Origin of the sequence: Extibacter sp. GGCC_0201, assembly GCF_017566055.1 — a bacterium.
Lineage (GTDB): Bacteria > Bacillota > Clostridia > Lachnospirales > Lachnospiraceae > Extibacter.
The window spans coordinates 1-199,675 of record NZ_JABFCH010000004.1; the positions used below are offsets into that span (position 1 = coordinate 1).

198 protein-coding genes, 1 tRNA gene, 1 other RNA gene and 2 pseudogenes are annotated in these 199,675 nt (G+C 48.2%); 168 read left to right on the forward strand and 34 right to left on the reverse strand.

From position 1 onward, the window contains the following. The 10 genes from HJV72_RS03515 to HJV72_RS03560 all read left to right on the forward strand — a co-directional run. Positions 1-1,415 (forward strand): InlB B-repeat-containing protein (locus HJV72_RS03515; protein ID WP_208068702.1); only part of this gene is annotated, 1,415 nt, incomplete at its 5' end. 24 nt (positions 1,416-1,439) lie between these two features. Continuing rightward, positions 1,440-1,631 (forward strand): hypothetical protein, encoded by a 192-nt coding sequence (locus HJV72_RS03520; RefSeq protein WP_208068703.1) that lies wholly within the window; start codon positions 1,440-1,442, stop codon positions 1,629-1,631. A 132-nt stretch (positions 1,632-1,763) separates the two neighbouring features. Next, positions 1,764-2,330 carry a signal peptidase I gene (gene lepB, locus HJV72_RS03525; protein ID WP_208068704.1) on the forward strand — a complete coding sequence of 189 codons (567 nt, stop codon included), beginning with the start codon at positions 1,764-1,766 and terminating at the stop codon, positions 2,328-2,330. Positions 2,331-2,348: 18 nt separating this feature from the next. Continuing rightward, positions 2,349-3,710 carry a D-alanyl-D-alanine carboxypeptidase family protein gene (locus HJV72_RS03530; RefSeq protein ID WP_208068706.1) on the forward strand — a complete coding sequence of 454 codons (1,362 nt, stop codon included), beginning with the start codon at positions 2,349-2,351 and terminating at the stop codon, positions 3,708-3,710. Between the two features lie 474 nt (positions 3,711-4,184). Beyond that, positions 4,185-7,334, forward strand: coding sequence for an isoleucine--tRNA ligase (gene ileS, locus HJV72_RS03535; RefSeq protein WP_208068707.1), 3,150 nt, complete (start codon positions 4,185-4,187; stop codon positions 7,332-7,334). 10 nt (positions 7,335-7,344) lie between these two features. Beyond that, a complete protein-coding gene (locus tag HJV72_RS03540) occupies positions 7,345-9,807 on the forward strand; it encodes a glycogen/starch/alpha-glucan phosphorylase (RefSeq protein WP_208068708.1) in 2,463 nt (820 codons plus the stop codon). A gap of 2 nt (positions 9,808-9,809) precedes the next feature. Next, the gene (locus HJV72_RS03545) at positions 9,810-10,406 is read left to right on the forward strand and encodes a hypothetical protein (RefSeq protein ID WP_243765502.1); all 597 of its coding nucleotides are present in this window, start codon (positions 9,810-9,812) and stop codon (positions 10,404-10,406) included. A 41-nt stretch (positions 10,407-10,447) separates the two neighbouring features. Beyond that, positions 10,448-11,338, forward strand: coding sequence for a SpoIID/LytB domain-containing protein (locus tag HJV72_RS03550; RefSeq protein ID WP_208068709.1), 891 nt, complete (start codon positions 10,448-10,450; stop codon positions 11,336-11,338). 46 nt (positions 11,339-11,384) lie between these two features. After that, entirely contained in the window at positions 11,385-12,143 is a 759-nt protein-coding gene (locus HJV72_RS03555) for a M23 family metallopeptidase (protein ID WP_208068710.1), read from the forward strand. 151 nt (positions 12,144-12,294) lie between these two features. After that, a complete protein-coding gene (locus HJV72_RS03560; protein WP_208068714.1) occupies positions 12,295-12,585 on the forward strand; it encodes a GIY-YIG nuclease family protein in 291 nt (96 codons plus the stop codon). Between the two features lie 36 nt (positions 12,586-12,621). Here the strand turns inward: HJV72_RS03560 and trhA are convergent, their stop codons facing one another. Beyond that, the gene (gene trhA, locus HJV72_RS03565; protein WP_208068722.1) at positions 12,622-13,284 is read right to left on the reverse strand and encodes a PAQR family membrane homeostasis protein TrhA; all 663 of its coding nucleotides are present in this window, start codon (positions 13,282-13,284) and stop codon (positions 12,622-12,624) included. 153 nt (positions 13,285-13,437) lie between these two features. Between trhA and HJV72_RS20290 the strand changes: the two are divergent. Then, positions 13,438-13,589, forward strand: a pseudogene (locus tag HJV72_RS20290) (ECF transporter S component); the annotation flags it as partial. A 139-nt stretch (positions 13,590-13,728) separates the two neighbouring features. On the opposite strand, the gene rbr reads toward HJV72_RS20290, so the two are convergent. The 3 genes from rbr to HJV72_RS03580 form a co-directional block, all read right to left on the reverse strand. Beyond that, the gene (gene rbr / locus HJV72_RS03570) at positions 13,729-14,265 is read right to left on the reverse strand and encodes a rubrerythrin (RefSeq protein WP_208068724.1); all 537 of its coding nucleotides are present in this window, start codon (positions 14,263-14,265) and stop codon (positions 13,729-13,731) included. Between the two features lie 99 nt (positions 14,266-14,364). Then, positions 14,365-14,907 carry an NADH peroxidase gene (locus tag HJV72_RS03575; RefSeq protein ID WP_208068726.1) on the reverse strand — a complete coding sequence of 181 codons (543 nt, stop codon included), beginning with the start codon at positions 14,905-14,907 and terminating at the stop codon, positions 14,365-14,367. Positions 14,908-15,015: 108 nt separating this feature from the next. Then, positions 15,016-15,414: a Fur family transcriptional regulator gene (locus HJV72_RS03580; RefSeq protein WP_208068728.1), complete on the reverse strand. Its 399-nt coding sequence runs from the start codon at positions 15,412-15,414 to the stop codon at positions 15,016-15,018. A gap of 274 nt (positions 15,415-15,688) precedes the next feature. Between HJV72_RS03580 and HJV72_RS03585 the strand changes: the two genes are divergently transcribed. Then, complete coding sequence (locus tag HJV72_RS03585) at positions 15,689-16,591, forward strand: C40 family peptidase (protein WP_208068730.1); 903 nt, start codon at positions 15,689-15,691, stop codon at positions 16,589-16,591. Between the two features lie 460 nt (positions 16,592-17,051). Further along, positions 17,052-17,255, forward strand: coding sequence for a DUF1858 domain-containing protein (locus HJV72_RS03590; protein ID WP_006443542.1), 204 nt, complete (start codon positions 17,052-17,054; stop codon positions 17,253-17,255). A 121-nt stretch (positions 17,256-17,376) separates the two neighbouring features. Here HJV72_RS03590 and HJV72_RS03595 read toward each other — a convergent pair whose 3' ends face one another. Next, positions 17,377-18,105: an adaptor protein MecA gene (locus tag HJV72_RS03595; RefSeq protein ID WP_049728433.1), complete on the reverse strand. Its 729-nt coding sequence runs from the start codon at positions 18,103-18,105 to the stop codon at positions 17,377-17,379. A gap of 470 nt (positions 18,106-18,575) precedes the next feature. Here HJV72_RS03595 and HJV72_RS03600 point away from each other — a divergent pair, with 470 nt between their 5' ends. From HJV72_RS03600 to HJV72_RS03625, 6 genes and pseudogenes are all read left to right on the forward strand, one after another. Beyond that, positions 18,576-18,839 carry a hypothetical protein gene (locus HJV72_RS03600; RefSeq protein WP_208068732.1) on the forward strand — a complete coding sequence of 88 codons (264 nt, stop codon included), beginning with the start codon at positions 18,576-18,578 and terminating at the stop codon, positions 18,837-18,839. A 54-nt stretch (positions 18,840-18,893) separates the two neighbouring features. Continuing rightward, a complete protein-coding gene (locus HJV72_RS03605) occupies positions 18,894-20,873 on the forward strand; it encodes a glycosyl hydrolase family 18 protein (protein ID WP_243765503.1) in 1,980 nt (659 codons plus the stop codon). Between the two features lie 107 nt (positions 20,874-20,980). Beyond that, on the forward strand, positions 20,981-21,661 hold the full coding sequence (locus tag HJV72_RS03610) for an N-acetylmuramoyl-L-alanine amidase family protein (RefSeq protein WP_208068734.1): 681 nt from the start codon (positions 20,981-20,983) through the stop codon (positions 21,659-21,661). Positions 21,662-21,681: 20 nt separating this feature from the next. Continuing rightward, a pseudogene (locus tag HJV72_RS03615) lies at positions 21,682-22,731 on the forward strand (L-threonylcarbamoyladenylate synthase); the annotation flags it as partial. A gap of 23 nt (positions 22,732-22,754) precedes the next feature. Beyond that, positions 22,755-23,384 (forward strand): uracil phosphoribosyltransferase, encoded by a 630-nt coding sequence (gene upp / locus HJV72_RS03620; protein ID WP_208068738.1) that lies wholly within the window; start codon positions 22,755-22,757, stop codon positions 23,382-23,384. Positions 23,385-23,414: 30 nt separating this feature from the next. Beyond that, a complete protein-coding gene (locus HJV72_RS03625; protein ID WP_208068740.1) occupies positions 23,415-23,903 on the forward strand; it encodes a deoxycytidylate deaminase in 489 nt (162 codons plus the stop codon). Positions 23,904-23,986: 83 nt separating this feature from the next. On the opposite strand, the gene HJV72_RS03630 is transcribed toward HJV72_RS03625, so the two are convergent. After that, positions 23,987-24,223, reverse strand: coding sequence for a YaaL family protein (locus HJV72_RS03630; RefSeq protein ID WP_208068742.1), 237 nt, complete (start codon positions 24,221-24,223; stop codon positions 23,987-23,989). A gap of 121 nt (positions 24,224-24,344) precedes the next feature. Here HJV72_RS03630 and HJV72_RS03635 point away from each other — a divergent pair, with 121 nt between their 5' ends. The 12 genes from HJV72_RS03635 to HJV72_RS03690 all read left to right on the forward strand — a co-directional run bounded on the left by HJV72_RS03635 (position 24,345) and on the right by HJV72_RS03690 (position 33,556). Next, positions 24,345-24,554: a pro-sigmaK processing inhibitor BofA family protein gene (locus HJV72_RS03635; RefSeq protein WP_066581097.1), complete on the forward strand. Its 210-nt coding sequence runs from the start codon at positions 24,345-24,347 to the stop codon at positions 24,552-24,554. 229 nt (positions 24,555-24,783) lie between these two features. Continuing rightward, positions 24,784-25,704, forward strand: coding sequence for a hypothetical protein (locus HJV72_RS03640; protein ID WP_208068744.1), 921 nt, complete (start codon positions 24,784-24,786; stop codon positions 25,702-25,704). Beyond that, positions 25,701-26,903, forward strand: a complete 1,203-nt coding sequence (locus HJV72_RS03645) for a CpaF family protein (protein ID WP_208068746.1) — start codon at positions 25,701-25,703, stop codon at positions 26,901-26,903. The genes HJV72_RS03640 and HJV72_RS03645 overlap by 4 nt, the downstream gene beginning before the upstream one ends. After that, the gene (locus HJV72_RS03650) at positions 26,860-27,615 is read left to right on the forward strand and encodes a type II secretion system F family protein (RefSeq protein WP_208068748.1); all 756 of its coding nucleotides are present in this window, start codon (positions 26,860-26,862) and stop codon (positions 27,613-27,615) included. Before HJV72_RS03645 ends, HJV72_RS03650 begins: the two co-directional genes overlap by 44 nt. Next, positions 27,615-28,823 carry a hypothetical protein gene (locus tag HJV72_RS03655; protein WP_208068750.1) on the forward strand — a complete coding sequence of 403 codons (1,209 nt, stop codon included), beginning with the start codon at positions 27,615-27,617 and terminating at the stop codon, positions 28,821-28,823. The genes HJV72_RS03650 and HJV72_RS03655 overlap by 1 nt, the downstream gene beginning before the upstream one ends. Before the next feature lie 14 nt (positions 28,824-28,837). After that, a complete protein-coding gene (locus HJV72_RS03660; RefSeq protein ID WP_084002688.1) occupies positions 28,838-29,014 on the forward strand; it encodes a Flp1 family type IVb pilin in 177 nt (58 codons plus the stop codon). Between the two features lie 21 nt (positions 29,015-29,035). Further along, positions 29,036-30,403: a DUF5702 domain-containing protein gene (locus HJV72_RS03665; RefSeq protein ID WP_208068752.1), complete on the forward strand. Its 1,368-nt coding sequence runs from the start codon at positions 29,036-29,038 to the stop codon at positions 30,401-30,403. An 85-nt stretch (positions 30,404-30,488) separates the two neighbouring features. Continuing rightward, complete coding sequence (locus HJV72_RS03670) at positions 30,489-31,292, forward strand: TadE/TadG family type IV pilus assembly protein (protein ID WP_208068754.1); 804 nt, start codon at positions 30,489-30,491, stop codon at positions 31,290-31,292. Beyond that, positions 31,280-31,711 (forward strand): prepilin peptidase, encoded by a 432-nt coding sequence (locus HJV72_RS03675; protein ID WP_330618761.1) that lies wholly within the window; start codon positions 31,280-31,282, stop codon positions 31,709-31,711. The genes HJV72_RS03670 and HJV72_RS03675 overlap by 13 nt, the downstream gene beginning before the upstream one ends. Position 31,712: 1 nt before the next feature. After that, positions 31,713-32,114, forward strand: a complete 402-nt coding sequence (locus tag HJV72_RS03680; protein ID WP_208068756.1) for a TadE family protein — start codon at positions 31,713-31,715, stop codon at positions 32,112-32,114. Between the two features lie 4 nt (positions 32,115-32,118). After that, positions 32,119-32,853, forward strand: coding sequence for a DUF6382 domain-containing protein (locus tag HJV72_RS03685; RefSeq protein ID WP_208068758.1), 735 nt, complete (start codon positions 32,119-32,121; stop codon positions 32,851-32,853). Positions 32,854-32,929: 76 nt separating this feature from the next. After that, complete coding sequence (locus tag HJV72_RS03690) at positions 32,930-33,556, forward strand: rhomboid family intramembrane serine protease (RefSeq protein ID WP_208068760.1); 627 nt, start codon at positions 32,930-32,932, stop codon at positions 33,554-33,556. Here HJV72_RS03690 and HJV72_RS03695 read toward each other — a convergent pair. Continuing rightward, complete coding sequence (locus HJV72_RS03695; protein ID WP_208068761.1) at positions 33,485-34,222, reverse strand: sensor histidine kinase; 738 nt, start codon at positions 34,220-34,222, stop codon at positions 33,485-33,487. The two genes, HJV72_RS03690 and HJV72_RS03695, sit on opposite strands and share 72 nt — an antisense overlap. Before the next feature lie 84 nt (positions 34,223-34,306). Here HJV72_RS03695 and HJV72_RS03700 point away from each other — a divergent pair, with 84 nt between their 5' ends. After that, the gene (locus HJV72_RS03700; protein ID WP_208068762.1) at positions 34,307-34,714 is read left to right on the forward strand and encodes an HIT family protein; all 408 of its coding nucleotides are present in this window, start codon (positions 34,307-34,309) and stop codon (positions 34,712-34,714) included. 20 nt (positions 34,715-34,734) lie between these two features. Beyond that, positions 34,735-35,277: an RNA polymerase sigma factor gene (locus HJV72_RS03705; protein ID WP_208068764.1), complete on the forward strand. Its 543-nt coding sequence runs from the start codon at positions 34,735-34,737 to the stop codon at positions 35,275-35,277. Between the two features lie 55 nt (positions 35,278-35,332). Here HJV72_RS03705 and HJV72_RS03710 read toward each other — a convergent pair whose 3' ends face one another. Next, entirely contained in the window at positions 35,333-36,400 is a 1,068-nt protein-coding gene (locus HJV72_RS03710) for an undecaprenyldiphospho-muramoylpentapeptide beta-N-acetylglucosaminyltransferase (protein WP_208068766.1), read from the reverse strand. Positions 36,401-36,567: 167 nt separating this feature from the next. On the opposite strand from HJV72_RS03710, the gene HJV72_RS03715 reads away from it, so the two are divergent. Both HJV72_RS03715 and HJV72_RS03720 read left to right on the forward strand, forming a co-directional pair. Next, complete coding sequence (locus HJV72_RS03715) at positions 36,568-37,395, forward strand: DUF4367 domain-containing protein (protein WP_208068768.1); 828 nt, start codon at positions 36,568-36,570, stop codon at positions 37,393-37,395. 71 nt (positions 37,396-37,466) lie between these two features. After that, positions 37,467-37,949, forward strand: a complete 483-nt coding sequence (locus HJV72_RS03720) for a DUF6147 family protein (protein WP_208068770.1) — start codon at positions 37,467-37,469, stop codon at positions 37,947-37,949. 278 nt (positions 37,950-38,227) lie between these two features. On the opposite strand, the gene HJV72_RS03725 is transcribed toward HJV72_RS03720, so the two are convergent. Further along, positions 38,228-38,473, reverse strand: coding sequence for a TIGR03905 family TSCPD domain-containing protein (locus tag HJV72_RS03725; protein ID WP_208068772.1), 246 nt, complete (start codon positions 38,471-38,473; stop codon positions 38,228-38,230). 259 nt (positions 38,474-38,732) lie between these two features. Between HJV72_RS03725 and HJV72_RS03730 the strand changes: the two genes are divergently transcribed. The 10 genes from HJV72_RS03730 to HJV72_RS03775 all read left to right on the forward strand — a co-directional run bounded on the left by HJV72_RS03730 (position 38,733) and on the right by HJV72_RS03775 (position 49,157). Further along, complete coding sequence (locus HJV72_RS03730) at positions 38,733-39,425, forward strand: 5'-methylthioadenosine/adenosylhomocysteine nucleosidase (RefSeq protein ID WP_208068774.1); 693 nt, start codon at positions 38,733-38,735, stop codon at positions 39,423-39,425. 130 nt (positions 39,426-39,555) lie between these two features. Further along, entirely contained in the window at positions 39,556-40,479 is a 924-nt protein-coding gene (locus tag HJV72_RS03735) for a hypothetical protein (RefSeq protein WP_208068776.1), read from the forward strand. A gap of 65 nt (positions 40,480-40,544) precedes the next feature. Continuing rightward, a complete protein-coding gene (locus HJV72_RS03740) occupies positions 40,545-41,894 on the forward strand; it encodes a glucose-6-phosphate isomerase (protein WP_208068778.1) in 1,350 nt (449 codons plus the stop codon). Between the two features lie 62 nt (positions 41,895-41,956). Next, a complete protein-coding gene (locus HJV72_RS03745) occupies positions 41,957-43,414 on the forward strand; it encodes an aminotransferase class I/II-fold pyridoxal phosphate-dependent enzyme (protein WP_208068780.1) in 1,458 nt (485 codons plus the stop codon). Positions 43,415-43,466: 52 nt separating this feature from the next. Then, the gene (holB, locus tag HJV72_RS03750; RefSeq protein WP_208068782.1) at positions 43,467-44,456 is read left to right on the forward strand and encodes a DNA polymerase III subunit delta'; all 990 of its coding nucleotides are present in this window, start codon (positions 43,467-43,469) and stop codon (positions 44,454-44,456) included. Positions 44,457-44,460: 4 nt separating this feature from the next. Continuing rightward, positions 44,461-45,372, forward strand: a complete 912-nt coding sequence (locus HJV72_RS03755; protein ID WP_066581048.1) for a PSP1 domain-containing protein — start codon at positions 44,461-44,463, stop codon at positions 45,370-45,372. Next, positions 45,362-46,099, forward strand: coding sequence for a tRNA1(Val) (adenine(37)-N6)-methyltransferase (locus HJV72_RS03760; protein WP_208069053.1), 738 nt, complete (start codon positions 45,362-45,364; stop codon positions 46,097-46,099). Before HJV72_RS03755 ends, HJV72_RS03760 begins: the two co-directional genes overlap by 11 nt. A 38-nt stretch (positions 46,100-46,137) precedes the next feature. Then, positions 46,138-46,974, forward strand: coding sequence for a 16S rRNA (cytidine(1402)-2'-O)-methyltransferase (gene rsmI / locus HJV72_RS03765; protein ID WP_208068784.1), 837 nt, complete (start codon positions 46,138-46,140; stop codon positions 46,972-46,974). A 164-nt stretch (positions 46,975-47,138) separates the two neighbouring features. Further along, positions 47,139-48,251, forward strand: coding sequence for an ABC transporter ATP-binding protein (locus HJV72_RS03770; RefSeq protein ID WP_208068786.1), 1,113 nt, complete (start codon positions 47,139-47,141; stop codon positions 48,249-48,251). Positions 48,252-48,548: 297 nt separating this feature from the next. Next, positions 48,549-49,157, forward strand: a complete 609-nt coding sequence (locus tag HJV72_RS03775; protein WP_208068788.1) for a hypothetical protein — start codon at positions 48,549-48,551, stop codon at positions 49,155-49,157. A gap of 71 nt (positions 49,158-49,228) precedes the next feature. Here HJV72_RS03775 and HJV72_RS03780 read toward each other — a convergent pair whose 3' ends face one another. Continuing rightward, a complete protein-coding gene (locus tag HJV72_RS03780; protein ID WP_208068790.1) occupies positions 49,229-50,572 on the reverse strand; it encodes an MATE family efflux transporter in 1,344 nt (447 codons plus the stop codon). A gap of 261 nt (positions 50,573-50,833) precedes the next feature. Here HJV72_RS03780 and HJV72_RS03785 point away from each other — a divergent pair, with 261 nt between their 5' ends. The 9 genes from HJV72_RS03785 (at position 50,834) to HJV72_RS03825 (ending at position 66,025) form a co-directional block, all read left to right on the forward strand. Then, positions 50,834-51,919, forward strand: coding sequence for a PucR family transcriptional regulator (locus HJV72_RS03785; protein ID WP_208068792.1), 1,086 nt, complete (start codon positions 50,834-50,836; stop codon positions 51,917-51,919). Between the two features lie 12 nt (positions 51,920-51,931). Next, a complete protein-coding gene (locus HJV72_RS03790; protein ID WP_208068794.1) occupies positions 51,932-54,211 on the forward strand; it encodes a hydratase in 2,280 nt (759 codons plus the stop codon). A 164-nt stretch (positions 54,212-54,375) separates the two neighbouring features. Then, entirely contained in the window at positions 54,376-54,858 is a 483-nt protein-coding gene (locus tag HJV72_RS03795; protein WP_208068796.1) for an RNA polymerase sigma factor, read from the forward strand. A 36-nt stretch (positions 54,859-54,894) separates the two neighbouring features. Continuing rightward, complete coding sequence (locus tag HJV72_RS03800; RefSeq protein ID WP_208068797.1) at positions 54,895-56,805, forward strand: beta-propeller domain-containing protein; 1,911 nt, start codon at positions 54,895-54,897, stop codon at positions 56,803-56,805. 1,110 nt (positions 56,806-57,915) lie between these two features. After that, entirely contained in the window at positions 57,916-60,804 is a 2,889-nt protein-coding gene (locus HJV72_RS03805) for a hypothetical protein (RefSeq protein ID WP_330618765.1), read from the forward strand. A gap of 111 nt (positions 60,805-60,915) precedes the next feature. Further along, on the forward strand, positions 60,916-62,826 hold the full coding sequence (gene glgB / locus HJV72_RS03810) for a 1,4-alpha-glucan branching protein GlgB (protein ID WP_208068799.1): 1,911 nt from the start codon (positions 60,916-60,918) through the stop codon (positions 62,824-62,826). Positions 62,827-62,894: 68 nt separating this feature from the next. Further along, positions 62,895-63,623 (forward strand): hypothetical protein, encoded by a 729-nt coding sequence (locus HJV72_RS03815; RefSeq protein ID WP_208068800.1) that lies wholly within the window; start codon positions 62,895-62,897, stop codon positions 63,621-63,623. A 169-nt stretch (positions 63,624-63,792) separates the two neighbouring features. Then, positions 63,793-64,497, forward strand: coding sequence for a response regulator transcription factor (locus HJV72_RS03820; RefSeq protein WP_243765505.1), 705 nt, complete (start codon positions 63,793-63,795; stop codon positions 64,495-64,497). After that, positions 64,490-66,025, forward strand: a complete 1,536-nt coding sequence (locus HJV72_RS03825) for a sensor histidine kinase (protein ID WP_208068802.1) — start codon at positions 64,490-64,492, stop codon at positions 66,023-66,025. The genes HJV72_RS03820 and HJV72_RS03825 overlap by 8 nt, the downstream gene beginning before the upstream one ends. Positions 66,026-66,118: 93 nt before the next feature. On the opposite strand, the gene HJV72_RS03830 is transcribed toward HJV72_RS03825, so the two are convergent. The 9 genes from HJV72_RS03830 to HJV72_RS03870 are packed head-to-tail and all read right to left on the reverse strand — an operon-like array spanning position 66,119 to position 74,580. Further along, the gene (locus HJV72_RS03830) at positions 66,119-66,736 is read right to left on the reverse strand and encodes a V-type ATP synthase subunit D (RefSeq protein ID WP_049728468.1); all 618 of its coding nucleotides are present in this window, start codon (positions 66,734-66,736) and stop codon (positions 66,119-66,121) included. Between the two features lie 12 nt (positions 66,737-66,748). Then, complete coding sequence (locus tag HJV72_RS03835; RefSeq protein ID WP_208068803.1) at positions 66,749-68,131, reverse strand: V-type ATP synthase subunit B; 1,383 nt, start codon at positions 68,129-68,131, stop codon at positions 66,749-66,751. Positions 68,132-68,146: 15 nt separating this feature from the next. After that, entirely contained in the window at positions 68,147-69,913 is a 1,767-nt protein-coding gene (locus HJV72_RS03840) for a V-type ATP synthase subunit A (protein ID WP_208068804.1), read from the reverse strand. Further along, positions 69,906-70,493: a V-type ATP synthase subunit E gene (locus HJV72_RS03845; protein WP_330618766.1), complete on the reverse strand. Its 588-nt coding sequence runs from the start codon at positions 70,491-70,493 to the stop codon at positions 69,906-69,908. The genes HJV72_RS03840 and HJV72_RS03845 overlap by 8 nt, the downstream gene beginning before the upstream one ends. A 16-nt stretch (positions 70,494-70,509) precedes the next feature. Then, positions 70,510-70,818, reverse strand: a complete 309-nt coding sequence (locus tag HJV72_RS03850) for a V-type ATP synthase subunit F (RefSeq protein WP_049728472.1) — start codon at positions 70,816-70,818, stop codon at positions 70,510-70,512. Between the two features lies 1 nt (position 70,819). Beyond that, the gene (locus tag HJV72_RS03855) at positions 70,820-71,254 is read right to left on the reverse strand and encodes an ATP synthase subunit C (protein WP_208068806.1); all 435 of its coding nucleotides are present in this window, start codon (positions 71,252-71,254) and stop codon (positions 70,820-70,822) included. 24 nt (positions 71,255-71,278) lie between these two features. After that, positions 71,279-73,219 carry a V-type ATP synthase subunit I gene (locus tag HJV72_RS03860; protein ID WP_208068807.1) on the reverse strand — a complete coding sequence of 647 codons (1,941 nt, stop codon included), beginning with the start codon at positions 73,217-73,219 and terminating at the stop codon, positions 71,279-71,281. After that, a complete protein-coding gene (locus tag HJV72_RS03865) occupies positions 73,216-74,265 on the reverse strand; it encodes a V0D/AC39 family V-type ATPase subunit (RefSeq protein WP_208068809.1) in 1,050 nt (349 codons plus the stop codon). The genes HJV72_RS03860 and HJV72_RS03865 overlap by 4 nt, the downstream gene beginning before the upstream one ends. A 3-nt stretch (positions 74,266-74,268) precedes the next feature. Continuing rightward, entirely contained in the window at positions 74,269-74,580 is a 312-nt protein-coding gene (locus HJV72_RS03870) for a hypothetical protein (RefSeq protein WP_208068810.1), read from the reverse strand. A 178-nt stretch (positions 74,581-74,758) separates the two neighbouring features. Here HJV72_RS03870 and trmB point away from each other — a divergent pair, with 178 nt between their 5' ends. The 3 genes from trmB to HJV72_RS03885 all read left to right on the forward strand — a co-directional run bounded on the left by trmB (position 74,759) and on the right by HJV72_RS03885 (position 77,267). Beyond that, complete coding sequence (trmB, locus tag HJV72_RS03875) at positions 74,759-75,415, forward strand: tRNA (guanosine(46)-N7)-methyltransferase TrmB (RefSeq protein WP_208068812.1); 657 nt, start codon at positions 74,759-74,761, stop codon at positions 75,413-75,415. Between the two features lie 217 nt (positions 75,416-75,632). After that, positions 75,633-75,956: a thioredoxin family protein gene (locus HJV72_RS03880; protein ID WP_208068813.1), complete on the forward strand. Its 324-nt coding sequence runs from the start codon at positions 75,633-75,635 to the stop codon at positions 75,954-75,956. 84 nt (positions 75,957-76,040) lie between these two features. Then, the gene (locus HJV72_RS03885; RefSeq protein ID WP_243765506.1) at positions 76,041-77,267 is read left to right on the forward strand and encodes a DUF1002 domain-containing protein; all 1,227 of its coding nucleotides are present in this window, start codon (positions 76,041-76,043) and stop codon (positions 77,265-77,267) included. Between the two features lie 113 nt (positions 77,268-77,380). Here HJV72_RS03885 and proC read toward each other — a convergent pair whose 3' ends face one another. The 4 genes from proC to HJV72_RS03905 all read right to left on the reverse strand — a co-directional run bounded on the left by proC (position 77,381) and on the right by HJV72_RS03905 (position 80,799). Continuing rightward, a complete protein-coding gene (gene proC / locus HJV72_RS03890) occupies positions 77,381-78,178 on the reverse strand; it encodes a pyrroline-5-carboxylate reductase (protein WP_208068815.1) in 798 nt (265 codons plus the stop codon). A 59-nt stretch (positions 78,179-78,237) separates the two neighbouring features. After that, positions 78,238-79,500: an amidohydrolase gene (locus HJV72_RS03895; protein ID WP_208068817.1), complete on the reverse strand. Its 1,263-nt coding sequence runs from the start codon at positions 79,498-79,500 to the stop codon at positions 78,238-78,240. Then, entirely contained in the window at positions 79,487-80,191 is a 705-nt protein-coding gene (locus tag HJV72_RS03900) for an L-2-amino-thiazoline-4-carboxylic acid hydrolase (protein WP_208068819.1), read from the reverse strand. The genes HJV72_RS03895 and HJV72_RS03900 overlap by 14 nt, the downstream gene beginning before the upstream one ends. Positions 80,192-80,286: 95 nt before the next feature. Further along, positions 80,287-80,799, reverse strand: a complete 513-nt coding sequence (locus HJV72_RS03905) for a DUF6512 family protein (RefSeq protein ID WP_208068821.1) — start codon at positions 80,797-80,799, stop codon at positions 80,287-80,289. Positions 80,800-80,929: 130 nt separating this feature from the next. Here HJV72_RS03905 and HJV72_RS03910 point away from each other — a divergent pair, with 130 nt between their 5' ends. The 3 genes from HJV72_RS03910 to HJV72_RS03920 all read left to right on the forward strand — a co-directional run bounded on the left by HJV72_RS03910 (position 80,930) and on the right by HJV72_RS03920 (position 83,099). Next, a complete protein-coding gene (locus HJV72_RS03910) occupies positions 80,930-81,568 on the forward strand; it encodes a TetR/AcrR family transcriptional regulator (protein ID WP_208068824.1) in 639 nt (212 codons plus the stop codon). 82 nt (positions 81,569-81,650) lie between these two features. Beyond that, positions 81,651-82,919, forward strand: a complete 1,269-nt coding sequence (locus HJV72_RS03915) for an MFS transporter (protein ID WP_208068826.1) — start codon at positions 81,651-81,653, stop codon at positions 82,917-82,919. Between the two features lie 107 nt (positions 82,920-83,026). Next, positions 83,027-83,099: transfer RNA gene (locus HJV72_RS03920), tRNA-Lys, on the forward strand. Between the two features lie 122 nt (positions 83,100-83,221). On the opposite strand, the gene HJV72_RS03925 is transcribed toward HJV72_RS03920, so the two are convergent. Continuing rightward, positions 83,222-83,770: a hypothetical protein gene (locus HJV72_RS03925; RefSeq protein ID WP_208068828.1), complete on the reverse strand. Its 549-nt coding sequence runs from the start codon at positions 83,768-83,770 to the stop codon at positions 83,222-83,224. Between the two features lie 138 nt (positions 83,771-83,908). On the opposite strand from HJV72_RS03925, the gene HJV72_RS03930 reads away from it, so the two are divergent. The 50 genes from HJV72_RS03930 to HJV72_RS04175 all read left to right on the forward strand — a co-directional run bounded on the left by HJV72_RS03930 (position 83,909) and on the right by HJV72_RS04175 (position 128,754). Further along, on the forward strand, positions 83,909-84,589 hold the full coding sequence (locus HJV72_RS03930; protein WP_208068830.1) for a response regulator transcription factor: 681 nt from the start codon (positions 83,909-83,911) through the stop codon (positions 84,587-84,589). Next, complete coding sequence (locus HJV72_RS03935) at positions 84,586-85,824, forward strand: sensor histidine kinase (protein WP_208068832.1); 1,239 nt, start codon at positions 84,586-84,588, stop codon at positions 85,822-85,824. Before HJV72_RS03930 ends, HJV72_RS03935 begins: the two co-directional genes overlap by 4 nt. A gap of 16 nt (positions 85,825-85,840) precedes the next feature. Continuing rightward, entirely contained in the window at positions 85,841-87,700 is a 1,860-nt protein-coding gene (locus tag HJV72_RS03940) for an ATP-dependent nuclease (protein ID WP_208068834.1), read from the forward strand. Between the two features lie 123 nt (positions 87,701-87,823). After that, positions 87,824-88,810 carry an ornithine cyclodeaminase family protein gene (locus HJV72_RS03945; RefSeq protein WP_208068835.1) on the forward strand — a complete coding sequence of 329 codons (987 nt, stop codon included), beginning with the start codon at positions 87,824-87,826 and terminating at the stop codon, positions 88,808-88,810. A gap of 14 nt (positions 88,811-88,824) precedes the next feature. Then, the gene (locus HJV72_RS03950) at positions 88,825-89,037 is read left to right on the forward strand and encodes a tautomerase family protein (protein WP_208068838.1); all 213 of its coding nucleotides are present in this window, start codon (positions 88,825-88,827) and stop codon (positions 89,035-89,037) included. A gap of 17 nt (positions 89,038-89,054) precedes the next feature. After that, positions 89,055-89,852: a TrmB family transcriptional regulator gene (locus HJV72_RS03955; RefSeq protein WP_208068840.1), complete on the forward strand. Its 798-nt coding sequence runs from the start codon at positions 89,055-89,057 to the stop codon at positions 89,850-89,852. Between the two features lie 270 nt (positions 89,853-90,122). Continuing rightward, the gene (locus HJV72_RS03960; RefSeq protein WP_208068842.1) at positions 90,123-92,033 is read left to right on the forward strand and encodes a PfkB family carbohydrate kinase; all 1,911 of its coding nucleotides are present in this window, start codon (positions 90,123-90,125) and stop codon (positions 92,031-92,033) included. A gap of 16 nt (positions 92,034-92,049) precedes the next feature. Beyond that, on the forward strand, positions 92,050-92,952 hold the full coding sequence (gene rbsK, locus HJV72_RS03965; RefSeq protein WP_208068851.1) for a ribokinase: 903 nt from the start codon (positions 92,050-92,052) through the stop codon (positions 92,950-92,952). Further along, on the forward strand, positions 92,949-93,929 hold the full coding sequence (locus HJV72_RS03970) for a nucleoside hydrolase (RefSeq protein ID WP_208068853.1): 981 nt from the start codon (positions 92,949-92,951) through the stop codon (positions 93,927-93,929). Before rbsK ends, HJV72_RS03970 begins: the two co-directional genes overlap by 4 nt. 37 nt (positions 93,930-93,966) lie before the next feature. Then, positions 93,967-94,599: an ECF transporter S component gene (locus HJV72_RS03975; protein WP_208068855.1), complete on the forward strand. Its 633-nt coding sequence runs from the start codon at positions 93,967-93,969 to the stop codon at positions 94,597-94,599. 23 nt (positions 94,600-94,622) lie between these two features. Further along, a complete protein-coding gene (locus tag HJV72_RS03980; protein ID WP_243765515.1) occupies positions 94,623-95,381 on the forward strand; it encodes an energy-coupling factor transporter transmembrane component T in 759 nt (252 codons plus the stop codon). Beyond that, complete coding sequence (locus HJV72_RS03985) at positions 95,363-96,211, forward strand: energy-coupling factor ABC transporter ATP-binding protein (protein WP_208068859.1); 849 nt, start codon at positions 95,363-95,365, stop codon at positions 96,209-96,211. The genes HJV72_RS03980 and HJV72_RS03985 overlap by 19 nt, the downstream gene beginning before the upstream one ends. Before the next feature lie 12 nt (positions 96,212-96,223). Continuing rightward, on the forward strand, positions 96,224-96,472 hold the full coding sequence (locus HJV72_RS03990) for an ATP-binding cassette domain-containing protein (protein ID WP_243765507.1): 249 nt from the start codon (positions 96,224-96,226) through the stop codon (positions 96,470-96,472). Between the two features lie 223 nt (positions 96,473-96,695). Continuing rightward, positions 96,696-98,822: a sensor domain-containing diguanylate cyclase gene (locus HJV72_RS03995; RefSeq protein ID WP_208068861.1), complete on the forward strand. Its 2,127-nt coding sequence runs from the start codon at positions 96,696-96,698 to the stop codon at positions 98,820-98,822. 51 nt (positions 98,823-98,873) lie between these two features. Then, positions 98,874-99,269, forward strand: a complete 396-nt coding sequence (gene flgB / locus HJV72_RS04000) for a flagellar basal body rod protein FlgB (protein ID WP_243765508.1) — start codon at positions 98,874-98,876, stop codon at positions 99,267-99,269. 10 nt (positions 99,270-99,279) lie between these two features. Next, positions 99,280-99,588 carry a flagellar hook-basal body complex protein FliE gene (gene fliE / locus HJV72_RS04005; RefSeq protein WP_208068864.1) on the forward strand — a complete coding sequence of 103 codons (309 nt, stop codon included), beginning with the start codon at positions 99,280-99,282 and terminating at the stop codon, positions 99,586-99,588. Positions 99,589-99,619: 31 nt separating this feature from the next. Next, complete coding sequence (gene fliF, locus HJV72_RS04010; protein WP_208068866.1) at positions 99,620-101,230, forward strand: flagellar basal-body MS-ring/collar protein FliF; 1,611 nt, start codon at positions 99,620-99,622, stop codon at positions 101,228-101,230. Beyond that, the gene (fliG, locus tag HJV72_RS04015; RefSeq protein ID WP_208068867.1) at positions 101,193-102,233 is read left to right on the forward strand and encodes a flagellar motor switch protein FliG; all 1,041 of its coding nucleotides are present in this window, start codon (positions 101,193-101,195) and stop codon (positions 102,231-102,233) included. The genes fliF and fliG overlap by 38 nt, the downstream gene beginning before the upstream one ends. Next, positions 102,217-102,969: a hypothetical protein gene (locus HJV72_RS04020; protein WP_208068868.1), complete on the forward strand. Its 753-nt coding sequence runs from the start codon at positions 102,217-102,219 to the stop codon at positions 102,967-102,969. Before fliG ends, HJV72_RS04020 begins: the two co-directional genes overlap by 17 nt. A 20-nt stretch (positions 102,970-102,989) precedes the next feature. Beyond that, positions 102,990-104,294 (forward strand): flagellar protein export ATPase FliI, encoded by a 1,305-nt coding sequence (gene fliI / locus HJV72_RS04025; protein ID WP_208069060.1) that lies wholly within the window; start codon positions 102,990-102,992, stop codon positions 104,292-104,294. 34 nt (positions 104,295-104,328) lie between these two features. Beyond that, positions 104,329-104,781, forward strand: coding sequence for a flagellar export protein FliJ (gene fliJ / locus HJV72_RS04030; RefSeq protein WP_208068869.1), 453 nt, complete (start codon positions 104,329-104,331; stop codon positions 104,779-104,781). A 54-nt stretch (positions 104,782-104,835) separates the two neighbouring features. Next, complete coding sequence (locus tag HJV72_RS04035; protein WP_208068870.1) at positions 104,836-105,933, forward strand: flagellar hook-length control protein FliK; 1,098 nt, start codon at positions 104,836-104,838, stop codon at positions 105,931-105,933. A gap of 14 nt (positions 105,934-105,947) precedes the next feature. Then, positions 105,948-106,460 (forward strand): flagellar hook capping FlgD N-terminal domain-containing protein, encoded by a 513-nt coding sequence (locus HJV72_RS04040; protein ID WP_208068871.1) that lies wholly within the window; start codon positions 105,948-105,950, stop codon positions 106,458-106,460. Beyond that, the gene (locus HJV72_RS04045; protein ID WP_208068872.1) at positions 106,447-106,815 is read left to right on the forward strand and encodes a TIGR02530 family flagellar biosynthesis protein; all 369 of its coding nucleotides are present in this window, start codon (positions 106,447-106,449) and stop codon (positions 106,813-106,815) included. Before HJV72_RS04040 ends, HJV72_RS04045 begins: the two co-directional genes overlap by 14 nt. A gap of 86 nt (positions 106,816-106,901) precedes the next feature. Beyond that, positions 106,902-107,786: a flagellar hook-basal body protein gene (locus HJV72_RS04050; RefSeq protein ID WP_208068873.1), complete on the forward strand. Its 885-nt coding sequence runs from the start codon at positions 106,902-106,904 to the stop codon at positions 107,784-107,786. 55 nt (positions 107,787-107,841) lie between these two features. Continuing rightward, complete coding sequence (locus tag HJV72_RS04055; protein WP_208068874.1) at positions 107,842-108,045, forward strand: flagellar FlbD family protein; 204 nt, start codon at positions 107,842-107,844, stop codon at positions 108,043-108,045. 2 nt (positions 108,046-108,047) lie between these two features. Continuing rightward, positions 108,048-108,872, forward strand: a complete 825-nt coding sequence (locus HJV72_RS04060; protein WP_208068876.1) for a motility protein A — start codon at positions 108,048-108,050, stop codon at positions 108,870-108,872. 17 nt (positions 108,873-108,889) lie between these two features. Further along, complete coding sequence (locus tag HJV72_RS04065) at positions 108,890-109,657, forward strand: OmpA/MotB family protein (RefSeq protein WP_208068878.1); 768 nt, start codon at positions 108,890-108,892, stop codon at positions 109,655-109,657. Positions 109,658-109,695: 38 nt separating this feature from the next. Then, positions 109,696-110,709 (forward strand): flagellar motor switch protein FliM, encoded by a 1,014-nt coding sequence (locus tag HJV72_RS04070; protein WP_208068880.1) that lies wholly within the window; start codon positions 109,696-109,698, stop codon positions 110,707-110,709. Positions 110,710-110,766: 57 nt separating this feature from the next. Beyond that, entirely contained in the window at positions 110,767-111,126 is a 360-nt protein-coding gene (locus HJV72_RS04075) for a response regulator (RefSeq protein ID WP_066580855.1), read from the forward strand. Positions 111,127-111,149: 23 nt separating this feature from the next. Further along, positions 111,150-111,593, forward strand: a complete 444-nt coding sequence (gene flgC / locus HJV72_RS04080; protein WP_208068882.1) for a flagellar basal body rod protein FlgC — start codon at positions 111,150-111,152, stop codon at positions 111,591-111,593. 34 nt (positions 111,594-111,627) lie between these two features. Then, positions 111,628-113,001 (forward strand): flagellar motor switch protein FliN, encoded by a 1,374-nt coding sequence (gene fliN / locus HJV72_RS04085; protein WP_208068885.1) that lies wholly within the window; start codon positions 111,628-111,630, stop codon positions 112,999-113,001. Positions 113,002-113,014: 13 nt separating this feature from the next. Beyond that, positions 113,015-113,365, forward strand: coding sequence for a flagellar biosynthetic protein FliO (locus tag HJV72_RS04090; protein WP_208068887.1), 351 nt, complete (start codon positions 113,015-113,017; stop codon positions 113,363-113,365). After that, positions 113,362-114,024: a flagellar type III secretion system pore protein FliP gene (gene fliP, locus HJV72_RS04095; protein ID WP_208068888.1), complete on the forward strand. Its 663-nt coding sequence runs from the start codon at positions 113,362-113,364 to the stop codon at positions 114,022-114,024. The genes HJV72_RS04090 and fliP overlap by 4 nt, the downstream gene beginning before the upstream one ends. A 15-nt stretch (positions 114,025-114,039) precedes the next feature. Beyond that, the gene (gene fliQ / locus HJV72_RS04100; RefSeq protein ID WP_049728543.1) at positions 114,040-114,303 is read left to right on the forward strand and encodes a flagellar biosynthesis protein FliQ; all 264 of its coding nucleotides are present in this window, start codon (positions 114,040-114,042) and stop codon (positions 114,301-114,303) included. A 12-nt stretch (positions 114,304-114,315) separates the two neighbouring features. After that, positions 114,316-115,089, forward strand: coding sequence for a flagellar biosynthetic protein FliR (fliR, locus tag HJV72_RS04105; RefSeq protein WP_208068889.1), 774 nt, complete (start codon positions 114,316-114,318; stop codon positions 115,087-115,089). A gap of 16 nt (positions 115,090-115,105) precedes the next feature. Then, positions 115,106-116,167, forward strand: a complete 1,062-nt coding sequence (flhB, locus tag HJV72_RS04110; RefSeq protein ID WP_208068890.1) for a flagellar biosynthesis protein FlhB — start codon at positions 115,106-115,108, stop codon at positions 116,165-116,167. 3 nt (positions 116,168-116,170) lie between these two features. After that, on the forward strand, positions 116,171-118,240 hold the full coding sequence (gene flhA / locus HJV72_RS04115) for a flagellar biosynthesis protein FlhA (protein WP_208068891.1): 2,070 nt from the start codon (positions 116,171-116,173) through the stop codon (positions 118,238-118,240). A gap of 9 nt (positions 118,241-118,249) precedes the next feature. Beyond that, complete coding sequence (locus tag HJV72_RS04120) at positions 118,250-119,074, forward strand: sigma-70 family RNA polymerase sigma factor (protein ID WP_208068892.1); 825 nt, start codon at positions 118,250-118,252, stop codon at positions 119,072-119,074. Continuing rightward, entirely contained in the window at positions 119,055-119,807 is a 753-nt protein-coding gene (locus tag HJV72_RS04125) for a flagellar hook-basal body protein (protein ID WP_208068893.1), read from the forward strand. Before HJV72_RS04120 ends, HJV72_RS04125 begins: the two co-directional genes overlap by 20 nt. Positions 119,808-119,822: 15 nt before the next feature. Next, positions 119,823-120,533 carry a flagellar hook-basal body protein gene (locus HJV72_RS04130; RefSeq protein ID WP_208068894.1) on the forward strand — a complete coding sequence of 237 codons (711 nt, stop codon included), beginning with the start codon at positions 119,823-119,825 and terminating at the stop codon, positions 120,531-120,533. A 19-nt stretch (positions 120,534-120,552) separates the two neighbouring features. Then, entirely contained in the window at positions 120,553-121,179 is a 627-nt protein-coding gene (locus HJV72_RS04135) for a chemotaxis protein CheC (protein WP_208068895.1), read from the forward strand. Further along, a complete protein-coding gene (locus HJV72_RS04140) occupies positions 121,166-121,654 on the forward strand; it encodes a chemotaxis protein CheD (protein ID WP_208068897.1) in 489 nt (162 codons plus the stop codon). Before HJV72_RS04135 ends, HJV72_RS04140 begins: the two co-directional genes overlap by 14 nt. Positions 121,655-121,754: 100 nt before the next feature. Next, on the forward strand, positions 121,755-122,669 hold the full coding sequence (locus HJV72_RS04145) for a chemotaxis protein (protein ID WP_208068898.1): 915 nt from the start codon (positions 121,755-121,757) through the stop codon (positions 122,667-122,669). Then, positions 122,669-123,994, forward strand: coding sequence for an EAL and HDOD domain-containing protein (locus HJV72_RS04150; RefSeq protein WP_208068901.1), 1,326 nt, complete (start codon positions 122,669-122,671; stop codon positions 123,992-123,994). Before HJV72_RS04145 ends, HJV72_RS04150 begins: the two co-directional genes overlap by 1 nt. A 32-nt stretch (positions 123,995-124,026) precedes the next feature. After that, on the forward strand, positions 124,027-124,800 hold the full coding sequence (locus HJV72_RS04155; RefSeq protein ID WP_208068903.1) for a ParA family protein: 774 nt from the start codon (positions 124,027-124,029) through the stop codon (positions 124,798-124,800). 15 nt (positions 124,801-124,815) lie between these two features. Next, on the forward strand, positions 124,816-125,457 hold the full coding sequence (locus HJV72_RS04160; protein ID WP_208068905.1) for a late competence development ComFB family protein: 642 nt from the start codon (positions 124,816-124,818) through the stop codon (positions 125,455-125,457). Between the two features lie 91 nt (positions 125,458-125,548). Further along, positions 125,549-127,954 carry a flagellar filament capping protein FliD gene (gene fliD / locus HJV72_RS04165; protein ID WP_208068915.1) on the forward strand — a complete coding sequence of 802 codons (2,406 nt, stop codon included), beginning with the start codon at positions 125,549-125,551 and terminating at the stop codon, positions 127,952-127,954. 21 nt (positions 127,955-127,975) lie between these two features. After that, positions 127,976-128,341, forward strand: coding sequence for a flagellar export chaperone FliS (locus HJV72_RS04170; protein WP_208068916.1), 366 nt, complete (start codon positions 127,976-127,978; stop codon positions 128,339-128,341). Further along, complete coding sequence (locus HJV72_RS04175) at positions 128,338-128,754, forward strand: hypothetical protein (RefSeq protein ID WP_208068917.1); 417 nt, start codon at positions 128,338-128,340, stop codon at positions 128,752-128,754. Before HJV72_RS04170 ends, HJV72_RS04175 begins: the two co-directional genes overlap by 4 nt. Positions 128,755-128,801: 47 nt before the next feature. On the opposite strand, the gene HJV72_RS04180 is transcribed toward HJV72_RS04175, so the two are convergent. Continuing rightward, positions 128,802-129,482: a C39 family peptidase gene (locus tag HJV72_RS04180; protein WP_208068918.1), complete on the reverse strand. Its 681-nt coding sequence runs from the start codon at positions 129,480-129,482 to the stop codon at positions 128,802-128,804. A 66-nt stretch (positions 129,483-129,548) separates the two neighbouring features. On the opposite strand from HJV72_RS04180, the gene HJV72_RS04185 reads away from it, so the two are divergent. The 18 genes from HJV72_RS04185 (at position 129,549) to atpC (ending at position 144,821) form a co-directional block, all read left to right on the forward strand. Then, a complete protein-coding gene (locus tag HJV72_RS04185) occupies positions 129,549-130,301 on the forward strand; it encodes a cell division ATP-binding protein FtsE (RefSeq protein WP_208068925.1) in 753 nt (250 codons plus the stop codon). Beyond that, positions 130,273-131,598, forward strand: coding sequence for a nucleotidyltransferase family protein (locus HJV72_RS04190; RefSeq protein WP_208068927.1), 1,326 nt, complete (start codon positions 130,273-130,275; stop codon positions 131,596-131,598). Before HJV72_RS04185 ends, HJV72_RS04190 begins: the two co-directional genes overlap by 29 nt. Before the next feature lie 69 nt (positions 131,599-131,667). Further along, complete coding sequence (locus HJV72_RS04195) at positions 131,668-131,994, forward strand: flagellar biosynthesis anti-sigma factor FlgM (protein ID WP_208068929.1); 327 nt, start codon at positions 131,668-131,670, stop codon at positions 131,992-131,994. Continuing rightward, the gene (locus tag HJV72_RS04200; RefSeq protein ID WP_208068930.1) at positions 131,987-132,436 is read left to right on the forward strand and encodes a hypothetical protein; all 450 of its coding nucleotides are present in this window, start codon (positions 131,987-131,989) and stop codon (positions 132,434-132,436) included. Before HJV72_RS04195 ends, HJV72_RS04200 begins: the two co-directional genes overlap by 8 nt. Positions 132,437-132,457: 21 nt before the next feature. Beyond that, the gene (gene flgK / locus HJV72_RS04205; RefSeq protein WP_208068933.1) at positions 132,458-133,984 is read left to right on the forward strand and encodes a flagellar hook-associated protein FlgK; all 1,527 of its coding nucleotides are present in this window, start codon (positions 132,458-132,460) and stop codon (positions 133,982-133,984) included. A gap of 14 nt (positions 133,985-133,998) precedes the next feature. Beyond that, on the forward strand, positions 133,999-134,991 hold the full coding sequence (locus HJV72_RS04210) for a flagellin N-terminal helical domain-containing protein (protein ID WP_208068935.1): 993 nt from the start codon (positions 133,999-134,001) through the stop codon (positions 134,989-134,991). Positions 134,992-135,022: 31 nt separating this feature from the next. Then, positions 135,023-135,643, forward strand: a complete 621-nt coding sequence (locus HJV72_RS04215) for a DUF6470 family protein (protein ID WP_330618774.1) — start codon at positions 135,023-135,025, stop codon at positions 135,641-135,643. Positions 135,644-135,670: 27 nt separating this feature from the next. Next, positions 135,671-136,108 (forward strand): flagellar assembly protein FliW, encoded by a 438-nt coding sequence (locus HJV72_RS04220; protein ID WP_208068937.1) that lies wholly within the window; start codon positions 135,671-135,673, stop codon positions 136,106-136,108. 2 nt (positions 136,109-136,110) lie between these two features. Continuing rightward, complete coding sequence (locus tag HJV72_RS04225) at positions 136,111-136,347, forward strand: carbon storage regulator (protein WP_208068939.1); 237 nt, start codon at positions 136,111-136,113, stop codon at positions 136,345-136,347. Between the two features lie 96 nt (positions 136,348-136,443). Then, positions 136,444-138,204 (forward strand): GGDEF domain-containing protein, encoded by a 1,761-nt coding sequence (locus HJV72_RS04230; protein WP_208068941.1) that lies wholly within the window; start codon positions 136,444-136,446, stop codon positions 138,202-138,204. A 414-nt stretch (positions 138,205-138,618) separates the two neighbouring features. Beyond that, entirely contained in the window at positions 138,619-139,281 is a 663-nt protein-coding gene (locus tag HJV72_RS04235; RefSeq protein ID WP_208069063.1) for a F0F1 ATP synthase subunit A, read from the forward strand. Positions 139,282-139,315: 34 nt separating this feature from the next. Then, positions 139,316-139,540, forward strand: a complete 225-nt coding sequence (atpE, locus tag HJV72_RS04240; protein WP_066581933.1) for an ATP synthase F0 subunit C — start codon at positions 139,316-139,318, stop codon at positions 139,538-139,540. 16 nt (positions 139,541-139,556) lie between these two features. After that, entirely contained in the window at positions 139,557-140,057 is a 501-nt protein-coding gene (gene atpF, locus HJV72_RS04245; RefSeq protein WP_208068942.1) for a F0F1 ATP synthase subunit B, read from the forward strand. Next, the gene (locus HJV72_RS04250) at positions 140,038-140,571 is read left to right on the forward strand and encodes an ATP synthase delta subunit family protein (protein WP_208068944.1); all 534 of its coding nucleotides are present in this window, start codon (positions 140,038-140,040) and stop codon (positions 140,569-140,571) included. Before atpF ends, HJV72_RS04250 begins: the two co-directional genes overlap by 20 nt. Continuing rightward, complete coding sequence (gene atpA, locus HJV72_RS04255) at positions 140,571-142,082, forward strand: F0F1 ATP synthase subunit alpha (protein WP_208068946.1); 1,512 nt, start codon at positions 140,571-140,573, stop codon at positions 142,080-142,082. The genes HJV72_RS04250 and atpA overlap by 1 nt, the downstream gene beginning before the upstream one ends. Before the next feature lie 12 nt (positions 142,083-142,094). After that, positions 142,095-142,991, forward strand: coding sequence for an ATP synthase F1 subunit gamma (atpG, locus tag HJV72_RS04260; protein ID WP_208068948.1), 897 nt, complete (start codon positions 142,095-142,097; stop codon positions 142,989-142,991). Between the two features lie 11 nt (positions 142,992-143,002). Further along, entirely contained in the window at positions 143,003-144,397 is a 1,395-nt protein-coding gene (gene atpD, locus HJV72_RS04265; RefSeq protein ID WP_208069065.1) for a F0F1 ATP synthase subunit beta, read from the forward strand. A gap of 7 nt (positions 144,398-144,404) precedes the next feature. Then, a complete protein-coding gene (gene atpC / locus HJV72_RS04270; protein WP_208068950.1) occupies positions 144,405-144,821 on the forward strand; it encodes an ATP synthase F1 subunit epsilon in 417 nt (138 codons plus the stop codon). Here the strand turns inward: atpC and HJV72_RS04275 are convergent, their stop codons facing one another. Further along, positions 144,822-145,706, reverse strand: a complete 885-nt coding sequence (locus HJV72_RS04275) for a LysR family transcriptional regulator (protein ID WP_208068953.1) — start codon at positions 145,704-145,706, stop codon at positions 144,822-144,824. 145 nt (positions 145,707-145,851) lie between these two features. Between HJV72_RS04275 and HJV72_RS04280 the strand changes: the two genes are divergently transcribed. From HJV72_RS04280 to HJV72_RS04300, 5 genes are all read left to right on the forward strand, one after another. Beyond that, entirely contained in the window at positions 145,852-146,883 is a 1,032-nt protein-coding gene (locus tag HJV72_RS04280; RefSeq protein WP_208068954.1) for a YeiH family protein, read from the forward strand. A 157-nt stretch (positions 146,884-147,040) separates the two neighbouring features. Next, complete coding sequence (locus tag HJV72_RS04285) at positions 147,041-148,075, forward strand: sugar ABC transporter substrate-binding protein (protein ID WP_208068956.1); 1,035 nt, start codon at positions 147,041-147,043, stop codon at positions 148,073-148,075. Between the two features lie 79 nt (positions 148,076-148,154). Next, positions 148,155-149,261 (forward strand): ABC transporter permease, encoded by a 1,107-nt coding sequence (locus tag HJV72_RS04290; RefSeq protein ID WP_066580784.1) that lies wholly within the window; start codon positions 148,155-148,157, stop codon positions 149,259-149,261. Between the two features lies 1 nt (position 149,262). Then, on the forward strand, positions 149,263-150,795 hold the full coding sequence (locus HJV72_RS04295; protein ID WP_243765511.1) for a sugar ABC transporter ATP-binding protein: 1,533 nt from the start codon (positions 149,263-149,265) through the stop codon (positions 150,793-150,795). Further along, positions 150,785-151,777: an ABC transporter permease gene (locus HJV72_RS04300; RefSeq protein WP_208068960.1), complete on the forward strand. Its 993-nt coding sequence runs from the start codon at positions 150,785-150,787 to the stop codon at positions 151,775-151,777. The genes HJV72_RS04295 and HJV72_RS04300 overlap by 11 nt, the downstream gene beginning before the upstream one ends. Before the next feature lie 42 nt (positions 151,778-151,819). Here HJV72_RS04300 and HJV72_RS04305 read toward each other — a convergent pair whose 3' ends face one another. Together HJV72_RS04305 and HJV72_RS04310 are read right to left on the reverse strand one after the other, a co-directional pair. After that, the gene (locus HJV72_RS04305; protein ID WP_208068962.1) at positions 151,820-152,860 is read right to left on the reverse strand and encodes a substrate-binding domain-containing protein; all 1,041 of its coding nucleotides are present in this window, start codon (positions 152,858-152,860) and stop codon (positions 151,820-151,822) included. 9 nt (positions 152,861-152,869) lie between these two features. Then, positions 152,870-154,129: an ABC transporter substrate-binding protein gene (locus tag HJV72_RS04310; protein WP_208068964.1), complete on the reverse strand. Its 1,260-nt coding sequence runs from the start codon at positions 154,127-154,129 to the stop codon at positions 152,870-152,872. Positions 154,130-154,416: 287 nt separating this feature from the next. On the opposite strand from HJV72_RS04310, the gene HJV72_RS04315 reads away from it, so the two are divergent. From HJV72_RS04315 to HJV72_RS04370, 12 genes are all read left to right on the forward strand, one after another. Beyond that, a complete protein-coding gene (locus HJV72_RS04315) occupies positions 154,417-156,222 on the forward strand; it encodes a sensor histidine kinase (RefSeq protein WP_208068966.1) in 1,806 nt (601 codons plus the stop codon). A 13-nt stretch (positions 156,223-156,235) separates the two neighbouring features. Continuing rightward, a complete protein-coding gene (locus HJV72_RS04320; protein WP_208068977.1) occupies positions 156,236-157,855 on the forward strand; it encodes a response regulator transcription factor in 1,620 nt (539 codons plus the stop codon). A gap of 550 nt (positions 157,856-158,405) precedes the next feature. Beyond that, positions 158,406-159,056 (forward strand): KpsF/GutQ family sugar-phosphate isomerase, encoded by a 651-nt coding sequence (locus HJV72_RS04325; protein WP_208068978.1) that lies wholly within the window; start codon positions 158,406-158,408, stop codon positions 159,054-159,056. Continuing rightward, positions 159,016-160,068 (forward strand): alcohol dehydrogenase catalytic domain-containing protein, encoded by a 1,053-nt coding sequence (locus HJV72_RS04330; protein ID WP_117772094.1) that lies wholly within the window; start codon positions 159,016-159,018, stop codon positions 160,066-160,068. Before HJV72_RS04325 ends, HJV72_RS04330 begins: the two co-directional genes overlap by 41 nt. Before the next feature lie 92 nt (positions 160,069-160,160). Next, on the forward strand, positions 160,161-161,459 hold the full coding sequence (locus HJV72_RS04335) for an NAD(P)H-dependent oxidoreductase (protein ID WP_243765512.1): 1,299 nt from the start codon (positions 160,161-160,163) through the stop codon (positions 161,457-161,459). A 24-nt stretch (positions 161,460-161,483) separates the two neighbouring features. Beyond that, a complete protein-coding gene (locus tag HJV72_RS04340; RefSeq protein ID WP_442899289.1) occupies positions 161,484-162,902 on the forward strand; it encodes an L-fucose/L-arabinose isomerase family protein in 1,419 nt (472 codons plus the stop codon). Between the two features lie 38 nt (positions 162,903-162,940). After that, a complete protein-coding gene (locus HJV72_RS04345; protein WP_208068983.1) occupies positions 162,941-164,467 on the forward strand; it encodes an FGGY-family carbohydrate kinase in 1,527 nt (508 codons plus the stop codon). Beyond that, positions 164,448-165,311: a MurR/RpiR family transcriptional regulator gene (locus HJV72_RS04350; protein ID WP_208068985.1), complete on the forward strand. Its 864-nt coding sequence runs from the start codon at positions 164,448-164,450 to the stop codon at positions 165,309-165,311. Before HJV72_RS04345 ends, HJV72_RS04350 begins: the two co-directional genes overlap by 20 nt. Before the next feature lie 132 nt (positions 165,312-165,443). After that, positions 165,444-166,118 (forward strand): class II aldolase/adducin family protein, encoded by a 675-nt coding sequence (locus tag HJV72_RS04355; protein ID WP_208068987.1) that lies wholly within the window; start codon positions 165,444-165,446, stop codon positions 166,116-166,118. Next, entirely contained in the window at positions 166,115-167,659 is a 1,545-nt protein-coding gene (locus HJV72_RS04360; protein WP_208068989.1) for an FGGY-family carbohydrate kinase, read from the forward strand. Before HJV72_RS04355 ends, HJV72_RS04360 begins: the two co-directional genes overlap by 4 nt. Positions 167,660-167,662: 3 nt before the next feature. Then, positions 167,663-169,096, forward strand: coding sequence for an L-fucose/L-arabinose isomerase family protein (locus HJV72_RS04365; protein ID WP_208068991.1), 1,434 nt, complete (start codon positions 167,663-167,665; stop codon positions 169,094-169,096). After that, positions 169,093-170,187, forward strand: coding sequence for a M24 family metallopeptidase (locus HJV72_RS04370; RefSeq protein WP_208068998.1), 1,095 nt, complete (start codon positions 169,093-169,095; stop codon positions 170,185-170,187). Before HJV72_RS04365 ends, HJV72_RS04370 begins: the two co-directional genes overlap by 4 nt. Positions 170,188-170,255: 68 nt before the next feature. Here the strand turns inward: HJV72_RS04370 and HJV72_RS04375 are convergent, their stop codons facing one another. The 3 genes from HJV72_RS04375 to aroF are packed head-to-tail and all read right to left on the reverse strand — an operon-like array spanning position 170,256 to position 173,128. After that, positions 170,256-170,999: an SDR family NAD(P)-dependent oxidoreductase gene (locus tag HJV72_RS04375; protein ID WP_117772085.1), complete on the reverse strand. Its 744-nt coding sequence runs from the start codon at positions 170,997-170,999 to the stop codon at positions 170,256-170,258. 22 nt (positions 171,000-171,021) lie between these two features. Further along, complete coding sequence (gene aroB / locus HJV72_RS04380; protein WP_208068999.1) at positions 171,022-172,083, reverse strand: 3-dehydroquinate synthase; 1,062 nt, start codon at positions 172,081-172,083, stop codon at positions 171,022-171,024. Positions 172,084-172,114: 31 nt separating this feature from the next. Next, positions 172,115-173,128: a 3-deoxy-7-phosphoheptulonate synthase gene (aroF, locus tag HJV72_RS04385; protein WP_117772083.1), complete on the reverse strand. Its 1,014-nt coding sequence runs from the start codon at positions 173,126-173,128 to the stop codon at positions 172,115-172,117. Positions 173,129-173,344: 216 nt separating this feature from the next. Here aroF and HJV72_RS04390 point away from each other — a divergent pair, with 216 nt between their 5' ends. From HJV72_RS04390 to tadA, 7 genes are all read left to right on the forward strand, one after another. Further along, a complete protein-coding gene (locus HJV72_RS04390) occupies positions 173,345-173,545 on the forward strand; it encodes a hypothetical protein (RefSeq protein ID WP_208069000.1) in 201 nt (66 codons plus the stop codon). Between the two features lie 18 nt (positions 173,546-173,563). Further along, on the forward strand, positions 173,564-174,244 hold the full coding sequence (locus tag HJV72_RS04395) for a 4'-phosphopantetheinyl transferase family protein (protein ID WP_208069007.1): 681 nt from the start codon (positions 173,564-173,566) through the stop codon (positions 174,242-174,244). Next, positions 174,213-175,961, forward strand: a complete 1,749-nt coding sequence (locus HJV72_RS04400; RefSeq protein WP_208069009.1) for a glycoside hydrolase family 2 protein — start codon at positions 174,213-174,215, stop codon at positions 175,959-175,961. The genes HJV72_RS04395 and HJV72_RS04400 overlap by 32 nt, the downstream gene beginning before the upstream one ends. 156 nt (positions 175,962-176,117) lie before the next feature. Further along, positions 176,118-177,137 (forward strand): hypothetical protein, encoded by a 1,020-nt coding sequence (locus HJV72_RS04405; protein WP_208069011.1) that lies wholly within the window; start codon positions 176,118-176,120, stop codon positions 177,135-177,137. 33 nt (positions 177,138-177,170) lie between these two features. Then, positions 177,171-178,592, forward strand: a complete 1,422-nt coding sequence (locus HJV72_RS04410) for a deoxyguanosinetriphosphate triphosphohydrolase (protein ID WP_117772078.1) — start codon at positions 177,171-177,173, stop codon at positions 178,590-178,592. A 60-nt stretch (positions 178,593-178,652) separates the two neighbouring features. Further along, positions 178,653-179,786, forward strand: a complete 1,134-nt coding sequence (locus HJV72_RS04415; RefSeq protein WP_208069013.1) for a DUF6128 domain-containing protein — start codon at positions 178,653-178,655, stop codon at positions 179,784-179,786. A gap of 91 nt (positions 179,787-179,877) precedes the next feature. After that, entirely contained in the window at positions 179,878-180,354 is a 477-nt protein-coding gene (gene tadA, locus HJV72_RS04420) for a tRNA adenosine(34) deaminase TadA (protein WP_208069015.1), read from the forward strand. Positions 180,355-180,426: 72 nt separating this feature from the next. On the opposite strand, the gene HJV72_RS04425 is transcribed toward tadA, so the two are convergent. Together HJV72_RS04425 and ffs are read right to left on the reverse strand one after the other, a co-directional pair. After that, positions 180,427-181,206, reverse strand: coding sequence for a class I SAM-dependent methyltransferase (locus tag HJV72_RS04425; RefSeq protein WP_208069017.1), 780 nt, complete (start codon positions 181,204-181,206; stop codon positions 180,427-180,429). A 126-nt stretch (positions 181,207-181,332) separates the two neighbouring features. Then, positions 181,333-181,594: signal recognition particle sRNA large type (gene ffs / locus HJV72_RS04430), an RNA gene on the reverse strand. Between the two features lie 120 nt (positions 181,595-181,714). Here ffs and HJV72_RS04435 point away from each other — a divergent pair. From HJV72_RS04435 to HJV72_RS04505, 15 genes are all read left to right on the forward strand, one after another. Next, a complete protein-coding gene (locus HJV72_RS04435; protein ID WP_208069019.1) occupies positions 181,715-182,731 on the forward strand; it encodes an SGNH/GDSL hydrolase family protein in 1,017 nt (338 codons plus the stop codon). Beyond that, entirely contained in the window at positions 182,706-184,445 is a 1,740-nt protein-coding gene (locus HJV72_RS04440; RefSeq protein ID WP_208069069.1) for a B12-binding domain-containing radical SAM protein, read from the forward strand. The genes HJV72_RS04435 and HJV72_RS04440 overlap by 26 nt, the downstream gene beginning before the upstream one ends. A gap of 36 nt (positions 184,446-184,481) precedes the next feature. Further along, the gene (nth, locus tag HJV72_RS04445) at positions 184,482-185,108 is read left to right on the forward strand and encodes an endonuclease III (RefSeq protein WP_208069021.1); all 627 of its coding nucleotides are present in this window, start codon (positions 184,482-184,484) and stop codon (positions 185,106-185,108) included. A gap of 165 nt (positions 185,109-185,273) precedes the next feature. After that, positions 185,274-186,800 carry a VanW family protein gene (locus tag HJV72_RS04450; protein ID WP_208069023.1) on the forward strand — a complete coding sequence of 509 codons (1,527 nt, stop codon included), beginning with the start codon at positions 185,274-185,276 and terminating at the stop codon, positions 186,798-186,800. Between the two features lie 36 nt (positions 186,801-186,836). Beyond that, positions 186,837-187,730: an AIR synthase-related protein gene (locus tag HJV72_RS04455; RefSeq protein ID WP_208069025.1), complete on the forward strand. Its 894-nt coding sequence runs from the start codon at positions 186,837-186,839 to the stop codon at positions 187,728-187,730. Between the two features lie 234 nt (positions 187,731-187,964). Beyond that, the gene (locus HJV72_RS04460; protein WP_208069027.1) at positions 187,965-188,474 is read left to right on the forward strand and encodes a tRNA (cytidine(34)-2'-O)-methyltransferase; all 510 of its coding nucleotides are present in this window, start codon (positions 187,965-187,967) and stop codon (positions 188,472-188,474) included. Between the two features lie 297 nt (positions 188,475-188,771). Further along, complete coding sequence (locus HJV72_RS04465) at positions 188,772-189,080, forward strand: hypothetical protein (RefSeq protein WP_208069028.1); 309 nt, start codon at positions 188,772-188,774, stop codon at positions 189,078-189,080. A 38-nt stretch (positions 189,081-189,118) separates the two neighbouring features. Next, positions 189,119-191,137, forward strand: a complete 2,019-nt coding sequence (locus HJV72_RS04470) for a V-type ATP synthase subunit I (RefSeq protein WP_208069029.1) — start codon at positions 189,119-189,121, stop codon at positions 191,135-191,137. Beyond that, the gene (locus HJV72_RS04475) at positions 191,137-191,622 is read left to right on the forward strand and encodes a V-type ATP synthase subunit K (RefSeq protein WP_049728609.1); all 486 of its coding nucleotides are present in this window, start codon (positions 191,137-191,139) and stop codon (positions 191,620-191,622) included. Before HJV72_RS04470 ends, HJV72_RS04475 begins: the two co-directional genes overlap by 1 nt. Positions 191,623-191,663: 41 nt before the next feature. Next, entirely contained in the window at positions 191,664-192,257 is a 594-nt protein-coding gene (locus HJV72_RS04480; protein ID WP_208069030.1) for a V-type ATP synthase subunit E, read from the forward strand. 33 nt (positions 192,258-192,290) lie between these two features. Further along, the gene (locus tag HJV72_RS04485) at positions 192,291-193,259 is read left to right on the forward strand and encodes a V0D/AC39 family V-type ATPase subunit (RefSeq protein WP_208069031.1); all 969 of its coding nucleotides are present in this window, start codon (positions 192,291-192,293) and stop codon (positions 193,257-193,259) included. After that, positions 193,252-193,572: a V-type ATP synthase subunit F gene (locus HJV72_RS04490; protein WP_049728612.1), complete on the forward strand. Its 321-nt coding sequence runs from the start codon at positions 193,252-193,254 to the stop codon at positions 193,570-193,572. Before HJV72_RS04485 ends, HJV72_RS04490 begins: the two co-directional genes overlap by 8 nt. A 27-nt stretch (positions 193,573-193,599) precedes the next feature. Next, positions 193,600-195,366 carry a V-type ATP synthase subunit A gene (locus tag HJV72_RS04495; RefSeq protein ID WP_208069032.1) on the forward strand — a complete coding sequence of 589 codons (1,767 nt, stop codon included), beginning with the start codon at positions 193,600-193,602 and terminating at the stop codon, positions 195,364-195,366. Positions 195,367-195,368: 2 nt separating this feature from the next. Continuing rightward, a complete protein-coding gene (locus tag HJV72_RS04500) occupies positions 195,369-196,742 on the forward strand; it encodes a V-type ATP synthase subunit B (protein WP_208069033.1) in 1,374 nt (457 codons plus the stop codon). 219 nt (positions 196,743-196,961) lie between these two features. Beyond that, positions 196,962-197,621, forward strand: coding sequence for a V-type ATP synthase subunit D (locus HJV72_RS04505; protein WP_208069034.1), 660 nt, complete (start codon positions 196,962-196,964; stop codon positions 197,619-197,621). A 751-nt stretch (positions 197,622-198,372) separates the two neighbouring features. On the opposite strand, the gene HJV72_RS04510 is transcribed toward HJV72_RS04505, so the two are convergent. Then, positions 198,373-198,687, reverse strand: coding sequence for a hypothetical protein (locus HJV72_RS04510; RefSeq protein WP_208069035.1), 315 nt, complete (start codon positions 198,685-198,687; stop codon positions 198,373-198,375). A gap of 433 nt (positions 198,688-199,120) precedes the next feature. On the opposite strand from HJV72_RS04510, the gene HJV72_RS04515 reads away from it, so the two are divergent. After that, positions 199,121-199,675, forward strand: a 555-nt coding sequence (locus HJV72_RS04515; RefSeq protein ID WP_208069037.1) for a hypothetical protein, incomplete at its 3' end; no start/stop codon positions are given.

The following is a 199,675-nucleotide window of genomic DNA, read 5'->3' on the forward strand; positions in this document are numbered from 1 at the left end:
ATACGCTGGCGACGGCGAACCCGACGACGTTCACAGGGTTCACATATGACAAGGACTCTAAGGATAACGTGACGGAAGGGACGATAACAGGAGACGGCAAGCTCGTACTGAAGCTTTACTACACGAGGGATGAGCATACGGTAGAGTACCTCGTGGACGGAAAACGGCATGGAGCGTTAGACACCTACAAGTACGGCCAGGACATAGACCCGCTGAGGGATAGGCCGACGAAGGAAGGCTATACGTTCGAGGGCTGGAACGGCACGCTGCCGGATAAGATGGGAACCGGGGACATCACAATCACCGGAACATTCACCATCAACAGCTACAACGTGACGTACAAGGTGGACGGCGTACAGCATGGAGCAGTAGAAAGCCATCCGTTCAACAGTAAAGTGACCTTGAGAGATCAGCCTGCAAAAGAAGGCTACACATTCAGCGGCTGGCAGCATCCGGATAACTTTATGATGCCGGCAGAGGATGTGGTAATCAATGGAAGCTTCCGCATCAACAGTTATAGATATACCGTGAACTACTTCTATGACAATAACCTGGCGGAAGATGAAACTGTCAATGAAAATGCACAGTTTGAAGCGACAGTAAAAGCGGATACGCCTGACACGAAGGAGAAGGACGGCAAGAATTATATGCTGGTGGATACAGGTAAGGCATATGAGACAGTTATCAGTACGAACGAAGATATGAATGTAATCAATGTATTCTATGTACTCGATAACAACGGGCCGGACGGAACGCCGGACGGAATACCGGATGCCGAAGAATATGGTATTACCTATAACGCAAATGCGCAGAACGCCACAGGCGAGACGACAGATGATGCTATTTATCCGGTCAATTACCAGGTTACGCTTAAAGAAAACGGATTTAGAAACGATGGTTATGTATTTGACGGCTGGAGCAATGATGCAGATAGCCAGAACGTATATGAACCAGGTAACTGGATTAAAATGGCCGAGGGCGGACTTGTAATGTATGCCCAGTGGAGCGAGGTACCAGTTACACCGGGAGGTACGACACCTGACGGAACGAATCCGGGAGGTACGACACCTGGCGGAGACGGAACAACTACTCCAGCCAATGCCGGACCGATTACACCTGCTACAGTAATTCAGACTATCGTAGAGCCGGTTGCCGCATTAGCCCAAGACTTGGGTGATGCCATAGGGGCGAACGTTCAACAGCTTGTCCAGTCCGATGATGAAGGAGTGCCGTTGGCGAACCGGGCATCCAAGGACCACAAGTGCTGTATACTTCACTTCTTACTGCTGCTGCTGGCGCTGCTGGTTGAACTTGGATATACAAGAAGCATGAAGAAGCGCCAGGAGAGGATTTTTGAATTACGAGAAGAGATTGCCATGGCAGATAAAGAATTTGATAAAGACGAAGCAGCTTAGCAGCAGGATAAGGAGGAAGAGAATATGCTGAAATATATGTTTTCACACAGTGTATTGGGATTATGTGCATGGGATCTGCCGGCACTCATCGTACTCATTGTGATGATTGTGGTCTTTGCAGTACACAGACATAAGCAAAAGAAGAGAGAAAAAGACTTTGAAGACCAGCTGGCTGATAAGCTGGCGCAGGAAACTGTAGATACGATGCAGTCATAATATTTTAAGAAGAGCCTCCCGGTTCATGGATCCGGGGGGCTTTTCCTATATAAAAATCCTTTGTTCTTGTTAATTTTCCATATATCATTTATAATGTTAACTAGATAAAATTATCAAAGAAGGTTATGCTATATGGATGCAGATGAAATAAAGCAAGTGAAGCAGAAGGTGCTGGAGGATGTGGATCCGCCTACCAAGAAGAAAAAGAAGCATATGCGCAGGATGAGCTGGCTCCGCACCATACTTGAATTTGCCGCTATCATTGTAGTCATATGCGGCCTGTTCCAGATCGTAATGGGGATATCCTATGTGGAGGGACAGTCCATGTATCCGACGCTGCATGATAAAGATATGGTCGTATACAAACGCAGGCAGAAGACATATGTACCCGGAGATATCATAGCAATCGAAAGGCCTAATGATGAGGAGTTTGTGAAACGTGTCGTGGCAGTGGCAGGCGACACGGTCAATATCGAAGGCGGCAGGCTGTATGTGAACGGAAAAGAGCTGGAAGAACCGTGGGCTCTGGGTGAGACGAAGGCTGTGAAAAGCGGTATCGTATTTCCAATTACTGTCACAGATGGGGAAGTATTTGTACTGGGGGATAACAGAGAGAATTCTGAAGATTCCCGGATGTTTGGTCCTGTCAAGATTTCAGATACGAAAGGCAGGCTTGTCTGGTATATCGGAAAATTGTAAAACTGGGAGGACAGACATATGAAGCGCAGCAGGTGGACCCTGATTATCTTACTGTCGCTTGCGATAGCATTTACCAGCGTATTTGACATCGTGTATGCAGTGGAGCCGGAGGAAGAAAATGCATCCGAGGAAGAGACTCCGGAGCAGAAAGCGGAGCGGGAAGCCTACGAGATGCCCGTACAGACGAATGAAGTGAAGAAGTGGCCCAAAGGCCCGTCCACATACGGGGAAGCGGGTATAGTCATGGATGTGGGCACAGGTGCCATATTATACGCCAAGAATATTGACGAGCATGAATATCCCGCAAGTATAACAAAGGTGCTCACGGCTCTCGTGGCACTGGAGAACGGGCAGCTCACGGACGAGGTGACATTTACCCATGAAAGCATCGCATTTCTTCAGCCGGGTGATTCGTCTATCGGAATGAAAGAAGGGGATGTTGTCAGTCTGGATGAGGCGCTGCACGCCACATTGCTTGCATCTGCCAATGAAGCGGCATACGCGGTAGGAGAGAGTGTGGGCAAGAATGCGGGGCATGATTACAGCTGGTTCCTGGAGCAGATGAATGCCAGATGTAGAGAGCTTGGCGGTGAGAATTCCAACTTTGCCAATACCAACGGCTTGCACGATGAGAACCATTATACATGTGCACGGGACATGGCACTTATCGGAAGAGAGCTGTTCAAGCACCCGGAGTTCTTTGACATCGTCCAGACACTCAACTATACGATACCGGCAACAGACACGTGTGAAGAACACATTTTCCAGCAGAAGCACAAGATGCTCATGCCGGACAATTCTAACTATTATGAGTATGCAATCGGAGGAAAGACTGGTTATACTTCTGACGCATTGTCTACCCTGATTACCATGGCAGAGAAGGACGGCACCCAACTCGTCTGTGTGGTGCTCAGGACACATGGGTCTAATATCTATTCCGACACGAAGAATCTGCTTGACTATGGATTTAACAGTTTCAAAAAAGAAAAAGTGGCGGGAGCTGAGAAGTCCAAAGATGTGGAGGAGATTATAGAGGGTGATGAGGGAGGTTATGTCATGCTCCCTGACGGGATAGATTTCAAAGATCTGGATATGAAGCTTAAGGCAGATGAGAATGTTCGGGGTGAGGCGGTCCTTACCTATTCATACAAGGGATACGCGCTCGGGTCTGCAAGGGCTAAGCTCAGCAAGTCTTATATAAAGGAACATTCGGCGAAGATAAAAGCAGCTGGCACCAACGATAAGAAGGAAAAGAGCAGCAAGAAAAAATCGGTATTTGCGACGGTTGTTATGGTGGCGGGCGTATTGATATTAGTATTTTATGTCAGCAGGATTATCAAGAAGCAGAGAAGGCGCAGGCGGAGAAGGCGCCGAAGATAGTTATAGGATGACAAAGAGCCGGATGGGAGTGGTAGCCGGCATTTAACGGTAGAATAAAAGAAAACCCTTGACTATCAAGGGTTTTCTTACTATAATAAAGCAGAGTATAAAAAACGTTGACGAAGACAGTAAGGTATTTCCAAACGCGATAGAGAGCCGGGGACGGTGGAAGCCCGGCGCAAGTAAGTTATATCTGAATATCACTTCCGAGTTGCGGATGTCGAAAGGTGACAGAGCCCAGTAGATGCCGACGGATTTCCCCCGTTACAGGGAAGGCATATGGCAGTATGTTTAGGTGGTTTATAAACGAAGCTTTAGCTTTCGTCCTATTCAGGGCGGAAGTTTTTTTTAACCCAAATTTAAATTATGAAAAGGGACACCCTGAATTTAATTGGGGACGGGGTATTTCTAGAAATACCCCGTCCCCAACCGGGAATTGCCGTGTCCCTGATGGATGTTTAAGGAGGAAGAGAAATGTATAAAAAGGTTTCAACGGATTTGAACTTTGTTGAAAGAGAGAAAGCGACGGAGAAGTTCTGGAAAGAGAACGATATCTTTGAGAAGAGTATGAAGGAGAAGGACGGTAATGACATCTACATGTTCTATGATGGACCGCCCACCGCGAATGGCAAGCCTCACATCGGCCATGTGCTTACTCGTGTCATCAAGGATATGATTCCGAGATACCGTACGATGAAGGGGTATGAAGTTCCGAGGAAGGCTGGATGGGACACCCATGGCTTACCGGTGGAGCTGGAGGTGGAGAAGCTTCTCGGACTGGACGGTAAGGAGCAGATTGAGGAATATGGTCTGGAACCGTTTATTGATAAATGCAAAGAAAGCGTATGGAAATACAAAGGGATGTGGGAGGATTTCTCCAGTACGGTTGGCTTCTGGGCTGATATGGATCATCCATATGTGACCTATCACAATGACTTTATCGAATCAGAGTGGTGGGCTTTGAAGCAAATCTGGGATAAGGGACTTCTGTACAAGGGATTCAAGATTGTGCCTTACTGCCCGCGCTGCGGTACGCCCCTGTCTGCGCAAGAGGTGGCACAGGGATATAAGGATGTGAAGGAACGCTCTGCGATTGTGCGTTTTAAAGTGAAGGGCGAGGATGCGTATATCCTTGCATGGACGACAACGCCATGGACCTTGCCATCCAATATCGGACTCTGTGTGAACCCTGCAGAGGATTATGTGAAGGTTAAGGCTGCTGACGGCTATGTATATTATCTGGCTGAGGCGCTGCTGGATAAAGTGCTTGGCAAGCTCGCGGAAGAAGGTCAATCAGCATATGAGGTCCTGGAAAATTATAAAGGACAGGATTTGGAATATAAAGAATATGAACCGCTCTTTTCCTGTGCGGCAGAATGCGCACAGAAACAAAATAAGAAAGCGTTCTTTGTCACATGCGATTCATACGTAACACTCACAGACGGTACGGGCGTCGTCCATATAGCACCGGCTTTTGGTGAGGATGATGCCAAAGTCGGACGTAAGTACGATATGCCGTTTGTACAGCTTGTGGATGAGAAGGGCAATATGAGCGAGTCAACTCCGTATGCCGGCGTATTTGTGAAGAAAGCAGATCCGCTCGTGCTGAAGGATCTGGAAGAACAGGGTCTTTTATTTGAAGCGCCTAAGTTTGAACACAGCTATCCACACTGCTGGAGATGTGACACGCCGCTCATCTACTACGCACGTGAATCATGGTTCATCAATATGACGGCAGTAAAGGATGACTTGATTGCCAATAACAATACTATCAACTGGATTCCGGAGAGCATCGGCAAAGGCCGCTTCGGCGACTGGCTGGAAAATGTCCAGGACTGGGGCATCAGCCGCAACCGGTATTGGGGAACTCCTTTGAACATCTGGGAGTGTGGCTGTGGACATCAGCATTCTATCGGCAGCATAGAAGAGCTGAAGTCTATGTCAGACAACTGTCAGGACGATATCGAGCTTCACCGCCCGTATATCGATGAAGTGACGGTGAAGTGTCCGAAGTGCGGCAAGGAGATGCATCGTGTACCGGAGGTTGTCGACTGCTGGTTCGACTCAGGTGCGATGCCGTTTGCGCAGCATCATTATCCATTTGAAAATAAAGAACTATTTGAAAAGCAGTTTCCGGCGGATTTTATTTCAGAGGCTGTGGACCAGACGAGAGGATGGTTCTATTCTCTGCTGGCCATATCTACGTTGATATTTAATAAAGCCCCATATAAGAATGTTATCGTGCTTGGACACGTGCAGGACGAAAATGGACAGAAGATGAGCAAGTCAAAAGGGAATGCGGTAGATCCGTTTGACGCTCTTGACAAGTATGGTGCGGACGCAATCCGCTGGTACTTCTATGTGAACAGTGCCCCGTGGCTTCCGAACCGTTTCCACGGCAAAGCAGTGACAGAGGGGCAGCGCAAGTTCATGGGTACATTATGGAACACATATGCGTTCTTTGTGCTGTATGCGAATATTGACGAATTTGACGCGACAAATTATGCGCTCGAATATGACAGATTGTCAGTTATGGACAAATGGCTGCTTTCCAAGATGAACACGCTCGTTAAAGAAGTAGATAATGACCTGAAGAACTACCGGATCCCGGAGGCTGCAAGAGCACTGCAGGATTTCGTAGATGACATGAGCAACTGGTATGTCAGAAGAAGCCGCGAACGATTCTGGGCAAAAGGCATGGAGCAGGATAAGATCAATGCCTATATGACGCTGTATACGGCGCTTGTGACAGTCTGCAAGGCAGCTGCCCCGATGATTCCGTTTATGACAGAAGATATATATCAGAACCTTGTGAGAAGCATCGATAAGGAGGCGCCGGAAAGCATACACTTGTGTAATTTCCCTGCAGCAGACGAAAGCTGTATCGACACAGAGCTCGAGTCCAATATGGAGAAGGTGCTGAAGCTTGTCGTCATGGGACGTGCATGCCGTAATACTGCGAATATTAAGAACCGCCAGCCTATCGGGCAGATGTATGTAAAGGCAGATTTCGAGCTTCCTATGTTCTACCAGGATATCGTTACAGATGAGTTAAATGTAAAAACCATGACATTTACACAAGAGGTTCGTGACTTTACTTCCTATAGTTTTAAGCCTCAGCTAAAGACAGTAGGGCCAAAATATGGTAAAATGTTAGGAGGCATAAAATCAGCACTGGATACTCTGGACGGCAATGCTGCCATGGATGAGCTGAATGCAACAGGAGCATTGAAGCTGGATGTAAATGGCCAGGAGATTACGTTGTTCCGCGAAGACTTGCTGATAGAAGCCGCACAGATGGAAGGCTATGTGTCAGAAAATGACAATGGCATTACGGTGGTGCTGGATACGAATCTGTCTGAGGAACTTCTGGAAGAAGGATTTGTCCGTGAGATTATCAGCAAGATTCAGACGATGCGTAAAGAAGCTGATTTTGAAGTAATGGATAAGATAGAAGTGACCTATGAAGGCACGGAAAAGGCAGAAAAGGTATTTGCCGACAATGCGGATGTCATTGCAGAGGAGACACTTGCGCTGAATATGACAAAGACGGCTCCGTCGGGCTTTGTAAAAGACTGGAAGATTAACGGAGAAGAGGTAAAATTAGGTGTTCAGAAGAAGTAAAGGGGAAAATATGTATAATCCGATTTTTGAGAAAGAAAAGTTTAAGAGAGAGGTTACGAATAATGTAAAGACTTTATTCCGTAAGACTGTGGATGAGGCAACCCCTCAGCAGCTGTTCCAGGCAGTATCTTACGCGGTTAAGGAAGTCATCATAGATGACTGGATTGCGACACAGAAGGCATACAATGAGCAGGATCCGAAGATTGTGTATTATATGTCTATGGAATTTCTCATGGGCAGGGCTCTGGGAAATAACCTGATTAACATGACCGCTTATAAGGAAGTTAAAGAAGCGCTGGACGAGATGGGTATTGACCTCAATACGATAGAAGATGAAGAACCGGATGCAGCACTTGGCAACGGAGGTCTTGGCCGTCTTGCAGCGTGTTTCCTGGATTCCCTGGCAACGCTTGGATATGCCGCGTACGGGTGCGGAATCCGCTACCGTTATGGGATGTTCAAACAGAAGATTGAGGACGGCTATCAGATAGAGATGCCGGATAACTGGCTCAAAAACGGCAATCCTTTTGAGCTGAGACGTCCGGAATACGCCAGGGAAGTGCGCTTTGGCGGAAATATCCGTGTGGAATATGACGAGGAAGGAAAGACGCATTTCGTACAGGAGCATTATGAATCTGTCCGTGCGGTTCCTTATGATATGCCGATTGTCGGCTATAACAACCATGTGGTCAATACGCTCCGTATCTGGGATGCAGAGCCGATAGTTGACTTTCAGCTGGATGAATTCGACCGCGGGGACTATCACAAAGCGGTAGAGCAGGAGAATCTTGCTAAGAACATCGTTGAGGTGCTATATCCGAATGACAACCATTACGCAGGCAAAGAGCTGAGGCTGAAGCAGCAGTATTTCTTCATATCTGCAAGCATACAGCAGGCGGTAGCGAAGTATAAGACGACCCATGATGATATTCATAAGCTTCCGGAGAAAGTGACATTCCAGATGAATGATACCCATCCGACCGTCGCGGTGGCGGAACTGATGCGTATCCTTCTTGACGAGGAAGGGCTTGGCTGGAACGAAGCATGGGAGATTACGACACATACCTGCGCATATACGAACCACACGATTATGGCAGAAGCACTGGAGAAATGGCCGATTGACTTGTTCTCAAGGCTGCTTCCCCGTGTCTACCAGATTATTCAGGAAATTGACCGGCGTTTTGTGGAACAGATTCGGCATCAGTATCCGGGAGACGAAGGCAAGGTAAAGAGAATGGCGATTCTTATGGACGGTCAGGTGAAGATGGCCCACCTTGCAATCGTCGCGGGATATTCCGTGAACGGTGTCGCCGCACTTCACACGGAGATACTTAAAAAGCAGGAGCTGCGTGACTTCTACGAGATGATGCCGTCGAAGTTCAACAATAAGACGAACGGTATCACACAAAGGCGTTTCCTCATGCACGGCAATCCGCTGCTTGCGGACTGGGTGACCGACAAGCTCGGCACGAAGGACTGGATAACCGATTTATCACTTATGGACGGCCTTAAGAAATGGGCTGATGACGGGGAAGCTCTTAAGGAATTCATGAGCATCAAGTATAAAAATAAGGAGCGGCTGGCACAATATATTCTGGAGCATAATGGGTTAGAAATCGATCCCCGTTCGATTTTTGATGTACAGGTGAAGCGTCTGCATGAATATAAGCGCCAGCTTCTGAATATCCTGCATGTGATGTATCTGTACAACCAGATTAAGGAGCATCCGGAAAAGAGCTTCTATCCAAGGACATTTATATTTGGGGCCAAGGCATCTGCGGGTTATATACGTGCAAAGCAGATTATCAAGCTCATCAATTCCGTAGCTGAAGTTGTCAATAATGACCGCAGCATCAACGGCAAACTCAAGGTAGTGTTCATAGAAGATTACCGCGTATCCAATGCGGAACTGCTATTTGCAGGGGCGGATGTGAGCGAGCAGATATCTACCGCGTCCAAGGAGGCTTCGGGCACGGGCAACATGAAGTTCATGCTGAACGGTGCGCCGACACTTGGCACGATGGACGGGGCGAACGTCGAGATAGTGCAGGAGGTAGGAATCGAGAATGCATTTATCTTCGGTCTGAGCTCAGATGAAGTTATCAGCTATGAACAGAATGGGGGCTATAATCCAGTCGATATATATAACAGTGACCACGATATCCGCCGTGTGGTGGACCAGCTGGTTGATGGTACATACGGTTACGGCAACCGTGAGATGTACCGTGATTTGTATAATTCGCTTTTGAATACGAAGAGCAGCAGCAGAGCAGATATGTATTTTATCCTGAAGGATTTCAGGGCATATGCAGAAGCTCAGGAGAAGGTTGAGGCAGCATACAGAGACCGTGACAGATGGGCCAGGATGGCGCTTCTGAATACGGCGAGCTGTGGAAAGTTTTCATCTGACCGAACGATTGAAGAGTATGTAAAGGATATATGGCACCTCGATAAACTGACTGTGGAGGTATAATTATGCATGAAAGCAGTGGCCTGGCAATCGTATTATTGATTTATTTGCTGGTTCTGGGAGTTATAGGCATCGCCGCACTGGCATCCTATATATTGCAGGGAATCGGCATGTATACACTTGGTAAAAAGAGGGGGATGAGATACCCTTGGCTCGCATTTATTCCTTATGCGAGAGTCTACTATCAGGGAGAGCTATGCGGACCTTTGGCATTTAAGGAGCGGCAGATGGATAATCCAGGCATATGGCTTCTTGTGATACCGATAGCCTCGGGGGTCATAACCGGAATATTTACCGTGATAGTCTGGGCCGGGGTACTGGCGAATGTCGTTCGCGTGGCTGACTATGCATATAATTCTTACTATACCTTTTATGATATGTTTTCAGGCTTCGGTAGTGGAATTATGCTGCTGGCGGTTCTTGGCCTCAGCCTTTTTACCCTGGCTGCTGCAGCCGTGCAGAAGACGCTTACCGTGCTTGTGAACCGTCAGATATATAAAAGGTACACGGATGGGAACTATGCAGTGACACATGCAGTGCTCGGTATATTTGTTCCTCTTTATACGGCAATTTACTTCTTTATTATCAGAAACAGGGAATAAATCTTCATACCCTTCCATACAGTGTATGGGAGGGTATTTTTATGCGGCAGAGACTGAAACAATGGGGATGTTATCTAATCATCATAATATTATTACCGTATGTAGTGACCGTATTTTTAAATGGGCCAAGCATTACGGCAACCTCCCATGTGGACAGCACGTATGTCAAAGTAAAGACAGCGTCCGGAGAGGAAGTTAAGATGCCGATTGAAGAATACTGTATCGGAATCCTGGCACGGGAGATTCCTGCGTCATATAAAGCAGAGGCATTGAAGGCCCAGGCCGTGCTTGTACGTACGGATGTATACAAAAAGATAAAAGAGGCAGGCAGCGATACGGTGCTGTCTGATGAGTTCTGGACGACAAAACAAATGGAAGATGCATGGGGAGTCAGCAAATATTCCAAATATTATGACAGACTGAAAAAGGCTTGGAATGAAACAGAGGGGCAGGTACTGATGTATGGAGAGAATCTGGCAGTAACTCCATTCTTCCGTATCAGCAACGGGAGTACACGTGACGGAAAAGAGGCTCTGGGAAGCGATGATTATCCTTATCTGAAAATCGTAGACTGTCCGCTTGACATCGAAGCCGAGGAACAGATACAGACTGTGACGATAGATGATATGGATGCTGAAGTGACTGCCTTTGACACGGCCGGTTATGTCACAAGTGTCCGTGTTGGGCAGGAGAACATAAGCGGAGAAGAATTCAGAACTACATACGGGCTTGCATCCGGCTGCTTTACATTGCAGAAATATAACGGGAAGCTAAGAATAACGACTAGAGGAGTAGGGCACGGACTTGGCATGAGCCAGTATACTGCCAATGAGATGGCAAAAAAGGGAAAAGATTTTAAGGAAATACTGCAAAAATTTTTTGAAGGAACAGAAATTAAAGAAGTAGCAGAAATATTAATAGACACGGAATAAGTATATCACTATCTGGCAAAAATATAGTCAGAGGTGGTGATAAAAAATGAATAAGAGGCAAAGGCCAGCAAAGAAAAGAAAAGGTGCTACCGCCGCAGTAGTAGTATGCTTTGTGGCAGCGATCGCAATAGTTGGAACATATACATTCAGGGATTATAGGAAAACCCAGGAGGAACAACAGCTCGCACAGGCGGAAGAGACCGATGACACAAAAGAGGAAAAGACGGAAGAACCAACCGAGACAGCCAATAATGATCTTGTCATCAATACAACAGAGAATGATGATAAGCAAGATGTAAATGACAACTCGGACGATACGGCAGACGGAGCGGCCGCAAATGAAAATCAGAATACCCAGACGACGGCTGGATCAGGAACATCTGTACATTTTACAGAAGACAGCCAGCTGCTGTGGCCGGTAGACGGCAACATCCTGATGAACTACAGCATGGATAAGACAGTTTATTTCTCGACACTTGACCAGTATAAGTACAATCCGGCCCTGGTTATATCAGGCGCAGAAGGCGACCAGGTCATCTCAGCAGCACCGGGAATCATCAAATCCATCGATGTGAGCGCGGAGACAGGAACAACAGTAAACGTAGATATCGGTAACGGATACGAACTTTTTTACGGACAGCTGAAGGAAGTACCGGTTAAAGTAGGAGACTACGTGGAGGCCAAAAGTGTGCTCGGCTATATCAGCCAGCCGACAAAATACTACAGCGTAGAAGGCAGCAACGTATACTTTGAAATGAGAAAAGACGGACAGCCAGTAAACCCAATGGAATACCTTGCAGAATAAAAAGAAAGATGATGGGGACGGAGGAAAATGAAAAAACCTCCGTCCCTAATTCGATTTATGGTGTCCCTTTTTAAAATATCGGTGTCCCCAGTGTTGCCAAGTAAAAGAACAAAGCTTATAATATAAGGCATTAGAAGAAAGGACTGGCTTTATGAATTATACATACATAATAAAGTGTAAGGATGGTACATTGTATACAGGGTGGACTAATGACTTGGAAAAGCGTCTCAACGCCCATAATTGTGGAAAAGGGAGCAAATATACCCGGATGCGGCGGCCTGTGGAACTGGTGTATTATGAAGAATATGTATCAAAAAATGAGGCTATGAGCAGAGAATATGCGATAAAACATATGAAACGGAAAGAAAAGGAAGGGCTGCTAAAAAAAGCTGAAGGGCATAAAGGGACAGGGGAAACTGAAATAGGGACGGAGGAAATCTAGATTTCCTCCGTCCCTATTTCAGTTTTCCCTGTCCCTTTATAGTATAAATACATACATAAGTATAAAGTGGCATACGCTTCCACCCATTACGAACAGGTGGAATATTTCATGGCTTCCAAAATATTTGTGCTTTGTATTGAATATAGGCAGTTTAAGTGCATAGATGACTCCCCCAATAGTATAGATGATTCCACCTGCCAAAAGCCAGCCGAATGCTGCGGGGGACAGTGAATTCAGTATCTGGGTAAATGCAAGTACGCAAGTCCATCCCATTCCGATGTATAATACAGATGATATCCACTTTGGGCAATATACCCAGAATGCCTTTATAAGTATGCCAACAATAGCTATCCCCCACACGACAGAAAGGAGTATGACGCCGAGCTTTCCTTTCAATACTAACAGACATATCGGGGTATAGCTGCCAGCTATCAATATACTAATCATCATGTGATCTATCTTTTTTAGAATAGTATTAACTCTTTCGGATTTATTAAATGTATGATAAATGGTACTTGCTGCATATAGTAATATCAGGCTGATTGCATATACTGTAATTGATATGATGTATATTCTGCTCGGCTCATTGGCGGCCTTTATCAACAAAGGTACAGCTGCAAAGATTGCCATCAGCATACCTATAAAATGTGTTATTGCGCTCCCCGGATCTTTAATGTGTGATTTGATTACTTCTGCCATATTACTGCCTCCTGAAATATTGATAAATCAATATGTAGTTTTAAAAACTACATATCTTATATGAGTATATTATACCCATTATAATAAAAAAGCAACCCTGAATTAAAAAAATAACAGGCACGGAAACAACAAGAGCATTAAAAATTGGCACAGATGGATATTTTGACAGCATTATGTTGTGCTGCTTACATATACCTGCAGATTAAGATACCAATACCGGTGATGATGCAACTTCAATACACATTGGTAATGCGTTTTGCATTCTTGACGCACTGCTTCTAGGAGGATGGCATGGAGGGGAGGCTATTAAATGTGGTCAGGCCAATAATGCTCCGGAGCGGGATGAAAGTTAAAAGAGAAAAGAATGTGTGACATATTAAACTAAAAAGAGACTGGGGACGGAGGTTTTTTCATTTTCCTCCGTCCCCAATTTATCCAATATTATTAATAGTTCTCAACTTTACGTTCAAAATGTGCTCTTGGATGTGCACAGACCGGACATTCTTCCGGAGCTTCGTCTCCGTAGTAGATGTATCCACAGTTGTTGCACTTCCAGCCAAGCGGAGCATCTCCCTTGAATGTCTTGCCAGCTTTGAAACTTTCAAGCAGCTTGCCATAGCGTTTCTCATGGGCAGCCTCCACTTCGGCTACGCCTTCGAATCTCTCTGCAAGATCTTCGAACCCTTCTTCTCTTGCCTCCTCAGCCATGCGTTTGTACATGTCTGTCCACTCATAATTCTCGCCTGCAACAGCGTCTTCTAGGTTTGCTTCCACATCGCCGATTCCGTGGAATTCTTTAAACCATAATTTGGCGTGCTCCTTTTCCTGGTCAGCGGTCTCCAGGAAAATGTTGGACATCTGTACAAAACCTGCTTTTCTCGCAGCGGAAGCATAGTATGTGTATTTGTTGCGCGCCTGTGATTCACCGGCAAAGGCTTCCATAAGGTTCTTTTCAGTTTTTGTTCCTGCATACTTTGACATATCAAAATCCTCCTTTGAAATTGAGGACGGTGAAATCTCAGATTTCCACCGTCCTGCTTAGTATTCTACAGCATCATCTGCCGTTGTCTCTATTATATCCTATCCAAAGTATCTCTTCAATAAGCCTTCAAATGCTTTTCCGTGACGGGCTTCATCTCTTGCCATTTCATGAACTGTGTCATGAATTGCGTCCAGGTTAGCAGCTTTGGCACGTTTTGCAAGGTCAAACTTACCTGCAGTTGCACCGTTCTCAGCATCTACTCTCATTTCGAGGTTCTTCTTTGTGCTGTCTGTAACAACTTCGCCTAACAGCTCTGCAAACTTAGATGCATGCTCAGCCTCTTCATAAGCAGCTTTTTCCCAATATAAGCCAATCTCCGGATAGCCTTCTCTATGCGCAACTCTTGCCATTGCAAGATACATGCCTACTTCTGAACATTCACCCTCAAAGTTAGCTCTTAAGTCAGCAAGGATATCTTCGCTTACGCCTTTAGCCACGCCTACAACGTGCTCAGCAGCCCATTCTCTGTTACCTGTCTGCTCTTTGAACTTCTCAGCCGGTGCATGACAGACTGGACATTCAGCCGGTGCAGCCTCTCCCTCGTGAACATAACCACATACTGTACAAACAAATTTTTTCATGATAAATCTCTCCTTTTCTTTTATGTTATTTTTTATTTTTAATATTAGTAATAGTTACTGATATTAATTTAGCATATATTTTATCTTTTGTCAATCCCAATTTAAAATTTATTTTTCTTTTTCCAGGCAATCCTTACAGGTACCATAGAAAAGGGTGGTGTGAGATGTTATCTTCCCATCAAAGATGGAATCTGCCGCATTATTTATAGAAGCAATTTCTTCAGACGACATCTCAAGATCTTCTACTTTACCGCATGAACCACATACTACATGGTAATGAGGCTCCGTCCGCCCGTCAAAACGGTCGCCGCCGTCAGGGGTCGTGATTTTGACCGCGTCGCCTATATCAGCAAGTAGATTGAGATTACGGTAAACGGTGCCAAGGCTTATATTAGGAAATTCTTCTTTGACGTGCATATATACGGTATCGGCTGTAGGATGTTCAACAGTACCGGCCAGATACTCCTTGATAGAGGCCCTCTGCCTGCTGTATTTCAAATTTGCCATCTACGCATCCTCCTTTCAATAATAATAACAATTACTATAATTAGTATAAATCAGAGAAATACATTTGTCAACTTAAAAATCTTATATGTAACAATTTGTAACAATTATAATGAATCAATAGCCTGAATATGGTAAAAAAAGGAAGAAATATGACGATAAAAACACAGTAAAATAGCCTTGACATTAATGGACAGCATTGATATAATATCACCGTAACATATGTAACAATTCTGTAACAATTACAAAAGATAAGAAAACATAAAGGAGGGAGTTTATGGATTCTATTCTTAGAAAGGGATTGTTCCTAGTTACCGTTACAGGAGCTTTGGCATCTTTTCCTGTCTCAGCATCGGCTGCAGATACGGATGCTTCAGGAATAATGCCAAGCGTCGGAATTGAAGAGGTACTGAATGATTGCTATACTTCACAGAATGATATAGAAGTAGAAGACTATCTCGTACCTACACGTAAGGGTGAGTATTTAGATATGGCATTTGCCAATGTACAGTCATTTCTTTATATAAGGAGTGAACCAACAAAAGAAAGTGAGTGGGTAGGCAAGTTATATCCTGATTATGCGGCCAAAGTCATAGGTCCGGTGGGCGAGTGGACGAAGATCCAGTCCGGTTCTGTTACAGGCTATGTATACTCTGAGTATATTATAATAGGAAATAACGCAGAGCAGAAGGCACAGGAAATGGTGCAGAGCTCGGAGGCCGAGGCCCCGGAAGAGGCATTTACTTACGCGGAATCAAAAGAGGAAGAGGAGGCAAGGCTTGCCAAAGAAGCAGAAGAAGCGGCAGCTAAGGCAGCAGAAGAAGCCCAGGCGAAAGCCGGGACGGGACAAGCTGTTGTAGATTATGCCTGCCAGTTCATCGGCAACCCGTACGTATGGGGCGGCACAAGCCTGACAAACGGTGCAGACTGTTCCGGGTTTGTACAGTCCGTATATGCCCACTTCGGAGTCAGCCTGCCAAGGACGACTTGGGATATGGAAAATGTCGGAACGCCTGTCAGCTATGACCAGGCCATTCCGGGAGATATCATACTCTATGACGGTCATGTGGGAATCTACATGGGAGACGGACAGATTGTAAATGCAATCAACAGTTCCAGGGGAATCGGCATCCTGCCGGCCACTTACACGAACATTCTTACTGTAAGACGACTAATTTAGATATATACAAAAGCAGAGAAAAAGTCCCGCGGAAGACAGGGGCTTTTTCTTTTGAGGACAAGATTAACCTATAAATTCCGACAAGGGAAATACTGGAAATGTTGGTTTTTGTCGACTGGGTGTACAATTTACACAAAAATGTAAAAATTAGGGAAATATTGTAAAAAGGACTTATCCAAGTTATCCACATCAAAACAAGTGAAAAAGGTGGAAAAAGTGCAGTTTTTCAAAATTTATCCACATTATCCACATAAAAAGATAGTATTTTGGTGGATTACTCAGGGCAAATAAAAGAACAGACGTTTTGTGAAGTTATAATAAAAATTATATTTTGTCGAAAAAAAGTGAAAAAGATGTTGACATTTGAGAAGTCAAATTTTAGGAATTAATTGGCGGAAGATGTTTACACAATGATAAAATACGTATATAATGGAAACACTTAGAGAGAAAAGGAGGCGTCATGATGGCAAAGGTCAGTAAGGATATGACTATTGGAGAAATTCTCAGCATCAACCCGGATGTTGCACCAATACTCATGGAAATCGGAATGCATTGTCTTGGCTGCCCGTCCGCACAGGGAGAGTCTCTGGCTGAGGCGGCTATGGTTCATGGCATAGATGCAGACTTATTAGAAGAGAAGATTAATGCGTTTTTGAATGCTTAATAAGACAGCGCTTATAAAAAATGCCCTGGGACAAGTCCAGGGCATTTTTTTAAGGATACAGGCTTAATAAGACACCGCCCGGCAAGCTGGAAAACCAGCCGCCGGGCGGCAGACTTCGCTATTAGATTACAGCAAGCTTCTGTACTGCATCGGCAGATATCAGAATCTCACAATGTTCTTCCAGAAACGCCAGCGTTGCACCAGAAGCCTTTTCCAAAGAGCCATATTCCGACAGCATATTACATATGCGGTTAAAATCATTCGTCTTATGGTCTGACTGCGTCAGAGCCAGAATGTATACGTCTTCGCCATGGTCTTTGTACAGGGTGTTGGAACCGTTGTACATGCCGCTAAGCAGGCGTGCAGCCTGAATGACACTGTCCATTGTTGCAAATGAGAATAAGCGGAGGCTTGTTTTCTGGACTTCTTTCGTATCTTCGCCGGAGTTCTCCTCCTGTGTGCCAATCTTCTCTTTCACCTTTCCAAGCAGGTCTAAGAGAGTCTCGGCGCCATCCAGTTTGTCAGGGGCCTCATTTTTCTTTGAATCCCAGTCACCACCCGGAGATGGTGAAAACTTTGAAAATCGGGTATCGAGTTCCTCAGGGTCCTCGACTTTAGTAATTATCAGCACAATAGAATCGGAAGAAGCAGGTATAGCCTCAATCATTAAAGGTATATCCTCTGCCTCGAATCCAAATTCAAAGGCTGCCTGTTGCATCATATCATGGAAAAGTGACTTAGCTTTCTCGGTTCCATAGGCAAGCTCACTCAATTGAAGCTGGCGGGCTGCCAGATCGGCACGCGTTAGAGTACAGCGTATCTGATTGTCATTGAGTTTTTCAATCTTCATATTCATCACTTCCTTCTAATTTAGTATAGCATAGAAAACGCGGGATGTTCAATAAAATAAGTATAAAATAAAAAAGTGCTTGCGTTTGCAAAATCAATCATATATAATGACGATACTAGAAGATAGTTTTCCCTGATAGCTACGTTCTTAGAACAAAGGAGGGAGACTTTTTTAAGTATTTTCAAATAATTCTCAATGTAAGCTCTATTTAAGAATCTATCAACAGCAAATCAGATAAGTTACATTGCCGGCTCAGGCAGACATTTCACAAACAACCAGGATACGACAATATCAGACGATTACCAGGAACAATTCAATTTTAACAAAATGCAGAACTATCTTCTATTTTTACACAGCGGGTCCGCATATATGGCCTATGTATCACGAAGCATTTCCTCTGGCCGCGTATTAACAGTATATGCGCATACAGCCGTAGCTATCATCGCAATGTTATCGGAGGATACGAAGAGATGAAAAATGAGATTTACAAATATCTATATCATGAGCTTGCAGATTATGAGAAGGACGGTGTCAGCCTGTCTATGGAGGGCGCCCCCGCCAGCCCGATGCAGATTGTAGAAGCTCATATGATGAGGGAGGATATCTCGTATATGAGAGATTATGTTCTGGATGAAGAAGGGGACATTAAAGAAGTGTGCTTTCATCATGTTGGGCTGCAGGAGGAAACTGCGGCCGTAGATACCCCTCAAAATAATAAGAAAATGTCGAAATAGTTAATGACGAGTGTCGCAATTATTGCTATAATAGGGTCTAGTAGGAGGTGCAGCATGGATGATAGACAAAGAAGAAGCCGCACAGCTTCGGATCGGTCTGGGAGTAAAGAACATCCGGACAGACAACGGACCCACAGGAGCGAGACTGCGAGAGGACAGGACATAAGAGGGCAAGGCTCCAGGCAGCAGGGGGCGCGAAGCCAGTCGGGAAGGAGCCAGGCTTCGAGGAATCCTAACAGAAGACCGGCGAACAGAAGGCCGGCAGCCAGAAGGCCACAGACAAAAAGGCGCAGAAGGAGAAACCTGGGCATACGGATATGCCTTACCGTTATATTAATAATAGCGGCGATAGCAGCAGTATTTTTGTGGAAGAGATACAGCCCTTCCAAAGAAAAGGCTAATTTGGATAAATATTATGGAATAGAACAAGAAGGACAGCTGGCTATTGTAGTCAATAACGAGGTGGTGGAGCCAAAAGGCATGATAGCAGACGGCAAAGCCTATATCCAGTATGAGATTGTCCGTGACTATATCAACAGCAGATTTTACTGGGACCCTAACGAGAATATACTCCTATACACGCTGCCGAAGGATATGGTGTCGGTAGAAGTGGGAAGTAAGGATTATACCGTCTCCAAAGACAAGAACAGCGAAGACTATGTCATATTAAAAACAGAAGGAAGCACGGCTTATATAGCTCTGGACTTTGTCCAGCAGTATACAAACATCGATTATGAAGTGTATGATAATCCGGAACGTGTCGTTATCGTCGGCGACTGGGGCGAACATACGGTGGCTGAAGTCAAGAAGGATACGCAGGTAAGATACCAGGGCGGGGTCAAGAGCCCGATTCTTACAGAGATAAAAAAGGGTGAAGAAGTCACTGTCATAGAAAACGAAGAAAATTGGAAAAAAGTCCGCACGAAGAACGGATTTATCGGTTACATTAAGAACAGCGCGCTCAAAGATGCCGAGAAGAAGAACGTGACGAGAAAGTTTGAAGAACAGGAATTCACGAACATATCCAAGGACTACACGATTAACATGGCATGGCACAACGTGACCAACAGTGACGCCAACAGCGGCGTTCTGCAGAAGATTGCAGAGAGCAAGGGTCTGACGACAATTGCGCCGACATGGTTCCACGTGAAGGATACAGATGGGAATATGGATTCCATAGCTTCGACAGATTACGTCAACTACGCACACCAGGCGAACATAGAAGTCTGGGCGACGATACGGGACTTTGACGGGGGCATCAACTCTTACGACGAGAGTTATGCGCTGCTGAGCTATACGTCCAAGCGTGAGACGCTGATCAACCAGCTGGTGGCAGAGGCGCTTCAGTCCAACATCGATGGAATCAATGTGGATTTTGAAAAGATATCGGAAGAATGCGGAGAACACTATATACAATTTATCCGTGAGCTCTCCGTACGATGCAGGCAGAACGGACTTGTCCTTTCAGTGGACAACTATGTACCGAAGGGCTTCAATATGCAGTATGACCGCAAGGAGCAGGGAATCGTGGCAGATTATGTCGTAATCATGGGTTATGATGAGCATTATGCCGGTTCACCGGAAGCAGGCTCGGTAGCGTCTTATGACTTTGTGAAAGAAGGAATAACGGAGACGCTGAAAGAAGTGCCGGCAGACAAGGTAATCAGCGGCATCCCGTTCTTTACAAGACTCTGGGAGCAGACTCCGAAGACAGAGGAGGAGCTTGCCAGCCAGAAAGGCACAGAAGAAGGCGAGTACGCTATGAAGGTGGAAAGCAAAGCCTATGGAATGACAGAAGCAAAAGAAGTCGTGTCACAGGCCGGTGCGGAGATTACGTGGGATGATACCGCCAAGCAGAACTATGCCAGATGGGAAAGCGGAGGCGTGACTTACGAAATCTGGCTGGAAGATGAAAAATCGCTGGAGATGAAGCTGGAACTTATGAAGCAGAACAAGCTGGCGGGCACTGCCGCATGGGCATTGGGCCTGGAAGATCCGAACGTATGGCAGCTGATACTGAAGTATGTAAATTAAAAATGAAGTGCGGCAGGAGATTTACAGACGATTTTCCTGCCACATAAAAATAAAATACCTCGGTCAGTCATATATTTAACCAATATAGACTGACAGGAGGTATTTTATTGCGCAAAAAAGTGGAGTTTCTTTTTCTCGTGCTGCTGCTCGCAGGACTTATAACGGTCAGCAGAAATATCGGAAAGTATGTATCGGGAGACAAGGTGGAGAAAGGGAAACAGGTGGTAGTGATCGATTCCGGTCACGGAGGAAATGATCCCGGCAAGATAGGGGTGAACGATGCAAATGAAAAAGACATCAACCTGGCGATAGCGAAAAAAGTCGAAAAGAGGCTGAAGAAGAACGGAATCAAGGTCGTCATGACCCGTAAAGATGACACGACACTGGCGAAAGAGGGGGACTCTAACAAGAAAGTCCAGGATATGAAGGCGAGAGTACAGCTGATTAACGAGACGAAGCCGGCCATGGTAGTAAGCATCCACCAGAACAGCTATCAGGATGCGGATATCCGGGGAGCACAGGTATTCTACTACAGCCATTCAAAGGAAGGGGAGAATACGGCGGAACTGATGCAGAAGGCGCTGCTTGCAGTAGATAAAGACAACACGAGGCAGGCGAAGGCCAATGATACATATTATCTGCTAAAGAGGACAGAGGTTCCTACAATCATAGTAGAATGCGGGTTCCTGAGCAATCCCGAGGAGGCTGCAAAGCTCGTAACAGAAGAATATCAGGATAAGCTGGCCGACGCGATCGTACAAGGAATCCAAACTTGTCTGTCACAGTAGAGTGTAGTATAATTATCTTCATGGAGACAAAAATAATAAAAATAGATAAAAAACAGATGAATAAAAGTATGATTCAGGAAGCCGGGGATATTCTAAAAAAAGGCGGGCTTGTAGCATTTCCTACGGAGACGGTCTATGGACTTGGGGCAGATGCGCTCAATGAAGAGGCGGCGGCAAAAATATATGAGGCGAAGGGGCGCCCGTCGGATAACCCTCTCATTGTGCACATAACCAATATGGATGCGCTTGACAAGATTGCCCGCGACGTTCCACCGGCGGCGTTTAAGATTGCTGATAGGCACTGGCCTGGTCCGCTGACGATGATATTTAAGAAGAAAGACATTGTGCCCTATGGGACCACAGGCGGGCTGGAAACAGTGGCAGTACGGATGCCGAGCCATGAGATAGCAAGAAAAGTGATTGATGCAGGCGGCGGCTTTATCGCTGCGCCGAGCGCCAACACCTCCGGGCGGCCGAGCCCGACGACGGCGCAGCACGTTAATGAAGACATGGATGGCAGGATAGAGATGATAGTGGATGGCGGCCCTGTCGAGATAGGAGTGGAGTCTACGATTCTCGATATGACCGTAGAGCCTCCGATGATACTGCGTCCGGGGGCGGTCACAGAAGAAATGCTAACGGAACTGATAGGCACGGTAGCAGTTGATCATACGCTCATAACCGCTGACAGCAATAAGGCTCCAAAAGCGCCGGGAATGAAATACCGGCACTATGCCCCTGCTGCAAAGCTGGCCGTCATAGAAGGCCCGGTTGAGAAAGTGGCGGAGGAAATCAACAGGCTTACGGCTTTGAGACTGGCGGAAGGATACAAGGTCGGCATCATAGGCACAGAAGAGACCGGTTCCGCCTACACGTCAGGTGATGTAAAGATTATAGGAACAAGAGAAGACGAGACCACCATTGCCAGCCGTCTTTACGCGGTTCTGCGGGAATTTGACGATGACGGGGTGGACTATATCTACAGCGAATCATTTGCCACAGGGGGGATTGGAAGTGCAATTATGAACAGGCTTCTGAAGGCCGCCGGGCATCATGTGATAAATATCCAATGACGAATGAGGAGGAAAGCAACATGTCAAATGTACAGGTGATGGACCACCCGCTGATTCAGCACAAGATAAGCTATATACGCAGAGAGGATGTGGGGTCCCGCGACTTCAGGGCCGTTGTCGGAGAGATTGCGGCACTGATGTGCTATGAGGCCACAAGAGACTTGAAACTGAAAGATGTGAAAATCACGACACCGATTTGTGAGATGATAGGAAAAGAGCTGAGCGGCAAGAAGATGGCGGTCGTTCCGATTCTGAGGGCAGGCATCGGCATGGTGGACGGCATACTGAATATGATACCGGCCGCTAAAGTAGGCCACATCGGCCTCTACCGTGACCCGCAGACGTTCGAACCGGTGGAGTATTACTGCAAGCTTCCGGCTGACTGCGACGAGCGGGAAGTGTTTGTGGTGGACCCGATGCTTGCGACAGGAGGCTCCAGCGTAGCAGCCATCCGCATGCTGAAGGACAAGGGCGTGAAGAATATCCGTTTCATGTGCATTATCGCGGCTCCGGAGGGCGTGGAACGCATGACAAGGGAACACCCTGATGTAGACTTATACATCGGTGCGCTGGACGACCATCTGAACGAACAGAAATACATCGTACCTGGACTTGGAGATGCGGGAGACCGTATATTCGGCACAAAATAACGTTTATACGATACGAGGAGGATAAGCCGTATGGGAGACAAAAGAAAAGATTACATCAGCTGGGACGAATATTTCATGGGAGTGGCCATGCTCTCCGGCATGCGCTCCAAGGACCCGAATACTCAGGTCGGATGCTGTATCGTGAGCCAGGATAATAAGATTTTGTCCATGGGATACAATGGGCTGCCCATCGGCTGCTCTGACGATGAATTTCCCTGGGACAGGGAAGGAGAAGATCCGCTTGAGACTAAATATGTCTACACGGTCCACAGTGAGCTGAACGCCATACTCAATTACCGGGGGGGCAGCCTGGAGGGCGCAAAGCTCTATGTATCGCTGTTCCCGTGCAACGAATGTGCAAAGGCAATCATTCAGAGCGGAATCAAAGAAGTCATATATGACTGCAACAAATACGAAGACACCACCGCGGTAAAAGCATCCATGCGCATGTTCGACGCAGCCGGAGTCCGGTATCACCAATACCACAGGACAGAGCGGGAAGTGACAGTAAGATTATAAGACAATATAAGATGGCCCGAAAAGACAGCCCTGTACCAGTAATATTAAAAAAGGTACAGGGCTGTCTTCATTTAGGTACATCATTAAATCATTTTTGCCTGGCGCAGAAGGAAACGGTAACGCTTCCATGCAGCGTTGCCTTTGTAGATATAGCAGTCAATCAGATCAGGGTCCGAAGCGTTCTGGAAATTCTCGTACGCATCTTCAATCTCCTGTCTGGCTTGGGCGATTTCTTCCACAAGAGTATTGCTGTCGGGATCAAAGGATAGCCTTTTGTAGATGTCTTCCTCCGCCCCATTGCCTCGTTGAAAAAGTTTCATAGGTCACCTCCAACATAAGGTTTATGTCCTCTTTTTACCTAGTATAGACATTATTTGAGAATAAAATACCTATCATCCGGATATATATGAAAACAAGAGAAGGAATAAAGGGGCTTTTGGCATGCAGGAAGAAAGGCCGCATATTGTCGTTAATTTTATCATACGGGCAATTCTTGGGATTGCAATAATATTCTTTGTAAATGAGTTTCTTTCAGGCAAGGGGATTTCTCTTCATGTGGGAATGAATCCGGTGACTTTTTTGACATCCGGAGTCCTTGGCATTCCTGGAGTTGCGCTCCTTTACGGGATAACCTTTTACCAAAATTTGTAAGGGTTGCACAAAGTTTGAGTATTTTTAGAAAAGAGATGGACAAGAGAGCAAAGTCCGGTTATAATCGTCCTACAAGTCAAATCTGATGGCTTGTATCTGATTGTTTTAGTTCTGGTTGATAGATTCAATTTATTTACACCTGCTGGACTGCTTAAGTTCAACGGGTCTTGTAATTCAAAGCCGTTTCGGCAAAGAATTTCTTTAACGAAAATGAAAAAGGGAGGTATTGGTGGGCAGCAAGCGTTTGGTAATCTGTGACCCTGAGGAAGGATATGCCTCCGCACTCGCATCGTACTTTATGAAGAGAAAGGAACTTGCTTTTCAAGTATATATATGTAGAAGTCTTCAAAATGTCATGGCGATGCAGGGGGAAGAGCATATCGATTATCTTATCATTTCAGCAGATTGCGATTCAGAGGAAAGGGGCCGTATAGCGGCAGACAGGAAGTTTATCCTGACGGTAAGCGGACAGGAACGAATGGAAAAAGATGAGATACCGGTGATGAAGTATCAGCCCGGGGAAGCGATTCTGACAGAGATTATCCGCTGCTGTGGCTTAGACGGCCAGTCCGGAGAACTTTATTTCCAGACGGCTAAAAAGGTCACGGGCACATTGATAGGAGTGTTCTCGCCGGTGCACAGGATAGGTAAGACGAGCTATGCAATCGAACTCGGACAGAAGCTTGCCTTAAAATCGGACGTATTATATGTGAACATGGAACTATACGGCGGCATAGGAGGACTCTTTGAGGAGAATCCAAGCTATACGCTTGCAGATGTTCTGTACTATTCCAGGCAGGAAAGCAAGAATCTGCCTCTCGTACTGTCGACGATGACCGGACGTATGAAGAACCTGGATTACCTGAACCCGATGCCGGTGTCTGACGATGTGAAAGAAGTTGCACCGCAGGAATGGACAGGCCTTATCCGGCAGATTGTGGAGAACAGCATCTATGAGACGGTTATTCTTGATGTAGACGAAGGGCTGCGGGGAGTATATGATATACTGCGGCTCTGCTCCGAAGTACATATGCCGGCAGCTGAGGACGAAGTAAGCCGTGCGAAGGTACGGCAGTTTGAAGCAGAGCTTCAGCTGCTCGGCTATGAAGATGTATTACAGAAACTGAACAGAAAGGAACAGAAGGGATGATACAGGCAGAGCAGTTGCATGCCAGAATAATGGAAGAACTGGATATGACGAAAGAGATAGAAGACGAGGAACTTACCGATCTTATCCACAGGGTACTTCAGGAAGCCTGCATGCAGGAATATATCACGCTGAGAGAGCGGACTGCGCTTGGCAAAGAACTATTCAATGCGTTCCGCAAGCTGGATTTGCTCCAGGAGCTGCTGGAAGACGAAAGCATTACCGAAATCATGATAAATGGAACGAAAAACATATTTATCGAGCAGGACGGGAGGCTGTCTCTGACGGATAAGCGCTTTACGTCCAGAGATAAGCTGGAGGATGTAGTACAGCAGATCGTGTCTGGCGCCAACCGGGTAGTCAATGAGGCTTCGCCCATCGTGGACGCAAGGCTGCCGGACGGGGCACGGGTCAATGTAGTGCTCGCACCGGTGGCCCTTGACGGCCCGATAGTCACAATCCGCAAGTTCCCAAAGGATACGATAACAATGGAACAGCTTATCGCATGGAATTCTGTCAGCCGTGAGGCGGCAGACTTTCTTACACTTCTCACCGCCGCAAAGTACAACATCTTCATCAGCGGCGGAACCGGTTCAGGCAAGACGACTTTCTTAAACGCACTGTCACAATACATCCCCGGAGATGAAAGAATTATAACAATCGAAGATAATGCAGAGCTGAAAATAATGGATATACCTAACCTGGTGCGTCTGGAAGCGCGTAATGCAAATGTGGAAGGCACCGGGGAGATTACAATCCGCAATCTGATAAAAGCAGCGCTCCGCATGCGGCCGGACAGAATTATCGTCGGTGAGGTCCGCTCTGCCGAGGCCATAGACATGCTGCAGGCGCTCAATACCGGACATGACGGAAGCCTCAGTACGGGACATGCCAACAGTCCAAAAGATATGCTGAGCCGCCTGGAAACTATGGTGCTTATGGGGATGGACCTCCCGCTTCCGGCCATACAGAGGCAGATTGCATCAGGAGTGGATATTATCGTCCATCTTGGAAGACTGAGAGATAAAAGTAGAAAAGTGCTCGAAATAGTAGAAGTGCTGGATTATCAGGGAGGTGAGATTATGCTTAGCCCGTTGTACGGATTTGAAGAGACGAAAGTGACAGAGGGAAAGATACAGGGTGAGTGGAGGAGAATTCATGAAATTACGTGCAAAGACAAGCTGCTGGCAGCAGGATATTAGACCGGCAGAGTATGCGCGGGGAACCTTGATAAGTACGCTGCTGACTGTGCTGACGGCCTGGCTCTACTACCGTTCTGTGCTCGCCGTCCCTCTGCTGGCCCCGGTGTGGCTATGGCACTACAGCTTATGGAAGAGGGAATGCCTGCAAAAGAAGATCAGCAGTTTCCAGCTCCAGTTCAAGGATGCCATCCAGGCTTTATCGTCGTCGCTTTGCACAGGCTATTCTGTAGAAAATGCATGGAAAGAGACAGAGAAGGAATTGAAGCTTTTATACAGTGACGATGACAGAATACGCAAAGAGCTCCATATCATCGTATCCCAGATAAGGATTCATGTTCCTATGGAGCAGATTATGGGAGACTTTACGGAGCGGGTACGGCAAGAAGACGTGCAAAACTTTGCGGCAGTATTTACTGCGGCCAGGAAGAGCGGAGGAGATATGGTTGCCATCATTCAGAATACGGCCGGGCAGATAGGCGACAAGATAGAAGTCAAGAGGGAAATAGACACCATTCTTGCGGCCAAGGAGTACGAGTTCAAGGTGATGTCCGCAGTACCCTATATCATTATAGGATATATGTCGTTAAGCTTTCCTGAATTCATGGGAGCTTTGTATGGAAATGTAATAGGAACAGGAGTGATGACGGTATGCCTCGCAGCATATATAGGAGCCTGCTGTCTTGGACAAAGGATAATAGAGATAGAAGTCTGATGGTTATCGCTGTCATCCTGCTGCTTGCTTCAGGAATAGTCCTTCTCATAGTAGACGGAAAGGCGTATGCCACTGAGACGGACGGGACGTTAACTAGGAACCGTTATGGCAGGGGAAGCAAGACGGAGGAGCTGGAAATCGGTATCCAGGGAGACAGGGACAGGATACCTATCCGATTAGAAATACAAGAACAGCAGTATGGCACAGAGGAGATAAAGAAGGTATTCGACCGGGCCATCAGCCAGATGGAGCGGCGGATCCTCGGGACCAATAAAAGCCTGGACCACATCGAAGAGGATATGGAGCTGATTCAGGAGATACCAGGGGAACCGATAGCGGTAGAATGGGAGCTTGACAGATATGATGTCATGAATATATACGGCGAGCTACAGCACGAGGCTCTGGAAGAGAAAGGGAGCATCATAAACATGAAAGCCGTACTTACATATAAGGCAGATCCTCAGAACCAGGCCCTGTACCAGTGTACGGCGATACTCTATCCAAAAGAGCTGAAAGGCGCTGCCAAACTTGCTGAAAAAGTAAGAGATGCCGCAGAGCAGACAGAGGAGGATACGAGGACGGAAAAGAAACTGAATCTGCCGGATACCATGGACGATAAGGTAGTTTCTTATTACCGCAAAATGAATATGAGAGGAGCGGTACTTGCCGTCATGGCGGTACTTGTAGCGATTCTGCTCTACGCTCAGGAAAAACAGTACGAATTCAAAAAGGACAAAGAAAAAAGGCTTCAGATGCTTCTGGACTATCCTGAGCTGGCGAATAAGTTTACATTGCTGCTCGGGGCAGGCCTGACGGTAAGGAATACATGGAAAAAGATGGTACGAGACTATGAGGAGCATATAGAAGAGAGGGGCATCCGGTACGCCTATGAAGAGATGAAGATAACGCTGAACGAGATGCAGAGCGGAGTTACAGAGGCCGAGAGTTATGAAAGGTTTGGCAGACGTTGTAAGGTACAGGAATATGTAAAGTTCGGAGCGCTCTTGTCACAGAACCTCAGAAAAGGGACGAAAGGACTCGTACAGCTGCTCAGGATGGATGCGCTCCAGGCATTCGAAGAACGTAAGGCAAGAGCCAGAAGGCTTGGTGAAGAGGCGGGGACGAAGCTGCTGCTTCCGATGTTCCTCATGCTTACGGTCGTGCTTGTTATTGTTGTCGTCCCGGCATTTTTATCTATGCAGATGTAGAAAGGAGAATGAAGATGTGGAGAATACAGTATATTATGCATGTCTTAAAGGATAAAAAGGGAATTGGCGTCGTGGAAGTCATATTGATTCTGGTCGTTTTGATAGGTCTCGTAATAATCTTCAAATCTCAGCTGACAAGTCTGGTCCAGACGATTTTTGAGAAAATTACAAGTGAAAGTTCCGGCATCTGAATGCTGCCGGCAGGAAATCATATGAAAAAAGGGGAAGTGACAGTATACTTAAGCCTGGTCTTTATTCTTCTGGTCTCTTTTTCAGGGGCTTTGCTGGAGAGCGCTTCGATACAGAATGCAAAGAACTACAGAAGGGCTGACATGAACAGAGCCGTGGAGTGCCTGTTTGCGGAGTACCAGAAGGAGCTGCTTGAAGAATATGATATCTTTGCGCTGGAAGGCAGTTACGAGACTGGCACGTATTCAGAACAGAATATAAAAGAGCGGCTGGCATACTATGGCGCCGGGCAGATGGACCATGCAATCAAGAGGATCCAATTTCTCACGGATAACGGCTGCCAATCATTTTATGGACAGATGGCCGCCTATATGCGCCACAGATACGGACTCGCGGCAATGGAAGATAAGACAGGGATGGCTGCGGTATGGAGGCAGCAGGAAGAGAAAGCCAGAGAGTATGAACAGGAAGACGAGGAGGCACAGGATACGCTGGATGGCCTGCTGGAGGAGAATGAGGCCGAGCTGCCCCGGGAGGACAATCCGCTGGAACATACAAGGCAATTGAAACAGACACCGCTGTTAGACCTCGTATGCCCCAAAGACATGCAAGTGTCGGAAAAGACGGTCCACAAAGACGACCTGCTTTCAAACAGAACACGTAATAAAGGATTTGGGGATTTTTCGGATACTGCGCAGCAAGACGGCGCACTATCCAAACTTCTTGTGGGAGAGTATATGCTGGAGCATTTTGACTGTGCGTCAGATAAGGATGAAAAGATAGGTCCGCTGGATTATGAACTGGAATACATTTTAAACGGACAGCCCGGTGACAGAGAAAATCTGGAAAAGACGGTCCGGAAGCTGCTCTTGCTCAGATTTGTACCCAATTATACATATATTCAGACGGACAGCCAGAAGAAGGCAGAGGCGGAGGCGGCAGCACTGGCACTGTGCACGCTGATTGCGCTGCCTGCTGTGACAGAGGCGGCCGCGCAGGGAATCTTGCTTGCCTGGGCCTTTGGGGAGACACTTGTCGATATACGTGCACTGCTGAAGGGCAGTAAAGTGCCAATCGTAAAATCAAAGGAAAGCTGGCAGCTTCAGCTCTCGGCTCTGTTGACCCTGGGGACGGATACCGACTACACAGAGGGCAGGGATGCAGAGGATGGGCTGGATTACCGGGAATATATAAGGATGCTGCTGTTTCTCGGTGATAGGGAAAGCATGGGGATGCGGGCGCTTGATATGATGGAACAAAGCCTGCGCCAGGAGAAAGGCCTCACTTTTTTCCGGGCAGACCAGTGCATCAGCAGGGTGGAAATCAAGACAGAATGTCCGTTAAGAAGGGGGATTACCTACCAGTTTTCTACTTATTACGGCTACCGATAGAGGCGAATGCAGATACCCTTCCGGTTCTCATTCATACACAGAGAAAACAACCACAAAATACAAAGAAAGGAGAAGGATTCGTACCATGAATAATAGACTCCCCTCACAAAAAATCTATGATAATCATGCCGGGAGGGTATCTGCATTCACCTCTGTGGAAGCAAGTATTACAGTAGAAGCGGCCATGGCCGTCCCTATATTTTTTCTTGCCGTCGTCTGCCTCTTCTACCTCATGGAGATGTCCGCCATACAGACTGCTGTCAGATCCGGGGTGCAGTATGCAGGAAAGGAGCTTGCAAAAGAGGCCTACGTCCTGCCTGCTGCAGTTCCTTCGAAGCTGGAAGCGGATATCGTCAATGCAGTGGGTGCCGACCGGCTGAACAGGAGCATCGTCGAAGGCGGGAGCAGCGGTATCCGCTGCTCCAAATCATGGATGTCACCGTCTACGGGAATCTGCAGCCTGACAGCAGAATACAGGATAAGGATTCCCATTCCCTTATTAAAGCTGCCGTCACCATCCTATGAAATAAAAATGAAGATAAAAGGATGGACCGGCTACGAGAAGACAGGATTCGGTGGTGATAGAGAGAAGACGGTCTATATAACAGAGACTGGAATTGTATATCATGAGAATTACCATTGCACCCATCTGGAATTGTCAATCCGTCCGGTGCAGTCAGCGGACATCCCTGAGCTTAGAAATGAAGGCGGGGGCAGGTACTATCCATGTGAGCACTGCGGCAGCGCTGGTTCCGGAGCCGTATTTATAACAGATTCCGGAAACAGGTACCACGGCTCGCTTGGATGTAGCGGGCTAAAGAGGACGATATACGCCGTTCCTGTGTCAGAGGCGGCAGGAAAGGGGGCATGTAAGCGGTGTGGAAAGTGAGCCAGATTATCTGTATCGGAGCTATGGCGGGGATGTCAGTGACTGATGTGATGTTCCGAAAGGTTCCTGAGGCATTCCTTATACTGGGGGGTGCAGCAGCCATATTGTATCAATGCATATTCAGGACGGTTGAGATATGGCTTCTGTTAGGAGGAGCAGGTATCGGCTGCTTCTTCCTGTTCATGAGCAAAGTAACCAGAGAGGGAATTGGTTATGGAGACAGCTGGGGGATACTGGTACTCGGATTATATATGGGCATGTGGAATCTGCTTGGCGTACTTCTGGGAGCCTTATCACTCCTGCTCATCGCCGCGATGGCGCTTTTAGCAACGGGGCGCTTCAAAAGAAATGCCTCCCTTCCGTTCTATCCATTCCTCACGGGAGGGTATGTTCTCGTACTATTGACAGGAGTTGGCTAATATGCTGAAAGAGAGAAGACTAAACGGAAGCATGACGGTAGAGATGTCCTTTATAATGCCCGTTATACTGCTGCTGGTCATGCAGTGCATTACCGCAGCCTTTTATTTTCATGATAAGAATATCATTTCAGGCGCGGCTTATGAGACTGCCGTAGTCGGAAGCACGAAAGCACACGAGGAAGGCGGTGCAGAAGAGGGAGAGCTTCAGGAACTCTTCCAGGAGAGAGTCGCAGGGAAGTGTATTTTGTTTCCGGGAGCAGATGCAGGCATCAGCCTATCAGAAACTGCAGTCGTTGTCACTGCCAGTGCATCCGTGAGAGGAATGGGGCTGTCTGTCATCAAGAAAGCCCGGGTTACAGAACCGGAAAAATATATAAGAGATATGAGGAGAATAGGAAGATAGGCGTATGGAACGGAAAATATCAATTGAATCAGAGGGCATATACAGGGAAGACTATCAGATAAGGATGCTGAAAGCTAATGCAGTCCCGGGATTCTTAAAGATACAAGGACAGGGTGTTGACGGCATGACAAGATACGATTATGAAGTAAGCGGTAAAGTATCTATGAAAGCAATGTACGAGCGTGGCAAATTAAACAGCAGGGATTTGGAACTGTTTCTGCACCAGCTTCTTGCAATTATAAAAGAGGCGGAGAAATACCTGCTGAATATACACTGCATCTTATTGGAACCGGAGTATATATTTTATGAAGATGAGACATTCTATTTCTGCTATTATCCGGCAGAAGAGCATGACATATGGGATGCACTGAAGCAGCTTGCCGATTATTTCGTAAAGCATGCCGATTATAAGGAGGCTGCCTGCGTACAGATGGTATTTGCTCTGCACAAAGGTGTCCTGGAAGAGAATTACAGCCTTGAAAAGCTGACGGAAACTTGTATGGAAGCGGCGAAAACAGCTACGTTTGAAGAATGGAAGCAGGAGAAGGAGCAGCCACAGGAGGCGGCTCCCATATACGACAGAAAGGAACATGACTGGATTGCAGAGCAGGAGATGGCAGGCACTATCATGGAAGAGACTGAAAACCTCTGGACTCCGGTCAAACGCTTTCTGAACAGACACAGGAAACCAAAATGGGGAGATTTTGACGGATTGTACATAGAGGAAGAAGAATTATAAAAATACACTAGTTACTATTTAGAAAAGGTATGTTATACTAGGAATGATATTAAAAGAGGGAAAATATTACAGTATTATGAAAAAAACCAGAGTAGATGCGCCCTGTACGGCTGTGATTGCAGCAGTAAACGTAATCGTATTCTTCATCCTTACAATGGGAGGGATGACGGAGGACGCAGAGTATATGCTTGGACATGGCGCGATGTATGTGCCTTATATAATGGAAGGCGGAGAGTGGTACCGTCTGTTTACGAGTATGTTTCTGCATTTTGGCTTCGAACATCTCGTGAACAATATGGTGATATTTGTACTGCTTGGCTGGAATCTGGAAGTAGAGATAGGAAAGATAAAATACTTGATCATATATCTTGCCAGTGGGTTATGCGGAAACCTGTTGTCAATGTTCGGTGATCTGCAGACGGGGAAATATGTAGTATCAGCCGGCGCGTCAGGAGCAATCTTCGGGGTGATTGGGGCGCTTCTCTATGTTGCAGTCCGCAACCGCGGCCGGATAGGCAACATATCCGGCCGGGGCATACTGTTCATGGTAGCAGTCAGCCTCTATTATGGATTCACCAGCGGAGGCGTGGACAACCTGGCACATATCGGAGGCCTCGTGTCAGGGTTCCTGTTAGGTGTCCTTCTCTATTGGAAGAGAAAGGGTAAACGCAGTCGATCTGCCGGGAACAGATATGACAGTTAAGGAACCTCCGTGTGCCGATGCAATACGGCGGCCGATGGCAAGTCCAAGGCCTGTCCCTCCTTGCTTGTGCGTAACGAACGGCTGAAAGATACCTTCGATATCTTCTTGGGGGATACCACATCCATCATCTGTGACGCTGATATGAAGCAGCTTATCTTCCACAAAAGCATGGAAATAGATGGAACCATCCGAACCTACCGCGTCTTTCGCGTTACGAAGAAGGTTGAGAACTACTTCTCTCAGCTTTACTGCGTCACCGCTGATAACCGGCAGGTCAGGTTCCAGCCTTGATGTGAACTCGATATCGCATTCAGCCAGAGAGGCGGCGAAAGAGAGCACGATTGGCCTTAGAAATGACGTACAGTCAATAGCGGAAAGACGCAGCGCTTCACCATTGTTATAGGAGGAAAGCTCTTCCAGCAGAAGGGTCATATATTCTATATCAGCACGCATACTGTCCCAGTATTTGTATGTAGTGACTTCCGGATGTTGTGACTCAATGAGCTGCAATGTGCTGTACACAAGAGTCAGGGGATTCCGGATTTCATGGCTGATACTGCTGATGGTCATCTTCTGTGAGTCGAGAAGCTTCTGTAAAAGCTCTTTTTTCTCAGGACTTTCGTCCATGATTTGTTGTAATTTGTCGAAGTCTGTCGCTGTAAACATAGTAATTACCGCCCTTTCTGAACTAACAGTTTAGCATTGGCGGTGTAAATAATCAATCATTATTTAAAAAGGAAGGGTATAATTATGAGAGAAGAAAATTGTATATTCTGCAAGCTCGCAAATGGAGATATCCCGACAGCCACACTGTATGAAGACGAAGACTTCCGGGTGATTCTGGATGCAAGCCCCGCATCTAAGGGTCATGCACTCATTATTCCCAAAGAGCATTACGCGGACCTGTATGAACTGGATGATGAGGTAGCGGCCAAAGTGCTGGTCCTTGCAAGGAAAATGATAACAAAGCTTACAGATATATTGGACTGTGACGGATATAATATCGTACAGAACAATGGAGAGGCGGCAGGCCAGACAGTATTCCACTTTCACATGCATCTCATTCCAAGACATAAAGATGACCAGGTAGGACTCGGATGGAAGATGGGAGAGCTCAGAGATGAGGATGTACAGGACATACTGTCTAAGATAAACTAGTAGAAAAGAAGGATGAACACGTGGAAATCAAGTCTATAGGCAGGGTAGCATTTGATGCAATCTATGAAGATAATATAAAGATTGTATACAAGACAGCATTACGTTATACCGGGAACCATCACGCGGCAGAGGAAATAGCACAGAACGTATTTGTAAAATTATATACGGTAATGGAACATATCAACCTGAACGCGGTAAGGTCCTGGCTGGTTGTGTCGACAAGAAATATGTCTCTCAATTTCAAAAGGGATGGTAAGCGTGAGATTCTATCTGACGAAATGTATGAAGACTGGACGATGGAAAGCACGGAAGATGAATTTGAGAAAAGGCTTCAGGAAAAAGAGTATAGAGATTTTGCTAATCATATCTTTGGAGAACTGTACCATTTGAATGAACGCTGGTACGAAGCCGTGACTTTGACTTACTGTCTTGAAAAATCACAGAGAGAAGTTGCAGAGATAATGGGAGTATCTGTGGAAGTGCTGCATAGTATGTTATATCGGGCAAAGAAATGGATTAGGAAGAACTATGAAGACCAGTTTGAACTATTGAGCAAAGCATAAAAACAGGTGCCGCAGTGACACCTGTTTTCTGCATTCTGTTACATAAAGGAACCAATTATTTGTTTACAACGGATTCAATCAAATCTATGATTGTATCGATAGAGTTTTGTTGAGAGGATTTCTTCATCGCTTCAATGTAAGAATCCTTGTGCTCATATAAACGGTTGATAGAGGCTAAAAGGATGTCTTTGTCCAGTTCTTCCTCTTCCAGCACGACACTGAATCCCTGGCGTTCAAAAGAACGGGCATTCAGAATCTGGTCGCCACGGCTTGCGTTGGCGGAAAGAGGTATAAGCAGGTTGGGCTTGTGAAGTGCCAGCAGTTCACATATGGCGTTAGCGCCGGCACGCGATATGACGATATCCGTGAGCGCAAACAAGTCCTTCAACTCCTCCTTAATGTACTCGAACTGCGCATAACCTTCTAAACCCTTCAGAGATTCATCAATTTTGCCCCGCCCGCACAGATGGACAACCTGATATGATTTTAATAATTCTGGGAGCACGGAGCGCACGGCGTCATTGACCGCAACAGAACCGAGGCTTCCGCCTATTATGAGTATAACAGGCTTATCCGATTGGAATCCAAGGAACTCGCGGGCCTTGAACCTATCTCCGGACAATAGCTCCTGACGGATAGGAGAACCGGTGAGGATGGCTTTTCCTGCGGGAAGATGTTCTAACGTCTCGGGAAAATTACAACATACTTTCGTTGCAGAAGGAATGGACAGTTTGTTGGCAAGACCGGGTGTCATGTCTGATTCGTGAATAATTGTAGGCACATGGCGTCTTTTCCCGGCCATCACTACCGGTACGGAAACGAACCCTCCCTTAGAAAAGATGACGTCTGGCTTCAATATTTTGACGAGCTTCTTGGCTTCTCCCAACCCCTTAACTACACGGAATGGATCTGTAAAATTCTGGACGCTGAAATAACGGCGCAGCTTTCCAGAAGAGATTCCATGGTAAGGAATGCCGAACTGTTCAATCAGTTCTTTTTCAATGCCGTTGTAAGAACCGATATAATGTACATCATATTGTAATTCTTTGAGACGCGGAAGAAGGGCGATATTCGGAGTAACATGGCCCGCCGTACCGCCGCCGGTTAAGATGATACGTTTCATAGTGACCTCCCAATCTTGATATATACGTATACTATATCATATTGAACTTACCGTTCAATAAGTATAAATAATGCCCACAGCAGGCATTTCGTTACCTTTATAATATACGTTTACAGGGGGATTGGTCAAGAGTAAGAGAAAAGGCAGGTATAAAAAGAGGTAAGTATATGAAAGAAAAACTAGACAACACGGAACAGCTGATACAAAAAGAGTTCCATAAAGAAGCAGACAGCATTGAAAAAGACGTAGAGGCATACTGTGCGGATGAAGTTGTTACGGCCAAAATCACAGAAGAAATACGTTCAAATATAAACGAAAATATAAATGATTATGAGAAGGAAAGGTTATATTCCCTTCTACCCGAAGAGGACAGAAAGGCGCTCGAGCTTGGACGAAAGATACAGGTAAAGAAAACGCGGAAGAAGAGGAAAGTGTATCTGAGCCTCGCGGCGGCACTTGTCCTGGCTATGGCCATCGGTGTGACAAGCATGGGTGGACCGGAGAGGATTATTAAATTAATGAATAGCGTTGTGGGAGATAGAGAAATATCACAGGTAGATTCAAGTGAGGATAATTACCTTTCAATCGAGGAGAAGGAGGAAAATGCTTATCAGGAGATTAAAGATACATTCGGTTGTGATATTGTTAGAGTAGTTCCATGTATTGAAGGGATGGTATTTGATAGTAGTGCACTTGATAAGCAATTACAAACGGCTGAAATATACTATAAAATAAATAATGAAAAGGTTTCCTTTTATATAAATGCCTCATATAGGGAGGCATCTTGGGCAATTGACATTGAAGATAATGTAACGAATAAGTGGACTAAAGAAATAAAGGGTTGTGATATTAAAGTAAAAGAATATAGTACAGATGGTTCTAAGGCAGAAAGATTTTCTGCTAGTTTTGAGTATAAAGGATTAGAATATTTTATAAATGGAACTTTTGATAAAAAAGATTTCGTAAAGATTTTAAATTATTTGTATTTTTTTTAAAAAAATGCGTCAGTTTTTGTCGAGCTATGTGTCTTTATATATGAGGGCAAAGGTAAGTATGGAGGTTGAGGATGAAAAAAAAGATAATATCAATGTGTTCCACTTTGATATTATTCCTGAGTCTTTTAGTTGCTAACGTAACTGATACAAAAGCATCATCAGACATTCCAATTGTTGATGGTTCCTATCTTACATACGATAATGAATCTATAGGGTATGCAATGAAAACGACAAGGGGGATTGATCTCCTGAATGGCTATTCTAAAGTTGTACGATTAGGACCTGGAAGTATTTATGCGGGTGGGACAACCGTTGCGGCTCATACTGTAGATAAAGTCAAAATTGCTGTTATTATTGAAAGAATTGCAGGAGAAAATGGTTCCTGGGAGTATTGTGCAAATTGGGAAAAGGAAAATCTCAATGCGGATAGAGTATCAGCTAATAGACAAGTCACAGTTGAAGGTGGATACTATTATAGGGTAAGATGCATTCACTCAGCCAATAATGATGTGAGTAGCTCATTCACTAATGGAATTTTCATCGAAGAACCGTAGGTATTATCAACTTGAATCCAAAATCTCTAAAGCAACAAAACAACATTTAATGCACCGTCCGAAGGGACTGCAGTAAGCACCGCTTGCGGTGCAGGAGAAACTATTAACAATAATTTCGACCTTACATTGAGAAACCGTAGGCTCACGTAACGAGCTAAAGTCGTCGCGAGCGGTGCTTACTGCGGTTCCTTCGGATACCAAAAGAACTAAAGGACTAATCATGAGAGGATACAAGGCTCCCCAGCTTTGTATCCTTTCCCCGTCGAAGCAGGGGTGAGCTATAACCGGTCTGTCGCTATCTTCAACGCTTTGGCGAGCTGATCCGGGCAGGACGTACCCTTACCTCCACAGTCGATGCCTTCCATACGTTCGATTGCGTCTTCTACCTTCATGCCTTTTACAAGTCTGGAGATTCCCTGGGCGTTTCCACTGCATCCCCCTACAAACTGCACATTTTGAATAATGTCATCTTCCACGTCCAGCCTGATAAGCCGTGAACAGACACCATGTGGCCTATATTCCATAATACTTTCCTCCTGGATATCGTCTAATATACATTATGTTTATTACATAAACCGTATTCAATAAGATACGATTATTGAATGGCTTTTGTGCAACAATACATAAATTTACATAAGGAATTATAACAAAGATATCTTAAAATTACCATATGTAATTACATCACCTTGCAAAGCAGCATGCCATCCACTATAATGAGACAAAGCAGTAGCCGGAAGGCACATTCCTATAATATATAGAATATATCGGGCCAGGAGGATAGATATGATTGGAATTATCGGAGCCATGGAAGAGGAAGTGGCGGCGTTAAAAGAGGATATGAAGATTGAGGAAAGTATCACGAGGGCATCCATGGAGTTCTGCCGTGGAACCCTGTGTGGAAAAGATGCGGTTGTAGTGAGGAGCGGGATTGGAAAGGTGAATGCAGCAATCTGTGCGCAGATATTGATTGACTGCTTCCATGTTGACCAGCTAATCAATACCGGAGTTGCAGGTTCGCTTGACGCGCGGATTGATATCGGGGATATGGTCATCTCTACAGATGCCCTGCATCACGATGTAGATGCCACCGCAGTCGGAGATCCGGCAGGACAGGTGCCAAGGATGGATACGCTCGCGTTTCCAGCAGATGAGGATCTTGTGAAGAAAGCAGTAGAGGCAAACCGACGGGCGAATCCCGATATCCGGACATTTATGGGCAGGATAGCAAGCGGGGATCAGTTCATATCTTCGGGCTGTGTGAAAGACAAGATACGGGATAACTTCCAGCCCCTCTGTGTAGAGATGGAAGGGGCGGGAATCGCACAGGCCGCATACCTGAACAAAGTTTCGTATGTCATCATTCGAGCCATTTCTGACAAAGCCGACAACAGTGCCACTATGGACTATCCCGCGTTTGAGAAGCTGGCAATCGTACACAGCATAAGGCTTGTAAAGCAGTTGGTGGAAATGATCTAAATGGTGCCTCGGGAAGATCTGAACGGATTAGACAGGATTTCCCCTGTCGGGAGGCGGATTATGTAGAATGGTTTTTGACGCTCTCTTTCATGACTTCGGTTATAATCGAATCAAGAAGGAGGGCTTTTTTATGTTAGAATTTATATTGGACAAGCATATTTTATTTGTGCTTATGGGAGTTATGACAGTATTGGGGATTATCAGCAAACTGATCGTGAATGTTACCCTGAAGCGTATGGTGCGTGCAGCCGGAAATATGAATAAGAGTACACATCCGCTCATGCGCCTTGTTCGTGCCAAGTTTGAACATGCATGTATGATCAGCGACACCGTGGAGAATGTCAACGTGTTTGTGGACAAGTATCTGTATGAATACCGTACCGCAGGAATGAAGCTTCATAGCTGGAGGCGCATGGAGAAAGCAGCGGCAGGTATGTGCCTGCTCATCGGCGCTGCCGGTGCGGCGCTTCAGTATGTCGTGAACGGGATGCAGGATATGGTGCTGAAGACAGGTGCAACAGGCGCAGGGCTAGCAATCCTGGTCTTTCTCTTCCACCTGACGACAGATGAGAATTACAGGCTGGACGCCGTAAGAAACTATATGGTAGATTATCTGGAAAATGTTTGTCTACACCGCTATGAAAAGACATACCAGAAAGAACTGAAGGTCATGGCGCCGGAGTCGCCTGCTGTAGAGTTTGGGGCAGTTTCTGACAAGGCTATCGAAGCGGAAGAAAAGAAGGAGGACAAGCGGGGTACGCCGGAGCGGCCGATGCCGGAACGGGAAGTGCCGTCTCCGTCAACGAAGCCGGAGATTACGCCTCCTGTCATGCCGGAACCGTATGATGTTCCGGATGTGAAGGATCCGATTAGAGCAATGGCTGAAAAGGTGATCAAAGAAGAGGTAAGAGAACCGGTGCAGATGATAAAGGAACCAGTTCAGATGAAAAAGGAACCGGTGCAGATAAAAGAAGAAAAGAAGCCGGAGAAGAAGCAGGAACCGCTGGCCAAAGATGTGCTTATCCGTCAGATTCTGGAAGAGTTTATGGCTTGATTAAAACTTCCCGATCTGCTAAAATGAATTAGATATATACTTTAAGATAGAAGGGAAGGGTCACTATGGAGAATAAAGTAACATTTGACTATTCGAAAGCAGAGACATTTATCTGCAATCATGAACTGAAGTCCATGAAGAACATTGCAGAGCAGGCGAAAGCAGAGCTTCTTTCAAGAGAAGGGGCGGGGAATGATTTCCTTGGGTGGATTGACCTTCCTGTTGACTATGATAAAGAAGAATTTGCGCGGATTAAAAAAGCCGCAGAGAGAATCCAGTCTGATTCCGAAGTACTGCTTGTAATCGGTATCGGAGGTTCCTATCTCGGGGCGAGGGCCGCGATTGAATTTCTTCGCCATAACTTTTATAACATGGTTTCTAAAAAAGTCAGGAAGACGCCTGAAATATATTATGTAGGAAACAGCATCAGCAGTACATATCTGAAGCATCTGATCGACGTAATTGGAGAACGGGATTTCTCAGTGAATATCATCTCCAAATCGGGGACGACGACAGAGCCGGCCATAGCATTTCGTATTTTTAAGGAATTGCTGGAGAAGAGATATGGTAAGGCTGAAGCAGGGAAGCGGATTTATGCGACGACGGACAAGGCGAGAGGGGCGCTCAAGAACCTTGCCGACGAGGAAGGGTATGATTCCTTTGTCGTGCCGGACGATGTAGGCGGACGCTTCTCCGTGCTAACGGCAGTTGGACTTCTTCCCATCGCGGTAAGCGGAGCGGATATCGATAAGCTGATGGAGGGCGCCGCTTCAGGCCGGAAGATGGCTCTGGATGCCCCATTTGAAGAAAATGACGCCATGCTTTACGCAGCCGTCCGCAACATACTCCACCGAAAGGGAAAGATGGTGGAGATTCTGGCAAATTATGAGCCAAGCCTCCACTATGTATCTGAATGGTGGAAGCAGCTATATGGCGAGAGCGAGGGCAAGGACCAGAAGGGAATCTACCCCGCGTCCGTGGATCTTACTACCGACCTGCACTCCATGGGCCAGTTCATCCAGGACGGAAGCCGTATCATGTATGAGACGGTGCTGAATGTGGAGGAGTCGGCAGAAGAGATTATCCTTCAGGAAGAACCGGTTGATCTGGACGGGTTGAATTACCTTGCAGGGAAGAATGTTGACTTTGTTAATAAAAGTGCCATGAACGGTACCATTCTTGCCCATACGGACGGTAATGTGCCGAACCTGATAGTCAATATACCGAAGCAGGATGAATTTTCGCTTGGTCAGCTGTTCTACTTCTTCGAGTTCGCGTGCGGCGTGAGCGGATACATCCTTGGGGTGAATCCATTTAACCAGCCGGGCGTTGAGAGTTACAAGAAGAATATGTTTGCGCTTCTCGGCAAACCTGGTTTTGAAAAAGAAAGAGAAGAGCTGCTGAAGAGATTATAAGACTGCCCGACCGGACTGCAGCAGTCCGGTGAGCATACACTAAGAGAAAGCTACAGCGTTATATGAACACAATTTATGATAAGTTAAGTGAATATAGTAATTCTGATTTCTACGGCTTCCATATGCCAGGCCATAAGAGGAATACGGACATGATCGAATCCTCTATACCGTACCAGATTGACATTACGGAGATCGAGGGCTTTGATGACCTGCACCATGCGCATGGAATGCTGAAGGAGGCCCAGGCAAGGGCGGCACTGGTCTATCAGGCGGAGGAGACTCATTTCCTTGTCAATGGGAGCACGGTAGGAATCTTAAGCGCTGTTGCGGGCGTGACTACAAAAGGAGACACGGTACTTGTGGCAAGAAACTGCCACAAGTCCGTGTATCATGCTATATATCTGAATGAGTTAGAGCCTGTTTATTTATATCCGGGATTCCGCACAGATGCATGTCTGAATACGGAGATATCTGCCGGGGATGTAAAGCGTGCTTTAGAAAGGTATCCCCATATACGGGCGGTTATCATTGTCTCGCCGACTTATGACGGCGTCGTATCGGATGTCGAATCCATCGCCGCCACTGCCCATGAAAAAGGGGTTCCGCTGATCGTCGATGAAGCTCATGGGGCACACTTCGGATTTCATCCTTATTTTCCAGAGAATTCCAATACAAAAGGAGCCGACATCGTTATACACAGTCTGCACAAAACGCTGCCGTCACTGACTCAGACGGCACTGCTGCATATGAACGGAAAGCTTGTGGACCGGGGAAAGGTGAGAGATTACCTGCACATGCTGCAGACGAGCAGCCCGTCCTATGTATTGATGGCAAGTATAGATTCCTGTATCGACCTACTGGAGAGACGGAGCGAGGATATATTCGAATCTTATGTGGAGATGCTGGAGCGTACACGGCAGGAGCTGAGAGAGCTTAAGTTTCTGCATATCGCTGAGACAGAGCATTTTGACCGTTCCAAGATAATCATATCGGTGAAGAATACAGATATGACCGGGCAGATGCTTTACAAAGCACTTCTGGAGGATTATCATTTACAGATGGAGATGGCGGCTGGTACATATGTGCTGGCGATGACGTCGGTCGGAGATGTAGAGAATGGGATGCGCCGTCTTGCCCGCGCGCTCCGCCATATGGATCTGGAAACCGGCCGGCGCATGGAGAGAGTATCCTGCTGTGGCTGTGTTGGAAGTCATGAGCTGCCTTCTGGGGGAACGCTGCCGCATCTCGAAGTTTTTTGCAGCAGTTCGGCTGCCGCTGCTTGGAAGGAACAGGCCGCTGCGTCTGGTCAAAGGTGTACGGAGATGGTTCCATGGGAGAATAGCGTGGGATGCATTTCCATGGAATACGCATACCTGTATCCGCCGGGCAGTCCATTGATTGTTCCCGGAGAAAAGGTTTCGAAAGAGGCCGCAGATATGTTACAATGGTATAAGAGCATGGGCTTTACTGTAGAAGGCCCGGCCAGAGACCGGTATATCGAGGTCTGGATGCAGGAATAATAGAACAGTAACTGACGTACGATTTTCAGAAAAATACTAGGGGAAATACAAAATGGGAAGTTTTAAAGATGTGGTTGGACACAAAAATATCATCGACTATATAAGAAGTGCAGTGCAGGAAGATAAGGTGTCGCACGCATATATATTGAACGGGGAAAAGGGAGCGGGGAAGAAGATGCTCGCGAACCTGTTTGCAACAACGCTGCTCTGTGAGAAGGCCGGGCCGGACCCGTGCAATGAATGTCACTCCTGCAGGCAGGCTGAAAGTGGGAACCACCCGGATATCATCAAAGTGACTCACGAGAAGCCGAACACGATCAGCGTGGACGATATCCGTGAACAGGTCAACAATACGATTCTGATAAAGCCGTACCAGGGACCTTATAAGATATACATCATCCCTCAGGCTGATATGATGTCCGTGCAGGCGCAGAACGCACTCCTTAAGACGATTGAGGAGCCGCCGGAGTATGCGGTTATTATGCTGCTCACGGAAAATGCAGATACGCTGCTTCCGACAATCGCCTCCCGCTGCGTGATGCTGAAGCTTCGTAATATCAAGGATACACTTATCAAAAAGTACCTGATGGAGACGATGGAAGTACCGGATTACAAGGCAGACATGTGCACCGCTTTTGCCCAGGGGAATATGGGACGGGCGATACTGCTTGCGAATTCCGAGTATTTTAACGAGATTCGCGAGGAAGCGGTCCAGCTGTTGAAATATATTCAGGAGATGGAGCTTAGCGAAATCGTAGAAGCGGTGAAGCGGATTACGTCTTATAAACTTGAAATCAACGACTACCTGGACATCATCATGGTGTGGTACAGGGATGTCTTGTTATATAAAGCGACAAAAGATATGGACAAGGTTGTGTTCAAGGATCAGATCAAGTATATTAAAGAACAGGCGAGAAAGAGCTCATACGAAGGTGTCGAGCTGATTCTTAATAGCCTCGAAAAAGCCAAGACCAGACTGAAGGCGAATGTCAACTTTGAGCTGGCCATGGAGCTTCTGTTCCTTACCATAAAGGAGAATTAAGGATATGACAAAAGTGATAGGAGTAAGATTCCGGCCTGCGGGAAAGATATATTTTTTCGCGCCGGGAAAGTTCAATATTAAGACAGGCAACAAGGTCATCGTGGAGACCGCCAGAGGCGTGGAATTTGGTTCTGTCGTCACCGGTCCGAAGGAAGTCGCAGATGACCGGATTACTCAGCCGCTCAAGTCTGTTATCCGTATAGCCACGAAGGATGATATGGATAAGGAGGCAAGAAACAGGGAGAAGGAGAAGGAAGCCTTCGAAATCTGCCTGGAGAAGATCCGCAAGCATGGGCTGGAGATGAAGCTGATAGACGCGGAGTATACATTTGACAATAATAAGGTATTGTTCTACTTTACGGCAGACGGCAGAATTGACTTCCGCGAACTAGTGAAGGATCTGGCGAGCGTGTTCCGGACAAGAATCGAGCTAAGGCAGATTGGTGTCCGGGACGAGACGAAGATTCGGGGAGGAATCGGCATATGTGGCAGACCGCTCTGCTGCAATACGTATCTGACAGAATTTGCCCCGGTGTCCATCAAGATGGCCAAAGAGCAGAACCTGTCCTTGAATCCGACGAAGATATCGGGCGTGTGTGGGAGGCTGATGTGCTGTCTTACGAATGAAGAAGAGACATATGAGGAGCTGAATAACAGGCTTCCGTCTGTCGGTGACCACGTGACTACGCCGGAGGGGCTGCACGGGGATGTCCAGTCGGTGAACGTGCTGCGCCAGCAGGTGAAGGCAATCGTAACTCTGGAAAATGACGAGAAAGAGATTCGGGAGTATAAAGCAGCCGAATTAAGGTTCAAGCCAAAGCGCAGGAAAAAGGACGTAAGACTTACGAAAGAAGAGCTTGCACAACTGAAGGCGCTGGAAGAGAAGAATGGGGTGTCAAAGCTGGATGATAACTAATCTGAAGCCGGGAGAACGGCTGGACGACCTGCAGATCAAGGGATATGAGATTATCCAGAGTCCCGGGAGGTTCTGCTTCGGGATGGATGCGGTGCTGTTGACTTCCTTTGCTCATGTCAGGGCGGGGGAAGAGGCGCTGGATCTGGGAACCGGGACAGGTATCCTGCCTCTCCTGCTCGAGGCCAAGAACGAAGGTTCACGCTACGTGGGACTGGAGATACAGGAAGAGAGTGCAGATATGGCACGCCGAAGCGTCCGCCACAACGGGCTTGAAAAGAAGGTTGACATCGTGACAGGTGATATCAAAGAGGCGGCCGCTATATTCGGACCGGCCTCTTTTCATGTCATTACGACGAATCCCCCGTATATGATTGGGAACCACGGGCTCAAAAATGACAATGAGGCATTGTACGTGGCCCGTCATGAGGCGCTGGTCTGTCTTGATGATATCCTGCGGGAAAGTGCAAAGATACTCCGCCCGAAAGGAAGGTTCTATATGGTGCACCGTCCGTTTCGCCTGCCGGAGATATTTGCGAAGATGTGCAGCTATAGGATAGAGCCGAAACGTATGCGTTTCGTATATCCGTACGTCGATAAGGAGCCCAATATGGTCCTGATCGAGGGGCTCAAAGGCGGGAATCCCAGGATGAAGGCAGAGCCGCCGCTTATCGTATATGAAAAGAACGGCGATTACACAAAAGAGCTGCGTGGCCTATACGGAGTATAGGCACGTCCGCTTGGTACGGTGCAGAAAAGGAGGGGATTATGGCCGGTATATTGTACTTGTGCGCAACGCCTATCGGAAATCTGGAGGATATGACATTCCGGGCAGTACGAATATTAAAAGAAGCTGATCTGATTGCAGCAGAAGATACGCGCAACAGTATCAAGCTTTTGAACCATTTTGAGATTAAGACGCCGATGACAAGCTATCATGAGTATAACAAGTTAGAAAAGGGGCGGAAGCTTGTCGAGCTGCTTCTTGAAGGCAAGGATATCGCTCTTATAACGGATGCAGGAACGCCCGGGATATCCGATCCGGGGGAAGAACTCGTGAAGATGTGCTATGAAGCAGGTGTGGCTGTGACATCCGTGCCTGGTGCCGCGGCGTGTATCACGGCGCTTACGCTGTCGGGCCTGTCTACGAGAAGATTCGCCTTCGAGGCATTTCTCCCTTCGGACAAAAAGGAGCGGAGGGAGATACTGGAAGAACTGGCGGGAGAGACGAGGACCGTCGTCCTCTATGAAGCGCCCCACCGTCTCGTCCGGACGTTGAAAGAGCTGGCGGAAGCGATGGGTGACAGGAAAGCAACCGTATGCAGGGAACTGACAAAAAGGCATGAGACGGCATTTGCCACCACGTTGGAAGATGCATGCTTATATTATGAGACGACAGAACCAAAAGGGGAATGTGTCATCGTCGTGGAGGGCAAGAGCCGGAAGGCAGTCAGGGAAGAGGCACGGGCCAGGTGGGAAGAGCTGAGCATGGAAGAGCATATGGAGCAGTACCTCTTGGCCGGCATGACAAAAAAAGATGCTATGAAACAGGTTGCGAGGGACCGCGGGATTGGTAAGCGTGAGGTATACCAGGCGCTGCTCTAGCGGATGCCGGCAGACGCGGCAATGCTCTTGTTCAACTTGTATAGAATTATTTAAAAAGATTGTTCAACTTGGGCATGGTTCAGGTTGAACTTTTTTTATATACTTTGTTACAGAACGAAAAAGGTATCGGATGATACGAGAGGTTGATTAGGAGGAAGTTAAAAATGGCAAGTTTATCATTAAAGCACATTAACAAAGTATATCCAAATGGATTTGAAGCAGTAAAGGATTTTAATCTTGAGATTGACGACAAGGAGTTCATCATATTTGTCGGACCGTCCGGATGTGGTAAATCTACGACGCTTCGTATGATTGCAGGTCTGGAGGAGATATCTTCGGGTGAACTCAGGATTGGGGATAAAGTGGTAAATGACGTAGAGCCGAAGGACAGAGATATCGCGATGGTATTCCAGAACTATGCGCTGTATCCTCACATGACGGTGTATGATAACATGGCATTTGGTCTGAAGCTTCGGAAGACTCCGAAGGACCAGATTGACAAGATGGTCCGCGAAGCTGCAAGAATCCTCGATTTGGAACAGCTGCTGGACCGGAAGCCCAAGGCTCTGTCAGGAGGCCAGAGACAGCGTGTCGCCATGGGCCGTGCCATTGTACGTGATCCTAAGGTATTCCTTATGGATGAGCCTCTTTCCAACCTGGACGCTAAGCTCCGCGGCCAGATGCGTATTGAAATCTCCAAGCTGCACCAGAGGCTTGGAACCACGATTATCTATGTAACCCATGATCAGACTGAGGCTATGACGCTCGGAACAAGAATCGTAGTTATGAATGCAGGTATCGTACAGCAGGTGGATACGCCGCAGACGTTATATGACTATCCGTGCAACCTGTTCGTGGCAGGATTTATCGGGTCTCCTCAGATGAACTTTATCGATGCGGTATGCAAGGTGAACGGTGAGAAGGTAGTGCTTCAGGCAGGACCTTCGGCAATCGAGCTTCCGCCGGCGAAAGCGAAAAAGCTCATTGACGGCGGATATGACGGTAAGACAGTCGTTCTCGGTATCCGTCCGGAGGACGTGCATGATGAGCAGATGTTCATCGAGTCTTCTCCGAACACCGTGATAGAAGCAACCATCCGCGTATATGAGATGTTAGGTGCGGAGGTGTACCTGTACTTCGACTACGAAGGGTCAAATATGACAGCAAGGGTTGATCCGAGGACTACAGCAAGAACAGGCGATACAGTAAAGTTCGCTCTGGATGCAGAGAAGATTCACGTGTTTGACAAAGAGACAGAACTCACAATTACAAACTAATTTCTAATAATGCAGGATGCCGGCCCGATAGGGCTGGTATTCTTTTGCGTATTGTGATACACTGAATAAAACCTATCTGAACGGCGTTCCGCCATTCAGGGCTCATAATGAGCCAATCAGGCCGCTCGGCCAGCAAATTCACTGATAATGCAGATAAACGGAATGTGTGGTGCTGCCTATGGATGAAAAATAATATACAAAATTGAAGCTGTTATTTTGTATGCCTAAGTACAAAATACAGCTTGTATATGCAAACGTAAACGGTTATAATGATAAAACACATAAGGAGTGAAGCGTATGACAGAACAGAAATTTATTGAGATTCTTGGGGCAATGCTGGATGAGAAACTAGAACAAAAATTGGACGAAAAACTGGAGCCGGTAATCAGGAGGCTGGACGCCTTGGAACAGCGAATGGACGCCTTGGAACAGCGAATGGACGCCTTGGAACAGCGAATGGACGCCATAGAACAGCGAATGGACGCCATAGAACAGCGAATGGACGCCTTGGAACAGCGAATAGACGCCTTGGAACAGCGAATAGACGCCATAGAACATAAGATAGAGTCGCTGGAACAGAACGCAGAGTCTGTAGAGCAGGATATAAAGCAGCTTAATATCCGTCTTGGCGGTATGAACGAGCAGATGAAGCAGATGGTTGAATGGATTGTTGCCCTGGAACAAAAGGTAAAGCAATCAAACCAACAGTTCTACGAGTTTCAGCTTATGGTGGAAAATGATATCAAGCACTCGGTATCTATGTTATGTGAAAATGTGTATCCTGTGTCTGAAGGATGGATAAAGAATGAGCGGAGGCTTACCTCCTTGGAAGAAAACGTTGGCGTCATCAAGGTCATCGTCGAGAAGCACGGCCGTGAAATCAAGAATATAAAACGTATGCGGTAAACGGGCGGAAGGTTTTCGGCTTTTTCGCTTATCTTCCGGTTTAAATGCACAGCAGCAGGCGGTTGGTTTGACTAACCGCCTGTTTTGTGATGAGAACGCTGTTTTTTAAAGTGCCGGCAGACGAATAGGAGTGCAACAATGCATGTAGCCATCTCTGTGACCGGGAAGGAGAGCCACACACCTGTCATCCCGAACATGCGCGACATCACAAGCGTAAGAGGGAGCAGAAGGACTATGCCACGAAGCATTGCAAGTGAAAAGGAAAGCCGTGCCTGTTCTACTGAGCTGAACAGTATGGCTGAAATAATATTGATGCCGACAAATAAAAAAGCGGTAAAGTATAAAATGATTCCCCGCCCCGCCATCTCTGCCAGTGCCCCGTTGCCGCTATGATTGAACAGGCCGATGACTGGAACCCTCAGGATAGACAGGAGGCTGTAGATTACGAGAGAGAAGACGGAGGCTGAAATGATGGCATATACATAGACTCTGCGTATGCTGTCCTGCCGACCTGCTCCGTGCGCTTCGCTCAACAGCGGCTGGCTGCCCTGCGCAATTCCGGTATATATAGAAGTGACGACGAGCGACAGGTTTGCAATGATGCCGTATGCGGCAACACCCAGATTACCTTTTAAGGACAGGATGATGAAGTTGAACGTGATCATCACTATACCGGAAGCCGCTTCAGCGATGAAAGAGGACAGGCCAAGCGAGAGAAGCCTTGCACTGCCTTTTACCATATGGGACGGCCTTGCAAGCCTTAGACCGCTCTTGGCAGAGAACAGATGAAGCGAGAGGACACCAAGACTTATAAGGGGTGCAAGGCTGGTGGCGATTACGGCGCCGAATATCCCCATTCCGAGGGGGAAGATGAATACGTAGTCCAGAATGACATTAGAAAAGCTGCCGGCAAGCATAGCAGCCATGGATAAGTTTGGATTCCCGTCATTCCTCACAAAACAGAGCACAACGTTATTGAGCATAAAAGCAGGTGCAAACAGCAGTATAACCTTCAGATATATGCGCGTCATCCCGAATACGGCACTATCGGCGTGCAAAAGTGATGTAAGAGCTTTATCCCCGAATGCTCCGGACAATACAAAGAGGAAAGAAAGGGCAAGTGCCGCGATGACAGCCGTGGTGAATGTCCGGCGTGCCGCGGCAGTATTACCGGCAGCCTTCTGAATGGAATATCTTGTTCCTCCTCCCATACCGGCCATCAGACCCGTACCGTGGATAAAGCTGTAGACCGGGATTGCCAGATTCAGCGCAGTAAGCCCGTCAGGGCCTAGCCCGCGGGCGATGAACAGAGTATCAGCCAGTATATAACAGGAAAGGCCGACCATCCCGGTGACATTGAACAGTACGTATCTGCAGAAGGTAATAAAAAGTGAAGATGAATTTGTATCTTTCATAAATAAGCCTCCAAAAAAAGCGCCGGCTCCATACCTTCTCAGACCTAATGGTATGGCTTCCAAACGCTTCTCATACTTTACCCGGTGGCAAAGTCATATTCTGTATGTGGTTCCAGACGGCATATGAATTGTTACTGCCGCCTTGCTTTCTGAAGGTATCATACATGAATTAAAGTGGAGTGTCAATGGTAAAATATTAGACACTGCCAGTTTCGTATGGTAAAATGATAAATGGACGTATAGTCCGACAGGAGGATGCGGATGTTATTGAACCAGGTATTGCATAAGACGGTCCAGGATATCCGAAGGATAACGGAGCTGGAAGTATCCATTTGGGATATTCATGCGACATGCCTTGTCATGACGAATGAAAAGCAGACAATGCTGGACAGGCAAGTGGCATCATTTATTAAACATTCGGGAGAATCCCGGGAATATATAGAGGACGGCACAGGGCTGTTTCTGATTCATGCGGAAGATGAACCGGTATATGTGCTGGCGCTTCAGGGAGATAAGTCCCATATTGCCATGAGCGGGCGTCTGGGGGTAAGCCAGCTGGAGAACCTGATATCTGCATATAGAGAGAGAATGGATAAGAACCGTTTTATCCAGAACCTGATCTTAGATAACTTGCTGCTTGTAGATGTCTATAATCAGGCGAAGAAGATGAAGATACCCGTGGACCTGCGAAGAGCGGTGTTCCTTATCGAGCCGAAGCACGAAGGGGAGAACCTGGTGCTTGAGACATTGAAAGGCCTCTATGCCACAGGCAGCAGAGACTTTGTAACGGCTGTGGACGAGGGGCATATCATTCTTGTCAAAGCGCTGGAAAAGACGGAAGATTATAAAGATATGAACCAGACTGCGAAGGTTATCGTCGATACGCTTAACATGGAGGCCATGGTCAGCGTCAGGGTCGCATATGGGACGATAATCGAAGAACTGAGGGATGTATCCAGATCATATAAAGAGGCTGCTATGGCATTGGAAGTAGGCCGTGTGTTCTATGCGGAACGCAATATACTTGCATACAGCGAGCTCGGAATAGGCAGGCTCATACATCAGCTCCCGGTACCGCTTTGCGAAATGTTCCTGAAAGAGGTGTTCGATGGCGGAGGTTCAGGAGAGTTTGACGATGAAGAGCTGGCAACCGTCTATACCTTTTTTGAAAACAACCTGAACATATCCGAGACAGCCAGACAGCTATACGTTCACAGAAACACACTTGTGTACAGGCTGGAGAAGATACAGAAGAAGACGGGACTCGACGTAAGGGTGTTCGACGACGCGTTGACATTTAAGATAGCTATGATGGTCGCAGACCACATGAAATATATGAAAGAGTAGGAGGAAACTAACATGGTGAAATTATACGATAAAGGTGTCTATCTGCTGAACGGTACAGAGATTGAGGAAGATGTAAATGCAGTGTCCGCAAGAACAGGGCAGGCCGTATCACAGGAAGATGCCGCTAAGAATACGATGGCATACAATATTCTGGCTGAACATAATACGTCCGGCAGTATGGACCGCCTGCAGATCAAGTTTGATAAACTCACATCCCACGATATTACCTTTGTGGGAATTATCCAGACGGCAAGGGCATCCGGGCTTGAGCGCTTTCCAATTCCATACGTGCTGACAAACTGCCATAATTCTCTGTGCGCGGTAGGTGGTACGATTAATGAGGATGACCACATGTTCGGGCTTACCTGCGCTAAGAAGTACGGTGGTGTATATGTGCCGCCTCATCAGGCGGTCATCCATCAGTATGCCCGAGAGATGCTTGCCGGCGGCGGAAAGATGATACTTGGGTCGGACAGCCATACCCGGTATGGTGCACTAGGTACGATGGCAATGGGCGAAGGCGGACCGGAACTTGTGAAGCAGCTGCTGGAAAAGACTTATGACATCAATATGCCGGGTGTCGTGGGTATCTATCTGGATGGAGAGCCTGCAAAGGGGGTAGGACCTCAGGACGTTGCGCTTGCCATTATCGGAGCCACATTTGCCAACGGATATGTTAACAACAAAGTAATGGAATTTGTCGGGCCGGGCGTAGATAAGCTGAGTGCAGACTTCCGTATCGGAATAGATGTCATGACGACAGAGACGACGTGTCTGTCATCCATATGGAAGACAGACAGCAAGATTGAAGAGTTCTATGAGATACACGGCCGGGCGGAAGACTACAAAGAGCTGAATCCTGGAGCCGTCGCATATTATGATGGTATGGTATATGTAGATCTGGGAGAGATTAAGCCTATGATCGCGATGCCGTTCCACCCGTCTAACGTGTATACGATTGACGAAGTGAATGCCAATCTGAAGGATGTACTCCACGATGTGGAGCAGAAAGCGCTTGTAAGCCTGGACGGTGCGGTAGATTATACTCTTCAGGATAAGATCGTGGGCGGAAAACTGTATGTGGAACAGGGTATCATCGCCGGATGTGCAGGAGGCGGTTTTGAGAATATATGTGCAGCGGCGGATATCATACGCGGAAAATATATCGGGGCCGATGAATTTACATTCAGCGTATATCCGGCAAGCACGCCTATATACATGGAACTTGTCAAGAATGGAGCCGTGGCAGATCTAATGCAGGCGGGTACGATCGTGAAGACGGCATTTTGCGGACCATGCTTCGGGGCAGGGGACACGCCGGCCAACCATGCGTTCTCCATCCGACACTCAACGAGAAACTTCCCGAACAGAGAAGGGTCTAAGCTGCAGAGCGGCCAGATATCATCCGTGGCGCTTATGGATGCGAGATCTATCGCGGCTACTGCGGCAAATAAAGGATTCCTCACTTCGGCAGCAGATATGGATGTAGAATATAAAGGACTGAAGTATCATTTTGATCAAGAAATATATGCCAACAGAGTATTTGACAGCAAGGGAAAGGCAGACCCTTCTGTAGAGATCAAGTTTGGCCCTAATATCAAGGACTGGCCTGAGATGCCTGCACTGCCTGAGAATCTTGTGCTCAAGGTGGTGGCAGAGATTCACGACCCGGTAACGACGACAGACGAGCTGATACCGTCCGGCGAGACTTCTTCCTACCGTTCGAATCCGCTCGGCCTGGCGGAATTCACCTTGTCCAGGAAAGACCCGGCTTATGTAGGGCGGGCGAAAGAGGTTCAGAAGGCACAGAAAGCGATTGAGGCACACACGTGTCCTCTCGACGTACTGGATGAGCTGAAGCCGGTGATGGCTGCGGTGCGGAAGAAATTCCCGAAAGCCGGAGAAGGCAACATAGGCGTGGGAAGTACGATATTTGCCGTGAAGCCAGGCGACGGCTCTGCCAGAGAGCAGGCGGCATCCTGCCAGAAGGTGTTAGGAGGATGGGCCAATATTGCCAACGAATATGCCACAAAGAGGTATCGCTCTAATCTTATCAACTGGGGAATGCTTCCATTTATTACGAAGGAAGAGCATCAGAGCCTGAACTTTAAGAACGGAGACTACATCTTTGTACCTGGCATCAAAAAAGCGATTGAAGATAAGACGCCTGACATCAAGGCATATGTAGTGGATGGAGGGCTTAAGGAAATCACTCTGAGCGTAGGCGATATGACAGATGCCGAACGCGAAATCATCCTGAAAGGATGCCTGATTAATTATTACAAAGGCTAGAAAGGGACACCCTTAAATTAATTGGGGACGGAGGTTTTTTCATTTTCCTCCGTCCCCAATTAATTTTTTATCCTTTTGATGCAACAGCCGGGGGTGTTTTTGACTCTTATTTATATCACAGGTATTAGGAAAAGATATTGTCATATCTCATGGGAGGGCAGGATATGAAGTGTGATGCAAGTACGTTTGCACAGTTGTATGAGACGGTTTACCATGATCTGTACCGGTTTGCCCTGTGTCTGGTGAAGGATGGTCATGACGCGGAGGATGCAGTCAGCGAGGCGGTGGTATCCGCTTTCGAAAATATCGGAAAACTTCGGAAAGCGGAGTCGTTCAAGAGCTGGATATTTACCATTCTGGCTAATGTATGCAAGAGGAAGCTCAGGAAGGATGCCAATCACAAAAGCAGCGAACAGTCTTTAGAAGTGTACCAAGATGCTGCCGGGGTGCAGCCCGACTATGGCCTGGCGCTGGATGTGAAACAGGCGTTTTTTGTGCTGGAGGATGAAGAGCAGCTCGTCATCGGCCTGTCGGTGTTCGGCGGCTACAACAGTGCCGAAATCGGGTCGATGCTGAGCCTGAATGCCAGCACGGTGCGATCTAAGAGGAAGAGGGCGCTGGAAAAGATGGAATGTGTGCTTAGATAGCTTAGATAATGTGATATGAATGAAAGGGGCATCGATATGGATAAAAGGGAACAAGACATCGTGACAAAGATTGATGAAAAGACGAGAGACATTGAGACGCCGGACAGCTTACGTCCTGATGCGGTGGAAAAGATGTTGGAAGTTCATAATCAGAAGGCCAGAAGATGGAGCCCCGCCAGGATTGCCGGCCTTGCGGCAGCCTGCCTTGTGCTGGTGGCCGGGGTATCCTTAGCCGTCATGTGGAATAACGGAGGTACTGGAAAGGTTAAGACAGAACAACAATCTGCCACAGGCGGCGATGCTATAGCATCAGCAAAGGATTATGATCAGATATATTCCTATATTGAGAATTACAATAAGCAGCAGAAAAATATGGAAGCAGCATATGGGGCGCTGGAAAGCAAAGAAATAGCAACAGAAGATTCTTCCGCCGAGTCTGCCGGCAACACCGCAGCACAGATGAGCAAATCTGATTCGGGTGCCGCCGCAAGTGCATACTCTTCTACGAACGTCAGGCAGGAAGGGGTAGATGAGGCAGATACGTCCAAAACGGACGGAAAGTATCTCTATGTACTCAAGGACAGCCGTCAGGAGATTGCGGTCGTCGAGGCGAAGGAAGGCGTCCTCAAAGAATATGGAAGCATAAGTGCGGAAAAAGGGACGGCGATAGAAGAATTCTATCTGAATCCGGAAAAGAAGCGGCTGGTCATGATCTGCAGCAGGACGCAAGGAGGAGATGGAACCCTGTTACGGGATATGGACAGCAGCACATCCACAGAAGCAGTGACCTACGACGTGGCTGATCCCTCAGAACCTGCCCAGATAGGAAAGATACGTCAGAGCGGCTCCTACAGCTCATCCAGGATGTCGGGTGATTATCTGTATCTGTTCAGCACTTACTACACCGGGACCGGCATAGCACGGAAGGATGAGAAGTCTTTCGTGCCGATCGTCAATGAAAAGCCGCTGGCGTTTGATGATATATACCTTCCGCCGGCAGATATGGGCAATATGTATGAAGTCGTAACAGCACTTGATATAGAGAACCCGGATACGATTACAGACAGCAAGGCCATCTTCTCCAAAGGCGGCGAGATATATGTGAGCAATGAGAATATCTATTATTATGAAAATGAGTGGGAGGAACCGGATAAGACAAGTACGACGGTAAGAAAGATTGCATATAAGGACGGCAGGCTCAAAGCAGAAGCTCAGGGGACTTTTGACGGCTATCTGAATGACACGTTCTCTATCGATGAATATAAGGGCTATCTCAGGGTGGCAGCCACGGTAGGGGACACGAACTCGGTCTATGTCATGGATGATAAGCTGAAGATTATCGGTTCCATCGAGGGCCTGGCAGAGGATGAACGGATTTATTCCGCAAGGTTTATGGGAGACGCAGGCTACTTCGTGACCTTCAGGGAGACTGACCCGCTGTATTCCGTAGATTTCTCAGATCCTGAGAAGCCAGAGATAAAAGGGGCTTTAAAGATACCCGGATTTTCCGATTATCTGCACTTTTACGGCGAGGGACTTCTGATCGGCATCGGAATGGATGTAGATGAACATACGTCCGTCACCGGAGGAGTCAAACTTACGATGTTCGATATAACGGATATGACAGACGTAAAAGAAAAAGATACGTATGTGCTGGACAATGTATACAGTACGGATGTATCTTACGATTATAAAGCGGCTCTGGTCGATGCCGGGAAGAATCTCATCGGATTCCCGGGATATGAAGCCGGCGGCCAGAAGTATTACCTTTTCAGCTACAGTGCCGAGGACGGGTTCAAATGCCTTCTTGACGAAGAGATTAACGGCAGCGGAATGGTAGCTGCGAGGGGAATCTATATAGGGGATGTCCTGTATATCGTCCAGGGAAATATCGTAGAATCGTACAGCTTAAGCAATTACAGCAAAATTGATGATATCATCCTATAAAGGAATGTTGTACGGATATGTCTGAATGTTTGAATAGACAGAATATTTAGTTGAATTAATACAATTATAAATTAATGAATTAAAATATCGAAAATAGTATTGACAAATAAAAAGGGCGATGATATTATATAGTCAATCCAAAGGAAATCCAAAAAAGAATCTTGACGAGAAAGAGATTCTTGAGAAAGGGAAGTGCATATAATGAACGATATATGCAGTCCATTTTTCAAAGGATTATAAAAATTATATCTCATATGTAGGTGAGATATATATTTGGAAATAAGGAAAAGGAGGCTTAATCCATTGGACAATGTAATATCAGAATCAAAATCTCAATATGTTAGTGGTATGGCAAATATAAATTCCCGTAGAATAAGCCTTAACAATAGAGAATAAACCGGTAGATAAATAATAAAAAGAATATTCGGAGAAGAAGAATAACCGGAATGGCAAGATTCGTATTTGCAGACATATTGATAGTATATACCACAGATAGTTCAAAGAGATTAGAAGATGTGTGAAGAAACATCAGCTAATATATCTGAATTTATATAATGGGAGCTATATAGGCAGTGGTTATAGAAGAAATAACTTAATACGGCTGTAGACGAAGGAATAAGGGCGGAGGCTATGGTCGGAACGGCTATAGGTATAATAACCGGGTTGACTGGCTTATATAGAGAAAAAAGAGGGATATAAATAATGATATGAAGATTATAATCTTATAGTCCGAAGCTTTGAGTTATAATTCGAATATAAAAAGGAGATAGGCTTTAGGGAATAGAATCAAAAATGAACCTCCGATAAATAATAAGAATATGATAAAATTAAATATAAGGTAGCCATCATTGTCAGAATGATTATGATGGCTGCTTTTTTATTACAATAAAAAAGCTCTATCCTATGCAATAACATGGGATATATTTCCACTTCTTTGATTTGTAATGTTTTGTAACATAATATTAATATTTTTTATGCTTATATTTTGACATTGATATAGGCTTATGATAAACTTATATCAGTGAATTATGGAGTATTATAGCATAAACTTGCGAATGTTAAGAGACACAGGAGAGGAATAGTATAAAAAATATTATTGAGGTGAGAACTTTGGATAAATACGAATATCGTGTAAAAACAGAGCAAATGCTCGAATATATGGAGAAAAAGCAATATAAAAAAGCGATGGAAATAGCTGATACCGTGGATTGGAGAAGGGTGAAGAATGCAGCCATGCTCAATACGGTCAGTGAAATATATGAATATAATGGAGAGTATCAGAAGAGCAGGGATATTCTGTTCGTAGCCTATGACAGATCTCCGGGGAGCAGGAAGATCGTGTACCGGCTCGGAACGCTTGCTCTTAAGATTAATGATATCGAAGAAGCCTCAGACTGCTACGAAGAGTTTGTCAAGCTGGCGCCTAAGGATCCTAACCAGTACATATTAAAGTACAAGATTCTTAAGGTACAGAAAGCGCCTTATGAAGAGCAGATTGCGGCGCTTGAAGATTTTAAGAAGTCAGAGTATGTCGAAAAATGGGCGTATGAGCTTGCCCTGTTATATCATGAGGCAGGGATGACTGCAGAGTGTCTGGAAGAATGCGATGACCTGATACTGTGGTTCAGTGAAGGGAAATATGTGTATCAGGCTATGGAGCTTAAGATGAAGTATAAGCCGCTGACCCCGCTGCAGCAGGAGAAGTACGACAGCCGTCCGGGAGCGGCAAAGAAACCCCAGGTTAAGAAGGCGGCAGCGGAGGCCCCCATTAGAAGCAGCCGGGTTATCGCAGCGGAGCCGGAGGAAGAGGCGATACCGGAGGATGCAGTCAGCTTGCCGGAAGAAGAGACGCCGCTGCCCTCGATAGAACCCACAGTGAAGGATATGACAACAGAAGTGCCGGCAATCGATGAGGTGCTGAAGGCTGTGGAAGAGGAGATGGATGTTCCGTCAGATGAGACACGCAGAATTCCGGTAGAAGAGCTGGAGGAACTGGAAGAGCTCCAGAACCGTCAGAAATCACCGATTACGAAGATTGTCAAAGGGGCTACGCTGCAGGAAGCACTGGCGAATGGAGTGAAGGTTGCCAGCGGTATTGATATAGAAGAAAAAGCGATGGCCGAGAAGACAGAAGAATTACGTATAACGGGCCAGATGCGTATAGAAGAGATTCTGCAGGAATGGGAAGCAAAGCAGAAGGACCATGCAGAGGCGATTGAAAAGCAGAAACAGGAAGATGTAGAGCGCATCAGCAAAGAAAGAGAACAAGCCAGGAAGCGCAGAGAAGCGGAACGCAGAGAAGTAGAAAGGAAAGCGGCGGAAGCCGAAGCGGCCCGCAAGGCAGCAGAGGAAGAAGCGGCAAGGAAAGCAGCGGAGGAAGAAGCGGCAAAGAAGGCGGCAGAAGAAGAAGCAGCCAGGAAAGCAGCAGAAGCTGAGGCAGCCAGAAAGGCGGCAGAAGAAGAAGCATTCCGCAAAGCGGCGGAAGAAGCGGCCAGAAGAAGAGCAGCGGAAGAAGCTAAAGAAGCGGAAGCCGAAGCAGCCCGCAAAGCCGCGGAGCAAAAAGCGGCAAGGAAGGCAGCAGAAGAAGAGGCAGCCCGCAAGGCAGATGAATCAGCGTCAAAAGAGAAGGCCAAGAAGACGGTTCCAAGCATGACGGAGGATATCAGACAGCTTATGGAGGAACTGGAACACGGAGTTGCTGAGCCGGAGCCGGAACCGGAAGAAGAGACGGATTACTATGAGGAAGATGAACCATTAGAAAATATGGGCAGCCTCGTAGAAGAGCTCCAGATGGAAGATGTTCCGGAAGATGAAGATGATTTTGAGGACGATTTCGATAGCGGATTAGAGGAAGATGATTTTGAAGACGACTTCGGAGCCGAAGATGCCGATGAGGACAGCTATGACGAAGAAGACGGATACGAAGATGATTTCGACGACGAAGAAGACTTCGACGAAGACGATTTTGAGGAAGAAGACTACGAAGAGGAAGACTTGGAAAGTGAGGATGATTTTGACGAAGAAGACTTCGGGGACAACTATGACGAAGATGATTTCTTCGACGATGATGAGCCGGAAGCAGACGAACCGGAAGAAGAGCTTGTGATTGAAGAGCCTTCTGAGGAGGAGATTCAGAAGCGCATTAAAAAGTCCAAAGGAGGAGGTGTCCCCTTCGACACCGGTTTTGTCGTGACTGGACGTTATGACCTGAGCGCGACGAGCGAAATCGGCCTGAAGGCAGGGCTTACGGAGGAACAGAAAAAATTGTTTTCTTATTTCGTTCCGGTCAGAGGTATGAGTGAGCAGATTGTCGAAGTGCTGGATAACGACAGAAGAGCACAGCGTGAAGGGACATCCAAGACAGGAAACCTGATGGTGATAGGGCGAAAAGGATCGGGAAAGACTGTATTGGCAGTGGATATCGTAAAAGCGATTCAGAAGCAGAGGAACCTGAAACAGGGCAAGGTAGCAATAGTAACAGGTGAATCACTGAACAAGAAAGAACTGTCCAATATTATCCAGAAGCTGCGCGGCGGGGCAATTATCATAGAGAAGGCCGGAAAGCTGAACTCACGAACCGTGAAGGAACTGAATTATCTGATGGAGAAGAAGACAGGAGAGCTTCTATTTGTACTGGAAGACCAGAGAAAACCGCTTGAGAGGATTCTCACGGCCAATCCGGAATTCAGAAAGAAGTTCACTTCCAGGCTGGAACTTCCGGTATTCATCAATGATGAGCTTGTGACATTCGGCCAGACATATGCCAAAGAGAACGGCTATAAGCTTGATGAGATGGGAATCCTTGCATTGTACAGCAGGATAGATGTTATGCAGAGGGAAGACCATGCAGTTACCGTAGCAGAAGTCAAGGAGATTATGGATGAGGCAATATCGCACTCTCAGAAGGCTAACGTGAAGCACCTGGCCAGAAGAGTGTTCGGAAAGAGTACGGACGATTCTGACAGAATCATATTGAAGGAAGAGGATTTCAGGATTTAGGAACATAAAGAAAGGGTTCTGGCAAGGCAACATTTGTCAAAACCCTTTCTTTTTATTCCTGTCTAAAGTATAATAAACGTAAATAAAGACAGGAATGCGAGGGGTGACGGTATGGCAGAAAAAAGAAAGAGGTCATATGAGATTGGAGAACTGGACCACTATCTCTTTGGACAGGGAAACCATTATGAAATCTATAAAAAGCTGGGGGCACACAAGGTAACCAGAGGCAAGAAGACGGGGGTATATTTCGCCGTATGGGCGCCTCATGCTAAAGCGGTGACCGTTGTGGGGGAATTTAATGACTGGGATATGGAAGCGAATCCCATGGAGAGAGGAGAACCGCTTGGCATATATACATGCTTTATTCCCGGAGCTGAAGAAGGAGAGATGTACAAGTTCTGTATCGAGACCTATTCCGGGCAGTACATTTTCAAAGCGGATCCCTATGCTAATTATGCCGAACTGAGGCCGGGAACTGCTTCAAGGATAGCAGATATAACAGGGTTAAAGTGGACGGACCAAATCTGGATGGAGAAACGTGCCAAGTGGAATCACAGGGAGGAGCCGATGTCCATATATGAGGTCCATATCGGATCTTGGAAGCGCCACCTTGGGCGGGAAGACGAAGGGTTCTATACGTACCGTGAGTTCGCAAAGGAAATTACAAAGTATGTTAAAGATATGGGCTATACTCACGTTGAGCTGATGGGAATAGCCGAGCATCCATATGACGGCTCCTGGGGATACCAGGTGACAGGATACTTTGCCCCGACGTCACGATATGGGACGCCGCAGGATTTCGCCTGGATGATCAATTACCTGCACAAGAACAAGGTCGGCGTCATTCTCGACTGGGTACCGGCGCATTTTCCGCGGGACGCCCACGGACTGGCGGACTTTGACGGGACACCCACCTATGAATATGCAGATCCTAAGAAGGGGGAGCATCCGGACTGGGGGACGAAGATATTTGATTACGGGAAGAATGAGGTGCGTAACTTCCTCATCTCGAATGCATTGTTCTGGATTGAACAATATCATGTGGACGGCCTGCGCGTCGATGCGGTGGCATCCATGCTCTACCTTGACTACGGGAAGCAGGACGGACAATGGATAGCCAATAAGTATGGCGGTAATAAGAACCTTGAGGCCATCGACTTCTTCAAGCACCTGAATTCCGTAGTGCTTGGCAGAAATCCAGGCGCGCTGATGATAGCGGAAGAATCTACGGCCTGGCCGAAGGTGACGGGAGAGGTAGAAGAGGACGGTCTTGGATTCAGCCTGAAATGGAATATGGGATGGATGCATGACTTCACGGAGTATATGAAGCTGGATCCAATCTACAGGAAAGGTGCTCATAATCAGATGACTTTTGCCATGAGCTATGCTTACAGCGAGAACTATATCCTTGTGCTTTCCCATGATGAAGTGGTACACCTGAAGTGTTCCATGCTCAACAAGATGCCTGGCATCGGCAGAGATAAATATGCGAATCTGAAGGCCGGCTATGCTTTTATGATGGGTCATGCGGGAAAGAAGCTTCTGTTCATGGGCCAGGAATTTGCGCAGCTGCGTGAGTGGAGTGAAGAGAGAGAGCTTGACTGGTATCTGCTGGCGGAGGAGGAACACCTCCAGATGCAGAACTGGGTCAGAGACCTGCTCCATCTGTACAGGCGCAATAAGGCCATGTATGAGATGGACAGCTCGTGGGAAGGATTTGAGTGGATCAATGCGGACGATGCAGAGCGGAGTATCTTCAGCTTTGTAAGGCATTCAAGGGACTGCAAGAAGAACCTGCTGTTCATCTGCAATTTCACGCCGGTGGAACGGGGGGACTACCGGGTCGGCGTGCCCAGGAGAAAGCAATATAAGCTTATCCTTAACAGTGATGACATCCAATATGGCGGAACCGGGCAAGAAAGGCCACTCGTATATAAGGCTGCCAAGTCTGAATGTGACGGAAAGCCATACTCGATTGCATACAATCTGCCGGCGTACGGCGTGGCAGTGTTCGAGTTCTGACATGAACGGGGCCTGGCCGCACATATACTGTACCGTAGATTTAGAATTCAGCACAGGAGGTGCTGTCCGTGAAGAAGATTAGATATCTGCCGGCGTTGCTGGCCGCTGTATTGCTTCTGACTGCCTGCAGTGGAAGTCCGCCTGATGAAACGAGCCTGCAGGAGCTTAAAGATAAGGTGGAAGAGGGGAGCCAGAAAGAAGAGGCTGCAGAACCGGAAGAAGAAGCGTACGGTGCAAGTGAAGAGACGGGGGATACCGACGGTGAAGAGAGTGCAGGCAAAGCAAGTGATGCTGCCGATCCGGTACAGGAACCGGAGGTTCCCGAGAAGATAACGTGTCCGACGTGCAAAGGCGCGGGGAAGGAATTCTGTACGATGTGTGATGGCAAAGGAAAGCATGAAGCCACGCAGTTTACGTCTGGCTACAGATGTCCATACTGCGAAGGCACCGGCTATTCCAACTGCTGGACGTGCGAAGGTACGGGTCAGGCAGACAATCCTGAGTATGACGCACATACAGGAGGACAGGATGCGCATACAGGCAATGCCGGAGGTGGCGGAGGCCATGTATCACCTGATTTCAGTTATGACAGGAGCCCTTCTGTATGTTCGAAATGCAAAGGGGCTGGATCCGTGATGTGCACAAGCTGCAAAGGTGTGGGAAAGAAATATACGACGAAGTATGCCCCTAACTACGGCTCGGGTTCGTCTTCATATACAGAGACGACAACTTGCAGGCTCTGCAACGGCACAGGCTCATCCCTCTGTACGTTGTGCGGGGGAACGGGTGAACGATAGAAGAGTAAATAATTGCGGATGCTATCAAATCCTCTGTCCAGTCTATGCTGAACAGAGGATTTTGCTGTTCCGATAGAAAACTTAAAGAATTTGTTAGAAATATACAGAAAAATAATTAGTATTTCTTGCTACTATAGATATGCAGTAAGGAATGAAGCGGAGGAAAATGATGGAACAGTATACGGTATTGGTAGTGGATGATGATAAAGAGATCGTCAGGTCTCTTGGCAAACTTCTGGAGCTGGAAGGATATAATGTGCTTAGGGCTTATAATGGCATGGAAGCGCTGGATCTGCTTGTCACAGATAAAGTCCACCTGATTCTACTGGATGTGATGATGCCCCGGTTAAATGGCCTGTCGGCGCTCATGAAGATACGGGAAAGGAACAATATACCGGTTATCATGCTGTCGGCGAAAACGGAAGAGAGCGATAAGGTCATCGGCCTGTCCATGGGAGCCGATGACTATGTGACGAAGCCGTACAATACAGCGGAACTGATGGCGCGGGTCAAGTCGCAGCTTAGAAGATACTTTGCCCTCGGTGCGGCCACTCAGGCTGACACCGGAGCTGTTCTGAGGACCGGCGGCCTCGTGCTCGACAAGAACACGAAGCAGGTGACGGTTGACGGCGAGCAGACGCAGCTGACAGCTACGGAATATAAGATCCTGGAGCTTTTGATGGAACATCCGGGATATGTATTTCCGGCAGAGCAGATATACAGCAGAGTCTGGAAGGAGGACGTATATGCCGGTGAGAAGACTGTCATGGTACATATCCGGAGAATCCGGGAAAAGATAGAGATAACTCCGAAGAATCCAAAATACTTAAAGGTGGTGTGGGGAATTGGCTACAAGATTGAAAAATATGACTAACAGAGGAAAGGCGTCGCTGGCATTGTATCTTGCATCGGCAGCAGGAATTGCTGTATGCTCAGGAGTGTATGTATCATCCAGGTGGTTCGGCGGATGGAACGTGAATCAGCAGTTCAAGATTTTATGCTATCTATTTGTATCCCTCTTTATCATAGCAGTATCCGTGTTCTTTCACTTTTATCCGGCAAGAGCATGGAAAGATATGAAGAGATGGAAGATAGATACTATTGGGACAGAAGTGCTGGCGGCAGGGCTGCTGCTTGACCTGTGGGTCTGGTTTATGGGAATCCATTCTTCGATAATGGACGGAACTTTATTTTACTGCATTCGAATCGTTTCATATGGCATGATACTCGTGACGTGCGTTCTGTTCTACTTTCCGGTGGCGCTTATCGGCACAGGCTGCATCGTACTGCTTGGCAGGAGAGTGCTCCAGGGAACATTGAAAAAATCGTCCGTCATATATGATACTGTTCAGAAGAGGAGATTCTCCATGGCATTTGAGAAGGCGATGCGGGAGAACAGCAGGGCATCCTTCATCATAGCGACGGTATGCCTGGCAGGGACAGTAGGTGCTGTCTGGAAGAGCGGACTACAGTGGGGAGATCCGTTCGGGGTCGTCGTGATTGCCGTCCTGGCAGTGGTCTCCTATGTATGCTATATCAAGAGCTTTAGAAATAACAAGGTATATAAAGATACTGCATGCCTGCTGCGTCAGATAGATGAGATGTCAGATGGTGAACTAAACGCACAGGCAATCGAAGAAGAGGATTCGCTGCTATATGAAGGTTCGAAGAAGCTCAGCAGTATCGGTGCAAACCTCAAGCGGATTATGGAAAAGCAGATGCAGGCGGAACGGATGAAGATTGATCTGATAACAAATGTGTCTCATGACTTAAAGACGCCTCTTACATCGATGGTCGGTTATATAGATCTGCTTAAGAAAGAAGAGATGGGAGATGAGGCAAAAGATTATGTCGATGTCCTTGCATTGAAGCAGGAACAGCTCAAAGATATGATACAGGATATCTTTGACCTGTCAAAATCCACAAGCGGGGAAGTGAACCTGGAGCTGGAAGAGCTGGATATGAAGAAGCTTCTCGAACAGACGCTTGGGGACATGGAAGACGCAGTCGTCAAAAGCGGCATGGCCATTCGTGAAAGAGTAGATGACAGGAGCCTTAATATAGTAGGGGATGGAAAGAAGCTTTACCGCGTGCTTCAGAATATCATAAGCAATGCGCTCAAGTATTCCCTGAAGGGGACGAGGATATATATCGATGCGGGGAGGGAAGAAAACCAGGTATATGTATCAGTCAAGAATACGGCCTCTTATGAGATGGATTTCGGCCCGGAGGAAATTATGGAGCGGTTCAGCCGGGGGGATAAATCACGCAATACAGAAGGGCACGGACTTGGACTTGCGATTGCGGAAAGCTTCACGAAGAATATGGGAGGCAGCATGTCGGTGGATATAGACGGAGACCAGTTTAAGGTGAAGGTAGTGTTTGAAGGACTTCAGGCATAAAAAGTTCCAAAATAATCTGTATACTTTAGAGAAGCGTAAAGATAACAAATGGTGCCGCAGGTCATCTAATCTGATGATTCTGCGGCACCACTGTTATTTCGACTGCATTTTCTTGATGACCTTTAATCTCGTAAATTCTTCCCGCTCCTTCTCTTCGAGAGCATTTGTTATCGTATATACGAGGTTGCTGTACATCGGAATGGTTATATTCTTTAAGGCGTTAGCGCGTTTCTGCGTCTTCTTGATATTGGTGGCCAGGCGGTAAGCAGCATTTTCTACCATGGACAGCTTGATCGTCAGTTCCTTTACATCACGGAATGCCTCACGGACGATATCGATAGATTCATACGTGGTGCTGAAGGAGTAGGTCAGGTCGTTCTGCTTAGCGTCATATTTGACATACGGAATCTCTGTCCCCATGATGCTTCGCGTCTGAATGCGGATGGAATCTTCAATAGGGACAGTGAAGGCAAGCTGCTGTACCATGCTGATTCCATGCTCGATATTGGCCCGCTGCAGGCAGGCATATGCCCGTGTAAAGGTGGAGTCGATCTCTTCCTGTATATCCTTGGCCTCGTCAATCAAGCCCATAAGCTCTTTGAGAAGTATATTCCGTTTTTTGTCCATCAGGTCGTAGCCCTGGTGTGCAAGCGCCAGTGAGTTCTTCGCAAGCATCAGGTTGCCCTTGGTCGGAAATTCCCGCGGATCCATATAATTCCCCCCTTATTCTGCCTGTTGCGTGTAGTATTTGTCTATAATCTTCGTGTCTATACGGTCCAGCTCTTCTTTTGGAAGCAGTGCCAGAAGCTTCCAGCCAAGGTCGAGCGTCTCTATCATAGAGCGGTTCTCAGAAGGCCCCTGCCCGATGTAGTGGTGTTCAAACTCTTCCCCAAACTTCAGATACTGCTTATCAATAGGAGAGAGCTCATCTTCGCCGATGACGGATGCCAGGTTCCTGGCCTCGCCGACTTTGGCATAGGCGGAAAACAGCTGGTTGGCCAGATCCTGATGGTCCTCCCGCGTATATCCGGCTCCGATGCCGTCCTTCATAAGCCGGGACAGAGAAGGGAGGATGCTTATCGGAGGATAGATGGCCTGACCGTGCAGGCTCCGGTCGAGCACGACCTGGCCTTCGGTGATGTACCCGGTGAGGTCGGGAATCGGGTGCGTGATGTCATCATTGGGCATCGTCAAAATCGGAAGCTGTGTCACGGAGCCATTGGCCCCTTCAATAATGCCCGCCCGTTCGTAGATGGTAGCCAGTTCGCTGTACAGATAGCCGGGGTATCCTTTACGGGAAGGAATCTCACCCTTTGAAGAGGAGACCTCACGCATGGCTTCTGCAAAAGAGGTCATGTCTGTCAGGATAACGAGAATGTGCATATTCAGTTCAAAGGCAAGGTACTCCGCCACTGTGAGGGCTACCTTTGGTGTGATAAGCCGCTCCACGACCGGGTCGTTTGCCAGGTTGAGGAACATACAGACATGGTCCGCAACGCCGCTCTCTTCAAACGTTTTCTGAAAAAAGTCCGCGACGTCATGTTTGACGCCCATAGCGCCGAACACGACAGCAAACTGTTCATCTGATTTATCTCCAAGCGAAGCCTGCTTAACTATCTGGGCGGCCAGCTGGTCGTGTGGCAGGCCGTTGCCGGAAAATATCGGGAGCTTCTGTCCCCGGATCAGCGTGGTCAGCCCGTCGATTGCTGAGATTCCGGTCCGGATATAGTTGCGGGGATATTCCCTGCGGACCGGATTCAGAGGGAGGCCGTTGACATCCCTCATATCATCTGAAACGATGGGGCCAAGTCCGTCTATAGGCTGGCCGATACCGTTGAAGGTACGCCCGAGCATATCCGGAGATACTGCAACCTCCATAGGATGACCGGTCAGCTTCGTATGGGTATTCTTAAGGGACATATTTTCGGTTCCTTCAAATACCTGAATGACGGCCCTGTCTTCATAGAGCTCTACGATACGCCCCATTTTCCTCGTGTTGCTGTCAATGACGAACTCCACGATTTCATCAAAGAAGGCATCCTGCACACCTTCCAATACGACGAGAGGGCCATTGACGCTGCTCAGCCCAAGATATTCTATTCCCATTGTGAACCCCCTCCTTTATGCGTTCTTTTCCAGAACTTTGTTACAGAAATTATCAATGTCAATCTTATACATGTCGAGCATCTGTATGTTGTCGTTCGGGACATCATATTTGATGGCGATGACCTTTTCAAATATATTCTCCGCTTTCAGCACAGACATCGGCATGCCCATAGCTACCAGCTTCCGGCAGGTCTTATACAGATAGAGGATGACATCCATCATCTTGAACTGCTTTTCCATGGATACACAGGTGTCATCCTTGTGAAATGCGTTCTGCTGCAGGAATCCGAGACGGATGACCTTGGCAATTTCCAGAATAAGCTTCTGGTCGTCGGGCAGGACATCTCCGCCTATGAGCTTTACGATCTCCATCAGGCTGCTCTCCTGATTGAGAAGTGCCATCATCCGGTTACGGTAATCTACAAATTTGGGCGACACGTTGTCCGAGTACCATCCGCTCAGGTCATTCAGATATTCGCTGTAGCTTGTGAGCCAGTGGATAGCCGGAAAATGCCGGGAATATGCAAGTGACTTGTCAAGTCCCCAGAAACAGCGGACGAAACGTTTCGTGTTCTGAGTGACCGGTTCGGAGAAATCTCCGCCCTGGGGAGATACCGCGCCGATAATCGATACAGAACCCATATTGCCGTTGAGCGTCTGCATCATGCCCGCGCGCTCATAAAAAGCAGACAGCCGGGAGGCCAGATACGCCGGGAAGCCCTCCTCTGCGGGCATCTCTTCGAGACGTCCGGATAGTTCCCTTAAAGCTTCCGCCCATCGGGAGGTTGAGTCTGCCATGATAGCAACGTCATATCCCATGTCCCGGTAATATTCCGCGAGCGTAAGCCCCGTATAGATGGATGCCTCACGAGCGGCCACCGGCATATTGGACGTGTTGGCAATCAGCGTGGTCCTGTCCATAAGCGGGTTCCCTGACTTGGGGTCGACAAGCTCGCCAAACTCTTCCAGAACCTGAGTCATCTCGTTGCCGCGCTCTCCGCAGCCGATATATATGATGATGTCCGCATCGGACCATTTCGCAATCTGATGCTGCGTCATCGTCTTTCCGGTACCGAATCCGCCTGGTATAGCGGCGGTACCGCCTTTGGCAATTGGAAACATCGTGTCGAGGATCCGCTGGCCTGTGATGAGAGGTACGCTGGCCGGATAGCGGTGATGAACCGGCCGGGGGACACGGATAGGCCAATACTGCGTCATGGACAGATCTTTCTTCGTTCCGTCATCCAGTTCCAGCGTAACAAGTGTATCTCCAATCGTATAGGTCCCGTCGGGGACGACAGATACGACTCTGCCGGAGATGTCGGGGGGAACCATGCATTTATGCTTGATTGCGCGTGTCTCAGGAACCTCTGCGATGATGGTGCCGCCCTGTACGATGTCACCTTCTGCGACGGTGATGTGAGTATCCCATAATCGGTCGGCATCCAGCGCGTTAACGCTCACTCCGCGGGTTACGAAAGCGCCTCCGGTGTCCGCAATCCGTTCGAGAGGCCGTTCAATGCCGTCGAATATATTGTCCAGGATACCCGGGGCAAGCGTGACAGACACGGCAGAACCCGTGGCTTCAACAATCTCTCCCGGTTTCAGCCCTGAGGTCTCTTCGTACACCTGGATGGTAGTCAGATCCTTGTCGAGGGCGATGACTTCGCCTACCAGCTTCTCATCTCCGACATGCACCATCTCCGACATCTTGAAATCGGTCTTTCCTTTCAGATAGATGACGGGACCGTTGATGCCGTAGATTGTTCCAGTATTATTCAATTCCCGCACCTCCCTTGAATGAGAATTTGTGGTATAGATTATCGATAGCTCCTTTAAATGCGTGGTCGATCAGGATGTTGCGTCCAGGAATGACAGCCCGGATGCCGCCGATGAAGTCTTCCTTGCTCACGGTCAGGGTCATTCCTGTATGCTCCTGCAGATAAGCAATCTTATCCTTATCGGATGGGTTGAGATAAAGCGTCATCGTCTCGCCATTTGCAAATCTGGCGGCACTTTCAATGTATGCGATAAGAAGCCGTTTATAATCATCCGTCTTCATATAGTCTTCAACCAGCCTGAGGACTTCATCGAAAAGCTTGTTCTTAAGCTCCCCCTGCGTCCGGCTGAGCTCCCTTTTCAGTTCGAGCTGAGCTTTGGAAGCGGCCATATTCAGCTGCTGCCTGGCATTGGTAGCCTCTGCCTTGAGCCGTGTTTCGGATTGGCGGACGGCCTCTGCGCGATGCTGTTCAAAAACGCTTTGAAGCGCCTCTTCATGCTGCTTTATGATTGCATTTCCCTGTGCCCTGGCTTCTTCCATGGCAGCAGACTGTAAATGTGATATTTTTTCTTCTAACGTCACGCGGGTCACCTTCTTTTTATAATTTCAAGCCAATGGCTTCATTTACGTAAGATGTGATAAAATCTTTTTTACGTCCGGTTCCGTGTCTGTCAGGAATCTCGATGAGCAGCGGCATGGTACGCTCCAGCTTGATCTCATCAATCAGGTCCGGGAACTCTCTCCCGAACTTCTCGGTCAGAAGGATGATGCCTACGGTGCTGTCATTCATGGCATCCTCGATGGCCTCACGGAGTTCGTTCCTCTCATGCACGACCACTCCGTCTACGCCGGCCAGCCGCATTCCTGTCAGGGTATCGATATTATCACTGATCAGATACATCTTCATATTACAGTTTACCTAAGATCATGAAGGAGATGATAAGCCCGTACAGGCAGACACCTTCTGCAAGACCTACGAAGATAAGTGATTTGCCGAGCGCGCTGGAATCCTCGCTGATAGCACCGAGTGCCGCGCTTGCCGCGCTTGCTACGGCAATACCGCCGCCGACACATGACAAACCGGTTGAAAGTGCAGCGGCAAGATAACCGAATCCAGTGGCATTAGAAGTAGCGGCAGCAGCGGTGTCGGCTGCGACAGCCGTATCGCCGCCGAACATCATGATAGCTGCGATGACAAATGTACCAAAATAGAAGAATACATTGGTGCCGACCGCCCTTTTATAACGTTTTTTGTTCTTTTCCCCAATCAGGTAGTAACCGAAAGGAATAATGATGCTGAGCACCAGCGCTGCGACTAATAATAACTTGACTGTTAATGACATGATTTTCTCCTCCTTGGATATGGATTAATTTTTATCTTGTTTTTTATGATTATTAAATGGTTTAAATTCACGCCCGCTGCCCTTATAGAAACGGCTGAACATTTCATAATATTCCAGACGGAGCACCTGGATGCCTACGATGAGCCCTTCCAGTCCACATACGACCAGATTGCCGATTACGACGACGATCCAGTTCGGTGAACCTTCCTGTGCGCCTGAGAGCATCAGCACCACTTCCATGATTGCCGCATGGCTCACGGCAAAAGCCCCGATCCGGACGAAAGAGAGCGTGTTGGAAAAGTAGCTAAGAAGTGTCTCGAACAGTTCGAAGAACCCTTGTACGAGGAACATGCCTTTGCTTGTCTCCAGCTTCTTGTGATTGCGTTCGGCCAGGTTGGTGAGCGGTTCCTTGAATATAAATACGAGGATGGGTATTCCAAGGAATACCGCCATCAGTATATTGCCGGGAACTTGATGTCCCGTCATATAGAGTACGATTGTGAATACGATAAATCCGTAAAAAACAAGCCCTGCTATACCATTGTTGGAAAACCAGATGTTCTCCGTATCCTTTGCCCGTATGGCATTGAGGATGTGGAAGATCATGGACAGGATATTCAGGCCCATACCGAATGCGATAGCTACGATGAACACCGTGTTGAGCTGTCCGATAAACGGCAGGCTGGTCATGGCTTCCATCGGTCGCAGCCAGCGGGCCTGAATAATATCTTCAAACCCGAATACGCTGCCAAACATAAATCCGAAAAAGGCTGAGAAAAGGCCTGCTACGGAAATGATGCCTGCCAGATTCATGTTCTTCAGCTTGTAGAGGAGTCCCCCTATCAAGAACAGGCACAGCCCTTGCCCGACATCGCCGAACATGGCGCCGAATATGAACGTGTAAGTGAGTGCCACGAATACGGTAGGATCCATCTCATTGGAAGAGGGGAGTCCATACATGCGGATGAACATCTCGAATGGCTTGAAGAACCTGGGATTCTTAAGCTTTGTGGGAGGGTCGCCGAAGAACTTCTCCCGGTCCTCCTCCACGACGACAAATACTCTGTCGTCACCTTCGGATTCTTTCAGAAAAGCTTCCACATCGTCCACGCCCATCCATCCGCAGAGAATATAATAATCTTCCTTATTGTCATCTACACGGGCCGCCATCTTGCGCACGTCAAAGTTGTTGGACAGCTCCTCCAGCCGTTTGCGTGCCCCGAGAAGCTGGCTGGCCTGATTGTTCAGAAGGTCCTGTATGCGCTGATCAATCTCTGCGATACGGTCATCCAGATCAGTGATATCCTCTTCCAGGCTGTCATATGCGACAGAAGGCGTTCCGATATATTCGTCCGATATGGTGATACGTTCAAAATGCAGGGAGTTAAAGACGGAATCTACTCTGCTCGTCTCGGCGTTGGCCACAAAGTAGCACCCGTATACGTAATTCTCGTCTCTTGTACCTTCAAGGAATATGGCATTCAGGTCTTCAAACAGATACTTTTCCAGTTTCCGGTAATAATCAATACCGATTCTTCCAAAACGAAGCTGCATATACCTATAGTGGAGAACCTTGTGCAAGTCGAAATCCAGTGGTCTGAATGGTTCTAATACATGCAGCTTTTCCAGCAGTTCATCTTTATTTTTTTTCAGCAGTTCCTTTTTTTCCTGCAGTTCAAGATAGTCGTGGTTGAGCCCGCGGATCAGGGTCATGATAGCATCTGTAGAGAGCGTGGTATCTGCAGGAATATTGGAGACAGAAAGCTTGGAAGTGAACTCCTCTGCCTTGGCAAGCGGTTCTTTATAAGGATTCATCTCCACGAACGGCAGAAGATTGTCCGTCGTCTTAAGCTCTGTGACCGCATTTTCCAGCTGCATCTCATATTTTGACAGATAGACGTCACATACACGGTCGATGTCGGTACGCGGTCCGCTGATGCTCAAAAACTTCATCTTTACAATCATTGAATTACACCTCCCAGATATCCTAACGTCTCTCTTGAAGACAAGCCATAACGGATGCATTCAAGGGCTGTCGTCAGTTTATATATCTCTTCTTCCTTCAGGAACAGATAAGTTGTGATAGTCGCAATCGAATACGGATTGCCGCGCCGGTCCGACAGGTACAGGTGCATCAGGCATTCTTTGTACATCTGCTCAATCGTCTTGCTGTCATGGATGTTATATTTCCGCGCATAGTAAGTGTCTTCGAGCAAGTGCTCGAATTCCTCCAGGGTTGGAGCCTCAACAAGCGCTTTGAATTCATCGATGCGCAGGCGGTAGTGGTTCGGTATTGTGAGTGAATATATATCGGGCGGAAGCATATGGTAATACTTCTTGGCACGGTATATCCACTGGATGTTAAGCAGGTCCATATTAGTACCGCAATCTCTTGTATAGATTTCCAGCTCTTTCTTGTTCGTCAATATCTGCTTTCTCTTTTTCCACACCGTGGAAAAGTAGTACAGTTCCAGTGCCAGGTCATAGTCGAACAGAGTGGCCGAATTAGAATCCCGGAGCCTCCGCAGAGGTGCGTAATATTCTGTCGACTGCAGATTGTCTACCAGTTCGGCGATGGTCCTGGATGTGATGAGCTTCTCGATACGAATCTGTGAATATTTGTCAAAAAACTCTTTTTTATAGTCCAGGTCAAAAGGCTTTTCATAATGATTGAATACAATCCGGAAACAGTAGTTTATCAAGTCTACTTCGTATTTCTTCAGATAGAGCTTCAGGAACTTCTTCTGTTCCAGCCCTGCAAATCGGAAGATTCTTGTATAGTCGTCGTAGAGAGACTGGTAGAGTATCTTCTCGACATGCCGCCTGTGGTACAGTGACACATCCATTTGATTCATTAATTCTGCGTAGGCGGGCTTCTCTTTCAGGTAGGAGATGATCTCGGGAACACTCCTGAGCGATGCAATATTTTCAAAATCCTGCCTTGTAAGGAGCTTTGCCTGCATGGCCCGTACTTTTGTTACAATTCCGCTGTATGCCATAAGATTGCCCATGTTCTACACCTCAGTTATACGTTTTAGGATATCCTGTGCATACGCAGTATGGTTTTCCTCATATTCTTTCTCTAATGCGTCTATCGTCGCCTTGTTTTTCTGCCGCTGTGTCTCCAGTATCCGGTCGACTTTCTCGGTGGCCTCCGCGCGGATGCGCTCCAGCTTCTTCTGCGTGTCAGCTTCCAGGTCTTCATCAAACTTGTCACGCCGGGACTGTATCTGCTGCTCAATGTTGAATTTCTGAGCCTCTGCATGCTCTACGATTGCTTCTGCAGTCGTCTCGATGTCTGATAATTTCTCCACAATAGAGTCCATACTACGCCTCCGTTTCTACTTACTATCTGATAAGTATAATTTGTATTATATGTTAATAATACACTTATTTTTCTAAATTACCATAGTAAATAATAAACAAATTGAAAAATTAACACTAATTGACTTTTCTATAGGAAATAGATAGACTAAATAGAAGCAAAAAAGAGGAGGCAGATATATGCGATTGAGAAATATACCACGTGCTGAAAGCGTACTGAAAGGATGCAGGGAAGTGATAGATGCGCCTGCTCTCTATAGGGGAAGCTGGAACGACGTGTTTGGAAATGAGAATCCCTTATACATTGAAATTGGAATGGGCAAGGGGAAGTTTCTGCTGACGATGGCAGAGCGGCATCCGGAAAGGAATTATATCGGAATCGAACGATACTCAAGCGTGCTTTTGCGTGCCGTTGAAAAGTATATGGAGTCTGAAAATGAAGCTCCCCGTAATATCCGCTTCATCTGTATGGATGCTGCGGACATAGCTGATGTATTTGACCAGGGGGAGGTCTCTGGAATATACCTGAACTTTTCAGATCCGTGGCCGAAGGCGAGACATGCAAGAAGGAGGCTTACATCAAAGGAATATCTGTACAGATATGACAAGATAGCGGCTGATGGTGCAATGCTTGAATTTAAGACGGACAACCGTGGGCTGTTCGACTTTTCTATAGGGGAAGTCAGGGAATGCAGCAGATGGGAGATGGGAGGATACACAACAGACCTGCACAGCGATGAGGATATGAACCGCGGAAATGTTATGACGGAATACGAGGAGAAGTTTTCCGCAAAAGGCAACCCTATCTGCAAGTTGAGGGCTGTCAGGAAAGCATAGGGCGGTTGCTGCATATAATATAAAGAAGAATAATGGTCAGGATGTGAGCATGTGGGACGTGGAAAGAAAGGATTGAAACATAAACTATGTGAAATCACTTATCGCAAAAGACACTTAAATGAAAAACTTGCCTGTATTAAAAAATCATTGGATGAGGTATGCAGAATACTGAATCCCAAGTGCTGACATAAAGATGGCTTAAGAAAGGTTGAAACTTATGCTACATTTAACAGCTAAAAATTTTGATTCGGAAGTAAAACACGAGAGTCTTCCGGTGGTCGTTATGTTCTATGCGGTCTGGTGCGGTAAATGCGCTATGATGAAGCCGATTGCGGAGGATGCGGAGAAGAAATATAAAAGAAAAATAAAGTTCTGTGAGGTTGAGATAGAAGAGTCGGAGCTTCTGGCTGCGGAGTATGACACAGAAATCGTGCCGACGTTCATCTGTTTTAAGGAAGGCAGGATAGTGGGGGCGATGCGGGGAATCATCGATGAGGATGTATTCTACGATAGAATACAGAAAATATTCAGAAATAGTTAAGGGGCTGTTTCTTTGCAAATGTCCGCGAATATGATATATTATGTGGGAGCTTACTAAATAATTGATGAAAAGGGGGTATGGTGGTTGCACCAGACTATGATGAAAAAGTTTAAAAAGATAATACCTGTTATGATGGCAGCTGTGCTGGCATTTGTCAGCGTGCCGTTCACAGCGATGGCAGACAGCTCTAAAGTTGTCACGCTTGGAGCGAATCTTACAGATGAACAGAAGAAATCCATGTATGATTACTTCGGCACATCTGCAGATAAGGTTGATACGATTGAAGTTACGAACGCAGATGAAAGAAAATATATGGAAGGAATCGCTTCAGAAGCCCAGATTGGAACGCGGACATACAGCTGTTCCTATGTGGAGCCGACCGGCAGCGGCGGAATCCAGGTGAAGGTGGCGAACCTTACATTTGTAACGAGCTCTATGATTGCAAGTACACTCCTGACCTCAGGGGTCGAAAACTGCAACGTGGTGGCGGGTTCTCCGATTGAAGTGTCCGGAACAGGTGCGCTCACGGGAATCATGATGGCATATGAAAAGGCCAGTGGTGAAGAGCTGAGCGAAGACCAGAAGGCCACTGCGACCGAAGAGCTTGTCACGACAGGCGAGCTTGCGGAGTCTATCGGCCAGCAGGAAGCGGCAGATCTGATGAACGAGGTGAAGCAGGAAGTCATCGAAGACGGGCTTAAGGATGATGACGAGATAGAAGGTGCCGTAAATGATGCGGCAGATAGTCAGAACATATCTCTGAATGAGGATCAGAAGGCCAAGATCGTATCTCTTATGAAGAACATATCAGAATATGATTATGACGTGAAGGCGCTGAAGAATACGCTTGAGAACCTGGAGGGCAAAAGCGAAGGATTCTTCTCCAACCTGTGGAATTCCATCAAGTCTTTCTTCACAGGCGGAGACAGTGACGGCGGCATTATAAATAATACGAATGACAGTATTCTGGGCGACAATGCTGTTATCGACAGTACGATTGACGCTCTGAAGTCTAAAGACTCCGGTGACGGTGAAAGCTTCTGGGATAAGATTGTCAACTTCTTCAAGAACCTCTTCGGAGGTGATGAGGAGGAAAATGCGTCAGATGATTCCGATAAGGGCAATACTTCCGATGACGCGGATGTGCCGGATTCTTCTGACAGCCCACAAGATGCCGGAGACGATACGCCTGCAGGCGGGGCTGACAGTCCAAAGCAGGATGATACCGGCAGCGTTACAGATACACAGGAGAATCAAGACGGCCAGAGCACACAAGGAAATGAAGGGCAGCAGGACGGAACTTCAGAATAAATATAATTGGGGACGTAACCATTTTCAAATTTGTTACGTCCCCAATTGCATTTTGCCCTGTACCTTAATGAACGAAACCCTGTACCTAAATAGGAGTTCAAATTACCAATATTTTAAAGCCGCCGGGATTTTTCGCTGCCGGCGTTGATGCATTCTATAACGGCAGCTCTCATGCCGCCCTTTTCCAAAGCTTCACATCCTTCGATCGTAGTGCCTCCTGGCGAGGTCACCATATCTTTTAGCTGGCCTGGGTGAATATCCATGTCCAGAATCATTTTTGCTGTGCCAAGGCACGTCTGGGCTGCCAGCCGATAGGCCGTTGCTCTTGGGAGTCCTTGCTTGACGCCTCCGTCCGCCATAGCCTCGATGAACATGGCTGCATAGGCAGGCCCCCCGCCGCTCAAGCCGCACACCGCATCAATCAGGTGTTCCGGAACAAGCTCTACGATACCGATAGAGTCATAAATCTGCTGTACTTCTGCAAGCTCCTCCTCTTTGAAATCGTTGTCCGAACAGAGTGCGAAAGCTCCTTCAAAGACCATGGCAGGAGTATTCGGCATAATGCGTAAAATGCGGGAGGAACCGCTTATCATAGCGCGCAGCCGTTCCACTGTCACCCCCGCGACGATGGACATCATGGCCTTGCCATCCAGCGCATCTTTACACTGTGCAAGCGCCTCCGAGGCGTTCTGAGGCTTGACTGCAAGTAGAACAATGTCGCTGCTTCTGCATACGTCCTCATCGCTTTCTGCAAGATTCACGCCCCAGTCATGGGCCTTATCCATCATCTCAGGATTTATATCATATACATAGGCGTTTTCTTTCGGGAGGATGCCGCTTTTCAAGGCTCCGTATAGAATAGCGCCACCCATGTTTCCACAGCCGATAATACCGATTTTCTTCGTAATCATGTTTTCTCCTTTCGTTGGGGACGGGGGAAATCTAAAAAGGGTACGTCCCCAATTGAACTTTACCCTGTCCCTAAGTGGAATTTCCAGGCATCTTGTAAATTTTCCGGTTTCTCAATCAATTGTTTTGTGCCTTCTGCCATGCATCGGGCAGCGTAGAGCATTCCTTTTCTGCCGATGCTCATTCCGGCCTGTCTGGCGGCGGCCCAATGGTGGAGGGGGGTGCCTCTGCACATGGCTGCGGCACTTAACGTAATCGTCGGAAGCGTGTGGCTGACTTCCGAGACGTCGGTACCGATGGAGATGGATACCGGCTCTTGTTCAAGTGGTTCCAGCCCCTGGAAATATATACCGCCATTGTCAAGGCCGGCCTTTTCACTGATCTGAGCGGCGAAGCGGATTTCATCCTCGGTGTATTCGGGAACCGGAACCCGGGTCATCGCGTCATAATATATCTCTGACAGCACTCGGTTGACTTTCATCTCCTTACAGCTTCCGACAAGCTCGATTTCTAGCTCAGTACCGGTCATCAGGGCCGCGCCCCTGGCACAGTCGTCCACGCGGCTGCTTGCGTCTTCAGTGCGCGAACGCTTACTTGAACGGATGAAGTAGTTCGTCTGCGCGTAGTCTGGAACGACATTGGCGGGGAGGCCATTATCCTTGTAAGCATAGTGCATGCGCACATCCTGAGGTACATGCTCCCGCAGATAGTTGACGCCTACGTTCATGAGCTCGCAAGCGTCAAGCGCGCTCCTTCCCTCCTCTGGCGAGCGGGACGCGTGGGCACTGACCCCACGGAAGATATAATTCTTGATATCCTGCGACTGCCAGATATCATTGCTGACCCTGTTGCGGTCAAATGGATGCCACGTCACAGCGGCATCCAGGCTGTCGAATACACCCTGGCGGTTCATGATTATCTTGCCGGACATTATCTCCTCTGCCGGGCAGCCGAACATAAGAAGGGTACCATCCATTCCGGATGCCTCCATATATGCCTTCAGCGCACATGCAGCGGCAGCAACGGCCGTGCCTAGCAGATTATGGCCGCATGCGTGGCCGATTTCGGCCAGGGCATCATATTCGGCCAGAAAGCCGATGGCTGGCTTTCCCTTTCCCCAGGACGCGGTAAATGCAGTATCGATACCTGCGGTCTTCCAGGCAATCTGGAACCCGCCTGCCTCCAGAAAGTCTGCAAGACACCGGGAAGACAGCGTCTCTTTATAGGCAGTTTCCGGGTGCCTGAATATATAATCGGCAACTGCTGTTATGGATGCCTCATGGTCAGAGAGCCATTCTGCGATGAGGTTATCAGAACTGTTCATGGTCCACTCCTTCTAAGACGTCGAGGTATTCCTGCCCAAACGTTCGTACATAATCTTCCAGGGCAAGGGCAACAGCCTTCTCTCCTTGCGATCCAAGCTTTTCTTTTAGCATATTGCCGACCGTGTGGAGCAGATGGGCAGTGTGGAAATTAAAGTCTTTCATACAAGACGTGCCGAGCTCTTTCTTTTTATCCGCAAGCTGTCTGGATTCGTCTGCCGTCAGAGGATGTCCCCAGTCGAACTCGCAGCGCTCACCACCCCAGCTAAGAGCAGTAGTAGTTGGCGTACATACAAAGTCCGGGCGAAATCCCTGGTAAACTGCATTGTCTACATTGACACAATAATATTTCCCATAGTCGAGAAGTCCGTGCTTCTTCCAGGCGTCGCACCAGGCACAGCGTGATATGTAGGTCCTAAGCGTAGGTTCGGTACGTAGCTGTCCGAACTCCATCTGCCCGTCGAAGTCAGGCTTCCATTCCCCATAAGCCTGGTTCGTCATCGTCGTCAACTCGTCCCCGTGGGCCAGCGCTCTGGCTGCCATCCGGGAGCCACGCTCGCGGCCATAGGCGGTCATCCCCTCAAGCACTGCCTCTTTGCCCTCTTCTTTGCACAGCTCTATCGCGTGCTTTGCGAGATATGCAAAAAGCACAGCATGATGTTCTATTTTACATTTGACACATTCTTCTGCCATAATACCATACCCCTTTCTTGTAACGCATTAAAGTAAAATCGTCAATTATATTATACAGCCAAGAAAAGTATATGAAAACCATAATTTAAGAATATTTATACCGGAGAGAAAAACAGCGGCAGATTCGGCGGGTGGCATGTGAAGAAAAAGAAGCATACGACAGCAAAAATCCAGCCCGTAAACACGAGCGAACTGGCATTCTTGCAGAAAGGGCACCGATAGAACACAGGGGCTGCACGAAAAGCAAGCAGGACACTGAGGAAGAATATAAATATATCGAGAACGACAAAACTCCGCCCGACGATACCCGTATACGTGTAAAAGATTATTACTATGGCAGACATTCCAAACAGGACAGCCAGCAAGCGCGAACAAAAATATCGGGAAAGAGACGTCCTGTGCTCATAGCAATAGATAAAGATAACCACCAAAAGATACGGGAAAAACAACAGTTTCAGATGTTCCCATACGGATTCATTGACAGGACAAAAGAGAGCGGCGACTGCGCTTTCACCCGTCCACTCGTACAGGAAATGGTTCAGGCATCCCAGTACCGCCACAGCGATAATGTACGGAAGCTCCGCCTTGTTATATAATTTTTTCATCATAACTTGTCCTCCTTATACTAATATATGAAGGGAAAGAAAAAATATGAAAAGTATTTGACAAACAGGTAAAGCAGTGATAACATATACATACCAAACGAATGTATGAATGTTTGCAGATGAGGAAAGTAAAATGGCAAGGAACAAATATCCTGAAGTGACAGTCCAGCGCATACTGGATGCGTCTATGAAATTATTTCTGGAAAAGGGTTATGAGAATACGACCATCCAGGATATCGTAGATGAGCTCGGCGACTTGAGCAAAGGTGCGATTTATCATCATTTTAAATCAAAAGAAGACATCATCCAGGCTGTCGGAGACAAGGTACACGAAGGTGTGGACTTCCGAACGATGTATGACAGTGCCGATAACATGACAGGCCGTGAGAAGCTAAAGCAGATGATACTGTACAGCGTGAAGAATGCGGACCAGAGGAAGCTCATGAAGTCGGCGCCTACCATCATGCAGAATCCCAAGTTCCTGGCTATGGAAGTGCGGGAGTCGGTAAGCGAGTTCGCACCCATTATAGCCTCCTATATCGAAGAAGGTATTAAAGACGGTTCACTGGAGGTCGAATATCCGGCTGAGGCAGCGGAGGTTCTGATGCTGCTGGCGAATATCTGGATTAACCCGCTTGTATTTGCGGTAGATATGGATAGGTTTGAACGTAAGCTGGGGTGTATCGAACAGGTTCTGAACGGTATCGGACTTACGATTGTGGATGATGAAATAAGGGAAGCGTTACTGGATATGCGGAAAGTACTGGACTGAAAAAAAGCGGTCTGAAATCTTCAGGCCGCATATATTATAGCCATATACATACCAAACGAATGTATGAAAAGGAGAATGAAATATGAAATTAATGAACAGAAACTTTGTACTTGTAGTGATTGGGCAGATTATATCTCTGTTCGGGAACAGCATATTACGATTTGCACTGCCTCTGTACCTGCTTGACGCGACGGGATCTTCCGCCGTGTTTGGCGCGGCTATGGCGTGCTCTTTCATCCCGATGGCCTTGCTCTCGCCTGTCGGCGGCCTGCTGGCAGACAGGATTAACAAGAAGAATATTATGGTAGCTCTGGACTTCGCAACGGCGCTGCTTACAGTGCTGTTCCTGCTGGGGATCCATGTGTATTCTCCGGTGATGCTCGTCACCGTGGTCATGATAATATTATCCGGCATTCAGGCAGTGTATCAGCCGTCCGTGCAGGCAAGCATGCCGCTTCTGCAAGAGAAGGAGAACCTTATGACCGCCAATGCAATCATTAATCAGATCAATGCGCTGTCCGGGCTGCTTGGACCGGTGGCAGGCGGCATCGTATACGGCGTGTGGGGCCTGACCCCTGTCGTGGCCGCAGGCTGCGTCTGCTTCTTCCTGTCTGCCGTTATGGAAATCTTTATCAGGATACCGAATGTGAAGCAAAAGGCGGAAAAGAGCATATGGGCTACCGTAAAGGTGGATATAGGCAGCAGCGTCAATTATATCCAAAAGGAGCAGCCAGTCATCAAAAAGGTGGTGGTCCTTATCGCATTTTTCAACCTGTTTCTGACTTCCCTCATCATCGTAGGCGTACCTGTCATCGTAAAGATTTATCTCGGACTTTCCAGCCAGCTTTATGGCTATGCCCAGGGGTTCGGCGCAGCGGGAGGACTTATCGGAGGGGTGCTGACAGGCATACTGGCGGGAAAGCTTAAGATACAGAAAGCATGGAAGCTTCTGCTCTGGACATCATTTGCGTTGTTTCCGATGGGAGCCATACTCGCGTTTCCTGTACCTGCAATGGCAGCCTATATTGTCATGACGCTCTGCTATGGCATCATCATGATGATAGCCACTATGTTCTCTGTTCAGATGCTGGCCTATGTTCAAGAAGTTACTCCTGTCCACATTGTCGGTAAAGTCATTTCGATGGCGATGGCAGTTTCCATGTGTGCACAGCCGGTTGGGCAGGCGATGTATGGGGTGCTGTTCGATAAGCTTGGACAGATGCCGTATATCGTCGTAGGCGGGGCGCTCGTAGTAACGGCCGGAACCGTAATAATGGCAAGGCATATATTTACCGGAATCAAGACAGGACATGAGCAGGCAGCACAGATGGCGGAAATTGATTTTGTCTAAAAAAGCTGAAAAAAATTTGTAAAAAGGGCTTGCAATTTGACAGGCGATATTATATAATAACCCTTGCGTCACAGGTGACAGGCTCACCTGTGGCAACATAGGGAAATGCGCGATTAGCTCAGCTGGCAGAGCACCTGACTCTTAATCAGGGTGTCCAGGGTTCGAACCCCTGATCGCGCAGTTTAATCACTGTTTTTGGAGCATTTTGCTACTCCGGGGACGGTGATTTTTTTGCATATGAACGAGTAATGAGCGGGGCCTTACGATCCCGCTCACACATGAAAGAATGCCCTGTCCGCAAATCAGTCGTCGATTCCAAATAAGGCCTCCAGCCTGTCTTCGGCAGTGTCCAGGATATCCTCAAGGGCGTCGATCTCTCTTTCCTGCTGCCTGTACTCAGAGGCGTCAATAGAACCGCTGCGGTACCCGTTTTCCAGATTATCATCATAGAGGTCCAGCTGATGGTCGATATCATCCAGCTCATTCTTCAGCGTATAGAACTGTTCCCGCTGCTCAGAGGCCGAGCCGGACGGAGTGGTTGAATTGACCTTGTCTGCGGCGGCTTCGACTGCTGATTTGAGTGAGTTATAATCAGTGCTGCCAGCAGATGTTAAGCCGCCCTGTCCTTGCGTGTCCTGTCCTTGGTCAGCAGTTCCTGATGTGCTGCTGTCTGTACCGCTGTTATCAGAACCGGTGCCGGATTTCTTGTTTTCCAGATCAGTGACCTGCTGCTCCAGCTTATCTAATTTATCCTCCAGCCTGTCTTTCCGCTCATCGGAACAACCTGTCAGTGCAGATGACGCTAATACGAGGGTTAATCCTGCCGCTGCAATTATTCGTTTCCTTTTCATATATGAATACCTTCCTTTCCCTTTGATACGCTTATCATATAGGATAAAAATTAAAACAACATTAAAATATAAGATTAAATATATTTTAATGTGAGTTTCATCTTTTTATACTATAATAAGACAAAGAGGTGAGATAATATGCGTATACTTGTAGTAGAAGATGAGCGAAATCTTCTTAATGTAATCAGAAAAAGGCTTGAAAAAGAACATTACAGTACAGACGGTGTAAGCGACGGTGTCGAGGCGCTTGAGTATATCAGACAGACGGACTATGATGCCGTTATCCTGGACATCATGCTTCCTGGCATGCCAGGGACAGAAGTCCTGAAGACGATGCGCAGGGAAGGGAAGCGTACGCCGGTCTTGTTCCTCACAGCCAGAGACGCGATTGAGGACAGGGTGCGCGGGCTTGACCTGGGTGCTGACGACTATCTTGTGAAACCGTTTGGATTTGAAGAGCTTCTGGCCAGAATACGTGTGATGATTCGCAGGAACAGCCAGTCCGGCGAATTAGATAACATATTGCACGCGGGCAATCTTACGATGAATATAAGGACACACCAGGTGTGCAGAGGGGATGTGGAGATTGAACTGTCCGCTAGAGAATCCCAGATTCTGGAGTATCTTCTGCGCAACAAAGGGTGCGTCCTTACGAGAGAGGCCATCGAGGCTCATGTATGGAATTATGATTATATCGGCGGTTCCAACATGATAGATGTGTACATCAGATATCTCAGAAGAAAAATAGATGAAGGGCATGAAGGGAAGCTGATACACACGGTACGCGGTCAAGGCTATGTATTGAGGGAAGAAGTATGAAACGAAACGCAGTGAGGATAAAGATAACTCTGTGGTATGCTCTGATTATACTCCTGCTCATGGTAGGCCCGCTGACCGCCCTCGTATTCACGGCTGAAAAAGTGTCATGGAACAGAGCGGAAGGGAATTTAAAGGAGAGCCTGCATGACTTTATGGAGGAGATCGACATACATGCGGACGGCTACGAGGCGGATGAGGATACGGAATATTATGATGACGGCGTTAGCTTCAGCATTTACGATGAAGAGGGCAAGCTGAAGGAAGGCAACGTGCCCGTACATTTTCCGGAAGACACAGTGCTGAAAAGCGGTGAAGTGCAGAGCGTCTCGTCAGAAGATAGAAAATGGATCACCTATGATGAAGCATACCGCACGGAAGGGCAGATTATCTGGTTCCGGGCAGTGGCATCGGCAGGCGACCTGTCTATGATGGGGCAGGTACTGCTGACCCTTGTGCTGATTGTCACCCCTGTACTGGCAGTTCTTGCCATCGTTGGAGGTTATATTATTACAGGCAGGACGCTGAGGCCGGTAGAGGAGGCGCTGGAACGGGAACGGGTCTTCACAGCAGACGTATCTCATGAACTGAGGACGCCGGTGTCAGTTATTACATCAGAGAGTGAATTTGCCCTGATGCCCGAGACATCCAAAGCAGAAATGCAGGATAGCCTGTCAGTCATCCTTAAGCAGGCAGGCAGAATGTCGGACCTGATAGAGCAGCTCCTTGTGCTGTCACGGGGGGAGGCTGGCGTACAGAAGCTTCAGATGAAGGAAGTAGATATGAGTGTCCTTGCACAGCTGACGGCAGAAGAGATGGGAGAAAAGGCGGAAGCCGAGGATATCAGGATTGTGACGGATATCCGTCCCGGCCTAAAAGTACGGGGGAGTGAAGAAATGCTGATACGCCTTTTTATCAATCTGCTGGAAAACAGCATACGTTATGGAAAAAAAGGCGGGACCGTGCGGGTATCCCTTTCCATCGAAGGAAACTCTGTAAAAGGCTGTGTGGAGGATGACGGGTGTGGTATAAAGCGGGAAGATCTGCCCCATATATGGGAACGGTTCTACCAGGCAGATGCCGTGCGGACGAAAGACGGGCGCAGAGGATTTGGACTGGGGCTCCCGATGGTGCAATGGATTGTGAAGGTCCACCGTGGAAGGATTCAGGTAGAGAGCAGGCTGGATGAAGGAACGAGGTTCACATTCTGGCTGCCCGTATCTGTATCCGGAAGATAGCAGGAGGCAAGTATATATGCAGATTACGGACTTGAGAATTCGGAATTTCAAATCCATACGGGACATGCACATCCAGGGAATCGAAAATGCACTTATCCTAGTGGGACAGAACAATACGGGCAAGACAGCAGTGTTGGATGCTATCCGGGCAGTAGGTGGCTCGTATGACATAAGCCGGGATGATTTCCAGGAGGACTATCCCAATATTGAAATCATGGTATCGCTGAGCATCGCTGAGGAGGACCTAAGGCTTCTGCACAAGAGCGGTGCAGTCAGCCAGTACCGAAGATATGATGCATGGCTTTCTGACCTTCGCAAGAAGCTGCCCTCATTTGACGGGACGGTCCTGTCTTTCCAATACGTAGTGAATCGGGAAGGAAAGGTGCGATGGGGCGATGGGAAGCAGAAGAACAACCCATATATCCAGGAAGTATTCCCGAAGATATACTACATGGACACGCAGCGCGGACTCGGACAGTTCCAGGAGGAGCTGCTGATGATGCAGGAGGACAGCCTGCTGAAGCAGATGAGAAAGGGCTGCTGCATTTTCGACCAGGCAAAGCCGTGCAGCAACTGCTTTGCGTGCATCGGGCTTATCAATCAGAAGAAGCCGGGGGAGATGAATGCTTTTGAAGCGGCAAAGCTGCTGGATTATAAACTGTACCGGCTGAACCTGGATGATTTTTCCCGCCGGGTAAATGAGAACTTCCGCAGAAACGGCGGCCATGATGAGATACGGTTCTCCATGAACCGTGACATCGAGCGTATGCTGTCGGTCACTGCGGAGGCATATGATTCCGGCAGAAATATAGTAAAGCCGGTGGCCCGCATGGGAAAAGGGATGCGCAGCATCTATATGCTGTCGCTTCTGGAAACTTATGCCCAGGGGAAGGGGCAGAATCCAGGCATGATTATAGTGGAAGAGCCGGAGATATTTCTCCATCCACAGCTGCAGAAAGTGTCAGGGGAGATCCTATACCGGCTGTCCAGAAATAACCAGATAATATTTTCTACCCATTCACCCAATATGCTGGCTAATTTCAACAGCCGCCAGATCCGGCAGGTCGTACTGGATGAGGAAGGATGCTCGCAGGTCTGCCATAAGACAGACATCAGTGCCATATTGGAGACGCTTGGATATACGGCAAACGACCTGATGAATGTGAACTTTGTGTTTATCGTAGAAGGAAAACAGGACAAAAGCAGGCTGCCGCTTTTGATTAAGAAATATTATTCCGAGACTTATGACGAGGACGGCAATCTGTCACGCATAGCCATTATAACAACGAACAGCTGCACAAATATCAAGACATATGCGAACCTTAAATATATGAATCAGATATATCTGAAGGATAATTTCCTGATGGTACGCGACGGTGACGGCAAGGACCCAGAGATGCTGAAGCGGCAGCTGTGCAGATATTACGAGGAACGCAGCATGGAAGACGCAGATAAGCTGCCCCGCGTCACAGAGAAGAATGTGCTCATCCTCAAATATTACTCCTTTGAGAATTACTTCCTGAACCCGCTTATTATGGAGCAGCTCGGAATGATAGATGCAGAGGAAGAATTCTATGAGATTTTTCTGGACCGGTGGAAAGAGTATCTGCATAAGATTCAAAGCGGAACAGAGCTAAGAAATATAATCGGACAGGACCTGGAAACGGTGGACGATGTCAAAGCCCATATGGAAGAGATTAAGACATATATGAGGGGGCACAATCTTTATGACATATATTATGGAAGATATAAAAAAGAGGAACAAGAACTGCTTACAAAATATATCGACCTTGCATCAAGGGAGGATTTTCAAGATATTCTCGATGCCATCGACCGTTTTATCTATTTCGAAAGTCGAAAGGCCGAACCGTTATGAGGAAGTAAAATAATGAGGAATTATTGTGGATGTATTGACAATCTGCCAGACGACGCATTATAATATACCCCAAAAGGAGTTACTAAATATAAAACATACATTTAGTAAAAAAGGAGGTACCATATGCTGTTATTATCCAGAGAGGATATCAAAAAAGTATTTACAATCAAGGACGCGATTGAAGCAGACAAGAAGGCGTTCCAGCTCGTAGTGGAAGGAAAGTGTGACGCGCCGCTGCGCACGAATATCCAGGCGCCCAAGCATGATGGCTGCTTTTTATTCATGCCCGCCTATGTCGAAGAGATGGATACCGCATCGCTGAAAATCATCAACATATTCCCCCACAATATAGACAATGGGATACCGTCATCTCCGGCACAGGTACTGCTCATTGACGGCAATACGGGAATCGTGACGGCAGTGCTGGACGGTACATATGTGACGCAGCTGCGGACCGGCGCGGCTTCCGGAGCAGCGTTTGACGTGCTGGCGAGGAAGGATGCCAGAATCGGAGCCCTGATTGGGACAGGGGGACAGGCGGCGACACAGCTTGAGGCTATGATGGCGGCCCGTAATCTGGAAGAGGTAAGAGTTTATGACATGAATTATGAACGTACGCAGGACTTTGCTGCCCGTATGCAGGAGGAGCTGAAGGACTATGGCACGAAGATCGTGGCAGTCAGATCTTCTGATGAAGCGGTTGAGGGTGCAGATCTTTTAATCACAGTCACACCGTCTTCCAAACCTGTATTCGATGGAACAAAGGTGAAGGCCGGAGCGACCGTAAGCTGTGTAGGCGCCTATCAGCACCATATGCAGGAGATGGATCCACGTATTCTGACCCGTGCGTCCAAGATATATTTTGATTCCGAGGAAGCGGTTCTGTCCGAGTCCGGTGATATTCTTATTCCTCTTGAAGAAGGAATCATCACGAAGGATGACTTTACAGGGGACCTTGGCGACGTAATAAGAGGCAAGATAACAGGACGTGAAAATGATGAAGAGATTATCGTGTTTGAGACGGTAGGCGTAGCGACACAGGATCTTGTCGCAGCCAAGGAAATCTATGAGAAGGCAGTGGCAGCCGGTGTCGGCACCAACTGGAACTAGAAGGAGGGCGTGATATGCCGCATATCAGTATCAAGATGTATCCAGGCAGAACGGAAGAAGTCAAGAAAGAGCTGGCTGAAAAGACGAAGGAATTTATCATGGAGCAGATGAATATGGAAGAAAAATACATCTCTGTATCTGTGGAGGAATATGAGAAGGAAAACTGGAAGGAAGAAGTCGCCGACAAGATCCGTCCGGAGGAACTATACGTAAAGGCAAATTTCTAGGCAGGTGAGGACTCCCCATGGATAATGAAATCTTAATGCTCAATAAGATTGGACTGACCGATGCAGAAGCCAAGGTTTATCTTACGCTGCTGCAGAACGGCAGCCTGTCCGGGTATGAGGCAGGAAAGCTGGCGGGGGTGCCACGCTCCAAGATATACAATATACTGGAATCGCTCATTCAGAAAGGCTTCATACTCTACACAGAATATGAAAGCAACAATAAATACGCAGCAGTCCCGATGACAGAAGTGGCGGAACGGGTCGAAGACGAGACGAAGAATGTCCTGTCGGACTTAAAGGGGCGGCTTGGCATCTTTCCTCAGAAGACGAATCTGGACTATATCTGGCATATCAGGACGAATGGCAATGTATTCGCCAAATGCAGAGATATTATCAGAAAGACGAAAGAAGAGCTGCTGCTTCAGATATGGACGGAGGATCTTCCATACATCCTGGAAGACGTCCGGAAGCTGGAAGAGAGGGGACTGAGGCTCGGTGCTGTCATATTTGGTGCAAAAGATGATGAGGAGATTCCTCTTAAGAAGTATTGCAGGCACGGAATGGGACAGGAGAAAAAAGAGGAGATGGGAGGACGCTGGATTACTCTCGTGTCGGACAGAAGGGAAGTAGTGTTCGGACAGATTATTAGCGACACGATTGCCGAGGTAATCTGGACAGAGAGCAGGCCTATGATATCTCTTGCGGCAGAGTGTGTCAGACATGACATGTACTTCTATAAGAGCGCGGACAAATTCACAGATCTCATGCAGCAGGAATATGGGGATGATCTGAAAGGGATACGCAATATATTCTAAAACGAATAAAGACGAGAACAGGCACAGTGTGCAACAGGCACGCCGTGCCTTTTTTTGTTCCGGTAAAAATCAACTCAGTTTATTGGTTGTTTAATTCACCGTAGAGAGCGAAAAATGTTTAGTAAAAGCATTTAATTGTGCGATATGTCGAAAAATAGTTTCGTAATTCTGAATTATTGTGGTAAAACAGATAAAATGTTAGAATTTTATAAAAGGTTTTCGTAAAACAGTTTCCTTGAGGAGAATATTTTAACAGAAAGGGGGACATGGATGAACATACAGGATATAGCCAAGCTGGCACAGGTATCGGCTTCTACGGTTTCGAAAGTAATCAACGGGAAGGATAAAGAAATCAGTGAAGAAACAAGAAAAAAAGTTCTGAAGATTGTAAAGGAATATAATTATGTACCATATTTTAAGTTTCTCGAGAAGGATGGATTGAAAAAACAATTAATTGGACTTATTGTTCAAAGAAATAACCGGGATCGTGAAAACTTGGTTTTATCTGTAGAAAAGGCAGCTAAAAAGGCAGGATACAGAATGATTGTCTGCTTTGCAGATAATGAAGATGAGATTTCCGATTGTGTTAAAGGGTTAATTCAAAAAAAAGTATCCGGATTGTTGATTGATTCAAAGCGGTGGATCCCCTGTGACGGATGGGAATCTAAAACCATATACATAAGCCAGACGAAAGTAGTTGACGAAAGGCAGCCCGTTACATTTTATTATCGCTTATCAGAGGCAGGGGAGCTGGCTGCAGAATATTTGTTAAATGCAGGACATAGGACTATCGGCTGTATATTTACTAAGGCGGACAGGTCTATCGCAGATGGATATAAGGCGATGCTTCGAAAAGAAAATCTGCAGGTACAGCCTATTTTGATTTATGAGAGTGAACTTCTGGAGGAGATTGAGAGATATGGTATTAGTCAGTGCCTCAGTCAGAATGCTACTGCACTCATATGCGGTTCTCAGGAAATCGCATGCTGTGTCTGCCGGTTTCTGGAGCGTACGAATACGTTAATTCCCAAAGATATTTCTCTGATTGTAATTGGCCAGGACAACTTGACTGAGTTGCTAGGATATGATATTACGGTGGTTCGGTTTCCCACAGAGCAGATGTATGTAGAAGCGTCAGAATATCTTTTAGATGTAATTGAGAATCCGCAGAAAATGGGTAGGGTCAGAAAGTTCCTCCCGGTGCTTATTGAAAGAGGCAGTGTGGCAAGGCCGGCCCAGGAGAAGCAGGGAGAGAAACTTGTGGTAGTGGGAAGCATGAATATGGATGTCACCATAGAAGTTGCAACAATTCCAATTAAGGGAATGACACAGATAGCAGGAAGGGTAAGGGTGTCACCCGGTGGTAAAGGGGCAAATCAGGCAGTCGGTGCGGGAAGACTGGGTGGGGATGTATACATGATAGGATGCCTGGGCAATGATATGGACGGGAAACAGTTATATACAAGCCTGGTGGAGAGCCATGTGCATACAGACGGAGTTATGTTTGACTCCAATCTGCCGAGTGGAAAGGCCTATATCAATGTGGACAAGGAGGGTGAGAATACAATTGTAGTGTATCCCGGTGCTAACCAGAATCTGGATGAGAAACAGATAAGAGAATTCCGGCATGTTTTTAATAATGCAAAGTACTGTCTGCTTTCCCTGGAAATCCCGATAAAGACGGCGGAGTATACAATAAAGTTTTGTAATAGAAACCACATTGCTATTATTTTAAAGCCGTCAGGGGCGGATACAATGAAGGAGGAGCTGCTGAGCGGAATTGATTTTTTTATCCCCAATGAAAAAGAACTGCATAAGATTGTGGCGGGGACCGGAAGTGTGGAGGAGAAGGCGGGTATCCTTCTGCAACGGGGAGTAAAGAATGTAATTGTTACCTTAGGAAAAAAAGGATGCTATTTTAAAAATGATGAGAAGGAAATTACTTTTTCAAGTGCTGATTTTCAGGCGGTGGACACTACAGGCGGTGCAGATTCGTTTATAAGCGCCTTGGCAGTTTATTTGAGCGAAGGAAAAAATATCGAGCAGTCAATACAATTCGCTACCTATGCTGCGGGAATTACCGTAACAAGATATGGTGTCCAGCCGGCACTCCCGGACAGACAGAACCTGAATATATATGAAGATGACATCAACGCTGGTACAACAACGCGGTCATCATAGACAGGAGGAAAGAATAATGAAAAAAATACTGGTAGTGGGAAGCCTGAATATGGATTCAGTAATTGAGACGCCGTATATGCCCCAAATTGGCGAGACCATTCTTGGAAAAGGTGTTTCCCAGATTCCGGGCGGAAAAGGAGCCAACCAGGCTTATGCAATCGGAAAATTGGGTGGATATGTCTCTATGATAGGAGCAGTAGGCAATGACATGTACGGTAAGAAGCTAGTTAAAAACTTAAAAAAAGTGAATGTCCATACCAGTGGAATCAAGGTGCTGGACAACTGTCCTACCGGACAGGCCTACATTAACGTAGACCATAACGGTGACAATACCATTATAGTAATACCGGGTGCTAATGCAATGATTACAAAAGAAATGATAGATGAGAATCGGAATCTCATTGAGGAATGCGATATGGTAATTATGCAATTAGAAATACCGATTCCTATTGTGGAATATGTAAAGAGCCTGGCATTGAGTATGGGAAAACAGATTGTCTTAGACCCGGCTCCTGCGGCAAATCTGCCGGATAGTTTCTTTGATGGAATTGACATTCTCAAACCCAATGAAACAGAGCTTGGTATTTTGTCAGGCAGGACATTGGACACATTGAAAGACTTGAAAAATGGTGCAGAGCAGATGCTTGCAAAGGGGATAAAGAGGGTTGTAGTTACACTGGGAAGTGAAGGATGCCTGATGGCGGAAGAAGGAAAAAAAACATTCTTCCCGGCAAATAAGGTAGAGGTTGTAGATACTACTGCAGCAGGGGATAGTTTTACGGCCGCATTTGTCATTGCATTAAGTGAAGGGAAAAGCTATGAAGAAGCAGTGAAGTTTGGACAGAAAGTTTCTTCTATCGTTGTAACAAAAAAAGGCGCACAGACATCCATTCCGAAAAGAGAAGAGGTGAGAGAATGAAGAGGATTATTATAGATACGGATCCGGGAATTGACGACGCTTTTGCAATTTTGCTTGCACTTGCGGCAAAGGAAAAATTAGAAGTGTTGGCATTAACAACGGTAAACGGAAATGCAGGTGTGGATCAGGTGACAAAAAATGCTTGCAAGATATGCGACATCGCAGATGAAAATGAACTTCCCATATTCAAAGGCTGCAGCAGGCCGCTTTGCAGGGAGAGGGAAAACAGTGCAGTGTTTCACGGGGACGATGGACTTGGAAATATTGGGATACCGGATACAGTGGTAAAAGTAGGCTGTGAGCACGCAGTGGACTATTTAGTAAGGAAGGCAAGGGAGGAGAAGGGGGAGATTACTTTGACCGCTATCGGTCCGCTGACAAACATTGCAGCAGCAATCAAAAAAGATGCGGAATTTGCAGGAAATGTAAAAGAGCTGGTTATCATGGGCGGCGCGGAATTCAAAGGAAATATGTCGCCCCATGCAGAGTTTAACTTCTGGGTAGACCCAGAGGCGGCAAAGATTGTATTTGCAGCAGGGTTCGGCAAAATTACAATGATTGGCCTTGATGCCACGGCTTATATTTATTTAGACCCTGTACTCAGGGAGTTACTGTATGCAATCAACACTCCTGTTTCCAGATTTATGCATAAAATATCCAGGGTTTATATGGATGGCCACTGGAAGATTGAAAAAAAGCTGGGATGTGAACTGTGTGATGTTCTTACGATTGCTTATTTACTGGATGAGAGCGTGGTTGAAAAGGTGGATGCATTTGTGGACGTTGAAACAAAGGGACTGTGTGAGGGGGCATCTGTCGTATACCGCAAAAAATATTATCCCCAAAAAGAGAAAAACTGTGAGGTGGCAGTAAAGGCAGATGTAAAGCATTTTTATGACATTTTTTTCAAATATTTATTTCCTGAATATTTGGCTACCGCAGCACAGCTGTTAACAAATTACTACGACTCAAAATAAACAAGTATTAAATGAGGTTAGAAAAGGAGGAAAAATTATGTTAAATGAAAAAAGAGGTCTAAAAGCAGATTTTACTTTAATTACTATTTTGATTATTCCAATCGCAATTGCAGTTAATTTTATCATTGGAAGTCTCGTGCTCACCCTAAAACTGCCCTTGTATTTGGACAGTATAGGTACGTTTCTGGTGGCAATATTGGCCGGGCCCTGGGTTGGCGCCCTGACGGGTTTTTTAAGTATCGCAATTAACTCCATTGCAGACCCAACATTGTTCCCGTTTTCTATTATAGCATGTGCGCTTGGCTTTATCGTTGGTTTTATGGCAAGAAGAAAGATGTTCACAACGATTGGCAGGTTTATTATCGCAGGTATTATTACAGCGTTTGTCGCAATGGTGATGAGTATTACAATCTCTTATATATTTTATGGTGGGTTTGATACAAGCGGAAATGCACTGCTGCTGGGTACCATGGTGACTGCAGGAATCCCGTTCTGGCCGGCTGTGGTAGTGATTAATTTTATTTCCGAGGTGCCGGATAAATTTATCTCTCTGCTTGTGCCATATTTAGTAATCAGGGGAATGTCGGAGCGCTATTTACATAAGTTTTCAAATGGATCGGTATTTATTGATGCAAGAAAAGCAAGAGAGGAAAAGAAGAAGAACAAATAATCTTGTTTTGAAGGAGGGTGAAAATGGAACGGAAAAATCAGAACATTATCAAACGATGGAATCCGTTAACACTTCTGTTTTTGATTATATTATTAGCTGTGTTTTCTGTATTATATAATTATAAGGTGACGCTTGTGATTGTTATGATTATGGTTATTACAGCAATGCTGGCAGGTGAAGGGCATAACTTTTTAAAAGCCTGGATAAAATCCATTGTTGTCATATGTGCAATATGCTTTGTGCTACAGTCTCTTTTTATTCCTGGGCAGCAGGTGCTGTGGGAATTCTGGGTATTTCAAATAAAGAGAGAATCCATCGGCAGGGCCATAATACTTTGTTCCAGAATTCTGGGGGTAGGATCGGCCATATTATTGGGTGCGAAGTTAATCGATATGAGCAGTTTGATGACGGTATTGGAAAAAAAGGGGATATCCCCCTCAGCCACATACATCCTGTTATCCACATCCAATATCATCCCTCAGATGTCAAAGAAGATGAATGCGATTATGGAAGCGCAAAAATCCAGGGGAATAGAAACAGACAGTAATCTCATTGTGAGAGCAAAGGCGTTTTTTCCGGCCGTTGTTCCATTACTCCTGAATTCTCTTGTCAGCGCGGAAGAGAGGGCGATTACAATGGAAGCCAGGGCTTTTTCAGCATCCTGCTCCAAAACAAAGATTAGAGATGTAGAGGATGCCAAAAGCGATAAGATAATACGCATATTACTGGCAGTCATACTACTCCTTGGGATTGGAGGTAAAATATGGATTGTATTAAAGTGACAAATCTGACGTACCAGTATCCAACCTCTCAGCAAAAGGTGCTAAAGGATATTTCTTTTTCCGTAAAAAAAGGTGAGCTATGTGCAATTATAGGTGCAAATGGAAGTGGTAAGACGACGCTTTGTAATGCAGTAAGAGGATTTATCCCTGGTTTTTATAAAGGAGAGATGACGGGAGAGGTACTGGTAAATGGAATAAATGTACAGAAGGAGAAAATGGGAGATTTAGCGCTACATATAGGGTTCGTATTCCAAAATCCATTCACACAAATCAGCGGGATAGCAAAAACGGTATATGAAGAACTGGCATTTGGCCTTGAGAATATGGGAGTAGAGCCTGACAAAATTCATGAACGCATTGAATGTATCATGAAGCTTACCCATATAGACGAATTCCGTGACCGTGACCCATATCAATTATCCGGGGGCCAGCAGCAAAGGGTTGCTCTTGCGGCAATTCTGGTGATGGAACAGGAGGTTCTTGTCATTGATGAGCCGACTTCCCAACTGGACCCACAGAGCACAGATGATATCTTTGAAATTATTTGGCAGATGAAAGAGATGGGGAAGACTATCGTGCTTGTGGAACATAAAATGGAACAGATAGCAGAATATGCAGATCATGTTATTGTGCTAGAAAAAGGGAAGGTTGTTATGGACGGCACTCCAAAAGAAGTATTCACAGATACGGATATACTGCGGTATCATACGCGTCTGCCTCAATGTACCAGAATTGCATTGGAAATGATGAAGGAACGAATATCGTTTTCAAAAATTCCGATTACAGTAGAAGAAACAATACGTGAACTGAAAAAAACGTTAGAAATATAGAAAGGAGGAAAAATGTCATTAGTAGAAGTGACTAATATCTCATATAAATATCCTAATGGATACCTTGCTGTAGATGATGTCAGCTTTTCCATTGAAGCCGGAGAAAATATTGCTATCATCGGACAGAACGGCGCTGGGAAGACCACAACCGTGAAAATGCTGAATGGTCTTATGAAGCCGTGCGCTGGTGATGTTCTGATTCATGGAGAATCTACAAAAAATCATACAACCGCACAGATAGCAAGAAAAGTAGACTTTTAGCCCCACGAATGCTATTATAATTTTGTATAATTGCTTTAATTAAGTAGTATCTGGATTAAAATTCAACAATTCCGGAATTATTTCTGTGGAATTAAAAGTCTACTTTTATTGCCACGTATCCCGTATGAAATTACAGATGATACGGCTTTGCGCGGCAGTAAAAGAATAGGGCAAAAAGCCTGCCAGGCAGCGAAAATACGCGTATGGAAAGGATAATAGAAGTATGACTATCAGTGATAAAGAGATATTATCTTTAATTGTAGATGAAGGTAATGATGTCACATATCTTTCTGATATTGAGAATTATAAACTGTATTTTGTGAACAGAAAGGGGCTTGAAATATTAGGGAATCCTGATATGGACGAGTGGTATGGAAAGCCTTGTTATGAAGTGCTGCAGAACAGGACTAGTCCGTGTCCGTTCTGTACAAACCATCTGCTCAGGGAAAATTCTTTCTATGAATGGAACTTTTTCAATGAACATATGAAGAGAAACTTTGCGAAACGGGGAACAATCGTTAATTTTAATGGCAGAAAGACCCGGATGGAATTTGCGATAGATGTCACGGAAATATGTGATATGGAGAAGAAGCTGAAGCAGGAACTGGAAGTACAAAAGGTGCTGATTGACTGTGCGCTTGCTCTGAACAGGGAAAGCAAAGAAGGGGACGAATCCATATATGCCTTTCTGAATATCATACGGGACTACTATGATGCGGACAGGACTTACATTTATGAGATAAACGAAGAAAAAGACGTATTCAAGAATACATATGAAGTCAGCTGTAAGAATATAAAACCGCAGTCAGCCGGACAGATGGAGCAGCCTTTGTCCTCAGTGGAGTGCTTGATGGAGACATTTAGAAATGGGCAGATATATAGCATATCACTGTCTGCAGAGGCAAAGGAGCGGGAATCTGAGGAAATCAAAATCCTGACCAGCAGAAAAATAGACAGTCTGCTTGCTGCGCCTCTCGTATTGGAGGGAGAGGTGCTCGGATACCTTGGGGTTGATAACGCAAAGATAAATGCAAGTGCAGAGGTACTGCTCAGGCTGGCTCCAGAATTTGTCATCAATGATATCAAAAAGAGACAGATCTGGCAGGCGGCTAAGAATTCGGGGTACATGGACGATCTTACAGGGCTTGGCAACCGTAAAAAGTATCGTCATATGATTGAATGGCTGGAACAGCAGTACCAGGGAGAATTTGGAATTGTCACAGCAGATATCGACAGTCTCCGGAATATCAACAATGCTTATGGATATGCATGGGGCGATCATATGCTCAATTACGTCGCAGAGACGATGACGAAGTGCTTCGGTGATTACGTGTATCGTATCGGTGATGACGAATTCGTGGCATTCTGCCTGGACATCAGCAAGGAAAGATTTGAAGAGGAAGTGAGAGAGCTGCAGAAAACAGCCAAATGGGATGAGCAGCTGCAGATAGCAATCGGTTCAAGCTGGTATGAGGGAGAGTGCGATATAGACTACCAGATTACGGTTGCCAATGAGAAGATGCACATCAACAAGCTGAAAAATTATAAAAGAGGAGGAGCTCAGAAAGGCATCCAGAAGTATAGGGGAGTGCTGGCGGACAATCTCCAGAGGGAGATTGAGACAGGCAGGTTTGTCGTTTATCTCCAGCCGCAGATTAATCTGAAGAATAATGAGATAGGCGGGGCGGAGGCGCTCATAAGAAGACTGGACGAAAAAGGGAATATCATCTTTCCCAATTCCTTCGTCAGCAGGTACGAGGGGGATGAGATTATCAGATATATAGACTTCTTCGTCTTAGAAAGCGTATGCGGCATCCTGAAAGAATGGAAGGATAAGGGCCGCCAGGACGTTGGGATCGCAGTCAATTTTTCACGTGTCACGATGATGGAAGACGAAGTCGTAGAAAAGATGAGGGCGGTGTGCAAAAGGTTTGGAGTGGAACCGCGGCAGATTACGATAGAGGTAACGGAAAGTATCGGCATGTTGGAACGAGATACGCTGAAAGAGCTGCTGGATGACATACAGAAGTCGGGATTCCGTATATCTCTTGACGACTTTGGCTCCCGCTATTCGGATCTGGCATTGCTGTCGTTGGCGGACTTTAATGAGATCAAACTCGACAAAAGCCTCATTGACAGGATTGAAATCGGCGGCAAGCCAAGGGTGATTGCAGAGTATGTGCTTCAGATGTGCATGGAGCTGAAGCTTACGCATTCCGTAGCGGAAGGGATAGAGACGGTATCCCAGAGAGAGATTCTGAAGAACTTCGGATGTGAGCTTGGGCAGGGATATCTGTTCGATAAGGCTATCCCGGTGAATGAATTTGAAACAAAATATCTTGGGTTTTAATTTTTTTTACCAACTGATGTCGAAATTAGTCAATTTATGGAGAGTGAGTGTATGAATGGGATAAGCAATATGTATGGCAATACAATTGGGATGATGGAAAGGTCTCTGGACTTTCTCTGGACGAAGCAGGGGGTTACTACAAATAATATTGCAAATGTAGATACGCCTGGGTACAAATCTAAATATGTTACGTTCGAAGAGACATTTCAAAGAAGGCTTGCCGCTGCTTCCGGGACGGGTGACGGACGCCAGATAAAACAGGCGATAGCCGGGGCTTCAACAGTGATTCATGAGACAACAGGAGAGACGGCAAGGCTTGATGAGAATAACGTCAACGCTGATGCAGAGATGGTAGAGCTTACGCGGACCGCACTTCAGTACCAGTATGGGCTTAATTCTGTAAACAGCGATATTACAAGGCTTAGAACAGCAATAAAGGGCCAGTAGGAGGGAGACTATGATAGAAAGCGGATTTATTACCCCGATTCAGAGAATGGAGACAATAGGGGAACTGAAAAAGAATGAGAATGTGCGGCAGGACGGAGGCAGTCTGTTTTCTGATATTTTCAACAATGCGGTGAATGATGTAAAGCAGACGCAGGCCAATCTGGAACAACAGCAGTATCTGCTGGCGACGGGGCAGATTGACGACGCCCACACGGTTCCTATCGCGGCATCAGAGGCCCAGATGGCGGTTGACATGCTCGTACAGCTGAGAAATAAAGCAATAGACGCTTATAACGAATTGATGAGAATCAGTCTGTAACAAGTAAATGAAAAGGACATAAAGCAAGAACATGGATAAGATAAAGCTGAAGTTAAACCAATGCAAAGAATTCCTTGGAAAGTACAGCAGGAAGACAAAGATACTTGCCGGCGTCATAACAGTAGCCATTATAGCGGCAGCAGTCATAATTGCACTCGTTCTGAACCATAAAGATTATACGACGCTTTTTACCGGTGTAACGGAAGAAGAAGCCACGAAGATTGTAGGGAAGCTGCAGGAAGCGGGTGTAGATTTCCAGTACAAGGAAAATGGAGATATCCTGGTAGACAAGAGCGTAGCGGACAAAACCCGTGCGGAACTCGTGTACGAAGGATATCCAAAGAGTGGATTTACCTATGATGTATTCACGGAAAACTCCGGAGGGATGACGACAGATTCCGAAAAGGAGATGTATAAGCTTTATGATCTGCAGGACCGGATAGGCGCAACTATCCGATTTTTTGATGGGGTGAAGGACGCGAAAGTGACAATCGCCCTGAAAGAGGAACAGAAATATGTTCTGGAAGATAATGAAGATGAGGCAGGGACTCCAAGCGCGTCGGTTGTCGTGACGATGGAGAACGGCGACTCTCCTTCTGAAAAACAGGCATCCGCAATCCAGCGCCTCGTTGCAAAGAGCGTTCCGGATATGGAGATGGAAAATGTAGCGGTTTTTGACGGGAATGGAATAGAAGTATCTGTGGACAAAAACGGAGGCGGCGCGTCCGGAAGCAATGCCACGGAAGAGATTGCGCAGCTGATAGAGACTCAGATATCGAAAAAAGTAATTAATGTACTTGGCTCTTTTTACGGGGCGGACAATATACGTGTGTCGGCCCGGGGAAAAGTGAACATGGAGAAGATAATCAGGGAATCTACCACATATACGACTCCGGAAAAGATAGATGAGAATGATAAGACCGGCATCGTATCGAGCGAATCCACCACGCAGGACTCGGTAAATGGCGGAAGCACCGGTTCGGGTACCGCGGGCACGGAGTCGAATGCAGACACCCCCCAGTATAATGCGGGGACAGACGGCAGTTCAACCGGTTCGTCCAGCGAATCTGCAACGAGGGATTATCTGGTCAACCAGGTTAAGGAGCAGGGCGAGCTGGACACAGGTGTTCTCGAAGACTTGACCGTATCAGTGGCAATCAATGGAAAGAATGCAGGCAATATCAGTATGAATGAGCTGAGAGATCTGGTTGGCAATGCCACCGGTATCGCTGCCGCCGACAGGCTGGAAAAGATAACGATTGTAAATGCCCCATTCTATGAGGACAAAAAAGACGATGATACGAAAGAGGTATCAAATATTCTGAAGAACATTCAAGACAATCTCCCGGTGATTGCCGTGGCTGCCGCAATTGCTGCCGTAGTGATTGCTCTTGCAGTCATTTTCATACGCAGACGCAGGAAACGGCGGCTAGAAGAAGAGGAAGAACTGGAGGATCTGCTTATTCCGGATGTGACAGAAGAGATAAGGAAGCCTGAGATGCTGAACCTGAAAAACGAAAGGAGCAGGGAACTGCGTGAGAACGTTAGAGATTTTGCGGATGAAAATCCGGAAATATCCGCACAGATGATAAGAAACTGGCTGAATGGAGGAGAACAGGATGGACGAAAAGCAGACGAATAGTGCGGTAAATCTGTCTCCGGGCCGGAAAGCGGCCGCTGTCATAGCTGCGCTCGGCGCAGACAAGGCCTCCAAGGTATATAAGTACCTGACTGAGGATGAGGTAGAGAAACTGACGCTGGAAGTGGCAAAGCTTGGCCATCTGGAAGCAGAGCAGACAGAAACTGTTCTGGATGATTTCTACAAATCCTGCCTGACCCAGAAGGTAGTCACAGACGGTGGTATGGAATATGCACGCACGGTGCTTGAGAAGACGTATGGGGAATCAGTAGCGAATGAACTTCTGAAGAAGATGACGAAGTATCTTAAGAACCGCTCTTTTGACTTCATCAGCAAGATGGATACGAAGAACCTGTTCTCGGTACTGCAGCATGAGAGGCCTCAGACGATAGCGTTGATACTGTCGTATGTGGATTCGGCGCAGGCCGCAGATCTCATCGCGGAGCTGCCCGAGGAGAAGCGTCTGAAGGTTGTGGAAAGCATCGCAAGGATGGAGAGTGCCTCCCCTGACGCCATCAAAATCGTGGAATCCCAGCTGCTGAAGCAATTCGACAATATTCTTACTACAGACTTTACGACAATCGGCGGTATCGATTACATCGCAGATGTCATGAATCATATGGACCGGAGCAATGAGAAGTATATCTTTGACGAGATGGGCAAAGATGATCCAGATCTTGCAGAGGCAATACGGAAGAAGATGTTCGTATTCGAGGATATCCTGACGATGAATGACCGCTCCATCCAGCGCTTTATACGCGACTGTGACATGAAGGATGTGGTCTACGCGCTGAAGAATGCAAGCTCAGAGATGCTTCAGCTGTTCTTCTCAAACATGTCTACACGTATGGCAGAGACGATACAGTCAGATCTGGAAGTTACGGTTAACGTGCGCCTTCGTGATGTAGAAGAGGCGCAGCAGCGCATCGTCAACATAATCCGAAAGCTGGACGAAGAAGGAGAACTGGTAATCGGCAAGGGCGGAAAGGATGACATCATTGTATAGGGTACTGAAAAGTCAAGAAGATAAGAATAGCCATGCGCTGAAATACGATATGTATAAGGAACTGTCCCTTGAAGAAGAGCCGGCTGCCGGGGATGAAACAGCAGAGGATCCATACGAGCCCGGGCCGGACAGCATACTGGATGAGGCTGCCCGGCAGGCGGAACGTATACTGAACGCCGCAAGGAAGGGCGCGGATAAGATAAAAGAGGACGCATGGCAGGAGGCATTCCGACAGGGAGAGGAAGAGGGATATAAAGAAGGTATCAGGAGGGCGATGGAAGAGAACAGCCGTCGCTTCGAAGAAGAGCTGGAGATGCTGCAGGACAAGATAAGCAATTATGTAAAAGGACTTGGAGAAGAGAAGGACAAGCTTCTGGAAAAGTATATTGATGACTTGAAAAACATTGCGCTTTCAATCGGGGAGAAGATTGTGCAGACGAGCCTGAAAACGAGCGAAGACGTTATAGAACGCATGATATTGGCAGCCACCGAGAAGCTGAAAAAGGCGGCCTGGGCCAAGATATATATCGGCAGCGGTCGAGAGCCGCTTGATATCCAGGGGGACGCGGAATTCCTGCACAGCCTGTCAAAGCTTGCGGACAGTGTAAAGGTAATCATGATGGACGAAGAAGAAAAGGGGACCTGCATCGTAGAGCTGCCTGATGAGATTATAGACATAAGCGTGGGCGCTCAGCTCGAAAACATAAAAGAAATACTAAATAATGCAAGACTATAAGCAGGACTGGAGTGAAGAAGATGCTGAGAGACCTTCCGGGCATGATCATGAAAGCGGAAACAATCAATCATATAGGTAAGATAGAGAACATTACCGGCATGTCTATGGAGGCATCGGGAGGCAGTGCCAATATCGGAGATATCGTGCTAATCTACAACGAAGAGCAGAAGAAGCAGATACCGGCGGAAGTAGTAGGCTTCCGCGGTGAGAAGATACAGCTGATGGCATATGAGGATATGCCCGGCATCGGAACAGACAGTTTTGTCAGAAGTACGAAGAAGAGACTGAAAATACCGGTTGGGCAGTTTTTAAAAGGCAGAATTATAGATGCACTCGGCAATCCGATAGACGGTAAAGGAGAATTCGAATCCGAACGTTATTATTATGTGGAAAGCCCTAAGATTAATCCGCTATCAAGGCCGCCCATATCAGAAGAGCTGCACTTTGGCATAAAGGCAATCGATGGCCTTAATACGATTGGGAAAGGGCAGAGAATCGGCATCTTTGCAGGAAGCGGCGTAGGCAAGAGCACTCTGCTCGGGATGATAGCCAGAAATGTGGAGACAGATATCAATGTCATCGCACTTGTCGGGGAGCGTGGCAGGGAGGTCAGGGAATTTGTAGAAAAAGACCTGGGCCCCGAAGGAATGAAGCGCTCCGTCCTAGTCGTCGCAACCTCAGACCAGCCTGCGATGCTTCGGATGAAGTGCCCGATTGTGGCGACGACGATTGCCGAATACTTTAAAGACCAGGGAAAGGATGTCCTGCTTATGATGGATTCGCTGACCCGGTTCGCCATGGCCCAGAGGGAAATCGGGCTTGCCACCGGTGAGCCGCCGGTAGCAAGAGGATATACGCCGTCCATATATGCGGAGTTTCCGAAACTGCTGGAGAGAAGCGGCATGTTTGAGAAGGGATCTATAACAGGAGTCTATACCGTGCTTGTGGAAGGCGACGATACGAATGAACCGGTTGCAGATACAGTGAGGGGAATCCTAGACGGCCATATCGTACTGAGCAGGAAGCTCGCGAACGCGAACCATTTTCCGGCCATTGACGTAAGTGCCAGCATCTCCCGTCTGATGGCAGATATCGTGACAGAAGAACACAAGGAACTGTCATCCAGGCTTCGTGACATACTGAGCGTCTACGAGCAGAATGAAGACCTGATTTCCATCGGTGCATACAAGGCAGGGACAAATCAGAAGCTGGATGACGCGATTTCCAGGATAGACCAGGTAAACAGATTCCTGATGCAGGAAATCGGAAGAAAATATAATAAAGATGAGATGCTGGATGCCATGAGAAAAATACTGGCCCGTTAGGGAATATTCAGTTGCCGGCTGCGGAGGAATTCAAATGAAAAAATTTGCATTTTCACTAGACAAAGTATTGACATATAAAGAACAGATTGAGCACAATCTCAGGTCCGAATATGCACAGATAGTGCAGAAGGTGGCGAGGGAAGAAGAGAAGCTTCAAGGTCTTGAAGCGGAGCATGCGGCCTGCCGTATGAAATATGAAGAGGAAAAGCACAAGGGCAGTACGATACGCCGGTTGAAGATATACGAGAGCTACCTGGAAAGTGTCCTCTGGAACATACAAAAGACGGAGAAGCTGATAAAAAGGCTTAAGAAAGAAGAAGAAGCCAAGCGGGAAGAAGTCATCGCAGCAAAGACAGAGACTTCGTCGATAGACAGGTTGAAAGACAAGAGGAAAAAAGAATACAATGCGGTGGAAAGAAAAGCCGAAGAGATCTTTGTAGAGGAGTTCGTAGCCAATACGTCCTCCACAAGAGTAAAGACAGGATAGTAACTGCAATGCAGTTTTACTATATATATTAACAGAGGAAAGGAGGAGATAGAGATGAACACAATCGTGGCAGAAATGCCAAAGGCGAATCTGACGGGCGGCAATGCCGGTAAAAGCAAAGGTTCGGATGACGGGAATCAGATTAAATTTGATGAAGTCCTAAAAGGCCAGAAAGAACATACGGAAGACAAGGACAAAAAGCAGGATTCCAATACGGCCGATGGGACTGCGCTATCCGACGCGGCAGGTATGCTGACACTGCCATATGTGCCAGGTGCAGCCCAGGCAGCAGGTGACGTGTGCTTCATTCTTCCGGTACCGGAAGGGGAAGCCAAAAGCACAGCAGAAGCAAAAGTATCCGAACCTGTAAAGGCGGATATACCGGCTGTTATATCGGCAGATGCAGACAAGCAGCTCAACCGTGTATCTGAACGGGCAGTCATGACCGCCAATGATGGGATCACAAAAGAATCTGCTGTGAAGAACGAGATACCTGAGATTCCTACTGAGACTATACAGGGATTCGGGAAGCCTGCACAGCAGAAGACAGAACAGGCGGCGGTACAGCTGACGGACCGGAAGGCAGAAGAGATTGATGCAGCAGGCGTGCATGAGACAAGGGATATCCCGGAAAGGAACGCTGAAGCAGCCAAAAGCTCCGTATTTGCCGAAAGGACAGTGGAATACAATCCTGTAGCCAGAGAGATTACGACAGCCCCAAAACCGGCACATAACCAGGAGATACGTACCGAGTATATGGATATGCTGAAAGGTGACATCGCAAAGCAGGTAGCGTCAGGAAAGCAGCATATCGAGATACAGCTTCATCCGGACAATCTGGGCACACTTGTAATCAAAGCATCCTGTGAGGCTGGAAAAGCTGTCATATCAATCATGTGCAGCGAGGCAAAGACGATGCAGGCCATGTCGCAGCAGGCGAGAGAGCTGGCAGGCATTGTGGAGGCGAGGACCGGCAATGAGACGCAAGTGATTGTCGAAAGGCCGTCCGAGGACTATCTGCAGCAGCAACAGCAGGAGCAGAACAGCCGGGGACAAGAAAGGGAACCGGACAGGGAGCAGAGAGATAACCACAAGGGAGAGTTCCGTGAGAGCTTTGATTTCCTGCAGCAGCTGAGACTTGGACTCGCATAGAGAAAGGAGCAGACATGAATACATTAGGAAGTATACTGTCCAATTATGGAAACGCCGCATCTGCAAGGACGAATTCCACCGATAATTCAGGGGGAACAGCTTCAGGCGGAACCAATGGGCTGAGCATCAACGATTTTTATAAGCTGCTTTCCGCACAGCTCAGATATCAGGACGCCGACAACCCGATGGATACGAGCGAGATGATGGCACAGATGGTACAGACACAGATGATACAGGCGATTACAGATATGTCCGCCATCAATCTGGAGATGTATGCAATCAATACCATATCTTATGCAAGCTCTATGGTAGGCAAGACGGTGACGATGGCAGAAGTGGACAGTGACGGCAGATTTACAGGGGAAAAGACGACAGGTATCGTTACTGGTATCCTTATGGGCAACAATCCGACTCTCTTCATAGACGGCAAGGAATATACACTGTCACAGGTCATGACGGTAGGGGACGTACCTGACTCGGCAACCGATAGTCCGGAAGACGAAGGAGGAGACGATGGAAGTACGTAATATCTCCTCTGCCCGGGAACTGCAGCTACAGCATGAAGTTTACCGTCAGAAAGAGGAAAAGCCAGACTTTGGCGCCCTCTATGAAAAGGAGATACAAAAGACCGGGCTTCAGTTTTCAAAACATGCCGCCATGCGTATGAGCGAGCGTAAAGTAGAGATGACGCCTGAACTTGCAGGGAGTCTGAAGACGGCTGTGGAAAAGGCCCGGGACAAGGGAGCCAAAGATGTAGTTGTCATAGGAAGCAGCAGTGCGTTTATCGTTAACGTGACAAATAATACAGTAGTTACAACCATGAATGCACAAGAGATGAAGAATAATATATTTACCAATATTGACAGCGCCGTGTTGCTATAGCCGGACCATGAAGGAGGCTTGGCCTTATGTCCGAATGACAGAGGCGGATATGGCGCAGAAAGAATACGAAAGGAAGTACAAAAGAAATGGTCAAATCAATGTATGCAGCGATTGCAGGTCTGCGGTCGCATCAATCCAAGATGGATGTAATCAGTAACAATATAGCAAATGTAAACACATGGGGATACAAATCCAGGTCAGCCAATTTCCAGGATGCCATGTACCAGAACCTGACGAGCAGTACGGGAGGAAATACCGCGGCCGGAGGTGCCGGAGGCAAGAACAGCTCACAGCTTGGATACGGCGTCAACGTCGGTTCCATAACAACGAATTTTACGACCGGTAGCTGGGGTTATACCGGAAGACCGACGGACTGTATGCTGAACGGTACCGGATTTTTCATCGTGGGACCGATGATAGCGAATCCGACGGCTGGCATTCCGTCTAATAATTTTGCGACACAAGGGATGTCCCTTTCCCGGGTCGGAATCTTTTCCGTGGACAACAACGGCTATCTTGTAGACGACGACCAGAACTACGTGTATGGATTTGCACAGAACACCGATGGTACATGGGATACTACAACGATAAAACCGTTGCAGATTCCAAGCGATGACACGGGAAAGCAGTACGAGATACAGACGTATAAGATTGGGACAGACGGTACAATCACAGGCGTCACCTATGACAAGAAGCAGGTGACAATCGGTAAGATTGCGGTAGCAGCGGTCGAAAATCCGAACGGTCTGGAGCAGGCGGAGGGCTACCTGTACATGGCTGGCGAGAATGCGGGACAGATAACGGCGATTCAGGCAGACTACTTCGTGAGCAACTATCTGGAGATGTCCAATGTGGAGCTTGCCAGCGATATGGCAGCTATGATTACGACACAGAGAGGATACCAGGCAAATTCAAAGATTATTACAGTGACAGATGAGATGCTGGAGCAGCTCGTCAATATGAAACGTTAAAAAATAAGCCGCGGGGAAGCAGTTCCCCGCGTGCATGCAGCAGGGAGGGACGGACTTGATAGAACTGACGAAACTGAACGGGGAACCCGTGCTGATCAACTCGTGCCAGATGGAATACATAGAGCTGATACCGGAGTCCAAGATCATCATGATGAACGGCAAGTACCATATCGTGCGGGAAGGCAAGGACGAAATTATAAAAAAAATCATCATCTTCAATAACCAGTGTATTCATTATCCGCGGAATGAGGAGGCATAGACATGGACATAACCACTTTACTCGGCGTTGTCGGTGGATTCGCATTTATTGTGAACGCAATCATGCAGGGAGGAAAGATAGGAAGCTTTATAGATATACCCAGCATCATGATTGTAGTGGGGGGCACGTTCTGTGCTGTTGTTGCCAGCTTCCCGTTTAATATGCTCAAAAATGTAGGGAAACATTTTACGAAGCTGTTATCGAATAAGAAATTTAAGGTAGAACCTGTGATAGACATGCTGGTTGAGTTTGCACAGCTTGCCAGGAAGAACGGGCTTCTGGCTCTCGAGGAGAAAGCGAACCAGCTGGAAGATCTGTTCTTCAAGCAGGGAATTATGCTTGTCGTAGACGCCATGGAGGCGGATAAGGTGAGGGAGATGCTGGAGACAGAGGTAGACAGCATGAGCCAGAGACATGAAGAAGAGATTGCAATCTATGAGAAAGCAGCCAATTACGCCCCTGCATTCGGTATGATTGGTACACTTGTAGGACTTATCAATATGCTCAAGAGCATGGATTTGTCGCAGGGCTCATCGTCTATGCTCGGCGAAAGCATGGCTACTGCACTTGTCACGACATTCTACGGCTGTATCATGGCTAACCTGCTGTTCATGCCCATAGCAAAGAAGCTGCGGATAAGAAACGAAGAGGAGGTTCTGTATAAACAGATAATCATCGAAGGCGTCATTGGCATACAGTCGGGTGAGAATCCTAAGAACCTGAAGGAAAAGCTCGTATCACTCCTCCATCAGCAGAAGCAGGCCAAACTCATGGACGGCGGTGAGGGGAAAGAAAAGAAGCCGAAGAAAGAAAAGAAAAAGAAGTAGAAGGGAGTGAAGGTACAGTGAAACGAAGGCAAAAAAGTCCGGAAGAAGGATCCGACTGGATGGGGACTTACGGCGATATGGTGACGTTGCTGCTTTGCTTCTTTGTATTGTTGTACTCCATATCTTCTGTAGACGAGGTTAAGTGGGAGAACCTGGTTAAGAGTATGAATCCGGAGGCGGCAGAGACATCGCAGATTGTTACGGATGCTATGGAAAAAGAGGGGACAGAGAATGTACCGGGAGCCAACACGACAGAGATAGACCAGAAATTTGACGAGATGTATGACAATCTCCTGGAGATGCAGGACGCATCCGGAGAGGTGGCGGATATACAGATAGCCAAGGGTGACGGCTACCAGTTCATCACTTTTAAGGATAATGTGTTTTTTGACGGTGACAGCTATGTACTCAGAGACGAAGGGAAGGCTGTTCTGGATACATTTTCTTCAATCATTGCGCCTGCTTCAGATGCCATAAAAGAAATCCAGGTGCTTGGGCATACATCCCAGGCAGAGCCGAATATACCGAATGAAGTCATGACAGACAGAGTACTGTCGGCGACACGCTCGGCAGTCGTAGTCGCCTATGTACAGCAAAAGAACATAATTGAACCGAAGAAGCTGGTGAGCGCAGGGTATGGACAATTCCGTCCCATCGACACGTTTGACACTTTTGAGGGAAGAGCGAGAAACAGAAGAGTAGAAATTCTGATAACTAAGACAGGTTCTGTCGAGCAGACGCTGGATGAATATTACAGCCAGGTCTATCAAGGCGAGGGGAATTAACATAAAGGGCCAGATAAATAAACAACAGGAGTGTGGCTATGGCAGATGTATTATCACAAAGTCAGATTGATGCGTTGCTCAATTCTATGATGAATGGGGACGCAGCGGATGAGCCCAAAGAGGAGAAGCCGGAAAAAAACTGGAAAAAATATGATTTTAAGAGTCCGAAGAAGTTCACAAAGGATAAGCTGAAGCTTCTGAAGGGCATTTACGATAATTACGGCAGACTTGCATCATCTAGGCTGAACGGCGTCTTAAGGACGGCCTGCGAGATGGAAGTATTGTCTGTGGAAGAGCAGAGGTATTTTGAATTCAGCAATATACTGAGTGAAAACGATGTCATGATGATGCTGAATCTGAAGCTGCCTGATGAGTCCAAGAATCCGCCAATGATGGTTCACATAAGCCAGAAGCTTATGGTGAATATGATAGACCGCATGCTTGGAGGGACAGGGGACGACGATGATGTAGATTCATCCTATACCTATACGGAGATTGAAAGCGCGCTGTACAGGAAAGTGATGAAATATATGCTTGATATAACGAAAGACGCCTGGGGCAATTATATAAAGATAAATCTGGGCGAACAGCGTCTTGAGGAAAATCCTGGGCTGTTTCAGGAAATCAGCCTGGATGAGCCGGTGGCAATCGTACTGCTGAATGTAAAGATGCAGAGCATAGATGGACGAATAACCATATGTATCCCCGGCAATCTGCTGATGAATATATTTAATATCATAGATAAGCGCAAGCATATAGAAGGTGCATATGATGAGAGGATAGACAACAGCAGAGAACTCATAATGTCCCGGCTGAACCGGAGCGCTATGGAGATAAGGGCGGAGCTTGGAGAAGCAAAGCTGAGCATGAGAGAAGTGTGCGGACTGAAGGTGGGTGATGTCATAGATTTGAATAAGCCGAAGGAATCAGACATCGTACTGTATGTGGAAGAACAGCCGTGGTTCAAAGGAAAGCTGGGCGCACACAATAAGAATGCCGCAGTCAAGATAAAGCGGTGCATACAACAGGAGGAAGCACCAGTAGATGAATAATCTGCTGTGTCAATATAAAATTAAACTAACGATTACTGAAGAAAGAGGTAAAGAATAATGGCAAAAATCATGGTGGTAGACGATGCGGCATTTATGAGGATGATGGTAAAAGACACGCTGTCCAAAGGAGGATATACCGATATCTGCGAGGCGGCGGACGGGGCAGAGGCTCTGCAGATGTATAAGGATGAGAAACCGGCACTCGTACTGATGGATATCACGATGCCGAATATGGACGGGCTGGAGGCTCTGAAGGCAATCAAGGCTTTTGACCCGGGAGCCACTGTCGTCATGTGCTCCGCGATGGGACAGGAGACAATGGTTATAGAAGCAATCAAATCCGGAGCAAAGGATTTCATCGTTAAGCCGTTTAAGGCAAACAGGATCCTGGATACGGTATCTAAGATTATCGACTAGCTTATAAGAGGGAGGAGACAGATATGTCTTTTTTGAGTTCTTTGAATATCAGCGCTTCAGGATTGACAGCGCAGAGGCTGAGGCTGGACATAGCGTCTGAAAATATCGCCAATATAGAGACGACCAGGACTGAGGAAGGCACGCCGTACCGGCGGAAAATGGTCGTGCTTGAGGCAAGGGAGGATAACTTCCGGACTGTACTTAACAGAGCCATGGATGGAAAGAACAGGACGTCACAGGGGGGCGTGGCAGCTGCGGCAATCGTAGACGATGATACGGAATTGAAGGCAGTGTATGACCCTGAGCATCCGGATGCGGATGATAACGGCTATGTTATGATGCCAAATGTGGACATGATTAAAGAAACAACAGATGCGATGTCGGCAACCAGATCTTATGAAGCAAACATTACTGCTTTTAACGCGGTGAAATTAATGGCGCAAAAGGCCTTGGAAATAGGGAAATAGGAAGGCTTAACGTTTGCCGGAAAGAGAGTTAATAATGGACGTAAAGAAATTGAGTTCGATGGAAATTGATGCTATAGGCGAGATACTGAATATCAGCCTGGGGGCATCAGCAACTGCCATTTCGACAATGCTGGATGCAAGAGTTGACATAACGACGCCAATCGTACAGGTCAGAGACAAAAACGAATTTGAGTTTGGTAATCTGGAACCCGCCGTAGGGGTTGAAATCATATATATCGAGGGGCTGACAGGCAGCAACATCATGCTGCTCAAACGTAACGATGTGCGTGTTATCGTCGAGATGCTTATGGGAATGGAAATTCCTGAGGAAGAATTTGAGCTGGACGAGATGAACATAAGCGCCATCTGCGAAGTCATGAATCAGATGATGGGGGCTTCCGCCACAGCCCTGTCGGAACTGCTTGGCAAGGCTGTGAACATATCCACTCCTGTATCCTTTGAGATAGAGAGCCCTGAACAGTTCAAGGGTAAGTATTTTACAGAAGAAAGCCCGATGGTCGTAATCGGCTTTACACTGCGGATTGCAGATAAGATGGAAAGCGAATTTATGAACCTGATGCCAATCGGACTGGCTAAAGAACTTGTGGCAGGATTCTTTTCAGATGGCATACCGGACATTGCGGAAGAAGAGGTGCCGGCTTCACAGGAAGAAGCAGAACCTTCAGACAATATCCAAACAGATGCTATCATTCCTGCCGGAGATATTCCGACAGAACAGGAGACGGCCGAAGAAGCGCTTCCGGCGCCTGACGTGCCTGCCGGTACAGCCGATGCGGCGCCGCCTGTGGGCGAGACTATGCAGAATGTAGCAGCGGCGCCTTCGGGCGAGACTCCGCAGAGTGCAGCAACAGCCGCGCCCCCGGTCATGCCTCAGGCAGTGCCACCGGTGGCGGAACAGACGGCCCCGCCCGCGAATGCCGTTCAGCCATCCGGCTCCCCGGCCGGTGCGGTGGATGCCCAGTTCATGAATTCCATGACACAGATGATGGAAATGATGAAGCAGCAGATGGAGATGCAGCAGATGCAGCTACAGCAGATGAAGCAGGCGCAGTCATCAGGGCCGAAAAAGATAAAAGTCAATCCGGCCCCACAGCCTAATCTGGAAGGTGGAACGGATGACGCGGAACTTCAGGACTCTAATCTGGAATTGATTATGGGAGTTCCCCTGGAGGTGTCTGTTGAAATCGGGAGGACGAAAAAGCTGGTCAAAGACGTGCTTGAACTTAACAAAGGTTCACTTGTCGTATTAGATAAGCTTGCGGGAGAGCAGGTAGACTTGTTCGTCAATGGACAGTGTATTGCACAGGGCGATGTGGTCGTAGTGGACGATAACTTTGGTATCAGGATTACAGAGATTCTGGCGGATGAGATTCCGCTGGCACAGTAGAGGTGCGTAGGATATGCTGAAAGGATTTTTTACAGCCGCAGGTACGCTTCTGATCGTAGTGCTGATTCTGTATCTCGCCTATGTATGTTCAAAATATATAGGAAGAGCAGGACGGATAAAAGGGTCGTCAAGATATATACGGATGATAGATCAGATTGCAGCGGGCCAGGACAGGACGATTGCAGTAATCCAGACCGGTACGGGATACCTGCTCCTTGGTATTACTGCTACACAGATTACGGTGCTGAAGGAACTTGGCGAAGAGGATCTCCGGGAAATCGAACCTCCTGAGGGGCAGAAAGCTGAGTTTGCCGACTTCAGGACAGTAATGGATAAAATAGGGAAAAGGAAGCGAAGCGAATGAACACAGGGGCATTAGTCAACATCAACGGAAACCAGGTGCCGACATTAGAGATACTCGTCATGATGACAATCGTGATGCTCCTTCCCTCCATTGTAGTGATGATGACCTCGTTTGTCAGAATCATCATCATCTTATCTTTTACAAGGAACGCCATCGGGGTACAGCAGACCCCCCCGAATATGGTTCTTGTCGGAATCGCACTATTTCTTACGTTGTTCATTATGGATCCTGTCATAAAAGATATCAATACAGATGCATATGAACCTTACAAAAGCGGGGAGATAACACAGGATGAGGCATTAGACAGGGCAGTGGTTCCCATGAAAAGGTTCATGCTGAAGCAGACAGAGGTGAGTGCCCTCAACCTGTATGTAGATATGGCGGGAATTGAGGAGAAGACGGAGCCGGAAGATCTTCCGATGCGGGTAGTTATCCCTTCTTTTATGACGAGCGAGCTGAAACGGGGATTCATGGCAGGGCTGCTGCTGTTCATACCGTTTCTACTCATAGATATCATTGTTTCAAGCACGCTTATGTCCATGGGAATGATTATGCTTCCGCCGGCAACGATTGCGCTGCCGTTTAAGCTTCTGCTCTTTGTGACGCTGAACGGATGGGAGCTGCTGTTCTCATCTATAGTACAAAGCTTTAACTACTGACGGGAGAATTAGAAGATGACAAGTGGTGAAATTGGCGATTTGATGTATCAGATGTTCATACTGGCCGTAAAGCTTGGAGGTCCCATCCTTATCATAAGCATGGTGGTGGGAATCGTCATATCTATCCTCCAGGCTGCCACGCAGATACATGAACAGACGCTTACGTTTGTGCCCAAACTGATAGTAATAGGAATTATCCTCGTGATAACCGGTAACAGCATGCTCAAGATGCTGCAGGAATTCACAGAGCAGATATTCCGGTTTATCGCTGAAGGTTAGGAGATTATACATATGTTACTTGCAGGCACGCCGGAATTCCTTGTATTTACGCTCGTACTCATGAGGATGTCCGGGTTCATATTTCTCAATCCGGTGCTGGGAAGGAAGAATATCCCCCCCATCTTTAAGGCGGGGCTGGCACTTATGCTGGCACTGACCGTATATCCGCAGGCGGGGCCGGCAGAGGAAGAGGTGACTTCCGCGATTGTATATGCGGTACTCCTTCTGAAAGAATTTGCCCTTGGATATCTGCTTGGTTACGTCATGCAGCTGTTTGATATGATCGTCTCTTTTGCAGGAGCTGTCATCGATTTTCAGATGGGGCTGTCCATGGCTACGGTGTACGATGCCCAGAATGGTACTCAGATTGCACTTACGGGTAACATCTTACAGATATATTATCTGCTTTTGTTTTTTGCAGTTGACGGACATCTGGCACTGCTTAAGATATTGATGACTTCACAGGAAGTCGTGCCTTATGCGGCGCTTAAGTTTGGTTCGGGTCCGGTACAGGCGGTGCTGCAGATATTTACAGAGTGTGTCGCGCTTGCCGTAAAGCTTGCATTCCCAATCATTGCGTTTGAATTCCTTGTGGAAGTTGCAACCGGGCTTCTGATGAGAATCATCCCCCAGATCAACCTGTTTGTTATGAGCATTCAGCTGAGGGTCATCATAGGGCTGGCGATGATGGTATTCCTCATATCGCCGGCGGGAGATTTTCTGGAAGGTATCATCACCCAGATGATGCAGGGGCTGCAGGATATATTGAGAACAGTAAACATATAAAAGGATGTGATGAATATTGGCAGCGGACTCGAAAACAGAAAAAGCCACACCGAAAAAGCGCCGTGATGAGCGGAAAGAAGGTAATATATTTCAGAGCTCGGATGTGGTCAATGTCGTATTTGTATTCGTTTCCTTTTATATATTAAAGTTTATCTTTCCGGAGATATACGATACCGCCGGAAATTTTATGAAGAGATTCATTGGGCTGGCAGGAAACGTGACGGACCTTACAGGGCAGTCGGCAGGCGAATATGGGATGGAGTTTCTGGCGGCTGCGGCCAAGACGGTGCTGCCATTCGCATTAATCTGTATGGCGGTAGGGATTATCATGCATGGCATACAGACCAGGTTCCTGTTTACATCCAAGAACTTCTATCCCAAATTAAACCGGATCAGTCCGCTGCAGGGGATAAAAAAAATCTTCGCACTCAAGAATGCGATAGAACTCGTTAAAAATCTGTTGAAAGTTATCGTGCTCATCGTAATTATCTATTCGCTCCTGAAGCAGGACGCGATAAATGTAATCCGTACGATGGACATGAGCATAAGCGCTTCCGCGGCTTATACGTTCGATATGATTATCTCTATGATACTGAGGGTCTCCATGGTCTTTGCCGTAATTGCGTTTTTAGACTACCTGTTCCAGAGGTGGGATTATGAACGGAAGATAAAGATGTCCAAACAGGAAGTAAAGGAAGAGTTCAAGCAGACAGAAGGGAATCCGGAGATAAAAGGAAGAATCAGGGATATTCAGAAGCAGAGGGCCAGAAGCAGGATGATGCAGGCGGTGCCTTCCGCTGATGTCATCATCAGAAACCCGACCCATTTCGCGGTAGCGCTGTCCTACGACACCGACAAGAATAACGCACCAATTGTGGTGGCAAAGGGGATGGACGAGCTGGCACTGAGGATTGTAAAAGTAGGGGAAGAAAACAATGTGGCTGTCATCGAAGACAGGCCGCTGGCGAGAAGCCTCTATGCAGAGACAGAATTAAACCGGGAGATACCGTCGGAGTATTACGGTGCTGTGGCAGAGATTCTGGTATACGTATATAAGCTGAACAAAAAAATGAGGTAAGACATGAAACGAATTTTGAACAATGCGGTAGCTGCCTTTGTGATAGTTATTGTATTACTTATGATTATTCCCATGCCTCCGTTTTTACTGGATGTCATGATTATTATAAATATATCTTTGTCAATGATTATATTGCTTATAAGCATGAATATAAAAGAGCCGCTGGAATTTTCCATCTTTCCATCCCTGCTGCTCATAACGACATTATTCCGGCTTGGCATCAATGTCTCGTCAACAAAAAACATCCTCTCCCATCAGGGAAGCGCGGGACAGGTCATAAAATCATTTGGTGATTTCGTGCTGCAGGGTAATGTCATCGTCGGTTTTATCATCTTCATGATAATCGTACTTGTACAGTTCATCGTCATTACAAAAGGCGCAGAACGTGTGGCAGAAGTCGCGGCCAGATTCACGCTGGACGCCATGCCGGGCAAGCAGATGGCCATTGACGCCGACTTAAGCTCCGGCCTGGTTACAGAACAGGAAGCCAGGGCGAGAAGGACGAAAATACAGCGCGAGGCGGATTTCTACGGTGCCATGGACGGTGCGACGAAGATTGTAAAAGGTGACGCGGTCATGTCGCTTATCATCACCTTCATCAATCTGATTGGAGGTTCCGCCATAGGGATGCTGCAGTCGGGCATGGGTTTTTCAGAGGTGCTGTCAGTGTATTCCATAGCAACGGTCGGCGATGGTCTTGTATCTCAGATTCCGGCACTGCTTATATCTACGTCGACGGGAATGATCGTAACCCGTGCCGTATCGGAGGGCAGCCTGAACCAGGACGTATCAAAACAGTTCCTGGCACAGCCGAAAGCCATGATGATGACCGGTGGTGTACTTATCATTCTCATGCTTGTACCGGGCATGCCAAAAATCCAAATGGCATTTCTTGCCATCTTGTTTCTTCTGGCAGGATACCAGATATCGCGGAAGATTCAGGCACAGGCTGTGCTGGAGGAGGCGGCAGAGCGTCAGAGTGCGGATGCGGAGTCTGCTTCTCCGGCGACAGAGGAAGAATATTACAAAGATATCAACAACATATATAATCTGATTGGCGTAGAGCCGATAGAGATGGAATTTGGATACAGTCTCATACCTCTGGTAGATGAATCGAGCGGGGGAAAGATGATAAACAGGATTGTCATTTTCCGCAGGCAGTATGCTCAGGAAATGGGTTTTGTCATCCCGTCCGTCAGGCTTAGGGACAGTTCCAGTCTGAATACGAACCAGTATATTATCAAGATAAAGGGCGAAGAAGTGGCAAGGGGAGAGATACTTGTGGACCATTATCTTGCCCTGGAGCCAGCGTCGCCTGCCGGTGAGATAGACGGTATAGAGACGATTGAACCGGCATATGGGATTCCGAGCAAATGGATACTTCCGGAAAATAAAGAAATGGCTGAAATATACGGATATACCGTAATAGACCCGCTCTCCGTAATGCTGACGCACCTGTCCGAAACGATACGCCAGCATGCGTACGAGCTGCTGAGCAGGCAGGAAGTCAGCCTGCTGCTTGAGAATGTAAGAAAAACTTCTGCTGAGCTCGTCGACGAGGTAGTGCCTGGAATCATCTCTCACGGCAATCTTCAGAAGCTGCTTGTAAATCTGCTGAAAGAGGGCATACCGATCAAAGATATGGAAAGCATACTGGAAACGATTGCGGATGCTTCCGGAGCAGGGCTTGATATAACAGGAGTTACAGAGAATATACGTGCGGCACTGAAGAGGACCATAACGAGGAAGTTCTGTGAAGGAGGGCAGATGCGTGTCGTTACGCTGGATGCGGAACTGGAAAAGCTGCTTGTGACGAGCATGACCAAGAGCGAACAGGGAGTCTACCTCGCGGTAAGCCCGGATATAATGCAGAACATGCTCACCCAGATAGGAGAAGAGATGAAGAAATTCCAGGAGCTGTCTCAGGATACGGTAATCCTGACGAGCCAGGTGATACGCCCATACCTTTACCGGATGCTGGAACAGTTCTACCCATCGGTCTATGTGTTGGCTTTCAACGAGATTGCGGATAATATCCAGATACAGGCAGTTGGGAATATAAGAAAAGAGTAGGGGATGCTTATGGTACAGGAGAAGAAGCTGAAAAAGAATCTGGCAGACCAGACGAATGAAGAACTGCTTGCGCTCTACCGCCAGACCGGGAGGCTGGAGGTCAAGCAGGAGATTGCGCTCAGATATCTGTATATCGTCAAAAGCATCGCCGTGCAGATGCGCAATGTTTATGCCGGGTTCAGCCAGGTGGAAGACATCGTCAATGAAGGCGTCATCATGCTGATGAAAGCGATTGACAAGTATGAGGCGGACAAGAATGCCAAGTTTGAAACTTATGTCTCGAAGCGGATACGCGGTATGATTATCGACATCGCAAGAAAGCAGGACTGGATACCGCGTACGGTCAGAAAGAGCTACAGAGATATAAAGGAAGCGGCCGTAGCGTTTTATTCCGAGAACGGCAGGGAGCCTACCGCAGATGAATTATCAGAGCTGCTTGACATGGACAAAGAAAAGTTCAGGGATATCATGGGCAAGGCCAATCTGTTCTCTGTCCTGTCGCTGGATATGGTTCTTGAGGAGACAAAAGAACAGTACAGAAGTATACAGATACCATCAGACAAGAAAGAAGAGCAGCCGGAAGCACATCTGATGGATAAGGAATTCCGGCGTATCCTGGCAGAGGGGATACGGAACCTGAAAGACAATGAGCAGACGGTGATATCGCTGTATTATATAGAGGAGCTGAACATGAAGGAAATTGCAGGTATCATGCATGTAAGTGAACCGCGGATTTCTCAGATACATGCGGGCGCCATCAGAAAGCTAAAAGAATATATTACGGAAAAAACAAAGGTAGAAAAGGAGGGGTATCATGTTTCAGGGATTTTATAATCTTACATCAAGTGTCCTTACTCAGACGAGAAGGCTGAACGTCATAAGCAATAATATGTCCAATGTATCGACACCCGGATTTAAAAGCGACCAGTTTATAGCAAAGACATTTAAAGAAGAGATGATATACCGCAGTGGAAACAAGGACAAGAGCAATCCCACTCAGCTCGGGACTATGAACCGCATCGTAACCGCCGACAGGAACTATACGGATTTTGCTTCGGGAGGATATGCGTCCACGGATAGCCCGCTGGACTTCGCGCTCAATTCGTCAGGATTCTTCTGCATCCAATCGGGAAACGGAACCGTATATACGAGGAATGGTTCATTTTCTCTCGATGACGGAGGCTATCTCTGTCTGCAGGGAGTCGGAAGGGTACTGGGACAGAACGGTCCCATATACCTCGGTACGGATAAGATCGTCTCGGACAGCCTTGGCAATTTGTACACGGAGAATGGCAATACCTTTCTGGGGCGCCTGTCCATCGTAGACTTTCAGAATTATGATGCTAATCTGACAAAAGGGACCGGTGATGTGTTCACCGCCAATGGACAGGGTACGGCAGTGAATGGTAGTGTGGTTCAGAAGGCGCTTGAGAGCTCTAATGTAGAGCCGGTGGACGAGATGGCGCGTATGATGGCAAGCGAGAGGTCACTGCAAAGCAGCGCACAGGTATTGAAAATGTATGACCAGCTCATTGGAAAGGCTGTCACTCAGCTTGGTCCGGTATAAGAAGGAGGGTAAGGTATGAATGCTTCGTTTTATACTGCGTCCCGCGGTGCGAGGACGCAGCAGGAAAAGTTAAATGTAATCTCCAATAACTTTGCCAATATCAATACATATGGTTACAAAGCCAAAAGCTCTGTATTCCAGGACTTGATGTACTATAACATGAGAGCGGCAGCCGGTGAGACTACACAGCTCACTTCTGGTACAGGAACCGTGCTGGACCATACGAACACCGATTTCGGCCAGTCCGGATTCGGGGAGGGAGCCGGTGGATATGACTATGCCATATCCGGTGACGGCTTTTTTATGCTCCGGAATCCTGTAACCAATGAAATAAGCTACACGAGGAACGGACATTTTTCACTTTCCAGAAGGGCGGACGGCTTCTATCTGGTGTCAGATTCAGGCAAGCTCGTGCTGGACGGGGGGCAGAACCCGATTCGGGTGGCTGCAGGGGTGCTGCAGGGACGTCCGGGTGTGTACAGTTTTGCAAATACAGACGGCATGCAGAGCCTTGGGGAGAATGAATTTGTACCCATTCCAAAAAATGGTGCACCGGTGCTGAATACGGAGGCGAAACTGCTGGAAGGATATCTGGAGATGTCCAATGTAGATATGGCACAGGAGATGGCCAATACCGTGGAAGCGTCAAGAGCATATTCCTATATGCTGAAGATGGTACAGTCATCGGATGAGATAGAACAGACAATTAACAGTCTCAGAGGATAAAAGCAGGAAGGCGGAAATTATGGAGATTAAACACTACGACGATATGGGAGATATGGGGATGGACGTGATGAGAGAGGTGGGCAGCATAGGCACCGGTAACGCGGCCACGGCGGTCTCAGGACTTCTGAATACAGATGTCAGGATTACGCTCCCGGATGTAAAGATACTTGGTTTCAATGAAGCGGCAAACTATCTCGGTGAACCGGAGGAGGTGGTGGCTGCAGTGCTCGTTCAGATGTCGGGCGATTTGAAGGGAATTATGCTTTTCCTTCTAAAACTTGATTTTATCAATGCGGTCACGGAGACGATACTTGGCTGTAAGATAGAAGACTATTCTCAGATGGATGAGATGGCGGTGTCGGCGGTTACCGAGGTGGGCAATATTATCATTTCGTCCTATGTAAGCGCCCTGGCAGGGCTGGCCGGCATGGAGATTAATCTGTCGGTACCCGCGGTGTCCATCAACATGCTCGGAGGCATCTTAAGTGTACCGATGATCGAATTCGGCTATGAGACCGATAAGATTATGATGATAACGGGCAACTTTATCCTCGGACAGCACAAGCTTGAAAGCAGCCTGCTTATGCTGCCGGATATCGAGTCGTTGAATAAATTATTGAAGAAGCTGGTGAATGCAGGTGAATAAAGAGATTAAAGTCGGTATTGCCGACATGAAGATAACCCGCCAGGAAGGGACGCTTATCACATATGCACTTGGTTCCTGTATCGGAATCAGCTTCTACGACCCGGGAATCAAACTGGCAGCTCTGCTGCACATTATGCTTCCGGAGTCTAAGAACCCTTCTGAACCACAGGTATATAAGTTTGCGGATACTGGTATCCGGGAGACGCTTCGGCGGATGTCGGTATTCGGCGGCGTGAAAAGCCGTTACATCTGCAAGATAGCGGGGGGAGCCAAAATGTTTGAAGTACAGGGCAACAGCAGCCTGGCCAATATCGGGCAGAGGAATATCGAAAGCGTCCGTAATATTCTGAGAAAGGAACAGATACGCCTGACAAGACAGGAAGTAGGAGAGAACTACGCGAGAACCATGCTGGTGGACGCAGCGACAGGTAAAGTGTACATACGTACATTCGGCCGGCAGGAGATTGTAATGTGATTCTCAGTTATGAGATGAAAGGGTTATGCCGATATAATACATAAAGGGCGCGTTGCGCGGTTTATTATAACAGACAGGACAGGAAAGCGAGGAAAAAAGTATGGCGAATACGGAAATCTTGTTGGAATCAGGCACAAATGAAATAGAAATCATGGAGTTCACGATCTACGACGAACTCTATGGAATCAACGTGGCAAAAGTCAGGGAAATCATGATGACTGACAAAATAAAACCGGTGCCCCATTCCCATGATGCGGTAGAGGGGATATTCAAGCCAAGGGATATTATGCTTACGGTCGTAGACCTTCCATATTATCTAACCGGACAAAAAACAGAACCGCAGCCGAAAGATTTATTTATGGTCACCAACTTCAACCAGATGCATATTGCTTTCCGGGTACATACGGTGGTGGGAATACAGAGAATTTCCTGGGCAGATATAAAGAAGCCGGATAAAACATTAAATGGCGGGGAAGAAGGGCTTGCGACAGGGATTGCCCAATGTGGCAAGGAGCTTATCACTATCCTTGACTTTGAGAAGATTGTAGCTGATATCGCGCCGGAGACCGGCATCCAGCTTGATGAAGTGGAAAGCTTCGCAGGACGGAACAGAAGCGAATACTCGATTGTCCTTGCGGAAGATTCCGTGCTGCTTTCCCGTATGATAGAGACAGCGCTGACAAAGTCCGGATACTCGCAGATCTATAAGTTCAATAATGGGCAGGAGGCGTGGAACTACCTGTCACAGGTGAGAAATGAGGAAGTGCTGGACGATAAGGTGAGTCTCATCATCACGGATATAGAGATGCCGCAGATGGATGGGCACAGGCTGACGAAGCTCGTAAAAGAAGATGACAGGCTTAAAAAGATACCGCTCATTATCTTTTCATCACTCATCAACCCGGAGATGGAGATTAAGGGCAGAGAACTCGGCGCAGACGAGCAGCTGTCCAAACCTGAGATTGGACATCTGGTTGCCGTCATGGACCACTTGCTTCAGAGAGGAAGAGAATAATGGACAGATGTGTTGTGAGACAGGCGATTAAGGAGACGATGACCGGTAATATCATAGGTTATGAACTGCTGTTCCAGGGGAGCAATGACAGTTTTTACGATGAGCCCGAGACATCCGCGGCTGATATGATATCTAATTTTCTCATGAATAACAGCAATAAATTTGTATCTGACAAAATAATGTTTATCACATTTACACCGTCACTGTTATTCCGGAATACACCGAAGATGTTCGAGCCGGATAAGGTGGTTATCCAGATTGAAGATAACCTCATCATTCATCCTCTGGCAAGGCCTTTTATAAAAAAATACTGTGAACTGGGTTACCGGTTTGCTATCAATGACTTTCAGTTCTCACAGAAATATATGGAGATGCTGGAATATGCCCAATATATTAGAATCAATCTCTCTCAGGCAGAATCGACAGAATCTGCGAGAGGGAAGAAATCAATTGAAAATATCGTTAGTATGGCGCAGGGGACCGGTAAGAAGTGCATTGCCACCGGCGTGAATACAAAAGAGGTATATGATTATGCGGTCAAGCTCAAGGTAGATTATCTGGAAGGAAACTACGTAGCCAAGACGCTGGCAAGCAAGGTGGATAAAGTAAAGTACATGCAGGGAAACTTCTTCCAGCTCATGGTTGCCGTATCCGAAGACGAACCGGATATGGAAGAGATTGAGCGGATTGTCAGCAGGGACGCGGGTCTGACATACGCGATACTGAAGCTTGTGAACTCTGCATATTTTGCCCTGAGACGCAGGACCGCTTCCATCCGACAGGCACTCGTCACCCTTGGCATCACGCAGCTGAGGCAATGGGTCTATATGCTGAGCTTTGATTACAAAGGGAAAGACAGCAGTTCCGAAGAACTGCTCAAGATATCCTTCCTGCGCGCGACCTTCGCATCAGAACTTGTCGGATATATCAAGGAATGCCCAATCAGCAAGACCGATGCATATCTGATAGGTATGTTCTCGACGCTGGAATATATGGTGAATGCTACAGAGGAGGAGATACTGGAAGAGATACCAGTCAATCCGGAAGTGAAAAAAGCGCTTGTGTCACAGGAGGGGACTGCCGGTATGATATACAGGCTGCTTCTTGCGTATGAACAGGCAGACTGGAAACTCAGCAAAAAACTGTCGGAGAGCCTGGGCGTACCGACCTATCTACTGGCCCAGACATATATCGACTGCGTGGACGAGGTCAATGAGATATGGCAGGGACTGACGACAGAATATGACAGGCCGGGAGAAGAGCGCAGATTCATGAATTTTGATGATTCTGACGACAGGGAGCATCTGGAAGATGTTCTTTACTAAAGGAAAGAAAGCAGACTTGGAGGTATATGACAGTGGCAGTATCAATCGTGTTAACTAATCAGAAGGGTGGCGTGGGGAAGACGACGACTTCCGGCGCAATAGCCGCAGGGCTTTCTAAAAAAGGAAAGAAAGTTCTGTCGGTGGACTTGGATCCACAGGGAAATCTCGGATTCAGCCTCGGAATGAATATCGAGGACGGACATACCATGTACGAAGTCCTGAAAAAAGACATATCCGTCAGGGAAGCCATCCGTACTTCGGACGAGTATGGCGATGTGCTGACGTCTAATATCCTGCTGAGCGAAGCAGAGATGATTCTGAAAGGGGAAAACAGGCAGCTGATTCTCAAACAGGTGCTGAAGGAAGTGGAGGATGACTATGACTACTTCATCATTGATACGCCGCCTTCTCTAAATATACTTACAGTGAGCGGATATGCCGCCGCCGATTATCTTATCATACCTATGGCGGCGGAAATATTGAGCCTGGTCGGCCTCGTGCAGCTGAAGGAGACGATAGAAGCGGTACAGAACTCTGTCAATCCAGGCCTCCATGTACTTGGCATCCTTCTGACTAGATACAGCCAAAGGACGAATCTGGCGAGAGATGTACAGGATATGGCCAAGACAGTCGCATTCCAGATAGGAACGGAAATCTTCGATGCCAAGATACGTACCGGCGTGTCTGTGGCAGAGGCGCCGGCCCATGGAATAAGCATTTTAGATTATTCTCCCCGGTCTAACCCGTCAAAGGATTACCGGGAGTTCATAGACGAATTACTGCACAAAATCAAGAACCAGGCATAGGAGGGCGCAGACACAATGGCTAGGAAGACGAACAAGACGGATCATGTATTGAATCTATTGTCCAGCGGGAGTGACAAGGATAGCACGGAAGAGAGCAAGACAGTAAAGCCTCAGCCCCCGGTGGAACCGGATAAGGCGGCTTCTGTCTCTGTCGTACAGCCGTCTTCAGACAAAGAGCAGCTGGCGGACGCTATCCGGCTGTCTCTGGAAGAAGAGCTGGAGAAAGTACAGGAAAAGGAAGAAAAAGAAGAAAAAGCGGACGAAGAGGCGGAACAAGAAGTGCCGTCCAAAACGGAAGATATAAAAGGGGAAGCTGCTGAAGAGGCAAGACCGGAAGTGGACGGCAAGGATAACGGATCAGTGCCTGAACCGGAAGAGGATCTGGACTTCGCCTATGTGAATGTGATGGAAACGCTTGTCCAGGAACGTGTATTAGAATATATGGAGCAGTTCGGCATCTGCACCTGCCCGCGCTGCATCGCGGACACGTCTGCACTTGCGCTTACCCAGCTCCCGCCCAAATATGTAGTGGTAAGCAAGGCAGCCATATCTCCGCTTATGAACTTTTACTCTAAGAAATATGCGGGCCATATAACGGTGGAGATTACAAAGGCATGTATCCAGGTGGGCGATGTGCCGCATCATACGAAGAATTAGCGGTTTATACTTAACTATTCGGGACCGTGTGCCGATAAATGATATTATACAGGTAACAGAGAGACTTATCGTAATATAGAGGAGTGATGATATGGCATCTATCAGCGGATTAGGAAGTGCGAGCCTGAACAGTACATCCAGCTTGCGCGGTTACGGAGGACTGGCCAGCGGACTGGACCGGGACACATTGATTGAAAATATGACGTATGCGACGAGAAGCAAGATTGCCGCGCAGAAGCAGAAAAAGCAGACATATAAATGGACGCAGGAAGCGATTCGCAATATTACAGGGAAGGTATATGAATTCAGTAATACATACATGTCTTATTCGTCTTCTTCCAACCTGCTCGGAAGCAAGCTGTTCTCCAGGAACCAGGTTACAGCGCTCGGGGCGAACAGTAATTATGTATCCGTATCGGGGAGCAGCGTATCGGCAGATACTATCTCTATACTTGGCGTGAAGAGCCTCGCGCAGGATGCCAAGATGACTTCGTCAAACGCCGTGTCGAACCAGATGATGCAGACGGGGGGAATAAGCAATGACCTGTCTGTAGTAACGGATGCGGATGTGATATCAGGAGAATCGCTGTTTATAAAATATGGGACAAAAATGTATACCGTAACACTGAACCAGGGTGCGGAGTATGATTACAGTACGCCGGAGAAGACGGCAGAATCCATCAACAAAGTATTGTCCGGTATCACGATCGGCAATGGCAAGACGCTTGGAGATGTGATGGAAGTAAAAGAGGATGCAGGCAGGATGAGCTTCGTGAGCAAAGATACGTCAGGAAATACGCTTAAGCTTTCCGGGTCCACCGGAGATCTGCTGCAGGACCTGGGCTTCTTAGGCGCGGATGAAAGGTTTGAATTGCTGCCGGATTCCAGAACCGTTATTACGGCCGACGGGCTCGAGGCCGTGGAAGACGCACAGGTCACGAAACCGATGACACTGGCGGAACAGCTGAGTGAAAAGCAGATAAGCTTTTCATATAACGGCGCCGTCAAGTGGATTACGCTGGATAAGTATGAAACAACAAGCACGATGCAGGATGTCAGGGACGACTTGCAGTCCAAACTGAATGAAGCATTTGGCAGAGGCAGGATCCAGGTCGATCTTGCGGTTGACGCTACAGACAATACAAAGTCCCACCTTACCTTCAAGACAACGCTTCCGGGAGGAGGAGAGGATAAAAGCTCCGTACTGTCTATGACTGCGGCAGACAGAGGTGTGCTTGGACGCCACAGCGTATTTGGCATCCAGGGAGGGGAATCCAATCGGCTGAACCTTTCCGCAAGCCTGGCGGATTCCGGGCTCATCAGAGGCAGTGGCGTGGATCCGAGCAGACCCATGACAATCAAAAATGCCGGGGGAGAAGAGATTGACCTGAAGGATTACGGGCTGGACTGGAACAGTTCCGTCAGCGACATCATCAACAAGATAAATGAGACGAAAGAGCTCGGTATCAAGATTACCTACCAGTCCAACGCGGATCGGTTCGTGGTGCAGTCCACGGAGCAGGGGGCTAGCGGCGAGATAGATCTGTCCGGAGAGCTGGCGGACATCATGTTCGGGATAAAAGGGACGGATTACACGACAGAGGACGGTAAGGATGCGGTTATCCGGGTGAAGTACGCCGGTTCCGGAGAAGAGATGGAGATTACGCGCGGAAGCAACAGTATGACTATCGACGGGCTGAACCTGACCATCAAAGGGACGTTCGGATACGATGCCTCCGGCAACCATATAAGCAGCACGGAGGCAATTACGTTTGATGCACAGGTAGACGTGGAGAATACGGCCAAAGTAGTGAAGGAGATGGTGGAGGCTTACAATGAGGTTGTCAAGCTCATACACGATGAGGTAAGTCAGAAGCCGAACCGCAACTATGCCCCGCTTACGGATGAACAGAGGGACGAGCTGAGTGAAAGCGAGATAGAAAAGTGGGAGACAGAGGCCAAGAAGGGCCTGCTGTTCAATGATACGGATGTAAGTGCATTTGCTGACGGGCTCAGGTTCATCATTCCGTCAGATATGAGGTCGCAGTTTGAGAAGATGGGCATCACCGTGTCTACCAACTATGCAGATAATGGTAAGATTGTATTTGATGAAGAGGCGTTCAAGGCAGCTCTGGGCGAGAATCCGGATGCGGTCCGGGAAGCATTTTCAAAGGAAGCAGAGAAGAAAGATGACGGGACCGTCACCAAGGGAGGACTCATGACGAACATGAAGACCGTGATGGACCGCTATGCGTCGATGACCGGCGCTACGAAGGGCGTTCTCGTAGAGCGTGCCGGCTCTGTCTATGCGCCGACCACAGTGTTGAAAAATGGGCTGCAGAAGCAGATTGACGACATCGATGATTACATCGACCGGCTTAACGACAAGCTGAAAACAGAGCAGGACAGGTTCATCTCCCAGTTCACATCGCTGGAAACGCTCATCTCTCAGATGAACTCCCAGAGCAGCTACCTCAGCAACATGTTTGCACAGTAGGAAAGAAAGTGAGTTAGGCATATGAATGAAAATGGGTACCGCCAGTATAAAGAGCAGTCAGTCATGACCATGACAAAAGGGGAACTGCTGCTTCTGCTCTATGATGAACTGCTGAAAAGACTGAAAAGGGCAGAGCTGGCTCTGGATACGAAAAATTATGTACTGTTTGAACAGTCGGCGGGCCGTTCAGTGGAGATTGTGCAGTATCTGAAAGATACGCTGAACTATGAGTATACGCTGAGCAGAGAGCTCTCCAGCCTTTATGACTTCTTCTTGTATGAGCTCAGCAGGCTGAAAGCCGGAAGGAAGAAGGAGATAATCCGGGAACTTAAGCCGCTTGTCAAGGACTTGAGGGATACATTTGCGGAGGCTGAGAAGGCAGTATGAGCGGGGAATATTTGGAAGGCCTCCTTAAGGAGGTCATAAAGGAGCTGAGAGTTAAATACAGACATATGGACGAAATATGCCGTCTGACGAGGGAGCTTGCGGACGGCCTGTCCAGAGATGACAAGGTGACGGCCCAGATGGTGCTTGATATGCGGGGGAAAGAGCTGGAGGCTGCGGTAGAGTGCGACCGGCATATCCAGCTATACCTCACGAGCATTCAGGGAGAGGACGTACAGATGCTCTCCTGCCTGCTTGACGGCAGGCTGAAGGAGATGGAACTTCCGGACTCCGCCATGTGGAGGGAAGCTGCGGATATCGTGGAAAAGACAAAGAGCATATGGCAGCAGACGATGGAGATAGACCGGGTGACGAGCATGCGCCTGGCCGGGACAGACTCTTATTATAAGCAATAAGAAAACCTTTGAAACAATACAGGCATGTATTGCTTCAAAGGATTTTTCTATGGTCTGGAAAGTACCCATACCGGACCGCCGTCTTTTGCTGTCTTAGACAGCTGTCCGATTAGGGTTTCGGCAGGCCAGACGGCCAGAGAGCGCTCCGTGCTTGCGGGATCTGCGATGAGGATGCAGCCGCTGTCGTCATAACCGTAGGCGACGATAAAGTGGCCGGAATCAGAGAAGTCTCCGGGGCCCATCAGCAGCACTAGCAGCTTGTCCGCGGACAGCACCATGCGGAAAGAATCCGGTGTGATGGCTGCAAGCTTTTCCGCTTTCAGCCCGTAGCTTTCTGCACCGCGGGGAATAAGCCCGTGGACAGAGCCTCTGCCGGGTGAAAAATACCCGTTGGCATACGACCATCTGGCAGTATCTACAGGCGTAACCTCCTGTCCGGAAAGTGACGTGACTGCGATGGCGAGAGCCGTCGGACCACAGCCGTGCGATGCCATGGGATCCCGGCCACCGTACAGGTAGCTTCCCCAGGCCGGATCCCCCTGGCTGTACATGACGATGGGCATGGCCCGGCCTGTGCCGGCAGCCACCGTCTGGTAATCTGTGCCAGAGGCTGGTTCAGCTGGTGCCGAACCGGCAGGAGAGGCAAATGTTCCCGCCGAGGCCGGCAGAAGCAGGCTGCATACGGCACAGATACAGCACACACAGAGAACACGGGAAAAAGTCTTCATGAGGCGACCTCCTTAAATATAGGATACATACCATATATATCGGTATATAATGAGGAAAAATAAGATATGCAGAAGGAAATAAAGTTTAATCATGTGACGAAGATATTCGGTCAGGACACAATCGGCCTGGAAGATGCTTCCTTTGAAATCGAACATGGCGAGTTCGTGTTCATCGTGGGCAGAAGCGGATCGGGGAAGAGCACCCTGCTCAAGCTGCTGAGCGCCCAGCTGTTCCCCACATCAGGGGAGATATGGGTGGGCGGCTGTGAGACAGGACGCCTGACAAATAACCAGCTTCCGTATTACCGCAGGCAGTTTGGAATCATGGAGGCGGAGCTTGGACTGCTGAACGACCGCAATGTATATCAGAATATCAGCCTCGCGATGTATGCGACAGAACAGCCTCGGCATCTGATAAAGAAGAGGGTAGAGCAGACGCTGTCCACCGTAGGCATCGCCCACAAGGCTCTTGCGCGTCCTGGAGAGCTGTCGGTAGGAGAGGCTGCCAGAGCTCTGCTTGCCAGGGCAATCGTCATGAATCCCAAGATTATGGTGGTCGATGAGCCGACCGCGAACTTAAGTCCAGGTGCCGCCTGGGATATGATGTGCCTGCTCGATGAGCTCAACAGGCTTGGCGTGACTATGATTGTGGCAAGCCATGCAAGGGAGCTTGTATCAATCATGAAGAAAAGAGTGATTACGCTTGTGGCGGGGGCTGTGGCCGGAGACGAGAAGAAAGCGATCTATGATTTGAAGCGGATGGACATATTTGAGGAGAAAAGGATAGTTCATGAACGAGCAAAGAATAAGAAATTATGAGGTAAAATGCCTGCTGCAGCTGTTGGAAACGTTAATAAACGAAGAGGAGCTTCCAAAATGGAACAGGCAGCCAGAGTGGGGAAGCCTGTACAAGCTATCGGATTACCATAATGTTGCTAACATGATATACTATGCGCTGATTGGCATGGAGGGAGAGAAGCTGGCCCCGTGGAAGCCCAAATTTGAAGAGCGGTTCCATCAGGCGGTGCTGGCGGAGGAACGGTATTCCGTGGCGGTACCGGAATTACTGGAATTACTGGAGGAGCGGAAGATACACACGGTCGTCCTTCAGGAATATCGGATGCGTGCTTATTATCCACAGCAGGATATGAGAGCGCTTAAATGCGTCAGGCTGCTGACAGAAAAAGGAAAAGAGGAAAAGGTCAGGGAAGCGATGGCCTATCTGGATTATGAGAAGAAGGAATCCAGGACGGCAGGGGAGGACTGGTATTATAAAGTCCCCGGGGTTATGGCTGTCATAAGGTCAGAACTCCCCTTTACGAACAAGAAGATGCAGAAATACTTTGCAGTACCGGTCAAAAGCTATGAGAAGGAGAAAGGCCATAAATATATACATACCTTTATTCCGGAGGAGTATTATATCCATATCATAGGCTGTGCGGCAGAGAATTATGCGCGAGGCAGTCTGGACATACGTGACATGACCGACCTGTGGCTTTATTATCTGAAGGTATACAAAGATCTGGACTGGAAAGTCATCAATAAAGAGCTGGAATATCTTAGGCTGGAGGAGTTCCACATGTATCTGATACAGCTTGCGGCATACTGGTTCGGCGGTATGGTTTTTCCGGAAAATGACGCGGTATTTGATGCAATGGAGAAGTATATACTGACAAAAGGAATGCAGGGAAGGAAAATCAGTGCAACGCTGCTTCCACTCGTAAAAGAGGTGGCGGATTTTTACAAAAAAGATCTCAGGAGGAAACGAAGGGAGCAGATTCTGGACTGGGCATTCCCGCACATGGACTATATGGATACGATGTTCCCATCCCTTCACAAGATGCGGTGGCTTCTCCCTGCCTTCTGGCTTCTGAGACTTGGAAGGCTTGGGAGGCAGCAGGCCTATATTGCAGCAGCCAAAAGAATCAGGAAATTCCGCCATGCCTGGGCAGCGTTCTGGAATCCGAAAAAAGAGGCCATACGCAATATTGTCAATCCGAAGAAAGAGTATGTGGAGCGAAAGATTAGGAATTTTCGGCGCAAGAGCTTCGGGCTTGCAGAGGATGTCCGCCTGGAATTAAGAAAACAGATTCAAAAGTTAAAGAGAAAACCTTAATATTCATACTTGATTGACGATAATCTAAATATACAGAAGTTTATACTGATATGGAAGGAGGCAGCGGATATGGGTATTTCAATCGACAGCAACAATCTATCGAATCATTATATAAATAAGCTCGCTCAGACAGCCCAGGAGAGCAGGGCAGTCCAGAACGAGAAAGGGGACAGGAACTTTGACGAGATCCTGATTACTGCAAACAGCAGACAGATTGAGGAAAAGAAGATTACAGAGAAACTGGCACAGAAGACGATGCATGAGATACAGATGACAACACCTCCGGAAAAAATAGAAGCGCTGAAGAAAGCCGTTTCAGAAGGAAGATATGAAGTGGACGCGGACGCGGTAGCTTCGAGAATCCTTCTGCAGAAGGGAGAAGACGCCGATGAATGAGTTCAGTAAGATATTAGAAGAATTAATTACATTATTCCAGGAACTGACGTCAATAGAGAATATCAAGCTGAATGCAGGGAGGATGAACCAGGTATCCGCGGTAGAAGAATGCATGACAAAGGAGCAGTCCCTCATCATGCGCCTCAAAGGGCTTGACAAGGCACGTGAGAAGAAGCAGGAAGAACTTGGGTTCGGCGGCATGCGCTTTCAGGAAATCCTGGACCGTTTATCCGGGGCAGAGAAGGAGGCGCTTCTTATACAGTTCGATTCCCTGAGCCGGGAGATTCAGATGTTCCAGGAAGTAAGCGAAGATGCTGCCCGGATTATAGAGGTGAACATGCGCCAGCTTGACAAGGAGATTCAGAAGAGGGAAGGCCAGTTATATGAAAACAGTGGAAAAGAGCTGAAACAGGATAAGCACATGACGGACCGAAGTGTTTAGAATATAAGGGAGGACAGCAGAATGATACGTTCAACATTTGGCGGATTTACAATGGCACAGCAGGCACTAAATGCCAACCAGCGGGCAATTGACGTTGCGGGCCAGAACTTGTCAAATATAAATACACCAGGGTATACGAGGCAGCGTCTGGATCTGGCGAGCATCTCGCCGGTAGGAGCCAGCTACAGCAGCTCCGTATTCGACTGTAAAGTCGGCCAGGGAGTCATGATGAAAGGCATCACGCAGATTCGGGATCCGTTTCTGGATATCCAGTACAGGAACCAGATTACAAAGGTGGGTACCGCAGACGCCACGGATGAGATACTCAGCAGAATAGGGGAAATCTTTGACGAGACGGACAGTGCAGCTGTCCGGGAGGCATTCAACAACGTCATAACGCAGCTTAAGAATCTGGCAACACCTCAGAATGCAGGAGAAAGCAGTACAGACAGGCTTGTGCGCTCCTCTTTCGAGGTGCTGATTAACGCTATTCATGAAAAAGCTACTGCGTTGGATGATTTAGAAGCAGAGATGATAAAAAAGATGGAAGACTCCATCGTTCCGAATATCAATTCCTGCCTGGAGCAGATAAAGAACCTGAACGAAGAGATTAAAAACAGCCAGGTACTTGGGAATCCGGCACTTGAGCTTCAGGATACGCGTAACCAGCTGCTGGACGATCTCGCTACATATCTTCCGATAAAGGTGACGTATAAGACCGATACTTCAAGTGGGGAAAAAGTAGACCTGCTGGAAGTCACTTTTAGAGACATCACACTCATCTCAGACACGAAGGTGGGAGAATTCAGCTTTGACGGCACGGGGGGGATTCCGGTGTCACTGGAAGTTACGGATGCCCTTAACCCGGCGGCGACGACCGATATTACGAACCTCATCCAGAACGGAGTGCTCAAGGGCAATCTCGATATGCTGAACAAGGCGGAGATATTTGACGGCACGGATACAAAGGGGATTGGATATTACAGAGGCATGTTTGACGCATTCGTGGACAAGATGGCCACTGTACTGAATGACCTGAACGGAGATGCGCTGTTTGAAAAGAGTGACGGCAGCGGTGCAGGTCAGCCATTTACCGCATCCAATATCAAGATATCCGACGGATGGATGAACGGAACCGTGTCGATTAAAAAATCGAACGGAACCGGAGGGACGGATCCCTCTACGGCTTATGAAAATGTACAGCTTATGATCAATGCACTGATCAGCGACAAGCAGATATTTACGATAAAAGGAGCAGACGGGGGAGATATCACCGTGTTCCAGGGTACGATACAGAACTGCTTTGACAATATACAGGATGTACAGGCCATTGAAAGAAAGGCGTCGTCGTCGATACTGAAGAACCATCTGACAGTGCTGAATCAGATAGCAGACTCGAGAGACGCAGTATCAGGCGTCAACATGGATGAAGAAGTAATGGATCTGATGCGTTATCATCAGTCTTACAATGCCGCGTCCAGGCTTATGACAACGCTGGATGAGATGCTGGACAAGCTGATCAATGATACAGGAGTGGTAGGAAGATAGCAGGAGGTAGCAAGATGCGCATAACGACAAATATGATTCGAAGAAACTATCAGAACAATCTGAATTCTACCTTGAGCGGGCTTGAACAGGCTCGCAGGCAGGCAGAGACCGGCAGACGGTTCAGCAAATCATATGAAGACCCCTCTGCGGCAGCCAGAGCGACTATCCTGGAGAACAGATATGCCAGAAACGGCGACTACAGGAATGCGGTCGAGGATACGATGAAGTGGCAGGATACCCAGGAGGATGTCCTCATGCAGCTGAGCACGATTGCAAAGGAAGTAAATAAGAACTATGGCGTGGAAGCTATCTCAGGAACAAATGCGAGTGTGAGGGACACCTATGCGGCTACATTCCGTGAGATGCAGAAATCCATGGTCTATGCACTGAATACAAAATACGGCAACGTATTTGCAATGGCAGGCTCTGACGGGCAGAACGCGCCGTTCGAGCTAAAGGAAGATGGAACGGTGACGTACCGGGGACTGGACGTAAATGACCCTGCCAATGCAGCTGAGCTTGAAAAGCTCACAAATGAGCACTCTTATATCGACCTTGGCTTCGGACTTACATTTTCCGGAGGAGAGATCGTGTCATCCAGTGCATTTGATGCTGCCTTTCCGGGAATAAAGGCGGTAGGGTTCGGACAGGAGGATGATGGGACAAGTAAGAACATGATTGTGCTCATGGGGCAGATGGCAGATGTGCTGGAAGCGGATGAATTCGACGAGGCCGCCTACAAAAAGCTTTGGACGCAGTTTGACAAAGGCGCAGGAGACCTGCAGAATTGCATGACCGAGATTGGTACGAAGACAAAGCTTCTTAGCTCGACACAGCAGCGTCTGGAAAATGAAAAGCTCAATATAACGACGCAATTTGACAGCACTGTCAATATTAATGAAGCAGAAGCGCTGATGAATTTTTCTTACGCCCAATATGTGTACAATGTTGCACTGAAGATTGGAACGAGCCTTTTATCAAACTCTCTGCTTGATTTTATGAAGTAACATGTATATTGATTTTATGGTGAGGTGATGGATGATGAATCAATTACTTAAAATTACGACGATACCGATTGAGTATGAATTGAAAATCAATAATGCGAAGCTGGAACGCAGAAACGGCACCGCAGAGATGGAGATCAGCCGCAATGAAGGCGGTATGAGCATCAAGAGCAGGCCAATCCGTCTTCAACTGGATACATACGAAGCGAGGAACTCCGTCGTACCTACCACGAAGACATCGATAACCCAATCCGCTCAGAAGGGGAAACAGGCGGCATATCAGGCCACGGCCCAGTTCGCAAAGGAGGGGCAGCTATTGCTGAAGACCAAAATAGGTGAAGGCGGTGAAGCGCTTAAGTCTATATTCGAACAGAGGGTGGCATTACCGACCGGTCAGTTCCAGATGGGGTTCGTCCCTGCAACAGGACCGGATATCAACTGGGAGGCACCTTCACTTTCTATCAGGTATGAGATGGATAAGCTGAACTTCGACATGAAGATAGATAAAGGTGACGTGAAATTTATACCCGGTACCATTGAGCTGTCTATATCCCAGTATCCGGATGTGGAAATTGAGTATATGGGAGAGCCGATATATGTTCCGCCGAGTGCGGCAGCTCACTTTACAGGAGAAATAGTAGATGTCAGGGCATAGGCGGATAAGGACAGGGGGAGTAATATTATGAAGGAAAAGAAAGGCAGCAGCCTTCCTTTTGAGAAGGAAGAGCTGATCAGCTTTGAGGAGGGGTTATTCGGATTTGAAGACTATAAGCGTTTTCTGCCGCTCCCTATAACAGAAGACAGTGACGCTGTACTGAATCTGCTGAGCGTTGAGGACGAGAGCCTGTCCTTTATCATCATGAACCCATTCCTGCTCGTAAGTGATTACGAACCCCGTCTGTCACAAGATATCTATAAAAAGCTTGAGGCAAAGGACGAGGCTGATTTGTCTTACTATGTCATATGCGTGGTCGGTGACAGTCCGGAAAACAGCACGGTCAACTTCAAGTGCCCGATTGTCGTCAATACGGTCAGCAGAAAGGCGGTACAGGTCATACTGGAGTCGGAAGAATACCGTTTCCGTCACTCGTTAAAAGACATAGGAAAAGAGGTGGTCTGAATATGCTTGTCTTACAGCGCAAAAAAGGGGAGTCGCTCCTATTGGGAGAGGATATTCAGATCTCTGTCGTCGATATCGGGACGGATACCGTCAGGCTTGCGATTGAAGCGCCGAAAGATGTCAAGATACTTAGAAAAGAACTTGCGGAGGCTGCAATCGTCAACCAGGAGGCGGTAGCAGGCCAGGAACAGATACAAAAGATAAAAAGTATTCTCAGTCCAGACCGGCACAATGGCTGATTTGGCGGAAAATTTTAAACTGCCTTGGAAACGGCTGTTTCTAAGGCTTTTTATTATTACCGTATTGTTTCGTCTGAGCGTACAGGAGGTGTCGTTATGAAAAGCTTTCATTCGGTTATTAATATTTTTCTGTCCAGTCCGGGTATCTTATTTTTGTCTTCCATTTTATTTACGTTTGCAAGTTTTTACTGGGTCAGAAAGCTACTTTCCGAATTCCGGGGATCTCTCTTTACAGCGCTGCTGGCTGGAAGCTTCAACGGGATAATCGCGGTATTTGCAGAGACGGCAGTGGACAGGCCGGCGCCGTATGTAATGATGGCTTTTGTGCCTATCGTTACAGTAGTGGAACTCAGGCTCGTGTCGAATGACAGCATATGGGCCTATCTGTTTGTACTCTCTGCATTCCTGCTGAATTTCAGCGCGGTCCACGATCTGGCCGTGGCAGCTATGGGGCTTTGGTCGTACCGGGAAGTATGCGCTCCCCATTCTGTAGAGTATCGTATCAGCATCTTTACTCTGGCATTGTTGTCCGCAGCTTTTATGCTTCTTCTGCTGGCCAGATTCATGCCGGCCAAAGAGCTGTCGGCCCTGATGCACTCCAGAGAGAAGAGTATGATTCTCTTTACTTATATGGCGCTTGGCAGCATAGTGCTGATAATTGCATCGGCAGTTACGGTACCGGTCCTGTTCAGTGACAGCATACCGGACGATATCAGCGTTCCGGTGTATCAAGATCTGATATTAAAAGACTTTCTGGTACTCGCGTGCAGTTATGTGATAGCACTTCTGCAATGCCATGCAGAGCGGGCATCCCAGAAGAACAGCGACCTTACGGAAGCATTGCAGCAGGAGAAGGAGTTCCGCTGTGCCATTCAGAGGCAGGCGATTATGAGCTATACCGTCAACCTACGGAAGAATTGTATTGTGGAAGGTCTGTCTTACTTTTCAAAATATATGGAAACTGGGGGGAGCAACGACTATTCCCGCATTCTTCAGGAAGAGATCTGTCCGAATGTACATCCGGACGACCGTATCAAAGTGCTGGAAGAAAGCATATCCCATTCGGCAAAGCGGCAGGAGGCCAGAGAAAACAGCAGCCATGAGTTCCGTTTCAGAATCTCGTTACAATACCTGGACAGGTCTGTCAAATGGACGCCGTCTGACACATGCGGATGTGAGGAGGACATGGAGTGGATATGGGTGGAAGCCCGGATAATCATTGTCCATGAAGATTCGTCAGGAGATAATATTGCATACATCGACCTGATAGATGTGAATGAATGCGTAGAGCAGGAGAATGAACTTCTGAACGCAGCCCAGATAGACGGCATCACAGGGCTGTACAATCGTTCTGCACTGGAAAAGCACATCGATCTTCAGCTGTGCGAGCGAATCGTATCGGGTGCGATGTTCATCATCGACATGGATAATTTCAAGATGGTGAATGATTCCTTCGGGCACCGCGCAGGGGATCTTCTTTTGAACGAGATGGCAGATGTAATCCGCGCCCATTTCCGCCAGAAGGACATCATAGGAAGGATTGGAGGGGATGAATTCTGCGTGTACGCGTCCAACCTCCGCTCTATAAAAAGCATTGAGGATAAGGCCAGAAGGCTAAATGCAGCAGCTACACGCACACATGTTACAGAGCAGGGAAGAGAGTTCCAGACGACGGTAAGTATCGGGATTGCGCTCTGCCCTGATTTTGGAGACGCCTACGACTCGTTATATGAGCATGCGGATATCGCCTTGTATCAGGCAAAAAGCTCCGGCAAGAATACGTACTGCATCTATGCGGGAGAGTCAAGGGTCGAGTACACCGGAAACCGTCCCGGGAATGGAAACGAAAGCAACTGATATCACATATATTATGGCGGCAGCCAGGCAAAAGTGCCCGGCTGCCGTGTGTTTTTGTTAAAAAAATTTACCAAATTTTTTTTTGTTACAATACAAAAAATTGCGGGTAAAAAAATGAAAAATTGTATAAATTTAATCTTGAAAAAAAAAGGCTCTTTGAAGGGGATTTAAGATTTGAAAATATATATAAAAATTGAGAAAAGCACATCGCGGAAAAGTTAAAAAATAACTAAAAATTACCTATATAAATGTATGTATAATTAATTGGAAGAGCTGTTGACAAAATAATTTATTGGCAGTAATGTGTATACAACTTTCGGATGCTTTCGTTTTAAAAGCGTCTGGCTGTTATTACATTGCAGAAAAAAAGACATGAAGGAAGGGGATAATACGGAAGAGCTGACAAAGAATCTGTTGGAAGAGCTAAATTGCCAGACCGTGTTTACGATTCCGGTATTTGGAGGCATCGCTGTGGATGAATCCATTGTCGTAACATGGATAATCATGGCGGTGCTTACGGTCCTGTCGGTAATATTCGTGAGGAACCTGAGCGTTGAACACCCTGGAAAGCTGCAGCTTGCGCTGGAATCTTCCATCGGATGGGCACAGGATTTCTTTGAAGGAATCATCGGAAAGGAGAACAAGAGGTATGTTCCTTATCTGATTACGGTAGCCCTCTATCTGGCGGTATCTAATGTAATAGGGCTGCTTGGATTCAAACCTCCGACAAAAGACTTGAACGTTACGGCGGCACTGGCTGTCATGAGTATGATTCTGATTGAATATTCAGGAATTCGGAAGAACGGAGGAAAGCACTGGGTGAAGCATTTCGCCAGCCCGGTCCCCGTAGTCGCGCCTATCATGGTGCTGGAAGTCTTTATCAGGCCGCTGTCGCTCTGTATGCGGCTGTTTGGCAATATGCTCGGGGGATTTGTCGTAATGGAACTGATTAAGCTTGTGGTTCCGCTGCTTGTACCGATTCCGCTTAGTTTTTATTTTGATATATTTGACGGATTGCTACAGGCGTATGTGTTTGTGTTCCTCACAGCTTTATTTATGAATGAGGAAATGGAATAGTAAGAAGTAGAAAAGGAGATAAAGAAGAATTATGATGGGTACAATTATAGCTATTGGTGCAGGAGTTGCAGTATTGACAGGTCTTGGTGCGGGAATCGGCATCGGAATCGCAACGGGAAAGGCGACAGACGCTATCGCCAGACAGCCGGAGGCAGAAGGCAAGATAAGCAAGACGTTGATTCTCGGATGTGCACTCGCAGAGGCGACAGCAATCTATGGATTTATTATCGCGCTGCTAATCGTGTTCTTCTTAAAATAAGAGGAGGTACGGGAAAGTGCTGAGATTAGATTTTAATCTTGTATTAGAGATGATTAACCTGCTCGTTCTCTTTCTGCTGCTCAGGAAGTTTTTGATTCGTCCAATTACCGGTATCATGGAGAAAAGAGAGGCTATGATTGCGGACGGGCTTAAGACTGCACAGAATGAGCGGGAAAAAGCGTTGGAACTTAAGAAGCGGTATGAAGAGTCTCTAAACGGCGCCAAGGAAGAATCCAAAAAGCTGATTGAGCAGGCGAAGCTGAATGCAAAGAACGAGTATGACCGCATCGTAAGCGACGCTGATGCCAAGTCAGGCAGAATGCTTCAGACAGCCAGGGATGCCATCCGCGCCGAGAGAGAACAGACGATGCGGCGCATGAAAGCGGAAGTGGCGGGGCTGGCCATGGATGCGGCGAAAAAGATTGCTGCCGGACAAGACGGGCGCAGTGACAGCCAGGCAGCCTATGATTTATTCTTAGAGGAGGCAGGTGACGGTCATGAAGACAGCAAATCGTAATGGGGAGCGCCGTTCCATGACAGCCATCCGGTATGCGGCCGTGCTGGCTGAACTTGATATACCGCAGGACCTCCTGGCCCGTACGTCTGAAATCCTCCGGCAATCCTCCGGTCTCTCAGAAGCGCTTGAAAGCCCGGTCATACAAAAAGAGGCAAAGCACCGTGTCATAGACCGGATATTCCCGGCCGCCGTAAGGAACTTCCTGAAGGTTGCGACAGATTGTGGAAAGATTGGGTATGTACCCGAAAGTATAGACGTATATAGAGCGCGGATGGAGAGGGAAGCAGGAATCGTGGCAGCCAGGCTTGTCTATGCAGAACCTCCTTCCGGAGGACGCCTTGCTAAGATGGAACAGTTCATATGCAGGAGATACAGAGCATCCGGGGTGCGCTGGAGGATGGAAGAGGATAAGTCGCTCATGGGAGGGTTCCTCTTGAATGTGGATGGCAGAGAGTATGACTATACTGTGCGGGGCCGCTTGAAAAGGCTGGAGCAAAAATTAACCTGGAGGTGATGAGATTGGCTGCAATCAACGCAGATGAAATTATCTCGATCTTAAGAGAAGAGATAGAGAATTATGATACGGTAAGCAGAGACAAGGAAACCGGTACAGTGGTCTCGGTCGGTGACGGGATTGCCTCCGTCTATGGAATAGACCATGCCATGTATGGGGAAATCGTCACGCTGGAGACAGGCCTAAAAGGAATGGTGCAGGATATACGGCAGAATGAGATAAGCTGCATCCTCTTCGGGGACGACTCTGATATAAAAGAAGGGACCAAGGCAGCACGTACCGGAAAGAGGGCAGGAATCCCGGTAGGTGAGAAGTATATCGGAAGAATCGTAGATGCACTAGGAGAGCCGATTGACGGCCTGGGCGAGATAAAGGCGGACGGATACCGGCCTGTGGAGCAGGAGGCTCCCGGCATCGTGGAACGTAAGTCTGTGAGTGTGCCGCTTCAAACCGGTATCCTGTCAATCGATTCTATGTTTCCTATCGGACGGGGGCAGAGGGAGCTGATTATCGGTGACAGACAGACCGGAAAGACTTCTATAGCGGTAGACACGATACTGAACCAGAAAGAGAAGGATGTCATCTGCATCTATGTGGCAGTCGGACAGAAAGCATCCACGGTAGCACAGCTTGTCAATACGCTCCGCTCATATGGGGCACTGGAGTATACGACCGTATTCTGTTCCACGGCCAGCGAGTGTGCGCCGCTTCAGTATATCGTGCCCTATTCCGCAACGGCTCTTGCAGAATACTTCATGTATCAGGGGAGAGACGTTCTGATCGTATATGATGACCTGTCAAAGCATGCAGTGGCCTACCGGGCAATCTCCCTCCTTCTTGGACGTTCTCCTGGCCGGGAAGCGTATCCGGGTGATGTCTTCTACCTGCATTCTCGTCTTCTTGAGCGGAGCAGCCGCCTGAACGAAAAAGCGGGAGGGGGCTCCATTACAGCTCTGCCGATTATTGAGACGCAGGCGGGGGATGTATCTGCATACATTCCTACGAATGTCATATCCATCACTGATGGCCAGATATTCCTGGAGAGCGACTTGTTTAATGCCGGTATGCGTCCTGCCGTCAACGTTGGACTCTCCGTATCCCGTGTAGGAGGGGCAGCTCAGACGAAGGCGATGAAAAAAGCTTCCGGCAGCGTGCGTATCGATCTGGCCCAGGCCCGTGAGATGGAGTCTTTTACACAGTTCAGTTCAGATCTGGATGAGGCCACGAAAATGCAGCTGAAATACGGTGCCTGCCTCACGGAGCTTCTGAAGCAGCCTCTGTGCCGTCCGCTCAGACTGCATGAACAGGTCATTACGCTCTGTGCGGCGACCCATAAGATGCTTCTTGACGTAGACACGAAAGACATAAAGGCATTTCAGGACGGTATGCTGGATTATATCGGGAAGACGTATCCAGAAATCGGGAAAGAGATAGAAGAGGGGCAGACGCTTGACGATGTACTGACAGATAAGATTCTGAAAGCGGTCGGAGAATATAAAGAAAACAGATAAGCAGGTGTAACTATGGCAAATGCGAGAGAACTGAAAGAACGGATGGCCAGCATCCAGGAGACCAAGAAGATTACAAACGCAATGTATCTGATCTCTTCTTCTAAACTGAAGCAGGCCAGAAAGAGGCTGCACGATACAGAACCGTTTTTCTATGCGATGCAGGCTGAGATTGCCAGGATACTGCGGCATGTCCCTGACATGCACAGCCATTTCTTCGATGGACGGCAGAAGAAGTCTCCGGATGAGAGGAAGACGGGATGTATCGTCATCACAGCCGATAAGGGGCTGGCAGGTGCCTATAATCACAACGTGATCAGGCTTGCGGAGGATATGCTGAGAGAACAGGGAGAACACAGGCTGTTCGTACTCGGGGAGCTGGGGCGGCAGTATTTTTCCAAAAAAGACGGCCTTAAGGTGGATGCGGACTTCAGGTACACGGTCCAGCATCCGACGATGCACAGGGCGCGCCTCATAACGGCAAAGATGACGAACCTGTTTGAGACGGGTGAACTGGATGATATCTATATCATCTATACGAGGATGAAGAATGCCATACAGGCAGAGGCGGAGACGATAAAGCTGCTCCCGCTCAAGCGGATGGACTTTACGCCGGAGAACATGCCTTATCTGACAGGGGTATACAGGGAAGCGGTTACGCTGTATCCTTCCGCCCACAGCGTGATGGACAGCATCGTGCCTAATTATATAAACGGAATCATCTACGGATGTCTCGTTGAGTCGTACTGCAGCGAACACAATTCACGCATGCAGGCGATGCAGAATGCGACCGACAGCGCGTCCCAGATGCTGGGTGAATTAAATATTACGTATAACCGTGTGCGGCAGGCTGATATTACACAGGAACTTACAGAAGTGATCGGCGGGGCCAATGCACAGAAAAGGAAGTGAAACCAGAGATGATGACAAAAGGAAGAATTGTACAGGTCATGGGGCCTGTCGTTGATGTGGAATTTGACAGCAGAGAGGACCTTCCGTTCATAAAAGATGCACTGGAAGTTGACAATAACGGGAGCCGTTCCGTCATGGAAGTGGCACAGCACGCAGGCAACAATATCGCCCGCTGCATCATGCTTGCATCAAGCGACGGATTGTATAGAGGTATGGAAGTGACCGCTACAGGTTCAGGAATCAGGGTTCCGGTAGGTAAGCAGACGCTCGGTCGTCTGTTCAATGTGCTTGGCGAGGCCATTGATGGTGGAAAAGAGATGGAAAACGGCAGCAGACGGTGGGAGATACACAGGAAGGCACCCGGCTTCGAGGAGCAGAGCCCGGCGGTGGAAGTCCTGGAGACAGGGATTAAAGTTATCGATCTTCTGACACCGTATGCCAAGGGAGGCAAGATAGGCCTGTTTGGAGGAGCCGGGGTAGGAAAGACTGTACTGATACAGGAATTGATACACAATATAGCTACAGAACACGGAGGGTATTCCATATTTACCGGCGTGGGCGAACGTTCCAGGGAGGGAAACGACCTGTGGACAGAGATGAGAGAGTCGGGGGTTCTGGACAAGACCGCGCTCGTGTTCGGCCAGATGAACGAGCCGCCGGGGGCCCGTATGCGTGTGGCGGAGACCGGCCTTACGATGGCGGAATACTTCCGGGACGAGGAGCACCAGAATGTACTGCTCTTCATCGACAACATATTCCGTTTTGTGCAGGCTGGTTCGGAAGTGTCCGCGCTTCTTGGACGTATGCCTTCCGCAGTCGGATACCAGCCTACGCTTGCACAGGAGATGGGAGCGCTTCAGGAGAGGATAGCGTCCACGAAGAATGGTTCCGTCACATCTGTGCAGGCAGTATACGTACCTGCGGATGATCTGACAGACCCTGCCCCTGCAACCACATTTTCCCATCTGGATGCGACCACGGTTCTATCCAGGAAGATTGTAGAACAGGGAATCTATCCGGCGGTGGATCCTCTGGAATCCACATCCCGCATACTGGAGGCGGATGTCGTAGGTAAGGAGCACTATCAGGTGGCGAGAAAAGTACAGGAGATACTGCAGAAATATAAAGAGCTGCAGGACATTATCGCTATACTCGGCATGGAGGAGCTGTCGGAAGAAGACAAGATGACGGTAAACCGCGCCAGAAAGATTCAGAAGTTCCTGTCGCAGCCGTTCTCTGTCGCAGAGACGTTTACCGGCGTCAAGGGAAGATATGTGCCGCTTGAGGAGACCGTGCGCGGATTCAAAGCGATTATCGACGGGGAGATGGACGCGTATCCGGAAAACGCCTTTTTTAATGTAGGAACGATGGAAGAGGTAAAAGAAAAAGCGGAAAAGGAAGTGTAAGCAAGGCATGAATACATTTTTCTTGAAAATTATATGCAGCGATAAAGTCTTTTTTGAAGGCCGATGCAAGACGGTTATCCTTCCGACGCCCGAAGGGAAGATGGGGGTGCTTGCCCATCATGAGAACATGGTGGTGGCTGTAGAAATCGGCGAACTTAGGCTGCAGACGCAGGAAGGGGAATGGGTTGAGGCGGTCGTATCCAAAGGGTTCGCGGAGATAATGAACAACCGCGTCTCAATCCTGGTCAATGCCGCAGAGCGTCCGGAAGATATCGATGTGCTGCGTGCCAGGGAGGCAAAAGAGCGTGCCAGGGAACGCCTGAGGCAGAAGCAGAGCATACAGGAGTATTATCTGTCGCAGGCTTCCCTGGCAAGGGCGATGACGCGTCTGCGGGCGTCAGAGCACGGGAAAAAATACATCTGATCACGTAGTAAGGAAGAGCTCTCCAAACAACTGTTCAAATGAGGAGTCAAAGAGGTTATTTTTTTTCCATACGATTGATATTTCATGTGTGATGCCGGGAGATGGCAATTCTATTTCTCTTAGAATGCCGTCCTCCAGCTCTTTTTCTACGGCCGTCTTGTACAGGAAAGTTATACCGCAGTCTGCGGTTACTAGTTCTTTTATCGTATTCATATTTCCGATAGTGATGATATTGGCAAAGTCATTCAGCGTGATATCCGCATCTTCCAGCGCCTGTTCCATAATCATACGTGTGCCGGAGCCAGGTTCCCGGATAATGAGACTTTCTGAGGTCAGATCCCGCAGCGTCTCGGGAGGATGGGCAAAGATGTGGCTCTGGCAGCAGACCGGGATAAACTGTTCCTCGCGGTAGGCACGGTGCCTGTAAGAAGTGTGCGGGAAGTTGCCTTCGAGCAGCGCGAAGTCAATCTCGCCGTTGTCAAGGCTGCAAAGCAGCTTCTTCGTGTTGGCTACCGCGACGGTGACGTCCGAATCAGGATGAGACTTCATATAGTGGATCAGTGGGCCGGATATCATGTATTCACCGACGGTCAGCGTCGCGCCGAAACGGAGCGTGTTTTTTTTATTCTTAAGCATCGCGATCTGTTCCTTCAGATATATTTCATTATTCCGAAGCGAGTTGAAGGACTTCTGGAGCAGAAGCCCCGTATCTGTAAGGCAGATTTTCTTTCCTTCAAAATGAAAAAGCTTTGTTCCGTAGTAGTCCTCAAGATACTGTATGTGCTGAGACACGGCGGGCTGTGATATGTGAAGTGCTCTGGCGGCTTTTGTAAAGCTCATCTCCCGGCAGACGGCCAGGAAGGTCTCGGTTCTGTTGTCCAGCATAGGATTCTCCTTTGAATTGACAGCGTTAAGATACTACAATGATAACATATGCTTATGAAAAAATAAATAATTATAATTTTACATTATAGTAATTCGATGGTATTATTTTCATGTTGCGTAAGAAGAAGATTCTGGAGGAAAAGAGATGAAATTTATAAAGAAGAACTGGCAGGGGATGCTCCTGTGTATCGCCATAGCTGTGCCGTCCATGCTGTTGGGAAAGCAGTTTCCGGTTATCGGGGGACCGGTCATCGCGATACTGGCAGGTATGGTTATTACACTATTTATAAAAGAAAAAGGGAAACTGGAGAGCGGAATTAAATTTACATCCAAAAAGATTCTGCAATATGCGGTTGTCCTGTTAGGTTTTGGTCTTAACTTGAGGGTAATCCTGGAAACAGGAAGGCAGTCGCTGCCAATCATTATCGCTACCATATCAACGTCGCTCATCATCGCATATGTGCTGCACAGGGCGATGCATATACCGGGGAAGATATCCACCCTGGTCGGAGTGGGTTCTTCTATATGCGGAGGATCCGCTATTGCGGCGACGGCACCTGTCATTGACGCGGACGATGAGGAAGTGGCACAGGCCATATCCGTCATATTCTTCTTCAATGTCCTGGCGGCGGTGCTATTTCCTATGCTTGGAACGGTGCTTGGATTCTCTACTCATTCCGGGGAGGGATTTGGCATCTTTGCCGGTACTGCGGTCAATGACACTTCATCTGTCACCGCGGCCGCTTCCACCTGGGACAGCATGTTTGGCCTCGGCAGCGCCACTTTGGACAAGGCGGTAACCGTAAAGCTTACGAGGACGCTGGCGATTATTCCGATCACGCTTGTACTGGCGTTCATCAGAACGCGCAAGGCTGAGAAGGAGGCGGCAGGGCAGGTATCCCTGAAGCAGGTATTCCCCTTCTTCATCCTGTTCTTCATCGGAGCATCAATTATCACAACTGTAGCATTAAGCGCAGGAATCTCTCCTGAGGTATTCACGCCGCTGAAAGAGCTGTCCAAGTTCTTCATCATCATGGCTATGGCGGCTATCGGCCTGCATACGAATATCGTCAAGCTCGTCAGGACCGGAGGCAAGCCGATTCTGATGGGAATGGCATGTTGGGTTGGCATCACGGCTGTAAGCCTGCTGATGCAGGATTTTCTTGGCCTGTGGTAAAGGACTTCGTACCGTAGGGCCGTGTCCCTGCAAGAGAAAGCAGCAAACTAAAAAAATTCTGCCGAATATTCTAAAAAGAGACGTCTGTTACTTGACGTCTCTTTTTCTTATACTCTAATCACAACAAACAAATCTAAAGAAAACGGAGGGAAATGTTATGAAGAAATTGTTGAGTGTGCTGCTTGCAGTGGCAATGATGGCAGCGCTCCTTGTGGGATGTGCCGACAAGGAGGAAGCCAAGGACAGCGGCGACGGCGGCAGCAAAGATATCACGATTGCTTTCAGCTTTGAAGACCTGGAGACAGAATTCTGGGTGGCAGCCCATGAGATTATCACGGACACGCTGAAAGAGGAAGGCTACAAAGTGATTGAGCTGAACTGCCAGGGGGATGCGAACAAGCAGTTGGAGCAAGTCAATGACGCGCTGACACAGGATATTGACGGAATCATCATGATACCGGTAGATGGAGATACGGCTGTGACAGTTACCACGGCGGCGAATGATTCTGAAGTCCCAATCGTCATCTTCAACCGTCCGCCGACATCCGACGAAGGCAGCAACATCACAGTAGTGTGTGATAATGCCACGACAGCGGAGGCTACTGTGGATTACATGGTAGAGCAGGCGAAGGCAAAATACGACGAGACCGGAAAGAAGCTGACACCTTGTATTCTCGTAGGTGATCTTGGCGACCCGAATGCGATAGAACGTAAGAATGGATTCTACGCTGCAGTCGAGAAAGAGAAAGACATCTTCAATGAGGTAATCGAAGTTCCTACAGAATGGGATGCCGCTACGGCACTTGCAAACCTTCAGAGTGCGGTACAGGCTAATCCGGAGATAGACTTCATCTTCTCCTCATCTGATTTCCTCTTCCCTACCATCCAGTCCGTAGTGGAGCCTCTGGGGAAATGGCAGAAAGCAGGGGATGCCAGCCACATTATCCTCGGAGGGCTTGACGGCGACTCCACAGCAGGAAAGCTTATCGACGAAGGGTATGTAGACGCTACAGGAGTCCAGGACTTGTTCTATGAGGCCGATGCGGCGATGAACGGAATCATCAAAGCTATCGAAGACGGGGAGGCGGCGCCGGACGAGGTCGTTGAGGACCCAGGCTTCGCGCTCACCCAGGGCAATCTGGAAGAAAAGAGAATGGATATGTGGGGCAACGCAGTAAGCGCTGAAAAGTAGAAGGCATGCAGGCATAAGGGCCGCCGCCTGGCAGTGAACTGCCGGTGCGCGGCCCAAAAGAATACAAGGAGGTTATGATATGGGTGTTTTTACAAAGAAAACACAGGCGAAGGGCAAAAAGAAAACTGCAAAGCAGATAGTTATGAGTATGTTCATGTCAGAATATTTCATATTTTATCTTACGGTCTTATGCTTTGTCTGTGTCATCCCATTTGTGCCGAGGATTATCACAAGAAGCAATCTTCTCAACGTAATGTCGAACTTATGGCCGCTGCTCGTCGTTGCTGTCGGACAGACATTTGTACTGCTGCTGGGCGGCATCGATCTGTCGCAGGTATCTGTCATAGGAGTTACAAGCGTTATCGGTACTGTACTTATGAGCAGTTCGCTTAAGGAGGATATCTTCTCTTCCACACCTCTGTGGGGATGGCTTATCGGACCGGAAGGAGGACCGCTTTCAGATTCAAGCATGGCAATACCGCTTTGTATTCTTGTAATGCTTATGGCTGGGACGCTGATAGGCATGTTCAACGGATTTTTTGTCGCGCGGTTCAAGATGCCGCCCTTCATGGTAACACTCGTCACACAGATGTTTCTGCTTAACTTTGCCATCTTCCTTACACAGTCCAGGAATGTCATGGGGCTGCCTGAGGGATTCAAAGAACTGGGCAAAGGGTCGCTCGGGGGAATCATACCATACGCGGCGATACTGACTCTGACCGTGACCGTCATCGCTTATTTTATATTGAAGAAACTCGTACTTGGGAAGTGGATATACTCGACTGGAGCCAATGAGACGGCCAGCATCGTATCCGGCGTGCCGACAAAGAAGGTCACGATATTCTGCTACGCATTCAGCGGATTCTGCGCTGCCGCCGGCTCAGCCATCTACTCGGCCCGGCTTAACATGGGGCGCCCTACTTTGGGAGAAGATCTGACGATGGACATCGTAGGGGCAGCGGTACTGGGCGGCACGAGCCTGCTCGGCGGAAAGGGGAAGGTCACTTGGACCGTGTTTGGCGTACTGTTCTATACGATACTGTTCAATGTGCTAAACCTGTTCAACCTATCGTATTACACGATTAATATAGTGAAAGGATTCGTAATTCTGGCAGCCGCGTTTCTGGATGTGGTGAGGACAAGGCTGGCGGTGAAGATGTCAACCGAGAATGAGGCAGGTGTTTAATATGAGTGAATACGTATTACAGTTAGAACATATTGCAAAGAGCTTCTTTGGAATCGCAGCACTGAAAGATGTCAGCTTTGCACTGGAAAAGGGGGAGCTTCTGAGCCTGATAGGAGAAAACGGGGCCGGCAAGTCAACGCTTATGAATATCATCGGAGGCGTTCTCAAGGCAGATAAAGGGAATCTCTTTCTGAACGGCAGCCCCTATGAGCCGCACAGGCCATCCGATGCCACAAAGGCAGGAATCGCATTTATACATCAGGAGCTGAACCTGTTTACCAATCTGAGCATCATTGACAATATGTATATAGATTCTTATCCCCGCATCCCGGGAACGCCGCTTATACGAAAGTCGGCCGTTGCGGAAAAGGTGAAAGAAGTGCTTTCATCAGTAGATCTGGAGGTATCTTTGGAGACAATTGTGGAGAAGCTGTCACCTGGGGAGCGCCAGCTCGTAGAGATAGCAAAAGCACTGTCATCCGACCCACAGATATTTATCTTTGATGAACCGACGACCTCTCTCACAGCCCGGGAGACGGAAAAGCTGTTTGCCATCATAGAGCGTCTGAAGCAGGAGGGAAAGTCTATCATATACATATCCCATATACTTGCAGATGTACAGCGGCTGTCAGATCATATTATCGTTCTGAGGGACGGAACAATTACGGATAATGACAGGAAAGAGAATTACACGATAAACCGTATGATCAGCTCTATGATTGGAAGAGAGATTGACCAGCTATACCCGACGAAGACGAACCGTCCTTTAGCAGAACCGGTGCTGGAGCTGAAGGACATAACGCAGAAGGGAATAACGCACAACGTCAGCATGAAGGTACACAAAGGGGAAGTGGTCGGGATGTTCGGACTCATGGGATCTGGAAGAAGTGAGCTTGCCAGAATCGTATACGGCCTGGATCCACATGAAGAAGGAAAGATACTGATACACAACAGGGAGATCAGAAAGATAACCCCAAGGCTTGCCATAAAAAACAAAGTGGCCTTTGTCACGGAAAACCGGAGGGAAGAAGGGCTGTTTATGGAGTTTACCATACAGGATAACCTTTCTCTCGTATCCATACCGGAAAAAGCCAGAACAAAGCTTAAAATCGTCGATGACTCGACGGTTAAGAAAAGTACGCAAGGTATGGTAGACACGCTGAAGATAAAATGTCCACCAATTGAAAATAATCCGGCAAAAAGCATGAGCGGCGGCAACCAGCAGAAAGTAGTCATCGGCAAATGGCTGCTCAGCAATCCTGACCTTCTGATTGTGGATGAACCGACGAGAGGAATCGATGTCGGTGCAAAGTATGAGGTGTATTCTATCATCAACAATCTGGCGTCGGAAGGAAAAGGAATCTGGGTCATCTCATCTGAGCTGGAAGAACTGATGGGGATATGTGACCGTATCATAATCATGGGCAATGGAGAGGTGCGCGGCGAGCTTGCGAGGGATGAATTTGACAAGGAGGCTATCATGAAAGCCGCATTTAACCAGAGCGGGAAGGGGGACGGACAATATGAAGTCTAAGGAGAGTGCAGGCAGGCTGCTGTTTAAAAATATACCGCTTTTGCTGTTCATCATAATATTTGTCCTGTTTGGCTTGTTTTCACCAAAGTTCCTGAGCATGGCATCCTTCAGCAATATCATACTGAATTCCTCCTATGTGGGAATCATCGGTATCGGAATCATGTTCGTACTGCTGACAGCGGGGATCGACCTGTCGGTCGGCTCGGTCATGTATCTGTCAGCCGCCTCCACCGGGCTTTTGATTGCCAGGTTCCATGTCCCGACAGCAGCCGGGGTAGTGGCAGGAATCGGGGTGGCCCTGCTCATCGGGCTTATCAATGCATTCTGTATCATTAAGCTGAAGATCTTGCCATTTGTCACGACGCTCGGTATGATGACGGCAGGACGGGCAATAGGAACGTGGATGACCCGTTCGGAATCTGTCAGCCTCCCGAAATCTATCACTTCGCTCGGCTCCCAGAAGATAGCCAATGTACCGATGGCCATTCTCCTGTTCCTGGCTATTGCGGCCGCAGCCGCGCTATTTCTGGCGAGGACAAGGCTCGGGCGTCAGATATATGCGGTCGGAAACAATCCGGAAGATGCCCGAAAAGCGGGAATCAGCAATGATAAGATATTATTTACGGTATACATGCTGAGCGCACTGCTGGCAGGAATCGGAGGTATCATCTCAGTGGCCCAGATAGGTATTGTCAATGCCTCCTTTGGAAAAGGTGAGGAATTCAATGCCATCGCCGCGGCAGTCCTGGGCGGTACGAGCCTGGCAGGGGGAAGCGGTAAAGTATCCGGCACCATATTGGGGGCGGTCATGATTCAGATGATTCAGTCAGGGCTTGTGTATATGCAGATAGATATGTACATTCAGCCTCTCATATCAGCGGGCATCATCTTCCTCGCGGTGTTCCTTGACAGTGTGAGAGGCCGGTATATGGCCAAAGCAGAGGCGAGAAATATCAGAAATGAAAATCTGGCAAGTGAATAGAGCACCATACGCAGAAGATAGAGGCCTGAATCATAACGGCCTCTATTTCATATCCGGGAAATAGGTGTACAGGTTCTCCCGGTTTACCGAGATCAGGCCTGTGTAGACGGTGTCGGGTATAGTAGAAGCAACCCCGTCGGAAAGGTTGTTGATCTTGATGGAGGAATGGTTGATGTCGTAGAGGATAGTGGCTGCATAGTAAGTGAATACAGACCGCTTCTGCCCTATGATGACGTCCACGTCACCGCTTTCTACGAGCGCCAGGTTGTCTGGCTCGATGTCCATGGCAGTAACTTTGATGTCGTGCTCTGCAGAGGAACCGTCAAGGCCGTTCGTAATACCGATTGCACTGTTGGAATTAAAACCGGAGATGCCGGCGATGTCGGGATGGGTCTCCACGATGAGCTTCGTAATCCGTTCCGACTCGTCGTAGCTGGCCATGTCATCATATTCGCCGACGATGGTGATATCAGGATAGTTGTCCGTGACAGAATGATAGCCATCAAATGCAGCCTCTGTCGTGTCGGCTCCGCCGATGCCCATGACAGCGACCTTCCCTTTGCCGCCTATGAGCTTGACCATGGCTTCCGCCTGTGTGACGCCAATCTCGTACCAGTCTGAACCTGCAAAGGCGATACGTTTTGATGTGGATACATCGGAATCTACCGTCACTACCGGTATCCCCTGCCGTATTGCTTTATCGATTACGGAAGCCAGGCTCTGCTCCATGCCGAGCACGACGATACCGGCGGGCTTGCGGGAGATGGCTTCCTCCATTGCCTGGATCTGACCGGGAATATCGTATTCTTCCGGACCGAGGATCGTCGTGGTGACGTGTCTGTCGATGCCAAACTGGCGGAATGCCGGGATGTCATTTTCCTGAAACATGCTGTGTCCTGTCATAGTGGCGACCCAGATATATTCTTCCTCGCCTGCGGCCGTCTCTGTATCAGGAGGATTCTCTCCCGACAGCCGGCCTGCGGCGATGACACCCAGCAGTACAAGGCAGAGGCAGCCCGTCAGTACGAGCGGCAGCAGCAGCTTGTTCTTTTTGAGCCTGTTTGATATGATGTCCTTTTTCATAGATACCTCCTAATTGTGGGAAAGTGCGATGGCCCTTTGAGTAAATTCTTCGGGAGTGGCCAGGTTATAAAATAACTCCTGTGGCAAAGCATGCAGCTCTTTGCTTCCTGTGTAAGGAGATAAGTAAAAATGTTCAGAAGGAATGTAACAGTCCTGGCTTTTGATTTTGTTCCAGGAATCGGTCAGCTTTTCATTTACAGAGTAGTTCTGTATGTTCGTCATGGTGCGGGTGTCCTCGATATATTGGAAGACGGTTTCATACCTGGTGTAATAATCCAGAAAAGTACGGCTGATATCGATGTTAGAACTTCCTCTGCAGATGCCGATAACAGAGTCTGCAGGGCTTCCGACTGCCATGTGTGCACTGCCGTTCCATGACGGATAGAATCCACATACATCAATGTTAATCTGCTGCAGTACAGAATCATCTACCATGGATATATAATTCTCAGGCGCCACTGTCATGGCATAAGTTGAGTCCAGGAATGCCTGGAACGCCTGCTCGCCGGTCATATGAAGGCTCGTCTCAGACAGATATCCGTTCTTACGCATATCGTAGCACAGACGAAGAGAATCCAGATACCTGGGGCTGTCCAGATTACGGAATCCGGAAGATGCGGTGACCGGCGAGCCTGCCGTAACAAAAGCATCCGCGGTCAGCAGCGTCAGAAGGTCATTGGCGGAAGCGCTGTCGGCAAGGCCGGCGGAAAGCGGGGCGATGCCGTTATCCTTAAAGACGCGGCAGGCATTCATAAAATTTTGAAGGGTATCCGGGGGCGCCAGATCATACTTGTCAAAGAGTGAGGCATTGTACCATACACCGAGATAATTGCTCTGGTAAGGGATGCCGAAATACTTGTCCGACCGGGACATCCTCTTCAGATAGTCGAGTGCAGCTGCATTGATGCGTGTAAATGCATCCATATCTGTTATCGGAAGCAGTATGTTGTTATAGATGTATTTCGGATACGCTTCTGCAGGGATTTCGATGATATCTACAGAGTCGTCCTGATCCAGCTTTTCATCCAGATATGACAGGTAGCCATAGACAGAATAGCGCTCAATATTAATCTTATAATCAGGATACTTGTCGTGGAACCCGTCAAGCGTAGACAGTGGAATGTCCTTATAGGTAAGAATATTGATGGAGCGGGTTTCCTTGGACGTACCTGGTGAACTGTATAAATAAGAATAAAAGAAGAGGAAGGAAAAGACAGCACCGGCTGCTAAGACTATGAATATGATATTTTTAAATAACCTTTTGTGCATAATTGCCAAACCCCCCTGCGGTAAAACATGGAAACTATAGAAAAAATAATGTAATAATAATATAATGATACCGGGATTAAAAGGTTCTGCGCTTCATGCTTGCATGAAAGAGCAGAACTTTGGAATCCGCAAAACATGAGGAAGTAGCCCGAATAGGGCGGATTTCGAATGTTTTTAGGATTGCGGGAGCACAAAGTGCGAAGCAATCCGTAGGTATCATATAATAAAAGCAGCATTTTTACAAGGAGACAAATTTTAGTTTTTTAGAAAACATGCAGGGCAGACATATGAAGATAATAAAGTATAAAGACTTAAAAATGAAAAACAAGCTGTTTCTCGGCTTCCTTCTCGTTATAGCCGTGCTCGTATCCCTGCTCGGCTACTTCAGCATGACCTTCAGCGAGCAGTCTATCCGGACCCAGATGCTGGATTCCATACAGGAGACCATGGCACAGATGGGGGAAAATATTGAGGGAGAGATTCAGAAGGTTCTGGACGTATCCGCTCAGGTATGTCTGAATCAGGATCTCGGTATCATCCTGCAGGAGGAGAAACCAAAGACGATAGAAGATTATTACCGCAAAGACAGAACGATGCGTCAGATTCTGAATGATTCTTACGCCACCTATTTTTCGGTGGAGGATGTATTCGTCTGTTCCTATAACGGGAGCGTATACGGTTCGGACAAGAACAAGCTGAGTCTGACGGCAGAGTATGACTTTACAAGGACGGACTGGTTCGAGGATATGAAACAGAGCGGGGCGAAGGTAAGCATTCTGTCACAATATGACAGCAGCTCTTACATCAGTACGGGAGAGCCTCAGAAGTTATTTTCTATTGTAAAGAAGATATATAATTATAAATCCGGCAAAGAGATAGGCTGCCTTATCATCCATATGAACAGCGATATCCTCGGTAATGTGCTGCAGAGCGTCAACAGCAATGAATACCAGCAGTGCCTGATCATCGACAATAACAAGAAGATCATCTACCATCCTGACTCTGACTACATAGGCACGCAGTACCGGGAAGCAAGGGTGAGCGAGCTGCTCACGGTGCAGAACGGTTATATGGAGTCGCTGTCGGAGAAAGGGTATCTCGTCTTCAGCACGTCACCGGTCACAGGATGGAGCGTTGTCTGTGTCGTGGATAATGAATATATTATGGACAGTATCAACCGCCTTCGGCTGTTCCTCATACTGACGGCCCTGTTCTGCGTCATATTATCCGTGTACTTTGCAAGCTATATAAGCAGGACGATAAGCGACCCGGTGGCAAGGCTGCAGAGGAAGATGCACCAGGTCGGCGAAGGAGACTTCGACATCCGGGCGGCAACAGGGGCATCGGATGAGATTGGACAGCTCACCATGTCCTTCGATAAGATGGTGGAACGTACCAAGCAGCTCATCGAGAATGTATATCAGTCTGAAATCTACCAGAAGGAAGCAGAGCTGAATGCGCTGCAGGCCCAGATCAATCCCCATTTCCTGTACAATACCCTGCAGACGATCGATATGATGGCGGAGGAGGAAGAGGCTGACGAAATCAGCGATGCCTGCCAGGCGCTGTCGAAAATATTCCGTTACTCAATCAACCGGGGACAGGAATTCGTCCATGTACAGGATGAACTTGTGCACATTGAGAACTATATGCTGATCCAGAAGCTGCGGTTTGGTGATAAGCTGGACGTCCGTTACGATATCCAGGAGGACTGCAGGGAGCTGTATATCGTCAAGCTGCTGATTCAGCCGATGGTAGAGAATGCGGTGGTACATGGGATGGAAAATGTGCTCGACAGATGTCTAGTGACGATACGCGTATACAGGGACCGGGACTGCCTGTACGCGGAAGTGGAGGATAACGGTACCGGCATCGGGACAGAACAGCTGGATCATCTGAATGAAAAGCTGGCCCAGAGCGGGGAACAGAAGATGGTCCATGAAGTAGATTACGTTAAGAGCCACAGAAGCATAGGGCTGGAAAATACAAATGCAAGAATCAAGCTGTATTTTGGACAGGAATACGGCATTACGATTACAAGTGAAGAAGGTACGGGGACAAAAGTGCGGATTAGGCTCCCTGTCCGGACATAGAGGAGGTTTTTATATGTACGTAGCATTGGTCGTAGATGATGAAGAGATTATACGCAGAGGGATATGCAGGAAGCTGGAACGATTTTTTCCTGAGCTTAAGCTGGCGCCCCCTCAGGAGAACGCGCTGGAAGCACTGCACTATATACAGGGCAGCCAGGTCGACATCGTGTATGTGGATATCAGGATGCCTCTTGTTGACGGACTGGAATTTATCAGCAGGGCGAGGCAGTACAATCCATATCTCCAGTTTGTCGTAATCAGCGGGTATACCAATTTTGAATATGCCAGATCTGCCCTCCAGCTGAACGTGAAGGATTACCTTCTGAAGCCGATTGACAATTGCGAGTTCAGGGAAGTGACCGCACGCCTCATACAGGAGCTGGATCAGAAAGAAAGGCAGATAAGGGATAGAAGCATCGTCAAAGGACAGGCGGAAGAGGGGAAATTCTATAAAAAGTGCCGCTACCTGACAGAGCTTGTCCGTGTAGACTCGTCTATGGATACGGTAGAGCTTATGAAAGATCTGGAGGAGATGGGCATCCGGTTTGCAAATCCCCATTACAGGGTGGCGGCCGTGCTGATACAGGACATCCGCTCCGTCCCGGAATTTGAAGATGTGTCGGGGCTTTCCATCCTGCAGTTTGCCGTGTGCAACATAATCGATGAAGTGTTCCTGCACTGTGGCTGTACTTCCTTCGTACATGAGAAGGGGGAAAACCAGTTTATCATCATCCTGAATACGGAGACCCCGCTTGCAATACATTTCCTGCGTGAAAAAGCGGTCCATCTCGTAAATGTGCTTAAGAACATCTATGGCATGGAAGCGTCCGCAGGAATCGGCAGGGAAGTGCTCCGCACGGAGGATTTGTGCGTCAGCTATACGGGAGCGCTGGAATGCAGCCTCCAGTGTTCCATGCTCGGGCTTTCCAGAGTAGATATCTGTGAAGGGCAAAAGGACAAGAAGCTGAATCTGCGCCTGCTGAATGAGTTTGATAAGAATATACTGGAAGGTTATATCAAGTCACAGAATGAAGCCGGAATACGCCAGTTCGTAGAGGAGATGCTGCGCAAGGCAAAAGAGGACGGCCTCAGCTACACGAATGTCAAAGTGATGTGTCTGGATATCTACATGCTGGCTGCAAAGCTGCTGATGGAGAAGGGAAAGGATACGGAGACCGCGGTCAGGATGCTTGAGAAGCTGGAACGGCAAGCCGTGGAAAATACCGGATTAGAGGAATTCAGAAAGTATCTGGAACAGACATTGCAGGAAATCAGCCGGCAGTTCGACGACCGCAAGAAAAGCGGTGGAAAGACACTTATAGCCGATATTCTGACCTATGTGGAAGAGCATTACAGCAAGGATGTAAGCCTTGGCACAATCGCCGGAAAATTTTTCATCAATCCAAGCTATCTGAGCCAGCTTTTCAAAAAAGAGATGAATATGAAGTTTATAGATTATATTACAGACGTAAGGATAAAAAAAGCCCTTGTCCTGCTGGAGACGACAAGCCTGACCGTAAACGAGGTGGCCGAAGCGGTGGGATATAAGGATACAAGATATTTCCGGGAGATCTTCGTCAAGCATATGGGACAGACCCCGTCACAGTATCGGAGCGGGAAATTAGCTGATTAAGTCAGAGACGTGCGAGCGTACGCAAAAGGGAGCTTATGTAAAAGGCCGCGGCAGGCCGTCTGGCCTGGCGGATATCCACAACTGCAAAGAGCCGGAATCAGGCACGAGAATGTTATGTAAGATAACATCCCCGTGCCTGATTCCGGCTATTTTTGCAACAGCATCACAGCCATGATGGATGCAGCCCTCAACGCCACACAGCCATGCCCGCCCTTGTTCGTATAGTAGACAGCCGTCGAGAAGCCAGGTGGCAGATGCGCAGGTACAAGCGGGAGAGGCGGAGAATCTGTCCCGGAATCCTTGATTTGTGGGAGAAGAGCTGCTATCAGCGACTCTGCCACAAAGCTAGGAGGCCGTGGACAAGTCGGAGCCTCGTACGCATCGGAGCAGATGCCACCTGGCTTCTCGCCGGCGTCCACTATACAACAAAAATTCTCTTTATATTCTAAAAATCCCCCCGCTTAAAAAAGATACCGGCTGTGTTACATTACTGGACATAGAAAGAAAACTTTCACTTTGTCATGAAAAAAATGAAAACGGAGGGATTGCATTGGATAAAAAAGACATTATTTCTGAAGTGGAACGGACGATTCGGGAGGAAGGGAAAGCCATCGGGGGGCTGGCAGGGCAGCTGGACATGGAAAAAGCGGCAGAGCTTGTCGCGCTTATCGGCAGCAGAAAAGGGAAAGTGGTGGTGTCTGGCTGCGGTACATCCGCCATGGCGGCCAGGAAGGCAGTACATTCGCTGAACTGCGTGGAGTGTACCGCAGTATTTCTAACCCCGTCCGATGCCGTACACGGCGGACTCGGAGTTCTCGATAAGCATGACATTCTCATCCTCATAAGCAAGGGAGGCAACACGGAGGAGCTTGTACAGCTCATACCGGCCTGCAGGAGCAAAGGGGCGGTGCTGGTGGGTGTGACCGAAGAGGAAACGTCTGCCATCGGAAAGGCGGCGGACCTCTGCCTGAAAGTTAAGGTCGAGCGTGAGCCGTGCCGGTTCAATATGCTGGCGACTGCCAGCACGCTTGCGGTCATATCACTCTTTGATGCGGTCTGCATCGCCTTGATGCAGTATACGGAATATACAAAAGAGCAGTTTGCCGTCATCCATCCGAAAGGGGCGGTGGGGGAACGGCTTATCGGAAAGGAGGCCTCGCATGAAGGGTATGATGAAGGCGGCAGTGTTCAAGGGAATTGAGCATATAGAGGTTGAAAGCAGAGAGATTCCGCAGTGCCCAGAAGGGGGGCTTCTTGTCAAGGTCGTATCCTGCGGCATCTGCGGCGGAGACATACGTAACTACCACAGCGGTCTCAGAAATGGGATGACCGGACAGATCATGGGCCATGAGATAGCAGGGGAAGTTGTGGAAACGGCGGATGGCGTGGACGGATATGCGGCTGGCGACCGGGTCGCGCTGGCACCGGATGTCAGCTGCGGAGAATGCTACTATTGCCGGCGAGGCATGGTGAACCTGTGCGACCACCACCGCATGCTCGGCACTCATTTCCCCGGTGGGTTTGCCCAGTATATCGCCATACCGAAGATCGTATTGGAACGGGGCTTTGTGGAGCAGATACCTGACGACATGAGCTATGACCATGCAGCCTTTGCAGAGCCGGTATCCGGGGTAGTGGCGTGCCAGAAATATAACCACATATCATATGGAGATACGGTAGTCGTAATCGGGGACGGGCCTGTCGGGTGCCTCCATATGGAAGTGGCCAGGGCAAGAGGCGCTTTCCAGACGGTCATGCTTGCCAGAGGCCGCATAGAGCAGGCCAGGAAGTTTGGATTTGAGCATCTTATCTTAAATAAAGATCCAAAGGAGGCGACGGCGAAAGTAAAGGAGCTTGCCGGTCCGGGCGCGGACGTGGTAATCTGTGCGGTACCAAATGCAGCGGCACAGCAGCAGGCGCTGGAACTAGTGAAGAAGCGGGGGCGGGTGGTCATATACGGCGGACTGCCGAAGGACAGCCCGATGACTGCCCTGGACTCGAACAAGATACATTATAACGAGATCATGGTACTTGGCGCATTTTCCTATTCGGCGGTAGGGCTGGAAGACGCGATCAGGACGATACATACAGGGAAGGTCAGTACGGATCGATATCTGAGCGCGAAGGTTCCCCTCGAAAAGCTTGTGGAGGGGATGCATATGGTGCAAAGGGGCGAAGCGCTGAAGGTGCTCGTGGATCCGTGGGCCTCATGAAAGCGGGGGGCAGAGGGAAGGAAATGAACAGGCCAGACATGCAGTTTTAAGAGCAGACAAAGATAGCAGATCAGAAAGGAAGGACAGGAAAGATGTATGAGATTGACACGAAGCTTAAAGAGCTTAAGAGAGCCGGAACGCCGGTGAGGACAGCCCTCATAGGAGCGGGGCAGATGGGCAAGGATATCGTGGCGCAGATGGAAGAGATGGAGGGAATCGAATGTGACATCGTCGTAGATATAAGAACGGATATTGCCGCAGATGCCTACCGCCAGTCCGGATGCACATGCGAGGTGGTAGAAGCGCACACGGCCGCAGAGGCGGAAGACGCCATCGCTTCAGGGAAGAAGGTGGTGACGACGGATTATAAGGCAGCCGTGCGCGCCGCGCAGATTACGAATGTTATCGATGCCACGGGCTCTCCGGAGATGGGGGCCCGGGTCACGATGGAATGTATCCTGCATAAGAAGCACATCGTGATGATGAATGTGGAGTGCGACATTACCATCGGACCGATCCTTCGCAGGCTGTGCGAACAGGCAGGCATCGTATACTCCCTGACTGCCGGAGACGAACCGGGTTCCATCATAGAGGTGTATCGGTTCGCCAAAGCGCTCGGGTTTGACGTGGTTGCGGCGGGGAAAGGAAAGAACAACCCGCTGGACATCTATGCCAATCCCGGTATGCCCGAATGGAAGGAAAAAGCAGAAAAGAGGGAGATGAACCCGAGGATGCTCATCGAATTTGTGGACGGGTCAAAGACGATGATTGAGATGTGCGCGGTTTCTAACGCTACCGGGCTTAAGCCAGATGTAAGAGGGATGCATGGGCCAAGATGCAATGTAAAGGAGCTGGCCAAGGTGTTTTCGCTGAAGGAGCAGGGGGGAATCCTGGAACATGCAGGCGTGGTGGACTATGGAATCGGGGATATCAATCCTGGGGTATTTGTCATCGTGACGACGGAGAACAAACGAATCAAAGACGGCCTCGTACAGAGAGACATGGGGGAGGGCCCAAACTACCTCCTGTACCGTCCGTACCATCTCTGTTCCATCGAGACGCCGATTACGGCAGTACAGGCAGCCGTATACGGGGAATCGACGGCGCATCCTATGGACCATCTTACAAGCGAATGTATCACTGTAGCCAAGAAGGACATGAAGGCAGGAGAGGTGCTGGATGCAATCGGAGAATACTGCTACCGGGCGTCAATTGAACTGGCAGGCGCCGCCCGGGAGGGGAACATGCTGCCCGTTGGGCTTGCTAAAGGAGCGGTGTTGAAAACAGATGTGAAGAAGGACGAGGTCATCACATATGACATGGTGGAACTTGACAACAGCTCTGTACTGCTGCAGCTGCGCAGGATGCAGGATGAAGTCCTCGGCTGCTGATGAGGAAGGAAAAGAAAGGAGAATATGACTATGGACAATAAGGTAGTGATCGGATACGCTCCGACAAGAAGGCGGATATTCAGCGCCGAGGATGCGGTAAAGTATAAGAAGCTCATCGCAGACAAGCTCAGGGAATGGGAGATAGAATTCATCGACATAGAAGATATCAACGAGGAGGGGCTGCTCAGATGTGCGGAGGATGTGGAACCGGTGATTGACAAGTTCCGGAAGGCCAAAGTAGACGCCTTGTTCATCCCTCACTGCAACTTTGGCTCGGAACACAGCTGCGGCAAGGTGGCCGCTGCCCTGAAGGTACCCGTCCTTTTATGGGGGCCGAGGGACGAAGCCCCGGAGCCGGACGGCAGCAGGCTGAGAGATACCCAGTGCGGGCTGTTCGCCACGGGAAAAGTGCTGAGGAGAATGCAGGTTCCATTTACGTATGTACCGAACTGCCGGGTAGACAGTCCGCAGTTTGAGAAGGGAGTCCGGAACTTTACGGCTGCAGCCAATGTGATCAAGGAGTTCCGCAAGGGAAGGATCCTCCAGATAGATACACGTCCGGCAGACTTCTGGACGATGATGGTGAACGAAGGTGAGCTGCTGGAGAAGTTCGGCATACAGGTGTTCCCGATCACTATGGTAGAGTTCGCGGATAAAGTGCTGGAGCTGGAAGCGTCCCATGATGTGGAAGTGGAAGAGACCGTCCGCTATATCCATGAACATATGGAGGTGTGCATTCCAAAGGATTCCGTACGCCGAGTAGCAGCACTTAAGGCAGCGATGAAATATTTTGCCCGGATAAATGGCTGCAACGCGGTTGCCATCCAGTGCTGGGACGCGCTGCAGCAGGCGCTTCACGTAATGCCGTGCTGCGCGAATGCGCTCCTGACTGACGAGGGCATACCGGTAGTCTGCGAGACAGATATCCATGGAGCGATAACCGCTATCATGGTACAGGCAGCCGGAATGGGCAAGTCGCCGAGCTTTTTTGTAGACTGGTCGGTGCGGCATCCGGAGCATGAGAATGGAGAGCTGCTGCAGCACTGCGGCCCATGGCCGATATCGCTTGCGAGGGAGAAGGCCAAGCTTGACAGGCCATTTGCATTTCCGGAGCACTGTCCGGGAGCGGTCGTATCAGAACTGAAGCCAGGGGAGATATCTATCTTAAGGTTTGACGGCGATAACGGCGACTATGGAATGCTCATGGGCAGGGCGAAGACGATAGAAGGACCCAAGACAATCGGTACTTATGCCTGGGTAGAGATACCCGACTGGCCGAAGGTAGAGACGATGATAGTAAAAGGCCCTTATGTGCATCATGCAGTCGGCATCCACGGTGACATACTTCCGGTCATATATGAGGCATTGAACTATATTCCGGGTGTGCGGGCAGATTTTTACAATGAGGAACAAGAAAGAGAGACGAGAAACTACTATTATTGATTGTGTGACAGGACATGTTATACAGGTGAGGTGGACATATGCTGCTTGGGATTGATGTGGGTACGACGGGTGCCAAAGCAATGGTATATACAGAAGAAGGTGAGGCAAGAGGATATGCGTTCCGGGAATATGGGATCGTGTATACGAAGGAGGGCTATGCCTGCCAGGATGCGGAGCACGTCTGGAGCAGGACGAAGGAGGCCATACGTGAGGCGGTCAGAGAGGAAGGGAGGCATATCAGATGCATATCCATCTCCGTACAGGGAGATGCGGTCATACCTGTCGACTGCAACAGGGCAGCAATCGGCTATGCCCAGCTCGGCATGGATTACCGGGGGACCGAAGAAGTTCAGATCTGTGAAAGCAGGCTGGGGGCAGAAAAAATATTTGCCAGGACGGGCATGCGGCCGCACCCCATGAATACGTTTATAAAAATACTATGGATGAAAAGACATGACAGACGGCTATATGAGAAGACATACAAATTCGTGACGTATGCTGACTTTATCATGGGTAAGCTCGGCAGCGGCGATATCGTCATCGACTATACGATGGCCGCAAGGACGCAGGCGTTTGACCTGTGTGAGAAAAGATGGTCTGAGGATATACTGGGGGCATTTGATATCGATCAGGGGAAGCTTGGCACGCCGGTGCCATCGGGTACGGTTGTGGGCACGATAAACAGGGCGCTGGCAGAGGAGCTTGGTATCAGCCGTGGCGCGTTACTGGCTGCAGGCGGGCATGACCAGACATGTGCCGCCGCAGGCGCCGGGATTACCGAGGAAGGGATGGCCCTTGATTCCCATGGGACTGCGGAAGTGCTGACAGCCGTATCCAGACAGCCCAAATTGGGGAAGGTCATGTTCGACAGCTTTTATCCTTGCTATAACCATGTGTTCCCGGGCCGTTACGCGACCTTTGGATTGAACCATACGGGGGGAGCGCTGCTGAAATGGTTCGTGGAGGAATACTGCAGAGAGGACACGAGGCTGGCTAAGGAGCAGGGAATACAGGTGTATGACTACATCATAGGAAGGCTCCCCCAACCTCCGTCTCACGTGATGGTGCTTCCATATCTGAACGGGAGCGGAACGCCACATTGTGATCTGAAGATGCGGGGCGGTATCCTGGGCCTTACGATGGCGACCGGTCGTTATGATATCGCCAAGGCCGTAATGGAGTCGCTTTGCTTTGAGATGCGCCTTAATATGGAACGGATGGAACAGGCCGGCATTCCAATCCGGGATATCAGATGTGCCGGAGGAGGAGCACGTTCGGCGGCCGGGCTTCAGCTGAAGGCTGATATCATGGGTGTGCCTGTCACGACGCTTAAGGTGAGGGAGGCCGCGTGCTTTGGAGCGGCAATCCTGGCCGGGAGGGCGATTGGACTCTACGGGAGCATGGAAGAGATACAGCGTCTCGTCCGCACGGATATCACATATAAGCCGGAAGAAGTGAGCCGGATAATGTACGATGAAAGGTATCGGGTCTACCGTGGGCTTTATGATGTGATGAAGCCGGTGATGTCCCGGGTAGGAAAGAAAGATGCAGAAAATATCACATAGGGTACAGGTGGAGCTCAATGCAGTATACCATACGCTCAAAAGTGCGGAGAAGAAAGCGGCGGATTATCTGCTTCTACATCCGCAGCAGGCAGCCTGCCATTCGATTACCGACTCGGCAAAGCAGGCGGGATGCAGCGAAGCTACATTGGTCAGGCTGGCCCGGAAGCTTGGATATGGGGGCTATGCGCAGATGAAGCAGATGCTGCTGCCCGCTGAGGCGGTGACAGAACTGGATCTGCCGCTGCCATACGGCGACATCGGGGACGGCCGGGACGGAAGCACGGTTATCCGCAGAGTATTCTGCGTGGCGGCCCAGGCGCTGGAGGACACGATGCAGCTGCTGGACGACGAAGCGTATAATAAGTGCCTTGCATATATCATCCACGCGGGAAAAATCCTGACCGCAGGAGCAGGGGATGCCTACACCGTGGCGTACAGCGCATATCTTAAGTTTTCGCGGATTGGCCTGACGGCCATCTGTCCCGCTGACTATGATGTCCAGCTTATGGAGGCGTCTGGAATGGGACCGGACGATGTGCTGTTTCTCATCTCCCACTCAGGTGAGACGAGAACACTCTGCCAGGTTGCGGAGACGGCAGGAAAAAAAGGGACCCATATTATCACCGTGACCAATTACCCGTTATCAACGCTTGCTAAGCTGTCAGACTGTATCATACGGACAGCCGCATTTACGAAAAACCCGTGCAATGAGACTGTGGCGAAGAGGATACCTGAGCTCTGCATCATAGAGGCACTATATATCAGCATACTGCAAGGCCAGGAGGGGCGGTATGCAAGGACGCTGTCGTATGCCAATGAGCAGCTGAAGAAAAACAAGTTCTAAAAAAAGTCTGGAGATTATCTAAAAAATACCCGGCTAAGCAATAAAAACAGAAATGTTAAAATGAGAGCGTAAAGAGCGATGGAATCTTACGCTCTCGTTTGCGTACAAATAAGACAGAAAAGAGGTAGCGGTATGTGTAAGACGGAGATGCAGCATAAAGAAGAAATCGTTGAGGCTGGAAGATTCCTTTATGACAAAGGGCTGCTCGTAGGGACGGACGGGAACATCAGCATCCGCCTGTCTGAACAGGAAGTGCTCATAACAGCGTCCGGCTTCTGCAAAGGCAGGCTTACGCCAGAGCAGGTTACGAAGGTGGATATGGAAGGCCATGTCCTGGAGGGGCGGAAGCCTGCCAGGGACATCCGTATGCATCTGGCGGTCTACAGGGAATGCGAAGAGGCAAAAGCGGTCGTACATGCCCACCCCCCTGTCACGACCGGATATGCCATGTCAGAGGTGTCGTTTGCCAAGACGGCACTGCCGGAAGTGCTGTTTGCCCTGAAGGGCATCGCCGTGACGGAATATACGACGCCTACGACGATAGAAGTGCCGCGGGAGGTGAGCCGGGTCATGACAGAGAATCCAAAGTGCCGGACGATACTTTTGGCAAACCACGGGGCACTGACGATAGGCAGTGATGTAAGCGAAGCCTTCTATATGATGGAGACGCTGGAGATGTTCCTGAAGGCGAATCTGGTCTCAACGCTTCTCGGCAATACCCGTTATCTGGACGAGGCTCAGATGGAAAAAGTAAACCGCCTGATAAAAGGGGAAGATCCGGACAGTGTTATAGGAGGGATAAGATGAACAATTATTTTATGGGACTGGACTATGGAACCGGAGGATGCAAGGTGTGCATCATCGATGAGAAGGCAGACGTGCTCGCCTATGCGTACCGGAAGTATGAGATTATTACGAATCAGGACAATTATTCGGAGCATGACGTGCATGACTACTGGCCTGCAACATGTGCAATGATAAAAGAGTGCATTGACAAGGCAGGCATAAAACCGGAAGATATCAGAGGCATCGGTACGTCATCCGCCCTGCCGTCGCTCGTGATGGTTGATGAGGAGGGCAAGCCGGTACACAATGCCTACAACCTGATGGACCGGAGGGCAGACCGGCAGGAGAAATGGCTGAAAGAACATATCGGTACAGATGAAATCTTCCGGCTGACAGGCAACCGGATTGAAGACCACCCGATCCTTGTAAACCTTCTCTGGGAAAAGGAGAACCGGCCGGAAGATTACAGGCGTATCTGCAAAGCGCTTACCATCGACGGCTATATCCGCATGAAGCTGACCGGGCAGATGACTGCGCACCACAGCGCAGGTATCTTCTACGGGGTAGCCTATGACCTGGACCATAACAGGTTTGATGAGGAGATGCTTGACCGGCTGAAGATCGACGCCTCCATCCTGCCGGATTTCTACCGCTGTGAGGATATTATAGGAGAAGTGACAGAAGAGGCGGCAAAGGAGGCAGGGCTTGTACCCGGCATTGAAGTGGCAGGGGGACAGGTGGACTGCAACGCCGGATGGATCGGAGCGGGAGCCACCGAGGTGGGTGATATCCAGATGAACCTGGGAACATGTGGTAATATGGGCATCGTGAGGAATACAAAAGAGAAGTTCCGGGATATGTTCAACCTCCAGTATACGACGGACTGTACCAATACATACATTACGGTTACGACGACACAGACCGGTGGCCAGTGCCTGAGATATATGAAAGAGAACTTTGGGCAGCTTGAGACGGCGATGGAAGAGCTGGTCCCTGATTTTGACAGCTATGACTACCTCAACATGGAAGCCGGCAGGATACCGCCGGGGAGCGAAGGGCTTGTCGTACTGCCTTACCTGATGGGGGAGCGCACGCCGATATGGGATAATGACGCGAGGGGAGTCGTGTTCGGCCTGTCGCTCTATCACACGAAAGCGCATCTTGTGCGGGCGATGATGGAGGGGGTCGCATATGCCCTGTACGATTCCTTTATCATATTGAAAGAAAGTGGAATCAAGATCAACTATCCCCTTGTCATGAATGAGGGCGGGGCAAAGAGCAGGCTCTGGAGAAGGATTATAACAGATGTGCTGAACGTGCCGACCGTATTCGTGAAGAACAGGGTCGGAGCGCCATATGGAGACGCCCTTCTGGCAGCAGTGGCAACGGGATACATGAAAGATTTCAGCATAGCGAAGGAGAAAGCGCAGTACGTGGAACCGATGGAGCCGATTGAAGATAACCATGAGATATATATGAAGTATTACCATATATATAAGAATCTTTACCGACATGTAAAAGATGATTATAAAGACTTAAAAGAATTAAGAAAGCAGGTGTAGAGGATGAAGAGATCAGACGTGGGATTTGGAGTGATTGTATCGACTAGAGGATTTTTCAATCCTGAGCTGGCTTATGAAGGGCGGATGCAGCTACTGGATAAGCTTCGCAGCATGGGATATGAGGCAATCTGCCTGGATGAGTCCGAGACGAGATACGGGCTCGTAGAGACGATGGGAGATGCCCAGAAGTGCGCAGAACTGTTCCGGAAGAATGCAGAGAAGATACAGGGAATCATTGTATGCCTCCCGAACTTTGGAGATGAGGTAGGAGTGGTAAGTGCCATTGACAAGGCAGGGCTGCATGTACCTGTCCTGGTACAGGCCTGTGACGATGAAAGAGATAAGATGGATCTGGCAGGACGCAGGGATGCCTTCTGCGGTAAGATATCCGTATGCAACAACCTGAACCAGTACGGGATCAAATACACCAATACAACGTATCATACATGTGCCATAGGCAGTGAGGTATTTACAGAAGATATCAGGAACTTTGCAAAAGTCTGCCGGATTACAGCCGGCCTTAGAGGGCTGCGCGTCGCGCAGATGGGAACGAGACCGGCAGCGTTCCAGACCGTCAGGTATTCGGAAAAGCTGCTCCAGACGCTCGGGATACAGGTCATACCGGTAGATATGTCGGAGATTATCTTTGCGGCAAAGAAGATGGAGATGACAGAAGATGTTGCCGCCGTGGTGGACAAGATCAAGTCATACGGGCGGCTGGAAGCGAGTGTTCAGGAAGAGAACATAGTAAAGCAGGCCAAGCTGTATGTGACAGTAAGGGACTGGATGATAGAAAATGACTGCAGGACCGGCACGATTCAGTGTTGGGACTCCTTACAGATCAATTACGGGTGCGCGGCCTGCCTGACGATGAGCATGCTAGGGGAAGAGGGCATGCCTATGGCATGCGAAGTGGATGTCATGGGAGCTGTGACCATGTATGCCATGTACCTTGCAAGCGGGTCGCCTTCCGGATATCTGGACTGGAACAACAGCTTCGGAGAAGACAGAGACATGTGTATCGGCATCCACTGTTCTAATTTCCCCAAGTCATTTATCGACGGAGATTTTGAAATCGGCAGCCTCGATATACTCGGCAACAGCCTGGGCAAAGAAAACTGCTTTGGGGCCTGCAAGACTGTAATCGCACCGGGAGAGATGACATATGGAAAGATATCCACGGATGATGTGAAAGGGAGCGTGAAGATGTATGTCGGTGAGGGAAGTTTTGTGGAGGATGAGATTGACACGCTGGGAGGCGTGGCAATCTGCAGGGTTCCTGGCCTTCAGCCTCTGATGGATTACATCTGCAGCAACGGCTTCGAACACCATGTGGCTATGAACCGTGGGCGTTCTGCCGATGTGCTTGCAGAAGCGCTCGGTAAATATATGGGTGTGGACGTCTATTGCCATCACGGAAAGGGAGCTGTTAGATGACAGATTTTGACATCAAGCTGGAGAGGATAGGAGCGCTTCTTGACAGACGGCAGACAGAAGCCCTCGTGATTGCAAGGAGAGACAACTTTGCGTGGCTCACCGGAGGCGGCGAAAGCGGCGTCATAATGAATCAGGAGAACGGGTTCGTCTATCTCATAGTCACGCAGAAGGAGAGGGTTGCCGTGGCCCTGCGTGCCGACGCAGACAAAGCGCAGGAGGAGCTCCTCAAAGGGCTCGGCTTTACCTTCCATACACTTGACTGGAAATCTGCAGGAATAGAGGCACATATAGAGAGCATGATGGAAGGGAAAAGGGTCCTGTCCGACATTCCTCTTACGGGCTGCACGTGCGACACACCGGCCATATATGAACTGGAATATCCGATGACGGAGACGGAAACAGGACGTTACAGAGAACTTGGAAGACTGACAGACATGATTATGGCCCGTACCGCAAAGCGTATGCGGCAGGGGATGACAGAAAATGAGATAAAGACGGAAATGCTCCACGTGTGCGCAGATTATGGCGTAGAGGTAGATGTGCTGCTCGTTGGGAGCGATGAGCGGATTGAGAAGTACAGGCACTGTACGCCGACGGATAAAAAGGCCACACGTACGGTACTGCTGTCGCCGGTGCTGCGTAAATATGGCCTGCATTCCAACATTGCCCGTATGGTCTGCTTCGGCAGCGTGCCGGAGGCCGTCAGGGAGAAATACGATGCCGTATGCCGGATTCAGGCCGAAATCATAGCAGCAAGCAGAGAAAATGTAGCTTTTAAGGATATCTTCCGGCTGCAGGAGGCGTGGTACCGAGAGCTAGGTTACGGACAGGAATGGTTGAAACACGGTCACGGGGCACCGGTCGGCTATATGCTGTCGGATGCCTCTGTCCTGCACGATGAAAACAGGTGCATGACTTCCAGCCAGGCATATGAGTGGTATGTGACGGTGAGCGGAGCCAAGTCCGCGGAACTTGTGATGAATACGGGCAGCAGGCAGGAAATCTTGTCCATGACGGGGGAATGGCCGGAGAAGGCATACTGTGCAGAAGGTGGAGATGTCATAAAGCTGCCGGACATATGGGTACGGTAAGAAGACAGAGAAAAGCCGGGGTATGGTGTGAAACCGCCCCGGCTGATTTGCTTGTACGTGATGCAAGATTATAAAGTGGTAAACAGATCGATAGACTGGCCTGTCATGACTGCAGGGGCATCACAGAGCAGGTATACGATAGCCTTTGCTACATCTTCGGAACGCCCCATCTTAGCGTCATCCTGACCGACGGAGTGGTTGTAGACTCTTTGTCCAGGCGTATCTACGATTCCTGGTGATACGGCGTTGGCCCTTATGCCGTATTCTTGTGTCTGGATTGCAGTCGTCTTGGTCATGGTGATGATTCCGCCTTTGGCGACGGCATATGCTCCCATCTGAGAAGCGATGCGACCCATACGGGAAGATACGCTTACGATATCTCCGCTGCGCTGCTTTATCATGACAGGAACGACTTTATTGATGCAGAGGAATGGAATACGCAGGTTCGTCTTGATGATCTGATCCCACTGCTCTTCCGACCATTCCCATATTTTGATTGCCTGATGTTCAATAGTATTGTATATTTCCTTCGGGTATCCGCCGGCATTGTTCACCAGGATATCTATCCGGCCGAACTGGTCTACGACAGTGTCGACCATAGACTGTACCTGCTCTCCGACCGTGAGGTCCCTGGAGAGGGCGATGGCCTTCCCGCCTTTTTCTTCTATCAGCCGTACCGTCTCATCCAGATCGGACTGTGTTCTTGCTACGGCGGCAACGGTTGCACCTTCTGCTGCTATGGCAAGTGCCGCGTCTCTGCCGATTCCTTTTCCGGCTCCTGTTACGATTGCAATCTTTCCTTCTAATCTCATGATATCTACCTCCAGATATGGTTTATATAGTCCGCAAGTTACGCTTGAAAAATTCGATGGTCGTTGGATGTATATAGCTGCTGCCGATTTCCCGGAGAAGGACGACATTCAGCCTGTCGTTCAGGTTCTTCTTGTCCAGTTCGATTACCTCCGTGAGTTCCTGCAGGGATATGCCGCACTCATAAGGAAGGCGGTACTGCTTCAGAAGCTCAAGGAGCCTTCCGGCATTGCCGGGAGCGGTCAGGCCCTGCTCTTCCGACAGCTTCGTTATCTGGTACATGCCTATGGCGACTGCTTCCCCATGACTTTCACGTCCATAATTGTAGTATTGCTCAATGGTATGTGCCAGCGTGTGGCCAAAGTTCAAGAGCATACGTTCACCGGTATCGAACTGATCATGCTCCACGACGTTCCGTTTGATATCTACACAGCTGCTGATGATGGCAGGCAGCTCTTCTTTGAGATCTGCAAAAGAGCTGTGTGTCTCCAAGGTATGAAACAGGTCTGCGTCCCGGATGCAGCCGTATTTGATAACCTCTCCCATGCCATCGTTGATAAATCGTTCATTCAGGGTATCCAGCACAAGAGGATCTATCAGCACGAGGGCAGGCTGGTAAAAAGCACCAGCAAGATTCTTGCCCTGAGGCAGATCCACTGCCACTTTGCCGCCCACGGAAGAGTCTACCTGTGCAAGCAGAGAGGTGGGAATCTGTACAAGGTTCACGCCTCTTAAGTATGTAGCGGCGGCGAACCCCGCAAGGTCGCCGATGACTCCGCCTCCAAGGGCGATAATCAGGTCGCTTCGCGTAAGCCTGGCATTCAGCAGGGCAGAATAGACGACCGGAAGTGTCTTGAACGCTTTGGTAGATTCCCCGTGGGGCAGCACCAGCTCATGACAGTCAAAGCTGCCGGATAAGGACCTCTTTAAGCGCGCTCCGAAGAGGGGATATACGTTATCGTCTGAGATGACCATAACCCTTCTGCCGGAAAATACTTTCCCAATATAGTCGGAAGCTCTGTCCAGTATATTGTTTTCTATATAGATAGGATAGCTTTTATCACCAAGATCTACATTTAACTTCATATTATAACTCCGTAATCTTAACCGTTTCTGTTTATATGTTCTTTCCGATAACTTTGGCAATCTGGGTCACTTCTCTGAGAAGCTCATCATATTTCTGCGGCTTCAGCGACTGGGCGCCGTCACAGAGTGCGGACTCGGGGTCATTGTGCACTTCCACCATCAGCCCGTCTGCCCCGGCTGCGATAGCTGCCTTGGCCATCGGCTCCACAAGCCACCACTTTCCTCCCGCATGGCTTGGATCTACGACTACGGGGAGATGGGTGAGCTTGCGCAGTACAGGGATGCTCTGCAGATCAAGCGTGTTACGTGTATACGTCTCAAAAGTCCGGATGCCCCGTTCGCACAGGATGACATTTTCGTTGCCGGATGCCATGATATACTCTGCGGACATAATCCATTCCTCATAGGTCGCATTCAGGCCCCGCTTCAATAGAATCGGGCGGTCGAGCTGTCCAAGCTGCTTGAGCAGGTCGAAGTTCTGCATATTACGGGCCCCGATCTGGATCAAGTCTACTTTTTCGTTAAAGATATCAAGATGGTCCGGGGACATGAGCTCGGTGACAATCGGAAGCCCCGTGGCCTCCTTTGCCTCGCACAGGATCCGGAGCCCGTCAAGCCCCATGCCCTGGAAGGAGTAAGGGCTCGTTCTCGGTTTGAACGCGCCGCCTCTTAAGAGGTTCGCACCGGACTCCTTCGCCTTTGAGGCAATCTCCAGAACCTGTTCTTCGGACTCTACGGAACAGGGGCCTGCAATCAGGGCGAGGTGTCCCCGGCCGACTTTCACGCCCGATATGTCCACGACGGAGTCCTCAGGATGGAAGGCCCGGTTGGCCAGCTTATACGGTTCCTGGACGTGCATTACTTTATCGACAGAAGAATCTACTTCAAATAACTTGGCATCTATCTTCGTTGTATCGCCGATACAACCGATAATGGTCATCTCCTGTCCGACGACGATATGGGTATCAAGTCCCCGCCGTTTTACAAGATGTTCCACGCGTGATACATCTTCCTGTCTGGTGTTTGGCTTTAATACGATAATCATAGTTTTTCCTCCGGTTTCTATAAATAATGCGTCTGGATCTACACGCCTTTACACGGTGATATATTCGCACTGTAAAATTTTAGTTGTTTAAAGTGTGAAATCATGATTAATACTATCGCATTCATATAAAGTTGTCAATATCTTTTTCAAATATTTTAAAATTAGCCTGTGAAGTGTGGTACAATTGGCTTAAATAAAGGAGACGGGAGGGATAATATGGACAGGGAAAAGCAGAAAAGGCTGGAAGCGTTTGAAACGATGTACGAGGCGGTGAGGGCAGAATATGACAGGATTCTAAAGAGGATGGAGATTCTCAAAGGAGACGGAAGAAACAAATCGGCAGAGTATAAGGAACTGCTCGGCAGGAAGTTGACGTATGGGCGGATACTGGACCTGTACAATATATATGACTTATAGAGAGAGGCTGTATGAGAGATGATCAGGACATATCTTGCGGATATTACGCCGCTGCTGAAACCAGACGCGTATGAACATTGCTGCACACTTGTGCCTGAATGGCGGAGGAACAAGGCAGAACGGATAAAGCATAAGAAGAATAAAGCGCAGAGCATCGGCGCATGGCTCCTGCTTGAATCAGCCAGAAGGGAGACTGGGGCTGACGCGTCACACGTCTACAACCTGTCCCATTCCGGATGCTACGTATTGTGCGTACTCAGCGATACGGCCGGTGCCGTCCGGGCCGGATGCGACATAGAGATGGTGGGAGAGGCAAAAATGGGCGTAGCACACCGGTTTTTCTTAAAGAGTGAATATGAAAAACTTCTGGAATCGGAAGACAGGGCGGAGCTGTTCTATCGTTTCTGGGTGCTCAAAGAGAGCTTCATGAAAGCGACGAGGCTCGGAATGAAGCTCGGCATGGACCAGTTTGAGATTGGTTTCGATAAAGATGACAGGCCGGTTCTTCTAAGCCAGCCGGATGCATTTCAGGAGAGGTTCCGGTATCGGGAATATAATATAGAAGGAATCAGCGCAAAGATTGCGGTTTGTACCACAGGGGAAGAAATCGCAGACGCGGTGGAAATCGTCGATTTAACGCGTATGCTGCCGGAAAGGGGGAATGTAGATGAAACAGCTGAAGACGAGGTGGACGGATAAGGTCGACAGAGACAGCGTGCTTACAGAGTACCCGAGACCGTCGCTTAGAAGAAAGAGTTATGTGAACCTGAACGGAGTATGGAATTATGCATTTACCGATGACAGAAAAAGACCGGAGGAATTCCAGGGACAGATACTTGTGCCCTTTTCTCCGGAAGCTGCGCTGTCCGGTGTCGGGCGGCAGCTGAAACCGGGGGAATATCTGTGGTACAGCAGGCAGCTGCCTGCCGGAGTGAAGAAGGAAGAAGGCAAGAGATGGATACTGCATATCGGGGCGGCGGACCAGTGCGCGGCTGTCTCGGTGAACGGCCGGCCGGCGGCCAGGAATGTGGGGGGATATCTGCCGTTCTCGGCGGATGTGACAGATATGCTCCGTGACACGGATAATGAGCTGACCGTGCGTATACAGGATTACAGCGACCGTGCTTATCTGGCCAGAGGGAAACAGAAGCTGGACCGGGGCGGCATGTTTTATACGGCACAGAGCGGCATCTGGCAGACCGTTTGGATGGAGCAGGTACCCGAACATTTCATACGCAGGCTGAAGATTACACCTCGGTATGATAAAGCGGAGGCAGAGGTGCTGGTTGGGACCCGGCGAGAGAGCGGAGTGACTGTCACCGTAAGTTCTGACGAGGGGCAGGACTTTACAGTAGAAGGATGGACGAACCGGCCCATCCGCATACCAATCAGGGATGTACACAGCTGGAGTCCGGAAGACCCTTATCTGTACCGGATACATATCTGCATGGGTGAGGATGAGGCAGACAGCTATTTTGCCATGCGTAAGATATCGGCAGAAAAGGACAAGAATGGCATTCTGCGCCTGTTTTTAAACAACCGCCCTTATTTCCAGAAGGGGGTGCTGGACCAGGGCTACTGGCCGGACGGCCTGTATACGGCACCGACGGATGAGGCCATGATATTTGATATCAAGGAGATGAAGCGACTTGGATTCAACATGCTGAGAAAGCATGTCAAGATAGAACCGGAAAGGTGGTATTACCACTGCGACAGGCTCGGCATGCTCGTATGGCAGGACATGGTGTGCGGAGGAGAGCCTTACCGGCACTCGTATGTCACCTATGCGGCCACAGCCATGGAATTGTTCCATATAAGGCCGAAGGACCGGTGCTACCGTCTGCTTGGAAGACGGGATGAAAAGAGCAGGTCCAGATTCATACAGGAGATGAAAGAGACGATCCACACGCTGTACAACCACCCTTCCGTAGTCGTCTGGGTAATCTTTAATGAAGGTTGGGGGCAGTTCGATGCCAATGCGGTGACAGAGATTGCACGCAGGGAAGATGCGACACGGCTTCTGGATCAGGCGAGCGGATGGTTTGACCAGGGCGGCGGAGACTTCAGAAGCGTACATAACTACTTCTTCCCGTTGAGAGTCCGGCCCGGGAAAAGGGTGTATGCGCTAACCGAATTTGGGGGGTATTGCTGGAAGTCGGACGGACACAGCATGTACCCGGGCCTGTATGGGTACCGGATCTACGGAAGCAGGGGAGAGCTGGGGAAAGGTTATGCCGCGCTTATGAAGCGGGGAGTGGAGCCCCTTGTCGGCAAGGGGCTGTCAGCGGTGATATACACACAGCTGTCGGATGTAGAGGAGGAGGTAAACGGAATCTATACGTACGACAGGGAAGTGCTGAAGATAGATGAGAATATCGTGAGAAAATGTAATGACAGGCTCGTCCTAAACGAATAGGAAAAGGAGACATCATACAGTTGACGTGTTTTCGCCAATTTGTTAGAATGAAAAAGGGAAAAGCATAGGTTTATGAAGAAACATATGAGTTTACATGCAAACGATAAGACCTATCGGGTGAGTATATTTTTACAAATTAAATAAGGAGGACAAGTCATGCTGGATCTAACATTTGGGGAGCAAGTCAAAATAATCTTAAGTCGCAAGGGAATGACTATCAAGGAACTCGCAGAAACTATAGAGGAACGCACGGGCAAGAAGATGTCACGTCAGAATCTGACTCAGAGGCTGGGACGAGATAATTTTCAGGAACAGGACATGCGTATGATAGCGGATATATTAGAATGCCCGTTTACGCTCAGCATCCTTGAAGAGAAAGACAGTCTGGAAAAAGCCTCTAACAATAAAAAAGAAGAAAAGAAACCGACCTCTCAACGGAAGCCGGAAGCCAGAACGGAAGAAGAAAAGGAAGAGGAAAAGATAGCCAAGCCTGTGGTACCGGAGCGTGATATTACAATCGGGGAACTCGTAGAGATACATGAGGAGCTGGATGCCTTGATTGAAGAAGAGACGGGGGAGCTTGCGCCACTGGATACACCGGTGGAGGAGCTGCTTAAGGAGGTGGCGGCCCTGGAGGCGGAAGGAAACGAAAGAACCGCAGGGGATAAGCGCGACAGATTACAGGAGCAGGAGGACAAGAAATCCCACGGCTGGATATCATATCTGCAGAGGCGGAGGAAGAAGCCGGAACAGTCTGCCGCAGGTGAGATAGAATCGAAAGATGACGAGGATGGCTTCGGCGTGACGGCATCATATGCAGATCAGGAGGAGACGTATATGGATGCCGGGCCTGAGGAAGAGGCGGAAGAGATGGAAGATGTGGATGCATCTTACGTCGACTACGATGGCGAGGAAGCCATGGATGAGATGTATGTGGAGCCCGAAGTGGAATATGACGACGAAGATCGGGTAAATGGGGACGTGAACCCATATACAGGGCGCGAGTATGAGACGAACAGCGTACGGATGCACCCGAACAGGATTGGCTATGTGCAGGTATATGACCGGGAAGATCACGCATGGACAGATATGACGGAATGGGCCTTCCTAGGTTATCAGGAGCGTAAGAAGGCGCTGCTTGGCAAGGACTATGAACCTCCAATCTATCTGGACTGACGCAAGGCAATCGGAAAGGGAAGTGTGAGGACAGTGAACTGGGAACAGCTGCTATCAACGAAAAGAAGCCGTGGAGCTTCAAATAAATATTCGAAATCTACAGATTTGAGGAGCGAATTTGAAAAGGACTATCACCGGATTATCGGAAGTGCGTCTTTTCGCAGGCTGCAGGACAAGACGCAGGTATTTCCGCTGGACAAGAGTGATTTTATCCGTACGCGTCTCACGCATTCTCTCGAAGTGTCGTCACTTGCAAAGTCGCTTGGACAGAATATCGGGGAAAATATACTTGTAAATCAGAAAGACTCCGGATTCACGTCCGGCATGAAGGAAGACATATGCAATATCCTCCAGTGCGCAGGTCTTATCCATGATATAGGCAACCCACCTTTTGGACACTTCGGCGAGACTGCGATACGGGAATGGTTTGAGCGCAGGCTTCCTGTGCTTGCCTACAACGGCCGGCCCATAGAAGAGGTGCTGACTCCACAGATGCGTCAGGATTTTTATAATTTTGAGGGCAATGCGCAGGCACTCCGCCTTGTGACAAAACTACATTTTCTCGTGGATGAGCAGGGAATGAACCTGACATATGCGCTGCTTAACACGATTGTGAAATATCCGGTCTCTTCTGTCGGCATCAATAAAAAGTCGGGCAATATCAAAGACAAGAAGATGGGATACTATTTTGCGGACGAAGACATGTTTGAAGAGATTGCGGCCCAGACTGGTACGAACGGCCTGAGACATCCGCTGACATTTATCCTCGAGGCAGCGGATGATATCGCGTACAAGACTGCGGATATTGAGGATGCGTTCATCAAGGGCTTTATCACATACCATGGGCTGCTTGAAGAACTTAAGGAGCTGCAGGAGCGTTACCCGGATGCGACGCAGTCTGCATTCCAACCGGCGGAGAAGCTTCAGGGATTATACCGCAGAGGTAAGGAAAGGCATGTGAAGGATCCGGAAGAATACGCGATTAAGAACTGGATTGTACGTGTGCAGGGAGTTCTCATCAGCTGTGCAACGTGCGGGTTCACTTCTAATTATGAAGCGATTATGGAGGGCAGCTATACACATGACCTGTTCCACGATACTTTTGCAGAAAAGCTGATGGATCTGCTCGGTGATATGGCATACAGAAAGGTGTTTACTTCAGAGGCCATCTACAGGATGGAAGTGGCGGAAGCCGCCATGATAGATTATCTGATGGATAAGTTCGTGACGGCCGTGATACATTATGACGTTCCCGGGCAGAATCTGAATTCCATAGATATGCGTATGGTATCGTTCATCTCCAGCAATTATAAGAATGCGTACCATTACCATGCACAGGGAAAGTCTGACGCCGAGAGGCTGTATCTGCGCCTTCTGCTTGTGACAGACTATATATGCGGTATGACGGACAGCTATGCCAAGAGACTTTATCAGGAACTGAAAGCGATTATTTAACATTTTTTACTTCCATTCGGAATAGATTGTGATAAATGGACTACGAATGGGAGTGAAATGTTGAAACGTTTTATACGCTATCTGTATGAATACGAGAGTGGAAGAAGAATGCGGAACGTTGGTTTCGTGAAAGTGGACCAAAGCGACGACGAATGCATCGTACATATACACGGAAAAGGTCTTCGGCTTGAAGGAGAAAAAGAGCTGACCATATATCTCTTCTACGAGAAAGAGAAAGAATGTATCGGACTGCCGCAGGGGACAGTGGATAATGTGAATCCTGCGGTGAACTATCAGCTGCGGTATACGAAGGAGGATGTCGGTGAACCATGTAATTATGACCTGATAGAGGGAATCATCATGGAGAACAGCTCGCACCGGAAATATGCCGCGGTGTGGGATGACATGCCTGTGAATGTGAACGAGATGCGCCTGTGGACGCCTGCAGACCTGTCGCAAGGGACGGAACCGGAAGATATGCCAGGGGAAATGCCGGAAGATATACCAGAGGAGATGCCCGAAGTAATGCCGGAAGTATCGGAGGAGCCGGTTGCACCGAATATGGATATGGATTATGATATGCCGGAGCCGGTACACGAGGAAGAAGGACCGTCCGGCGGGATGCCTGCGGAGCCGGAACGCGGGGAGGCAGCCCGTAACTTTCCCGGAGAAGAGACAGATGTCTCAGAGATGGAGGCCGCTGACGAAGAGGCCGCAGAATCCGGCAGCATTGAAGAATCAGAAGCTGTTGCAGAATCCACAAGATTCGTGCAGATGGAGGCACTGGAAGAGACGGAAGTGACCGAGACGGAATGCAGGACCCGTATGGCGTGCAGCCCGTGCAGGGAGGCGGAACCTGTCAGGCCGGAACCGGATTGTCAGAAGCAGAGCAAAAAATGTACAAAGATACAGCGGCAGGATATCGTGCATCTGCCACGCTGCGAATGGAGACTGTCGAATAACAGCTTCCTGCTCCATGGGTACTACAATTACCATCACCTCGTCATCATAGAGGAAGACGGGAACATATGGATCGGAGTGCCGGGCATATACCATCCGAAAGAGGCGAAAGCCGCCGAGGCTTTCGGTTTTCCGCAGTTCATAAAAGCTGAAAAGCTGAATGTCGACCTGGATGGAAATGAAAGAAATGACGAAGAAGAATTTGGCTACTGGTGCCGTCATATAAGAAGATAAAAGTCAAGTTGGGGACGTAGTAAACTTCAAAAGGGTTACGTCCCCAATTGACATATGGCCTGTACCTAAATGATGAAAGGGGTGTACCCAAATGGGCAGTATGGATGAAAAGTTTATGAAGGAGGCTATCAGGCAGGCAAGGAAGGCGTATGCTTTGAACGAGACGCCTATCGGCTGTGTAATCGTATATGAAGGCAAGATTATCGGACGAGGCTACAACCGGAGGAATACGGATAAGAATACGTTGGCCCATGCAGAGATTACGGCGATTCGCAAGGCAAGCAGGAAGATAGGCGACTGGCGGCTGGAGGGATGTACGATGTATGTGACGCTGGAGCCATGCCCCATGTGTGCCGGGGCGATTGTCCAGTCCAGGATGGACCGGGTCGTAGTCGGATGTATGAATCCGAAGGCAGGATGTGCGGGTTCTGTACTGAATGTATTGCAGACAGAAGGCTTTAACCATCAGACAGAGCTTACGACCGGCGTTTGCCAGGAGGAATGCAGCGGCATGATGAAGTCGTTTTTTAAAGAACTCAGACAGGCGAAGAAGAAAAAGGAAAATTGATTATGTGAGCTGTCGTGGCAGCGCACAGAGGACCGGAAGGGCATATCACCCTTCCGGTCCTCCTTGAAATTATTATTTTACCGCGTGTACTTTTATCCTCCGAAAGGTCTCGTAGCACGTACCATCGAGCTGTTTTGTCTTACGGATTATTGCCTGGATAACATCATGCCTGAACCGGTCTTTCTTTTCAGCGGGTATGCACTGAAGAAAAGGAACGATGCAGGGCTGATCTATCCATCTAATCATTTCATCTGTATCGGTGAAATACCTGTCGGCATTTTCCTCTTCTACATATACGCTGGAAAAGCCACCGTGACTGATGAGTTTATCATATCCCGCTCTATCCGGCATGAACCATGGCCAGTCAAAGTCCTGGAAATATTCTTCATATATGTCGTCTTTCATGAGAGCACGTACGGTATGTATGAAATTTTCTGTCGTTCCATTGCCGGCAAAGTTCCACTGTATGATTCCACCTGGTTTTAAAGCTTTGTAGACGTTACGGATAAGCCGGACGTGGTCTTTCACCCAGTGCAGTGCCGCATTTGAATATATGACGTCGAATTCATTCGTATAATCCATCTTGTTGATGTCCATGTGTATAAAATCTAAATTATCCTTTTTATACTGCATTGCGGTCTGAATCATACCTTCGGAGGCATCCAGCCCGACAACGCGGCCGTCCGGGACGAGCAGAGCCAGCTGGTCCGTCAGGACTCCGTCTCCGCAGCCCAGGTCAAGTATCGCTTCACTGCCATTAAGCTTTAGTCCTGCCATGAGCCTGCTGCCCCATTCCTTTTGATGCCTTGATGCCTGCCTGTATTTCTCACCGTTGAATTCAAACGTTCCCATATAGATACCTCCTGCTGATTTATAGCGATTAAAATACAGTATAACATGGAAATGTGCCGATATTGTTAAAAATGCTGTTTTAATGGGAAAAATGTATAAGAAGACAATACATTGAGATATTTTTTTTCGTGCGTTACGCTTCGAACGAAATCCATAAACGTTACCTTGACAGTTAACTCAGCCCAGGCACCCTTACGGCACCCGGAAGGTTCTGCTTAGTGCTGCTTCGTTCCCGACCTGACACAATTCACAGATTTCCGTCGCGTAAGACCCAAGCCTCAACGCCACTTGTCAAGGGCAGCTTTACAAATCTTTGCCCTCTGCGTAACATCACCCCTGCTATAGCGGATTGCAGGTACAAGGTACCGCTAACACCCCGGCTGCACGAGCTTATATTATAACGTGTTTTGCAGAAAATGTCAATCAGGAACAGAAGTGTACGGCTGTATTTGTGAAAAAATGAACCTCTGCGTGGCAAGTATGGTATAATGATATTGAGGTGAGGAGTATGTTACAGATAAAAGCTACATTTACTAAAATTACTGCTTCTGTTATGATATCTGTATCTATAGCGGCCTGCTGTACGGCACAAGTGCGTGCCAAGCAGCCACAGGAAATCCACTATCTGGCTGTCGGCGACAGCATACCGAATGGATATTCCTGTGACGACACAGAGATCTCTCCGTACCCCGAGCTCGTACGCCGCCAATACGCCCGGGATAAAGGAGTACCCGTAGAACTGGACAATATTGCCCAAAACGGTATAAGCACGGTACGGTTCAACGCATCAAAGCTTCAGGAGGAAGAGGTTCTGGAACACATCCGTAATGCAGATATCATTACAGTTACGATTGGGGCGAACGACCTCATTGACGCATTCAAGATGGCATGCCAGGATGTGCTCGGAAGGGAAGAGAGATTCTGGAATATCAGCGATGCAATGGAGATGCTGAACGCGGAGATGAAAGCCCATCCCACTACAGTGCTTAAGGCGGTCAGGGCGATAGCAGGGTGGGATTACGATGCGTTTGAGGAGAGCTATTGCACGATGATGGACGGGATTACCGGGGAGGCAAAGGAATCTGCTATGATTGTCGCCACCGATATCTATAATCCGACAACCGGCCTTGGGATGCCCGGGACACTTGAGATGGTGGTGGATAGTATCATTGGCAAGATGAACAGCATCATAGCGGCCCATGCGGATGAATATAGTTACCATACCGTGGACTTGAACGAGGCGGGAATCAGCAGCCATGTACAAAAGGACGGACTGCACCCGACACAGGAAGGGCAGCAGATTATCGCGGATGTGGTACTTGAGGAGCTTGCCGTCATGGAACAAGAAAAGGAAGGGGCTCCAAGATCAGGCTCCGCACGTGAAAGAGGGGATCAAAGCGGCCGTCTGTGGAACTATTTGGCCGTGGCCGGTATCGGCGTGACGGGAATCATTCTTATTATATTGGGAGTCTTTAATGGGAAGAAGCGTGAGAAAGAAGATGAAGATACTACTGGCTGCAATTAATGCAAAATATATACATTCCAATCTGGCTGTGCATAGCCTGAGGGCATATGCGCAGTCTTATTACATGCCGCAGGAGGGCGGCGCTGCACCTGAGACAGACATTGCGGAATATACGGTGAACCAGCAGCCGGATCAGATACTCATGGATATATATAGAAGGAAACCGGATGTCATCTGCTTTTCCTGCTATATCTGGAATATAGCATACGTGGAAGATATGGTCAGGGAGCTGAAGAAAATATGCCCTGACACACATATATGGCTCGGGGGGCCGGAAGTGTCTTATGATACGCCGGACGTGCTCCGACGCCTTCCGGAAGTCAGCGGGGTCATGCGGGGCGAAGGTGAAGAGACGTTCACGGAGCTGTGCTGCATATACTGTACAAAAGGTCTTTCTGGTGCAGCAGATGAATTTGGCCCGGTAAATGGGATTACGTACAGAGGACGTGACGGCGGCATCGTCGAAAATCCGTGTCGGGAGGTGCTGGACCTTAGCAGCGTGCCATTCGTATACCGGGACATGGAAGGCTTTCGGAATAAGATCGTATATTATGAATCCAGCAGAGGGTGTCCTTTTTCATGCAGCTACTGCCTCTCTTCTGTAGACAAGAAGCTGCGATTTCGGGATACGGCTCTGGTGAAGCAGGAGCTGCAGATTTTTATGGATGCCGGCGTACCCCAGGTGAAATTTGTAGACAGGACGTTCAACTGCAGCCACAAGCATGCGATGGACATATGGACGTATATCACGGAGCATGACAATGGAATCACGAACTTTCATTTTGAGGTGGCTGCCGACTTGCTGACAGAAGAAGAACTGAAGCTGCTTGAGAAGATGCGTCCCGGACTTATCCAGCTGGAGATAGGAATCCAGTCTACGAATCCCCGAACGATTGAGGAGATCAGGCGGACGATGGATTATGAACGGGTGAAGCACATCGTCCGCAGAATCCAGGGTTACGGCAATATCCATCAGCATCTGGACCTGATTGCCGGACTGCCGTATGAGGATATGGACAGCTTCGGGAGGTCGTTTGACGATGTATACGCCCTTCATCCGGAACAGCTCCAGCTCGGGTTCCTTAAAGTTCTGAAAGGTTCCTGGATGGAACGGCAGAAGGAGGCATACGGACTGGTGCATAAAAGTAAGCCCTGTTATGAAGTACTGTATACAGACTGGATAACATATGATGATATCCTGCGCCTTAAGGGCATCGAAGAGATGGTAGAGGTATACTATAACAGCGGCCAGTATACGAGGACGATTGGAAGCCTGGAAGAAGAGTTCGGTTCGCCGTTCGAGATGTATGACAGGATAAGGGGATATTACGTGGAACATAACCATATGGACGTACAGCACAAGCGTAGTGCCCGCTATGGAATCTTATTAGATTTTATTACTGAATGGTGCAGGGAGAAGGCAGAATACTATCGGGACCTGCTGACCTTTGACTATTATCTGAGGGAAAATGCCAAGACAAGGCCGGAATTTGCCGGCTCCTATGTGCTTACGAAGGAAGAGGTAAGGCAATTCTATGAAAAAGAGGAGCAAGAGCGTCATTTTCTAATAGGATATGAGGCGTTCGACAGGAACCAGATGCGAAAGATGACACATCTGGAAAGATTTACATGCCTCAAAAAGACGGTATTGTTCGACTATATGCAAAGAAATCCATTGAACGGCGAGGCAAGAACATGTATGATAGACATGTAATGAAAAGACGTATGCAGAAGATGTGGAGAAGGACAGATGAAGAAAAGGACAAAAGAGATATTGGAGATTCTGGATGCACAGTACGGAACAGACTTTGTATGCTACCTCAATCATGAATCTCCGTGGCAGCTGCTTGTCGCTACGATGCTGAGCGCGCAGTGCACAGACGCCCGTGTCAATATCGTGACAGAAGGGCTGTTTAAAAAGTATACTTCCGTCGATGCATTCGCAGATGCCGATTTAAGAGAGCTGGAGCAGGATATAAAGCCGACAGGGTTCTACCATAACAAGGCTAAGAATATTATTGCATGTATGAGGGATATCCGGGATAAGTTCGCAGGAGAAGTGCCCCGTGATATAGAAGATCTCGTCTCGCTCGCCGGGGTCGGCAGAAAGACGGCTAACGTCATCCGGGGCAATATATACCACGAGCCGAGCGTGGTCGTGGATACGCATGTAAAACGGATATCGAACAGGCTTGGGCTGACGAAGAACAAGGATCCTGAAAAGATAGAGCAGGACCTTATGAAGGAGCTGCCCAAGGAACACTGGATACTCTACAATATTCAGATCATCACGTTCGGCAGGTCGGTTTGTACTGCGAGAAGCCCGAAATGCCATGACTGTTTCTTGCAAAAATACTGTAAAGAGTATAAAATATAACAAATCAACTGAAGGAAAAAAGAAGGTAGGAAGATATGAATTTTAACGACAGAAGGGTAAAAAGAATCATAGCCATCGTGATTATGGTGATTGTCATAGCGATGATCGCAACAATGACGATTCCGTATCTGGTGGCATAGCAGGGGAAAAGTCAGGGGGAGGCTTATGGCTCAGAATCGGCGTAAAAAAGCAAGCAGGAGGATGACACAGAAAAGGCGGAGAAGGATGAGGATTCTTTTTGGCCTTGCCGTCTTGTGTGCTATCGTCCTCACCGGTGCATCCTATCTGGTGTTGTACAGGTATGTTTCAAAGGTACCGGAACATAAGATATGTGATAATATCTATATCGGCAATGTCAATGTCTCGGGGCTGACTAAAAAAGAAGCCAGGGAACGGATGAAGGAACACCTCATGGAAGATCAGGCGTTGAAGATTACGATGAAGGTGGGCGATAAATCCGCGGAGGCGACACTTGAGGAACTGGGGCTTTCGTATAAAGATATCGGAAAAGTTGTGGATAAGGCAGCCGGCTACGGAAAGAAGGGGCGCCTCTTCACCCGGTACCGTCAGATAAAAGGCCTGAAAAAAGAGAAGCTTGTCCTCGGTGAGGGGTTTGTCCTGGATGATGAGAAGACAAAAGCGGTCATTGACGAGAGGGTGGAAGAACTTGCGGACCATGCGGTAGATGCCAGCATAGAAAAGAGCGGTGACGGCTTTGAGATAACAAAAGAAAAGAAAGGCGAGACCGTAGATGAAAAGGCATCCGCGAAAATGATTGTCAACTATCTGAATGACAGATGGGACCATAAAGGATTCAGGGTCAAGATGGCCGTCAAGACTGAGGAACCGTCCATCAAGGCGAAAGACCTTGAAGCCATAAAGGATGAACTAGGGTCATTTTCTACAGATGCCGGAGGCGGAGAGCGCTGGAAGAATCTGAAGACAGGTGTGGATAAGATCAATGGAACCATCCTTATGCCCGGCGATGAACTGTCCGTCCATGATACGACCGCCCCTTACGATGCGGAACATGGGTATGTAGAGGCCGGTTCCTATGAGAACGGGCAGGTGGTGGATTCCTTTGGAGGCGGCATCTGTCAGGTGTCGACGACACTTTATAATGCGGTGCTGTATTCAGAACTGGAAGTGCTGGAACGATATCCGCACTCCATGCTGGTAGCTTATGTGGATCCGTCGAGAGACGCGGCAATTGCAGGGGACTACCTTGACCTTAAGTTTAAAAACAGCTATGAGACGCCCGTCTACATCGCAGCGGAAATCGACAGTGCCAATCAGATGCGGTTTACGATTTATGGTAATGACACCAGGGCGGAAGGTAGGACTGTAGAGTATGAAAGCGAGACGCTCACAACAGAGGATTATGGTGTCACTTATAAGGAAAACAAAGAGGCGGAACTGGGCAGCGTCCAATATACGGGCAGCCCTCATACCGGCAAGACGGCAAGGCTCTGGAAGGTAGTGTACCAGGACGGGGCGGAGGTAAGCCGCGATATCATCAATAACAGCACATATGAGAAGTCGGACCAGATTATTGAGGTTGGAACTATGACTGAGAATGCAGAGGCGGCAGAGCTCGTCCGCAAAGCAATCAGCTCCCAGGACAAAGCGGCGATTGATGCTGCCGTGGCGGAGGCGAAAGGGCTGATTGCCGGCGGGGGCGAAGGCGAGTAGGACGGAACAGTGACAGTGAAAGAGAGTGGACCAAAGATGAAGAGTACAGACATACAGACGATGCGCGCAGTCAGCGCCACATCCTGCATAGGCGGACAGTCGAAAGAGATTGGGATATATGCACTGGCGGAAGCATTGAATGAACTGGCGGCGGAGGGGGCCGAGAGCCTGAAAGCGCAGGTGTATATCCTGATACCCGAAGCGCATAGAAGCTCCCGGATTCCTGCTGTCCAAAAGGCGATTGAAAAAGCCTGCAGGGAGCAGGGCGTGCCGCTACTTTCCATCCATCAGCATAAAACACCTGCGGCCTCTCTGCCGCTTGTTGCCGTTACATGTACCGGTATCACGGAGCGTACGGTGCAGCCGGTGGACGCCGCAGTCCCGGGAGGGGAAATCGTGCTGACAGGCTGGATTGGACTTGCGGGCATGCTTAGGATTGCAGAGGAGCGGGAAGCTGAACTGAAGGAGAGATTCGCCCCCCCATTCGTTAAGCAGATAGAAGCCTTTAAAGGCAGCATATTCGCCGGAGAAGCAATCCGGATTGCCAGAGGGGCGGACATACGCATCCTGCGCCAGATTACGGAGGGCGGTATATTTGCGGCGCTGTGGTATCTGGCGAAAGAGGCAGGGACAGGCATAGATATTGACATGAAGAAGATATCAGTCCGCCAGGAGACGATAGAAGTATGTGAGAATTACCGGCTGAATCCATACCAGCTGACCTCCACCGGAAGCTTCCTCATACTTGCCGCCGACGGCAAAGGGCTGGCCGGCGAACTTCGGCGCAATGGAATAGAAGCAGCAGTCATCGGACGCGTGACAGACAACAATGACAAAGTCATACGCAACGGAGAAGAAATCAGGTACATCGACAGACCTGTACCAGATGAGATAAATAAAATAATAGGACATACTAAGAGCGGTAATTGAAAGATGACCGCTCTTTTTTCCATTTGGGTACAGGGCAAAGTTTAATTTGGGACGTAACCATTTTTAATTTACCTACGTCCCTGTTCACAATTTGATATAGCTAAAATGTTAAAAAATCCCAATATTTTGGTAAAATCGTAATACAAAAGTAACAAAAGTGTATGTTGACGGGCCGGAGGTTTTTCACTAAAATAGAAGGAAGTAGTTAAAAAAGGCTTACGAGGAGGAAAGGAAATGCTGAATATTGTGTTGCACGAGCCAGAGATTCCGGCCAATACCGGCAATATCGGCAGGACGTGCGTGGCAACGAACACGCGGCTTCATCTGATCGAGCCGCTTGGCTTCAGGCTGAATGAAAAGAATCTGAAGCGTGCCGGCATGGACTACTGGGACGATCTGGACGTGACCACATATATCGACTTTGATGAATTTCTGGACAAGAATAAAGGGGCTAAGATATATATGGCGACGACGAAAGCGCCTAACGTATATACAGATGTCCATTATGAACCGGACTGTTATATTATGTTCGGTAAGGAAAGTGCAGGAATACCGGAGGAGATATTGGTAAAACATAAAGAAGACAGTATACGCATTCCTATGGTAGGCGACATCAGGTCGTTGAATCTGGGCAATTCCGTGGCAGTCATATTATATGAAGCGCTGCGCCAAAACGGTTTTACAGGTATGAATCTAAAAGGACATCTCCATCGTCTTGCGTGGCAGCAGGATGGAAATCTGTAAAACCTATAAACTTTGGTGGCGCTGTATAAATTATTATGTAAAATTGTCGATATTACATAATAATACCCTTCTTTCATATGCAGCTGATCAGAGAGGAAAGGTTATGGCACATATTCTTCAGTTTTACCGCAGAAGGGCGTCAAGCTTTTAAATGGTAAAATTGATAGAATATTTGTTGAATTGTGTAGATGAAAGACGTGGAAGAGCCTTAGTAGACAATATACTTGTGGACTTTTCTATGGAATCATATTATAATTTTAACTACAGGGAGTTTCAACTAAGAGAGGTGGTGAACCGATGGTAGAAGAAACCATTAAGGCCATCAAGGAGACGGAGAAAGAGGCAGAGGAGATTGTTAAGAATGCTGATACAGAATGTACTTCAATCCTTGAAAAGGCCTCTGCGGATGCCGGGAGGATAAAAGAAGAGGCAGAAGCAGAAGCAAAAGCAAAGGCAAAAGCGTCACTTCAGGCTGCGAAAGAAGCTGGAGAAAAAGATGTAGAGAAAGCTCTGGCAGACGTAGAGACGGAGATTGTCTCCTTGAAAGAAGCTGCAAAGCAGAAGGAAGGAGATGCGATATCTGCTGTTATAGCAGAACTCGTTTAAAGCATTATGAAAATCAAGAGTAAAGGAGGGATGCGGCTATGGCAGTATTGCAGATGCAAAGGATAAGTATCTGCGCGCTTAAGAAGGACCGTAAAGCCATCCTGGAGAAGGTCCAGTCCATGGGGGTCATAGAGATCAACCATGTAGTGGAAGATGACGAGGCTTTTGGCAGAATGGATACCATGAATGCCAGACAAAGCTTTGACAAGAAAGCTCAGCTTGCCGATCAGGCGCTTGCTGTACTCGGAACCTATGCTCCGGAAAAGAGCTCGATGCTTTCCAGCCTTGAAGGCAAGAAGCTGGTAGAACAGGAAAAGTTCAGCAAAGCAGCCGCCGACAAGGAAAAGATTATAGCGACAGCCAACAGGCTCGTAGGCTGTAATAAAGAGATAGCAGAGAATAGGGCAAATATCCTGAAGCTGGAGAACCAGATTGAGTCTCTGACGCCATGGCTTGCGCTGGATGTACCGATGGACCATCCGGGTACGGACAACGTTGCCATGCTTGTAGGGATGATGCCGGGAGGACTGACGCTGGAAGGCATATATGCAGAGATTGCAGAGCAGAATCCGGAACTGGATGCTGTTGATGTGCACATTATCGCCAGCGACAGGGATGCCGTCTATCTGACCGTATTCTGCCTGAAGGCAGATGAAGCCGCGGTAGAAGAAGCTCTCAGGTCGGCCGGATTTGCCAGACCGTCACAGGTGACGGACAAAGTACCGGCGCAGCTAAAAACGGAACTTGAGGCAGAGATATCAAAATTGAATAAAAAGATTGAGAAAAAGGAAGCGGAGATTGCAGGCTGCGCGGACCGCCGGGAAGAGCTGAAGCTGATTTCAGACTATTTCCGGATCCGGTCAGAAAAGTACGAAGTGCTCGGCACGCTTCCACAGTCGCAGAGGACATTCATCATGAGCGGCTACATCACAGCGGAGGCTGTGCCGGCGGTACTTAAGACGGTCGGAGAGACGTATGACTGCGTAATCGATGTAGAGGACTTGAAAGAAGACGAAGAGCCGCCTACCGTTCTTAAGAACAACGGCTTCTCTTCCAGCGTGGAAGGAGTCGTGGCATCCTACGGGCTTCCGCACAAAGGAGAATTTGATCCGACCACGATCATGTCGTTCTTCTATGTATTCTTCTTCGGACTGATGCTGTCGGACGCTGCGTACGGAGCTATCATGGCAATCGTGTGCTTCGTGCTGCTCAGGAAATATCCACGCATGAGCGACGGTATGCATAAGTCGATTAAAATGTTTATGTTCTGTGGGATTTCCACGTTATTCTGGGGTGTTCTCTTTGGAGGATATTTTGGAGACGTGATACCGGTATTTTCTGAAAAGTTCTTCGGAACCGCGGTAAATATCAAGGAACTCTGGTTTGTTCCGCTGAACGACCCGATGCGGCTGCTGATTTATTCTATGCTGTTCGGTGTGATTCATCTGTTCATCGGACTTGGCATCAAAGGATATATGTGTCTCAAAGACGGCAAAGTGCTGGATTTCTTCTGTGACGTGGTGCTCTGGTATGTATTTTTGACAGGGCTGATTCTGATGCTGCTGCCAAGCGAGATATTCGCATCCATAGCACAGGCAGAGATCAATTTCCCGCCGGCCGTCAATATGCTGGCCAAAGCGTTCGCAATTATCGGTGCCGTCGGCCTATTGCTGATGTCGGGACGTTCCAGCAAGAACCCGGCTCTTAGAATAGCACTGGGAGCATACGATCTGTACAATATTACAGGCTGGCTGAGCGACGTGCTGTCCTATTCCCGTCTTCTGGCCCTTGGCCTTGCGACAGGAGTTATCGCTTCCGTAGTTAACCAGATGGCATCCATGATAGGGAGCGGAGTGATAGGAGTCATAGCATTTGTCATCGTATTTATAGTCGGTCACACACTTAATATGGCCATCAACCTTCTGGGTGCATATGTCCATACGAACCGTTTACAGTTTGTTGAATTCTTCAGCAAATTTTATGAGGGTGGCGGAAAGCCTTTCGAGCCATTCCATTCAGATACAAAATATGTAGATATTAAGGAGGAAACTTTATAATGAGTATTTGGAGTGATTTAGGTATTGTTTACGCGTTACTTGGTGCAGCAGTGGCTGTATTCCTTGCAGGTGCAGGATCCGCAATCGGCGTTGGTATCGCCGGACAGGCAGCCTCAGGGGTTGTTACAGAGGATCCGAGCAAATTTGCCAAAGTTCTTATCATGCAGCTGCTTCCCGGCACACAGGGAATCTATGGTCTGCTCGTTGGCTTTATCACATTGTCTAAAATCGGCCTGTTAGGCGGAGGCGCAGCAGATATCTCAGTAACTACGGGGCTTCTTATTCTTGCGGCCTGCATGCCGATCGGTATCGTAGGACTGATTTCAGGAAAATATCAGGGCAAGACTTCTGCGGCAGCTATCGGCATCATCGCCAAGAAACCGGACCAGTTCGGTAAAGCTATGCTTTTCCCTGCAATGGTTGAGACATATGCAATTCTTGCACTTTTGATCTCTATCTTATCTGTTACTGCAATCAGTATATAAGTAAGCATGAAACAAAGATTAAGAAAAGGAGAGCGTGCGAGATGACTGGATTAGATAAAATGAAAAGTCAGATTCTGGATGAAGCGAAAGCAGCAGCTGACAGCAAGCTGTCCGATGCGAAAAGCCAGGCAGAAGAGATTCTGGATAAGGCAAAAGCAGAGGCGGCCAAGATAACCAGCAGCATCTCCCAAAAATCCGAGGCGGAAATTGCAAATTATAAAGAGAGAATCGTCTCTTCCATAGATTTGCAGAGAAGGACGAAGATTCTTGCTGCAAAGCAGGAGATTATTGCGGAAGCACTGGATAAGGCCTACGGAACTTTGAAGACAATGGAAAGCGGTGCGTACTTTGACATGCTGCTGAAACTGCTCGGCAAATATGCCCTGCCGCAGGAGGGAGAGATTTATTTTTCATCCGCAGACCTTGAACGTCTTCCTGACGGATATGAGGCAAAAATAAGCGGTGTTGCCGCTGAAAAGGGAGGCAGTCTGACTTTATCAAAGACGGGCAGGAATATCGAGAACGGATTTATTCTTGCGTATGGCGGTATCGAAGAGAACTGCACAATAAAAGCGATGTTTGACGCTAAAAAAGATGAACTGTCAGACAAGGTCCATAAGCTGTTATTTTTATAAAAAGCGTAACCATAAGCGACAAGGAGGAGTAACATGAGTGAACAATATACCTACGCGGTTGCGCGCATACGTGCTTTGGAAGTTTCTCTATTCTCCAATTCCACTGTTGACCAGCTGATTGCCTGTGCGGATTACGGCCAGTGTATTCAGTTCCTTCAGGAGAGAGGTTGGGGAGACAGCGATACCCCGGCGGATGCAGAAGCGATACTGACCCGGGAAGAGGAGAAGATATGGGAAGTGGTCAGGGAATTGTCCGTGGATATGGATAAATTTGACGTGCTTTCCTACCCGAAACTTTTCCACAACCTGAAAGCTGCAATTAAAGAGGTGTGTACGGAGGAGGAGAACAGGCACATTTTCTATGAGGATGTATCCATCCCGGGAAAGGCGATGCTGGAGATTGTCCGCGAAAAGGACTTTGGAAAGCTTCCGCACAACATGCAGGCAGCGGCGGAGGAGGCATATGAGACCCTCCTTCACACGAGGGATGGTCAGCTCTGTGATATAATCATAGACAGGGCAGCACTTGAGGCAGTCTATGAGGCGGGGCAGCAGGCAAAAGACGATATTATCCGGGACTATGCCGAATCTACGGTAGGAGTCGCAGATATCAAGATTGCTGTCCGTTCACAGAAAACCGCGAAGTCTTTGGAATTTATGAAAAGGGCGATGGCTGAATGTGAGAGTATCAATGTAGACCAGCTCGCAAAGGCAGCACTAGCCGGCATGGATGCTATCCGGGACTATTTGTCCGGTACCGCATATGCGGAAGGTGCAGAAGCGCTGGCGGAGTCTCCGTCGGCATTTGAGAGATGGTGTGATAACCGAATTATTCAGACGATAAGTCCACAGAAATATAATGCATTTACAATAGGGCCTGTAATTGCCTATGTAATTGCAAGACAGAATGAAATAAAGACGGTACGAATCATTCTTTCCGGCAAACTCAATGACTTACCGGATGATTCAATCCGAGAAAGGGTAAGGGAGATGTATGTATAAGATTGCGGTATTGGGCGATTATGACAGTATCTACGGTTTCGCTACATTGGGTCTTGACACATTTCCAGTAAGTACCCGCGAGGAGGCCGGAGAAAAGCTGCATCAGCTGACCCTTGGGGATTATGGCATCATCTATGTCACCGAGGCGATGGCGGCAGAATTAAAACATGAAATAGAGAAATATCAGGAGCAGGCCGTACCGGCCATCATCCAGATTCCCGGCATATCCGGCAATACCGGAGCAGGGGTGGAAGGCGTCAAGAAGTCTGTAGAGCAGGCGGTAGGCTCTGATATTATCTTTGGGAACGAATAAAGAAGGAAAGGTGGGTGATTCGTCCAAATGAGTACAGGTACGATTAAAAAAGTAGCGGGACCGCTGGTTATCGCAGAAGGGATGCGGGACGCTAACATGTTCGACGTTGTACGTGTTAGCAATCAGCGGCTCATTGGAGAGATTATCGAGATGCACGGGGACGAGGCATCAATTCAGGTATATGAGGAGACATCGGGCTTGGGGCCGGGGGAACCGGTAGAATCTATGGAAGTGCCTATGTCTGTAGAACTCGGACCTGGTCTTATCGCAAGCATTTACGATGGTATCCAGCGTCCGCTTGACGATATTATGAAAGTATCAGGAAACAGCCTGCAGAGAGGTGTGGAGGTTGCTTCCCTGAAAAGAGATAAAAAATGGGAATTTGTTCCCGTCGCAAAAGCCGGAGACGAAGTCGTAGCAGGTGATGTGCTTGGTACCGTGCAGGAGACTATCGTCGTTCAGCAGAAGATTATGGTGCCTTACGGTATCGAAGGTACAGTAAAAGAGATTAAGCCGGGTGAATTTACAGTGGAAGAGACCGTGGCAGTCATTGCCACAAAAGACGGCGATAAAGAGCTTACGATGCTGCAGAGATGGCCGGTACGTAAAGGCCGTCCGTATGTAAAGAAGCTTCCACCAGAGAAGCCGCTCGTAACAGGACAGCGTGTCGTAGACACATTCTTCCCGATTGCAAAAGGCGGTGTTGCCGCGGTTCCGGGACCATTCGGAAGCGGTAAGACAGTTATCCAGCATCAGCTGGCGAAATGGGCGGAGGCCGACATCGTGGTATATATCGGATGCGGCGAGCGTGGTAACGAGATGACGGACGTTCTGAACGAATTTCCTGAGCTGAAGGACCCTAAGACGGGACAGTCACTGATGCAGAGGACCGTCCTCATCGCCAATACGTCAGATATGCCGGTTGCTGCCCGTGAGGCATCTATCTACACCGGTATCACGATAGCGGAATATTTTCGTGATATGGGATACTCCGTAGCGCTGATGGCAGACTCCACATCCCGTTGGGCAGAGGCCCTCCGTGAGATGTCAGGACGTCTGGAGGAGATGCCTGGTGAAGAAGGATATCCTGCTTACCTCGGAAGCCGTCTGGCACAGTTCTATGAAAGAGCGGGACATGTAATATCCCTTGGACAGGATGAAAGGGAAGGGGCACTCTCCGTAATCGGAGCCGTATCCCCTCCGGGCGGAGATATCTCTGAACCGGTATCCCAGGCGACTCTGCGTATCGTCAAGGTGTTCTGGGGGCTGGATTCTGCATTGGCTTACAAGCGTCATTTCCCTGCAATCAACTGGCTGACCAGCTACTCCCTGTATGTTGACAATATGGCTGACTGGTTTAACAATGAAGTGGCATCTGACTGGATGGAAGGGCGTCAGAAGATGATGAGCCTTCTGCAGGAAGAGGCAGAGCTTGATGAAATCGTAAAAATGGTAGGTATGGATGCGCTGTCACCGACGGACCGCCTCAAGATGGAGGCCGCAAGGTCTATCCGTGAGGATTTCCTGCACCAGAACTCTTTCCATGAGATTGATACGTATACATCTCTCAGAAAGCAGTACCTGATGATGAAGCTTGTTCTGGCATTCTATGAGGAAGCATCCGAGGCACTGGGCCGGGGCGCTTCTATGCAGATTCTGATCAACATGGAAGTAAGAGAGCGAATCGGACGTTATAAATATACTCTGGATGCAGACATCGAGACAGAGTATGAGAAGATATTAAATGAACTGCACACCGAAATCGCAGGTGCGTTTGGGAAGGAGGACTTCTAATTATGCCAAAAGAATACAGAACCATACAGGAAGTTGCCGGCCCTCTTATGCTGGTGCGCGGTGTCGAAAACGTTGCCTATGACGAACTGGGCGAGATTGAACTTGCAAGCGGCGAGAGACGCCGTTGCAAGGTACTGGAAATCAACGGAAATGATGCGCTCGTACAGCTCTTTGAGAGTGCGACAGGTATCAACCTGAGCAACAGTAAAGTACGTTTCCTCGGGAGGAGCATGGAACTTGGAGTGTCCGGGGACATGCTCGGACGTGTATTTGACGGCCTGGGACGACCGATAGACGACGGACCTGAGATTCTTCCGGAAGAACGGAGGGATATTAACGGCCTGCCTATGAATCCTGCAGCCAGAAGCTACCCTGAGGAGTTCATACAGACGGGTGTCTCTGCCATTGACGGACTGAACACCCTCGTCCGTGGACAGAAGCTGCCTATCTTCTCTGCGTCAGGTCTGCCACATGCCAATCTGGCGGCACAGATTGCGAGACAGGCAAAGGTGCGCGGGACAGATGAGAACTTTGCGGTTGTATTCGCCGCTATGGGTATCACATTCGAGGAGTCCAACTTCTTCGTTGAATCATTTAAGGAGACTGGGGCTATCGACAGGACGGTACTGTTCGTCAACCTTGCAAACGACCCGGCTATCGAGCGTATCTCCACACCTCGTATGGCGCTGACCGCAGCAGAATATCTGGCATTTGAAAAGGATATGCATGTACTTGTCATCCTGACAGACATCACAAACTATGCGGATGCGCTCCGTGAGGTGTCCGCAGCCCGTAAGGAAGTGCCTGGGCGCCGTGGCTACCCCGGCTACATGTATACCGACCTTGCATCCCTCTATGAGAGAGCAGGACGCCAGAACGGCAAAAAGGGAAGTATAACGATGATTCCTATCCTGACGATGCCGGAAGATGATAAGACACATCCGATTCCTGACTTGACAGGATATATTACGGAAGGCCAGATTATCCTGAGCCGTGACTTATACAGAAAAGGCGTTCAGCCGCCAATCGACGTGCTGCCTTCACTGTCACGTCTGAAAGATAAAGGTATTGGTGACGGAAAGACAAGAGCCGACCATTCCAATACGCTGAACCAGCTGTTTGCAGCATATGCACGTGGTAAAGACGCGAAAGAGCTTATGACTATCCTCGGAGAGGCAGCCCTCACCGAGATTGACCTCCTCTACGCCAAATTTGCCGATGCATTCGAGAAGGAATACGTATCACAAGGATACAACACCGACCGCTCCATCGAGGAGACCCTCGAAATCGGCTGGAAACTTCTGTCCATGCTGCCAAGAGCCGAGCTAAAACGTATCGACGACAAATTCTTAGATTTATACTATGGAAAGCAGTAAGCCGTGCGCAGATTGAAGGATCAGCCATGCAAGCTTGCTTGCAAATGGCTGGTTCCTGCAAGCTGCATAGGGCGCCAGCCCGCAGCGAGAAGAAGCGAAGCGAAATCGAGCTGGCACCGGCGTAGGCAGGCCAATCGATATGGCTCCTGCAAGCTGCATAGGGCGTCAGCCCGCAGCGACGCCGGCATGTATTAACAGAAAAGGGAGGTGGATGGATAGATGGCATCTACGCAGGTGACTCCTACCCGTATGGAGTTGACCAAGACAAAGAAAAAATTAGTCACAGCTGCTAAGGGGCATAAGCTCCTGAAAGACAAACGTGACGAGCTGATGCGCCAGTTCCTGGACCTTGTCCGTGAGAATATGGAACTGCGTCTGAAAGTAGAGGCCGGAATCCGCTCTGCAAATAAGAATTTTGTCATAGCCAAGGCCGGAATGGACGAAGCTACGCTGAATACAGCGCTGATGGCACCCAAGCAGGAGGTGAACCTGGAAGTTGGCAAGAAGAACGTCATGAGCGTCAACATCCCGGTCTTTGAGACGAAGACCAGGACTGCGGACGCGAATGATATATATTCTTACGGCTTTGCCTTTACTTCCAGCGACCTGGACGGTGCTGTAAAATCTCTGGCAGACATTCTGCCGGATATGCTGAAACTTGCGGAGACGGAAAAAGCATGCCAGCTCATGGCGGTGGAAATCGAGAAGACGAGACGCCGCGTCAATGCGCTGGAACATGTCATAATTCCGGAAGCACAGAAAAACATCAAGTATATTACGATGAAGCTGGATGAGAACGAAAGAAGCTCCCAGATTCGTCTGATGAAAGTAAAAGATATGATGCTTGAAGAAGCGCATCATTACAGTGAAAGAGCCTGATATGGCAGTCGCAGGCAGCGTATACCGCAAGGTGTCCGCTGTCTGTTTTTATATTACATAGGGAACTTCCTGTGTAACAAAACCCTCCGGGAGATGCGCACTCGCGCAAAGACGTAGTATGTCGAAAGTAATAGATAAGCCTGCGGGAGACCGTATGCTATCTGCAAACCAGTCATATCACCCTTACCAGATGGACTGAAGAATCCATATAAGGTGTATTTTGGAGAATAAAAAAAGCTGGATAAAAGTCTAAGATTGGGAAAAAAGGTAGACTTTTATTTCCAGTTCTTTTTTTGTCTGAAAATGGAATAAAATGGCAGGTTTTCCGTGTTTTTATTACATTATCACACCTGGATAGAAAAGTCTGATTTTTGTACCAGTATTAAAATCTTGTGAAATCAATAGGAGGAATGGACATAGTCAGAGTAAATTATACAGGGAAAAAAGACAGAAATACCTAGGTGGTCTCTGGAGCCATTCGAAAGCCATCAAGTGGTAAGGGGTGAATAATGCGACATCAAAATTTGTGAGGAAAGGAGACATGTATGAAATTAGGGATAAAAATATTATTGGGGTTGTTTAGCGTTGCTTGCGTTGTCGCTCTAGACTCCTCCGTATCGATGGCTGAAACCTTGACACGGACTGAAAGTCTCGAAGTCGACGTGCCTATAAACTGCCAACCTAGTCAATTTTACACGGACTATTTCCGGGGCACGGGGCACTCAATAACTTTTCCCTTCGGTGGAAAAGCTTATCCTGTCCCCACCGGAAATTGGGGTGGAAGGGACGTATATGCTCCTCCGGCTACTGTGACGACTAGCCAGGGGTTTACTGTCTCGCTGGCGGGAACAACAATTAAAACATTCCCTACAAACTTCTGGTCAGATGCCTGCCGTACCGGATCTACAATCCAAATATACGCCGGGCTGGTATCACCCCAACCAAACACCATCTTGTTTAAATTAAACCATAAATCTGGGAAGTATCGAAATGTGACTCTGTCAGATCTCGGTATAAGCGGGTCAATGCCCGATGCCTGCACCCTCGGTAGCACATTCAACTCCATCTATCACTCCTTTTATGGGGTTCCGTTTCCTACACAATTACTATATACAATCCCTGGGGATATAACCGATTGCATAATAAAAGCTATACAACCAAACTTAACAACCAATGTCCCCAACGGCACCTTACAACTAATGTCTGTGAAGCCGGGGCCTCCGGCTGGCCCTGGGGTGTGGCCGAGCTCGTTCACTGCCCGAGTGCGTGTGACTTGGCCAGTTCTCTACGCCTCCCCACCCACCGTCGTTGCGCCCGACGCACAGATCACTGTGGGAAAAAACGTCAACAAGACTTTCTATCAAGAGGACGTCAGAGCGTGGTACACATCAAACCCTGCAAAACTCATTCCTCCAAACGGTCGACTGCTTCTCTCTGACGTCGATGACAGTGGTTCCGACCCTTACTTTGACTCCGGAGGCTCCGTCAGCAGCCGGAAGGTGATCCATATCGGGAGGAAGACCCAGACCGTAACAGCGGTGGACAATTCCGGGTCTGCCGACCCGGCGTGGGACACCTCGTCCACCACCCGGCTCGTCACCTCCAGGACCAGCGCCTCCCCCAGCATCTCCGCTACCCTGCCCAAAAACCTGCCCAACCCTCAGGGAGAGCAGCTGGCAGCCGATGCAGCCTACAGCCCCACCGGCACCAATCCCGGCGGAGGGGTGAATGGCTGGACCAAATATTACGTCAAGGTCCACGGAGACAGCACCCACATCACGGGGGAATACGACTACGTGCAGCGGTACCGGGATGCCGGCGGGAGCGGAGGCCGCCCCGGGTCCGTGACGGATGCCACCACCTACGTGAACACCCACCAGGGCCGTCCCGGGGCGGTCTCGGACCAGATCCTGAAGGATCAAGCCCCTTCGTCTTCACGCGGCTGGACGGCAGACCTGGTGTGCACAGCGGCAGGTGACCCGGCCACCCCCTTGTCGGGCGTGTCCACCATGGAAATCAGGATCGACACCACCCGGCCCACCGCGGCGTTGGCC

What these genes read in the sequence shown, in the direction of transcription:
- upp (WP_208068738.1), top strand. Translation starts at nt 22,755, where the DNA reads ATGTCAAATGTACAGGTGATGGACCACCCGCTGATTCAGCACAAGATA.
- HJV72_RS04220 (WP_208068937.1), top strand. Translation starts at nt 135,671, where the DNA reads ATGAAGGAAAAGAAAGGCAGCAGCCTTCCTTTTGAGAAGGAAGAGCTG.
- HJV72_RS03605 (WP_243765503.1), top strand. Translation starts at nt 18,894, where the DNA reads ATGGATGATAGACAAAGAAGAAGCCGCACAGCTTCGGATCGGTCTGGG.
- HJV72_RS03735 (WP_208068776.1), top strand. Translation starts at nt 39,556, where the DNA reads ATGTTAGAATTTATATTGGACAAGCATATTTTATTTGTGCTTATGGGA.
- HJV72_RS04465 (WP_208069028.1), top strand. Translation starts at nt 188,772, where the DNA reads ATGGTAGAAGAAACCATTAAGGCCATCAAGGAGACGGAGAAAGAGGCA.
- HJV72_RS03775 (WP_208068788.1), top strand. Translation starts at nt 48,549, where the DNA reads ATGACAGAACAGAAATTTATTGAGATTCTTGGGGCAATGCTGGATGAG.
- holB (WP_208068782.1), top strand. Translation starts at nt 43,467, where the DNA reads ATGGGAAGTTTTAAAGATGTGGTTGGACACAAAAATATCATCGACTAT.
- HJV72_RS03780 (WP_208068790.1), bottom strand. Translation starts at nt 50,572, where the DNA reads ATGAAAGATACAAATTCATCTTCACTTTTTATTACCTTCTGCAGATAC.
- aroF (WP_117772083.1), bottom strand. Translation starts at nt 173,128, where the DNA reads ATGATTATCGTATTAAAGCCAAACACCAGACAGGAAGATGTATCACGC.
- aroB (WP_208068999.1), bottom strand. Translation starts at nt 172,083, where the DNA reads ATGAAGTTAAATGTAGATCTTGGTGATAAAAGCTATCCTATCTATATA.
- HJV72_RS04050 (WP_208068873.1), top strand. Translation starts at nt 106,902, where the DNA reads ATGGTCAAATCAATGTATGCAGCGATTGCAGGTCTGCGGTCGCATCAA.
- HJV72_RS03540 (WP_208068708.1), top strand. Translation starts at nt 7,345, where the DNA reads ATGTATAATCCGATTTTTGAGAAAGAAAAGTTTAAGAGAGAGGTTACG.
- HJV72_RS04170 (WP_208068916.1), top strand. Translation starts at nt 127,976, where the DNA reads ATGAATGAAAATGGGTACCGCCAGTATAAAGAGCAGTCAGTCATGACC.
- HJV72_RS03710 (WP_208068766.1), bottom strand. Translation starts at nt 36,400, where the DNA reads ATGAAACGTATCATCTTAACCGGCGGCGGTACGGCGGGCCATGTTACT.
- HJV72_RS04390 (WP_208069000.1), top strand. Translation starts at nt 173,345, where the DNA reads ATGGACAGGGAAAAGCAGAAAAGGCTGGAAGCGTTTGAAACGATGTAC.
- HJV72_RS04395 (WP_208069007.1), top strand. Translation starts at nt 173,564, where the DNA reads ATGATCAGGACATATCTTGCGGATATTACGCCGCTGCTGAAACCAGAC.
- HJV72_RS03560 (WP_208068714.1), top strand. Translation starts at nt 12,295, where the DNA reads ATGAATTATACATACATAATAAAGTGTAAGGATGGTACATTGTATACA.
- HJV72_RS04225 (WP_208068939.1), top strand. Translation starts at nt 136,111, where the DNA reads ATGCTTGTCTTACAGCGCAAAAAAGGGGAGTCGCTCCTATTGGGAGAG.
- HJV72_RS04505 (WP_208069034.1), top strand. Translation starts at nt 196,962, where the DNA reads ATGGCATCTACGCAGGTGACTCCTACCCGTATGGAGTTGACCAAGACA.
- HJV72_RS04130 (WP_208068894.1), top strand. Translation starts at nt 119,823, where the DNA reads ATGAATGCTTCGTTTTATACTGCGTCCCGCGGTGCGAGGACGCAGCAG.
- flgC (WP_208068882.1), top strand. Translation starts at nt 111,150, where the DNA reads ATGTCTTTTTTGAGTTCTTTGAATATCAGCGCTTCAGGATTGACAGCG.
- HJV72_RS04045 (WP_208068872.1), top strand. Translation starts at nt 106,447, where the DNA reads ATGGAAGTACGTAATATCTCCTCTGCCCGGGAACTGCAGCTACAGCAT.
- HJV72_RS04250 (WP_208068944.1), top strand. Translation starts at nt 140,038, where the DNA reads ATGAAGACAGCAAATCGTAATGGGGAGCGCCGTTCCATGACAGCCATC.
- HJV72_RS04425 (WP_208069017.1), bottom strand. Translation starts at nt 181,206, where the DNA reads ATGGGAACGTTTGAATTCAACGGTGAGAAATACAGGCAGGCATCAAGG.
- HJV72_RS03880 (WP_208068813.1), top strand. Translation starts at nt 75,633, where the DNA reads ATGCTACATTTAACAGCTAAAAATTTTGATTCGGAAGTAAAACACGAG.
- HJV72_RS04375 (WP_117772085.1), bottom strand. Translation starts at nt 170,999, where the DNA reads ATGAGATTAGAAGGAAAGATTGCAATCGTAACAGGAGCCGGAAAAGGA.
- HJV72_RS03900 (WP_208068819.1), bottom strand. Translation starts at nt 80,191, where the DNA reads ATGGCAGAAGAATGTGTCAAATGTAAAATAGAACATCATGCTGTGCTT.
- HJV72_RS04460 (WP_208069027.1), top strand. Translation starts at nt 187,965, where the DNA reads ATGCTGAATATTGTGTTGCACGAGCCAGAGATTCCGGCCAATACCGGC.
- HJV72_RS03720 (WP_208068770.1), top strand. Translation starts at nt 37,467, where the DNA reads ATGAAAAAAAAGATAATATCAATGTGTTCCACTTTGATATTATTCCTG.
- HJV72_RS04200 (WP_208068930.1), top strand. Translation starts at nt 131,987, where the DNA reads ATGAATGAGTTCAGTAAGATATTAGAAGAATTAATTACATTATTCCAG.
- HJV72_RS04480 (WP_208069030.1), top strand. Translation starts at nt 191,664, where the DNA reads ATGACTGGATTAGATAAAATGAAAAGTCAGATTCTGGATGAAGCGAAA.
- fliN (WP_208068885.1), top strand. Translation starts at nt 111,628, where the DNA reads ATGGACGTAAAGAAATTGAGTTCGATGGAAATTGATGCTATAGGCGAG.
- HJV72_RS04295 (WP_243765511.1), top strand. Translation starts at nt 149,263, where the DNA reads ATGAGTGAATACGTATTACAGTTAGAACATATTGCAAAGAGCTTCTTT.
- HJV72_RS04475 (WP_049728609.1), top strand. Translation starts at nt 191,137, where the DNA reads ATGAGTATTTGGAGTGATTTAGGTATTGTTTACGCGTTACTTGGTGCA.
- HJV72_RS03940 (WP_208068834.1), top strand. Translation starts at nt 85,841, where the DNA reads ATGCAGATTACGGACTTGAGAATTCGGAATTTCAAATCCATACGGGAC.
- HJV72_RS03725 (WP_208068772.1), bottom strand. Translation starts at nt 38,473, where the DNA reads ATGGAATATAGGCCACATGGTGTCTGTTCACGGCTTATCAGGCTGGAC.
- HJV72_RS03700 (WP_208068762.1), top strand. Translation starts at nt 34,307, where the DNA reads ATGAGAGAAGAAAATTGTATATTCTGCAAGCTCGCAAATGGAGATATC.
- fliF (WP_208068866.1), top strand. Translation starts at nt 99,620, where the DNA reads ATGGATAAGATAAAGCTGAAGTTAAACCAATGCAAAGAATTCCTTGGA.
- HJV72_RS04290 (WP_066580784.1), top strand. Translation starts at nt 148,155, where the DNA reads ATGGGTGTTTTTACAAAGAAAACACAGGCGAAGGGCAAAAAGAAAACT.
- rsmI (WP_208068784.1), top strand. Translation starts at nt 46,138, where the DNA reads ATGGCCGGTATATTGTACTTGTGCGCAACGCCTATCGGAAATCTGGAG.
- atpG (WP_208068948.1), top strand. Translation starts at nt 142,095, where the DNA reads ATGGCAAATGCGAGAGAACTGAAAGAACGGATGGCCAGCATCCAGGAG.
- HJV72_RS04150 (WP_208068901.1), top strand. Translation starts at nt 122,669, where the DNA reads ATGGACAGATGTGTTGTGAGACAGGCGATTAAGGAGACGATGACCGGT.
- flhA (WP_208068891.1), top strand. Translation starts at nt 116,171, where the DNA reads ATGAAACGAATTTTGAACAATGCGGTAGCTGCCTTTGTGATAGTTATT.
- HJV72_RS03600 (WP_208068732.1), top strand. Translation starts at nt 18,576, where the DNA reads ATGAAAAATGAGATTTACAAATATCTATATCATGAGCTTGCAGATTAT.
- HJV72_RS04300 (WP_208068960.1), top strand. Translation starts at nt 150,785, where the DNA reads ATGAAGTCTAAGGAGAGTGCAGGCAGGCTGCTGTTTAAAAATATACCG.
- fliE (WP_208068864.1), top strand. Translation starts at nt 99,280, where the DNA reads ATGATAGAAAGCGGATTTATTACCCCGATTCAGAGAATGGAGACAATA.
- HJV72_RS03970 (WP_208068853.1), top strand. Translation starts at nt 92,949, where the DNA reads ATGAAGAGGATTATTATAGATACGGATCCGGGAATTGACGACGCTTTT.
- HJV72_RS03975 (WP_208068855.1), top strand. Translation starts at nt 93,967, where the DNA reads ATGTTAAATGAAAAAAGAGGTCTAAAAGCAGATTTTACTTTAATTACT.
- HJV72_RS03715 (WP_208068768.1), top strand. Translation starts at nt 36,568, where the DNA reads ATGAAAGAAAAACTAGACAACACGGAACAGCTGATACAAAAAGAGTTC.
- fliG (WP_208068867.1), top strand. Translation starts at nt 101,193, where the DNA reads ATGGAGGAGAACAGGATGGACGAAAAGCAGACGAATAGTGCGGTAAAT.
- HJV72_RS03825 (WP_208068802.1), top strand. Translation starts at nt 64,490, where the DNA reads ATGACTAACAGAGGAAAGGCGTCGCTGGCATTGTATCTTGCATCGGCA.
- HJV72_RS04070 (WP_208068880.1), top strand. Translation starts at nt 109,696, where the DNA reads ATGGCAGATGTATTATCACAAAGTCAGATTGATGCGTTGCTCAATTCT.
- HJV72_RS03870 (WP_208068810.1), bottom strand. Translation starts at nt 74,580, where the DNA reads ATGGACTCTATTGTGGAGAAATTATCAGACATCGAGACGACTGCAGAA.
- HJV72_RS03645 (WP_208068746.1), top strand. Translation starts at nt 25,701, where the DNA reads ATGATACAGGCAGAGCAGTTGCATGCCAGAATAATGGAAGAACTGGAT.
- lepB (WP_208068704.1), top strand. Translation starts at nt 1,764, where the DNA reads ATGGATGCAGATGAAATAAAGCAAGTGAAGCAGAAGGTGCTGGAGGAT.
- HJV72_RS03625 (WP_208068740.1), top strand. Translation starts at nt 23,415, where the DNA reads ATGGGAGACAAAAGAAAAGATTACATCAGCTGGGACGAATATTTCATG.
- tadA (WP_208069015.1), top strand. Translation starts at nt 179,878, where the DNA reads ATGGGCAGTATGGATGAAAAGTTTATGAAGGAGGCTATCAGGCAGGCA.
- HJV72_RS04190 (WP_208068927.1), top strand. Translation starts at nt 130,273, where the DNA reads ATGAACGAGCAAAGAATAAGAAATTATGAGGTAAAATGCCTGCTGCAG.
- trhA (WP_208068722.1), bottom strand. Translation starts at nt 13,284, where the DNA reads ATGGCAGAAGTAATCAAATCACACATTAAAGATCCGGGGAGCGCAATA.
- HJV72_RS04330 (WP_117772094.1), top strand. Translation starts at nt 159,016, where the DNA reads ATGAAGGGTATGATGAAGGCGGCAGTGTTCAAGGGAATTGAGCATATA.
- HJV72_RS04450 (WP_208069023.1), top strand. Translation starts at nt 185,274, where the DNA reads ATGGCTCAGAATCGGCGTAAAAAAGCAAGCAGGAGGATGACACAGAAA.
- HJV72_RS03580 (WP_208068728.1), bottom strand. Translation starts at nt 15,414, where the DNA reads ATGGCAAATTTGAAATACAGCAGGCAGAGGGCCTCTATCAAGGAGTAT.
- HJV72_RS04490 (WP_049728612.1), top strand. Translation starts at nt 193,252, where the DNA reads ATGTATAAGATTGCGGTATTGGGCGATTATGACAGTATCTACGGTTTC.
- proC (WP_208068815.1), bottom strand. Translation starts at nt 78,178, where the DNA reads ATGATTACGAAGAAAATCGGTATTATCGGCTGTGGAAACATGGGTGGC.
- HJV72_RS04510 (WP_208069035.1), bottom strand. Translation starts at nt 198,687, where the DNA reads ATGGAGTTGAATGTGCTACCGAGGGTGCAGGCATCGGGCATTGACCCG.
- HJV72_RS03990 (WP_243765507.1), top strand. Translation starts at nt 96,224, where the DNA reads ATGTCATTAGTAGAAGTGACTAATATCTCATATAAATATCCTAATGGA.
- HJV72_RS03960 (WP_208068842.1), top strand. Translation starts at nt 90,123, where the DNA reads ATGAACATACAGGATATAGCCAAGCTGGCACAGGTATCGGCTTCTACG.
- HJV72_RS03660 (WP_084002688.1), top strand. Translation starts at nt 28,838, where the DNA reads ATGTGGAGAATACAGTATATTATGCATGTCTTAAAGGATAAAAAGGGA.
- HJV72_RS04135 (WP_208068895.1), top strand. Translation starts at nt 120,553, where the DNA reads ATGGAGATTAAACACTACGACGATATGGGAGATATGGGGATGGACGTG.
- fliD (WP_208068915.1), top strand. Translation starts at nt 125,549, where the DNA reads ATGGCATCTATCAGCGGATTAGGAAGTGCGAGCCTGAACAGTACATCC.
- HJV72_RS03685 (WP_208068758.1), top strand. Translation starts at nt 32,119, where the DNA reads ATGGAACGGAAAATATCAATTGAATCAGAGGGCATATACAGGGAAGAC.
- HJV72_RS04305 (WP_208068962.1), bottom strand. Translation starts at nt 152,860, where the DNA reads ATGAAAAAGGACATCATATCAAACAGGCTCAAAAAGAACAAGCTGCTG.
- HJV72_RS04215 (WP_330618774.1), top strand. Translation starts at nt 135,023, where the DNA reads ATGATGAATCAATTACTTAAAATTACGACGATACCGATTGAGTATGAA.
- atpA (WP_208068946.1), top strand. Translation starts at nt 140,571, where the DNA reads ATGAGATTGGCTGCAATCAACGCAGATGAAATTATCTCGATCTTAAGA.
- HJV72_RS04335 (WP_243765512.1), top strand. Translation starts at nt 160,161, where the DNA reads ATGTATGAGATTGACACGAAGCTTAAAGAGCTTAAGAGAGCCGGAACG.
- HJV72_RS03520 (WP_208068703.1), top strand. Translation starts at nt 1,440, where the DNA reads ATGCTGAAATATATGTTTTCACACAGTGTATTGGGATTATGTGCATGG.
- HJV72_RS04140 (WP_208068897.1), top strand. Translation starts at nt 121,166, where the DNA reads ATGCAGGTGAATAAAGAGATTAAAGTCGGTATTGCCGACATGAAGATA.
- HJV72_RS03980 (WP_243765515.1), top strand. Translation starts at nt 94,623, where the DNA reads ATGGAACGGAAAAATCAGAACATTATCAAACGATGGAATCCGTTAACA.
- HJV72_RS03730 (WP_208068774.1), top strand. Translation starts at nt 38,733, where the DNA reads ATGATTGGAATTATCGGAGCCATGGAAGAGGAAGTGGCGGCGTTAAAA.
- HJV72_RS03590 (WP_006443542.1), top strand. Translation starts at nt 17,052, where the DNA reads ATGATGGCAAAGGTCAGTAAGGATATGACTATTGGAGAAATTCTCAGC.
- HJV72_RS03795 (WP_208068796.1), top strand. Translation starts at nt 54,376, where the DNA reads ATGAAGTGTGATGCAAGTACGTTTGCACAGTTGTATGAGACGGTTTAC.
- atpE (WP_066581933.1), top strand. Translation starts at nt 139,316, where the DNA reads ATGGGTACAATTATAGCTATTGGTGCAGGAGTTGCAGTATTGACAGGT.
- HJV72_RS04435 (WP_208069019.1), top strand. Translation starts at nt 181,715, where the DNA reads ATGTTACAGATAAAAGCTACATTTACTAAAATTACTGCTTCTGTTATG.
- HJV72_RS03820 (WP_243765505.1), top strand. Translation starts at nt 63,793, where the DNA reads ATGGAACAGTATACGGTATTGGTAGTGGATGATGATAAAGAGATCGTC.
- HJV72_RS03945 (WP_208068835.1), top strand. Translation starts at nt 87,824, where the DNA reads ATGCTGTTATTATCCAGAGAGGATATCAAAAAAGTATTTACAATCAAG.
- ileS (WP_208068707.1), top strand. Translation starts at nt 4,185, where the DNA reads ATGTATAAAAAGGTTTCAACGGATTTGAACTTTGTTGAAAGAGAGAAA.
- HJV72_RS04315 (WP_208068966.1), top strand. Translation starts at nt 154,417, where the DNA reads ATGAAGATAATAAAGTATAAAGACTTAAAAATGAAAAACAAGCTGTTT.
- HJV72_RS03915 (WP_208068826.1), top strand. Translation starts at nt 81,651, where the DNA reads ATGAAATTAATGAACAGAAACTTTGTACTTGTAGTGATTGGGCAGATT.
- HJV72_RS04185 (WP_208068925.1), top strand. Translation starts at nt 129,549, where the DNA reads ATGCAGAAGGAAATAAAGTTTAATCATGTGACGAAGATATTCGGTCAG.
- HJV72_RS04175 (WP_208068917.1), top strand. Translation starts at nt 128,338, where the DNA reads ATGAGCGGGGAATATTTGGAAGGCCTCCTTAAGGAGGTCATAAAGGAG.
- HJV72_RS03630 (WP_208068742.1), bottom strand. Translation starts at nt 24,223, where the DNA reads ATGAAACTTTTTCAACGAGGCAATGGGGCGGAGGAAGACATCTACAAA.
- HJV72_RS03860 (WP_208068807.1), bottom strand. Translation starts at nt 73,219, where the DNA reads ATGATTGTAAAGATGAAGTTTTTGAGCATCAGCGGACCGCGTACCGAC.
- HJV72_RS04495 (WP_208069032.1), top strand. Translation starts at nt 193,600, where the DNA reads ATGAGTACAGGTACGATTAAAAAAGTAGCGGGACCGCTGGTTATCGCA.
- HJV72_RS03635 (WP_066581097.1), top strand. Translation starts at nt 24,345, where the DNA reads ATGCAGGAAGAAAGGCCGCATATTGTCGTTAATTTTATCATACGGGCA.
- HJV72_RS04090 (WP_208068887.1), top strand. Translation starts at nt 113,015, where the DNA reads ATGCTGAAAGGATTTTTTACAGCCGCAGGTACGCTTCTGATCGTAGTG.
- HJV72_RS04345 (WP_208068983.1), top strand. Translation starts at nt 162,941, where the DNA reads ATGCTGCTTGGGATTGATGTGGGTACGACGGGTGCCAAAGCAATGGTA.
- HJV72_RS03755 (WP_066581048.1), top strand. Translation starts at nt 44,461, where the DNA reads ATGACAAAAGTGATAGGAGTAAGATTCCGGCCTGCGGGAAAGATATAT.
- HJV72_RS04020 (WP_208068868.1), top strand. Translation starts at nt 102,217, where the DNA reads ATGACATCATTGTATAGGGTACTGAAAAGTCAAGAAGATAAGAATAGC.
- HJV72_RS04320 (WP_208068977.1), top strand. Translation starts at nt 156,236, where the DNA reads ATGTACGTAGCATTGGTCGTAGATGATGAAGAGATTATACGCAGAGGG.
- HJV72_RS04485 (WP_208069031.1), top strand. Translation starts at nt 192,291, where the DNA reads ATGAGTGAACAATATACCTACGCGGTTGCGCGCATACGTGCTTTGGAA.
- HJV72_RS04440 (WP_208069069.1), top strand. Translation starts at nt 182,706, where the DNA reads ATGAAGATACTACTGGCTGCAATTAATGCAAAATATATACATTCCAAT.
- fliI (WP_208069060.1), top strand. Translation starts at nt 102,990, where the DNA reads ATGCTGAGAGACCTTCCGGGCATGATCATGAAAGCGGAAACAATCAAT.
- HJV72_RS04400 (WP_208069009.1), top strand. Translation starts at nt 174,213, where the DNA reads ATGAAACAGCTGAAGACGAGGTGGACGGATAAGGTCGACAGAGACAGC.
- fliP (WP_208068888.1), top strand. Translation starts at nt 113,362, where the DNA reads ATGAACACAGGGGCATTAGTCAACATCAACGGAAACCAGGTGCCGACA.
- HJV72_RS03545 (WP_243765502.1), top strand. Translation starts at nt 9,810, where the DNA reads ATGCATGAAAGCAGTGGCCTGGCAATCGTATTATTGATTTATTTGCTG.
- HJV72_RS04230 (WP_208068941.1), top strand. Translation starts at nt 136,444, where the DNA reads ATGAAAAGCTTTCATTCGGTTATTAATATTTTTCTGTCCAGTCCGGGT.
- HJV72_RS04285 (WP_208068956.1), top strand. Translation starts at nt 147,041, where the DNA reads ATGAAGAAATTGTTGAGTGTGCTGCTTGCAGTGGCAATGATGGCAGCG.
- HJV72_RS03895 (WP_208068817.1), bottom strand. Translation starts at nt 79,500, where the DNA reads ATGAACAGTTCTGATAACCTCATCGCAGAATGGCTCTCTGACCATGAG.
- HJV72_RS03655 (WP_208068750.1), top strand. Translation starts at nt 27,615, where the DNA reads ATGGTTATCGCTGTCATCCTGCTGCTTGCTTCAGGAATAGTCCTTCTC.
- HJV72_RS04355 (WP_208068987.1), top strand. Translation starts at nt 165,444, where the DNA reads ATGTGTAAGACGGAGATGCAGCATAAAGAAGAAATCGTTGAGGCTGGA.
- HJV72_RS04310 (WP_208068964.1), bottom strand. Translation starts at nt 154,129, where the DNA reads ATGCACAAAAGGTTATTTAAAAATATCATATTCATAGTCTTAGCAGCC.
- HJV72_RS03680 (WP_208068756.1), top strand. Translation starts at nt 31,713, where the DNA reads ATGCTGAAAGAGAGAAGACTAAACGGAAGCATGACGGTAGAGATGTCC.
- HJV72_RS03740 (WP_208068778.1), top strand. Translation starts at nt 40,545, where the DNA reads ATGGAGAATAAAGTAACATTTGACTATTCGAAAGCAGAGACATTTATC.
- HJV72_RS04145 (WP_208068898.1), top strand. Translation starts at nt 121,755, where the DNA reads ATGGCGAATACGGAAATCTTGTTGGAATCAGGCACAAATGAAATAGAA.
- HJV72_RS03855 (WP_208068806.1), bottom strand. Translation starts at nt 71,254, where the DNA reads ATGTCATTAACAGTCAAGTTATTATTAGTCGCAGCGCTGGTGCTCAGC.
- HJV72_RS03850 (WP_049728472.1), bottom strand. Translation starts at nt 70,818, where the DNA reads ATGAAGATGTATCTGATCAGTGATAATATCGATACCCTGACAGGAATG.
- HJV72_RS03550 (WP_208068709.1), top strand. Translation starts at nt 10,448, where the DNA reads ATGCGGCAGAGACTGAAACAATGGGGATGTTATCTAATCATCATAATA.
- trmB (WP_208068812.1), top strand. Translation starts at nt 74,759, where the DNA reads ATGCGATTGAGAAATATACCACGTGCTGAAAGCGTACTGAAAGGATGC.
- HJV72_RS04035 (WP_208068870.1), top strand. Translation starts at nt 104,836, where the DNA reads ATGAACACAATCGTGGCAGAAATGCCAAAGGCGAATCTGACGGGCGGC.
- HJV72_RS03830 (WP_049728468.1), bottom strand. Translation starts at nt 66,736, where the DNA reads ATGGATCCGCGGGAATTTCCGACCAAGGGCAACCTGATGCTTGCGAAG.
- HJV72_RS04125 (WP_208068893.1), top strand. Translation starts at nt 119,055, where the DNA reads ATGTTTCAGGGATTTTATAATCTTACATCAAGTGTCCTTACTCAGACG.
- HJV72_RS03530 (WP_208068706.1), top strand. Translation starts at nt 2,349, where the DNA reads ATGAAGCGCAGCAGGTGGACCCTGATTATCTTACTGTCGCTTGCGATA.
- HJV72_RS04280 (WP_208068954.1), top strand. Translation starts at nt 145,852, where the DNA reads ATGAAATTTATAAAGAAGAACTGGCAGGGGATGCTCCTGTGTATCGCC.
- fliQ (WP_049728543.1), top strand. Translation starts at nt 114,040, where the DNA reads ATGACAAGTGGTGAAATTGGCGATTTGATGTATCAGATGTTCATACTG.
- fliR (WP_208068889.1), top strand. Translation starts at nt 114,316, where the DNA reads ATGTTACTTGCAGGCACGCCGGAATTCCTTGTATTTACGCTCGTACTC.
- HJV72_RS04180 (WP_208068918.1), bottom strand. Translation starts at nt 129,482, where the DNA reads ATGAAGACTTTTTCCCGTGTTCTCTGTGTGTGCTGTATCTGTGCCGTA.
- HJV72_RS04370 (WP_208068998.1), top strand. Translation starts at nt 169,093, where the DNA reads ATGACAGATTTTGACATCAAGCTGGAGAGGATAGGAGCGCTTCTTGAC.
- HJV72_RS04075 (WP_066580855.1), top strand. Translation starts at nt 110,767, where the DNA reads ATGGCAAAAATCATGGTGGTAGACGATGCGGCATTTATGAGGATGATG.
- fliJ (WP_208068869.1), top strand. Translation starts at nt 104,329, where the DNA reads ATGAAAAAATTTGCATTTTCACTAGACAAAGTATTGACATATAAAGAA.
- HJV72_RS04500 (WP_208069033.1), top strand. Translation starts at nt 195,369, where the DNA reads ATGCCAAAAGAATACAGAACCATACAGGAAGTTGCCGGCCCTCTTATG.
- rbsK (WP_208068851.1), top strand. Translation starts at nt 92,050, where the DNA reads ATGAAAAAAATACTGGTAGTGGGAAGCCTGAATATGGATTCAGTAATT.
- nth (WP_208069021.1), top strand. Translation starts at nt 184,482, where the DNA reads ATGAAGAAAAGGACAAAAGAGATATTGGAGATTCTGGATGCACAGTAC.
- HJV72_RS03690 (WP_208068760.1), top strand. Translation starts at nt 32,930, where the DNA reads ATGAAAAAAACCAGAGTAGATGCGCCCTGTACGGCTGTGATTGCAGCA.
- HJV72_RS04470 (WP_208069029.1), top strand. Translation starts at nt 189,119, where the DNA reads ATGGCAGTATTGCAGATGCAAAGGATAAGTATCTGCGCGCTTAAGAAG.
- HJV72_RS03695 (WP_208068761.1), bottom strand. Translation starts at nt 34,222, where the DNA reads ATGTTTACAGCGACAGACTTCGACAAATTACAACAAATCATGGACGAA.
- HJV72_RS04210 (WP_208068935.1), top strand. Translation starts at nt 133,999, where the DNA reads ATGCGCATAACGACAAATATGATTCGAAGAAACTATCAGAACAATCTG.
- HJV72_RS03935 (WP_208068832.1), top strand. Translation starts at nt 84,586, where the DNA reads ATGAAACGAAACGCAGTGAGGATAAAGATAACTCTGTGGTATGCTCTG.
- HJV72_RS03595 (WP_049728433.1), bottom strand. Translation starts at nt 18,105, where the DNA reads ATGAAGATTGAAAAACTCAATGACAATCAGATACGCTGTACTCTAACG.
- HJV72_RS04275 (WP_208068953.1), bottom strand. Translation starts at nt 145,706, where the DNA reads ATGCTGGACAACAGAACCGAGACCTTCCTGGCCGTCTGCCGGGAGATG.
- HJV72_RS03585 (WP_208068730.1), top strand. Translation starts at nt 15,689, where the DNA reads ATGGATTCTATTCTTAGAAAGGGATTGTTCCTAGTTACCGTTACAGGA.
- HJV72_RS04365 (WP_208068991.1), top strand. Translation starts at nt 167,663, where the DNA reads ATGAAGAGATCAGACGTGGGATTTGGAGTGATTGTATCGACTAGAGGA.
- HJV72_RS04405 (WP_208069011.1), top strand. Translation starts at nt 176,118, where the DNA reads ATGCTGGATCTAACATTTGGGGAGCAAGTCAAAATAATCTTAAGTCGC.
- flgB (WP_243765508.1), top strand. Translation starts at nt 98,874, where the DNA reads ATGAATGGGATAAGCAATATGTATGGCAATACAATTGGGATGATGGAA.
- atpC (WP_208068950.1), top strand. Translation starts at nt 144,405, where the DNA reads ATGAATACATTTTTCTTGAAAATTATATGCAGCGATAAAGTCTTTTTT.
- HJV72_RS04060 (WP_208068876.1), top strand. Translation starts at nt 108,048, where the DNA reads ATGGACATAACCACTTTACTCGGCGTTGTCGGTGGATTCGCATTTATT.
- HJV72_RS04360 (WP_208068989.1), top strand. Translation starts at nt 166,115, where the DNA reads ATGAACAATTATTTTATGGGACTGGACTATGGAACCGGAGGATGCAAG.
- HJV72_RS03760 (WP_208069053.1), top strand. Translation starts at nt 45,362, where the DNA reads ATGATAACTAATCTGAAGCCGGGAGAACGGCTGGACGACCTGCAGATC.
- HJV72_RS03930 (WP_208068830.1), top strand. Translation starts at nt 83,909, where the DNA reads ATGCGTATACTTGTAGTAGAAGATGAGCGAAATCTTCTTAATGTAATC.
- HJV72_RS03785 (WP_208068792.1), top strand. Translation starts at nt 50,834, where the DNA reads ATGTTATTGAACCAGGTATTGCATAAGACGGTCCAGGATATCCGAAGG.
- HJV72_RS03950 (WP_208068838.1), top strand. Translation starts at nt 88,825, where the DNA reads ATGCCGCATATCAGTATCAAGATGTATCCAGGCAGAACGGAAGAAGTC.
- HJV72_RS03745 (WP_208068780.1), top strand. Translation starts at nt 41,957, where the DNA reads ATGAACACAATTTATGATAAGTTAAGTGAATATAGTAATTCTGATTTC.
- HJV72_RS03575 (WP_208068726.1), bottom strand. Translation starts at nt 14,907, where the DNA reads ATGAAAAAATTTGTTTGTACAGTATGTGGTTATGTTCACGAGGGAGAG.
- HJV72_RS03905 (WP_208068821.1), bottom strand. Translation starts at nt 80,799, where the DNA reads ATGATGAAAAAATTATATAACAAGGCGGAGCTTCCGTACATTATCGCT.
- HJV72_RS04040 (WP_208068871.1), top strand. Translation starts at nt 105,948, where the DNA reads ATGAATACATTAGGAAGTATACTGTCCAATTATGGAAACGCCGCATCT.
- HJV72_RS03865 (WP_208068809.1), bottom strand. Translation starts at nt 74,265, where the DNA reads ATGGGCAATCTTATGGCATACAGCGGAATTGTAACAAAAGTACGGGCC.
- glgB (WP_208068799.1), top strand. Translation starts at nt 60,916, where the DNA reads ATGGCAGAAAAAAGAAAGAGGTCATATGAGATTGGAGAACTGGACCAC.
- rbr (WP_208068724.1), bottom strand. Translation starts at nt 14,265, where the DNA reads ATGTCAAAGTATGCAGGAACAAAAACTGAAAAGAACCTTATGGAAGCC.
- HJV72_RS03800 (WP_208068797.1), top strand. Translation starts at nt 54,895, where the DNA reads ATGGATAAAAGGGAACAAGACATCGTGACAAAGATTGATGAAAAGACG.
- HJV72_RS03555 (WP_208068710.1), top strand. Translation starts at nt 11,385, where the DNA reads ATGAATAAGAGGCAAAGGCCAGCAAAGAAAAGAAAAGGTGCTACCGCC.
- HJV72_RS03770 (WP_208068786.1), top strand. Translation starts at nt 47,139, where the DNA reads ATGGCAAGTTTATCATTAAAGCACATTAACAAAGTATATCCAAATGGA.
- HJV72_RS03790 (WP_208068794.1), top strand. Translation starts at nt 51,932, where the DNA reads ATGGTGAAATTATACGATAAAGGTGTCTATCTGCTGAACGGTACAGAG.
- HJV72_RS03985 (WP_208068859.1), top strand. Translation starts at nt 95,363, where the DNA reads ATGGATTGTATTAAAGTGACAAATCTGACGTACCAGTATCCAACCTCT.
- HJV72_RS04340 (WP_442899289.1), top strand. Translation starts at nt 161,484, where the DNA reads ATGACTATGGACAATAAGGTAGTGATCGGATACGCTCCGACAAGAAGG.
- HJV72_RS04350 (WP_208068985.1), top strand. Translation starts at nt 164,448, where the DNA reads ATGCAGAAAATATCACATAGGGTACAGGTGGAGCTCAATGCAGTATAC.
- HJV72_RS03925 (WP_208068828.1), bottom strand. Translation starts at nt 83,770, where the DNA reads ATGAAAAGGAAACGAATAATTGCAGCGGCAGGATTAACCCTCGTATTA.
- HJV72_RS03910 (WP_208068824.1), top strand. Translation starts at nt 80,930, where the DNA reads ATGGCAAGGAACAAATATCCTGAAGTGACAGTCCAGCGCATACTGGAT.
- flgK (WP_208068933.1), top strand. Translation starts at nt 132,458, where the DNA reads ATGATACGTTCAACATTTGGCGGATTTACAATGGCACAGCAGGCACTA.
- HJV72_RS04455 (WP_208069025.1), top strand. Translation starts at nt 186,837, where the DNA reads ATGAAGAGTACAGACATACAGACGATGCGCGCAGTCAGCGCCACATCC.
- HJV72_RS03995 (WP_208068861.1), top strand. Translation starts at nt 96,696, where the DNA reads ATGACTATCAGTGATAAAGAGATATTATCTTTAATTGTAGATGAAGGT.
- HJV72_RS04120 (WP_208068892.1), top strand. Translation starts at nt 118,250, where the DNA reads ATGGTACAGGAGAAGAAGCTGAAAAAGAATCTGGCAGACCAGACGAAT.
- HJV72_RS04160 (WP_208068905.1), top strand. Translation starts at nt 124,816, where the DNA reads ATGGCTAGGAAGACGAACAAGACGGATCATGTATTGAATCTATTGTCC.
- atpD (WP_208069065.1), top strand. Translation starts at nt 143,003, where the DNA reads ATGACAAAAGGAAGAATTGTACAGGTCATGGGGCCTGTCGTTGATGTG.
- HJV72_RS04195 (WP_208068929.1), top strand. Translation starts at nt 131,668, where the DNA reads ATGGGTATTTCAATCGACAGCAACAATCTATCGAATCATTATATAAAT.
- HJV72_RS03650 (WP_208068748.1), top strand. Translation starts at nt 26,860, where the DNA reads ATGAAATTACGTGCAAAGACAAGCTGCTGGCAGCAGGATATTAGACCG.
- HJV72_RS03670 (WP_208068754.1), top strand. Translation starts at nt 30,489, where the DNA reads ATGAATAATAGACTCCCCTCACAAAAAATCTATGATAATCATGCCGGG.
- HJV72_RS03835 (WP_208068803.1), bottom strand. Translation starts at nt 68,131, where the DNA reads ATGGGAATAGAATATCTTGGGCTGAGCAGCGTCAATGGCCCTCTCGTC.
- HJV72_RS03955 (WP_208068840.1), top strand. Translation starts at nt 89,055, where the DNA reads ATGGATAATGAAATCTTAATGCTCAATAAGATTGGACTGACCGATGCA.
- HJV72_RS03665 (WP_208068752.1), top strand. Translation starts at nt 29,036, where the DNA reads ATGAAAAAAGGGGAAGTGACAGTATACTTAAGCCTGGTCTTTATTCTT.